General features: G+C 71.1%; 181 protein-coding genes, 1 tRNA gene and 2 pseudogenes (2 of these 184 cut by a window edge). 61 read left to right on the top strand and 123 right to left on the bottom strand.

Features of this window, described 5'->3' with window-relative positions; all coding sequences use genetic code 11:
• Positions 1-393, top strand: partial view of a DUF6493 family protein gene (locus ACH4DZ_RS20920; RefSeq protein WP_398288688.1) — the 3' portion only. 2,295 nt of this gene lie to the left of the window's left edge; the window shows 393 of its 2,688 coding nt (coding positions 2,296-2,688); its start codon lies off the left edge, out of view; it ends in the stop codon at positions 391-393.
• Between the two features lie 218 nt (positions 394-611).
• Here ACH4DZ_RS20920 and fusA read toward each other — a convergent pair whose 3' ends face one another.
• The 3 genes from fusA to ACH4DZ_RS20905 form a co-directional block, all read right to left on the bottom strand.
• On the bottom strand, positions 612-2,702 hold the full coding sequence (fusA, locus tag ACH4DZ_RS20915; RefSeq protein ID WP_398288764.1) for an elongation factor G: 2,091 nt from the start codon (positions 2,700-2,702) through the stop codon (positions 612-614).
• Between the two features lie 620 nt (positions 2,703-3,322).
• Positions 3,323-4,171, bottom strand: a complete 849-nt coding sequence (locus ACH4DZ_RS20910) for an N-formylglutamate amidohydrolase (RefSeq protein WP_398288687.1) — start codon at positions 4,169-4,171, stop codon at positions 3,323-3,325.
• Positions 4,172-6,238, bottom strand: a complete 2,067-nt coding sequence (locus ACH4DZ_RS20905) for a serine/threonine-protein kinase (RefSeq protein ID WP_398288685.1) — start codon at positions 6,236-6,238, stop codon at positions 4,172-4,174.
• Between the two features lie 148 nt (positions 6,239-6,386).
• Here ACH4DZ_RS20905 and ACH4DZ_RS20900 point away from each other — a divergent pair, with 148 nt between their 5' ends.
• A complete protein-coding gene (locus ACH4DZ_RS20900) occupies positions 6,387-7,016 on the top strand; it encodes an RNA polymerase sigma factor (RefSeq protein WP_398288684.1) in 630 nt (209 codons plus the stop codon).
• Positions 7,013-8,254 carry a CU044_5270 family protein gene (locus ACH4DZ_RS20895; RefSeq protein ID WP_398288683.1) on the top strand — a complete coding sequence of 414 codons (1,242 nt, stop codon included), beginning with the start codon at positions 7,013-7,015 and terminating at the stop codon, positions 8,252-8,254. The genes ACH4DZ_RS20900 and ACH4DZ_RS20895 overlap by 4 nt, the downstream gene beginning before the upstream one ends.
• Before the next feature lie 88 nt (positions 8,255-8,342).
• Here the strand turns inward: ACH4DZ_RS20895 and ACH4DZ_RS20890 are convergent.
• From ACH4DZ_RS20890 to sucC, 4 genes are all read right to left on the bottom strand, one after another.
• A tRNA-Leu gene (locus tag ACH4DZ_RS20890) sits at positions 8,343-8,430 on the bottom strand.
• Positions 8,431-8,606: 176 nt separating this feature from the next.
• Positions 8,607-10,166, bottom strand: a complete 1,560-nt coding sequence (locus ACH4DZ_RS20885) for an aldehyde dehydrogenase family protein (RefSeq protein ID WP_398288682.1) — start codon at positions 10,164-10,166, stop codon at positions 8,607-8,609.
• A 146-nt stretch (positions 10,167-10,312) separates the two neighbouring features.
• The gene (sucD, locus tag ACH4DZ_RS20880; protein ID WP_398288681.1) at positions 10,313-11,212 is read right to left on the bottom strand and encodes a succinate--CoA ligase subunit alpha; all 900 of its coding nucleotides are present in this window, start codon (positions 11,210-11,212) and stop codon (positions 10,313-10,315) included.
• A gap of 11 nt (positions 11,213-11,223) precedes the next feature.
• Positions 11,224-12,354, bottom strand: coding sequence for an ADP-forming succinate--CoA ligase subunit beta (sucC, locus tag ACH4DZ_RS20875; protein WP_398288680.1), 1,131 nt, complete (start codon positions 12,352-12,354; stop codon positions 11,224-11,226).
• 187 nt (positions 12,355-12,541) lie between these two features.
• On the opposite strand from sucC, the gene ACH4DZ_RS20870 reads away from it, so the two are divergent.
• From ACH4DZ_RS20870 to ACH4DZ_RS20855, 4 genes are all read left to right on the top strand, one after another.
• Entirely contained in the window at positions 12,542-14,227 is a 1,686-nt protein-coding gene (locus ACH4DZ_RS20870; protein ID WP_398288679.1) for a thiamine pyrophosphate-binding protein, read from the top strand.
• Between the two features lie 10 nt (positions 14,228-14,237).
• Positions 14,238-15,512: a formyl-CoA transferase gene (gene frc, locus ACH4DZ_RS20865; protein ID WP_398288678.1), complete on the top strand. Its 1,275-nt coding sequence runs from the start codon at positions 14,238-14,240 to the stop codon at positions 15,510-15,512.
• A gap of 3 nt (positions 15,513-15,515) precedes the next feature.
• Positions 15,516-17,648, top strand: coding sequence for an acetate--CoA ligase family protein (locus ACH4DZ_RS20860; RefSeq protein WP_398288677.1), 2,133 nt, complete (start codon positions 15,516-15,518; stop codon positions 17,646-17,648).
• A gap of 231 nt (positions 17,649-17,879) precedes the next feature.
• Positions 17,880-19,268, top strand: a complete 1,389-nt coding sequence (locus ACH4DZ_RS20855; RefSeq protein ID WP_398288676.1) for an OFA family MFS transporter — start codon at positions 17,880-17,882, stop codon at positions 19,266-19,268.
• Between the two features lie 199 nt (positions 19,269-19,467).
• Here ACH4DZ_RS20855 and ACH4DZ_RS20850 read toward each other — a convergent pair whose 3' ends face one another.
• The 16 genes from ACH4DZ_RS20850 to ACH4DZ_RS20775 all read right to left on the bottom strand — a co-directional run bounded on the left by ACH4DZ_RS20850 (position 19,468) and on the right by ACH4DZ_RS20775 (position 40,746).
• Positions 19,468-20,643 carry a sugar phosphate isomerase/epimerase family protein gene (locus tag ACH4DZ_RS20850; RefSeq protein ID WP_398288675.1) on the bottom strand — a complete coding sequence of 392 codons (1,176 nt, stop codon included), beginning with the start codon at positions 20,641-20,643 and terminating at the stop codon, positions 19,468-19,470.
• A gap of 178 nt (positions 20,644-20,821) precedes the next feature.
• The gene (locus tag ACH4DZ_RS20845; protein WP_398288763.1) at positions 20,822-22,228 is read right to left on the bottom strand and encodes a nucleotide pyrophosphatase/phosphodiesterase family protein; all 1,407 of its coding nucleotides are present in this window, start codon (positions 22,226-22,228) and stop codon (positions 20,822-20,824) included.
• A 164-nt stretch (positions 22,229-22,392) separates the two neighbouring features.
• The gene (gene eboE / locus ACH4DZ_RS20840; RefSeq protein WP_398288674.1) at positions 22,393-23,562 is read right to left on the bottom strand and encodes a metabolite traffic protein EboE; all 1,170 of its coding nucleotides are present in this window, start codon (positions 23,560-23,562) and stop codon (positions 22,393-22,395) included.
• 3 nt (positions 23,563-23,565) lie between these two features.
• Positions 23,566-24,483, bottom strand: a complete 918-nt coding sequence (locus tag ACH4DZ_RS20835; RefSeq protein ID WP_398288673.1) for a TatD family hydrolase — start codon at positions 24,481-24,483, stop codon at positions 23,566-23,568.
• A complete protein-coding gene (locus tag ACH4DZ_RS20830; protein ID WP_398288672.1) occupies positions 24,483-25,220 on the bottom strand; it encodes an EboA domain-containing protein in 738 nt (245 codons plus the stop codon). Before ACH4DZ_RS20830 ends, ACH4DZ_RS20835 begins: the two co-directional genes overlap by 1 nt.
• A complete protein-coding gene (locus ACH4DZ_RS20825) occupies positions 25,217-26,230 on the bottom strand; it encodes a sugar phosphate isomerase/epimerase family protein (RefSeq protein WP_398288671.1) in 1,014 nt (337 codons plus the stop codon). The genes ACH4DZ_RS20830 and ACH4DZ_RS20825 overlap by 4 nt, the downstream gene beginning before the upstream one ends.
• On the bottom strand, positions 26,227-27,342 hold the full coding sequence (locus ACH4DZ_RS20820) for an SCO3242 family prenyltransferase (protein ID WP_398288670.1): 1,116 nt from the start codon (positions 27,340-27,342) through the stop codon (positions 26,227-26,229). Before ACH4DZ_RS20820 ends, ACH4DZ_RS20825 begins: the two co-directional genes overlap by 4 nt.
• 407 nt (positions 27,343-27,749) lie before the next feature.
• On the bottom strand, positions 27,750-29,021 hold the full coding sequence (locus ACH4DZ_RS20815; RefSeq protein WP_398288669.1) for an inositol-3-phosphate synthase: 1,272 nt from the start codon (positions 29,019-29,021) through the stop codon (positions 27,750-27,752).
• Between the two features lie 123 nt (positions 29,022-29,144).
• Positions 29,145-30,557 carry a ThuA domain-containing protein gene (locus tag ACH4DZ_RS20810; RefSeq protein ID WP_398288667.1) on the bottom strand — a complete coding sequence of 471 codons (1,413 nt, stop codon included), beginning with the start codon at positions 30,555-30,557 and terminating at the stop codon, positions 29,145-29,147.
• A 36-nt stretch (positions 30,558-30,593) separates the two neighbouring features.
• Positions 30,594-33,047, bottom strand: coding sequence for a PQQ-dependent sugar dehydrogenase (locus ACH4DZ_RS20805; RefSeq protein WP_398288762.1), 2,454 nt, complete (start codon positions 33,045-33,047; stop codon positions 30,594-30,596).
• A gap of 225 nt (positions 33,048-33,272) precedes the next feature.
• Positions 33,273-34,277 (bottom strand): sugar phosphate isomerase/epimerase family protein, encoded by a 1,005-nt coding sequence (locus ACH4DZ_RS20800; RefSeq protein WP_398288666.1) that lies wholly within the window; start codon positions 34,275-34,277, stop codon positions 33,273-33,275.
• A gap of 14 nt (positions 34,278-34,291) precedes the next feature.
• On the bottom strand, positions 34,292-35,524 hold the full coding sequence (locus ACH4DZ_RS20795) for a Gfo/Idh/MocA family protein (RefSeq protein WP_398288665.1): 1,233 nt from the start codon (positions 35,522-35,524) through the stop codon (positions 34,292-34,294).
• Between the two features lie 156 nt (positions 35,525-35,680).
• Positions 35,681-36,718: a substrate-binding domain-containing protein gene (locus ACH4DZ_RS20790; protein WP_398288664.1), complete on the bottom strand. Its 1,038-nt coding sequence runs from the start codon at positions 36,716-36,718 to the stop codon at positions 35,681-35,683.
• Between the two features lie 148 nt (positions 36,719-36,866).
• Positions 36,867-37,886, bottom strand: coding sequence for an ABC transporter permease (locus ACH4DZ_RS20785; protein WP_398288663.1), 1,020 nt, complete (start codon positions 37,884-37,886; stop codon positions 36,867-36,869).
• A complete protein-coding gene (locus ACH4DZ_RS20780; RefSeq protein ID WP_398288662.1) occupies positions 37,883-39,400 on the bottom strand; it encodes a sugar ABC transporter ATP-binding protein in 1,518 nt (505 codons plus the stop codon). Before ACH4DZ_RS20780 ends, ACH4DZ_RS20785 begins: the two co-directional genes overlap by 4 nt.
• Before the next feature lie 164 nt (positions 39,401-39,564).
• Entirely contained in the window at positions 39,565-40,746 is a 1,182-nt protein-coding gene (locus ACH4DZ_RS20775; RefSeq protein WP_398288761.1) for an ROK family protein, read from the bottom strand.
• Positions 40,747-41,155: 409 nt separating this feature from the next.
• Here ACH4DZ_RS20775 and ACH4DZ_RS20770 point away from each other — a divergent pair, with 409 nt between their 5' ends.
• From ACH4DZ_RS20770 to ACH4DZ_RS20760, 3 genes are all read left to right on the top strand, one after another.
• Complete coding sequence (locus tag ACH4DZ_RS20770; protein ID WP_398288661.1) at positions 41,156-42,754, top strand: flavin-containing monooxygenase; 1,599 nt, start codon at positions 41,156-41,158, stop codon at positions 42,752-42,754.
• Positions 42,755-42,865: 111 nt separating this feature from the next.
• Entirely contained in the window at positions 42,866-43,834 is a 969-nt protein-coding gene (locus ACH4DZ_RS20765) for a diiron oxygenase (RefSeq protein ID WP_398288660.1), read from the top strand.
• A 49-nt stretch (positions 43,835-43,883) separates the two neighbouring features.
• On the top strand, positions 43,884-45,494 hold the full coding sequence (locus ACH4DZ_RS20760) for an FAD-dependent oxidoreductase (RefSeq protein WP_398288659.1): 1,611 nt from the start codon (positions 43,884-43,886) through the stop codon (positions 45,492-45,494).
• 52 nt (positions 45,495-45,546) lie between these two features.
• Here ACH4DZ_RS20760 and ACH4DZ_RS20755 read toward each other — a convergent pair whose 3' ends face one another.
• The 5 genes from ACH4DZ_RS20755 to ACH4DZ_RS20735 form a co-directional block, all read right to left on the bottom strand.
• Complete coding sequence (locus ACH4DZ_RS20755) at positions 45,547-46,227, bottom strand: TetR/AcrR family transcriptional regulator (RefSeq protein WP_398288658.1); 681 nt, start codon at positions 46,225-46,227, stop codon at positions 45,547-45,549.
• Between the two features lie 72 nt (positions 46,228-46,299).
• On the bottom strand, positions 46,300-46,980 hold the full coding sequence (locus tag ACH4DZ_RS20750; protein ID WP_398288657.1) for a GntR family transcriptional regulator: 681 nt from the start codon (positions 46,978-46,980) through the stop codon (positions 46,300-46,302).
• A 150-nt stretch (positions 46,981-47,130) separates the two neighbouring features.
• Positions 47,131-48,069: a beta-ketoacyl-ACP synthase III gene (locus ACH4DZ_RS20745; protein WP_398288656.1), complete on the bottom strand. Its 939-nt coding sequence runs from the start codon at positions 48,067-48,069 to the stop codon at positions 47,131-47,133.
• Between the two features lie 207 nt (positions 48,070-48,276).
• Positions 48,277-48,438: a hypothetical protein gene (locus ACH4DZ_RS20740; RefSeq protein WP_398288655.1), complete on the bottom strand. Its 162-nt coding sequence runs from the start codon at positions 48,436-48,438 to the stop codon at positions 48,277-48,279.
• Positions 48,425-49,741: an OFA family MFS transporter gene (locus ACH4DZ_RS20735; RefSeq protein WP_398288654.1), complete on the bottom strand. Its 1,317-nt coding sequence runs from the start codon at positions 49,739-49,741 to the stop codon at positions 48,425-48,427. Before ACH4DZ_RS20735 ends, ACH4DZ_RS20740 begins: the two co-directional genes overlap by 14 nt.
• 317 nt (positions 49,742-50,058) lie before the next feature.
• On the opposite strand from ACH4DZ_RS20735, the gene ACH4DZ_RS20730 reads away from it, so the two are divergent.
• The 5 genes from ACH4DZ_RS20730 to fdhD are packed head-to-tail and all read left to right on the top strand — an operon-like array spanning position 50,059 to position 56,590.
• Positions 50,059-51,030 (top strand): 2-dehydropantoate 2-reductase, encoded by a 972-nt coding sequence (locus ACH4DZ_RS20730; protein ID WP_398288653.1) that lies wholly within the window; start codon positions 50,059-50,061, stop codon positions 51,028-51,030.
• Between the two features lie 55 nt (positions 51,031-51,085).
• Positions 51,086-53,011 (top strand): molybdopterin oxidoreductase family protein, encoded by a 1,926-nt coding sequence (locus ACH4DZ_RS20725; protein ID WP_398288652.1) that lies wholly within the window; start codon positions 51,086-51,088, stop codon positions 53,009-53,011.
• A 21-nt stretch (positions 53,012-53,032) separates the two neighbouring features.
• The gene (locus ACH4DZ_RS20720; RefSeq protein ID WP_398288651.1) at positions 53,033-54,862 is read left to right on the top strand and encodes an NAD(P)H-dependent oxidoreductase subunit E; all 1,830 of its coding nucleotides are present in this window, start codon (positions 53,033-53,035) and stop codon (positions 54,860-54,862) included.
• Entirely contained in the window at positions 54,859-55,719 is an 861-nt protein-coding gene (locus tag ACH4DZ_RS20715; RefSeq protein WP_398288650.1) for a 2Fe-2S iron-sulfur cluster-binding protein, read from the top strand. The genes ACH4DZ_RS20720 and ACH4DZ_RS20715 overlap by 4 nt, the downstream gene beginning before the upstream one ends.
• A gap of 7 nt (positions 55,720-55,726) precedes the next feature.
• Entirely contained in the window at positions 55,727-56,590 is an 864-nt protein-coding gene (gene fdhD / locus ACH4DZ_RS20710) for a formate dehydrogenase accessory sulfurtransferase FdhD (RefSeq protein ID WP_384804789.1), read from the top strand.
• Between the two features lie 85 nt (positions 56,591-56,675).
• Here the strand turns inward: fdhD and ACH4DZ_RS20705 are convergent, their stop codons facing one another.
• On the bottom strand, positions 56,676-59,948 hold the full coding sequence (locus tag ACH4DZ_RS20705) for an NACHT and WD40 repeat domain-containing protein (protein WP_398288649.1): 3,273 nt from the start codon (positions 59,946-59,948) through the stop codon (positions 56,676-56,678).
• Positions 59,949-60,295: 347 nt separating this feature from the next.
• Between ACH4DZ_RS20705 and ACH4DZ_RS20700 the strand changes: the two genes are divergently transcribed.
• Positions 60,296-62,233 (top strand): exo-alpha-sialidase, encoded by a 1,938-nt coding sequence (locus ACH4DZ_RS20700; RefSeq protein WP_398288648.1) that lies wholly within the window; start codon positions 60,296-60,298, stop codon positions 62,231-62,233.
• 10 nt (positions 62,234-62,243) lie between these two features.
• On the top strand, positions 62,244-63,479 hold the full coding sequence (locus tag ACH4DZ_RS20695) for a DUF4185 domain-containing protein (RefSeq protein WP_398288647.1): 1,236 nt from the start codon (positions 62,244-62,246) through the stop codon (positions 63,477-63,479).
• Here the strand turns inward: ACH4DZ_RS20695 and ACH4DZ_RS20690 are convergent.
• Complete coding sequence (locus ACH4DZ_RS20690) at positions 63,418-64,473, bottom strand: bile acid:sodium symporter family protein (protein ID WP_398288646.1); 1,056 nt, start codon at positions 64,471-64,473, stop codon at positions 63,418-63,420. The genes ACH4DZ_RS20695 and ACH4DZ_RS20690 overlap by 62 nt on opposite strands.
• Positions 64,474-64,669: 196 nt before the next feature.
• On the opposite strand from ACH4DZ_RS20690, the gene ACH4DZ_RS20685 reads away from it, so the two are divergent.
• The 6 genes from ACH4DZ_RS20685 to ACH4DZ_RS20660 all read left to right on the top strand — a co-directional run bounded on the left by ACH4DZ_RS20685 (position 64,670) and on the right by ACH4DZ_RS20660 (position 74,548).
• Positions 64,670-65,536 (top strand): LysR substrate-binding domain-containing protein, encoded by an 867-nt coding sequence (locus ACH4DZ_RS20685; protein WP_398288645.1) that lies wholly within the window; start codon positions 64,670-64,672, stop codon positions 65,534-65,536.
• A gap of 446 nt (positions 65,537-65,982) precedes the next feature.
• Positions 65,983-67,809, top strand: a complete 1,827-nt coding sequence (locus ACH4DZ_RS20680) for an AMP-dependent synthetase/ligase (protein ID WP_398288643.1) — start codon at positions 65,983-65,985, stop codon at positions 67,807-67,809.
• Positions 67,810-68,001: 192 nt separating this feature from the next.
• A complete protein-coding gene (locus tag ACH4DZ_RS20675) occupies positions 68,002-69,258 on the top strand; it encodes an ABC transporter substrate-binding protein (protein WP_398288642.1) in 1,257 nt (418 codons plus the stop codon).
• A 35-nt stretch (positions 69,259-69,293) separates the two neighbouring features.
• Positions 69,294-72,737 (top strand): ATP-binding cassette domain-containing protein, encoded by a 3,444-nt coding sequence (locus tag ACH4DZ_RS20670; RefSeq protein ID WP_398288641.1) that lies wholly within the window; start codon positions 69,294-69,296, stop codon positions 72,735-72,737.
• The gene (locus ACH4DZ_RS20665; RefSeq protein WP_398288640.1) at positions 72,734-73,516 is read left to right on the top strand and encodes an ABC transporter ATP-binding protein; all 783 of its coding nucleotides are present in this window, start codon (positions 72,734-72,736) and stop codon (positions 73,514-73,516) included. Before ACH4DZ_RS20670 ends, ACH4DZ_RS20665 begins: the two co-directional genes overlap by 4 nt.
• Before the next feature lie 243 nt (positions 73,517-73,759).
• Positions 73,760-74,548, top strand: coding sequence for an aldo/keto reductase (locus ACH4DZ_RS20660; RefSeq protein WP_398288760.1), 789 nt, complete (start codon positions 73,760-73,762; stop codon positions 74,546-74,548).
• Positions 74,549-74,612: 64 nt separating this feature from the next.
• On the opposite strand, the gene ACH4DZ_RS20655 is transcribed toward ACH4DZ_RS20660, so the two are convergent.
• The 3 genes from ACH4DZ_RS20655 to ACH4DZ_RS20645 all read right to left on the bottom strand — a co-directional run bounded on the left by ACH4DZ_RS20655 (position 74,613) and on the right by ACH4DZ_RS20645 (position 78,229).
• Entirely contained in the window at positions 74,613-75,314 is a 702-nt protein-coding gene (locus ACH4DZ_RS20655) for an SDR family oxidoreductase (protein ID WP_398288639.1), read from the bottom strand.
• Positions 75,315-75,429: 115 nt separating this feature from the next.
• On the bottom strand, positions 75,430-76,353 hold the full coding sequence (locus tag ACH4DZ_RS20650; protein WP_398288637.1) for a class I SAM-dependent methyltransferase: 924 nt from the start codon (positions 76,351-76,353) through the stop codon (positions 75,430-75,432).
• A gap of 163 nt (positions 76,354-76,516) precedes the next feature.
• Positions 76,517-78,229 carry a glycoside hydrolase family 6 protein gene (locus ACH4DZ_RS20645; protein WP_398288636.1) on the bottom strand — a complete coding sequence of 571 codons (1,713 nt, stop codon included), beginning with the start codon at positions 78,227-78,229 and terminating at the stop codon, positions 76,517-76,519.
• Positions 78,230-78,738: 509 nt separating this feature from the next.
• Here ACH4DZ_RS20645 and ACH4DZ_RS20640 point away from each other — a divergent pair.
• The 3 genes from ACH4DZ_RS20640 to ACH4DZ_RS20630 all read left to right on the top strand — a co-directional run bounded on the left by ACH4DZ_RS20640 (position 78,739) and on the right by ACH4DZ_RS20630 (position 85,590).
• A complete protein-coding gene (locus ACH4DZ_RS20640) occupies positions 78,739-81,651 on the top strand; it encodes a glycoside hydrolase family 48 protein (protein ID WP_398288635.1) in 2,913 nt (970 codons plus the stop codon).
• Between the two features lie 182 nt (positions 81,652-81,833).
• Positions 81,834-84,494: a cellulose binding domain-containing protein gene (locus tag ACH4DZ_RS20635; RefSeq protein WP_398288634.1), complete on the top strand. Its 2,661-nt coding sequence runs from the start codon at positions 81,834-81,836 to the stop codon at positions 84,492-84,494.
• A 262-nt stretch (positions 84,495-84,756) separates the two neighbouring features.
• Positions 84,757-85,590, top strand: a complete 834-nt coding sequence (locus tag ACH4DZ_RS20630) for a PIG-L family deacetylase (RefSeq protein ID WP_398288633.1) — start codon at positions 84,757-84,759, stop codon at positions 85,588-85,590.
• A 75-nt stretch (positions 85,591-85,665) separates the two neighbouring features.
• On the opposite strand, the gene ACH4DZ_RS20625 is transcribed toward ACH4DZ_RS20630, so the two are convergent.
• Entirely contained in the window at positions 85,666-87,537 is a 1,872-nt protein-coding gene (locus tag ACH4DZ_RS20625) for a rhamnogalacturonan lyase (RefSeq protein ID WP_398288632.1), read from the bottom strand.
• Positions 87,538-87,629: 92 nt separating this feature from the next.
• Positions 87,630-88,592, bottom strand: a complete 963-nt coding sequence (locus tag ACH4DZ_RS20620) for a helix-turn-helix transcriptional regulator (RefSeq protein WP_398288631.1) — start codon at positions 88,590-88,592, stop codon at positions 87,630-87,632.
• 63 nt (positions 88,593-88,655) lie between these two features.
• Here ACH4DZ_RS20620 and ACH4DZ_RS20615 point away from each other — a divergent pair, with 63 nt between their 5' ends.
• Positions 88,656-89,135, top strand: a complete 480-nt coding sequence (locus ACH4DZ_RS20615; protein WP_398288630.1) for a hypothetical protein — start codon at positions 88,656-88,658, stop codon at positions 89,133-89,135.
• A gap of 506 nt (positions 89,136-89,641) precedes the next feature.
• Here ACH4DZ_RS20615 and ACH4DZ_RS20610 read toward each other — a convergent pair.
• The gene (locus ACH4DZ_RS20610; RefSeq protein WP_398288629.1) at positions 89,642-90,421 is read right to left on the bottom strand and encodes a class I SAM-dependent methyltransferase; all 780 of its coding nucleotides are present in this window, start codon (positions 90,419-90,421) and stop codon (positions 89,642-89,644) included.
• The gene (locus ACH4DZ_RS20605) at positions 90,418-90,723 is read right to left on the bottom strand and encodes a 4a-hydroxytetrahydrobiopterin dehydratase (protein WP_398288628.1); all 306 of its coding nucleotides are present in this window, start codon (positions 90,721-90,723) and stop codon (positions 90,418-90,420) included. The genes ACH4DZ_RS20610 and ACH4DZ_RS20605 overlap by 4 nt, the downstream gene beginning before the upstream one ends.
• 299 nt (positions 90,724-91,022) lie before the next feature.
• On the opposite strand from ACH4DZ_RS20605, the gene ACH4DZ_RS20600 reads away from it, so the two are divergent.
• Both ACH4DZ_RS20600 and ACH4DZ_RS20595 read left to right on the top strand, forming a co-directional pair.
• Positions 91,023-91,823 carry a helix-turn-helix domain-containing protein gene (locus ACH4DZ_RS20600; RefSeq protein ID WP_398288759.1) on the top strand — a complete coding sequence of 267 codons (801 nt, stop codon included), beginning with the start codon at positions 91,023-91,025 and terminating at the stop codon, positions 91,821-91,823.
• Positions 91,824-92,146: 323 nt separating this feature from the next.
• Positions 92,147-93,010 carry a helix-turn-helix domain-containing protein gene (locus ACH4DZ_RS20595; protein WP_398288627.1) on the top strand — a complete coding sequence of 288 codons (864 nt, stop codon included), beginning with the start codon at positions 92,147-92,149 and terminating at the stop codon, positions 93,008-93,010.
• A 136-nt stretch (positions 93,011-93,146) separates the two neighbouring features.
• Here the strand turns inward: ACH4DZ_RS20595 and dnaK are convergent, their stop codons facing one another.
• From dnaK to ACH4DZ_RS20565, 6 genes are all read right to left on the bottom strand, one after another.
• The gene (gene dnaK / locus ACH4DZ_RS20590) at positions 93,147-95,057 is read right to left on the bottom strand and encodes a molecular chaperone DnaK (protein ID WP_398288626.1); all 1,911 of its coding nucleotides are present in this window, start codon (positions 95,055-95,057) and stop codon (positions 93,147-93,149) included.
• Positions 95,058-95,272: 215 nt separating this feature from the next.
• Positions 95,273-95,698: an OsmC family peroxiredoxin gene (locus ACH4DZ_RS20585; protein WP_398288625.1), complete on the bottom strand. Its 426-nt coding sequence runs from the start codon at positions 95,696-95,698 to the stop codon at positions 95,273-95,275.
• Positions 95,699-95,772: 74 nt separating this feature from the next.
• Positions 95,773-97,515, bottom strand: a complete 1,743-nt coding sequence (locus ACH4DZ_RS20580) for a hypothetical protein (protein ID WP_398288758.1) — start codon at positions 97,513-97,515, stop codon at positions 95,773-95,775.
• Between the two features lie 68 nt (positions 97,516-97,583).
• The gene (locus ACH4DZ_RS20575) at positions 97,584-98,645 is read right to left on the bottom strand and encodes an ATP-binding protein (RefSeq protein WP_398288624.1); all 1,062 of its coding nucleotides are present in this window, start codon (positions 98,643-98,645) and stop codon (positions 97,584-97,586) included.
• A 250-nt stretch (positions 98,646-98,895) separates the two neighbouring features.
• Positions 98,896-100,986, bottom strand: coding sequence for an alkaline phosphatase family protein (locus ACH4DZ_RS20570; protein ID WP_398288623.1), 2,091 nt, complete (start codon positions 100,984-100,986; stop codon positions 98,896-98,898).
• A gap of 196 nt (positions 100,987-101,182) precedes the next feature.
• A complete protein-coding gene (locus ACH4DZ_RS20565; RefSeq protein WP_398288622.1) occupies positions 101,183-101,608 on the bottom strand; it encodes a hypothetical protein in 426 nt (141 codons plus the stop codon).
• Positions 101,609-101,692: 84 nt separating this feature from the next.
• Between ACH4DZ_RS20565 and ACH4DZ_RS20560 the strand changes: the two are divergent.
• Together ACH4DZ_RS20560 and ACH4DZ_RS20555 are read left to right on the top strand one after the other, a co-directional pair.
• A pseudogene (locus ACH4DZ_RS20560) lies at positions 101,693-102,457 on the top strand (MBL fold metallo-hydrolase); the annotation flags it as partial.
• A 71-nt stretch (positions 102,458-102,528) separates the two neighbouring features.
• Positions 102,529-103,158, top strand: a complete 630-nt coding sequence (locus ACH4DZ_RS20555) for a DedA family protein (RefSeq protein WP_398288621.1) — start codon at positions 102,529-102,531, stop codon at positions 103,156-103,158.
• A 348-nt stretch (positions 103,159-103,506) separates the two neighbouring features.
• On the opposite strand, the gene ACH4DZ_RS20550 is transcribed toward ACH4DZ_RS20555, so the two are convergent.
• The 4 genes from ACH4DZ_RS20550 to ACH4DZ_RS20535 form a co-directional block, all read right to left on the bottom strand.
• Positions 103,507-104,544 (bottom strand): MBL fold metallo-hydrolase, encoded by a 1,038-nt coding sequence (locus tag ACH4DZ_RS20550; protein WP_398288619.1) that lies wholly within the window; start codon positions 104,542-104,544, stop codon positions 103,507-103,509.
• The gene (locus ACH4DZ_RS20545; RefSeq protein WP_398288618.1) at positions 104,541-105,782 is read right to left on the bottom strand and encodes an aminotransferase class I/II-fold pyridoxal phosphate-dependent enzyme; all 1,242 of its coding nucleotides are present in this window, start codon (positions 105,780-105,782) and stop codon (positions 104,541-104,543) included. Before ACH4DZ_RS20545 ends, ACH4DZ_RS20550 begins: the two co-directional genes overlap by 4 nt.
• Before the next feature lie 159 nt (positions 105,783-105,941).
• The gene (locus tag ACH4DZ_RS20540) at positions 105,942-106,763 is read right to left on the bottom strand and encodes a hypothetical protein (RefSeq protein WP_398288617.1); all 822 of its coding nucleotides are present in this window, start codon (positions 106,761-106,763) and stop codon (positions 105,942-105,944) included.
• Positions 106,764-107,027: 264 nt separating this feature from the next.
• Complete coding sequence (locus ACH4DZ_RS20535; protein ID WP_398288615.1) at positions 107,028-107,822, bottom strand: RNA polymerase sigma factor SigF; 795 nt, start codon at positions 107,820-107,822, stop codon at positions 107,028-107,030.
• Between the two features lie 275 nt (positions 107,823-108,097).
• Here ACH4DZ_RS20535 and ACH4DZ_RS20530 point away from each other — a divergent pair, with 275 nt between their 5' ends.
• A complete protein-coding gene (locus tag ACH4DZ_RS20530; RefSeq protein WP_398288613.1) occupies positions 108,098-108,487 on the top strand; it encodes a DUF2795 domain-containing protein in 390 nt (129 codons plus the stop codon).
• A 157-nt stretch (positions 108,488-108,644) separates the two neighbouring features.
• On the opposite strand, the gene ACH4DZ_RS20525 is transcribed toward ACH4DZ_RS20530, so the two are convergent.
• Positions 108,645-110,264, bottom strand: a complete 1,620-nt coding sequence (locus tag ACH4DZ_RS20525) for an ABC-F family ATP-binding cassette domain-containing protein (RefSeq protein ID WP_398288612.1) — start codon at positions 110,262-110,264, stop codon at positions 108,645-108,647.
• A gap of 81 nt (positions 110,265-110,345) precedes the next feature.
• Here ACH4DZ_RS20525 and ACH4DZ_RS20520 point away from each other — a divergent pair, with 81 nt between their 5' ends.
• Together ACH4DZ_RS20520 and ACH4DZ_RS20515 are read left to right on the top strand one after the other, a co-directional pair.
• Positions 110,346-111,836, top strand: a complete 1,491-nt coding sequence (locus tag ACH4DZ_RS20520; protein WP_398288611.1) for a bifunctional phosphatase PAP2/diacylglycerol kinase family protein — start codon at positions 110,346-110,348, stop codon at positions 111,834-111,836.
• Between the two features lie 95 nt (positions 111,837-111,931).
• On the top strand, positions 111,932-112,765 hold the full coding sequence (locus ACH4DZ_RS20515) for a class I SAM-dependent methyltransferase (protein WP_398288610.1): 834 nt from the start codon (positions 111,932-111,934) through the stop codon (positions 112,763-112,765).
• 189 nt (positions 112,766-112,954) lie between these two features.
• On the opposite strand, the gene ACH4DZ_RS20510 is transcribed toward ACH4DZ_RS20515, so the two are convergent.
• The 13 genes from ACH4DZ_RS20510 to ACH4DZ_RS20450 form a co-directional block, all read right to left on the bottom strand.
• A complete protein-coding gene (locus ACH4DZ_RS20510) occupies positions 112,955-113,293 on the bottom strand; it encodes a gas vesicle protein K (RefSeq protein ID WP_398288757.1) in 339 nt (112 codons plus the stop codon).
• Positions 113,294-113,334: 41 nt separating this feature from the next.
• A complete protein-coding gene (locus ACH4DZ_RS20505) occupies positions 113,335-113,523 on the bottom strand; it encodes a gas vesicle protein (RefSeq protein WP_107016810.1) in 189 nt (62 codons plus the stop codon).
• Positions 113,520-114,311, bottom strand: a complete 792-nt coding sequence (locus ACH4DZ_RS20500) for a GvpL/GvpF family gas vesicle protein (protein ID WP_398288609.1) — start codon at positions 114,309-114,311, stop codon at positions 113,520-113,522. Before ACH4DZ_RS20500 ends, ACH4DZ_RS20505 begins: the two co-directional genes overlap by 4 nt.
• Entirely contained in the window at positions 114,308-114,685 is a 378-nt protein-coding gene (locus ACH4DZ_RS20495) for a gas vesicle protein (RefSeq protein WP_398288608.1), read from the bottom strand. The genes ACH4DZ_RS20500 and ACH4DZ_RS20495 overlap by 4 nt, the downstream gene beginning before the upstream one ends.
• Positions 114,682-115,851, bottom strand: coding sequence for an SRPBCC family protein (locus tag ACH4DZ_RS20490; RefSeq protein WP_398288607.1), 1,170 nt, complete (start codon positions 115,849-115,851; stop codon positions 114,682-114,684). Before ACH4DZ_RS20490 ends, ACH4DZ_RS20495 begins: the two co-directional genes overlap by 4 nt.
• Complete coding sequence (locus ACH4DZ_RS20485; RefSeq protein ID WP_398288606.1) at positions 115,844-116,575, bottom strand: DNA primase; 732 nt, start codon at positions 116,573-116,575, stop codon at positions 115,844-115,846. The genes ACH4DZ_RS20490 and ACH4DZ_RS20485 overlap by 8 nt, the downstream gene beginning before the upstream one ends.
• On the bottom strand, positions 116,572-116,838 hold the full coding sequence (locus ACH4DZ_RS20480) for a gas vesicle protein GvpG (RefSeq protein WP_398288605.1): 267 nt from the start codon (positions 116,836-116,838) through the stop codon (positions 116,572-116,574). The genes ACH4DZ_RS20485 and ACH4DZ_RS20480 overlap by 4 nt, the downstream gene beginning before the upstream one ends.
• 25 nt (positions 116,839-116,863) lie before the next feature.
• Positions 116,864-117,613, bottom strand: a complete 750-nt coding sequence (locus tag ACH4DZ_RS20475; RefSeq protein WP_398288604.1) for a GvpL/GvpF family gas vesicle protein — start codon at positions 117,611-117,613, stop codon at positions 116,864-116,866.
• Entirely contained in the window at positions 117,610-118,035 is a 426-nt protein-coding gene (locus tag ACH4DZ_RS20470; RefSeq protein ID WP_398288603.1) for a gas vesicle structural protein GvpA, read from the bottom strand. The genes ACH4DZ_RS20475 and ACH4DZ_RS20470 overlap by 4 nt, the downstream gene beginning before the upstream one ends.
• Positions 118,036-118,115: 80 nt before the next feature.
• Positions 118,116-118,481: a gas vesicle protein gene (locus ACH4DZ_RS20465; protein WP_398288602.1), complete on the bottom strand. Its 366-nt coding sequence runs from the start codon at positions 118,479-118,481 to the stop codon at positions 118,116-118,118.
• Positions 118,482-118,540: 59 nt separating this feature from the next.
• Positions 118,541-119,461, bottom strand: coding sequence for a non-homologous end-joining DNA ligase (ligD, locus tag ACH4DZ_RS20460; RefSeq protein WP_398288601.1), 921 nt, complete (start codon positions 119,459-119,461; stop codon positions 118,541-118,543).
• On the bottom strand, positions 119,458-121,305 hold the full coding sequence (locus ACH4DZ_RS20455; protein ID WP_398288600.1) for a transketolase: 1,848 nt from the start codon (positions 121,303-121,305) through the stop codon (positions 119,458-119,460). The genes ligD and ACH4DZ_RS20455 overlap by 4 nt, the downstream gene beginning before the upstream one ends.
• Positions 121,306-121,716: 411 nt before the next feature.
• Positions 121,717-122,136, bottom strand: a complete 420-nt coding sequence (locus tag ACH4DZ_RS20450; protein ID WP_398288599.1) for a phage holin family protein — start codon at positions 122,134-122,136, stop codon at positions 121,717-121,719.
• 121 nt (positions 122,137-122,257) lie between these two features.
• Here ACH4DZ_RS20450 and ACH4DZ_RS20445 point away from each other — a divergent pair, with 121 nt between their 5' ends.
• On the top strand, positions 122,258-122,611 hold the full coding sequence (locus tag ACH4DZ_RS20445; protein WP_398288598.1) for a VOC family protein: 354 nt from the start codon (positions 122,258-122,260) through the stop codon (positions 122,609-122,611).
• A 2-nt stretch (positions 122,612-122,613) separates the two neighbouring features.
• Here ACH4DZ_RS20445 and ACH4DZ_RS20440 read toward each other — a convergent pair whose 3' ends face one another.
• From ACH4DZ_RS20440 to ACH4DZ_RS20350, 19 genes are all read right to left on the bottom strand, one after another.
• A complete protein-coding gene (locus tag ACH4DZ_RS20440) occupies positions 122,614-124,626 on the bottom strand; it encodes a DUF5107 domain-containing protein (protein ID WP_398288597.1) in 2,013 nt (670 codons plus the stop codon).
• Positions 124,627-124,685: 59 nt separating this feature from the next.
• The gene (locus ACH4DZ_RS20435) at positions 124,686-125,585 is read right to left on the bottom strand and encodes an arginase family protein (protein WP_398288755.1); all 900 of its coding nucleotides are present in this window, start codon (positions 125,583-125,585) and stop codon (positions 124,686-124,688) included.
• A 5-nt stretch (positions 125,586-125,590) separates the two neighbouring features.
• Positions 125,591-126,136, bottom strand: a complete 546-nt coding sequence (locus ACH4DZ_RS20430; RefSeq protein ID WP_398288596.1) for a GNAT family N-acetyltransferase — start codon at positions 126,134-126,136, stop codon at positions 125,591-125,593.
• Between the two features lie 212 nt (positions 126,137-126,348).
• Positions 126,349-126,600, bottom strand: coding sequence for a DUF1049 domain-containing protein (locus ACH4DZ_RS20425; protein ID WP_398288595.1), 252 nt, complete (start codon positions 126,598-126,600; stop codon positions 126,349-126,351).
• 62 nt (positions 126,601-126,662) lie between these two features.
• The gene (locus ACH4DZ_RS20420; RefSeq protein WP_398288594.1) at positions 126,663-127,595 is read right to left on the bottom strand and encodes an LD-carboxypeptidase; all 933 of its coding nucleotides are present in this window, start codon (positions 127,593-127,595) and stop codon (positions 126,663-126,665) included.
• A gap of 19 nt (positions 127,596-127,614) precedes the next feature.
• Positions 127,615-129,633, bottom strand: coding sequence for a prolyl oligopeptidase family serine peptidase (locus tag ACH4DZ_RS20415; RefSeq protein ID WP_398288593.1), 2,019 nt, complete (start codon positions 129,631-129,633; stop codon positions 127,615-127,617).
• Between the two features lie 61 nt (positions 129,634-129,694).
• Positions 129,695-131,029: a M20/M25/M40 family metallo-hydrolase gene (locus tag ACH4DZ_RS20410; protein ID WP_398288754.1), complete on the bottom strand. Its 1,335-nt coding sequence runs from the start codon at positions 131,027-131,029 to the stop codon at positions 129,695-129,697.
• 1 nt (position 131,030) lies between these two features.
• Positions 131,031-131,867 (bottom strand): M55 family metallopeptidase, encoded by an 837-nt coding sequence (locus ACH4DZ_RS20405; RefSeq protein ID WP_398288592.1) that lies wholly within the window; start codon positions 131,865-131,867, stop codon positions 131,031-131,033.
• Between the two features lie 72 nt (positions 131,868-131,939).
• Positions 131,940-132,617 (bottom strand): GntR family transcriptional regulator, encoded by a 678-nt coding sequence (locus ACH4DZ_RS20400; protein ID WP_398288591.1) that lies wholly within the window; start codon positions 132,615-132,617, stop codon positions 131,940-131,942.
• Between the two features lie 129 nt (positions 132,618-132,746).
• Positions 132,747-133,748, bottom strand: a complete 1,002-nt coding sequence (locus ACH4DZ_RS20395) for a proline racemase family protein (protein WP_398288590.1) — start codon at positions 133,746-133,748, stop codon at positions 132,747-132,749.
• A gap of 110 nt (positions 133,749-133,858) precedes the next feature.
• Positions 133,859-134,776, bottom strand: a complete 918-nt coding sequence (locus tag ACH4DZ_RS20390) for a dihydrodipicolinate synthase family protein (protein ID WP_398288589.1) — start codon at positions 134,774-134,776, stop codon at positions 133,859-133,861.
• Positions 134,777-134,866: 90 nt separating this feature from the next.
• Entirely contained in the window at positions 134,867-136,261 is a 1,395-nt protein-coding gene (locus ACH4DZ_RS20385) for an FAD-dependent oxidoreductase (protein WP_398288588.1), read from the bottom strand.
• On the bottom strand, positions 136,254-136,562 hold the full coding sequence (locus ACH4DZ_RS20380; protein ID WP_398288587.1) for a (2Fe-2S)-binding protein: 309 nt from the start codon (positions 136,560-136,562) through the stop codon (positions 136,254-136,256). Before ACH4DZ_RS20380 ends, ACH4DZ_RS20385 begins: the two co-directional genes overlap by 8 nt.
• Positions 136,559-137,767, bottom strand: coding sequence for an NAD(P)/FAD-dependent oxidoreductase (locus ACH4DZ_RS20375; RefSeq protein WP_398288586.1), 1,209 nt, complete (start codon positions 137,765-137,767; stop codon positions 136,559-136,561). The genes ACH4DZ_RS20380 and ACH4DZ_RS20375 overlap by 4 nt, the downstream gene beginning before the upstream one ends.
• Before the next feature lie 67 nt (positions 137,768-137,834).
• On the bottom strand, positions 137,835-139,694 hold the full coding sequence (locus ACH4DZ_RS20370; protein ID WP_398288585.1) for a glycoside hydrolase family 76 protein: 1,860 nt from the start codon (positions 139,692-139,694) through the stop codon (positions 137,835-137,837).
• Positions 139,695-139,874: 180 nt separating this feature from the next.
• Positions 139,875-140,597: a class I SAM-dependent methyltransferase gene (locus ACH4DZ_RS20365; protein ID WP_398288583.1), complete on the bottom strand. Its 723-nt coding sequence runs from the start codon at positions 140,595-140,597 to the stop codon at positions 139,875-139,877.
• 190 nt (positions 140,598-140,787) lie between these two features.
• Positions 140,788-143,232, bottom strand: coding sequence for a SpoIIE family protein phosphatase (locus ACH4DZ_RS20360; RefSeq protein WP_398288582.1), 2,445 nt, complete (start codon positions 143,230-143,232; stop codon positions 140,788-140,790).
• A gap of 355 nt (positions 143,233-143,587) precedes the next feature.
• Entirely contained in the window at positions 143,588-145,990 is a 2,403-nt protein-coding gene (locus ACH4DZ_RS20355) for an MFS transporter (RefSeq protein WP_398288581.1), read from the bottom strand.
• Positions 145,991-146,223: 233 nt separating this feature from the next.
• Complete coding sequence (locus ACH4DZ_RS20350; protein WP_398288580.1) at positions 146,224-146,667, bottom strand: SRPBCC family protein; 444 nt, start codon at positions 146,665-146,667, stop codon at positions 146,224-146,226.
• Between the two features lie 150 nt (positions 146,668-146,817).
• Here ACH4DZ_RS20350 and ACH4DZ_RS20345 point away from each other — a divergent pair, with 150 nt between their 5' ends.
• From ACH4DZ_RS20345 to ACH4DZ_RS20330, 4 genes are all read left to right on the top strand, one after another.
• Entirely contained in the window at positions 146,818-147,858 is a 1,041-nt protein-coding gene (locus tag ACH4DZ_RS20345) for an Rv2578c family radical SAM protein (RefSeq protein ID WP_398288579.1), read from the top strand.
• 221 nt (positions 147,859-148,079) lie between these two features.
• Positions 148,080-149,684, top strand: a complete 1,605-nt coding sequence (locus ACH4DZ_RS20340) for an alpha/beta hydrolase (protein ID WP_398288578.1) — start codon at positions 148,080-148,082, stop codon at positions 149,682-149,684.
• 48 nt (positions 149,685-149,732) lie between these two features.
• Positions 149,733-150,131, top strand: a complete 399-nt coding sequence (locus ACH4DZ_RS20335) for a RidA family protein (RefSeq protein WP_398288577.1) — start codon at positions 149,733-149,735, stop codon at positions 150,129-150,131.
• A complete protein-coding gene (locus tag ACH4DZ_RS20330) occupies positions 150,128-150,748 on the top strand; it encodes a GNAT family N-acetyltransferase (protein WP_398288576.1) in 621 nt (206 codons plus the stop codon). The genes ACH4DZ_RS20335 and ACH4DZ_RS20330 overlap by 4 nt, the downstream gene beginning before the upstream one ends.
• Before the next feature lie 661 nt (positions 150,749-151,409).
• Here ACH4DZ_RS20330 and ACH4DZ_RS20325 read toward each other — a convergent pair.
• On the bottom strand, positions 151,410-152,009 hold the full coding sequence (locus ACH4DZ_RS20325) for an adenylosuccinate lyase (RefSeq protein ID WP_398288575.1): 600 nt from the start codon (positions 152,007-152,009) through the stop codon (positions 151,410-151,412).
• Between the two features lie 431 nt (positions 152,010-152,440).
• Between ACH4DZ_RS20325 and ACH4DZ_RS20320 the strand changes: the two genes are divergently transcribed.
• The 9 genes from ACH4DZ_RS20320 (at position 152,441) to pssA (ending at position 163,732) form a co-directional block, all read left to right on the top strand.
• Complete coding sequence (locus ACH4DZ_RS20320) at positions 152,441-154,255, top strand: 3-hydroxyacyl-CoA dehydrogenase family protein (RefSeq protein ID WP_398288574.1); 1,815 nt, start codon at positions 152,441-152,443, stop codon at positions 154,253-154,255.
• 487 nt (positions 154,256-154,742) lie between these two features.
• A complete protein-coding gene (locus ACH4DZ_RS20315) occupies positions 154,743-155,558 on the top strand; it encodes a TetR family transcriptional regulator (protein ID WP_398288573.1) in 816 nt (271 codons plus the stop codon).
• Between the two features lie 372 nt (positions 155,559-155,930).
• A complete protein-coding gene (gene ccrA / locus ACH4DZ_RS20310; RefSeq protein ID WP_398288572.1) occupies positions 155,931-157,268 on the top strand; it encodes a crotonyl-CoA carboxylase/reductase in 1,338 nt (445 codons plus the stop codon).
• A gap of 9 nt (positions 157,269-157,277) precedes the next feature.
• Complete coding sequence (locus tag ACH4DZ_RS20305; protein WP_398288571.1) at positions 157,278-159,326, top strand: protein meaA; 2,049 nt, start codon at positions 157,278-157,280, stop codon at positions 159,324-159,326.
• Positions 159,323-160,297 carry an HpcH/HpaI aldolase/citrate lyase family protein gene (locus ACH4DZ_RS20300; RefSeq protein WP_398288570.1) on the top strand — a complete coding sequence of 325 codons (975 nt, stop codon included), beginning with the start codon at positions 159,323-159,325 and terminating at the stop codon, positions 160,295-160,297. The genes ACH4DZ_RS20305 and ACH4DZ_RS20300 overlap by 4 nt, the downstream gene beginning before the upstream one ends.
• A 4-nt stretch (positions 160,298-160,301) precedes the next feature.
• On the top strand, positions 160,302-160,847 hold the full coding sequence (locus tag ACH4DZ_RS20295) for a MaoC family dehydratase (protein ID WP_398288569.1): 546 nt from the start codon (positions 160,302-160,304) through the stop codon (positions 160,845-160,847).
• A gap of 2 nt (positions 160,848-160,849) precedes the next feature.
• Positions 160,850-162,064 carry an acyl-CoA dehydrogenase family protein gene (locus tag ACH4DZ_RS20290; protein ID WP_398288568.1) on the top strand — a complete coding sequence of 405 codons (1,215 nt, stop codon included), beginning with the start codon at positions 160,850-160,852 and terminating at the stop codon, positions 162,062-162,064.
• Between the two features lie 170 nt (positions 162,065-162,234).
• A complete protein-coding gene (locus ACH4DZ_RS20285) occupies positions 162,235-162,891 on the top strand; it encodes a phosphatidylserine decarboxylase (RefSeq protein ID WP_107016765.1) in 657 nt (218 codons plus the stop codon).
• A gap of 22 nt (positions 162,892-162,913) precedes the next feature.
• Entirely contained in the window at positions 162,914-163,732 is an 819-nt protein-coding gene (gene pssA, locus ACH4DZ_RS20280; RefSeq protein WP_107016960.1) for a CDP-diacylglycerol--serine O-phosphatidyltransferase, read from the top strand.
• Positions 163,733-163,896: 164 nt separating this feature from the next.
• Here pssA and ACH4DZ_RS20275 read toward each other — a convergent pair whose 3' ends face one another.
• The 5 genes from ACH4DZ_RS20275 to ACH4DZ_RS20255 are packed head-to-tail and all read right to left on the bottom strand — an operon-like array spanning position 163,897 to position 168,882.
• The gene (locus ACH4DZ_RS20275) at positions 163,897-165,180 is read right to left on the bottom strand and encodes an ABC transporter substrate-binding protein (protein WP_398288567.1); all 1,284 of its coding nucleotides are present in this window, start codon (positions 165,178-165,180) and stop codon (positions 163,897-163,899) included.
• Positions 165,177-166,310 (bottom strand): branched-chain amino acid ABC transporter permease, encoded by a 1,134-nt coding sequence (locus tag ACH4DZ_RS20270; RefSeq protein ID WP_398288566.1) that lies wholly within the window; start codon positions 166,308-166,310, stop codon positions 165,177-165,179. The genes ACH4DZ_RS20275 and ACH4DZ_RS20270 overlap by 4 nt, the downstream gene beginning before the upstream one ends.
• A complete protein-coding gene (locus tag ACH4DZ_RS20265) occupies positions 166,303-167,193 on the bottom strand; it encodes a branched-chain amino acid ABC transporter permease (protein ID WP_189775248.1) in 891 nt (296 codons plus the stop codon). Before ACH4DZ_RS20265 ends, ACH4DZ_RS20270 begins: the two co-directional genes overlap by 8 nt.
• Positions 167,190-168,065: an ABC transporter ATP-binding protein gene (locus ACH4DZ_RS20260; RefSeq protein ID WP_398288565.1), complete on the bottom strand. Its 876-nt coding sequence runs from the start codon at positions 168,063-168,065 to the stop codon at positions 167,190-167,192. The genes ACH4DZ_RS20265 and ACH4DZ_RS20260 overlap by 4 nt, the downstream gene beginning before the upstream one ends.
• A gap of 10 nt (positions 168,066-168,075) precedes the next feature.
• Positions 168,076-168,882 carry an ABC transporter ATP-binding protein gene (locus tag ACH4DZ_RS20255; protein ID WP_398288564.1) on the bottom strand — a complete coding sequence of 269 codons (807 nt, stop codon included), beginning with the start codon at positions 168,880-168,882 and terminating at the stop codon, positions 168,076-168,078.
• Positions 168,883-169,097: 215 nt separating this feature from the next.
• Between ACH4DZ_RS20255 and ACH4DZ_RS20250 the strand changes: the two genes are divergently transcribed.
• Positions 169,098-170,300: a PucR family transcriptional regulator gene (locus ACH4DZ_RS20250; RefSeq protein WP_398288563.1), complete on the top strand. Its 1,203-nt coding sequence runs from the start codon at positions 169,098-169,100 to the stop codon at positions 170,298-170,300.
• A gap of 193 nt (positions 170,301-170,493) precedes the next feature.
• Here ACH4DZ_RS20250 and ACH4DZ_RS20245 read toward each other — a convergent pair whose 3' ends face one another.
• Both ACH4DZ_RS20245 and ACH4DZ_RS20240 read right to left on the bottom strand, forming a co-directional pair.
• On the bottom strand, positions 170,494-171,660 hold the full coding sequence (locus ACH4DZ_RS20245; RefSeq protein ID WP_398288562.1) for a glycerate kinase: 1,167 nt from the start codon (positions 171,658-171,660) through the stop codon (positions 170,494-170,496).
• Between the two features lie 152 nt (positions 171,661-171,812).
• Positions 171,813-172,064, bottom strand: coding sequence for a hypothetical protein (locus ACH4DZ_RS20240; RefSeq protein ID WP_398288561.1), 252 nt, complete (start codon positions 172,062-172,064; stop codon positions 171,813-171,815).
• Positions 172,065-172,233: 169 nt separating this feature from the next.
• Between ACH4DZ_RS20240 and ACH4DZ_RS20235 the strand changes: the two genes are divergently transcribed.
• Both ACH4DZ_RS20235 and ACH4DZ_RS20230 read left to right on the top strand, forming a co-directional pair.
• Complete coding sequence (locus ACH4DZ_RS20235) at positions 172,234-172,725, top strand: NUDIX domain-containing protein (protein WP_398288560.1); 492 nt, start codon at positions 172,234-172,236, stop codon at positions 172,723-172,725.
• Positions 172,726-172,800: 75 nt separating this feature from the next.
• Positions 172,801-173,526, top strand: coding sequence for an SIR2 family NAD-dependent protein deacylase (locus tag ACH4DZ_RS20230; RefSeq protein ID WP_398288559.1), 726 nt, complete (start codon positions 172,801-172,803; stop codon positions 173,524-173,526).
• A gap of 49 nt (positions 173,527-173,575) precedes the next feature.
• Here the strand turns inward: ACH4DZ_RS20230 and ACH4DZ_RS20225 are convergent, their stop codons facing one another.
• From ACH4DZ_RS20225 to ACH4DZ_RS20180, 10 genes are all read right to left on the bottom strand, one after another.
• Positions 173,576-174,076: a methylated-DNA--[protein]-cysteine S-methyltransferase gene (locus ACH4DZ_RS20225; protein ID WP_398288753.1), complete on the bottom strand. Its 501-nt coding sequence runs from the start codon at positions 174,074-174,076 to the stop codon at positions 173,576-173,578.
• 20 nt (positions 174,077-174,096) lie between these two features.
• Positions 174,097-175,611 (bottom strand): AlkA N-terminal domain-containing protein, encoded by a 1,515-nt coding sequence (locus ACH4DZ_RS20220; RefSeq protein ID WP_398288751.1) that lies wholly within the window; start codon positions 175,609-175,611, stop codon positions 174,097-174,099.
• Positions 175,612-175,710: 99 nt separating this feature from the next.
• Positions 175,711-179,670: a glycoside hydrolase family 2 TIM barrel-domain containing protein gene (locus ACH4DZ_RS20215; RefSeq protein ID WP_398288558.1), complete on the bottom strand. Its 3,960-nt coding sequence runs from the start codon at positions 179,668-179,670 to the stop codon at positions 175,711-175,713.
• A 240-nt stretch (positions 179,671-179,910) separates the two neighbouring features.
• The gene (locus ACH4DZ_RS20210; RefSeq protein ID WP_398288557.1) at positions 179,911-180,429 is read right to left on the bottom strand and encodes an O-acetyl-ADP-ribose deacetylase; all 519 of its coding nucleotides are present in this window, start codon (positions 180,427-180,429) and stop codon (positions 179,911-179,913) included.
• The gene (locus ACH4DZ_RS20205) at positions 180,426-181,835 is read right to left on the bottom strand and encodes a phytoene desaturase family protein (protein WP_398288750.1); all 1,410 of its coding nucleotides are present in this window, start codon (positions 181,833-181,835) and stop codon (positions 180,426-180,428) included. The genes ACH4DZ_RS20210 and ACH4DZ_RS20205 overlap by 4 nt, the downstream gene beginning before the upstream one ends.
• Before the next feature lie 131 nt (positions 181,836-181,966).
• Complete coding sequence (locus ACH4DZ_RS20200) at positions 181,967-182,812, bottom strand: inositol monophosphatase family protein (RefSeq protein ID WP_398288556.1); 846 nt, start codon at positions 182,810-182,812, stop codon at positions 181,967-181,969.
• A gap of 121 nt (positions 182,813-182,933) precedes the next feature.
• Entirely contained in the window at positions 182,934-184,916 is a 1,983-nt protein-coding gene (locus ACH4DZ_RS20195) for a gamma-glutamyltransferase family protein (protein ID WP_398288555.1), read from the bottom strand.
• A 61-nt stretch (positions 184,917-184,977) separates the two neighbouring features.
• The gene (locus ACH4DZ_RS20190) at positions 184,978-185,622 is read right to left on the bottom strand and encodes a DUF4232 domain-containing protein (RefSeq protein WP_398288554.1); all 645 of its coding nucleotides are present in this window, start codon (positions 185,620-185,622) and stop codon (positions 184,978-184,980) included.
• A 79-nt stretch (positions 185,623-185,701) separates the two neighbouring features.
• Positions 185,702-186,370, bottom strand: coding sequence for a response regulator (locus tag ACH4DZ_RS20185; RefSeq protein ID WP_398288553.1), 669 nt, complete (start codon positions 186,368-186,370; stop codon positions 185,702-185,704).
• Positions 186,367-187,467, bottom strand: coding sequence for a sensor histidine kinase (locus ACH4DZ_RS20180; RefSeq protein WP_398288552.1), 1,101 nt, complete (start codon positions 187,465-187,467; stop codon positions 186,367-186,369). The genes ACH4DZ_RS20185 and ACH4DZ_RS20180 overlap by 4 nt, the downstream gene beginning before the upstream one ends.
• 167 nt (positions 187,468-187,634) lie before the next feature.
• Here ACH4DZ_RS20180 and ACH4DZ_RS20175 point away from each other — a divergent pair, with 167 nt between their 5' ends.
• Positions 187,635-188,732, top strand: a complete 1,098-nt coding sequence (locus ACH4DZ_RS20175; protein ID WP_398288551.1) for a carboxymuconolactone decarboxylase family protein — start codon at positions 187,635-187,637, stop codon at positions 188,730-188,732.
• A 50-nt stretch (positions 188,733-188,782) separates the two neighbouring features.
• Positions 188,783-189,445, top strand: coding sequence for a hypothetical protein (locus tag ACH4DZ_RS20170; RefSeq protein WP_398288550.1), 663 nt, complete (start codon positions 188,783-188,785; stop codon positions 189,443-189,445).
• 29 nt (positions 189,446-189,474) lie between these two features.
• Here the strand turns inward: ACH4DZ_RS20170 and ACH4DZ_RS20165 are convergent, their stop codons facing one another.
• The 9 genes from ACH4DZ_RS20165 to ggt all read right to left on the bottom strand — a co-directional run bounded on the left by ACH4DZ_RS20165 (position 189,475) and on the right by ggt (position 202,373).
• Entirely contained in the window at positions 189,475-191,040 is a 1,566-nt protein-coding gene (locus ACH4DZ_RS20165) for an NCS1 family nucleobase:cation symporter-1 (RefSeq protein ID WP_398288549.1), read from the bottom strand.
• A 141-nt stretch (positions 191,041-191,181) separates the two neighbouring features.
• A complete protein-coding gene (locus ACH4DZ_RS20160; RefSeq protein WP_398288548.1) occupies positions 191,182-192,201 on the bottom strand; it encodes a TIGR03842 family LLM class F420-dependent oxidoreductase in 1,020 nt (339 codons plus the stop codon).
• A 29-nt stretch (positions 192,202-192,230) separates the two neighbouring features.
• Positions 192,231-193,634, bottom strand: coding sequence for a dihydropyrimidinase (hydA, locus tag ACH4DZ_RS20155; RefSeq protein ID WP_398288547.1), 1,404 nt, complete (start codon positions 193,632-193,634; stop codon positions 192,231-192,233).
• Positions 193,635-193,732: 98 nt separating this feature from the next.
• On the bottom strand, positions 193,733-194,575 hold the full coding sequence (locus tag ACH4DZ_RS20150; RefSeq protein ID WP_385835844.1) for a nitrilase-related carbon-nitrogen hydrolase: 843 nt from the start codon (positions 194,573-194,575) through the stop codon (positions 193,733-193,735).
• Positions 194,576-194,763: 188 nt separating this feature from the next.
• Complete coding sequence (locus ACH4DZ_RS20145) at positions 194,764-196,344, bottom strand: PucR family transcriptional regulator (RefSeq protein WP_398288546.1); 1,581 nt, start codon at positions 196,342-196,344, stop codon at positions 194,764-194,766.
• Positions 196,345-196,444: 100 nt separating this feature from the next.
• Positions 196,445-197,734, bottom strand: a complete 1,290-nt coding sequence (locus tag ACH4DZ_RS20140) for an aspartate aminotransferase family protein (RefSeq protein ID WP_398288545.1) — start codon at positions 197,732-197,734, stop codon at positions 196,445-196,447.
• Complete coding sequence (locus ACH4DZ_RS20135) at positions 197,731-198,573, bottom strand: nitrilase-related carbon-nitrogen hydrolase (protein ID WP_398288544.1); 843 nt, start codon at positions 198,571-198,573, stop codon at positions 197,731-197,733. The genes ACH4DZ_RS20140 and ACH4DZ_RS20135 overlap by 4 nt, the downstream gene beginning before the upstream one ends.
• A gap of 167 nt (positions 198,574-198,740) precedes the next feature.
• On the bottom strand, positions 198,741-200,381 hold the full coding sequence (locus tag ACH4DZ_RS20130; protein WP_398288543.1) for a hypothetical protein: 1,641 nt from the start codon (positions 200,379-200,381) through the stop codon (positions 198,741-198,743).
• Between the two features lie 180 nt (positions 200,382-200,561).
• Positions 200,562-202,373: a gamma-glutamyltransferase gene (gene ggt / locus ACH4DZ_RS20125; protein WP_398288542.1), complete on the bottom strand. Its 1,812-nt coding sequence runs from the start codon at positions 202,371-202,373 to the stop codon at positions 200,562-200,564.
• A gap of 104 nt (positions 202,374-202,477) precedes the next feature.
• Here ggt and ACH4DZ_RS20120 point away from each other — a divergent pair, with 104 nt between their 5' ends.
• Positions 202,478-203,236, top strand: a complete 759-nt coding sequence (locus ACH4DZ_RS20120; RefSeq protein ID WP_398288541.1) for a hypothetical protein — start codon at positions 202,478-202,480, stop codon at positions 203,234-203,236.
• A gap of 361 nt (positions 203,237-203,597) precedes the next feature.
• Here ACH4DZ_RS20120 and ACH4DZ_RS20115 read toward each other — a convergent pair whose 3' ends face one another.
• Both ACH4DZ_RS20115 and ACH4DZ_RS20110 read right to left on the bottom strand, forming a co-directional pair.
• Complete coding sequence (locus ACH4DZ_RS20115; protein ID WP_398288540.1) at positions 203,598-204,341, bottom strand: amino acid ABC transporter ATP-binding protein; 744 nt, start codon at positions 204,339-204,341, stop codon at positions 203,598-203,600.
• A gap of 127 nt (positions 204,342-204,468) precedes the next feature.
• Positions 204,469-204,909: a DUF6278 family protein gene (locus ACH4DZ_RS20110; RefSeq protein ID WP_398288539.1), complete on the bottom strand. Its 441-nt coding sequence runs from the start codon at positions 204,907-204,909 to the stop codon at positions 204,469-204,471.
• A gap of 152 nt (positions 204,910-205,061) precedes the next feature.
• Between ACH4DZ_RS20110 and ACH4DZ_RS20105 the strand changes: the two genes are divergently transcribed.
• Entirely contained in the window at positions 205,062-206,903 is a 1,842-nt protein-coding gene (locus ACH4DZ_RS20105; RefSeq protein WP_398288538.1) for an SGNH/GDSL hydrolase family protein, read from the top strand.
• A 148-nt stretch (positions 206,904-207,051) separates the two neighbouring features.
• On the opposite strand, the gene ACH4DZ_RS20100 is transcribed toward ACH4DZ_RS20105, so the two are convergent.
• The 3 genes from ACH4DZ_RS20100 to pcaC all read right to left on the bottom strand — a co-directional run bounded on the left by ACH4DZ_RS20100 (position 207,052) and on the right by pcaC (position 209,894).
• Positions 207,052-207,831, bottom strand: a complete 780-nt coding sequence (locus tag ACH4DZ_RS20100) for an exodeoxyribonuclease III (protein ID WP_398288537.1) — start codon at positions 207,829-207,831, stop codon at positions 207,052-207,054.
• Between the two features lie 60 nt (positions 207,832-207,891).
• The gene (locus ACH4DZ_RS20095; protein WP_398288749.1) at positions 207,892-208,527 is read right to left on the bottom strand and encodes an MBL fold metallo-hydrolase; all 636 of its coding nucleotides are present in this window, start codon (positions 208,525-208,527) and stop codon (positions 207,892-207,894) included.
• A gap of 80 nt (positions 208,528-208,607) precedes the next feature.
• Positions 208,608-209,894, bottom strand: coding sequence for a 4-carboxymuconolactone decarboxylase (gene pcaC / locus ACH4DZ_RS20090; protein WP_398288748.1), 1,287 nt, complete (start codon positions 209,892-209,894; stop codon positions 208,608-208,610).
• 601 nt (positions 209,895-210,495) lie between these two features.
• Here pcaC and ACH4DZ_RS20085 point away from each other — a divergent pair.
• Positions 210,496-213,126 carry an alpha-L-rhamnosidase C-terminal domain-containing protein gene (locus tag ACH4DZ_RS20085; protein ID WP_398288536.1) on the top strand — a complete coding sequence of 877 codons (2,631 nt, stop codon included), beginning with the start codon at positions 210,496-210,498 and terminating at the stop codon, positions 213,124-213,126.
• On the opposite strand, the gene ACH4DZ_RS20080 is transcribed toward ACH4DZ_RS20085, so the two are convergent.
• On the bottom strand, positions 213,123-213,257 hold the full coding sequence (locus ACH4DZ_RS20080) for a hypothetical protein (protein ID WP_398288535.1): 135 nt from the start codon (positions 213,255-213,257) through the stop codon (positions 213,123-213,125). The genes ACH4DZ_RS20085 and ACH4DZ_RS20080 overlap by 4 nt on opposite strands.
• 211 nt (positions 213,258-213,468) lie before the next feature.
• Between ACH4DZ_RS20080 and ACH4DZ_RS20075 the strand changes: the two genes are divergently transcribed.
• Both ACH4DZ_RS20075 and ACH4DZ_RS20070 read left to right on the top strand, forming a co-directional pair.
• Positions 213,469-214,320, top strand: coding sequence for an SDR family oxidoreductase (locus tag ACH4DZ_RS20075; RefSeq protein WP_398288534.1), 852 nt, complete (start codon positions 213,469-213,471; stop codon positions 214,318-214,320).
• A 279-nt stretch (positions 214,321-214,599) separates the two neighbouring features.
• Positions 214,600-214,995: a hypothetical protein gene (locus tag ACH4DZ_RS20070; protein ID WP_398288533.1), complete on the top strand. Its 396-nt coding sequence runs from the start codon at positions 214,600-214,602 to the stop codon at positions 214,993-214,995.
• Between the two features lie 518 nt (positions 214,996-215,513).
• Here ACH4DZ_RS20070 and ACH4DZ_RS20065 read toward each other — a convergent pair.
• Positions 215,514-215,903 (bottom strand): MerR family transcriptional regulator, encoded by a 390-nt coding sequence (locus tag ACH4DZ_RS20065; protein ID WP_398288532.1) that lies wholly within the window; start codon positions 215,901-215,903, stop codon positions 215,514-215,516.
• Positions 215,904-215,964: 61 nt separating this feature from the next.
• Here ACH4DZ_RS20065 and ACH4DZ_RS20060 point away from each other — a divergent pair, with 61 nt between their 5' ends.
• Positions 215,965-216,660 carry an SDR family oxidoreductase gene (locus ACH4DZ_RS20060; protein ID WP_398288531.1) on the top strand — a complete coding sequence of 232 codons (696 nt, stop codon included), beginning with the start codon at positions 215,965-215,967 and terminating at the stop codon, positions 216,658-216,660.
• A 171-nt stretch (positions 216,661-216,831) separates the two neighbouring features.
• On the opposite strand, the pseudogene ACH4DZ_RS20055 reads toward ACH4DZ_RS20060, so the two are convergent.
• A pseudogene (locus tag ACH4DZ_RS20055) lies at positions 216,832-217,054 on the bottom strand (Tn3 family transposase); the annotation flags it as partial.
• 219 nt (positions 217,055-217,273) lie between these two features.
• Between ACH4DZ_RS20055 and ACH4DZ_RS20050 the strand changes: the two are divergent.
• Together ACH4DZ_RS20050 and ACH4DZ_RS20045 are read left to right on the top strand one after the other, a co-directional pair.
• Positions 217,274-217,852: a TetR/AcrR family transcriptional regulator gene (locus tag ACH4DZ_RS20050; protein WP_398288530.1), complete on the top strand. Its 579-nt coding sequence runs from the start codon at positions 217,274-217,276 to the stop codon at positions 217,850-217,852.
• Positions 217,853-218,071: 219 nt separating this feature from the next.
• Entirely contained in the window at positions 218,072-218,953 is an 882-nt protein-coding gene (locus ACH4DZ_RS20045) for an alpha/beta fold hydrolase (RefSeq protein WP_398288747.1), read from the top strand.
• 353 nt (positions 218,954-219,306) lie between these two features.
• On the opposite strand, the gene ACH4DZ_RS20040 is transcribed toward ACH4DZ_RS20045, so the two are convergent.
• From ACH4DZ_RS20040 to ACH4DZ_RS20005, 8 genes are all read right to left on the bottom strand, one after another.
• Positions 219,307-219,948, bottom strand: a complete 642-nt coding sequence (locus tag ACH4DZ_RS20040) for a hypothetical protein (RefSeq protein ID WP_398288529.1) — start codon at positions 219,946-219,948, stop codon at positions 219,307-219,309.
• Between the two features lie 461 nt (positions 219,949-220,409).
• Positions 220,410-221,810: a sulfite oxidase gene (locus ACH4DZ_RS20035; protein ID WP_398288528.1), complete on the bottom strand. Its 1,401-nt coding sequence runs from the start codon at positions 221,808-221,810 to the stop codon at positions 220,410-220,412.
• 292 nt (positions 221,811-222,102) lie between these two features.
• Entirely contained in the window at positions 222,103-224,082 is a 1,980-nt protein-coding gene (locus tag ACH4DZ_RS20030; RefSeq protein WP_398288527.1) for an SWIM zinc finger family protein, read from the bottom strand.
• Between the two features lie 722 nt (positions 224,083-224,804).
• Positions 224,805-227,687, bottom strand: a complete 2,883-nt coding sequence (locus ACH4DZ_RS20025; protein WP_398288526.1) for a DEAD/DEAH box helicase — start codon at positions 227,685-227,687, stop codon at positions 224,805-224,807.
• Positions 227,688-227,816: 129 nt separating this feature from the next.
• Positions 227,817-228,398: a sugar kinase gene (locus ACH4DZ_RS20020; protein WP_398288525.1), complete on the bottom strand. Its 582-nt coding sequence runs from the start codon at positions 228,396-228,398 to the stop codon at positions 227,817-227,819.
• A complete protein-coding gene (locus tag ACH4DZ_RS20015; RefSeq protein ID WP_398288524.1) occupies positions 228,395-229,579 on the bottom strand; it encodes an ROK family glucokinase in 1,185 nt (394 codons plus the stop codon). Before ACH4DZ_RS20015 ends, ACH4DZ_RS20020 begins: the two co-directional genes overlap by 4 nt.
• Before the next feature lie 205 nt (positions 229,580-229,784).
• The gene (locus ACH4DZ_RS20010) at positions 229,785-230,615 is read right to left on the bottom strand and encodes an ATP-binding cassette domain-containing protein (RefSeq protein WP_398288523.1); all 831 of its coding nucleotides are present in this window, start codon (positions 230,613-230,615) and stop codon (positions 229,785-229,787) included.
• A protein-coding gene (locus tag ACH4DZ_RS20005; protein WP_398288522.1) for an ABC transporter permease crosses the window boundary here: on the bottom strand, positions 230,612-230,686 show its 3' portion. 963 nt of this gene lie beyond the right edge of the window; the window shows 75 of its 1,038 coding nt (coding positions 964-1,038); its start codon lies beyond the right edge, outside the window — the gene reads right to left on this strand; the stop codon is at positions 230,612-230,614. The genes ACH4DZ_RS20010 and ACH4DZ_RS20005 overlap by 4 nt, the downstream gene beginning before the upstream one ends.

Below are 230,686 nucleotides of genomic sequence, written 5' to 3'. Positions count from 1 at the left end.
GGGTTGATCTGGCGCATGGACACCGACGCGGTGGTGGACACCCTGCTGGTGCTGGCCGCACGGGGGCAGTTGGACGGCGGGCTGCTCGGACGGCAGCTGGAGGCGTTGCTGAACGACGAATGGCCCAGCCCGAGCCGGGCGGCCGAGTCGTTGCGGGCCGCCGCCGAGACGGGTGCGTACGCCACGGTGTGGACCGTCCTGGCAGCAGCCCTGCCCGGCCTGCTGCGCGGCACACCGGTCCGGGGCGTGGGTGAACTGCTGGCGCTCGCCGTGGAATGCGTGTCGCGCTGCGGGGCGAAGGGGGAGATCACCGAGGTCACGGCGACGGCCGACCGCAAGGGTTCGAGCCTGCTGATGAAGAACGCGCGACTACTGCGGGACGCACTCCGCTGAAGCCCGCCCGGTGAACGGCTGTCCCGCCCACGCATGGTCGGGACCGCCGTCGGGGCCGTCCGGGGCCCGTCGGCTGCCCCGCACCCGACGCCTGCTCCGGAGCGCGCGCGGCCCCCACTCCGGATCCCGTCCGGACCACCTGGGCGCGGGCGTCTCCCGCCCGGCCCCGGCGCCAGGGCGTATCCCATGGGACGCGCCCCCTCCGGAGCCCGTCCGGACTACCGGGGCGCGGGCGGCCCCTCGCCCGGCCCCGGCGCCGGGGCGTACCCCGTGGGACGGGTGGTGAAGACCCCCCGGCCCTGCGTGCGGCTTCGCAGCCGCGTCGCGTAGCCGAACAGTTCGGCCAGCGGCACGGTGGCGGTGACGACGGCCGCACCCGCCCGCGTGGTCGATCCGGTGACCCGGCCGCGCCGTGCCGCCAGGTCGCCGAGGACGCCGCCCACGGCCTCGTCGGGAGCGGTGACCGTGACCTCGACCACCGGTTCCAGCACCGCCAGCACGCTCGCCCGCAACGCCTCGCGGAGGGCGAGCCGTCCGGCCGTCCGGAACGCCATCTCCGAGGAGTCCTTCGAGTGGGTCGCCCCGTCCCGCAGGACGACCCGCAGCCCCGTCACGGGATGACCGCCGAGCGGACCTTCACTCAGCGCGTCCCGGCAGCCGGCCTCCACAGCCCGTACGAACTCCCGCGGCACCCGGCCGCCGACGACGGCCGACCGGAACTCGAACCCGGTCGCGCTGCCTCCGTCCTCACGACCGGCGTCCCCCTCCAACGGCTGCACGTCCAGCACGACATGGGCGAACTGACCTGCCCCGCCGTCCTGTTTGACATGCCGGTAGGCCAGCCCGGCCACTCCGCGTACGACCGTCTCCCGGTAGGCCACCCTCGGTCGGCCGACCCGGATGTCCAGCCCCTGGGCGCGGCGGATCTTCTCCACCGCCACCTCCAGATGCAGTTCGCCCATGCCGGACAGCACGGTCTGCCCGGTCTCGTCATCGGTCCGCACCACCAGCGACGGATCCTCCTCCACGAGCCGTGCCAGCGCCGCCGCCAGGCGATCCGTGTCCGTGCTCGTCCGTGCCTCGACCGCGACCGAGACGACGGGTTCGGCGGTGCCCGGCGGTTCGAGGACCAGCGGGGCGCCGGGTGCGCACAGGGTCGATCCCGCGCGGGCGGACTTCAGTCCGACCACGGCGACGATGTCCCCGGCCACGGCCCGGTCCAGCTGGGCGTGCCGGTCGGCCTGGACCCGCAGGATCCGGCCGATCCGTTCGGTGCGCGTCGCACCCGCGTCCCGCACGGCCACCACTTCTCCCTTCCGGATCGTCCCCGAGTACACCCGCAGACAGGTCAGCCGCCCGGTGGCGGTGGCGTTCACCTTGAACGCCAGGGCCGCGAACGGCGCGTCCGGATCGGCGGCCCGCACCTGCTCGGCCCCGTCCAGCGTGCCGCGTACGGCGGGCACGTCCGACGGTGAGGGCAGATACGCGACCACGGCGTCCAGCAGCGGCTCGATGCCCCGGTTGCGGTAGGCCGAGCCGCACAGCACGACCACACCGTCACCGGTACGGGTCAGGTCGCGCAGCGCGCCCGCGAGGGTCCGCGCGGAGAGACCCGCCGGCGTACAGAACTCCTCCAGGGCGCCCGGGTGAAGCTCCGCGACGGCCTCCTCCAGCAGTCGTCGCCGCCGACCCGCCTCCTCCGACAGGGCTGCGGGCACGGGCCCTTCTTCGACCCCGCCGATCCCTTCGGCGCCCGCGGCCCCCTCGGCCCAGACCAGCGCCCGCATACGCACCAGGTCGACGACTCCGCGGAACCCGTCCTCCGAGCCGATGGGCAACTGCACGACCAGCGGCGCCGGATGCAGCCGCTCCCGGATGGACGCGACCGCCGAGTCGAGGTCGGCCCCAGCCCGGTCCAGCTTGTTGACGAAGGCGATCCGCGGCACCCCGAACCGGTCGGCCTGCCGCCACACCGACTCGCTCTGCGGTTCCACCCCCGCGACGGCGTCGAACACCGCCACCGCCCCGTCCAGCACGCGCAGCGACCGTACGACCTCGTCGGAGAAGTCGACGTGCCCCGGAGTGTCGATCAGGTTGACGCGATGCCCGTCCCAGTCACAACTGACGGCGGCGGCGAAGATGGTGATGCCGCGGTCACGTTCCTGCGGGTCGAAGTCGGTGACGGTCGTCCCGTCATGCACCTCACCACGCTTGTGCGTGGTCCCGGTGACATACAGGATCCGCTCGGTGACGGTGGTCTTGCCCGCGTCGACGTGGGCGAGAATGCCGAGATTGCGGACGGCATCCAGCGGGGCGGCGGGATGCGCGGCGCGGTTGTCATGAAGCTGATCGAGGTGATGAAGATGGAGTTCGGTACGCACGGCCCAAGGCCTTCCAGGACTGACTGATCCGGATGGGGTCGGCGCGATTCCCGTACGACGCTCAGACAGGTCGGACGTGTCAGACGTGTCAGACGTGTCAGACGTTCGAAACGGGCATCCGGTGCGAGCCGCGCAGCCCGCACCGGTTCCACGGAGACACGAGGATCACCTCGTACCGCGACAGAGGAACGACGACAGCGGTGCGGTACCGCATGGCCGGGCTCCCCTCAATGGTCACGGGGCGCGTCGCGCTGGTGCGCGGCGCGCGTTGTGGGGCGAGTGTAGGGAACCGAACTGCCGTGGCGCACCGGGTTATTCGCGTCCGGGCTCCATGGTCGACGACCAGCGGCGCGTCGGCGAAGACCAGGGTCGATCCGTCGTCGGCCGCCCCGGCCGGCCGTTCCGTCGTATCGTCGAGGCCGCGGGTCCAGCCTCAGTCGATGACCGCGCCGGAACCGTCGACGGCGGCGACACCCGTCTCGTTGTGCCTGCGGGTTCCGCCGTGCGCCCAGGCCAGGTCGATGCCGATGAACCGCTCGATCGCCATCTCAGGCCTCAAGCTCTCCGGCCACCGTCTCGACCAGTTCCGCCAGCGCCGCCGCCACCTGGGCGAGGCCCGCCCCCGCCGGCCCGCCCGGCTCGGTCATGTAGACGTCCCGGCGGATCTCGATCATCAGGGCGCTGACCCGCCGGTCGGTGCCGTAGTACTTCAGCGGGACGTACGTTCCGGCGAAGGGGCTGTTGATGCCCGTGCCGCCGAAGCCGGTGAAGGTCTTCTCGGCGTGGGCGAGAAGGCCGGGCGGGGTGTGGAAGGCGTCGCTTCCGAGGCAGACGGGCGGGCGGGGGCCGTCGCCGTGGAGTTCGTACGGCAGCCGGTCCGTGGGATAGGAGTGCACGTCGATGACCACGGCTCGCCCGACTGCAGCCAGCCGCTGTGTCACGGCGTCGGTCATGGCGGCGGCGTAGGGGTGGAAGTAGCGGTCCAGGAGCTGTTGTTCGACCGCGGCGCCCGGAACGTCGTGCGGTCGGAGCGGCTCGCCGTGTGTGGTGCGGGTGTAGACCGCTCCCATGCCCGCCGCCCGCATCTCCTCCCGTTCGTCGGGGAAGCGTTCGGGGTCGACGACCAGGCGGGACAACTGGTTGACGAATCGCCAGGGTTCCGCGGCGGGCCGGGCCGCGCACCGGGCGGCGGCCTGCGCGGCGATCCGCGCGGTGTGCGAGTCGGTGATGTGGTCCAACTCCCCTTCCAGCGCGGCGTCGTCGAGCACGATGCCGGTCCGTACGTCCGCGGGGACCGTCCGTGCGGAGTGCGGTACGTGCAGGATCACCGGTGAGGCGGGGGCGCCGGGTACGAGACTGTACGGGACCGAGCTGTACGGGACCGAAGTGCCGTACATCTAGGCGCCCTTGGCGACAGTCACCGTCACCGAGAGGTCGCCCGAGTTGTCGGCGACGCAGCCGTCGTCGCCGTCGTTGATGCGCAGTTCGAGCGTGCCCCCGGCCGCCGCCTCGAAGGTCCACTGCTTGCCCACGATGTGACTCTCCTCGCCCTCCCCGGCCTCGGTGAAACGCCCGAGGAGCGCGCCGAAGGGAGCCGACTCGTTGACCTTGCAGTCCGCCGCGGCGAAGTCGAGCGACTTGTCGGTCTCGGCGTCGTAGCCGTCCGGTCCTGTCAGTGGCATCTCGGGATCGTCGACGGTCCACTGCCCCGAGGTGAAGCGGACGGTGACGGTGTCGCCGGACTGGATGGGCGTGTCGGTGACCCGCTGCCAGCCCTCGGCGCCATGGACCACCGACTCGTTGACGACGGGCGTCGCCGGCAGGGGCGTACCGGCAGGAAGGGGCGTACCGGCCGGCAGGGAGATACCGGCTTCGCTTCCCGGTTCCTTGCCGTCCGAGGCGTCGGCCTGGGCGGACCGTTCGAACGGCGGAACCCCCGCGAGGAAGAGGCCGAGAGCGGTCCCCGCGAAGACGAGGGCGACCGAGGAGACCACCAGCCCCAGGACCCTTCTGTCACGCCGGCTCTCGTCCCTGCGCATCAACGCGGAGGCGGTCGCGGCGTCGTACCGCGAAGTGGGTGGCGCGTGATCCGTCCACGGGACGTGCTGACGGGTCCTGGTCTCCGCGTCCGCGAGGGAGACTCCGGCCTGGATCGCTATCCGGACGGTGGCCGACGGCAGCGACCTCGGGTCGGCCGCGAGCCCCTCGGCGGCGTGCCGCAGAGCGGTCGTCGCGTCAGGGATGGAGGGCCGCTCCTCGGGCGCCTTGCGCAGCAGCGCCTCCACGGCCGGGAGCAGCGGACCCAACCGCGCCGGGAGATTGGGCTGTTCGTACGCGACGGCGTGCAGGGTGGCCGCGTGCCCGGGGCGCCGGAAGGGTGACGCCCCGGTGGCGGCGGTGACGAGTGTCGCGGCCAGCGCCCACAGGTCCGAAGCGGGGCCGACCACACCGCCGTTGACACGTTCGGGCGCCATGTACTCGACGGAGCCGGCGAATTCACCGGAGTTGGTGAGCGCCTCGCCGTCGTCGAGGACGGCGATGCCGAAGTCCGTCAGGACCGCGCTGCCGTCGCGGCGGAGCAGGACGTTGGCCGGCTTGACGTCCCGGTGCAGGGCTCCGGCGGCGTGCACGGCGTCGAGCGCGCCGAGCAGTTGCGCCCCCAGTGCGGCGACCCGCGTCGGTTCCAACGGGCCGTTCCGCGCGATGAGTTGGGCGAGGGAAGGACCGTCGATCAGCTCCATGACGATCCACAGCCGGTCCTCGTACTCGACGAGGTCGTGGACCCCGACCACATGCGGGTGCGGCACCCTGGCCACCACCCGCGCCTCCCGCACGGCACGGCGCAGCCATACGCGGTGGTCCTCGTCGCCCTGGGTGAAGACGTGCAGCTCCTTGGCCGCGACATCCCGCGCGAGCAGTTGGTCGTGGGCCCGCCAGACGGTGCCCATGCCGCCCCTGCCTAGCTGGTCGGTCAGCCGGTACCGACCCGCGATCAGACGCCCGGCACCCCGTGCCGCGTGCGCCGCACCCTGCTGATCATCACTGCCGGACAACACGCCCGCCTCACGCCCCTCCCGACGGCTTCCTCGCCACCGGCCCCATGTATCACTCGAACACCGGCGAGCATAGCGGTGGGAACTGACGTCGGAACGACAGCTCGGCGAAGAAGCCCGGGCCCGGCTGCGGGGGCCGCGACGGGCGTCTTTCGGCGCTCCTCGCACGAACTCGCGCGACGTCTCGCGGGCACCGTCGCGACCTGCGGTTTTCAGCCTGTACTGAAACGATTGCCCGTGCACCGCACCGCCCGTCAAGCTGTGGACACCGGCCCGGGGCTCGACCGGCTTCAGCAACTTCCCCCCGCCTCCGCCGGAACCGTTCAGCCCTGTCCGGGCAGCACTGGGGAGTGCCCGGGCAGGGCTGGGCTGGACTGCTCGGTGCGGACCGGACGGTGTTCGCCGCACCATGTCGCTGCGCGCGCGGGGCCCGGTACGCCGGGCCCCGCTTCCGCATGTGCCGCCCCGGGGCCGCAGCGCATGAATTTCTGATCCCCCTGTAAGAAGTGGGCCTCCGCGCGCATTGCTTGGTGAGAGAGCCGACAAGAGGGGACGGCGCGTGACCCATGCCCAACGCTTCCGGGACATCTATGAGGAGTGCTATCCACGCGTCCTCGCCTACACCACCAGCCTGGTGGGGCGGCAGGTAGGAGAGGACATCACCAGCGAGACGTTCACCGTGGCCTGGCGGCGGGTGCGGGACATACCGCAGCCCGCGCTGCCCTGGCTGCTGGGGGTCGCCCGCAACCTGGTGCGCGAGATGCGCCGCCGGGACAGCCACCAGTACATGCTCGCCGCCGAGGAGGCACGGCGCATCGGCAGCGGTGCCCAGGCCGAGGTCGGCGATGTCGCGGCGGACGTGACCGACCGGGCAGCCGCGTTGCAGGCCCTGGCGGGTCTGTCGGACGCCGACCGGGAACTGCTGACGCTCATCGCCTGGCACGGACTGAGCACCAAGCAGGCCGCGCGGGTGCTGGGCTGCACCACCGCGACGCTGACCGTCAGGCTGCACCGGGCCCGCCGCCGTCTGGAGAAGGCCCTGGAACCGGCGTACTCGGCAGGTGCTTATCCGGCACCCCGCACACAGGCTCCGCACCACCCGCATCACTCGCACCACCCGCACGACCCGCACCGCACTGATCGAAGCGATCGAACCGATCGCGCAGAACGCAGAGGAGCACTCACATGAAGAACACCCACGAACGGCCCCAGCGGCCCGACGTCATGAAGGTGCTCGCGGACGCCCGGCCCGACGAACTGGACCCGTCGCGGCTGGCGAACTCCCGTCGTCAGCGCGAGGACCTGGCCCGCATCCTGGCCCGAACGACGGACAGTCGCCCGGCACGCCCTGGAGCGCGGGGGCCGCTGTGGGGCGGGATCCGACCCCTCGGGGCCGTAGCCGCCCTCACCGCGGTCGCGGCGTCCGCGGTGGTGGTGACCACGCTCGACCGGGATTCTTCGGGCGTGCGCGCGGGCACGGCCCCGCAGTCCTCGTCCGCCGCCGCGGAGCCGGGCGCCGATGGTGACGTCCGCGTGGACGGCCGCCTCGAACTGCTCAGCGTGGCGAAGAAGGCGGAGACGCCGGCCGCCGAAGGAACGTACTGGCAGACCACCACGCGCTCGGAGGACGTGAACGTCGTCGCCGCGACGGGAGACAAGGAGCAGCTCCTCGCCGTGCGCACCACGTCGACCGACAAGTGGTCGGTGGGTGTGCGCCCGGGAACCCGGAGCCTGATGGTCTCCGGTCTGGACGGCGTGACCGAGCCCCGCACCAAGGCGGACGAGGCACGCTGGCGGGCCGCCGGCTCCCCCGAGACGCTGCAGGCCGAGGTCGCCGGCAACGAGGAAGGCGGCACGCTGGGTTACACGATGGGAACCCGGCGGCCGATGGTCATGCGCACGGACGCCGACGACAAGATCTACGCCCTCGGTCCGCAGAACATCACCTATCAGGACTTGCGTGAACTGCCTTCCGACAGTGGGGAGTTGCGTCGGGAGCTGGAGAGGCTGTACGCGCGGGACAGCGGCGCCGACACCAGTGACGGCCGCACGGCGTACGTACTGCGGCAGGCGGCCGACCTCATCACGATGCCCGTCGAGCCCGCCGTCCGGGCGGCCGCGTACCGGGTGATGGCGGAACTGCCCGGCGTCCGCGGACTGGGGCGCGTCACCGATCCGCTGGGGCGCGAGGGCGTCGGCTTCACCTTCCCCGGTACGCCGTCGACCCCGCTGGGGAGGGTGGCGCAGCGGCTGGTCGTGGACCCCTCCACCGGCGAGATGCTCGCTGAGCAGAGCGTGCTGGTCGAACCGTCCGCCAGGGCCGAGAAGGCCGGTCTTGACGCGGGCGCGACGGTGAACTATTCGGCGACGACCCGGATGAGCTGGGGCGAGCACCAGATCGCGGTGCCGAAGAACGCTCGGCGGTGACCGTGTGCGGCACGGCCGCGTGCGGGCTGCCGGCCCCACGCGGCATCCACTGACCGCTGTGGTTCTCTGTTACTGGTATTGGTTGTACTGGTGTCCGAGGGGGGACTTGAACCCCCACGCCCGATAAAGGGCACTAGCACCTCAAGCTAGCGCGTCTGCCATTCCGCCACCCGGACTAGGTGTCTGCCGCCTGGACGGGGGTGTTCCCCGCGGCGACATGGACAACAATACCAAGCTTTCGGAGTGGCTTTCACCTGCGTTTCCGCGCCCCGGCGGTACCCCGCCGGGGCGCGGACGACGCTCTACGACCTCACTCAGGGTGACCGAAAGACTACGGTCCGGGTGGGGCCGGTCACGGCATCAGGTGGTACTCCGGGAAGTTCCCCGGCAGCCGCTCCCCCGCCGGCCCGTGCGTGACCGCGCGCACCAGCAGTTCGCCGCCGACGAACGCGCCGCGCCAGGACGCGCCGAAACCGCCGAACAGCTCGTCGCGGTCGCCCCGGGAGCGGGGCTTCCCGTGGCCGACCTTGAAGGCGCGGATCTGCGGGGCCAGCCGCTTGTACGTGGCCTCGTCGTCGGTGGACAGGGTCGCGACCAGCGCGCCGTTCGACGCGTTCATCGCGGCCAGCAGCTCCGCCTCCGTGTCGACCAGGACGATGGTGTCGACCGGGCCGAAGGGTTCCGCGTGGTGGAGCGGGGAGGACGGAGGCGGGTTCAGGATCGTGACCGGCTGGACGTACGCCGAGGTGTCCTGGCCGGGCAGGAAGCGGGCGTCGCCGAGCTTGCCTCGGTGCAGTGGGACGGCGCCGCGGTCGATCGCCTCGGCGACCTGGTCGTGCAGTTCCTTCGCCTTGGCCGCGTTGATCACCGGCCCGAAGTCCAACTGCGGGTACGGGTCGTCGGGGTGCTCGACGGCCAGTGGGTGGCCGACGCGGAGGGTGTCGACGGCCGGGAGGTACGCCGCGAGGAACTCGTCGAACAGCTCACGCTGGACGACGAAGCGCGGGTAGGCCGTGCAGCGCTGCTTGCCGTAGTCGAAGAGCTTCGGGACGGCGGCCGTCAGCGCGTCCCAGTCGGTGTAATTCCAGATGCCCCAGGTGTTCAGTCCCTCCTGTTCGAGTACATGTCGCTTGCCGAGGTCGGCGACGGCCGTGGCCACCGCGGCGCCCGTGTCCCGGCCGCCGACGAAGGAGACGCAGCCGATCTCGGGCGCGCGCACGAGCGCCTGGGACAGTTCGCCTCCGCTGCCACTGACGAGGGTGACGGGTATTCCTTCGCGGGCGGCGAGCGCGCAGGCCAGGGTGAGGCATGCGACGCCGCCGTCGGTCGGGGTCTTGGCGATGACCGCGTTGCCTGCCAGTGCCTGTACCAGCATTGCGTGAACGAGCACGCTCATCGGGTAGTTCCAGCTCGCGATGTTGGACACGGGTCCGTCCAGCGGGGTCCGGTCCGCAAGCATGGGTTCGATTCCGTCGACGTACCAGCGCACGCCGTCGATGGCGCGGTCGACGTCGGCCTGCGCGAGCCGCCAGGGCTTGCCGATCTCCCAGACGAGGAGGAGGGCGAGCAGTTCCCGGTGTTCGGTGAGGGCGTCGAGGGTGGCCGCGACCCGGGCCCGGCGCTCTTCGAGGGGTACGTGGCGCCAGGCGCGGTGGTGGTCGAGGGCGGCGCGGACGGCTTGGTGGGCCGTGGCGCCGTCCAGTCGGGGCGGGCCGGCGATGGGGCTGCCGTCGACGGGGCTGGTGGCGGGCAGCGCCCGGCCGTCCGCCTGCCAGGCGGCGCCCCAGAGGTTGCGGACGCGGTCGTCCTGGAATGCCTCGGGCGCCACGGCGAGACAGCGCTGCCAGGCGTCGGTCCACGAGGTGTGGGCTTTGAGGGTGAGGGTGGGTGTGGGTGTCAGGATGGGTGCCATTCGGTTGCTCCGCTCTCGGTGCACAGTCGGGGGCGGTCGTTCATGGCTGGTCCCGCATACCGGAGCACTGACGGTGCGTACCCGGCACGGGGACGTCGTACCGGGGACGCTAGCGAGACAGCGCGGCGTCCGTAAGTAATGGCCTGTCAACTATGAGTGACATCACGTTCCGCTTCGAGGCGGGCCAGTACCAGCCGGGCCGTCTCGGTCGGGGTGCCGCCCACCTGTACGCCCGCCGCCTCCAGCGCTTCCTTCTTGGCCTGTGCCGTGCCGGAGGAGCCGGACACGATGGCGCCGGCGTGGCCCATCGTCTTGCCCTCGGGGGCGGTGAAGCCGGCGATGTAGCCGATGACGGGTTTGGTGACGTGGTCGCGGACGTACGCGGCCGCGCGTTCCTCGGCGTCGCCGCCGATCTCCCCGATGAGCACGATGAGTTCGGTGTCGGGGTCGTCCTGGAAGGCGGCGAGGCAGTCGATATGGGTGGTGCCGACGACGGGGTCACCGCCGATGCCTACGCAGGTCGAGAAACCGATGTCCCGCAGCTCGTACATGAGCTGGTAGGTGAGCGTGCCGGACTTGGAGACCAGGCCGATACGGCCGGGCTTGGTGATGTCGGCGGGGATGATGCCCGCGTTGGCCTGGCCCGGGGTGATCAGGCCGGGGCAGTTGGGGCCGACGATCCGGGTGCCCCTCGCCTTCGCGTAGGTCGTGAAGGCGACCGAGTCGTGGACCGGGATGCCCTCCGTGATGACGACGGCGAGACCGATCCCGGCGTCGGCGGCTTCGACGACTGCCGCTTTGGCGAAGGCCGGTGGGACGAACACGACGCTGACGTCGGCGCCGGTCGCCTCGATTCCTTCGCGTACGGAGCCGAAGACGGGGACGGCCCGGTCGTCGAAGTCGACGCTCCGGCCGGCCTTGCGCGGGTTGACGCCGCCGACGACGTCGGTGCCGGCGGCGAGCATGCGCCGGGTGTGCTTCATACCTTCGCCGCCGGTCATTCCCTGGACGAGGACCTTGCTCTCTTTGGTGAGGTAGATGGCCATGTCCCGCTCCTTCAGGCTGCGTCGGCGAGTTGGGCGGCGCGGCGCGCGGCGCCGTCCATGGTGGTGGCCTGCTGGACCAGGGGGTGCGCGCGGTCGTCGAGGATCGCGCGGCCTCGTACGGCGTTGTTTCCGTCGAGGCGGACGACGAGCGGCTTGGTCAACTGGACGGTGTCCAGGGCCTGCACGATGCCGTCGGCGACCGCGTCGCAGGCGGTGATACCGCCGAAGACGTTGACGAAGACCGACTTGACGGCGGTGTCGGAGAGGATGACGGAGAGGCCGTCGGCCATGATCTGGGCGGAAGCGCCGCCGCCGATGTCGAGGAAGTTGGCGGGACGCGCGCCGCAGCCGGCGACCACGTCGAGGGTCGACATGACGAGACCTGCGCCGTTGCCGATGACGCCTACCTCGCCGTCCAGTTTCACGTAGTTGAGGCCCTTGGCCGCGGCGGCCGCCTCCAGCGGGTCGTCGTGCGCCGTCTCCTGGCCGCCCCAACGTGCCTGCCGGAAGCGGGCGTTGTCGTCGAGGGTGATCTTGCCGTCGAGGGCGAGGATCTGCCCCTGTGCCGTACGGACGAGGGGGTTGACCTCGACGAGGACGGCGTCCTCACGGATGAGTACGTCCCAGAGCCTGACCAGGACGTCGACGGTCTGCGGGGGCAGGCCCGCGGCCTCGGCGATCTCTGCGGCCTTCGCCGAGGTGACGCCCTCGGCCGGGTCGATGTGGACGCGCGCCACCGCGTCGGGGCGGGTGGCGGCGACCTCCTCGATGTCCATGCCGCCCTCGGCGGAGGCGATCGCGAGGAACCGGCCGGCCGCGCGGTCGAGTACGTAACTGACGTAGAACTCGCTGTCGATGTCGACCGGCTGGGCCAGCATCACCTTGCCGACCGTGTGGCCCTTGATGTCCATACCGAGGATCTGGCGTGCGGTCAGTTCGGCGGCGGCCGGGTCCGCGGCAAGTTTCACGCCGCCCGCCTTGCCCCGTCCGCCGGTCTTCACCTGTGCCTTGACGACCACACGGCCGCCGAGCCTGCGGGCCATCTCACGTGCCTCCTTGGGCGAGTCGGTGACCTCGGCCCTCGGCACCAAGATGCCGTGTTCTTCGAAGAGTTCCCTTGCCTGGTGCTCGAACAGGTCCATCTCGGCTCCCTCTTAAAAGTGCCGCACGCCCCCTGGACACCACCCACCGGATGCGGGATAACAAGCTTCATACAGTATTCGTCGACTGTATGCAATGTACCGCGACGGCATCCACGAACGGTGCGCGCACCACGTATGAGCTGCGTTTCCGCACGCCCAATCCCCTACGAAGGGACAGGACTTCGCCATGCCCGACGACAACAGCCAGAACCTCATCTCCGGTGGGCACCTGGTCGCCAAGGCACTCAAAGCGGAGGGTGTGGAGGTCATCTACACGCTCTGCGGCGGCCACATCATCGACATCTACGACGGCTGCGTCGACGAGGGCATCGAGGTCGTCGACGTACGCCACGAGCAGGTCGCCGCCCACGCCGCCGACGGTTACGCACGCATCACCGGCAAGCCCGGCTGCGCCGTCGTCACCGCCGGCCCCGGCACGACCGACGCCGTGACGGGTGTCGCCAACGCCTTCCGCGCGGAGTCCCCCATGCTGCTGATCGGCGGCCAGGGGGCCCACTCCCAGCACAAGATGGGGTCCCTGCAGGACCTGCCGCACGTCGACATGATGACGCCGATCACCAAGTTCGCGGCGACCGTGCCGGACACCGCGCGGGCCGCCGACATGGTGTCCATGGCGTTCCGCGAGTGCTACCACGGGGCGCCAGGACCGTCGTTCCTGGAGATCCCGCGCGATGTCCTGGACGCCAAGGTGCCGGTGGAGAAGGCCCGGGTGCCCGCCGCCGGCCACTACCGGGCCTCGACCCGCTCGGCCGGTGACCCCGAGGCCATCGAGAAGCTCGCCGACCTCCTCGTGCACGCCGAGAAGCCGGCGATCCTGCTGGGCAGCCAGGTGTGGACGACCCGGGGCACCGCGTCCGCCATCGACCTCGTACGCACCCTCAACATCCCCGCCTACATGAACGGCGCCGGACGCGGCACGCTGCCGCCCGGGGACCCGCACCACTTCCAGCTCTCGCGCCGGTACGCCTTCACCAACGCCGACGTCATCGTCATCGTCGGCACGCCCTTCGACTTCCGCATGGGCTACGGCAAGCGGCTGTCGCCGGACGCGACCGTCGTGCAGATCGACCTCGACTACCGGACCGTCGGCAAGAACCGGGACATCGACCTCGGCATCGTCGGGGACCCGGGGCTGGTCCTGAAGTCGGTCGCGGAGGCCGCTTCCGGACGCCTCAACGGAGGCGCGTCGAAGCGCAAGGAGTGGCTCGACGAGCTGCGCGCCGCCGAGCAGACCGCCATCGAGAAGCGGCTGCCGAGCCTGAAGTCCGACGCCTCGCCGATCCACCCGTACCGGCTGGTCAGCGAGATCAACGACTTCCTGACCGAGGACTCCATCTACATCGGGGACGGCGGCGACATCGTCACCTTCTCCGGGCAGGTCGTGCAGCCCAAGTCACCCGGGCACTGGATGGACCCGGGCCCGCTCGGCACGCTCGGCGTCGGCATCCCGTTCGTGCTGGCCGCCAAGAAGGCGCGGCCCGACAAGGAGGTCGTCGCCCTCTTCGGGGACGGCGCCTTCTCCCTCACCGGCTGGGACTTCGAGACCCTCGTCCGCTACGACCTCCCCTTCGTCGGCATCGTCGGCAACAACTCCTCGATGAACCAGATCCGCTACGGCCAGGCCGCCAAGTACGGCCTGGAGCGCGAGCGCGTCGGCAACACCCTCGGCGACGTCCACTACGACAAGTTCGCGCAGATGCTGGGCGGTTACGGCGAGGAGGTCCGCGACCCCGCCGACATCGCCCCGGCCCTCCAGCGCGCCCGCGAGTCGGGCAAGCCGTCGCTCATCAACGTCTGGGTCGACCCGGACGCGTACGCCCCCGGAACCATGAACCAGACGATGTACAAGTGAGGTGGAACCGTTGACCACAACGACAGCGACGATACCCACGGCGACGTCGGCGCCCTCGGCCAAGGCCCTCGAAGGCGTCCGTGTCCTCGACATGACGCACGTCCAGTCCGGTCCCTCCGCCACCCAGCTGCTCGCCTGGCTCGGCGCGGACGTCGTCAAGGTGGAGGCGCCGACCGGGGACATCACGCGCAAGCAGTTGCGCGACCTCCCTGACGTCGACTCCCTCTACTTCACGATGCTCAACTGCAACAAGCGGAGCATCACCCTCAACACCAAGACCGAGCGCGGCAAGGAGATCCTCACCGAGCTGATCCGGCGCTCCGACGTCATGGTCGAGAACTTCGGACCGGGCGCGGTCGACCGCATGGGCTTCACCTGGGACCGCATCCAGGAGATCAATCCGCGGATCGTCTATGCCTCCATCAAGGGGTTCGGGGACGGCCCGTACACCAACTTCAAGGCGTACGAGGTCGTCGCTCAGGCCATGGGCGGGTCGATGTCGACCACCGGTTTCGAGGACGGGCCGCCGCTGGCGACGGGAGCCCAGATCGGTGACTCGGGCACGGGCATCCACGCGGTGGCCGCGATCCTCGCCGCCCTGTTCCAGCGGGAGAACACGGGGCGCGGGCAGCGGGTGAACGTGGCGATGCAGCACGCGGTACTGAATCTGTGCCGGGTGAAACTGCGGGACCAGCAGCGTCTCGGGCATGGGCCGCTGGCTGAATATCCCAACGACGACTTCGGCGACGAAGTTCCCAGGTCCGGGAACGCGTCCGGTGGAGGCCAGCCAGGCTGGGCCGTGAAGTGCGCGCCGGGCGGCCCCAACGACTATGTGTATGTGATCGTGCAGCCCGTCGGCTGGAAGCCGCTCTCCGAGCTGATCGGCCGGCCCGAGCTGGCGCAGGATCCCGAGTGGGCGACCCCGGAGGCCCGCCTGCCGCAGCTCACGAAGATGTTCCAGCTGATCGAGGAGTGGTCGTCCACGCTCCCCAAGTGGCAGGTGCTGGAGAAGCTCAACGCCCACAACATCCCGTGCGGCCCGATTCTCTCCACCAAGGAGATCATCGAGGACGAGTCGCTGGTCGCCAACGAGATGGTCGTGACGGTGCCGCACCCCGAGCGGGGCGACTTCGTGACCGTGGGCAGCCCGCTGAAGCTCTCCGACTCCCCCGTGGACGTGACCAGTTCGCCGCTGCTCGGTGAGCACAACGAAGAGGTGTACGTCGGCGAGCTCGGGCTCGGTGACGAGGAGCTGCGCCTGCTCAAGTCGAACGGAGTGATCTGATTGATGGCCGAAGACCGGGTGCTGAGGGTACGCAAGCTCCTCGACGCCGTGCGGGCTTCAGGACGGACGGCGCTGACCGCTCCCGAGGGCAAGGTGGTCGCCGACGCGTACGCGATCGCCGTTCCGGGTGAGGAGCTGGCGACCGACGTCGACGAGGCGGTCGCGTACGCGGCGCGCTTCGGCGGTCCCGTCGTGATGAAGATCGTCTCTCCCGACATCCTCCACAAGACGGACGCGGGCGGCGTGATCGTCGGCGTGGAGGGCGCGGCGGACGTACGTGCCGCCTTCCACAAGATCATCGAAAACGCCCGGGCGTACGACGCGAAGGCCCGTATCGAGGGCGTACAGGTGCAGGAACTGCTCCCCCAGGGGCAGGAGGTGATCGTCGGGGCGGTGACCGATCCGACGTTCGGGAAGGTCGTGGCGTTCGGACTCGGCGGTGTGCTGGTCGAGGTCCTGAAGGACGTCACGTTCCGGCTGGCGCCCGTCGATCCGGACGAGGCGCTGTCGATGCTGGACTCGATCCGGGCCGCGGAGATCCTGCGCGGGGTGCGGGGCGCCCCGGCGGTGGACCGGTGGGCCGTCGCCGAGCAGATCCGGCGGGTCTCCGAACTGGTCTCGGACTTCCCCGAGATCGCCGAGGTGGACCTGAACCCGGTGATCGCCACCCCGGAGGGCGCGATGGCCGCGGACATCCGGGTCATCCTCGCCGAGTCGGTGCCGAAGCCCCGCCGCAAGTACGGCCGCGACGAGATCCTCACCTCGATGCGCCGGTTGATGCAGCCGTCGTCGGTGGCCGTGATCGGTGCCTCCAACGAACAGGGCAAGATCGGCAATTCGGTCATGCGCAACCTCATCGACGGCGGTTTCTCCGGGGAGATCCATCCGGTGAACCCCAAGGCCGATGACATTCTCGGCCGCAAGGCGTACAAGAGTGTCACCGACGTTCCCGGTGAGGTGGATGTGGCGGTCTTCGCCATCCCGGCCAAGTTCGTGGCCTCGGCCCTGGAGGAGGTGGGACGCAAGGGGATCCCCAACGCCGTACTGATCCCTTCCGGGTTCGCGGAGACCGGTGAACAGGGACTCCAGGACGAACTCGTGGCCATCGGCGAGCGGTACGGCGTCCGGCTGCTCGGGCCGAACATCTACGGTTACTACTCGACGTGGCAGGACCTCTGCGCCACCTTCTGCACGCCGTACGACGTTAAGGGCGGCGTCGCGCTCACCTCGCAGTCCGGTGGCATAGGGATGGCCATCCTGGGCTTCGCGCGCACTACGAAGACGGGTGTTTCCGCGATCGTGGGGCTCGGCAACAAGTCGGACCTCGACGAGGACGACCTGCTGACCTGGTTCGGCGAGGACCCCAACACCAAGTGCATCGCGATGCACCTGGAGGACCTCAAGGACGGGCGGGCCTTCGTGGAGGCCGCGCGGGCGACCGTCCCCAAGAAGCCGGTGATCGTCCTGAAGGCGGGCCGTACGGCGGCGGGGGCCAAGGCGGCGGGTTCGCACACGGGTGCCCTCGCGGGCGACGACGCCGTGTACGAGGACATCCTGAAGCAGGCCGGTGTCATCAGGGCGCCCGGCCTGAACGAGATGCTGGAGTACGCGCGCGGGTTGCCGGTGCTGCCGGCCCCCCGGGGCGACAACATCGTGATCATCACGGGCGCCGGCGGCAGTGGCGTACTGCTGTCCGACGCGGTGACCGACAACGGCCTCTCCCTGATGGAGATCCCGCCGGACCTGGACGCGTCCTTCCGGAAGTTCATCCCGCCCTTCGGAGCCGCCGGCAACCCGGTGGACATCACGGGCGGCGAACCTCCGTCGACGTACGAGGCGACGATCAGGCTCGGTCTTGAGGACCCGCGGATCCACTCGCTGGTCCTCGGCTACTGGCACACCATCGTGACCCCTCCCATGGTCTTCGCCGAGCTCACCGCGCGCGTGGTGGCCGAATTCAGGGAGCGCGGGATCGAGAAGCCCGTCGTGGCGTCGCTCGCGGGCGACGTCGAGGTCGAGGAGGCCTGCCAGTACCTCTACGAGCACGGGGTCGTGGCCTACCCGTACACCACCGAGAAGCCGGTGGCGGTGCTCGGTGCGAAGTACCGCTGGGCGCGGGCGGCGGGGCTGCTGTGACGCGAAGGCGAGCGGCGAACCGGCCGGCCGGGGGTCCGGGGGTCGTCCCCCGGGCGTACCACAGCCCGCCGGGCGCGGGCGGCGGGGCTGTTGGGGGGCGGTCCATGACCTGACCCGGCGAAGGGGCGGGCCGACGGTGCGCGTCGGCCCGCCCCGGGACCCGTGCGCACACGAAAGGCATTGGACAGGGGGCGCTGGCCAGATCTTTCGACGCAAGGGGTGCTACGAGACATGACAACCACCGACTTCACGACACCCGTCCCCTACAGGGAGGTGACGGACCGCAACGGCCGCCTTTACCGGCTCGGCGAGACCGACCGGGACATCATGGGGCGACCACGCTGGACCATGGTGCTCTTCCCCTGGATAGGCATGATGGGCATCAGCTCCTCGGAGTACGCGTTCACCTCCGCCGAGGACACCCTGCACGACGCCCACCTCTGGGACAGTGGGCACATCTTCTGGCTGATGGGCGTCTGGGTGTTCTTCCAGGCGGCCGTGGCCTTCCCGGCCGGCCAGCTGCGCGAGAGCGGAAGACTGCCCGCGCGGTACGCCATGATGCTCGGCGCGTGCGGCACGCTCCTGGGCTATCTCTCACTGGCGTTCGCACCGCATGTGATCGTCGCCTACATAGGCTTCGGCATGTTCAGCGGCATCGGCGCCGGACTTGTCTACGCGACCTGCGTGAACATGGTCGGCAAGTGGTATCCGGAGCGCAAGGGCGGCAAGACCGGCATGGTCAACGGCGGTTTCGCCTATGGCTCCGTGCCCTTCGTGTTCCTGTTCACCTCGTACATGGACCTGTCCAACTACGAGGTCGTGCTGGTCTGCGTCGGCCTGATCTGCTGCACGGTCGTCGCCGTCGCAGGCTGGTTCTTCAAGGACCCGCCGAAGAACTGGTGGCCCGCGAACGTGGACCCGCTGAAGACCTCCACGGACCCCCGGGTCGTACGGGCGCTGGCGAAGAACCCGCCGGCGGTCAAGCAGTACACACCGCGCGAGGCGGCCAGGACGCCCGTGCTGTGGATGATGTGGTTCTGCCTGCTGTGCACGGCCGGCATCAACATCTTCGGTATCGCCATGCAGGTCCCCTTCGGAAAGGAGATGGGGTTCGCCGGCGGCATCGTGGCCACCGCCATGTCGCTCAAGGCCATCGTGAACGGCACCGGACGGGGTGTCATCGGCTGGATCTCGGACCGCTACGGCCGCCGGAACACCCTGGTCATCGTCTGTATCGTGCTCGGCTGCTCGCAGTTCGGCGTGTTCTTCTCCGGGAACCTGGGCTCGATGCCGTTCTTCCTGATCTGCTCGATGATCTCCGGCTTCGGCGGCGGCGCGATCTTCCCGCTGTTCGCGGCGATGACGGCGGACTACTTCGGTGAGAACAACAACGCCTCCAACTACGGCATGGTCTACAGCTCCAAGCTCATCTCGGGTCTCGTCGGCTCCGGTGTGGGAGCCGTCGTCGTGAGCACCTGGGGCTACGGAGGCGCCTTCGCACTGGCCGGCAGCATCGGCCTCGGATCCGCGGTCCTGGCGCTCTTCCTCCGGGCTCCCGGCCGGCCCAGCACCAAGCATGTCGTACCCAACCCGCACCCCATCGGTGAGGAAACAGCCTGACCGGTGCCCCCCACGCCGCATCCGTCCCCGACGTCCTGCAACCCCAAGATCCGCTCCAGTCCTTGAGAACGACGGCGGTCCTCCCCACGGCAGTGCGTGGGAAGGACCGCCTGTTCTGTTGTACATCCGGGGTGCTTCCGGGGTACGTCCGGGTGGGGTCCGGGATGGGCGAGGAGGGCCTGCGGGGTGCGTCCCCGGGTCAGCGCTTCTTGGCGCGCAGGGCCGCGAGGTTGTCGTAACTGATCTTGGCCTCGCGCAGCGACTGCGCGGGGTCGGTGGCACTGGGCGAATTGTCGTCCTCGACCATCGGGTTGTGGTAGTTCCGCTCGCCGACCCGCGAGAAGAACGTGGTGTAGTCGATGACGCCGGTTCCGAAGGGCACCATGTCGTAGCCCATGCCGTTGGTGGTGCTCACGACACCGTCCTTGGCGTGGAACAGCGGGTAGCGCTTGTTGTGACGGGAGACGAGCCCCGCCGGGTCGAAGACCTTCTCGCGGGTGGAGCCGTCGTGGGCGGTGTAGGTGTGGAACTTGTACTGGGCCACGTGCGCCCAGAAGATGTCCATCTCCAGCCAGACCAGCTTCGGGTCGGTGACCTTCAGGAAGTACTCCAGCTTGCGGATGCCGGAGCTGCGGGTGGGCCGGCCCTGTGCGTCCGGCGGGCCTCCGTCGAGGAGGAAGCCGTACGCCGCGTCGTGGTTGTGCGTGTACAGCTTGATGCCCTCGCGGCGGGCGATCTTGCCCAGCGCGTTCCACTTCTCGGCCGCCACGTCCCAGTCGGCGCGGTAGGAGCTGCCGGTGGGGTCGCCACCGGTGCCCATGTGGTCCATCCCGAGGATGTTGGCGATCTCCAGGTGCTTCTTGAAGGTGTCCAGGTCGGTGCTGGTCAGCGGCCAGGAGGGCGGTATGAAGCCGTGGTTGCCCTGGGCGCGCAGCCCGTACTCGTCGAGCCAGGAGCGCAGCAGCCTGGCTCCCGCGACGGACTCCAGGCCGGCACCGCCGGGCGCGTTGGCGTGCTGGTTGTATCCGGCGAACTCGACCTGGCGGTATCCGTGACGGGCCAGCTGCTTGAACACCTCACGGAAGCCGGAGGGCAGGTCCGAGGCGAGCGGGTCGCGGGCCGTGGCGTCGCGGACGGTGTAGAGGATGATGCCGCGCTTGCCCGGCGGGACGAGGACGTGACCGCGGCCGTGACCGTGGCCATGGCCGTGGCCTCTGTCCCGGTCCTGAGCCAGGGCGGGTGAGGCTCCCAGCACCGGGGCGGCGACCGCTCCGGCGGCGACGGCGGTGCAGGTGCTGAGGAAGCGGCGGCGGTTGACGCCGAGCGCGCGACGCAGGGCGTCGCCGGATCCGGATTCGTCGTTGAACGCGGTCACGGTGTCTCTCTCTCGGTTGGGTGTACAGCCGTGTGCGGGATCGGTGCCCGGCTGGGACGGTAGGCCTTTGACCTGGTAAGACGATGGGCGCACGGCGAGTTATCCACAGGCCGGGCACGGTGTCGGTGCTGTGTGTTTCACTTTTCGTGTTCGCCCGTCCGGTCGTTCCCGGGTGCTGTCACCCGAGGCCGGCCAGGCCGAGCAGCAGGGATTTCACATCGGTGGCCGCGACGCGGTCGCCGACAGCGCGGGGGGTGGAGCAGATGATGAGCGGACCTTCGTCGTCGCTCAGGGGGAGGCGGCCGTGGCTGCCTCGAATAGGTGAGGGATCGAGGGGCACGACCGCCATGCGGTAGCGCATGCCGAGCTTCTTGCGGGCCAGCGCGCCTGCCGCCTTGACCTTGACGTACGGATCGAGCGGATCCATGAAGAGCTCGACCGGGTCGTAGCCGGGTTTGCGATGGATCTCGACGAGCTGCGCGAAGTCGGGCGCGCGGGCGTCGTCGAGCCAGTAGTAGTACGTGAACCAGGCGTCCGGCTCCGCGACGGCGACCAGCTCGCCGGAGCGGGGATGGTCGAGGTGATGGGCCTTCTTGCCCTCGTCGTCGAGGAGTTGCTCGATGCCGGGCAGGTCGGCGAGCGCCGCCCTCGTGGCTTCCATGTCCTCGGGGCGGCGGACGTAGACATGGGCGATCTGGTGGTCGGCGACGGCGAAGGCCCGTGAGGTCATCGGGTCGAGGTACTCCATGCCGTCCTGTGTGTGCACCTCAAGGAGTCCGGCGCGGCGCAGTGCGCGGTTGATGTCGACGGGGCGGTCCGCGCGGGTGATGCCGTACTCGGACAGGGCGACGACGGTACGGCCTTCCGCGCGGGCGTCGTCGAGCAGCGGGGCCATGGCCGCGTCCAGGTCGGCGGCCGCTTTCAGGGAGCGCGGGTCGTCGGGGCCGAAGCGCTGCAGGTCGTAGTCGAGATGAGGGAGGTAGCAGAGGGTCAGATCCGGTCGGCGGGTGGCGATGACGTGACGGGTGGCGTCGATGATCCACTGGCTGGAGACGAGGTCGGCGCCGGGGCCCCAGAAGTGGAAGAGCGGGAACGTGCCGAATTTCTCGGTGAGTTCGTCGTGCAGGGCCGGGGGCCGGGTGTAGCAGTCGGGTTCCTTGCGGCCGTCGGCGTAGTAGACCGGACGGGGAGTGATGGTGATGTCGGTGTCGGCGCCCATGGCGTACCACCAGCAGATGTTGGCGACCGTGTAGCCGGGGTGGACGCGCCGGGCGGCGTCCCAGATCTTGTCCCCGGACACCAGTCCGTTGTGCTGGCGCCACAGGAGGACGTCACCGAGGTCGCGGAAGTACCAGCCGTTGCCCACGATGCCGTGCTCGGAGGGTTGGGCGCCGGTCAGGAACGTGGACTGGGCGGCGCAGGTGACGGCGGGCAGGACGGTCCCGAGGTGGGCCCGTGAGCCGGACTGGGCCAGGGACTTGAGGTGGGGCATGTGATCGAGAAGACGGGGGGTGAGGCCGACGACGTCCAGGACGAGGAGAGGAGTGGGGGAAGAAGGGCCGGCGGCGGGGGCCGGCTCGGCCAGGGACTCGGCTGCGTCCTCGACCGGCACTTCGGCCGGCGCTTCGACCGGCACTTCGGCTGGCTCTTCGGCTGACGTCGCGGTCGAGGTCCTGATCTCGGTCTTGGGCTCGGGCTCGGGCTCGGGCTCGGGCTCGGTCACGGGCTCGGCTGGGGTCTCGGGGATGCTCACGGCAGCTCCTTCAGGCCGAGGTCCGTCAACAGGTCGCGGGCGAGAGTGAGTTCGGCGGCGATGCCGTCGGCGAGCTGGGCTCGGCCGCGGGGGCGCAGTTCCGGCGGGAGTGCCTGCCAGGTGTAGGTCTCGACCTCAAGGTGGCGGGTGAGTGGCTGCGGGCCGCCCACCAACCGGGTCAGGGTCTCCTTCAGTACAGGCAGCGTGGAGGTGAGGGGTGCGGCAGGAGCCGCGTGCAACGGCACATGGAAGTGGGCGCGCCACGGGGAGGCGTCGGGCAGCGCGTCCTGGTTGATGGCCTCACCGAGGTCGTCGGTGCCGCGGAGCCCGGCGGCGGTGAGGGTGCGGGTCTGGTGCAGGAAGCGGGGTTCGTCGAAGGCGGCGAGTGCCTCGCGGACTTCGGGGAGGTGGGGGTGTTCGGCGTGCAGGGCGGCCGACAGCTGGGTCTTGACGACGGGGACGCCGGCGGCGGCCAGCCGGTCCAGGGCGGTGTGCGGATCTTCGAAGGCGGTGGCGAGGTGGCAGGTGTCGACGCAGATGCCGATGCGGTCGTGGCCGATGGCGGCGAGCGGGGCGATGGCGTCGGCCGTGGTCTCGACGGTGCAGCCGGGTTCCGGTTCCAGGCCGATGCGGATGGAGCGTCCGGTCAGCTCCTCCAGCGCGTCGAGGCGTTCGGCGAGTGTGCGCAGGGCCGTGTGGGCCAGGGCGGCGCGCTCGTCGTCGTACACGGTGCGCCAGGCGAGCGGCAGCGTGGAGATGGTGCCCTCGGTGACGTCGTCGGGGAGGAGTCCGGCGAGCAGGCGGGCGAGGGCCGTCGTGTGGTCGAGGCGTTCGGGGTCGGCCCAGTCCGGCTTGTAGACCCGGTACTTGACCTCCTCGGCCCCGAATCCCTCATAGGGGAAGCCGTTGAGGGTGACGACTTCGAGGCCTCGGCCGTCGAGTTCCGTGCGCAGGCCGCGCAGGGCGGACGGGTCGGTGACGAGGGCGCGGGCGGCGTCCTTGGCGAGCCACAGACCGATGCCGAGCCGGTCGCGGCCGAGCCGCTTGCGCACGGGTTCGCAGTGGTCGCGGAGCTGGGCGCGGACCCCGGCGAGGGTTTCGGCGGGATGGACGTTGGTGCAGTAGGCGAGGTGGACGGTGGAGCCGTCGGGATGGCGGAAGCGCATCGGTCACGCCTCCGTGGTCGGGGACGGGGCCAGGGACGGGGTCTCGGTCTCGGACGCGGTCTCCGGGGAGGTTTTCGGGACTCCTCGGAGGATGGAGTTGCCCTCGTGGGTGGCGTCCATCTCGGCGATGTCGAGGTCGAGGCGCCCGCTGAGTCCGTAGAAGGCGACGGGGTTGCGCCACAGCACCTGGTCGACGTCGTCCTCGGTGAACCCGGCCTTCAGCAGGGCGTCGGCGACCTTGCGGGTCTTCAGCGGATCGCTCTTGCCCCAGTCGGCGGCGGAGTTGACCAGCACCTTCTCCGGTCCGTACTCCTCCAGGACCGCGACCATCCGTTCCTCGTCCATCTTGGTGTCCGGATAGACGGAGAAGCCGAGCCAGCAGCCGCCGTCCTTGGCCTCCTTGACCGTCGCTTCGTTGAGGTGGTCGATCAGGACGTGGTCCGGGGGCAGTGCGGACTCCCGGACCACGTCGAGGGTGCGGCGCAGGCCCGCCAGCTTGTCGCGGTGGGGCGTGTGGACCAGCGCGGGCAGCGCGTACTCGGCGGCGAGCTGGAGCTGTGCGGCCAGCGCGGTGTCCTCGGCGGGAGTCATCGAGTCGTACCCGATCTCGCCGACGGCCACCACGTGGTCCTTGACGAGATACCGGGGCAGTTCGTCGAGGACGGGCACGCAGCGCGGGTCGTTCGCCTCCTTGGGGTTCAGGGCGATGGTGCAGTGGTGGGCGATGCCGTACTGGGCCGCCCGGAAGGGCTCCCAGCCGAGGAGTGCGTCGAAGTAGTCGAAGAAGGAGGCGGGTGAGGTGCGTGGCTGGCCCAGCCAGAAGGCGGGTTCGACGACGGCACGGACGCCGGCGGCGTGCATGGCCTCGTAGTCGTCGGTGGTCCGTGACGTCATGTGGATGTGGGGGTCGAAGATGCGCATCAGGACTCCTTGCCTTCGGTGCCGCGCACGCCGTCGGGGGTGGTCGGGTCCCCCGGCGCGTCGGTTCCGGTGGGGGTGGCCGGGTGCCCGGTGAGGGCCAGGACGCGGTGCAGGTCGTGGGGGACGGGGCGGTCGGCGGCGGTGCGCTCGGCGGCGTAGTCGCCGAGCATGCGGGCGAGTTCGGTGTCTCCGCCGGCCCGGCGGGGAAGGTCGGCCACGGCGTCCACGGGCACGCCGGTGAACAGGCACTTCAGGACGGCGTGCCGCCAGTTGTGGACGTCCAGGTGCCGGGCTGCGTACGGGCCGACGGCCGCGGCCACCAGCCGGGTGTCGTTGGTACGCAGGGCGTCCTCGACGACCGGCAGGGCCTCGGGTCCGGCCACGAGGTGGGGCAGGGCTTCCAGGACGGCGCGGCGTTCGTCGGCGGTGCCCTGGCGGTAGACGCGGGCGAGGGTCGGCGCGTCGGCCCGGGCCGCGTGGAGGAGGAGTACACGGGCCGCCTCCGCGTACTCGGGTCCGCACCGGCGGCCCGCCTCGGCGATCCGCAGCTCCCACACGGAGATGGGGCCGTGGGTGCCCAGGTGGGCGGCGGCCTCGTCGAGGGCCTGGTCGAGCCAGGCCCGGGCGGCGCCGCCGAGGAGGGAGTTCAGGCGGGCGTGCAGGGTGGTGAGGGCGGGCGGGGTCTCCACCGGCAGGGTGATGCGGGCGGCGCCCGGGACGTCGTGAAGGTCGTTCACGGGGTTCTCCCTTCAAAGGCACCTTCGAAGGCGGCCTCGGCTGCGCCTTCGAAGGCGGTGGGTCCCTCACCGGGGGCGGGGGCAATCGGCCGGGGGACGCCCCGGGAGACGGAGAAGGAGGCCGCATGCTGGAGGAATGGGAGGGATTGCTGGGCGAGTTGAGGGCCGGCGTGGGAGTGGCGGGGCAGTTCGACGGAGACCAGGCCCCGGTAGCCCACGGCGGCGAGGGCTTCGAGTACGGGCGGGAAGTCGATCTCGCCGTCGCCGAAAGGGAGGTGTTCGTGGACGCCGCGGCGCATGTCCTCGATCTGGACGTGCTTCAGCCAGGGTGCGGCGGCGCGTACGCAGTCGGCGGGTGACCGCGGTTCGAGGCACTGGCAGTGGCCGATGTCGAGGGTGAGTCCGAGGGCGTCCGGGCTGCCGAGTGTGGTGCGCAGACGGTGGAAGTCGTCGAGTGTGGCGAGGAGGTGACCGGGCTCGGGTTCGACGGCGAGGGGGATTCCGGCGGCCGTGGCGGCGTCGAGGACGGGGGTGAGTGCTTCGGCGAGACGCTTCCAGGCGGTGTCCCCGGCGACCGCGCCGGACTCCTCCTTCGGGGGGATGCCGCTGAAGCAGTGCACCGCGTGGGCGCCCAGGTCGCCCGCGATCCGCACCGCACGGATGAGGAGGTCGACACGCCGGGCTCGTTGGTCGGGGTCCGGGTCGAGGAGGGACGGCCCGTGCTTGCGTCTCGGGTCGAGTACGTAGCGGGCGCCGGTCTCCAGGGTGACGCCCAGGCCGAGTTCGTCCAGTCTGCGGGCGAGCCCTCGCGTGCGGGCGGCGAGGTCGGGAGCGAAGGGGTCGAGGTGCATGTGGTCGAGGGTCAGTCCCACGCCGTCGTAGCCGAGATCGGCGAGGAGGGAGAGGGCGTCGTCCAGGCGCAGGTCGGTCAGACCGTTGGTGCCGTAGGAGAAGCGGAGGGGGTGGGGGGCCTGCCGGGCGGCGGGGTGGGGGCTCGGCTGAGAGTTCATGTCACGCTCACCTTTCGGCTGAACCTGCGGGCGGCCGGGGCGAGGGCTGCCGTCAGCAGGGCCGTGACGGGGGCTCCGGAGCGGGCGGCGAGGGCCGCCTGGAGCGGGATCATGGCGCGGATTCCGCCGCCGACGGCTCTCTGCGTCAGTGGGGGTGACGGGTTGAGGGCGGCGTGGAGGAGGGGGCGGGCGGAGGTCAGCGCGTAGAGGGTGGTGAGTGCCCCGCTCAGGGACGCGATGTTCAGGGTGATTCCCCTGGGCCGGGGAGGGGAGTGACTGAAGTGGAGAGCGGTCGGCGCGTGTTCCGGTGGCCGAACGCTCGCACGGGTGGCGCTGGTCCGGTCGTCACGTATCTGGTCACCGCGTACCTGATCGCCGCCCGTCCGGTCACCGCGTACCTGGTTGCCGCTCGTCCGGTCACCGCGTACCTGGTTGCCGCTCGTTCGGTCACCGCGTGTCCGGTTGCCGCTCGTCCGGTCGTCGCGTGTCAGGGACCAGGTCAGGGCTGTGGTGGTGGCCAGGGCGGTCAGCGGGGCCCACGGGGAGCCGCCCCGGGTCTCGTGGCGGGAGACCGTGGTGACGGCCAGGGTGTGGGTGGCCAGGGTCAGGGCGGACGGCACCGCCTTGCGGGTGTCGCCGCCCGAGGCCACCCCGCCGAGGAGGAGGTCCAGGCCCCGGGCCGCGGCCATCGCCAAGGGACCGGCGGGGGTGCGTTTGAGGACCAGGTCGTACGACCAGACCGTGGCCGCCAGGGCGCCGGCGACCGCGAGGGGTCGGCGGCCCGCGCGGGACGCGAGGGCCAGACCCGCCAGGGTCAGGCCGCCGGCTGCCGCGAGGGCGGCGGCCGGCTTCACACGGCCGGAGGGCAGGGGGCGGTGCGGGCGGTCGACGGCGTCCTCGGCTCGGTCGGCCCAGTCGTTGAGGGCCATACCGGCCTCGTACAGGCAGAGGGAGGAACCGATGGCCAGCAGGGTTCGGGGGTTCGGGCGGACACCGGCCGCCGCGGCGCCCGCGAGCGCGTCGCCGGGGACCGTGAACAGGGCGGGCAGGCGCAGGAGTTCCACCCAGGCGCGCAGTCCCGCGCCCGCCGCGGGTGACCTCGGCCGCTGCACCGGTGCCGGTGGTTGCCCCGGTGCCGGTGGCTGCCCCGGATTCGGTGGCTGCCCCGACCTCGCATCCCGCCGATCCGGTTTCAACCCCGACTCCAACCCCGGCTGCGACTCCGGCTTCAACCCCGGCTTCAACCCCGGCTCAGCGATCGGAGTCGGCTCGGCGGCAGGCTGTCGTGGTGCCCCAGCGACGGGGGCGGGCTGCCGTGGCGTCCCGGTAGCGGAGCGGTTCGGTGTCCCCTGCCCGGCAGACCACCCGAGCCGCTCCCGCCACCCGGACACGCCACGGGTCCCGAACGCGCCACGGGTCCCGACAGCGCCACGTGTCCCCAACGCTCCTCGCGTCCCGGGCGCACCGCTCGCCCTGGGCGCCGCGCTCCTCCCGGGGCGTAGCAGCCCACGCAGGCCGCTCATCGACGCTCCCCTGCTGAGCTTTCCGGGCCCGTGCCTTCCGGAGCCGTGCCTTCCGGGGCCGTGCCTGCCGGACCTGTCCCCTCCGGGGCCGTGCCTTCCGGATTGCCGTGTGCCGGCCGGGGCCGTCCGGAGCCCGGCGGCTGCGTGGGTTCGCGCAGGCGTTCGGCGAACCCGATCAGGTGGGCGTACTGCTCGCCGAGGGAAGCAGGCCCGTCACCCACCGGGTCCTTGAAGTAGAAGCCGAGTTCGGCGACCGGGCCCGAGAGGCCGAGTTCGTGGGCGCGGGCGGTCAGGCGGGCCAGGTCCAGGATCAGCGGGGCGGCGAGGGCGGAGTCGCAGCCCTGCCAGGTCGTCTGGAGGACCATCCGGGTGCCGAGGAAGCCGTCGAAGGCGATGTGGTCCCAGGCGGTCTTCCAGTCGCCGAGTGACGGTACGTCGTCTATGTGGGTCTCGCCCTCGGGGACCGTGCCCAGGGTGTCGGCGAGAACGCGTTCCTTGCCCGCGTTCTTCGCTGCGGCGGCGGCCGGGTCGGCGAGGGCCGCGCCGTCACCGCCGCCCAGCAGGTTCGTACCGGACCAGGCGCGGACCGCCAGCGCGCGCTGCGCGAACATCGGGCCGAGGACCGACCGCAGCAGGGTCTGCCCCGTCTTGCCGTCCCGGCCGGCGTGGGGCAGCCCCGATGAGGCCGCCGCCGGGGCGAGACGCGGGTGGTGCAGGCCCGCGGACGGTGTGAAGTTGACGTACGGGCAGCCTGCCCGCAGGGCGGCGGCCGCGTACAGGGAGCTGGCGGGGAGGGCGTCGTCCTCGGGGACGGGTTCCGTGGAGGACACGTTCACCACGACGGTTCTGGCGAGGCCGCACCGGTGGGTGAAGTCGCGGATGTCCCGGGCGAGGGCCTCGATCAGTTCGTCCTCGGTCCGCGTGTCGCCGGGGAGCGGGCCGCCGATCCTGATCTCCCGGTCGGCGGCGGCCAGTTCGGCGGACACGGCCGAGGGGAGGTCGTGGGGCAGGACACCCCCTGCGGCGAGGGACTCGGCCCGTTTGGGGAGTGGGCAGTCGACGACGTCGTGGCCGCCGAAGACGAGCGAGGGCAAGGAGGGCAGGCCCGCCTGGTGGAAGGCGCCGGTCTCGGTCACCATGCCGGTCGGTGGATGGAGCCCGGCCGTGACGGCCGCGCAGCCCGCGACGGCGGTCGTGGCGACGGAGCCCCGCGCTCCGATCAGCCACACTCCTACCCGAGAAGGGGAAACAGACGGTTCGGCGGACATGGGCAGCCTCCCTCTCAAACGCGAACTCAGCGCGAACTCAACGCGGAAAAGCAGGTGCCGGAGGGTGGAGGTGGAGAGATCAAGACGGCGGGCGGGGGTCCGGCGTCCCCCGCCCGCCGCCGCTCAATCGCCCTGTACGGCGGTTCGCACCGGCCGCACCGGCAGTTGCTTGATCCGGATGTCGCGGAAGGACGCCCGGTCCTCGGCACCGTGATTCTGGATGCCGACATGACCGTCCCGCAGGCTCCGCGCCGGATCGGTGTTGGTGTAGTCGTTGATCTGCACGCCGTTGAGCCGGACGCGGAGTCGTTCGCCCTCCACGCGGATCTCGTACGTGTTCCACTCCCCCGGCGGGTTCAGCGCACGGTCGCGCTTCTCGATGTCGGCGGACTGGAAGCTGTACACGGCCCCGGTGGTGCGGTCGGGGGCGTCGGTCGCGTCGATCTGGACCTCGTACCCGTTGTCGACGGCCGACCACGGGTCGTCGGAGGCCGGGAAGCCCACGAACACACCGGAGTTGTCGTCACCGGAGGCGCTCGCCATCCGCCAGTCGAGTTTCAGCGAGTACGAGGTGAACTCCGAGGCGCCGTACCAGAGCATGCCCAGGCCGCCGGACGACGTGAGTGTCCCGTCGTCCGAGAGCGAGAACGAACCCGGTCCCGCCTGCTTCCAGTCCGCCAGTGACTGGGCACTCCCGTCGAAGAGCGGCGTGTAGCCCTTCTCCGGACGGCAGTCGGCCTGTGTGTCACCGACGGCCCAGCGGATGCCGCCCAGCAGATGTTGCCGGAAGGCGGGATCGGCGTACGACTCCTTGGTGTGGCCGCTGCCCGTGTAGAAGGAACGGCCGCCCCGGTACTCCTGGCACCAGGCGATCGGATGGTCGCCGCTCATCGTGCCGCCGGTGTACGACGACTCGTCGAGCGAGGCCAGCACATGGGCCCGGTCGCGCGGGTTGGAGCGGTAGTTGTACCACTCGTCCGTGCGGTTCCAGGACTCCCCGAGGTGCGAGGTGGCCGGGTGGGCCCGGTCCTCGACCTCGACGCGGGCGGGCTGGATCGCCGGGTGCGACTGGAAGTAGGCGCCGGCCAGGCCGCCGTAGAACTCCCAGTCGTACTCGGTGTCGGCGGCGGCGTGGATGCCCACGTAACCGCCGCCCCGCCCGATGTACCGCTCGAACGCCTTCTGCTGGCCGTTCGTGAGGACGTCCCCGGTCGTGGAGAGGAACACGACGGCGTCGTACCGGGCGAGGTTTCGCGCGGAGAAGGCGCGCGAGTCCTCGGTGGCGTCCACCGCGAAGCCGTGTTCGGCCCCGAGGGCCTTCACCGCGGCGATCCCCTCCGGGATGGAGTCGTGCCGGAACCCGGCGGTCTCGGAGAACACCAGGACGCGGTCGCCGGCCGAGTCCCCCTTCGCTCCGTCCGGGCCATTCGGGCCGTTCGGCTCGTTCGGCCCGTTCGACGCCGCCGGTCCCGACACACAGCCGATGAGCAGGGCGGCGCCGACAAAGGCGGTCACGGTACGGCCGGTTGCTCGCATGAAAGACCTCCCTCAGCAGATCAGCGGATCGGCGGGTCAGCGGGTGGTGAAGGTGAAGTCGTCCACGTCGTACAGGGCTCCGGTGCCGCGTCCCTTGGCGACGAGGTAGAGCGTGGTTGTGCCGCGCGGTGCCTTGGACAGGGAGGCGGTGACGTCCTGGAAGGTCTCCCAGCCGCCGGTCACCGGAACGGTCGCGCTGCCCAGGAGGCGTCCGGTGGGCGAGCCCGCGCGGACTTCGAGCTTGCCGCCCGCGCCGGCGGAGGAGACGCGTGCCGTGAGCTTCGTGGCGTTGCTCAGGACGTACGGCTCGAAGGAGATCCAGTCCTTGTTGTTGATGTCACCGACGGTCTTCGCGCCGTGCGCGCCGGCCCGCTCCGTGATGGTCACGCCCTCGGACTTGCCGAAGTGCTCGGCCTGGCGGTGCTTGGGCTGGACGACGGACTGGTCGTGCGTGGTGAGCGCCTGCTGGCCGCCGCCTCCGCCGTCGGTGTACTCCGCGTCGAAGACACCGAAGATGTTGGCGTCCTCGTCGTGGCCGCCGTCGGCGCTGGTCTGGATGGTGCCGGAGCAGCCGTTGGCCGAGGTCACCGGGTGGCCGTGGCTGTCGTGGCCGAGGACGAAGGTGACCTTCACCTTGGCGCAGTCGATGGTGCCGTCCTCCGGGTCGGTCACCCTCACCTTGAAGGGCACGGCCTCACCGAAGGCGAACAGCTGGCCGTCCTCGGGGAGTTGGAGGGTCACCTCGGGGGCGGTGTTGCCGACGACGATCTGCACGCTGGAGCTGCCGGTGCGGCCGTCGGGGTCCTTCGCCGTCAGGGTCGCGGTGTAGGTGCCGTTCGCCTTGTACTTGTGCGTCGGGTCGGCCGACGTCGACGAGCCGCCGTCACCGAAGTCCCAGCTGTACGTGAGGGTGTCGCCGTCGGCGTCAGTGGAGCCGGCCGAGGAGAACTTGACCTTCAGCGGCGCCTGTCCGGACTGCTTGTCGGCCGCGGCCTGGGCGACGGGCGAGTGGCCGTCGGTGGCGTTCTCGATGCGGTACAGGGCGGAGTTCTCGTCGCCGCCGAACCAGGAAACGCCGTAGTCGAGGACGTACAGTGCGCCGTCCGGGCCGAAGGCCATGTCCATGACCTGGGTACCGGTCCACGGCACGTCGTTGATGGACTGCACGGTGCCGTCGCCGTCGGACGAGATCCGCTTGATCCAGCGGCGGCCGAACTCACCGGCGAAGAAGTCCCCGTCGTACGCCTCGGGGAACTTGACCGGCGAGTCGAGGGAGGCGTCGAAGTGGTAGACCGGGCCGCCCATCGGGGACTCGGAGCCGGTGCCGAACTCGGGCACGGAGTCGCCGTCGTAGGGGATCCAGGCGGCCTGGGCCGGGGGCAGGTCGGTGAGGCCGGTGTTGTTCGGCGAGGTGTTCTTGGGTGCGGCGCAGTCGAAGGCGGCGCCCGAGGTCTTCGTGGCGAAGTCGTAGTCGACGTAGGCGTCGTTGTCGCCGGTGCAGTACGGCCAGCCGAAGTTGCCGGGCTCGGTCACACGGGCGAACTCGACCTGTCCGGCGGGGCCACGCGCGGGGTCGGCGGCACCGGCGTCCGGGCCGTAGTCACCGACGTAGAGGATGCCGGTCTTCTTGTCGACACTGAAGCGGAACGGATTGCGGAAGCCCATCGCGTAGATCTCGGGGCGCGTCTTGTCCGTGCCGGGCGCGAAGAGGTTGCCGTCGGGGATCCCGTACGAGCCGTCGGCGTTCACCTTGACGCGCAGGATCTTGCCGCGCAGGTCGTTGGTGTTGCCGGAGGTGCGCTGGGCGTCGAAGACGGGGTTGCGGCCGGCGCGCTCGTCGATGGGCGCGTAGCCGTCCGACTGGAACGGGTTGGAGTCGTCGCCGGTCGACAGGTACAGGTTGCCGTCCGCGTCGAAGTCGATGTCGCCGCCGACGTGGCAGCAGATGCCGCGCGTCGCGGGGACGTCGAGGACCTTCTTCTCGCTGGCGTTGTCGAGGGTGCCGTCCGCGTTCAGGACGAAGCGAGAGAGGCGGTTGACGCCGTCGAAGGGCGCGAAGTCGGCCGCGGTGCCCGTCTCGGGGGCGTCGCCCGCCGGGGTGTCGAGCGGCGGGGCGTAGTACAGGTAGATGAAGCGGTTGTCGGCGAAGCCGGGGTCGATGCCGACGCCCTGCAGGCCTTCCTCGTCGTGCGAGTAGACGTCGAGCTTGCCGGCCAGGCGGGTGTTGCCCGCGCTGTCGGTGATCCGCAGCTCGCCGTCGCGCGAGGTGTGCAGCACCGAGCGGTCCGGGAGGACGGCCAGCGACATGGGCTCGCCGGTCTCCGCTTCGCCCTTGGCGAGGGTGACCTGCTGGAAGTCCTCAGCGTCGGACACGGCCGGTGCGGCGCCCGGGTCCGCGGTGGCCGCGCCCGCCGGGGGCGCGGCGAGGGTGAGTGAGGCACCGGCGAGGAGTGCGCCGGTGAGCAGGGCCAGCGCCTTGCGGAACCGTATCTTCGGGCGACCTCTGCGGCTGCCGGAACTGTGACTGCCGGCTCCGTGGCTGTCGGTTCGGTGGCTGTCGGCTCTGTGGCTGTCGGCTCTGTGGCTGTCGCTTCTGTTGGTGCTGGTGGGGTCGTTCGCGTGCACGGGTGCCTCCAGAATGGGGCTGGTGGTACATGCGGGTGCGATACGCCGGGGTGCGCCGTCACCCCGGAGAGAACTCCTTGAGGGGGGTGGCTAGTCGTTGCCGCCGAAGGCCGCGTCGAAGGACGCGGTGGGCGGTTCGAAGTCGAAGGCCTTCAGACGGGTGAGTGCCTCGGGTGCGCCCTGGAGGCGGTCCATGCCCGCGTCCTCCCACTCGACCGAGATCGGTCCGGTGTAGTCGATGGAGCGCAGCATCCTGAAGACGTCCTCCCAGGGCACGTCGCCGTGGCCCGCGGACACGAAGTCCCAGCCGCGGCGGGGATCGCCCCACGGGAGGTGCGAGCCGAGGCGGCCGTTGCGGCCGTCGAGGCGCTTGCGCGCCTCCTTGCAGTCGACGTGGTAGATCCGGTCGCGGAAGTCGTAGAGGAAGCCGACCGGGTCGAGGTCCTGCCAGACGAAGTGCGACGGGTCGAAGTTCAGCCCGAAGGCCGGCCGGTGGTCGACCGCCTTGAGCGCCGCCTGGGTCGTCCAGTAGTCGTACGCGATCTCGCTGGGGTGGACCTCGTGGGCGAACCGCACGCCCTCGTTGTCGAAGACGTCGAGGATGGGGTTCCAGCGGTCGGCGAAGTCCTCGTAGCCGCGCTCGATCATCGACTCGGGGGCCGGCGGGAACATCGCGACCAGGTGCCAGATCGCGGAGCCGGTGAAACCGATGACGGTGTCGACGCCGAAGGCCGCCGCGGCCCGCGCGGTGTCGGCGATCTCGGCCGCCGCCCGCTGCCGTACGCCTTCCGCCTCGCCGTCGCCCCAGATGCGGCCGGGGAGGATCGCCTGGTGGCGTTCGTCGATGATGGCGTCACAGACGGCCTGGCCGACCAGGTGGTTGGAGATGGCCCAGCACTTGAGGCCGTACTTGTCGAGGAGTTCCCGCCGGGAGTCCAGGTAGCCGGGGTCCGCGAGGGCCTTGTCGACCTCGAAGTGGTCGCCCCAGCAGGCGAGTTCGAGTCCGTCGTAACCGAAGTCGCGGGCGAGGCGGCAGACCTCTTCGAGCGGCAGGTCGGCCCACTGGCCGGTGAAGAGCGTGAAGGTGCGCGGCATGGGACTGGCCCTCCTCAGCTGGCTATGGGGGTGAAGACGGAGTTCTTCTCGGCGCTCTCCTCGACCGCCGCGAGCACGCGCTGCACCTGCAGCCCCTCGGCGAAGGACGGCAGCGGCTGCCCGCCGTCCGCGATCGCGTGGACCAGGTCGCGGGCCTGGTGCACGAAGGTGTGCTCGTAGCCCAGGCCGTGGCCCGGCGGCCACCAGGCCTCCAGGTACGGGTGGTCGGGTTCGGTGACGAGGATGCGGCGGAAGCCCGCGTGCGTGGCCGGCTCCGTGGCGTCGTGGTAAGAGAGTTCGTTGAGGCGCTCCAGGTCGAAGGCCAACGAGCCGTTCTCGCCGTTGAGTTCGATGCGCAGGGAGTTCTTGCGGCCGGTCGCGAACCGGGTGGCCTCGAAGGACGCGAGGGCTCCGGAGGCGAACCGTCCGGTGAACAGGGCGGCGTCGTCGACGGTGACGGGTCCGAGTTCGCCGCCGCCGGCCGCCGAGAGCCCGCTGGACGCTCCGGAGAGCAGCGGCCGCTCCCGTACGAACGTCTCGGTGATCGCGGACACCCCGGTCACCGGTTCGCCCGCCAGGTACTGCGCGAGGTCGACGATGTGGGCGCCCAGGTCGCCGAGCGCGCCCGAGCCCGCCGACTCCCTGCGCAGCCGCCAGGTCAGTGGGAACTCCCGGTCCACCAGCCAGTCCTGCAGGTACGTCACCCGTACGTGCCGCAGTGCGCCGATGCGGCCCTCGGCGACCATCTTCCTGGCCAGGGCCGTGGCGGGCACCCGGCGGTAGTTGAAGCCGACCATCGCCACCTGGCCGCGTGCCGCGGCTGCCTCGGCCGCCGCGGTCATCGCCTCGGCCTCCTCGACCGTGTTGGCGAGGGGCTTCTCGCACAGCACGTGCTTGCCCGCGGCGAGCGCGGCGATGGCGATCTCGGCGTGGCTGTCGCCCGGGGTGCAGATGTCGACGAGGTCGACGTCGTCGCGGGCGATCAGGGCCCGCCAGTCGGTCTCGGCGGACGCCCAGCCCAGCCGGTCGGCCGCCGTTCGCACGGCTCCTGCGTCACGGCCGCAGACGGCTGCGAGGACGGGTCGGAGCGGGAGGTCGAAGACGCGTTCCGCGGTGCGCCAGCCCTGGGAATGAGCGGCGCCCATGAACGCGTATCCGACCATGCCGACGCCCAGCTGGGGTCTGCCGGCCTGTGCCCCGGCTTGCGCCCCGGCCTGTTCCTCGTCAGGCTGCTGCGGCTGTCCCATCGGGAGGTCCTCCTCTTCGTCATGGCGCGGTGGGGGTGTACGGAGCGCTCCGCGGGTTACGGCGGGTGGGGACCTGCGGGTTCGTCGTGGCTGGTCGCGCAGTTCCCCGCGCCCCTCAAGGGCGCCCCTGGCGGGCGCCCTCGACGAGGCCAGGCTCTACTTGAACCCCGTGGGCAGGTACGTCTTGACGTTCTCCTTGTCCACGACCGCCGAGTAGAGCGTCAGGGACGAGGGGATCTCGAACTCCGCGAGGCCGCCGACGCCCTTGCCCTGGCCGAGCGCGCGGGCGAGGTCGATCGCGGACGCGGCCATGGTGGGCGGGTACAGGACGGTGGCCTTGAGGACGCTGTTGTCCGACTCGATGGCCTGCATGGCGGACAGCGCGCCCGCTCCGCCGACCATCAGGAAGTCGTCCCGGCCGGCCTGCTCGATGGCGCGCAGGGCGCCGACGCCCTGGTCGTCGTCGTGGTTCCACAGCGCGTCGAACTTCGACTGCGCCTGCAGGAGTTGGGACATCTTGGCCTGTCCCGACTCGACGGTGAACTCGGCGGCCTGGCGGGCCACCTTCTTGATGTTCGGGTAGTTCTTGAGGGCCGCGTCGAAGCCGGCCGTGCGCTGCTTGGTGAGTTCCAGGTTGTCGAGTCCGGCCAGCTCGATGACCTTGGCGTTCTTCTTGTCCTTGAGCTTCTCGCCGATGTAATGACCGGCGTTGAGGCCCATGCCGAAGTTGTCGCCGCCGATGTAGCAGCGGTACGCCTGCGGGGAGTTGAAGATGCGGTCGAGGTTGACCACCGGGATACCGGCCCGCATTGCCTTGAGGCCGACCTGGGTGAGGGCCTTGCCGTCGGCGGGCAGGATCACCAGGACGTCGACCTTCTTGTTGATCAGCGTCTCTATCTGGCCGATCTGGGCCGCGGTGTCGTTGGAGCCCTCGGTGATCTCCAGCGTCACGTCCTCGTACTTCTTGGCGCGGCTCTTCGCGTTGTCGTTGATCGCGTTGAGCCAGCCGTGGTCGGCCTGCGGGCCGGCGAAGCCGATGGTGACCTGCTTGCCCTTCTTGTCGTCGGCGGCGGGCTGGTCGTTGGAGGCCGGCTCGTCGTCGGACTCGTTGCTGGTGCAACCGGCGAGGAGGACACCGGCCGAGACGGCGGCGGTGCCGAAGAGCAGTCCTCTGCGGCTCGTGGGCTCTGGCATGGCGGTGGTCCCTTTCCTCAAGGCGAGTCCCTCGGGTCGTGCAGGGCGATGCTGTGCGGGAGGCTGCACGTACTGCTCGTGTGCTGCTTCGTTGCTGTTTCGTGTACTGCGTCCGTGTGCTGCTTCGTGTACTGCTTCACGTGCGGCTCTACGTGGTGTTCGCGGTGCGGCGCTGGACGAGCACGGCGGCGACGATGATCGCGCCCTTGGCGATCTGCTGGACGTCGCTCTGCAGGTTGTTCAAGGCGAAGATGTTCGTGATCGTGGTGAAGATCAGCACCCCGAGCACCGAGCCGACGATGGTGCCACGTCCCCCCGTGAGCAGAGTGCCGCCGATGATCGCGGCCGCGATCGCGTCGAGCTCGTACAGGTTGCCGTTGGTGTTCTGGCCCGAGCCGGACAGGATGATCAGCATGAAGGCCGCGATGCCGCAGCACAGTCCGGAGAGCAGATAGAGGTAGAGGCGCTGGCGGCGTACGTCGATACCGGCGAGCCGGGTCGCCTCCGCGTTGCCGCCGACGGCCACCGTGCGCCGGCCGAAGGTGGTGCGGTTGAGCACGAGCCAGCCGATGATCGTCACGACCGCGAACATCAGGACCAGCGGCGGGACACCGAGGATGTAGGAGTCCCGCTCGCCGAGGTCGAGGATGCCGTCGATGGAGACGACCTGGGTGTTGCCGTCGGTGATCTGCAGGGCGAGGCCGCGGGCCGAGGCGAGCATGGCGAGGGTCGCGATGAACGGCACCATGGCGCCGTACGCGATCAGCACCCCGTTCACGAGGCCGCAGCCGACACCGACGAGCACCGCCGTGAAGAGGACACCGACGAAACCGAAGTCCTGGGTGGCGACGGTGGTCGCCCAGACCGAGGCGAGGGCCACGATCGCGCCGACGGACAGGTCGATGCCGCCGGAGATGATGACGAAGGTCATCCCGACGGTGACGACGCCGATCACCGAGGCCTGGGTCAGGACGAGTTGGAGGTTGCGGGTGTCCAGGAACTCGTCGGGCTTGGTGAGACCTCCGATGAGGATCAGGACGGCGAGCACACCGAGCAGTGACAGGGTGCGGACGTCGGCGCGGGCCACGACCGCCCGCCAGGGGCTGGGCTCCGCCTGCGGTGACAGCTTCGGGGTGTCGTCCCGGGGCGGGGACACGGGCTGCGTCATGACGCCGGGCTTCCTTCCATGACGAGGTCGAGTACGCGGTGTTCGTCGAGCTCCTGGGCGGGCGCCCGGTGGACGACCCGGCCCTCTCGGAGCACCAGGACGCGGTCGGCGAGGCCGAGGACCTCGGGTACTTCACTGGAGACCATGAGCACGGCCAGGCCTTCGTCGGCCAGGCGGCGGATGACGGCGTACAGCTCGGCGCGGGCGCCGACGTCGACGCCGCGGGTGGGTTCGTCGAGCAGCAGGACCCGGCAGCCGCGCAGCAGCCAGCGGGCGAGGACCGCCTTCTGCTGGTTGCCGCCGGACAGGGTGCGGATCAGGGCGGACGGGTTGTCGGGGCGCAGCGACAGTTCGCGGGTCGCCTTGCGCGCCGCGTCCCGTTCGGCGTTCCGGTCCAGCCAGCCTCCGTACGAGAAGCGGGACATGGAGGACACGGAGACGTTCCGGGTGACGGACTCCAGCATCAGCAGGGCCTGCGCCTTGCGTTCCTCGGGAGCGAGGCCGAGCCCGGCGGCGACGGCGGCCCGGACACTGCCGGGCTTCAACTGCCGTCCCTGCACCCGCACTTGTCCGGTACTGGGCTTGCGGGCGCCGTAGATCGTCTCCAGGATCTCGGAGCGGCCGGAGCCGACGAGTCCCGCGAGGCCGACGATCTCGCCGGGGCGCAGGGTGAGGTCGAGCGACTCGAACTCGCCGTGCCGCGACAGGCCCTGGACCTCAAGCACCGGCTCGGGCAGGTCCTGGTGCCCCGGTCGCGGCGGGAAGACGTACTCGACGTTCCGGCCGGTCATCAGCGCGACGACCTCACGGGTGGGCGTCGACTTCGCGGGCAGTCCGTTCGCCACCGCACGGCCGTCCTTGAGGACGGTGACCCGGTCGCCGATGCGGCGGATCTCCTCCAGCCGGTGCGAGATGTAGACGACGGCCACACCCTCGGCGGTGAGGTCCCCGACGATACGGAAGAGGTTGTCGACCTCGTCCGGGTCCAGGGCCGCGGACGGTTCGTCCATGACGATGAGGCGTACGTCGTGGGAGAGCGCCCGGGCCATGGAGACGATCTGCTGGTGGGCGGCGGACAACTCGCCGACGAGCCGCGCCGGATCGATCTCGGGGTGCCCAAGTCGCTTGAGCAGCGATGCCGTTGACGCGCGGGCGTCCTTGCCGCGTACGACGAATCCGGCGGAGGTGGGTTCATGGCCGAGGTAGACGTTCTCGGCCACCGACAGGCCTTCCACCAGGTCGAGTTCCTGGTAGATGGTGGCGATGCCGAGGCGCATGGCGGCGATCGGCGAGCGCAGGGTGACCTGCTCCCCGCGCCAGCCGATCGTGCCGTCGTCCGGCTGGTGGGCGCCGGCGAGGACCTTGATGAGCGTGGACTTCCCGGCGCCGTTCTGGCCCAGCAGGCAGTGCACTTCGCCCGTCAGGACGTCGAGGTCGACGCCGTCGAGGGCCCGGACACCGGGGAACGACTTGGTGATGCCGGACATCGTGAGAAGGGGTGGTTCTGGTGCCATGACGGTTCCCCTCGGCATGTGGGCCGGTTTCAGGGCAGGGCGGAGTGAGGCAGGGCGAAGCCGGGTGGGTGACGGTTCGGGAGGAGGACGGCTCGGTAAGAGGTGCTTACCGGTTACGGGGTCGGCTCAGGCAGAGGTGGCGTGTGTGCGGCTCTGGACGGGTGTCACGCGGGTGAGAACAGGTGGTCGCTGATGAGACGGGCCGCGCCGATGACTCCGGCGGTGGGGCCCAACTCCCCCAGGACGATGGGTAGGTTGCCGGTCGCGAGAGGCAGCGACTGGCGGTAGACCTGGGTGCGGATCGCGGCGAGCAGGGTGTGGCCGAGACCGGTCACTCCGCCGCCGATGACCACCAGGCCCGGGTTGAAGAAGCTGACGAGTCCGGCGATGACCTGGCCGGTGCGGGTACCGCCCTCGCGGATCAGATCGAGCGCGGTGGCGTCCCCCGCGGCAGCGGCGGCGGCGACGTCGACGGCGCTCAGGACGCCCGCCGCCTCCAGTCGTGCCGCGAGTTCCTGGGAGAGCCCCTGGTGGGCGGCGTCCGTGGCGTCGCGGGCCAGGGCCGCTCCGCTGAAGTGGGCCTCCAGGCAGCCCCGGTTGCCGCACGCGCACGGGCGGCCGTCCGGTACGGCCTGGATGTGGCCGATGTCGCCCGCGCTGCCCGTCGTACCGCGGTAGACCTCACCGCCGACGACGATCCCGCAGCCGATACCGGTACCGATCTTGACGCAGAGGAAGTCGCCCACGGAGCGGGCCACGCCCGCGTGCTGCTCCCCCATCGCCATCAGGTTCACGTCGTTGTCGACCATGACGGGGCAGCCGAGGTCCTGACTCAGCGCCTCCCGGACGGGGAATCCGTCCCAGCCCGGCATGATCGGCGGGGCGACCGGGACACCCTCGGGGAAGCGAACCGGCCCGGGTACCCCGATGCCGGCGCCGTCGAACCCCTCGGCGAGTCCCGATGCCTTCAACTTCGCGGCCATGGACAGGACCTGCTCGAAGACCGCGACCGGGCCCTCGCGTACGTCCATGGGCTGGTTGATGTGCCCCAGCACCTCCAGCTCCGCGTTGGTGACGGCGACGTCTATCGACGTGGCCCCGATGTCGACGCCCAGGAAGCGCAGCGCCGGAGCGAGCCGGATGTTGTGGGACCTGCGGCCGCCGCGGGAGGCGGCGAGTCCGTCGGCCACCACGAGGCCGGTCTCCAGGAGCCGTTCGACCTCCACGGCCAGCTTGGACCGGGAGAGATCGACCTGATCCCCCAGCTGCGCCCGTGAGTTGGGGCCGCCGTCACGCAGCAGTCTGAGCAGGCGCGCCTGGTGGGCGTTGCCGGGTCGCGCTGTCATACGTCTCACGAGCCCCTCCCCGCCTCATCGGCACCGCCGTCGTTGTCTTTCGAGGGGAACGTAGCAGTGGCTGCCGGGGGTGGGAAGAAGTTGCGCAGGAATTACCTACTACTTTTTCCACTGAGTGGACAAAGGAGGGTGCGCCGCTGTCGCGCGGAGCAGTTCGGGCTCCGCCCGGGGGTGGTTTTTCGGCTGCGAGTGCGTCGGGGCTGGTCGCGCAGTTCCCCGCGCCCCTGGCGGGGCGCAGATCGGCGCGAATCACCCACCCGTGCGGTCAAAACTGTGATCTACGACACGTTACCGGGGGTATCTGAAACACCATGTCGCAGGTAAGTTGCGGGGAGCGCGCTGAAATCGAGCCACTTTTCTGAGCAATCGTCAGTCGTCAGTCGTCAGTGAGGAACCTGCAATGGAGCAGCAGCACGTCGACGTCCTGGTCATCGGCGCCGGAATCTCCGGCGTCAGTGCCGCATGCCACGTACTGCGTGCCATTCCCGGCGCTTCGCTCGTCGTACTGGAACGCCGCGACCGCGTCGGTGGCACCTGGGACCTCTTCCGGTACCCCGGTGTCCGCTCCGACTCCGACATGCGCACCTTCGGATTCGGGTTCCGCCCCTGGCACGACGCACGCATCCTCGCCGACGGCGCGCAGATCCGGCGGTACGTCGAGGACACCGCGGCCGACGACGGCGTGCTGGAGCGCATCCGCTTCCGCCGCCGGGCGATCAGCGCCGACTTCTCCCAGGCAACCGGCCGGTGGACCGTCGAGGTGGAGGACGAGAGCACCGGCGAGCACGAGTCGTACAGCGCGGGCTACGTCATCGGATCGACCGGCTACTACGACTACGACACCCCCTATCGGCCGCGGTTCCCCGGCGAGGCGGACTTCCGGGGCACTTTGGTCCATCCACAGCAGTGGCCGGAGGGCCTGGACCACACCGGCAAGCACGTGGTCGTCATCGGTTCGGGGGCGACCGCCATCACCCTGCTGCCCGCGATGGCCGACGACGCGGCGCACGTCACCATGCTGCAGCGCTCACCCACGTACGTCCTCGGGCTGCCCGAGATCGACCCGTTCACCCGCGTCCTGCAGATACTGCGCGCCCCGGCCCGGCTGACGCACAACATCACCCGGGCCCGCAACATCGCCCTGCAGCGCGGGAGTTACGTCTTCTGCCGCAAGTACCCCCGCCTCGCCCGCAGGATCCTCCTCGGGCTGGTACGGGCCCGGGCCGGCAAGGACGTCGACATGCGTCACTTCAGCCCGCGCTACAAGCCCTGGGACCAGCGGCCGTGCATCGTCCCCGGCGGCGACCTGTTCAAGGTGCTCAAGAACAAGAAGGCGTCGATCGCCACCGGCCACATCGACACCTTCACCGCCGACGGCATCCGTCTGAAGTCCGGCGAGGAGCTGAAGGCCGACATCGTCGTCACCGCCACGGGGCTGAACGTCCGCCTCCTGGGCGGCATGGCACTCACCGTCGACGGCCGCCCGGTGGACGTCAGGAACCGCGTCCTCTACAAGGCGGTCCTGCTGGAGGGCGTCCCCAACATGTCCCTCGTCATCGGCTACACCAACGCCTCCTGGACCCTGAAGGCGGACCTGGCGGCCGACTACACCGCCCGGCTCATCGCGTACATGCGGCGCCACGGGCATGACGTCGCCACCCCGGTGGCCTCCGGCGACGACCGCTCGGCGGCCTCCGTCATGGGTGAGGCGCTGACCTCCGGCTACATCACCCGCGCCGACGAGGTCATGCCGCGCCAGGGCACCCGCGCCCCGTGGCGGCTGTGGAACAGCTACTACCGCGACCGCGCCATGCTCCAGGACGCCCCCATCGAGGACGGCCCGCTGCACTTCGCCAAGGCGGGGCCGCAGAACTCCGTACGCACGCCCGCCACGGACGCGTCCACCACGGGCATCGCGGACGCCACGGACGCCACGGACACCACGGACACCGTCGCCGACGCCGACGCCGACGCCCAGGAAGCCCCCCGCGTCGCCTGACCGTCCGGCCCGCACCCCCTCCCCAGCCCCAGCCCCGCACAACTGCAGAGCAACGCACCGGCCCGCGCACCCGCCCCCCCATGGCGGCCGAGCAGACAACCGAGGACGAAGATGACTGCGAACCTGACCAGGAAGCTCTACGACGAGCGCCTGCGGACCCTGTCCGAGGGCTCCGTGAACGTCAACTTCAACGCGTTCGTCGACATCAGGTGGGACGACCCCGACTTCGCCGTGGATCTCGACGACCCGCGCTGGGTGCTCACCAGCGCGGACGCCCTGGGCGCCCACCCCTGGTACCAGGAACAGTCCCTCGAAGCCCGGATCCGCATCGGGATCTGGCGCTGGGCGGTCATCGCGAAGGTCGGCATGCAGTTCGAGAACCTCCTCATGCGCGGAGCCCTCGACTACATCTACCAACTCGGCAACCAGAACCAGGAGTTCAGGTATCTCACCCATGAGATCACCGAAGAGACCCACCACACCCAGATGTTCCAGGAGCTGGTCAACCGCACCGGCGTGGACACCGCGGGCGGCAAACGCTGGTTCCGGCAGCTCAGCCGGATCCTGCCGCTGGCCGGTTCCCTCTACCCCGAGGCGTTCTTCACCGGCATCCTGGCCGGCGAGGAGCCCATCGACCACCTGCAGAAGGGCGCCCTGCGCAGCGGGGAGCCGGTGCATCCCCTCCCGCAGCGGATCATGCAGATCCACATCGCCGAGGAGGCCCGGCACATCTCCTTCGCCCACGAGTTCCTGCGCCTGCGCGTCCCGCGCTTCGGCAAGGTCCGCCGCGGCGCCCTGTCCGTCCTCTTCCCGCTGATCATGCGGACCCTGTGCGACGTCATCATGATCCCCGACCGGAAGTCCGCCGCGCAGGTCGGCATCCCGGCCTGGGTGATCAAGGACGTTTTCTGGAAGTCCGAGGCCGGGCAGCGGATGCTCCACGAGCTCTTCTCCGACGTGCGGATGCTCGCCCAGGACATCGGCCTGATGAACAAGGTGTCCCGGCCGCTGTGGAGGGCCCTGCGCATCGACGGCCGCCCGGCGCGCTTCCGCGGCGAGCCCGCCCTGCACACCGACTGAGCCGTCACCAGCTCCGCCTCGCCATTCCCCGAACGGAGACCAGCCCGCCGTGCCGTACGTCGTCACCCGATCCTGCTGCGCCGATGCCTCCTGCGTGCTGGCCTGTCCGGTCAACTGCATCCACCCCGCGCCGGGCGAACCCGGCTTCGCCACGGCCGAGATGCTGTACGTCGATCCGCTCACCTGCGTGGACTGCGGCGCCTGCACGACCGCCTGTCCGGTGGACGCGCTCAAGCCGCATACGGCCCTCGGCGACGCGGAGTTGCCGTTCCTGGAGCTGAACACCTCCTACTACAAGGAGAATCCGCACGCCGACCGCACACCCATGTACGTCGTGCCCAGGCAACGCGCCCTACCGGCGGGCGAGTTGTCCGTCGCCGTCGTCGGTGCCGGCCCCGCCGGTCTCTTCGCCGCCGACGAGCTGCTGCGCCACCCCGGTGTGCGCGTCACCGTCTACGACCGCCTCCCAACGCCGTACGGCCTCGCACGGGCCGGCGTGGCACCGGACCACCAGGACACCAAGCAGGTCACCCAGCTCTTCGGGACCATCGAATCCCAGCCCGGCTTCAGCTACCGCCTCGGCGTCGAGGTGGGCACCCACCTCACCCACGCCGACCTCCTGCGCGAGCACCACGCGGTGATCTACGCCGTCGGCGCCGCGACCGACAAACGCCTCGGCATCGAGGGCGAGGACCTGCGGGGGTGTGTCTCCGCGACGGACTTCGTCGCCTGGTACAACGGTCACCCCGACCGCGCGCACGACGAGCACGTCCTGGACACCGAGCGAGCTGTCGTCATCGGCAACGGCAACGTCGCCCTGGACGTCGCCCGCATCCTCACCGCCGACCCCGAGGCGCTGGCCCGTACCGACATCTCCGACCGCGCGCTCGCCGCGCTCCGCGGCAGCAGGATCCGTGAGGTCGTTCTGCTGGGCAGGCGCGGACCCGCCCAGGCGGCGTTCACCCTGCCCGAACTCCTCGCGCTCGCCGCCCTCAAGGACGTGGACGTCGTCGTCGAGGGGTGGCCCGAGGACCTGGACCCCTCCGCCACCGACAAGACCCGGCTCCTGTCGCGACTGGCCGCCCGGACGCCGGTCGAGGGCCGCCGCCGTATCGTGCTGCGCTTTCTGACCAGCCCGGTACGGCTCACCGGAGAGGGGTCCGTCCGGTCTCTGGAGATCACCGCGACCGCGCTGCACACGGACGAGGACGGCACCGTACGCGCCCTGCCCACCGCCGGCACACAGACCCTGGAGACCGGTCTCGTCCTGCGCTCGGTCGGCTACCGCGCCCGGCCCGTACCCGGCCTGCCCTTCGATAAGGACAGCGCGACCGTCCCCCACGAGGGCGGCAGGGTCGAGCCCGGCGTCTATGTCGCGGGCTGGATCAAGCGCGGGCCCACCGGCTTCATAGGGACGAACAAGACCTGCGCCCACGAGACGGTCGAGTCCCTCCTGGACGACTTCGCCGCCGGTCGCCTGACGGAGCCGGTACGCGGCGGCGTCCGCACGACGACGGACGCGCTGGGAGTCGACGCCTGGCGCGCGATAGACCGCGCGGAACGCGCGGCGGGCGAAGCCCAGGGCCGTCCCCGCGTCAAGTTCACGGACACCGAGTCGTTGCACCGGGCCGCGCGATCCGTCCCGGCGGCACGCGGCTGACACCCACGAGGCCCGGGAAGCAGGCTCACTCCGCGGATCCGGCCGACGACTCCTACAGATCCGCCACGCGCTGCTGCGGCGACAGCTCCACACCCAGGTTCCGCAGCGTCGCGTCCAGCACCGCCCAGACCGAACGGCACAGCATCGCGCGCAGTTCCTCCTCGGACAGCTCGCGCTGGTCGTCGCGTACCCACTGGTTGACGGAGGTGTCCACGAACCCCACGATGCCGATCGCCACCGAACGGATCGGCGCCTCGGGCACCCCGAGTGCCTTGAGTACGTCCCCGAACCGGTCGCTGAGCATCAGCGCGATGGCCGCCTTGGTGTCCGCGACCAACGACCCGTCGCCCATCGCGTGTTCCCCGACGCCCATGTAGGCGTACAGGCGCGGGTGTTGGGCCACCCAGTCCAGATGCGCGCCCACCACGCGCCGCACGGACTCCTCGATCGTCCCCTCGAAGGTGAGCGTGGGCTCGATCCCCCGCATGAACGACTCCACCACCCGTCGGCGGATCAACTCGTCCAGGGTGGCGCGGTCCTTGAAGTGCCGGTAGAGCACCGACCGCGGCAGACCCACGCGCTCCGCCAGCCGCTGCAGCTTGAAGCGCGTGCCCTCGTCCTCGATGAGGGCCACCGCCGCGTCCACCAGGTCGACCTGTCGCTGCGCCTTGTGGTCGTCCCAGCGGGTGGAGCGCCCGTCGGTCTGCGGCTCGCCGCCGGTTCTGTCAGCCATCTCGCCACACTATCGACGTCCCGACGGACACATGGACGCACAGTCGCACGGCCGCACGGACGCGACGCAGCGCTACTGGTCACGCGGCCGGGCGTGGTACGTCGTGCGGGTGTGTTCCGTGTGGGTGCGCATGACCTCGGTCGCGCGCTGTTCGTCGCGGTCCGCGATCGCGGCGATCAGGTCGCGGTGCTCGATCCAGGACTGCCGCCCGCGCTGGCGGGCGACCGGGGTGTAGTACCAGCGCACGCGCCGGTCGACCTGCGCGGCCAGTTCGGCGAGGACCGTGTTCCCGGCGAGGTCCATGACCTTGGCGTGGAAGCGGGCGTTCGTCGCGACCGCGGCGTCCACGTCGTCGGCGGCCACGGCCGCCTCGCCCTGGGCGCACAGCTCCTCCAGGTCGGCGATGCCGGAGGTGCCCGTGTTGGCCGCCGCGAGCCGGGCTGCCTCGGCCTCCAACAGGGTGCGCACGGTGAGGAGTTGGTCCGCCTCCGCCTCGGTCGGCTCGTGCACGAACGCGCCCTGGGCGGGCCGCAGATCGACCCACCCCTCGGTGTTCAGCCGCTGCAGCGCCTCGCGCACGGGCTGCCGGGAGACCCCGAGGTGCCCGGCCAGCTCGCTCTCGACCAGGTGCTGACCGGGCTGGAGGGCGCGTGTCGTGATCAGTTCGAGCAGGGCCTCGTAGACGCGGTCCCTGAGTGGCCCCGGCCGTTCGAGCTTCGGCACGGACCCCTGCGGCAGTCCGGTCGACAACATCGCGGTCCCCCTCCTGGGCAGTGGCGGCGTGTGCGCTGACAGCACGGCAGCCTGAAAGCCAGTATCAATTGTCTTTCGTCTACAGTCTACGGCGCACAATGGCCAGGCCGAGGGGGAGTTGGCCTCGTCACACTCCGCAGGACCCGCAGGTCACGGGCAGTGGATGACCTGACCGGCGTACGAGAGATTGCCGCCGAAACCGAAGAGGAGGACCCGGTCGCCGGTGGAGATCTCACCGCGTTCGACGAGCTTGGACAGGGCGATCGGGATGCTGGCGGCGGAGGTGTTGCCGGACTCGACGACATCGCGGGCGACGACGGCGTTCACGGCGCCGATCTTCACGGCGAGGGGCTCGATGATCCGCAGGTTCGCCTGGTGCAGCACGACCGCGGCGAGGTCCTCGGGGGTGAGCCCGGCGCGCTCGCAGGCCTTGCGCGCGATGGCCGGCAGTTTGGTGGTCGCCCACCGGTAGACGCTCTGGCCCTCCTGCGCGAACCGCGCGGGGGTGCCCTCGATGCGTACCGCGTGCCCCATCTCGGGCACCGAGCCCCAGAGCACGGGTCCGATGGCGCTCTCCTCGGCGGCCTCGACGACGGCGGCCCCCGCCCCGTCCCCGACGAGGACGCAGGTCGTGCGGTCCGTCCAGTCCGTGACCTCGGACATCTTGTCGGCGCCGATCACCAGGACCCGGGTCGCGCCCCCGGCCCGTACGGCGTGGTCGGCGGTGGCCAGCGCGTGGGTGAAGCCCGCGCAGACCACGTTGAGGTCCATGACGGCCGGTGACGGGATGCCGAGGCGGGCGGCGACCCGGGCGGCCATGTTCGGCGACCGGTCGACGGCGGTGGAGGTGGCCACCAGGACGAGGTCGATGTCCTCGGGGGTGAGGCCCGCCGCCGCCAGCGCCTTCGCGGCGGCGTGCGCGGCCAGCTCGTCGACCGGTTCGTCGGGTCCGGCGATGTGGCGCGTACGGATGCCCACCCGGCTCGTGATCCACTCGTCGTTGGTGTCGACCAGCTCCGCCAGGTCCTCGTTGGTGAGAACCCTGGCGGGCTGGTAATGGCCGACGGCGGTGATGCGTGAGCCGTTCATGGGCGGTCCCTTGCTTGCCGGGGTAACGGGACTCACCAGTCTGATCAGGTACCCACGGGTACGCGGGCACGTAAAGTCACAGGATTGCCGCGCCACCCTTGTCGGCTTCCGTCAGACCGTCGGACGCCCGAACACCCCTCCAGCGGACGTTCGGGTACCTATCCCATGATCACGCTCGACCGCCCGCCCATGATCGCGAGCAGGTGCCTATCCCGTGAACAACTGGGTCGCTTTCTGTACGAGCTCGTACAGACCATAGGCCAGTGGCGCTCCCACCCAGACCCAGGCGAGGACGATCAGCGGGCGGCGGTCGGGCACCGGGCCGTCCGCCGCGGCGCCGTCGGGCGGGCTGCTGTCACTCGTGGACATCTGCGGCCTCCTTCTGGGCGGGGACGTGGTGGCGGGCGTCGACGGGCCGGACGAGTTCGTTGGCGACGAACCCGACAGCGAGCAGCCCGATCATGATGACCAGTGACAGTCCGTAGAGGGACTCTCCGGATTTGCCGGCCTCCTCCTGCCGGTCCGCGATCCAGTTGACTATCAGCGGTCCGAGGACGCCGGCCGTGGACCAGGCGGTGAGCAGCCGCCCGTGGATGGCGCCGACCTGGTAGGTCCCGAAGAGGTCCTTCAGATAGGCGGGGACGGTCGCGAAGCCGCCTCCGTAGAAGGAGAGGATCACCAGCGCGGCGATGATGAACACGGGCTTCGAGGAGTCCCCGACCCAGGCGATGAGCGCGTACATCAGCGCGCCGACGCCCAGGTAGACGCGGTAGATGTTCTTGCGCCCGATCAGGTCGGACGTGGAGGACCAGCCGATGCGGCCCGCCATGTTCGCGGCCGAGAGCAGCGCGACGAATCCGGCCGCCGCCGACACCGAGACGGGGGTCGAGGTGTCCGCGAAGAAGTCGGTGATCATCGGCGCGGCCTTCTCCAGGATGCCGATGCCCGCGGTCACGTTCATGCAGAGCACGATCCACAGCAGCCAGAACTGCGGGGTGCGCACGGCGCTGTTCGCGGAGACCTGTACGCCCTCCAGCGGGGCCGGGGTGCCGTCGGCCGCGGTCTTCGCGGGACGCGGCACGCGCACCAGCAGCACACCGAGCGACATGAAGACGGCGTACGTCAGTCCGTGCACGAGGAAGGCCAGCGCGATGCCCGAGCTGTCGGAGCCGAAGGACTCCAGCATCTGGGCGGACCACGGCGAGGCTATGAGCGCGCCGCCGCCGAAGCCCATGATGGCTATGCCGGTGGCCATGCCCGGCCGGTCCGGGAACCACTTGATGAGCGTCGAGACGGGCGAGATGTAGCCGATGCCCAGGCCGATACCGCCGACGAAGCCGTAGCCGAACACGATCAGCCAGTACTGCTCGGTGGCGGCGCCGAGAGCGGCGAGCAGGAAGCCCGAGGAGAAGCAGATCAGGGCGACCGTCATCGCCCAGCGCGGCCCGTTGCGCTCCACGAGTGTGCCGCCGAACGCGGCGGACAGGCCGAGCATCACGATGCCGAGCTGGAAGGGCAGGGCGCTCTGGGTGCCGCTGAGGTCGAGCGCGGACTCCAGGGAGGGCTTGAACACGGACCAGGCGTAGGCCTGTCCGATGGAGAGGTGGACCGACAGGGCCGCGGGCGGGACCAGCCAGCGGCTCCAGCCCGGTGGGGCTACAGGGGGACTCATGATCCCGGACGATAGGAAGCGGTTGTTCGATTGGGAAGGCGCTCCACCCGAACTGGTCGACCGTATGCGGTGAACGGTATGCGAGCTGCGGTGAACGGTCGGTTTCGGCCGACGAACGGTATTTCCGGCCGAACTCCATGTCTCTACCAAGGGTGTTCGGGGCGCGACCCTCAGCGAACCCCGGAGTCGGTCGGGTGCTGCGCGAACCCTTGCTGCTCCAACTCCCATACTGTAGACAATATTCAGTCGACATGGTTCATCACGCTTCAACGCTGTACAGCGTCTCCTCGGTACCCTCGACCGAACGGAGCCCCCAAGTGAAAGTGGCAGTTCTCGGTGCCGGTGCTATCGGCGCCTACGTCGGAGCCGCGCTGCATCGCGCGGGTGCCGATGTGCACCTCATCGCCCGTGGACCGCATCTCGCGGCCATGAGGCAGCACGGAGTGCGAGTGCTCAGCCCGCGCGGCGACTTCACCGCCCGGGCCCACGCCACCGACGACCCGGCCGAGGTCGGCCCGGTCGACTTCGTCTTCCTGGGCCTGAAGGCCAACTCGTACGCGGCGTGCGGGCCGCTCATCGAGCCTCTTCTGCACGACACGACCGCGGTGATCGCCGCGCAGAACGGCATTCCCTGGTGGTACTTCCACCGGCACGGCGGGCCGCACGACGGCCACCGCATCGAGAGCGTGGACCCCGGCGGCGCGGTCGGTGCGGTGATCGCGCCGTCCCGGGCCATCGGCTGTGTCGTCTACGCGGCGACCGAGCTGGCGGGCCCCGGAGTGGTCCGCCATCTCGAAGGCACCCGGTTCTCCGTCGGCGAGCCGGACCGTACGGTCTCGGCGCGCTGTACGGAGTTCGGCGAGGCCATGGTGGCCGGCGGGCTCAAGTGCCCGGTCGAGCCGGACCTGCGCAACGACATCTGGCTCAAGCTGCTCGGCAACATCTCCTTCAACCCCATCAGTGCCCTGGCCCGGGCCACCATGCGGCAGATGTGCCTGCACGGCGGCACCCGCCGGGTCATCGAGATCATGATGACCGAGACGCTCGCGGTCGCCGAGGCACTGGGCTGCCGGGTGGGCGTCTCCATCGAGCGGCGCCTGGCCGGCGCGGAGCGGGTCGGTGACCACCGCACCTCGACGCTCCAGGACCTGGAGCGCGGCAAACCGCTCGAACTCGACGTGCTGCTCGCCGCCGTCGTCGAACTGGCGGAGATCACCGACGTCCCGGTGCCCACGCTCCGCACCGTCCACGCCATCTCGGACCTGCTCGCGCTGAGGACCGCCGCATGAGGAGCCCCACAAGGAAACGGGTGAGGAGCAGTATGAGGACTTCGAGGAACACGGTATGAAGAAGCGAGACCGAACTCCCAAGACGTACAACCGACTTCAGTACCCCATGGTCCGTGACTCCCGTGACGAGCCCTTCCGCAGGGCGAGTTGGGACGAGGCCCTGGACCGTGTCGCCCGGGGCCTGGGCGCGGCACGCGGCGCGTTCGGCCTGTTCTCCTGCGCCCGCGCGACCAACGAGATGAACTACGTGGCCCAGAAGTTCGCCCGCGTGGTCATGGGCACCAACAACGTCGACTCCTGCAACCGCACCTGCCACGCACCCAGCGTGGCAGGCCTGTCGGCGGCCTTCGGCTCGGGCGGCGGCACCTCCTCGTATGCCGAGGTCGAGCACACCGACCTGGTCGTGATGTGGGGCTCCAACGCCCGCTTCGCGCACCCGATCTTCTTCCAGCACGTCCTGAAGGGCATCAGGAACGGCGCCCGGATGTACGCGGTCGACCCGCGCCGCACCTCCACCGCCGAGTGGGCCGAGGGCTGGCTCGGGCTGAACGTGGGCACGGACATCCCGATGGCCCACGCGATCGGTCGCGAGATCATCCGGGCGGGACTCGCGAACGAGGCGTTCATCGAGCGGGCCACCACCGGCTTCGAGGAGTACAAGCAGCTCGTCGAACCGTGGACGCTGTCGCTCGCCGAGAAGGTGACGGGCGTACCGGCCGCCGCCATACGGGAGTTGGCGCACGCCTACGCCCGCGCCGAGCGCGCCCAGTTGTGCTGGACGCTCGGCATCACCGAGCACCACAACGGCACGGACAACGTCCGCGCGCTCATCAACCTGTCCCTCCTGACGGGCCATGTGGGCCGCTTCGGTTCCGGGTTGCAGCCCCTGCGCGGACAGAACAACGTGCAGGGCGGCGGTGACATGGGCGCCATCCCGAACCGGCTGCCCGGCTTCCAGGACATCCTCGACCCGGACACCCGGCTGAAGTTCGAGTCCGTGTGGGACACCGTCATCGAGCCGCACTACGGGCTGAACCTGACGGAGATGTTCGAGGCCATGGAGGAGGGCTCACTCAAGGCCGTCTACTGCATCGGGGAGAACCCGGCGCAGTCGGAGGCCGACAGCGAGCAGGCGATACGCCGTATGCGGGCACTCGACTTCCTCGTCGTCCAGGACATCTTCCTGACGAAGACGGCCGAACTTGCGGACGTGGTGCTCCCCGCGACGGCCGGCTGGGCCGAGACCGAGGGCACGACGACCAACAGCGAGCGGCGGGTTCAGCGGGTGCGCCGGGCGGTCACCCCGCCCGGCGAGGCCCGCGAGGACATCGACATCCTCTGCGACCTCGCCTCCCGCATGGGACACGAGTGGAAGTACGAGGACTCCGAGGCGGTGTGGGACGAGCTGCGGTCGGTGTCCCCGGACCACTACGGGATGACGTACGAGCGGCTGGCGGAGCATCAGGGCATCCAGTGGCCCTGCCCGCAGACGGACCGGATCGAACCGACCTATCTGCACGGCAGGTTGTGGGAGTCCGACCGGGCGGCGCGGGGCCGGCTCGCGCCCTTCGGGATCGTCCAGCACGATCCGCCCGTCGACCTGACGGACGAGCGGTTCCCGATCCGGCTGACCACCGGGCGGCGGCTCGACTCGTACAACACCGGTGTGCAGAGCGGTGGTTTCGCCTCGCCGATGCGGCGCGGCGAGTTCGTCGAGCTGTGCCCGGAGGACGCGGAGCGCTACGGCGTGGTGGTCGGCGAGCAGGTCCAGATCTCCTCGCGGCGCGGTTCGGTGGTGGCGCCGGTGTGGGTCGACACCGCGCTGCGGCCCGGCCTCGCGTTCATGACCATGCACTTTCCCGACGAGGTGGACACCAACCAGCTGACGATCGAGGCCAACTGCCCGATCGCGGGGACGGCGGAGTTCAAGGCGTCGGCGATCCGCATCGAAAAACTGCCGGTTGCGATTCAGGTCAAGTGAGAGTCAAGTGAGGTGATGTGAGTGGACCTGCACTTCGGAGACAGCAAACCGACGGACGAGGAACGGGCGGCGATCGACACGCTGCTCGGCCCTCCGGAGTCTTCGTGGGAGGGCGCCGACCGCAGCGACGCCGACCTCAGGTGGGCACGCGGCGGGCGAGAGGCCCGGGAACGTCGTGACCTGCTGTTGCCGGGGCTGCACGCCGTCCACGACCGGATCGGCTGGATCAGCGAGGGCGCCCTCGACTACCTGTGCCGGCGGCTCACCGTGCCGCCGGCGGACGCGTACGGGGTCGCCACCTTCTACGCGATGTTCTCGGTGAAGCCGCGCCCGGCGACGGTCCTGCACGTGTGCACGGACCTGGCGTGCGCGGCGGCCGGGGCCTCGGAGCTGTGCGCCGGGGTCGAGGCCCGCCTGGGCCTCGGCAGCGGCGTCAGCGTCGAGCGCAGCCCCTGCCTCGGCCTGTGCGAAAGGGCCCCGGCCGCGCTCGCCGTCAAGGCCGGGGACCCGGTGCGTACGGCCGTGTCGGCGCCGGCGACCGTCGAGCGGGCCGTCCTCGCGGCGCGCTCGCCCGACTCGGCGCCCGAGGAGCCGCCCGCCGCGCTGGCGGTCCCGCAGGCCGGGGATCCCGCCCTGATGCTGCTCGGCCGGGTCGGCGTGGTCGATCCGGCGTCGCTCGACGACTACCGGGCGCACGGCGGTTACACGGCCCTGCGGCAGGCCTTCGCGATCGGCCCCGCCGGGGTCATCCGCGAGGTCACCGACGCGGGCCTGGTCGGGCGCGGCGGCGCCGCCTTCCCCACCGGCCGCAAATGGCAGGCCACGGCGTCCCAGCCCGACCACCCGCACTACCTGGTGTGCAACGCGGACGAATCCGAGCCCGGCACCTTCAAGGACCGCGTGGTCATGGAGGGCGACCCGTACTCCCTCGTGGAGGCGATGACGATCGCGGCGTACGCGGTCGGGGCGCACAAGGGTTACCTCTACCTGCGCGGCGAGTACCCACGAGCCCTGCGCCGCATGGAGCACGCCATCGGGCAGGCACGCGCGCGCGGTCTGCTCGGGGACGATGTCCTCGGGCAGGGGTACGCCTTCGACATCGAGATCCGGCGCGGCGCGGGCGCGTACATCTGCGGTGAGGAGACCGCCCTCTTCAACTCCATCGAGGGGTACAGGGGCGAGCCGCGGTCGAAACCGCCCTTCCCCGTGGAGAAGGGCCTGTTCGGCAAGCCGACCGCCGAGAACAACGTCGAGACGCTGGTCAACGTCCTGCCGATCCTCACCGTCGGGGCCGCGGCGTACGCGGCGATCGGCACCGGTACTGGCGGGTCCACCGGACCGAAGCTGTTCTGCGTGTCCGGCAGCGTGGACCGGCCCGGTATCTACGAGCTGCCGTTCGGCGCCACGCTCGGCGAGCTGCTGGAGCTGGCGGGCGTACGCGAGAGGCTGCGCGCGGTCCTGCTCGGCGGCGCGGCCGGTGGCTTCGTACGGCCCGACGAGCTGGACATCCCGCTCACCTTCGAGGGCACGCGGGCGGCCGGCACGACACTCGGCTCGGGGGTCGTGCTCGCCTTCGACGACACCGTGCCGCTGCCGCGTCTGCTGCTGCGCATCGCCGAGTTCTTCCGGGACGAGTCGTGCGGGCAGTGCGTGCCGTGCCGGGTCGGGACCGTCCGCCAGGAGGAGGCCCTGCACCGCATCGTCGAGCGGACCGGCGCGGACGCGGCGGCCGACATCACGCTGCTGCGGGAGGTGGGCCGGGCCATGAAGGACGCCTCGATCTGCGGTCTGGGACAGACCGCCTGGAACGCCGTGGAATCCGCCATCGACCGCCTGGGGGCGTACGAATGACCTTGATACCGCTGGGGATCCCCCGCCGCCTGCTGGAGTTCACGATCGACGGCGATCCTGTGCGCACGCCGGAGGGCTCGACGATCCTCGACGCCTGCCGGTCGGCGGGCAAGGACGTCCCGACCCTGTGCGAGGGCGACACCCTCACCCCCAAGAACGCCTGCCGCGTGTGCGTCGTCGAGGTCGAGGGCGCGCGCACCCTCGTCCCGGCCTGTTCCCGCAAGGCGGAGGCGGGCATGGAGGTGCGCACGGACACCGAGCGCGCCAGACACAGCCGCAAGATCGTCCTTGAGCTGCTCGCGTCCTCCGTCGACCTGTCGACCACACCGGAGGTCGCCGGCTGGCTCAAGGAGTACGAGGCCGAGCCCGACCGGTTCGGCCCCGACGCGGCCCGCGTCGACGAACAGCCGAGGATCGACAACGACCTCTATGTGCGCGACTACGGCAAGTGCATCCTCTGCTACAAGTGCGTGGACGCCTGCGGGGACCAGTGGCAGAACACCTTCGCCATCTCGGTCGTCGGCCGCGGCTTCGACGCCCGGATCGCCGTCGAGCACGACGGCCCCCTCACGGAATCGGCCTGCGTGTACTGCGGCAACTGCATCGAGGTGTGCCCGACGGGTGCGCTTTCGTTCAAATCGGAGTTCGACATGCGTGCGGCGGGTACGTGGGACGAGTCGGCGCAGACCGGGACGACCACGGTGTGCGCCTACTGCGGAGTGGGCTGCAATCTCACCCTGCACGTACAGGACAATGAGATCGTCAAGGTCACCTCGCCGCACGACAACCCGGTGACCCACGGCAACCTCTGCATCAAGGGCCGCTTCGGCTACCAGCACGTACAGAACCGGGACTGATCAGGACATGGGACGAGTCACGGAACGACGCAAGGTGATCCGCATCCGCGACGGGGTGGTCTCCGCCCGTCCGGACACGCTCGTCGCCGAGGAACCACTGGAGATCCGGCTCAACGGAAAACCCCTCGCGATCACGATGCGCACCCCGGGCGACGACTTCGCGCTCGCGGCGGGCTTCCTGGTCAGCGAGGGGGTGCTGGGCGCGGCGGACGAACTGCAGAACATCGTCTACTGCGCCGGCGCCACCGTGGACGGCTCGAACACCTACAACATCGTCGACGTTCGGACGGCGCCCGGCGTCGTCATCCCCGACATCACGCTCGAACGCAACGTGTACACGACGTCGTCCTGCGGGCTGTGCGGCAAGGCCAGCCTGGACGCGGTCCGCACGACGGCCCGCTGGACGATCGACGACACGCACGGCGACACGACTCCCCCGGTACGGCTCGGGCCCGAACTGCTCGCGAGCCTCCCCGACCGGCTGCGCGCGGCGCAGCGCGTGTTCGACCGGACCGGGGGTCTGCACGCGGCGGCCCTGTTCACCGAGGACGGCGAACTGGTCGACATCCGGGAGGACGTGGGCCGGCACAACGCGGTCGACAAGCTGGTCGGCCGCGCCCTCCAGAACGGCTCGCTGCCGCTCTCCCGCACGGTCCTGCTGGTCTCGGGGCGCGCCTCCTTCGAGCTGGCCCAGAAGGCGGTGATGGCGGGCATCCCGGTGCTCGCCGCGGTCTCGGCACCGTCCTCGCTCGCGGTCGACCTGGCCGCCGAGTCGAACCTGACCCTCGTCGGTTTCCTGCGGGGCACCTCCATGAACGTGTACGCGGGCGAGCACCGCATCGCCCTGCAGGCCGCGGCCGCCCAGGGCTGACCGGTCTCCCCGCTGCACGGCGGCGGGGCCCCTACCCGGCGGGGAGCGCCCCCTGCGCCGGAGGGGCCCCGTCGTGTTGCCACCGTCAGTTCCAGCCCTGGTGTACGTTCCACCGTTTCACCATGCCGTCCGAGTGCAACGTGGTGAGAGTCCGGGAGCCGGGGCCGAAGGCGATGCGAATGACGCCTTCAGTCTTGAGGGAAGGGCTGTCCAGTCGTTCTCCGTTGTCCGCGTCCCACAGAAAGATCTCGCTTTCCGAGTAGGTCGCCAGCACATCGCCGCTGTCGCTGAAGGCAGCTGGATATCCAGTTCGGATGGTGCAGGTTTTCTTGCAGGAGGATGCGTTCCACACGCGGGTGCGTTCATTTGTATAATCGTAAGAGGCGACATTCTCGCCATGCCGCCCCAGTACGACATATTCGCTTTCCCCCTGCTTACCTGGAAGACGACGTGGCTTTTCCTGCTTCTCCAAGTCCCATAGTTCCGTGTACGATTTCCGCCCCTCGTTTTCGCTGAAACTCACTGCGAGGACCTTCGCCGTCGGATCAAACTCCAGGTCGGAAATCATTGAATCCGTCATAGATTTCTCGTAGGGGATCGTACGAATCGGGTCCCTCCGGCAGGTGCCCAGGTCCCATACGCGGATGGTTGCACCGCTCTTGGATTTGGATACGGCACCCACCGCCAACTTGCCGCCGTCCGGGCTGAGGGAAAAAGTCGCATCCTCAGGGGCATATTCAATGGTGCATCGTCGTTTGAATTTGTTGGCTGACTTGACGGACCAGGCCGCAGCAACCCCGTCTGCGGCAGCGACGACGGAACGGCCGTCCCTGCTTACGATCATTTCCCCAGCTGGGGAGGTTCCAATATCGGCGATGCGACGGCCGACCACCCTCCCTTTCCCGGGATCCAAGCTGAGCAGCCAGGTGCTGTCATACGCGGAGGAGTTGTCCTGATACACCAGGCTTCGCTGGTACACGAGCCATCGGCCATTTGAGCTGAGCGCCGCATCACTCGTACTGGTGTCTTCCATACCAATAACCAGAATCGTCGACCGTGAATCGTCATCCGGTAATGCGACAACCAGTGCTGTCGAGGCGACTGCCATCACTGTGGCCACAACACCGATCGTGCGGCGCCTGAAACGTGGCCGGTGGCCCTGCGGGAGCGGTTGATCGTTGAGCCGCTCCACCAGGCGGATGTGCCGGAACTGATACACGCCCCCTGACTGACGTAGCACTCCGCGGCGTCGGGCATCGGTGAGAAAGCCGATCAGCCGCCAGGGCAGGCGACCTCGTACGGCGAGCAGGAAGGCCGCCAGCCGGAACCTGGGCCAGGCCCGGGACAGGAGGAGAAGGACGGCGCAGGTGGTACCGGGGAGGATTCCGGCCGTCTCGATGATCAGGATTCGACGGAGGTCGAAGCGGAGCTCGTTCTTCTGCAATGCGGCGAAATCGGACGGCGAAGGCTCGCCGTGCCACCCCATGAGGGCCGTGGCGACCATGTCGCTCGCCACCAGCACGGGAATCAGGGCGGCACTCGCGATGAGCGCGGTCACCGTACCGGCGGCCAGTGCGCCAAGGAGTGACGAGTTCCGGTCGTGTCGGAGCATGTGTTCGGGCGTGGCTCGGGCCGCGCGCTCCGGCTGTGCGGTGAGCCAGTTGTGGACGGCGACCGCGAGACCGGCCACGACGGCCAGCGCGCACACCGTGCCCAGCAGTTCGACGTAGTCCACAGAGGCGTTGAACGACCAACTCAGTTCGCTGAGCGAAACGGACACAGCCTGCCCGAGCACGATGGGCGCGGCGGGGACGGCCACCACCGCGACACCGGTGGCCGCTCCTTCCCGCAGTCGGCGCAGGGACCCGCGGAGGGTGAACGACAGCTGACCGGGAGTCCTGCCGGGAGTCGCGTACCAGACGATCACGACCAGGACCGCCATCCCCGTGCCCGTCAGAGCGGAGACGGTGAAGGCCGACGAGAAGAGCACTTCGTTCTCATCAGAGGGCGTGTATCCGAAGCTCTCGTGCCAGAGCTTCAGGTTCGTCAGCCACACCGATACGACCACCATCAGTACCGTCCCCAGGGCGAGGCCCAGTGCCGGTGCCACCCATGGGGAAAGGAGCCGTTGGCTCAACTGCCACCAGGCGACGTCACGTTCGCGGTACCGGTGGAGGTACTGGGCAAGGTACGTCAGCCAGCGTTCGGCCTTGGCCGCCTCCCAGCGGGGCGGCTCCCCCGTCGGCCGACCGGACGGCAGCCGGTCCGGCGCGTAGGCGGCGTCGATGAGACGGTCCAGCAGGTAGTCCTCGATGGCGTGGCGGGAATCGAACCGGGAGGGGTCGAGCAGTTCGGCGGGGGCCCCTCCCAGACGCTGGTAGACCAGGCGCGCCTGGGAGACCATCAGCGGCGTGGACAGTGCGGCGCGGACCGGGGTGTCCGGCGGGGCGACGCGAAGGCGGTCGTACACCTGGGCCCAGCGCGTCTCGGGGTCCGGCCAGTCGACATCCTCCAGGTAGGCGATGGTGTCGGCCGCGGCGAGGGGGGCGACCTGAACCACCGGGGCCCTGCGCAGAGTGGGAGAGCCCGCCGCGATCACATCCGTGTATTCCACCGCCCGGCAGGTGACGACGATGGGCCGTTCGGCGCCGAGGGCGTAGTTCATGGCGCGGACCGCACCCCGCCGGGCGGACTCGGGGATCTCGTCGAGGCCGTCGACGATCGGCGTGAGGAGGCCGTGGTCGAGGACGGTCCGGGGGATCTCGGGGCGGCCCCGGTAGTAGGTGTCCGCCAGCGTTCGGACGATCCAGTCGTCCAGTGATTCACAGATCGGATCCCACGACGACGCCGACAGCAGTACCGGCACCGGTTCGCCCGCACTGCGACGGCCGAGAAGTCCGAGGGTGAGCAGGATCGCCAACACGGTCTTGCCCGCGCCGGGCTCGCCGATGGCGACCAGGCGTCCGTTGGGCAGCCGCCGGTAGCCGTCCGCGAGCTGGACGGTCATGCTGTCGAAGTCGCCGTCCAGGCGGCCGTCGAGACGGATGCGAACGCTGCGGTCCGCGGTCGACCGGACGGCGGGGTCGGCGGTCGTCCAGGTCAGTGGCAGGACACGCGGGTCACGAAGCCTGCGGGCTCTGGCCTCCTCCGCCCACTGCCCCTGTACCGCGTCCGCGAGGGCGTCGGCCTGAGCGCCGGGAGAGAGCGGCACTCTGCTGTCTCCGCGGAGGTAGTCGGCGACCGCCACGGCCAACGCCAGGATCGCGAGCAGGATGCCGATGACATCCTTCTTCTCGATGCCGTCCCGCATCAGCCAGAGCGGGATCACCACCAGGGCCAGACCGAGCCCGACCAGCACCGCGTTCCGTACGGTCCGGCGCCATCGACCCTGAGCGGAGGGAGACCAGAACATGCAGCTCAGCGTGGCGCGTCGGGACTGGTTCAGGACGGGGATCGGAGCGCAATCACCTGGACGGGTGACCTGGCGTCCTCGACGAGGACGAGGTCGTAGCCGAGGTCGCCCCTGACCCGAGCCGGTGCGGCGGGAAGTTCTCGCGCCACGGCCGTGCGCGCTTCTTGTGAGGTGCCTGGGAGCCCAGTACCGTCTGTGGCGCGCAGCCAGGACATGGGATGTCCGGTTGTCCGGACGCGTGAGACACCCGAGACGCCCGAGACGCATCAGACGCATGAAGGGCAGGTCGCACCATGCCGTCAAGTCTTCGCGCACGCCCCCGAACTCCCCGCACGGCCAGACCCTGGAGGACCGCTGTCACCGGCGCCCTGACGGCGGTCCTCACTCTCACCGCGCTGCTCGGGGTGCCGGGCACCGGACACGCCGGGACCGCGGCCGAACCCGGCGCGACCACCGGAGTCGCCGCGTTCGAGCAGCAGGTGCTTTTCAAGGCCTCCCAGGATCCCGGATACGCCTGCTTCCGGATCCCGGCCGTCGTGAGGACGACGAAGGGCACCCTGCTGGCGTTCGCAGAGGGCCGGGTGAACGACTGCAGCGACGCCGGTGACATAGACATCGTGCTCAAGCGCTCCACCGACGGCGGACGCACCTGGGGCCCGCTGCAGATCATCAACGAGGGCGCGGGCGACACGCACGGCAACCCCGCGCCGGTGGTGGACCGCGGAACCGGCCGGATCGTGCTGGCCGAGACGTACAACACGGGCCGTACGGACGGCGGCAACTGCGCCGTCCCGTGCGACCGCACCCCGCACATGCAGCACAGCGACGACGACGGGCGCACCTGGTCCGAGCCCCGCGACCTCAGCGACGAGATCCTGCCCGCGCACTGGAACTCCTGGTACGCGACCGGGCCGGTGCACGGCCTCCAGCTGACCCGTGGCAAGCACGTGGGCCGGCTCGTCCTCGCCGTCAACACCGAGACGTGGGACGGCAGCCACGTCACCGCGAACCACGCGGCGCTCGTCGTCAGCGACGACGGCGGCGACCACTGGCGGGTCGGGGCGACGGACTCCTGGCCGACAGCGCAGGACGGCACGTTCCGGCAGAAGCCCTCCGAGATGACCGTCACCGAGGGCGCCGACGGCACGGTCCTGGTCAGCGGGCGCGAGCAGGACGGCACCGATCCCGGCCACCGCACCCAGGCGTTCAGCGCCGACGGCGGCGACAGCTTCACCTCGCCCTTCAAGGCCCTGCCCGACCTCTACACACCGCAGGTCCAGGGCTCCACGCTGCGCATGGGCGACCGGATCCTGCTCGCCTGCCCCGCCGACCCGGACCGCCGCCGCACGATGATGATCCGCTCCTCCTACGACGGCGGACGCACCTGGGACGGCGTCGACCGCGGCACGGTCGTCACGACGGACTGGTCCGGCTACTCCGACCTGGTCGGCATCGGCGCCGACACGGCGGGCCTGCTGTACGAGGGCGGCGCCGTGGACGCGCGCGACGAGATCCGCTTCGCCCGGTTCACCGAGGACTGGCTGACCCCGCGCCGCGGCCCCGACCCGACCACCGCGGACCTCGCCCCGCGCGCACCCGGCGCGGCGGTCCTCGGCGGCGCGACGAGGACGGACGGCGTGTTCGGCGGGGCCCTCGCGTTCGACGGCGCCGACGACGCCGTACGCCTGCCCCACCGGGCCCGACTGCCCCTCGGGACGAAGGACTTCACGGCGTCACTGTGGTTCCGCTACACGGCCACCACGGGCGAGCAGCCGTTCCTGTGGATGGGCGGGGTCGGCTCCACCCAGCCGCAGGTGTGGCTGCGCGGCGAACCCGCGAACAACCGGGTCCAGGGGCTGATCACGACCCGGGACGGCGCGAGCGCCCCCCGCTCCGCGTCCGTGCGCACCACCGGCGCGTACGACGACGGGCAGTGGCACCATCTGGCGCTGCGCCGGGGCGGCGGACAGCTGACGCTGTTCATCGACGGGACCGTGGCCGGCACGGCGGCGGACGTGCCGGGATCGGTGAGCCGGAACTCGCCGTTCGGGGTGCACGTCGGCCAGAAGCTGGACAGCCGCGCCCACTTGACCGGCGCGATCGACGACGTCCGGGTCCACGACCGGGCGCTGAGCGACGGCGAACTGGCCGATGTGCGCGCCGGGGACACGACCGTGACCGGCGGAACCGTCCTGTGGCTGCCCATGGACCGGGTGAGCGCAGGCCACTAACGTCCCGGGCGTGCCCGACGACACACGAGCACGACAGCGCACGGGGACCGGGCTGGGTCTGCTCCTGGCCCTGGTCCTCGGCGCGGTGCTGCTCACGGCCGTCCCGGACGACGACGGCGGGGAGGCCGCCTGCAAGGCCCGTACGGTCGCCTCCTGGGCCGCGAACACCGGCGTCACGGACGAGTTCGCGCGGTACGGGGACGACGCCTCGCGGGCCGACGACTGGACCGGCGGCGACGGTACGCACTCGGTGCGGCTGCCGGACGGGCGGGTGCTCTGGCTGTTCTCGGACACCTACCTCGGCCAGGTGTACCGTCCGCCGAACCCGGCGGGCGAGTCCTACGCCTGGCGGGACACGACGGCACCGCTGGTGCGCAACTCCGCCGTGGTCATGAAGGACGGGCGTCTGCAACGCACCCTGCCCGCCCCGCTGTTCGCGGACCCGGCGCCCGGCCGGTGGCGCTGGCCGGTCGCGGCGCGTGTCGAACCCCGCTCCCCCGGCTCGGCCGAGCAGGTCGTACGGGTCGTGCTGTGGACCCGCACGACCGGCGCGTACCCGTGGATCTACGGGGTGCCCACCGCCACCGAGGTCGCCACGCTGTCGCTGCCCGGTCTGCGGCTCGAAGGGATCACCGAGGTCCTCGACCAGCGACAGGTCCGGGATCCCGCGCGGCGCGTGCTGTTCGGCACGACCGCGCTGACCCACGACGAGGACTGGACGTACGTGTTCGGCGGGGACGACGCGCGGGCCGCCGCCCGGCCCGCGTCGCACGCGTACGTCGCGCGCGTGCCCCGGGGGCGGCTCGCGGACCCGGACGCGTGGCAGTACTGGGACGGCGAGCGGTGGACCATCCCCTCCCGCATGAAGCCCGTACTGGGTGACGGCCGGGACGAGGGGGTGGGCAGCGCGTTCACGGTGGCCCGCGACGGGGGGACGTACGTCCTGTTCACGATGGCGGCGGGCGCCGAGGGGCTGACGACCGTCACCTCGTACTGGGCGTGCTCCCCCACCGGGCCCTGGCACGGCCCCGGCAAGGGCTTCAGCCCACCGCTGCCGGAGCGGGGGGCGGGCGTGGCGGCGTACAACCCGCAGGTCCATCCGGCGATCGGCCGGGGCGGGCTCATGCTGAGCTACGACGTCAACTGGCTGGACGCGACCGGCGGGGCGACGGCGCAGGCCAACCTCAGCCGGAACGTGTCCCTGTACCGACCGCGATTCGTGACGCTGCGGCTGGGCCCGGGGTGAGGCACGGCCGCGCCTGCGGCTCGGCCTGCGGGTCGCGGGAGCGGCGCTTGGCGATGACCGCGCACACCATGAGCTGCATCTGGTGGAAGAGCATCAGCGGCAGCACCGCCAGCGAGGCGTGGGCGCCGAACAGGACGCTCGCCATGGGCAGGCCGGACGCCAGGGACTTCTTCGAGCCGGCGAACTGGATGGCGACACGATCGTCCCGGTGGAACCCGAGGGCCTTGGCCCCGTACCAGGTCACCGTCAGCATCACCGCGAGCAGGACCACCTCGACGGCGAGCAGACCGCCCAGCCGCAGCGGGCTGACCTGGTGCCAGATGCCCTGCACCATGCCCTCGCTGAAGGCGGTGTAGACGACCAGCAGGATCGAGCCGCGGTCCACGTAGCCGAGGACCTTCCTGCGGCGTGCGACGAAGCCGCCGATCCAGCGGCGCAGCAGCTGTCCGGCGAGGAACGGCACGAGCAGCTGGAGCACGATCTTCAGGAGCGAGTCCGCGGAGAAGCCGCCTCCCGTGCTGCCGAGGAGCGCCGCGGCGAGCAGCGGGGTGAGCACGATGCCCACCAGGGAGGAGAAGGAGCCCGCGCAGATCGCGGCGGGCACGTTGCCGCGCGCCATGGAGGTGAAGGCGATGGACGACTGGACCGTCGAGGGCACGAGGGTCAGGAAGAGCAGTCCGGTGTAGAGGTTGTGGTCCAGGAGCACCGGTTCGAGGCCGCGGGCCGCCAGCCCGAGCAGCGGGAACAGCACGAACGTGCAGGCCAGCACCGTGAGGTGCAACCGCCAGTGCCGTACGCCGTCCATCGCCTCGCGGGTGGACAGACGCGCCCCGTAGAGGAAGAAGAGGAAGGCGATCGCCGCGGTGGAGGCGCCGTTGGCGACCTCGGCACCGGTGCCCCGGGCGGGCAGCAGGGCGGCGAGCCCCACCGTCCCGAGCAGCAGCAGGATGTACGGGTCTATCGGCAGCCAGGACGGCCACTTCAGGCGTTTCACGGTGCTCCGATGGTGCTGGGGGCTTTTGTCACTGGTGTCACTGGCTTCGCTGGTATCGCCGGTGCCACTGGTTCTTGTCGGTGGTTTCCGGACGGGGCGAGCCCTCTCCATCGTCCTCCTCCGACTCTTGATCGGGAATCCGGTACACCGCTCTGACTGTCATCACGAACCGCGATGAGGCGGTAGCCTCGGGCCCGTGTACGACCCCTCGCAACTGCGTACCTTCCTCGCCGTGGCCCAAACGCTGAGCTTCACGCAGGCGGCCCGGCGGCTCGGGCTGCGCCAGTCCACGGTCAGCCAGCATGTGCGCCGCCTGGAGAGCACCGCCGGGCGGCAGCTGTTCACCCGGGACACCCATTCCGTGGAGCTGACGGAGGACGGCGAGGCGATGCTCGGGTTCGCGCGCCGGATCCTGGAGGCGCACGAGCAGGCGGCGGCGTTCTTCGGCGGCACGCGGCTGCGCGGCCGGCTGCGGTTCGGCGCCTCGGAGGACTTCGTCCTGACCCGGCTGACCGAGATCCTGGAAGGGTTTCGCCACGACCACCCCGAGGTCGACCTGGAACTGACGGTGGAGCTCTCGGGCACCTTGCACGAGCAACTGGCCGACGGGCGGCTCGACCTGGTGCTGGCCAAGCGCCGCCCCGAGGACCCGCGCGGCGAGCTGGTCTGGCACGACCGCATGGTCTGGATCGGCGGGGAGCGGCTGCGGCTGGATCCCGACCGTCCGGTCCCGCTGATCGTGTACCCGCCGCCGGGCATCAGCCGGGCCCTGGCCCTGGAGGCCCTGGAAGGCCAGGGCCGGTCCTGGCGCATCGCGTGCACGAGCGGCAGCCTCAACGGCCTCATCGCGGCGGCCCGCGCCGGCCTCGGTGTGATGGCCCACACGCGGGGTCTGATCCCGCCGGGCCTGGTCCGCGTCCCGGACCGCGCGGGCCTCCCGGAACTGGGCGAGGTGGACTTCGTCCTGCTCCACGGCAGACGCCACACGGCGGCCCGCGGCGCGGCGGACGCCCTGGCAGCCTCAATCCTGACTTCCCCGGACCGCCTCCACCGAGCCCCGTAAGGGGCGCGGGGAACTGCGCGACAAGCCCCCACCGGCCCGCAGCTTCCCCAGGCCGCCGGCCGACCCCGTAAGGGGCGCGGGGAACTGCGCGACAAGCCCCCACCGGCCCGCGGCTTCCCCAGGCCGCCGGCCGACCCCGTAGGGGGCGCGGGGAACTGCGCGACAAGCCCCCACCGGCCCGCGGATGCGTCCGGACACCGGCGGCCCCCGCAAAGGCGCCGAGCGCGCCCGGAACCCGGTAAGCGCCCCGTACAGATTCCGTGGAGATTACGGAACCGAAACTTACGGAAGAGTAAGGATTCTGTCCCGGCCTCCCCCCTTGTGGCCGGATTTCAGGGGTTGACCAGTGCGTACGTCATCCCCGACCCCCCTCCGCCGCCCCTCCCGCCCCGGCGTCACGTGGGGTAGCTTTCACCGCGCTGCGGAGCACCTTCAAGGAGCGGGGATTGAGCGAGTTCACCAACCCTCCCCTGGCGTCGGCACCGCCGGTGGGCGGCCTGGCCGATGCCGTGTTCGAGTATGCCCAGGAGGACCCCCTCTACATCGCACTAGGCCGCAAGGACGAGCACGGCAGGTGGCGGGACGTGACGTCCGCCGAGTTCCGTGACGAGGTCCTCGCACTCGCGAAGGGCCTGCTGGCGCACGGCGTCCGCTTCGGAGACCGCGTCGCGATCATGTCCCGTACGCGCTACGAGTGGACCCTCTTCGACTACGCGCTGTGGTCGATCGGCGCGCAGGTCGTCCCGATCTACCCCACCTCGTCGGCCGAGCAGGTCTTCTGGATGCTGCACGACGCCCAGGTGTCGGCCGCCATGGTGGAGCACGAGGACCACGCGATGACCGTCGCCACGGTCATCGACCGGCTGCCGACGCTGCACAAGCTGTGGCAGCTCGACGCGGGCGCCGTGCAGGAGCTGTACGAGGCGGGCGGCCACATCGACGACGAGGTGGTCCACCGGCACCGCCGCGCGGTCACCCCGGAGTCGACGGCGACGATCATCTACACGTCCGGCACCACGGGCCGCCCCAAGGGCTGCGTCCTGTCGCACGCCAACTTCATGTTCGAGACGGACACGGCGATCGGACGCTGGGAGCCGCTCTTCCACTCCAAGCGCGGCGACGAGGCGGCCACCCTGCTGTTCCTGCCGCTCGCGCACGTCTTCGGGCGGATGGTGCAGGTCGCCGCGGTCCGGGGAAAGGTCAAGTTCGGCCATCAGCCACAGCTGAACGCGGCGGCCCTGCTGCCGGATCTGGCCGCGTTCCAGCCGACGTTCTTCCTGGCGGTGCCCTACATCTTCGAGAAGGTCTTCAACGCGGCCCGCCGCAAGGCCGAGAAGGAGGGCAAGGGCGGGCCGTTCGAGAAGGCCGTCGAGGTCGCGGTGCGCTACGCGGACGCGGTCGAGGCGAAGGCCTGGGACATCGGTCCCGGACCTTCCACCGCCCTGCGGATGCAGCACCAGCTCTTCGACAAACTCGTCTACTCCAAGATCCGCAGCGCGATGGGCGGACGCGTACGGCACGCTATGTCCGGCGGCTCCGCGATGGACCGCCGCCTCGGCCTGTTCTTCGCGGGCGCCGGCGTGCAGATCTACGAGGGGTACGGGCTCACCGAGTCCACGGCCGCCGCGACCGCCAACCCTCCCGAGCGCACCCGCTACGGGACGGTGGGCCAGCCCATCCCCGGCACGACCGTGCACATCGCGGACGACGGCGAGATCTGGCTGCACGGCGACAACGTCTTCCAGGGTTATCTCAACGACCCGAAGGCCACCGACGCGGCCCTGCACGACGGCTGGCTCGCCACCGGCGACATCGGCGCGCTCGACGAGGACGGCTACCTCACCATCACCGGGCGCAAGAAGGAGATCCTGGTGACCTCCGGTGGCAAGAGCGTCTCGCCGGGCGTCCTGGAGGAGCGGGTGCGCGACCATCCGCTGGTCGCGCAGTGCATCGTCGTCGGCAACGACCGGCCGTACATCGCGGCGCTGGTCACGCTCGACGGTGAGGCCGTCGACCACTGGCTGCAGATGCGGGGCAAGCCCCCGCTCACCCCGGCCCAGCTGGTGCGGGACCCCGACCTGGAGACCGAGGTACGGCGGGCCGTGGTCGCCGCGAACACCCTGGTCTCCCAGGCCGAGTCGATCCGCACGTTCCGGATACTGGCCCACCAGTTCACCGAGGAACACGGCCTGCTGACCCCGTCCCTGAAGCTGAAGCGCAAGGCGATCGAGAACGCGTACGCGACCGAGGTGGAGGCCTTGTACCGCGCGTAGCGGTTCTCGCGGCCGCATGGGCGCCCCCGAAGGGGCGCGGGGAACCGCGCGACAAGCCCCCACCGGCCCGCACCCCCGCACGACCTGACGCCTCGTCACATACCGCCGTCCCACATATTGACGGACCGTCAGATTCGCCGGATCATTTCGGGCACCCGAGTCACCGGAGCCACCCGACGGAGGGGGCCGACCGTGTCACGACCGACCCGCACATTCGCCGCAGCGGTGGCCGCAACCGCCCTGCTGCTGACCGCCGCCTGCAACTCGGCGTCCTCCGGGGGGACTTCGAAGGCCGGGGACTCCGTACGCGGTGTCACCGACACCCGCATCAAAGTCGGCGGCATCGTCTCGATGACGACCGCGAGCGGCTACTCGAAAAAGGACACCGACCTCGGCGCGAAGGCCCGTTTCGACCGCGCCAACGCCGAAGGCGGCCTGCACGGACGGAAGATCGACTACCTCGGCGCCGAGGACGACGGCCAGGACCCGTCCAGGAACCTCGCCGCGGCGCGCAAACTCGTGCAGCAGGACAAGGTGTTCGCGATCGCCCCGATGAGTTCGACGACCTTCTCCGGCGCGGACTTCCTGCAGAAGCAGCGGGTCCCCACCTTCGGCTGGGGCACGCTGCCGTCGTTCTGCGGACCGTCGTACATCTACGGTTTCGGCGGCTGCATGGTGCCGACACCCGGCGGCACCATCTCGCAGACCTGGCCCGAGGGCCTCGAACAGGTGATGGGCGGCGCCGAGGGCCGCAGCGTGGCGATCCTCGCCAATGACAGCGACGCCGGGAAGTTCGGCATCCGCACCTACCGGCAGAGCTTCGAATCGGCGGGATTCGAGGTGACCTTCGCCAAGCCGTCCGTGCCGGCCGCCGCCGTCCCGAGCGACTGGTCGGCGTACACGAAGGAGATCCTGCGCAGCGACGGCGGCAAGGCGCCGGACGCGATCGTCTCCGTGATGCAGACCCCGTACAACATCGGACTGTTCACGGCGGTCAAGCGGACGGGGTACCGCGGTGTGCTCACCGATCCGACCGACTACGACCCGGGGCTGCTGGCCAAGAGCGCGACGCGCAAGGCGCTCGACGGGGTGCATGTCCTGACGTCGTTCCAGCCGTTCGAGCAGCGGAGTGCGGCGATGACGCGGTTCGGGGAGGACATCAGGAAGGCCGCGGGCAAGGATGTGCCGCTCAACATGCACATGATGACCGGCTACATGTCGGCCGATCTCTTCCTCGCCATCGCCGAGAAGGCCGGCGAGGACCTGACCGTGTCGTCCTTCCAGAAGGCGGCGGACGGGTTCGCGGACACCGGCACGCTGGTCGGCGACCGGGCCGAACGGAAGGGCCAGAAGGAGTCGTTCGGGTGCGGGGCGCTCGTCCAGCTGAAGGGCGGCGAGTACGTGGTGTCGGCGCCCTTCGAGTGCTATCCGCCGATCCCCTTCACGTAGGGGATCCCCTTCGAGCAGGGGCGGGGTGACGGGGCATGGCCGACCTTCTCGGATTCGTACTGAGCGGACTGGTGTCGGGCGCGCTGTACGCGCTGCTCGCGACCGGTCTCGTGCTCTCCTACTCGGCGTCGGGCCTGTTCAACTTCGCGCACGGCGCGACCGCCTACCTCTGCGCCCTCGCCTTCTACGAACTGCACTCGGGTCTCGGCCTCCCGGCCGTCCCGACGGCGGTGCTGCTGGTGTGCGTACTGGCGCCCGCGCTGGGCTGGGGCCTGGACCGGCTGATGTTCCGCAAGCTGGCGCGGGTCGGTGAGACGGCACAGATCGTCGCCACCATCGGCCTGTTGGTGGCGCTGCCCGCGCTGGGGCTGTGGGTCGTCGAGCTGCTGGCGGACGCGGGCACGTCCGTGAAACCCGCCGAGAACCAGTTCGGGCTGCCGGGGGTCGGGCCCAGCCCCGCGAGGTCCTGGCAGCCGGTCGACGGCGTCGGCGTCGACTCCGACCAGCTGATCATCTGGGCCACGACGGCCCTGGTCGCCCTCGGCCTGTGGGTCCTGATGCGGCACACCCCGCTGGGGCTGCAGCTCAGGGCGGCCGTCGACAACCGTTCGCTGGTGGAGCTGCGGGGCCTGAGCGCGGACCGGCTGTCGTCGATCGCGTGGATGCTGTCGTCGGGGCTCGCGGGCCTGGCAGGCGTGCTGGCCACACCGCTCCTCGGTCTTTCCTCGCACGACTTCACACTCTTCCTCTTCGTCTCGGCGACGGCGGCGGTGCTCGGCCGGTTCGTCTCGGTACCGCTGGCGTTCGTGGGCGGGCTCGGGCTCGGGGTGCTGCAGAACCTCGTCGCCGGGTACGCGGACTTCGCCGAGCGGATCACCGGGTTCCGTACCGCCGTGCCCTTCCTGATCCTCTTCGCCGGGCTGCTGCTGTTGACGCGGCGCGGGCGCACGGCGGGGACCGCGGCGGTGGACCCGCCGCCGGTCGACTATCTGACGGGGCGGTCCAGGCTGCGGCGGTGGGGTCCGTGGACGCTGGCCGCCGTCCTCCTCGCGACCTCCTTCTACACGGTCACGACCCCCTTCTGGAGCGGCCTCCTCACCCAAGGGCTGGCCCTTTCCCTGGTGTTCGTGTCCTTCACGGTGGTGACGGGGCTCGGCGCGATGGTGTCGCTGGCACAGGCCACCTTCGTGACGGGGGCGGCGCTGGTGGCGGGGCTGCTGCTGAGCCATGGCTGGCCGTTCGTGGCGGCGGCGGCCGTCGGAACGTGCGCGGCGGCGGCGCTCGGCGCGCTGGTCGCCCTGCCGGCGCTTCGGCTCGGGGGCCGCTCGCTCGCCCTCGCGACCCTCGCGCTGGCCTTCCTCGCCGATCAGGTCCTGTTCCAGCTCGGCTGGCTGCGCAACGGCGACACGGGGTGGGCGGTTCCCCGGCCGGTCCTCGGTCCGGTGGACCTGGGCGACGACCGGGCACTCGGGGTGGCGCTGACCGTGCTGGTCGCCACGGCCGTCGCCGCGCTGGGCGCGCTGCGGAACTCGCCGTCCGGCCGGGCGATGCTCGCGGTGCGCTCGGCGCCCGCGGCGGCGATGGCGTCCGGGGTGTCGGTCGTCCGCACCAAGCTGGTGCTGTTCACGCTGTCCGCCGGGCTCGCGGGCTTCGGCGGCGTCATGTACGCCTCCTACAACACCCGTGTCAACGCTACCGACTTCACCGCCATGACGGGACTGATCTGGCTCGCGGTGGTCGTGGCGGCGGGCCTGCGGCGCCCCCAGTTCGCGGTGGTCGCCGGCCTGGTCTACGCCGTCGTACCGCATCTCGTCTCGGAACACGTCACCGAGTCGGTCCACCTCCCGGTGATCCTCTTCGGCCTGGCAGGCCTGGCCCTGGCGAACGACCCGGACGGCTACTGCGCGGCGGTGCCGTCACGTCTGCACCGACGCCGCCTGACGCGACCGGAGACGGACACCCCGGACCCAGGTCCGGCACCCGAACCGACCGGCACGCTACCGGCCGACACGGCACCGGGCGACAGGGCGGCGGCCGACACGGTGGCGGCCGGCACGACGAGGGCTGGCACGGCGGCGACCACCGCGGGCTCGACCGGCAGGGTGGCGACCACCGTGGTCCCGGGCGGTACGGTCCCAGCGCACGCGGGCTCGACCACCGTGGGCTACACCGGCACGGACGCGACCGCCGTGGAGCCGACGAGCGCGGTCCCGACCCCTGCGGCCCCGGGCGACACGGCTCCAGCCCGCCCGGTCCCGGCTGACGCGGGCTCGACCGGCCTGGTGCCGGGCAGCGCGGTCCCGGGCAGCACAGTCCCGGCTGACGCGGGCTCGACCGGCGCGGCCCCGGGCACCGCGGTCCCAAGCGGCACGGACTCGACCACTGCGGACTCGATCAGCACAGTCCCGACCCGTGCGGTCCCGACCCGTGCGGTCCCGACCCATGCGGCCCCGAGTGACGCGGCTCCGGCCCGCGTGGTCCCGGGCGGTACGGTCCCAGCGCACGCGGGCTCGACCAGCACGGCCTCGGCCAACTCGATGCCGACCTCTGCGGTCCCGAGCGGTTCGGTCCCAGCTGACGCGGGCTCGACCGGCACGGTCCCGGCCGACTCGGTGCCGACCCCGGCGGTCCCGGCCGGCGCGGCCCCGGCCGGCGTGATGCCCGCCAGAGTCCCGACCGGCGCGGCCGTCGCCGGGCAGGCGGGTGGGTCGGCTGGTTTTGGCGGTGACGCGTTCGTGGCCGCCCTGTGCCTGCGTGGCATCCGTGCCGGTTACGACGGCGCGCCCGTGCTGCACGGGGTGGATCTCGCCGTGCGGCCCGGCGAGATCCTCGCGTTGCTCGGCCCGAACGGGGCCGGGAAATCGACGACGTGCCGCGTAGCCGCGGGCCTCGTGAACCCGCTCGCCGGCCAGGTGTACGTGGCAGGACGTGACGCCACGCGGGACGGTGCCGTACGCCGGTCGCGGGCCGGAGTCGTCCTGGCGCCGGAGGGACGGGGCATCTTCCCGGCCCTCACCATCGAGGAGAACCTCGCCCTGTATCTGCGCGGCCGGGACGGACAAGGCGGCCGGGACGGACGGGACGCACGCGAAGCCGTGTACGAGCGCTTCCCCGGTCTCGCCGGGCGGCGCGGCGTCCCCGCCGGCGCCCTCTCCGGAGGGGAACAGCAGATGCTCGCCCTCGCCCCACTCCTCCAGCGCCCCCCGAAGGTCCTGATCGCCGACGAGCCCTCCCTCGGCCTCGCACCCCGTGTCGTCGAGGAGGTCTTCCGCCTCCTCACCGAACTCCGCGACCACGGAACGGCCCTGCTCCTCGTGGAGGAGAAGGCCACCGAGGTGCTGAAGGTCGCGGACACGGTCGCGTACCTGGCGCAGGGGCGCGTGTCATGGTGCGGCCCGCGCGCGGCCGTGGAGGCGGACCGGCTGACGGAGGCGTATCTGGGACTGGCGGCCACGCGCGTCGGGGCGGCCCGCCCATGACGAACACGAGCCCCATTCTGCGCGCCGACCGCGTCGGCGTCCGCTTCGGCGGCGTACGAGCACTCGACGACGTGAGCCTGTCCCTGCGCCCCGGCGAGATCTGCGGACTCATCGGCCCCAACGGCGCCGGAAAGACCACCCTCTTCGACGTGCTGTCCGGCATCCGCCGCCCCGACGCGGGGCGTGTCCACCTCGACGGGGCGGACGTCACCCGCCGCTCCCCCGTCTGGCGCGCCCGTCACGGAATGCGCCGCACGTTCCAGCGCCAGCAACTGTTCGGGCAGCTCACGGTGACCGACAACCTCGTGGTGGCCCAGGAGTGGCGCGGCGGCGGGGGCGGACTCACGGCCGACCTGCTGGGGGCGCCCACCCGGCGTACGTACGAGAGGGAACGCCGGGCCCGGGCCGCCGAGGTCCTGCGTGCCTGCGGACTCGACGGCCTCGGCGACACCTTCGCCGCCGCCCTCCCCGTGGGCCGCGCCCGCATGGTCGAACTGGCCCGCGCCGCCGCGGACCCGCCCCGGGTACTGCTCCTCGACGAACCCGCCGCCGGGACGACGACCGAGGAGAGCCGCCAACTGGCCGCCGCCGTAAGCCGGTTGTCCGAACAGGAGGGCTGCGCGGTTCTCCTCGTCGAGCACGACGTCGCCTTCGTCATGGAAGTGTCCACCCGGATCGTCGTACTCGACCTGGGCCGGATCCTCGCCGAGGGCACCCCCGCCGAGGTCCATGCCGACCGACGGGTGCGTGAGGCGTACCTGGGCACGGCGGCATCGTGACGAGTGCCGTACGAGCCGGCGCCCCCACGGCACGGCGGGGCTGAACGCGATCAATGGTTCGGACCTGGCGGAGCGGGTACTTTCCGGCCAATCTCCCTCACGGTCTCCCTTTCGACCGGCGAACGCGCGGGACAGGAATGCATGACAGCCCGTGATCGTTCACGATGGAGTACCACCCGACGACGTAAGGATCGAAAGCTCGTGAGCAAGGTCCCCCCGATCACCCTGAACAACGGCGTCGAGATGCCCCAGCTGGGCTTCGGTGTCTGGCAGGTGCCGGACGACGAGGCTGAGCGAGCCGTCTCCACCGCGCTGGAGGCCGGGTACCGCAGCATCGACACCGCCGCGATCTACGGCAACGAAGTGGGCACCGGCAAGGGCCTCGCCTCCTCCGGCATCGCCCGCGAGGACCTCTTCGTCACCACCAAGCTCTGGAACGCCGAACAGGGCTACGACTCCACGCTGCGTGCCTTCGACGAGTCCCTGGAGAAGCTCGGCCTCGACTACGTCGACCTTTACCTCATCCACTGGCCGATGCCGGACCGGGGCAGGTACATCGACACGTACAAGGCCTTCGAGAAGCTGCAGGCGGACGGCCGCGCCAAGTCCATCGGTGTCTCCAACTTCCACCCGGAGTACCTGGAGAAGCTGCTCGACGCGACGTCCGTCGTCCCGGTCGTCAACCAGATCGAGCTGCACCCGCACCTTCAGCAGTCCGCGGCCCGTGAGTTCCACGCGGAGCACGGCATCGCCACCGAGGCCTGGTCCCCGCTCGGCCAGGGCAAGGGCCTCCTGGAGGTCCCCGCCATCGTGGCCATCGCCCGCAAGCACGACCGTACGCCCGCCCAGGTCGTCCTGCGCTGGCACCTCCAGCTGGGCAACGTGGTCATCCCCAAGTCCGTGACCCCGTCCCGGATCAAGGAGAACATCGACGTCTTCGGCTTCACCCTCGACGCCGAGGACATCGCCGCGATCACCGCCCTCGACGAGGGCCGCCGCCTGGGTTCCGACCCCGCGACGGTCAACGACTGAGCGAGCAGGCGCACGAGGAAGCCGCCGCCCGGCCGGGCGGCGGCTTCCTCGGTCTCCGCCCGGCTCAGACAGGCTGCCCGATCGGCCGTACGACCACGGTGTTGACGTCGACCCCGGCCGGCTGCCGGATCGCCCAGACGACCGACTCCGCGAGCTGGTCCGAGGTGAGCAGATGGCCGGGCGGCAGGCTGCCGTAGCTGTCCCAGAAGGGGGTCTCCACCCGCCCCGGGGAGATCAGCGTCACCCCCACGCCGTACTCGGTGACCTGCCGGCGGGTGTTCTCGGCGAGGCCGGTCACGGCCCACTTCGTCGCCCCGTAGATGTTGCCGGGGGTGTGGATGTGCCCCGCCACACTGCCGATGAGCACGATCCGGCCGCGGGTCTCCTTCAGCTGGTCGATCGAGGCCCTGATGAGCAGCGCGGGTCCGAGCACATTGGTCAGCACCATGTCCCGCCAGCCGGCCGGATCGCCCTCCGCGACGGTGTCGTGCGTGGCGTATCCGGCGTTGGCGACGACGGTGTCGAGGCGCCCGAACCTCTGCACCGTCGCCTCGACCGCGGCCCGCACGTGGTCGTAGTCGGCCGCGTCCCCCCGGATCGTCAGCAGCCCCTCGGGTCTGCCGAGTTGCTCCGCGAACCCGCGCAGCCGTTCCTCCCCGCGCCCCGTCACGGTCACCCGGTGTCCGGCGTCGAGCAGTTGCCGGGCCACCGCCGCCCCGATACCGCTGCCGCCGCCCGTGATGAGCGCAACCGATGAGTCGGTCATGTGATCCCCCAGAACGTGTCCGACCACGCCGTGTCCGACGAAGTGCCGGGAGTCCATCACTTGGAGCACACTCGATGTCAACACGGTCCACAGGAAGCCCGGTTGGGGGACGGGGTTACGGCTTCACCCCGACGTACACCGTCAGTGCCGTGAGTACGAAGACGTCCGGGCGGTGGTACACGCTCGCCTTGTCCTGCGGGTCGAGGAGCCGGTCGAGGGTGGCGCGGTCGTCTGCGTCGAGGCCTTCGGCGAGGCCGTCGCGGCGGTGGCCGAGGGAGGTGGCGACGAACGCGCGCGCCTCGTCGGAGACGGGGGCCGGGATGTCGAGCAGGAAGGTGCGGGTTCCGGTGTGGCGCAGGCCCACCGCGGAGAGCAGGGCCGGCCAGTCCTCGACGTCCTCGACGACGGCACCGGGCAGCTCCGCCCGCATCCGGGCGAACCACTCCTGCTCGACCGCGTCCGTCCGGGCCTGCAGTCCGGGACGGCCGATGCCGAAGTCGCGCGGGAGGTAGCGCGGGGCCAGACCGCCCTCCAGCAGCGCGAGGGTTCCGCCCGGCGCGAGCCGGTCGACGAAGCCGGCGAGGGCGCCGCGCTGGTCGCCGACGTGGTGCAGGGAGCGGCTGGCCCAGAGGAGGTCGGCCGGGTACTCCAGGTCACCGAGCCCGTCGCCGAGTTCGGCCTGGAGGGTGCCGAAGCGGTCGGCGATCCCCCGCTGGGCGGCGCGTTCGCGGGCGCGTTCCAGGAGGGGTTCCGCGCCGTCCACGGCGATGACCCGGGCTGCGGGGAACGTGTCGGCGAGCAGACAGGAGATGACACCGGGACCGCTGCCCGCGTCCACGATCAGCTCGGGATCCGGCCGCATCTCCCGCAACCAGCTCGCCGCCTGTGTGTACAGCGGACTGAACAGCTCGGCCTCCTGCTCCAGCATCGGAAGCATCTCGGCGAAGTCGATGTGGGTGTGGGTGTGGGAGTGGGAATGGCTGTGATGGTGACCGTGACTGTGATCGTTGCCGTCTTGCTGTTCGTGACCGTGCGCCATGGCTGCGAGCCTTTCGTTCGGGTACCCCCAGCGTGCTCCACCCCTCCCGAAAACAGCCACTCGCCTTGCCGAAACAGCAACAGTCCCCCGCACCCCCTTCCTCAGGGGCGCGGGGAACGGCGCAATCTTTTGATCTTCAGGTGACCACGCTATGAAGCGCAGGTCACAGGGCGGGATACGCGTTCTTCATGAGCTCCTGGAACTGCGCCGAGAACCAGTGCCCCGACAGCGGCGCGTTCGGCAGCGCCCCCGACATGTTGTTGTTGTTCCGCGGATTGCCGGTGTACGTCGGGTCGCACATGCGGTCGAAGCCCTTGCCCTCGTCGTTCGGGATGGCGGTGCTGGACCCGTCCGACTCACCCGGCGGCTTCATCCACACGTACGCGTCGATCCCGGCCGCCGGCGCCGCCTGCGGCCGCTCACCGAGGCCCGCGCCCGACTGGTTGCACCAGTTGCCGAGGTGGATGCGCCGGTCGTAGCGGCCACCGTCGACGTACGTGTCCACGGTGGTCGTCGGCCCGGCGGCGGTGGGCCGTGCCGTGCCGCCCCAGCCGTTGCGGGAGGTGTCGATCAGCATGCCGAGCCCGGAGGGGAAGCCGATCGAGACCAGCTGGGTGCGCATGGCCTGCGCGTACGACTGCTCGTCGACGTACCGGTTCCAGTCGATCCACTTCGACGTACGAACCGATGCCCCGTTCACCGAGTCGTTGATCGTGAAGAAGGCCTCCTTCGTGGCGCTGTAGTTGGCCGTGTTCACGATGAAGCCGTGCACGTCGGCGACGGTCGCGCCCTCGGCGGAGGCGGCCTCCTTGAAGAGCGCGGCGGAGGGCGCGAAGTTGTCGTCCCAGCCGAGCCAGCCATGGTGTCCGGCGTCCACGTAGTTGTAGACGTTGGGCACGTCACCGAGCTTGTTCAGCGCGTAGCCGACGCCCTTGACGTAGTTGCCGTTCGCCTTCATCGTGTCGCAGTTGGCCGTGGCGGTGGCCCGCGGCGAGACGTTGGTGACGAGGTTCGGCAGCGAGTCGATCTCGACGGTGGTGACGATGCGCAGACCCGCGTACTTCGTGTCGGCGAGGATCGCCGCGATGGGGTCGATGTACTGGGTCTTGTACTTGTCGATCTCCGTCGGTCCCAGCTCGCCGTTGGACGCCAGGGCGGCGCAGTCACGGCCGGGCAGGTTGTAGACGACCAGCTGGACGACCAGTTCGTCCGAGCCCTTCTGTGCCAGCGCCGCGTCCAGGTGGGCGCGCAGGCCCATGCCGCCGTTCACGCCGTTGATCGCGGCGATCCGGTCGAGCCACACACCGGTCGGCTGGTTGGCGATACGGCTGCCACCGGTCTCGGCGGCGGCCTTCGCCTTCCACTCCGGGTTCACGTACACCTTGGCACCCGCGTACGGGTTGTCCACCCTGGCGCTTGTTCCCGGATCGGTCGGGTCGGTGGGGTCCGTGCCGCCGTCGTCGACGTTGCAGGCCACACCGTCGAGGGTGAAGGAGGTGGGCAGCGCGTTGGTGCCGCTGTAGGTGCCGTTGAAGCCGAAGCTGACCGAACTCCCGGTACTCATGGTGCCGTTGTAGCTCTCGTTGGCGGCCGTGACCGCGGTGCCGCTCTGACTGAGCTTGGCGTTCCAGCCGCTGGTGACCTTCTGGTTGCCGGCGTACGACCACTTCACGGCCCAACTGGACTTGGCCGTGCTGTTGTTGGTGACCGTCACCGCCGTGGTGAAGCCGGTGTCCCACTGGTTCTGCACCTTGTACTCCACGGTGCAGGGGACGGCGGCCGCGCCGACGTCCGGGGGTATCGCCGCGACAGCGGCGCCCGCGGTCCCGGCGACCAGCGCCAGCGCCGCGAGAAGTGCAGTTCTGGTACGGCTCATGTGCGGGGTGTCCTATTCGTCGAGGGCGCGCACAAGCTCACGCGACCCGATGCCGAACGACGTGGAAGTGCCGTCGTGAGGGGAGAGCAGGCCCGCCCGAGGACGCGGTCCCGGGTGTGCCGGGTCCGGACCGGGCCGGAAAGTGCTCACGTCGAAGCACGTCGAAGCACGTCACGACGCGGCCGATGAAGGAGTGCGTTGGCGCCGACCACCGAAAGCCGACCACTGAGAAGAGTGAACGCGGGGGTGTCGCATGAGCGACTCCTTGCAGTTCGGTCGCGCCGTCATCGACGCGTCGACTGATGGAACCGCTCCCACTGGTGCGGACGAAGGTAGCGCCAAGTGTTGGTAAACGACAGAGGAGTTGCACTCTTGATCTATCGAATCATTTCGACTCTTCAAGCACCTTGACCCCCTGCACCCCTCTCCGCAATATGGGAGCGCTCCCACTGGTTCAAGGCTTGTTGCTCCTCCCCCCGTCTCCGAGCCGCAAGGAGAGGAACCAGAACATGGCACCCAGACGCAGACGCCGTGCGCGGCGGATGTGGACAGCCGTGGTGGCGGCCCTCGCCCTCCCGCTGACCATGCTCACCACCGGTACAACTCCTGCACAGGCGGCGGCTGTTCAGTGCAGCGTCGACTACAGGACCAACGACTGGGGCTCCGGCTTCACCGCCGAGCTCACCCTCACCAACCGCGGCACGGAGGCGATCAGCGGCTGGACCCTGACGTACGGCCACACGGGCAACCAGCAGCTCAGCAGCGGCTGGAGCGGCACCTGGTCGCAGTCCGGGAAGACGGTCACCGCGACGAACGCGTCCTGGAACGGGACCATCGCGGCCGGGGCGGCCGTCACGACCGGCGCCCAGTTCACGTACAGCGGCACCAACGCCGCGCCCACCTCCTTCGCCATCAACGGCACGACCTGCGCCGGCGCCCATCAGCCGCCGATCACCGTGCTGACCAGCCCCGCGGCGGGTGCCGTGTACTCCCAGGGGACGGCGGTCCCGCTCGCCGCGACCGCCGCGGCGGCGGACGGTGCGACGATCAGCAAGGTCGAGTTCTACGACGACACGACCCTGCTGGGCACCGACACCAGCTCGCCGTACTCGCTCTCGGCCACCGGCTTGACCGCGGGCAGTCATTCGTTGCTGGCGAAGGCGTACGACAGCCTGGGCGCTTCGGCGGAGTCCACTCCGGTCGGCATCACGGTCGCCTCGGGCCCCGCGGTGGTGGTCTCGCCGACCCAACTCGGCGTCCAGCAGGGCAAGACGGGCACGTACGACGTGAAGCTCTCGACCCAGCCGTCGGCGAACGTGACCGTGGCGACCGCTCGCGCGAGCGGCAACACGGGGCTGTCCGTCACCGGCGGGGCGTCGCTGACCTTCACTCCGTCGAACTGGGCCACCGCGCAGAAGGTGACTCTCACGGCCAACGCCACGGGCACCGGTTCGGCCGTCTTCGACTCGACGGCCACCGGGCACGCGAAGTCCTCGGTGACCGTGACCCAGCTCGCCGCGTCGAAGGAGTACGACGCCCGCTTCCTGGATCTCTACGGGAAGATCACCAACCCGGCGAACGGCTACTTCTCGCCGGAGGGCATCCCGTACCACTCGGTGGAGACACTGATCGTCGAGGCGCCCGACCACGGGCATGAGACGACCTCCGAGGCGTACAGCTATCTGCTGTGGCTGCAGGCCATGTACGGCAAGGTCACGGGCGACTGGACGAAGTTCAACGGTGCCTGGGACATCATGGAGAAGTTCATGATCCCCACGCACGCCGACCAGCCGACCAACTCGTTCTACAACGCCTCGAAGCCGGCGACGTACGCGCCCGAGCTGGACACGCCGAACGAGTATCCGGCGCAGCTCGACTCGGGTGTCTCCGTGGGCCCGGACCCGATCGCCGCCGAGCTGAAGAGCGCGTACGGCACGGACGACGTGTACGGCATGCACTGGCTGCAGGACGTGGACAACGTCTACGGGTACGGCAACTCGCCGGGCAAGTGCGAGGCGGGCCCGACCGACACCGGCCCCTCCTATATCAACACCTTCCAGCGCGGTGCGCAGGAGTCGGTGTGGGAGACGGTGCCGCAGCCGACCTGTGACGCCTTCAAGTACGGCGGCACGAACGGGTACCTGGACCTGTTCACGAAGGACGCCTCGTACGCGAAGCAGTGGAAGTTCACCAACGCCCCCGACGCCGACGCGCGTGCCGTGCAGGCCGCGTACTGGGCGGACATCTGGGCCGAGGCGCAGGGCAAGGGCGCGGACGTGTCGACGACCGTCGGCAAGGCGGCGAAGATGGGTGACTATCTCCGCTACTCGATGTACGACAAGTACTTCAAGAAGATCGGCAACTGCGTGGGCCCGTCGACCTGCCCGGCGGGCACCGGCAAGGACTCCTCGCACTACCTGCTCAACTGGTACTACGCGTGGGGCGGCGCGGCCGACACCTCGGCCGGCTGGGCCTGGCGCATCGGCTCCAGTCACACCCACGGCGGCTACCAGAACCCGCTGGCCGCGTACGCGCTCAGCAGTTACGCCGACCTGAAGCCCAAGTCGGCCACGGGTCAGGCGGACTGGGCCAAGTCCCTGGGCCGGCAGCTGGAGTTCTACCGGTGGCTGCAGTCCAGTGAGGGAGCCATCGCGGGCGGTGCCACCAACAGCTGGCAGGGCCGCTACGCGACACCGCCCTCCGGGACACCGACCTTCTACGGCATGTTCTACGACGAGAAGCCCGTCTACCACGACCCGCCGTCCAACCAGTGGTTCGGCTTCCAGGCGTGGTCGATGGAGCGGGTCGCCGAGTACTACCAGCAGACGGGGAACGCGGACGCCAAACTCGTCCTCGACAAGTGGGTCGACTGGGCGCTGGCCAACACCACGGTCAACCCGGACGGCTCCTTCCGGATCCCGAACACGCTCCAGTGGTCGGGCAAGCCCGACACCTGGAACGCGTCGAGTCCCGGTGCCAACACGGGACTTCATGTCACCGTCGCCGACTACACGAACGACGTCGGAGTGGCGGCCGCGTACGCCAAGACCCTGACGTACTACGCCGACCGGTCCGGTGACACCGAGGCGAGGACCACGGCGAAGGCGCTGCTCGACGGCATGTGGGCGAACAACCAGGACGCGCTGGGTGTCGCGGTCCCGGAGACCCGCTCCGACTACAACCGCTTCGACGACCCGGTGTACGTGCCGAGCGGGTGGAGCGGCACGATGCCGAACGGTGACGCCGTCAACTCGTCGTCGACGTTCGACTCGATCCGGTCGTTCTACGAGGACGATCCCGCCTGGTCGAAGATCGAGGCGTATCTGGCCGGCGGGGCCGCGCCTTCCTTCACGTACCACCGGTTCTGGGCCCAGGCGGACATCGCCCTCGCCATGGGCTCGTACGCGGAGCTTCTCGAATAGCGGGGCGCTCCGCGGGTCGGGCGGTACGTCGGCTGCGGGCCGGATGTGGCTGGTCGCGCAGTTCCCCGCGCCCCTAGAGGGCGCGGGGCGCCCAGAACGTCGTGTGCATCTGGCCGGACGGCTTTCACCCCACGGGGCCGTCCGGTCGTCACGCCTTTCACCTCACGAAAGGGACCCTCACCGTGCGAAGAACAGCCGTTCTGACCGCTGTGCTCGGGCTCGCTGCCGGACTGCTTGCCGGTACGCCTCCCGCGCTGGCCGCGCAGCCCGTCGAGAAGGCGGCGCCGGCGGTGTCCATCGCCGCCGACACGTACACCTGGAAGAACGCGCGCATCGACGGGGGCGGCTTCGTCCCCGGCATCGTGTTCAACCGGTCCGAGAAGAACCTCGCGTACGCCAGGACCGACATCGGCGGCGCCTACCGCTGGCAGGAGTCGTCGAAGAGCTGGACCCCGCTGCTCGACTCGGTCGGCTGGGACCGCTGGGGGCACACCGGTGTCGTGAGCCTCGCCTCCGACCCGGTGGCACCGAGCAAGGTGTACGCCGCCGTCGGCACGTACACGAACAGCTGGGACCCCGGGAACGGGGCCGTGCTGAGGTCCTCCGACCGGGGCGCGACCTGGCTGAAGGCCGATCTGCCGTTCAAGCTGGGCGGGAACATGCCCGGACGCGGTATGGGTGAGCGGCTCGCTGTCGACCCCCACAGGAACAGCGTGCTGTATCTGGGCGCGCCGAGCGGCAAGGGGCTGTGGCGGTCCACCGACTCCGGGGCCTCCTGGTCGCAGGTGACGAACTTCCCGAACGTCGGCAACTACGTGCAGGACGCGACCGACACGAGTGGGTACGCCTCCGACAACCAGGGCATCGCCTGGGTCACCTTCGACGAGTCGAGCAGTACGGGCACCGATGCCACGAAGACCCTCTACGTCGGGGTCGCCGACAAGGACAACGCCGTCTACCGCTCGACCGACGCGGGCGCGACCTGGTCACGGATCGCGGGGCAGCCGACCGGGTACCTGGCCCACAAGGGCGTACTGGACGCGACGAACGGCTACCTCTACCTGGCGTACAGCGACAAGGGCGGCCCGTACGACGGCGGCAAGGGCCGGCTCTGGCGGTACACGACGGCGACCGGCGTCTGGACGGACATCAGCCCGGTCGCGGAGGCCGACACGTACTACGGCTTCAGCGGGCTGACCGTCGACCGGCAGAAACCGGGCACGGTGATGGCGACGGCCTACAGTTCCTGGTGGCCGGACACGCAGATCTTCCGTTCCACGGACAGCGGCGGCACCTGGACGAAGGCGTGGGACTACACGTCGTACCCCAACCGCTCGAACCGCTACACGATGGACGTCTCGTCGTCGCCGTGGCTGACCTGGGGGGCCAATCCGTCGCCGCCCGAGCAGACGCCCAAACTCGGCTGGATGACCGAGGCGTTGGAGATCGATCCGTTCAACTCGGCCCGGATGATGTACGGGACGGGGGCGACGGTCTACGGCACGGAGAACCTGGGCCAGTGGGACAGCGGCGGCCAGTTCACCATCAAGCCGATGGTGCAGGGACTGGAGGAGACCGCCGTCAACGACCTGGCCGCTCCCCCGTCCGGCGGCGCCCAACTCCTCAGCGCACTCGGTGACATCGGTGGTTTCCGGCACACGGACCTCACCAAGGTCCCGTCGATGATGTTCACCTCGCCGAACTTCACCAGCACGACGAGCCTCGACTTCGCGGAGTCCGACCCGGGCATCGTGGTGCGCGCGGGCAACCTCGACTCGGGTCCGCACGTGGCGTTCTCGACGGACAACGGCGCCAACTGGTTCGCGGGCACCGACCCTTCGGGGGTGAGCGGCGGCGGCACGGTCGCGGCGGCCTCCGACGGCAGCCGGTTCGTGTGGAGTCCGGCGGGCGCGGGCGTGCACTACGCGACCGGGTTCGGTACGTCGTGGTCGGCGTCGAGCGGCATCCCGGCCGGCGCGGTCGTGGAGTCGGACCGCTCCGACCCGAAGACGTTCTACGGCTTCAAGTCCGGCAAGTTCTACGTCAGTTCGGACGGTGGCGCGACCTTCACGGCGTCCTCGGCGACCGGACTGCCGAGCGGCGACAGCGTACGGTTCAAGGCGCTGCCCGGCACGAAGGGCGACGTCTGGCTGGCGGGCGGGGCGAGCGACGGCGCGTACGGGCTGTGGCACTCCACGGACTACGGCGCGACCTTCACCAAGCTGTCGGGCGTCGAGCAGGCGGACACGATCGGCTTCGGCAAGGCGGCGACCGGCGCCTCGTACCAGACGCTCTACACGAGCGCGAAGATCGGCGGCGTGCGGGGCGTCTTCCGCTCCACGGACAAGGGTGCCACCTGGACCCGTATCAACGACGACGCCCATCAGTGGGGCTGGACGGGCGCGGCCATCACGGGCGACCCGCGCGTCTACGGGCGCGTGTACGTGTCGACGAACGGGCGCGGTGTCATCTACGGCGACTCGTCCGACACGGGCGGCGGCGGTACGGATCCGACGCCGACCGGCGCCTGCACGGTCACGTACAAGATCACCAACCAGTGGTCGGGCGGCTTCCAGGCGGACGTCCAGCTCGCCAACACCGGCACGACCGCCTGGACCGGGTGGGCACTGGGGTGGTCCTTCACCGACGGCCAGACCGTCGCCCAGGCATGGAACGCGGAACCCACCCAATCCGGAACGGCGGTCACAACGAAGAACGTGAGCTGGAACGCGAACGTGGCGGCCGGTTCGTCCGTGGGGTTCGGCTTCACGGGCAGCTGGTCGGGATCGAACACCAAGCCGACGGCGTTCAAGCTCGGTGACCAGTCCTGCTCGGTGACCTGACACCCGGGCCGGACGAACGGGAGGGCGCGGACCCGATGGGCTCCGCGCCCTCCTTGTGCGGCCACACCTCGAAGGCCGGGCCGCCGTGCCGGGAACAGGCGGTGTGGTCGACGCTGTTGCACCGACCGAGGCACCGGCGCCGCGCGGCCAGGGCACACGGAGACCACCAGGTCGTCCGCCCCCGCCGGGATCCGGGGCCCCGGGCTCGTGGCACACCCGCCGCGCACCCGGACCATGGTGTATTTCGCAGGAGGACTTTTTCATGACTGACCGGCCCTTGACGCTGATGGCAGTGCACGCCCACCCCGACGACGAGGCGACCACCACCGGAGGAGTCCTCGCGCGGTACGCGGCGGAAGGCATCCGCACGGTGCTCGTGACCTGTACCGACGGCGGTTGCGGTGACGGGCCGGGGGGTGTCAAGCCGGGCGATCCCGGACATGATCCGGCGGCCGTCGTCCTGATGCGCCGGCAGGAACTCCAGGAGAGCTGTGACGTCCTGAAGATCAGCGATCTGGAGACACTGGACTACGCCGACTCCGGGATGATGGGCTGGGCGAGCAACGACGCCCCCGGATCCTTCTGGCAGACACCTGTACAGGAAGGAGCGGCCCGGCTCGCGGAACTGATGCGGCAGTATCAGCCCGACGTGGTCGTCACCTACGACGAGAACGGCTTCTACGGCCACCCCGACCACATCCAGGCCCACCGCATCACGATGGCGGCGCTGGAGATGACCACGCTGACGCCCAAGGTGTACTGGACCACGGTGCCCCGCTCGGTCATGCAGCGGTTCGGTGCGGTCATGCGCGAGTTCAATGAGGACATGCCCGAGCCGGATCCCGCCGAGGTCGCCGCGATGGCCGAGATCGGCCTGCCCGACGACGAGATCAGCACCTGGGTGGACACCACCGCGTTCAGCGGTCAGAAGTACGACTCGCTGGCCGCGCACGCCAGTCAGGGCGAGAACATCTTCTTCCTCAAGATGGGCGTGGAGAGGTTCGGCGAGCTGATGGGCATGGAGACCTTCTCGCGCGTCCGGGACACCACCGGCGCGGCCCTGCCGGAGAACGACCTCTTCGCCGGACTGCGCTGATCACCGGGAGAGAGGCGGCCGTCCCACGAGCTGGGACGGCCGCCTCTCTCCCGCCTCCGGCCTCGTTTCAGCAGGTCACGGCGTGTATACCGTCGGTCGTGGTGCCGTCGGCATGCCGTTGCCGATGAAGAAGCTGGGGTGCGGCGGCTGGTTGTAGGCGGTGTTCTGCCAGGCGATGCCCGTGCGGTACATCGTGTCGTGGAGCAGGGTCGTGATCTTCGTGGTGGTCTCCGTCGGGGTCGAGTAGATCCGCAGGGCCGTGTTGTCGCTCGTGGCCCACACGACCTCCTCGCGCCAGTCCCCGAAGAGGTCGCCCGAGAGGGCCGGCGTCGCCTTGGTTCCGTTGTTGGAGTGGACGGAGGCGCCGGTCAGCAGGCGGGTGTCGGCGGACGTGCCGTACTTGTCGATGTGGGTGCCGTCGAGGAGTTCGCGCGTGGTGTCGCCGTCCCACCAGGACAGGAAGTTGACGGAGGACGGCTCGCGGCCCTTGGTGGCGCCGGCCTCGTCACGGATGTTCGTGTCGGAGGCCGACCACACCTCCGCGCCGTCGTTGCCCGCGTAGATGTCCCCGGCCACCCCCCTGCCGTTGTCGCAGCAGGCGGCGAGCTGCCAGCGGATCGCGCCGCTCGCCGGGTTGATGTACAACTGGGCGGGCTGGGACGTGGATTCGGAGACCTTGAAGTATTCGAGGCCCGAGGTTCCCGGGTCGAGGTCGCCCAGGTGCTGGGCGTCACCGTGTCCGGTCTTCGTGGTCCACAGGCCGTTGCCGTTGTCGTCGACGGCCATCGCCCCGTAGACGATCTCGTCCTTGCCGTCGTTGTCGACGTCCCCCACGGACAGGCTGTGCGAGCCCTGGCCGTCGAAGCCCTTGCCGGTGTTGGTCGACGAGCTGGAGTCGAACGTCCAGCGGCGGGTGAACGCGCCGCCCCGCCAATCCCAGGCCGCGATCACCGAGCGCGTGTAGTAGCCGCGCGCCATGATGAGCGAGGGCCTGGCGCCGTCGAGGTAGGCGGTGCCCGCGAGGAACCGGTCCACGCGGTTGCCGTACGAGTCACCCCACGACGAGACCGTGCCGCGCGCCGGGACGTAGTCCACCGTCCCCATCGCCTTGCCGGTCTGGCCGTTGAACATGGTCAGGTACTCGGGCCCCGAGAGCACGTATCCGCTGGAGTTGCGGTAGTCGGCGGAGGAGCTGCCGATGACCGCGCCCGTGCCGTCGACCGTGGCGTCGGCGGTCTTCGCGGCCACCTCGGCCTTGCCGTCGCCGTCGTAGTCGTACACCTGGAACTGCGTGTAGTGGGCGCCCGAGCGGATGTTGCGGCCCAGGTCGATACGCCACAGCCGGGTGCCGTCGAGCTTGACTCCGTCGATGATCGTGTTGCCGGTGTAGCCGGACTGGGAGTTGTCCTTGGCGTTGGTGGGCTGCCACTTCAGGACGAAGTCGAGCGCGCCGTCGCCGTCGAGGTCGCCGACCGAGGCGTCGTTGGCCTCGTAGGTGTACGCGACACCGTCGGGGGTCGTGCCGCCGGCGGGCGGACTGATCGGCACGTCCTTGTATCCGGTGCGGAACTGGATCGCGTGCACGGAGTCGCTCTGCTCGACGCCTCCCACGACCGCGCGGACGGTGTAGTCGGCCTGGGCGGGCCCGGCGGAGTGGAAGTAGTTCGTGGAGCCGGTGACCGGGGTCGAGTTGACCTTCGTACCCGCCCGGTAGACGTTGAACGACACGTCGTTCGGGTCGGTGCCGAGCCAGCGCCAGCTGACCAGGTTGCCCGCGTCGGTGTGGACGCTGACGACACCCCGGTCGAGCTTCTCGACCTGGCGGGCGGTCGCCGCCTGGGCGGGCGTGGCGGTGAGCGTGGTGAGTCCGGCGGCGGCGAGGGCGCCGGCGAGCACGGTGGAGAGGAGGAGACGGGTCCTGCTGCGTCTGCGATGCGGGTGCTGCACGGTGGGGTACCTCCCTGGGAGGGGGCAGACGGGTTCTGCTCCCTCAGTTGCCGCTGGGGGCAGGGGGGTTGCCGTGATGCGGTAAGCGCTCTCTATGATCCGCCGCACGCATAGGTGCGGGCGAGTGCGGCGACCGTCGCCGCGATGCGTTCCCGCAGTTCGGCCGGTTCCAGCACCTCCACCCCCGTGCCCAGCCGCAGGAACTCCGCGTGGGCGTGCTCGACGGACTCGATCGGTACGGTGGCCCGGGTCCAACCCTCCCCGTCCGGCACGCCGTTGGCCCGCACGGCGTCACCCGCCGGGCCGGTGAGGCGCGTGCCGGGGGCGAGCCGGACCACCGCCTCCGCCCGGTGCAGACGGTCGTGGAAGTCCCGCTGGTACCCGGTCCAGTACGCGTCGAGGTCGAACCCGTCCGGACGATCGAACTCCTCGCCGGACGCCGCCAGTTCGAGGATCTGGTCGACCCGGAACGTACGCGGTCCCGGGCCCGCGACGACGTACCAGCGGCCCGCCTTGAGGACCAGGCCGTACGGTTCCAGGCGGCGCCGCACGTCGGTCGGCTCGCGCCAGCGGCGGTACAGGACGTGCAGGACCCTGCTGTTCCAGACGGCGTCGGCGACGGCCGGCAGGTACGGGGCGGCGCCGTTGCCGGCGTCCGCGTACCAGCCCGGCGCGTCCAGGTGGAAGCGGCCGCTGACGCGGTCGGCGTGCTCGCGCAGCTCTCGCGGCAGGGCGGCACGTACCTTGAGCTGGGCGGCGGCCAGCAGCGGGCCGAGTCCCAGCTCGGCGGCCGGGCCCGGCACACCCGCTAGGAACAGGGCCTCGGCCTCGCCCGCGGTGAGACCCGTCAGGCGGGTGCGGTAGCCGTCGAGAAGCCGGTAGCCGCCCGCGTGACCCGCGTCGCCGTACAGCGGGACACCGGCCTCGCTCAGTGCTTCGACGTCCCGGTAGACCGTGCGCACGGAGACCTCCAGCTCCTCGGCGAGGGCGGCGGCGGTCATCCGGCCCCTGGTCTGGAGCAGCAGGAGGATCGAGACGAGACGGGCCGACTTCATCGCCCCAGAATGCCAGGCTTCACTGACAGGAGATGTCAGTGGAGCGGACCTAGCGTCCCCTCCATGACCTTCGAGGAGAAACTGCTGACCGTGCCGCCGCCCATCGAGGTGGCGGGCCGGCGGATCAAGCGCTACCACGTCACCGCCGATCCGGCGGGCATCGCGCCCGACGTCGAGGAGGCGGCGTACGCGATGCTGCCGAAGCTGCTCCCGGAGGCGGACGGCACACCGCCCGCCACGTTCGTCGTGCTGCACCGGGGCGGCGACGACGGCGCCTACCTCAACGCGTACAGCTGGGTGTGGGACAACGTCCTGCACTTCGGGGCCGCCACGGCCGGCCAGCCCGTGCTGGGCTGCCCGGATCGCGTGCCCACGCATTTCATCGTCCTGGACCGGCCGTGGATCGGCTGCGTCTGGGAGTTGCCGCCGATCCTGCACGAGCGTGACGCGTGGGTACGGCACATGCTCGCGCCCGGCGCGGCCGATCTCGACGCCTATCTGGCCGACTGCCTGCCCGGGGGCACGACGGGGGGTCGCTCATGAGCGCCTGGGCCTCGGCGGCGGCTGGGAGGAGTTCACCGCCACCAGCCGGTGCTGGGGCCTGTACGTGACCCCGGGGCTCCGCCCCCGCCCCCCGCAGCCGCGTTTCGGCTGCGGGTGGGTGGGGGTTGCCCGCGCAGTTCCCCGCGCCCCTGGGGGGTGGGGGCCGGACTCGATGTCGGCTGCGGGCCGTCGGGGCCGAGGGACGCGAGGAACTGCGCGGCTAACCCCCACCGCCCCGCACCCGAAATCCGGTCCGGGCCCCACCCCCCCCAGGGGCGCGAGGAACTGCGCGAACAACCCCCAACAACCCGCACCCGACACCCGGCCCGGACCCCCACCCCCCAAGGGGCGCGAGGAACTGCGCGAACAACCCCCAACAACCCGCACCCGACACCCGGTCCGAGCCCCCCTCCCCCCCCAGGGGTGCGAGGAACTGCGTGGGGCTTCGGTCTGTTGGGGGCGGGGGGTCTTGGTGGGCGGTGAGGCGGCGTGGTTGGCCGAGCGGGTCATGGTGTTCGACCGTCGGCCGGGGTCCGGCTCTGTGGTGGACCCTGTTTCTGGAACGCCCGGAGTTTGAACACCGGTTCCGGGCGCGGGACATGCTGGTCCGGGAGCTGTTCCAGCCGGGACGCCAGCCGCTCGGTGAGCGGTTCGCCGGGCGGCAGCAGTGTGTACCAGCCGCGACGCACGTCGGCCGCGGCCCGGAGCGGGGTCCGGCCCTGACCGCGGCCGCGGAAGTACGCCCGTCCCGCCGGGAGCAGTGCGTGCCCGTCGGCGTACGAGGCCACGAGGCCGGAGCGGTCCCGGGCGGCGCGGCGGGGACGCGGTGCCATCACGGCGTCGATGTCGCTGCCCACGTCGTGCGAGGCCGCCTTGTCGACGGTCGTCACGAGGACGCCGCCGGGACGCAGCACCCGGACCGCCTCGGCCACGACCCGCTCCGCGTCGTCCAGGAGGTGCAGCAGCCAGATCACCGAGACGGCGTCGAACGAGCCGTCTGGAAAGGGGAGTTGACGGGCGTCGGCGAGTACGACACGGCCCGGCACTCGCCCGGCGGCCCTGCTCAGCATGCCGTACGCGGCGTCGGCGCCCGTGACGTCGAGACCGGCCGCCAGGAGCCGGCGGGTCACGGTACCGGTGCCGCAGGCGACATCCAGGAGGGTCCCGGCGCCGTCGGGGAGCAGCCCCAGTACGGCGTCGGCGGCTGCCGCGGCGCGGGGTTCGCCACCTCGCAGCGCGTCGTACCGCTCGGCCTCCTCGTCGTAGTCGAAGACCAGTGTGCTCACCGCGCGCCGTGCCCGGCGCTCAGCTCCTCGACCCGGCCGGCCAGCTCGAAGTCCTTCTCGGTGACGGCGCCGCCCACGCTGTGCGTGTGCACGGTGAGGGAGACGGTGTCGTAGCCGAGTGCGAGGTCCGAGTGGTGGTCCAGTTCCTCCTGCACCTGGGCGATGTGCACGACCAGGGCGGCCGCGGCGAAGTGCGAGCCCAGCCGGTAGGAGCGGGAGATCCTGTCTCCGTCCAGGGACCAGCCGGGCAGTTCCGCGAGCCGGTCCTCGACCTCCTTCTGCGACAACGGTTCGAGGGGCATGATCGCGCTCCTTCCATGGCGTCCGGATCTCCTCAGCCTGCCACAGTCCCGCTCCCCCGGCCCTGGTCAGGCGGGTCCCGGGAGGGCACGGAGGTCGGCATTCGGCCTCTTGGCCGCGCATCGACCCGTGCGGGCGCATCGACTACGGTCGGGGCATGACCAGCGCCGCGTCCGCCTCCAGGTCCGGGTCCGGGTCCGCCTCCGGGTCCGTCAGCGTGTCCGCCGGTGCGCGGGGCGGTGTCTCCGCCGCCGACCAGGGAGTCGGTCCGCTGCTGCGCGGCTGGCGGGAGCAGCGCCGGATGAGTCAGCTGGAGCTGGCGCTGCGGGCGGGGTCGTCGGCGCGGCACATCAGCTTCGTCGAGACGGGCCGCTCCCGGCCGAGCGAGGAGATGGTGCTGCGGCTCGCCGAGCACCTGGACGTACCGGTGCGGGGCCGCAACTCCCTTCTGCTGGCGGCCGGTTACGCGCCCCACTACCCGGAGACCCCGCTGGACGATCCGGCGCTCGACGCGCTGCGGGAAGGGGTGGAGCGGCTGATCCGGGGCTACGAGCCCTATCCGGCACTGGTCGTGGACGCCACGTACAACGTGGTCGCCGCCAACCGGGGCATCCGGATGCTGCTGGGCGGCGTCCCCGGGCACCTGCTCGAACCTCCGCTGAACGCGATGCGCCTGACGCTGCACCCCGAGGGCCTGGCACCCAGGATCCGCAATCTGCGCGAGTGGCGCGGCCATCTGCTGGCCCAGATGGAACGGGACATCGCCCTGCGCCGCTCACAGCCGCTGCGCGCGCTGTACGAGGAGGTGGCCGCCTATCCGGCGCCGCCGCCCGCCGCCTCCTCCGCCTCCGCGGAGCCGGGTCCGCCGGCAGCGAGTTCGTCGACAGCCGACTCCGTGGCGCTCGGCGAGGAGCCCGCCGAACCGGTCCCCTACTTCGCGCTGCCGATGCGGATCGAGCACGAGGGGCGGGTGCTGTCCTTCGTCTCGTCCATCTCCACGTTCAACACGCCGATGGACGTGACGGTCGCCGAGCTGGCCATCGAGACGCTGCTTCCGGCCGACCCGGCGACGATGAAGTACCTGCGGTCGCTGGTGTCCTGACGCCCCCTCAGCCCGACGGGCCGTCAGTCCCGACGTCGGGTCGTCTGCGGGCCGGTGGGGGCTTGTCGCGCAGTTCCCCGCGCCCCCAAAAGCGGGGCTGCGTTCCTGCTTCTCGCCCTTTAGGGGCGCCGGGAACTGCGCGGCCGGGTCCCACCGGCCCGCACCCGCCGCGCTTCTCCGGACCGTCGCGGTCGGTTCCGGTCGGCGGGACCCGGTTCCCGGGACGTAATGCCGACACACCGGACCGGGTGAGGGGATTCGGTGAGGCTTTCGCGGCAACGTGGCACACTTCTCGCCATGTTCGGGGCTCGGGGAGGCGTGGCGTGAGTGAGAGGCGGCCTGCGCCGACCGTGGGACAGGTGGTGCTCGGCAGACGGCTCCAGGAACTGCGCGAGGCGTCCGGCCTGAAGCGGGACGAGGCGGCGCGGATCCTGCGGGTGGCGCCCGCGACCGTCCGGCGGATGGAGATGGCCGAGGTCGCGCTGAAGATCCCGTACGTCCAGGTGCTCCTGTCGACGTACGGGGTGGGCGAGGAGGAGACGGCGGCCTTCGTGCGGCTGGTCGAGGAGGCGAACGAGCCCGGCTGGTGGCAGCGCTTCCACGACGTCCTGCCGGACTGGTTCAGCCTGTACGTGAGCCTGGAGGGCGCCGCCTCGATCATCCGGTCGTACGAGCCGCATTTCGTGCCGGGGCTGCTGCAGACCGAGGACTACGCCCGTGCCGTCCTGGAGGCGGGCACGGTCGGGCAGACGGGGACCGAGGAGATCGAACGCCATGTGTCCCTGCGGATGGCGCGGCAGAAGCTGCTCACGGGGGAACGGCCGCCCCATCTTTGGGTGATCATGGAGGAAACGGTCCTGCAGCGGCCGGTCAGTATCCGCTCCCAGGTGATGGCGGACCAGCTGGACCATCTCCTCGCGGTCGCCGAGAACGACCACATCACGCTGCAGATCGCCGAGTTCTCGGCCGGTCCGCATCCGGGGACGTACGCGCCGTTCGTACTGTTCCGGTTCGCGGAGCCGGAGCTGCCGGACATGGTCTACACGGAGTATCTGACCGGGGCGCTGTACCTGGACTCCCGCAAGGAGGTGGCCGCGCATCTGGAAGTGCTGGACCACATGGCGACGGGGGCGGCTTCCGCCCAGCGGACCAGGGAGATGATTCTGGCGCGCCGGGCGGATTTCTGACAGGGCTCCGCCCAGGGGGCTTGGAGCTTGTTCGTCGGCTGACGGTCGTCCTGGGCTGAGCGCGCAGTTCCCCGCGCCCCTGGGTAGTGGGGGTGAGCGTCGGCGCCCACGGACCTGGGTGGGTGGGCCTTGGTTCTCAGGCCGAGGTGTCCTTCGCGCCGGTGTCTTCGGGGGCGCCGGGTTCGGGGGTGGGGTCCTCGTCCACTATCTCCGCGTCCACCACGCTCTCCTCGTCCGCCGGTCCGGGCTGTTCGGTGCCGGGCTGGTCCTGCGGGGGTGACTGCTGGGCCTGGGCGTACATGGCCTGGCCCATCTTCTGGCTGACGGTGGCGAGTTTCTCGGCGCCGGTGCGCAGGGTGTTCGTGTCGGTGCCGTCCCGGTCGTTCAGGAGCGTCTGCAGCTCGGCGATCGCGGTCTCGACCTCCGCCTTGATGTCGGCCGGGATCCGCTCCTCGTTGTCGCGGATGAACTTCTCTGTCTGGTAGACGAGTTGCTCGGCCTGGTTGCGGGTCTCGGCGGCCTCGCGGCGCTTGCGGTCCTCGTCGGCGTACTGCTCGGCCTCGCGCATCATGCGGTCGATGTCGTCCTTGGCGAGCGCGGAGCCGCCAGTGACGGTCATCTTCTGCTCGCGGCCGGTGGCGAGGTCCTTCGCCGAGACGTGCATGATCCCGTTGGCGTCGATGTCGAAGGCGACCTCGATCTGCGGCAGCCCGCGCGGCGAGGGCGGCAGCCCGGTGAGGTCGAAGACGCCCAGTTTCTTGTTGTAGGCGGCGATGTCGCGTTCGCCCTGGAAGACCTGGATGCCGACGGACGGCTGGTTGTCCGTGGCGGTGGTGAAGATCTCCGAACGCCGGGTGGGAATGGTCGTGTTGCGTTCGATGAGCTTGGTCATGATGCCGCCCTTGGTCTCGATGCCCAGGGACAGCGGGGTGACGTCGAGGAGCAGGACGTCCTTCACGTCGCCGCGGATGACACCCGCCTGGAGCGCCGCGCCGAGTGCCACGACCTCGTCCGGGTTGACGCCCTTGTGCGGGTCCTTGCCGGTGAGTTCCTTGACCACCTCGGTCACCGCGGGCATCCGGGTGGAGCCGCCGACGAGGATGACGTGGTCGACCGCCGAGAGTTTCACCCCGGCGTCCTTGACCGCCTGGTGGAAGGGGGCCTTGCAGCGTTCGAGCAGGTCGGCGGTCAGCTCCTGGAACTGGGCGCGCGTCAGCTTCTCGTCCAGGTGCAGCGGGCCGTCGCCGGTCGCGGTGATGTAGGGCAGGTTGATGGTCGTCTCGGTGGACGAGGACAGCTCGATCTTGGCCTTCTCCGCGCCCTCCCGCAGCCGCTGGAGCGCCATCTTGTCCTGGGCGAGGTCGATGCCGTACTGACCCTTGAAGCGTTTGACGAGGTGCTCGACGACCCGCTGGTCCCAGTCGTCGCCGCCCAGTTGGGTGTCACCGTTGGTGGCCTTGACCTCGATGACACCGTCGCCGATCTCAAGCAGGGAGACGTCGAACGTGCCGCCGCCCAGGTCGAAGACGAGGACGGTCTGCTCCTCACCGCGGTCGAGTCCGTACGCGAGGGCCGCGGCCGTCGGTTCGTTGATGATCCGCAGGACGCTCAGGCCCGCGATCTCACCGGCCTCCTTGGTGGCCTGGCGCTGGGTGTCGTCGAAGTAGGCGGGCACCGTGATCACGGCTTCCGTGACGTCCTCACCGAGATACGCCTCTGCGTCCCGCTTCAGTTTCTGCAGCACGCGCGCGGAGAGTTCCTGCGCGCGGTAGCGGGTGCCGTCGATCGTGCCGCCGTCACTGCCGGGGAAGCGCCAAGTCGGCTCTCCCATATGGCGTTTGACGGAGCGCGCGGTGCGCTCGATGTTCGTCACGGCCTGCCGTTTGGCGACCTCTCCGACCAGCACCTCCCCGTTCTTGGCGAAGGCCACCACCGAGGGGGTCGTGCGCGCGCCCTCGGCGTTGGCCACGACCGTGGGCTCACCCCCTTCCAGTACGGCGACCACCGAGTTCGTGGTTCCGAGGTCGATCCCGACCGCACGTGCCATGTCCGTCCCCTTCCGCCCAGGTCTTGCCGCGTTCCCTCACCACGGTCCGTCACCGCGCACCCTCGCCACGGTCCATCACCGCGTTCCATCAGAAAACTTGAGTGCGATGCTGTCAATGGGGCAAGTACCCCGGACCTGCCCGGACATGACGATGCCGCGCCCTCTTCCGGGGGCGCGGCATTGCCTCAAGGGCGGTGTGCCGGAACGACGGCGCGTCAGGCGAGCTTCGCCGTCAGCGTGATCGTCGTGCCCGTCAGCGCCTGGCTGACCGGGCAGTTCTTCTTGGCGTCCTCGGCGGCGGCGGTGAACGCGGCGTCGTCGAGGCCCGGCACGGTGCCCTCCACCGTGAGGTGGATGCCCGTGATGCCCTCACCCGGCTGGAACGTGACGTCCGCGGAGGTGGTGAGCTTGGTGGACGGGGTGCCGGCGCCGGCGAGGCCGTGCGAGAGCGCCATGGAGAAGCAGCTGGAGTGGGCGGCTGCGATCAGCTCCTCCGGGCTGGTCTTGCCGTTCGCCTGCTCGGAGCGCGACGGCCACGACACCGGCTGCTCGCCGATGCCGGAGGAGTCGAAGGTGACGACGCCGTTGCCCTGAAGCAGGTTGCCTTCCCAGACGGTGTGTGCGGAGCGCGTTGTTGCCACGATGATTCCCTTTCGACGAGGTCCCGGTTCCGGGTCCGTGGCCCCATCCGATCACACTCGGGTCACCGTCGGGCTCAGCGCACGCGAAAGACCGGCCCCCGCGCGGTGAACGGCAGGGACGCGCCCTGCGGAATCAGGTAGGCGTGCTCGCGGCGGACCCGCAGCACATCGCACCAGCCGTCCGTGATGATCAGGACCGGGGCGCCCGGCGGGAAGTCCTTCGCCCGGTGCAGGACGTCGACGCCGGGCTGCAGGACCGTGCCGCCCCGGCCGTGGACGCGTACCCGGCCCGCGATCTCCGTGATCGGGACGAAGCCCGCGTCGTGCGGTGCCGCGTCGCAGAAGACGACCCGCGCCGCCGGTACGTCCCTGGCCTCGGCGTACGAGGCGATCGCGCCCAGCGCCTTGCCGAGCAGGGTGCGGTCCATGGAGCCGGAGGTGTCGAGGACCACGCCGAACGTGCAGCGGGCGATCTCCTCGGGCGGGAAGTACCGTCCGGCGCGCGGGATGTCGGGAGTGGCCGCCTGGCGACGGGACGGGCGGGCGTAGGAGCGCAGCGGCTCGGGGCGCGGGACGAACTCGTCGAACCAGCGCGCCAGTTGCGCGTCCCACGGCAGTGGCGGATGGCTGAGCGCGCGGATGTCCTCGACGAGTCCGCCGGGCAGGTACCCGCGCTCCTGCCGCTGGTGCAGATCGAGACCGTGGGCGAGGCCGCGGCGGTAGAACTCGTCGAGGTCGACGTAGTCACGGGGCGAGCCGAGGGGGCCGCCGAGGATGTCGCCCACACCTTTGCCGCGCAGGGTGGCGAGGCGTCGGTGGCGGCGCAGGTCGGTGGCGAGCCGGTCGTAGACCTCCTCGGCGGACAGGTCCCTCAACTCCTGGTCGTACAGCAGCCCTTCGGGCATCAGGCCGACCTGCATCTCGACGAGCCAGGAGTTGATGACGTAGTCGCAGGCGACGTTGAAGAGGTACGGGTCGCGGACGCCGCAGCGGTCGCCGTGGCGCAGCGCGGCGTGCAGCATCTCGTGGGCGAGGACGAACCGCCACTCCTCGTCGTCGAACTGCCGCAGCGGGTTGATGTAGATCTCGGCGGCCTCCGGGTCGACCGCGGCGACGGAGATGCCGTGCGCGTGGGCGAGTTCGGCGTCCGCGACGATCGTGATGCCGGCCGCGATACCGCCGAGCAGGGGGTACGAGGACACGAACCAGCTCAGTGCCCGCTCCCACGGCCGGCGCGGGGTGATGCCGCCGCGCATCGAGTCGCGCCGGCCGCCCGCCATGTCCATCGCGGCGGACACCGTGCGGGTCAGCGCGTGGGCGAAGGCGAGCTGCCAGTCCGGCGCGGAGCCTCCCCGCCAGGTGTCCCACGGCACCAGCAGCTGGTCCGGCTCGCCACCCGCCGTACCGCAGCGCTCGTACAGCGCGGGGATGCCGGCGCCGTCGCGGCGCCAGCGTGCGGCGAGCTGCTCCTCGTCCCCGTCGGGGTACGACATCGGCAGGTCCGCGGGGGTCAGGCCGATGGGGAAGCCGAGCAGGAAGCGGTTGACGACGACGCAGCGGGCGGCGAGGTCGAAGCGGTCGGGCTGCTCCCGCACGGTCTTGTGCGCCGGGACGTGCCCGAAGCCGAGGTGGAGGGCGGCGTGGGCGACCGCCCAGGCCCATTCGGCGGGCTGGGCCCGGCGCTTGGGATGGACGTGCAGCACACCGTCGGAGTCGACGCGGACGAGCCCGTCGCGGGGCGACTCCTCACAGTCCTCCTTGCGGCAGACGCTGAAGCCGATGGCTGCGAGGGCGCGGTTGCTCCGCACGAGCCGCATCCCCTCGGCGAACGCCTCGGCGGCCGGATCCTTCTTGGGCTGCTGCTGCGCCTGCCTGCCCGTACGGGTCACCGGCGGGCCTCCACCAGCCGGGGCATGTCGCGGGCCGCCTCCACCAGGAACCAGGCGGGCAGCACGGGGTTGCCGTCCTCGTCCGAGGCGATGACGCTCTGCGCGACCTCCACCGAGATCTCGGCGAGCTGCACGAGCAGCGACTTGGCGCGGTACGCGGTCTGCCGGCCGTTCGCCGAGGCGTGCTCCTTGCTGGTGGGCAGCTCCTTGACGAGGCGGCCCCGGAAGGACTCGGCGAGGTAGTACAGCAGGTCGCGGTCCTCGACGCGGTTCGGCCAGCGGGCCTCGCCCTTGAGGATCGCCTCGATGCCGAACCGGCTGCGGACGATCTTCACATAGCCGCAGAAGGCGACCGCGTGCGTGGGCGTCAGCGTGCCGTGCGCGATGACCCTGAGCGTCGGTTCGTCGAGCGTCGGGCCGAAGGAGCGCAGGGCGTCGGAGAGCATGTGCCAGGAGCGGGGCGTGGAGAACGGCTCCTCGGTCTTCGGCGGCTTGGACCACAGGTGGTCGGGGCGGTCGGTGAGGTGGTCGAGCACCCACGGGTGGATGTCGTTGGTCGCCGCCCACACCAGCCAGTCCTTCGCCGAGACCTCCAGATGTACGTGCGTGAGGCGGTTGACCAGCGCGGACGCGATGGGGCGGGCGAGCGCGTTGTCCGTCGAGCGGTTGCCCGCGCCGATCACGATCGAGCCCGCCGGCAGCTCGTAGTTGCCGATGCGGCGGTCGAGGATCAGCGAGTAGAAGGCCTTCTGGACGTCCGGGGTCGCCGCGTTCAGCTCGTCCAGGAAGAGGCAGTACGGCTCGTCGCGGGCGATCGCCTCCGGCGGGCAGAAGACCGAGCGGCCGTCCCTGATCTGCGGTACGCCGATCAGGTCCTCCGGTGCCAGCTGCGTACCCAGCAGGCTCACGCACTCCAGGCCGAGCGACTCGGCGAACTCCCTGACCAGGGAGGACTTTCCGATGCCCGGGGCGCCCCAGAGGAACACGGGTCGCACGGTCGCGAGACCGAGCAGTAGTTCCGGTACACGGGCGGGAGTGACGGTGACGGCTGCCTGCACGCAGGGGCTCCTGGGGGCTGGGGGGGGTGGGTCGCGCCCAGTGTGCGCGGACCCGGGCCGCCCCCGCAGCCCATTTTCCGCCGCGGCCGGTTGTCTGTCTGCGGGCGCATCGTGGCCGGCCGCGCAGTTCCCCGCGCCCCTGGAAAGACGGGGCTGCGCCCCAGTCTTTCCCCCAAGGGCCCCCGGGCCCCGCAAGGGGCGCGGGGAACTGCGCGAGCGACCCCCACCGGCCGGCAGCCGAGGCGGGCGGTTACGCCGGGCGTCGGTCGTCGAGTGCGGCGCCGTCGCCGACCGGCACCTGCGGACCGTCGTCCTCCCGCAGCCACCGGCGCAGTACCCGGTGCACCTGCTCGGCGCCGACCAGCTCCTCCCCCGCCCCCACCGGCGGCGAGAGCGTGAGCGGCGACATCAGGAAGGGCCGCCCCTGCGCCCCGCCCAGCCCCCCGTGCGACCCGATCTGCTCCTCGAACGCGAGGACCTCGCCGTCCTCGGGGTCGTACCAGGAGTTCACCATAATGTCCGCGACGTGCGGGAACGAGTGCGTGCGGCGTACCGCGTCGGCGGCGCCCGGCCCGAAGTCCGCGAGCGGGCCCGGGTCGTCGTCCAGCTCGTCCAGCGGGATCTCCGCGCCGTGCGCGCCGAGCACGAGCCCGCCGTGCTCCTCACTGCGCACGAGCACGAACCCGACCCCGGGATGGTTCGCGAGCGTGGTCAGCAGAGCGGGATGCCGCGCGTCGATCTCCTCGCGGCTCATCCGGTGCGGCACGTCCGGGAAGGACACCAGGCCCAGGTTCCCGGAGGCCAGCACGATGGGCTCCGACGGGGGCCGGGCCGGCAGGAACTGCTCGCCGCCCTCCTCCACGGGCCTGCGCAGCGCGGCCCGCACCGCCGCCCTGGCCTCGGCACCGCTGTGCGTACGCCGGACCTTGCGCGGCACGGGCAGCCCGCAGCCCGCCCGGACCAGTTCGCCGAGCCCGAGGCCGTAACGGGCGTGGAAGGTCTCCCCCGGGCTCTGGCCGTGGTCGGAGAGCAGGACCACGCGGTACGCGCGCGGCGCGTGCTCGGCGACCTGCTCGATCAGGGCCAGCGAGCGGTCCAGGCGCTGCAGGACCTTCTCCGCGTCCCGGCTGCGCGGCCCGGAGTGGTGCGCGACCTCGTCGTACGCGACCAGGTCCGCGTAGACCGAGGCGCGTCCGGCGAACATGTCCCCGATCACCGCCGCGACGACGACGTCCCTCTCGATGACGGTCGCGAAGGCCCGGATGAACGGGTAGAGCCCGCCGCGGCCGACGCGGGGCCGCTGCTTCCGCAGCCGGGCCCGGGTGGACTCACCGATCTCGCGGCCGACGTCGGCGACGAAGGACAGCGCGGTACGGACCGCGTTGGCGGGGTCGGAGAAGTACGCGAAGTAGCCCGCCCGCGAGCGGTTCTCCCTGCCTCGCCTGGCGGCCACGGAGAGCACCAGGGCCAGTTGCTCGGCGCCCCCGCTGAAGAGGTTGCCGCGGCTCGCGCCGTCCACGGTGAGCAGGCCGCCGTCGCCGGTGCGCTCTATGGCCCGGCGCTGCAGTTCCGCGGCGCTGGTGGGCCGGTTGCAGACCACGATCTCCCGGGTGTCCTTCTCGTACCAGCGGAAGGCGGGGACGTCGTGGTTGGAGCCGTGCAGGATGCCGAGCTGGCTGGCGCCGGTCTGGCTGGACCAGTCGGTGCGCCACGGTGCGAGCCGGTGGGTGGTGCGGGCTCCCGGGCCCTCGCCCAGCCAGGCGGCCACGGTGGGCATGAGACCGCGTCCGATCGCGTCCACCAGCACGTCGTGGCCGACTCCGTCGAGCTGGAGGAAGACCGTGCCGGGAGCCGACAGGGCGCCGGGCGGCGGCGCCTGTCTGCGGCGGCGGTCGGACAGCCGGTACAGCCTGCGCCGGTACGCGTCGTCGTCCCGCACGGCCAGCGCGCCACCGGTGGCCGAGGCGACCGCGGACATCACCGCGGCGACCACCACGGCGGTCTCCGGGGCGGCCTCGCTCTGCCCCGAGGGGTCCAGGCGCAGGGCCAGGATCAGGAGCGAGCCGTTCAGGAAGAAGACGAGTACGCCGAGGACGAGGGCGGGGACGAGGAGCAGGGCCCGCACGAGGAGGGGCCACACGACGGAGGAGAGCACACCGAAGGCTCCGGCGCCCAGTGCGGCGGTGACGGCGATGCTGGTGGCGCTGTCACCGTCGGTCGACTGGAGCCTGAAGTCCGGCAGGATCCCGGCGAGCACGAGCATGGTGAGTGTGGAGACCGCCCACACCGCGACACTCCGCCAGACCGCGCTGCCGACCCTCCGCCATCGTTCTTTCCCCACGTCACGCCCGCCTCACATCCGCGCCCGCCCCCTTTGCCGACAGACTCGGGCCCACCTTGCCACACCTGTCGGCGGGCCCCTTCGGCGTCGCCCGGGGGCGCGGGGAACTGCGCGACAAGCCCCCACCGGACCGGCACCCACCCACGAACGGCAGGCCCCCCGCGCCCACCGCGGGTCCGGCCATCACGCGGAGCGCTCAGCGGCCGTCGTACCCGGCCGTCGGCATGGACAGCCGACGATGCACCCGCGCCTTCATCTGCGCGTCGTAGGCGGGCTCCGCGTGCCCGACCGTCTCGACGCGCACGCCACGCCTCGCGCACTCGGCGGTGAACGCGTCGACGGAGGCGAGCGCCCGCTCCAGAACGCGGCGGCTGGGCGCGACGAACAGGTCCACGAGGCCGGCCTCGGCGTCCTCCCAGAGCGCGCAGTGGTCGGGGCGCAGCCCCCGCAGGAGCAGCTCCCTCGTGACCACGTAGCCGCGCTCGGCCGCCCAGTGCGCGCACATGGCGTGCTGGCTGCGCGAGTCCACCAGGAAGGGGTCCGCGTCCAGCTCCTCCAACGGCGTCAGGCTGGCGATCGTCGTCACGCGAAGCATGCCGGAGGTACGGCGTGTGTCTCCCATGGTGTCCCCCTCACCTCCGGGTTTCGTCGCCGACCCTACTCCTGCCCGTACGCTCGGGGGGAGTCGCGCGAAGGAGGCAAAGGAGTGCCGGTGGAGATCACTTGGTGGGGTCACGCCACCTGCACGGTCGAGGACTCGGGAGTGCGCGTGCTCACGGACCCGCTCTTCGCACGCCGGCTCGCGCATCTGCGCAGGCGCCGGGGCGCGCCCCCGTCGGCCGTGGCGGGGGTGGCCGATGTGACGCTCGTCTCGCATCTGCACGCCGACCATCTGCACATCCCGTCGCTGTCCCGGCTCGCCCCGGGCACCCGGTTGCTGGTGCCGCGCGGTGCCCGGCGGGCGGTCCCAGGACTGCGCAGGCTCGACGGACTGGAGCTCACCGAAGTGGCGCCGGGCGACCGGGTCCGGATCGGTGACCTGGTCGTACGGGTCGTCTCCGCTCGGCACGACGGGCGGCGGCTGCCGGTCGGGCCGCATCGCGCGCCCGCCCTCGGCTATGTGATCGAGGGTGAGTCCCGGACATACTTCGCCGGGGACACCGGGCTGTTCGAGTCGATGGCCGAGGAGGTCGGACCGGTCGACGTGGCGCTGCTGCCGGTCGGCGGCTGGGGGCCGCACCTGGGCGAGGGGCACCTGGACGCGGGCCGGGCGGCCGACGCGCTGGCCCTGCTGCGCCCCGGCAGCGCGGTGCCGGTGCACTACGGCACGTTCTGGCCCATCGGGATGGATTCCGTGCGCCCCCATGAATTCCACGCACCGGGCGCCGAGTTCGTGCGCCTGGCCGCCGAGCGCGCGCCCGGCGTGACCGTGCACCAGCTCGACCAGGGCGAAAGTGTGCGACCCGGGATCGTTGGGTACCGGTCCTTCCCTGGGGACGCACCGGCTGGTCGGGGCGACGACGAGCGGGAGGGCGGGACCCGGTGAGACCTGTGCTCGCCGTCGCGGTCACGACCGTGCCGACTGTGGCCACTCAGCAGGCGCTCGGTTATCCGTCGCTGTTTTTGCTGGTGCTGATCGGCGCGCTGGTACCGGTCATTCCCACGGGTGCGCTGGTGAGTTCGGCGGCCGTGGTGGCCGTCCACCAGGCGGCGCCCTTCTCGATGCTGATGGTCTTCGTGGTGTCGGCGCTGGCCGCGTTCCTCGGGGACATGGCGCTGTACTGGCTCGGGCGACGCGGCATGAAGTCGAAGAACGGCTCACGCTGGCTCGCGGCGATCCGCGACCGCGCGCCCGAGGACCGGCTCGCCCAGGCGCAGGGGAAGCTCGCCGACCACGGGGTCGCGGTGCTGGTGCTGTCCCGGCTGGTCCCCGCGGGGCGCATCCCGGTGATGCTCGCCTGTCTGATGGCGAAGTGGCCGATGCGCCGGTTCGCCCACGGCAACGCGCCGGCCTGCCTCGCGTGGGCCGCGACGTACCAGCTCATCGGGGTGCTGGGCGGTTCCCTGTTCAAGGAACCGTGGGAGGGCGTGCTCGCGGCGGTCCTCCTGACCGTGCTCCTCAGCCTGGCCCCGACGCTGTGGCGCCGCGTCCGCAGCGCGGCCGCCCGCTAGGGCGCCCCGCCAGGGGCGCGGGGAACGGCGCGACCAGCCCCCACCGGCCCGCAGCGCACAAACCACCCTGCACAGGACCGTCCTGAACCTGCGGGTCCGTCGTGGCCGGCCGCGCAGTTCCCCGCGCCCCTGACAGGGCCCGGCTGGACGGTCACGGCAGGCGCGTGTGGCCCCCGCCGACAGGGGCCGCGCGCCCTTCAAGGGCGCGGAGAACTGCGCGGCCCGCCCCCACCGGCCCGCAGCGCGCCGACAGCAGCAAGCCACCCTGCGACGCCGTCATGCAGCCGCGGGCACGTCGTGGCTGGCCGCGCAGTTCCCCGCGCCCCTTGCGGGGCCCCGAAGGGACGGTCACGGCAGGATTCGGGAGGCGCCCACCGGGAGGTCCCACAGGTTGTCCCGGGGCAGGCCCGCCCCCTCCCAGGCCGTACGGACGCGCGTGAGCGGTTCCATCACGGGCTCGGCCGACAGGACGAAGGTGGCCCAGTGCATGGGAGCCATCCGACGGGCACCGAGGTCCTGAGCCGCCCGTACCGCGTCCTCCGGATCGCAGTGCACATCGCTCAGCCACCACCGCGGGTCGTACGCGCCGATCGGCAGCAGCGCCAGATCGATGCCGGGATAGCGCGCGCCGATCCGGGCGAACCAGTGCCCGTACCCCGTGTCCCCCGCGAAGTACACCCGTCTGCCGTCGGACGCGGTCAGCACCCAACCGCCCCACAACGTGCGGCACGTGTCGTGGAGGCCGCGCTTGGACCAGTGGTGGGCCGGCACGAAGTCCAGGCGGACACCGCGGAGTTCGGCCGCCTCCCACCAGTCCAGCTCGGTCACCCGCGTGAAGCGGCGGCGCCGGAACCACCGGCCGAGGCCCGCCGGGACGAACACCGGTGTGTCACGCGGAAGCCGGCGCAGGGTCGGCGCGTCCAGATGGTCGTAGTGGTTGTGGGAGATGACGACCGCGTCGATACGCGGCAGCGCGCTCCAGGGCACCCCGACCGGGGTGATCCGGGCGGGCGTTCCGAGGATCCTGCGGGACCAGACCGGGTCGGTGAGCACCGTGAGGCCACCGATCCGGACCACCCAACTGGCGTGCCCCGCCCAGGAGACGGCGACCGTGTCGGAGTCGACCCGCGGCAACGGGCCCGGCTCGTAAGGAAGTCGGGGAATGTCGGTGAGCCCTTCGGGACCCGGTCGCAGCGCCCCCTCGCGGGCGAACCGCGCGAAGCCGCTGAGGCCGGGCAGCGGTGCGGTGAGCCGCCCGGCGAAGGAGCGGGGCCAGACCCGCCGTTCACCGAGCGGCCTCGGCTCGGCGAGCGGCCCTCCGGCATCAGGTGGGGCGGAGGTCGTGGTCGTCGTGGTGGTCGTGGCCGACTCGGGCTGCTGCGTCATCGAGGGGACTCCCGTCGCCGAGCGTCATCGTCGTCGCGGAGATCGTCGAAGGTCGATCCCAGCAGACTCAACTTGCTTCTCACATGGGGCAGTTCCAGGGGTTCCGGTGACAGAAGAGACGCCATGCGCTCGTCGTCGGTTGTGCCGAGGAACGGTCCGGTGCACAGCCGTACGCGCAGGGCGCCGAGGTCGTCCCCGAAGCGGTGTCCGCCGGGCGTCGGCATGCCCAGGCGGACGCTGAGGAAGTCCTCCAGTTCCTGCGCGTCACCGACCCCGAGCGCGCCGAGCGCGGACCGCAGCGGACCGAGGTCGGCGTACAGGTGGCGCCCCGCCCGAGGGGGCCGGACGAGGGCACCCGCCGCGGTGAGCGCCCGGTGCGCGGCGGCGGCCACGCGCGCGTGCAGCGTTACGGACGCGGCGAGGCGGTGCGTGATCTCGTCGGGTTCGCCGAGCGCGTACGCGGCGGCCGAGGCGACCGGCGCGGCGATCCGGGCGTCGAGGGCGGTGAGGACGTCGAGGACGCGGTCGCGCAGCAGCGTGCCGGTGTCGTTGCCGGGGAAGCGGGCGATCGCGGCGGGCCAGCCGGCCGGGAGGAACGGGCCGCAGAGGTCGGTCAGGACCGTGACCCGGTCCGGCAGCATCTCGGCGGGGCCGATCAGCACGGTGTCCTGCGGCTCGTGCAGCGTGTCGCGCCAGGTCTCGTCGCTGACCACGTGCAGACCCTCGCCCGCGGCGGCCTCGACGGTCTCGTGGACCAGCTCGGGCGGCGCGACGGTCGCGGCGGGATCGTCGGCCACGGACAGGACGAGCAGCCGCGGATCGCCGCCCTCGGCACGCACCCGGCGCACGGTCTCCAGGAGGGCGTACGGGTCCGGGACGCCGCCGCACTCGGCGGGCGTGCCCACCGGGAAGACGGACGCGCCCAGCAGACGGGCCTGCGGCGTCCACCAGGCCGCGCAGGGGCGCGGCACCAGCACGTCACCGCCGAGTGCCGCGGTCAGCGCGAGGAGCAGGGCGGGGGCGCCGGGCGCCGCGACGGTCCGGTCGCGGTCGGCGGGCAGTCCGCGCCGGGTCCAGTAGCCGCGGGCCGCGTCCAGGAGGGCGGCGCTCCCGCCGGTCGGTTCGGTGTGCGTGCCGTTCGCCGCGGCGACGAGTCCGGGTGGTGGCGGCAGGCCGTGGCCCGGGAGGGGTGGGCCGTAACGGACAGGTCCGTGCCCTTCCGGCTCGGTCCGCCGCATCTGTGTACCTCCGCGCAGTGCTCCCTGGACCCGCCGGTCCGGATTCCCACGGTGCCGTCGTGCTCCTGGGGCCCGTCGAGGTCTGTGCTTCGGCGGGGTCCGTGCTTCGGCGGGGTCCGTGCTTCTGGGCTCCCCGTACCCGGTGATCCGCTTCGCAACTCAGCCGTTCGGCGACGACTCCCGGTGGCGCAGTTTGTGGACGGCGGCGCCGAGCGCGCCCGCGATGAGGACACCGCCGGACACGAGGGCGGCCGGGGAATCGTTGAAGGTGCCGCCCTCTCCCGCGTGCACGCCGTGCGGGACCCGCGTGCCGTGCGAGCTGTCGTGGGACGCGCCGAGGGACACCGTGAAGGGCGCGCTCCACTCCTTGCCCCGGCCGCCGGGCGCCGCGGGGCAGACGCCCTCGGCCCGCCACTCGGAGGTCCTGCCGTTGCCGCCCGGGCCGCCGCCCGCCTCGAAGTCCGCGGCCGGCGCGATACGGGCGGTGCCGCTGTAGGTGAGGCCGCCCCGCGCCTCCTCCTTGCCCGCGGGGTCGTCCCGGCCTCCCGGCTCGCCGGCGCCCGCGGGCTCCTCGGGGACGGCCGGCGGGCCCACGTCGTCCGGGCCCACCGGGTCCTCGTCACCCATGCCGGCCGGATCCTCGACGCCCGCCGGGTCGTCCATCCCGGTGAGGTCGTCCATGCCGTCGGGGTCGTCCGTTCCGGCGGGGTCGTCCTTGCGTCCGGAGTGTCCGGAGTGCCCGGTCCTGTGCAGTTGCACGGTGTCGTGCTCGAAGGCCTCGGAGGTGGCGTCGACGGTCCCGGGCGGGTGTCCGCCCACCGCTTCGCAGGTGACGGAGACGGTGACGCTGCCGCCGGGGGCCACCGTGCGCGGGCTGACCTCGGCCCCCGGGTTCGCGGACGCGGCCGTCGCGGCGGTGCCGAGTACGAGGGTGGTGAAGGCGGTGGCGGACAGTGCGCGAGCGGTACGGCTCAGCGGCATGGGGCTCGGTCTCCTTCGGCCGTCGGCTGGGGACCCCCACGCCCGGGTACGGCGGCGGAGGCGGGGCACGACCGGCATGCCCCGCAGCCCATCAGAGCCCGGCCCCGCCCGGGGCGCGCGCGGCCGGACACCATTCGTGCCACGCGGACGCCCGAGCGGGTGAAACGGCACGTACCTGTGCCGAAGGCGTCGGAAGAGCGCCTAAGACGTCAGACGTCCTGGCGCACGAGATGCCACACACCTGTCAGAGATGCCACACGACGGTCACGCGACGTCCTGCATGACCTGGTCCCGCAGCCGGTCGCAGCAGCGGCTGATCAGCCGGGAGACATGCATCTGGGAGATGCCGAGCTGTTCGGCGATACGGCTCTGGGTCATGTCGCTGAAGAAGCGCATGTAGAGGATGGCCCGTTCGCGTTCGGACAGGGCCTCCAAACGCGGCTTGACCGACTCGCGGTCGATCACTATGTCGAGGGCCGGGTCGGCGGAGCCGAGCGCATCGCTCAGGGAGTAGCCGTCCTCGCTGCCCGGCAGTTCGGCGTCCAGCGAGAGGGCCGTGAAGCTCTCCAGCGCCTCCAGACCGGTGCGTACGTCGTCCTCGCTCATCTGCGCGTGCTCGGCGATCTCCTCGACCGTGGGCTGCCGGCCGGAGATGGTCTGGGACAGCTCCTGACGCGCGAAGCGGACGCGGTTACGCAGGTCCTGGACCCGGCGCGGCACATGCAGGGTCCACATGTGATCACGGAAGTGACGCTTGATCTCACCGGTGACGGTCGGCACGGCGTAGCTCTCGAAGGCGTTGCCGCGCTCGGGGTCGTACCGGTCGACGGCCTTGACCAGACCGAGCGCCGCGACCTGCCGCAGGTCCTCGAAGTTCTCACCGCGGCTGCGGAACCGGCCGGCCAGCCGCTCCGCCATGGGCAGCCAGGCTTCGATGATCCGGTCGCGGAGGGTGTCGCGCAGATGGCCCGGAGGCAGCGAGGCGAGTGTGCGGAAGTCCTCCGCGGTGTCGGGGGCGTCGTCGTGCGGATGGTGCCTGGCGCTCGCGTGAGTTCGCATGATGACTGCAACTCCCTTGAGGGGTGCTCTGATCGGGCGGGCAACCGTGGGAGCGCACCCTGAGCCGGACGGGCACACCCGTGGGCGGGGAACACACCACTCTCACGGACGTGCCTCCTGTCCGAAGCACTGGGTGTTCGCCTGCCCCGGGTTCCACGGGGCAAACACGCGGGTGCCGGGACCGGTCGGGCCGGGTCGCACCATGACCCGAAGACCTCGTGTCGATGTTCGGGGCTCGGGTACGCGAGGGTCACCCCGAACATCTGGAGGGACACATGGAGCGAGGCAGCAACCGCCTCAGCGCCCACCGGGACGAGGAGATGAAGCACGAACTGCAGGGCCTGCTGAGGTCGGGCCATCCGACCCGGGCGGAGGAGTGGCACGACCCGGAACCGGTCGCCGACGACGATCCGCCGGTTGCCGGCGGCCCGGTACGGCCGGGCGCGGGCAGCACGACCGTGGCGGCCGTGCGCCTCGAACTGGCGCGGAGTCTGGGCCGTACGTCGTTCCCCGCGGGGCCGCGGGAGCTGATCGGTGTCCTGCGCGACCAGTACGCGCCGGACACGCTGGTCGAGCCGCTGGAACGGCTGCCGGAGGACGCGCGTTACGCCAACGCCCAGGAACTGGCCGAGGCCCTCGTGCGTTCCGCCACGCCGGAGACCTGACCGCCAGAGATGCGCCGTTCCCCGCGCCCCTGTCCAGGGGCGCGGGGAACGGCGCATCTTTAGGGGCGCGGGGAACTGCGCGACAAGCCCCCACCGCCCCGCACCCGCAACACAACCGGTCGACCCCGCCCCATCCAGCGAAGCGCAAGCGCAAGCGCTAGCGCGAACGCTCGACCCGGCGTTCGTCCCACACCGGCTCCGCCGTCTCCCGCACCCGCCCGTCGCTCCCGAACACCAGATACCGGTCGAACTCGCGGGCGAACCACCGGTCGTGGGTGACGGCCAGCACCGTGCCCTGATACGCCTCAAGCCCTTCCTGAAGGGCCTCCGCCGACTCCAGGTCGAGGTTGTCCGTCGGCTCGTCGAGGAGCAGGGCCGTGGACCCCTCCAGTTCGAGCAGGAGGATCTGGAAGCGGGCCTGCTGGCCACCGGACAGCCGGTCGAACCGCTGCTCCGCCTGGGCCGTCAGCTCGTACCGCCGCAGCCGGGACATCGCCGCGCCCCTGTCCTGGGAGTGCTCGCTCCACAGGATGTCGAGCAGCGCGCGTCCCTGCAGCTCGGGATGCGCGTGGGTCTGGGCGAAGTGACCGGCCACGACCCGCGCGCCGAGCTTCCACTCCCCCGTGTGCGCCACGTCGCCGCCCGCCAGCAGCCGCAGGAAGTGCGACTTGCCCGAGCCGTTCGAGCCGAGGACGGCGACCCGTTCGCCGTAGAAGACCTCCAGGTCGAAGGGTTTCATCAGCCCGGTCAGTTCGAGCCCCTTGCAGGTCACGGCCCGTATGCCGGTGCGTCCGCCGTGCAGGCGCATCGTGATGTCCTGCTCGCGCGGCGGCTCCGGCGGCGGCCCGGCCTCCTCGAACTTGCGCAGTCTGGTCTGCGCGGCCTGGTAGCGCGAGGCCAGCTCATGGCTGATCGAGGCGGCCTGGCGCAGGTTCAGTACGAGCTTCTTCAGCTGGGCGTGCTTCTCGTCCCAGCGCCGCCGCAGCTCCTCGAAGCGCGCGAAGCGCTCACGGCGGGCCTCGTGGTACGTGGCGAAGCCGCCGCCGTGCACCCAGGCGTCGGCGCCGGCCGGTCCCGGCTCCACGCTGACGATCTTCTGGGCGGAACGGGCGAGCAGTTCCCGGTCGTGGGAGACGAACAGGACCGTCTTACGGGTCTCCCGCAGCTTCTCCTCCAGCCAGCGCTTGCCGGGGACGTCGAGGTAGTTGTCCGGCTCGTCGAGGAGCAGCACCTCGTCGGAGCCGCGCAGCAGCGCCTCAAGGACGAGCCGCTTCTGCTCACCGCCCGACAGGGTCCGTACCTCGCGGAACTGCGCCTTGTCGTACGGGACGCCGAGCGCGGCCGTGGTGCAGATGTCCCAGAGCGTCTCGGCCTCGTACCCCTGGACCTCGGCCCAGTCGGAGAGCGCCTGCGCGTACTGGAGCTGGGCGGCCTCGTCGTCGACCGTCATGATGCCGTGCTCGGCGCGGTCCACGGCCTGGGCGGCCTCGCGGATCCTGGGCTGGGCCACCGACACGAGCAGGTCGCGCACGGTCGTCTCGTCCCGTACGGATCCCACGAACTGGCGCATCACCCCGAGTCCGCCGCTCACCGTGACCGTGCCGCCGTGCGGTTTCAGCTCGCCCGAGATCAGCCGCAGCAGTGTCGTTTTTCCGGCGCCGTTGGGTCCCACGAGCGCCACCACGGCCCCTTCGCCCACCCGGAAGGAGACGTCGCCGAGCAGCGCCCTCCCGTCGGGGAGGTAGTACTCCAGGTGCGCGGCTTCGAGATGTCCCATGGTCGCGCATTGTCCGGGGCGGACGGGCGCCGGGGCAAACCGATATGCGCGCCGGCGGCCCGGTGGGGTAGACGATGGAGCATGACCGCAGAAGTAGACCTCACCGCCACCAGGGCCGGCCATGCCCTGCTGAACCGGCTGATGGCCCTTGACCACCGCCTGTTCGAGGCGGTCGCGACCCGCCACTGGCCGGGCGCCGACCCGCTACTGCCGAAGCTGAGCCGCAGCGCGAACCACGGGGTGCTGTGGTTCGGCGCGGCTGCGGCCCTCGCGGCGACCCGCTCGCCACGGGCGCGCCGTGCGGCCGTGCGCGGGATCGCCTCGCTGGCCCTGGCCTCGGCCACGATCAACACGGTGGGCAAGCGCTCGGTGCGCCGCCCGCGCCCACGGCTCGACGCCGTGCCGGTGATGCGGCAGCTGAAGCGGCAGCCGATCACCACGTCCTTCCCCTCGGGGCACTCGGCGTCGGCGGCGGCCTTCGCGACGGGCGTCGCCCTGGAGTCCCGGACGCTCGGCGCGGTGGTGGCCCCGGTGGCCGCCGCGGTGGCCCTGTCCCGTATCTACACGGGTGCGCACTTCCCGAGCGACGTGCTCGCCGGGGCGGCGTTCGGCGCGGGTGCCGCCTTCGCCGTACGGGGCCTCGTGCCGACGCGTGACCAGTTGCCGCCCCCGGGGCGGCCACGCGCCGACGTGCCCGCGCTGCGGGACGGGGAGGGTCTGGTGCTCGTGGTCAACACCTCCGCGGGCACCGCGGACCGGATGCGCGCCATCGGGGACGCCCTGCCGCTCGCCGAGGTCGTGGAGTGCGCACCGGAGTATTTGCGGGCCGAGTTGGAGAAGGCCGCGGCCCGCGCCGAGGTGCTGGGGGTCTGCGGCGGCGACGGCTCGATCAACGCGGCCGCCACGGTCGCCCTGCGCCACGGCCTGCCGCTCGCCGTGCTGCCGGGCGGCACGCTCAACCACTTCTCGAAGGACCTGGGCGTGGAGGACGTACGCGGCCTGAGCCGCGCCCTGACGGAGGGCGACGCCGTACGGGTGGACGTCGGCCGGTACTCCGCCGGTGACCAGGAGGGCTACTTCCTCAACAACTGCAGCCTGGGCGTCTATCCGGAGCTGGTGCGCGAGCGGGACCACTGGTCGAAGCGGATCGGCGGCTGGCCGGCCGGGGTGGTGGCGACTTTGCGGGTCGTGCGCGCAGGCCGGCACCCGTTGCGGGCCGAGTTCGACGGCAGGGAGCGGCCGTTGTGGCTACTGTTCGCCGGGAACGGCACCTACCACCGGATGGGGCCGATCCCGGCCCGGCGTTACGACCTCGCGGACGGTCTCCTCGATGTGCGGGTCGTGCACGGCGGCCGTTTTCCGGCCGTACGCCTGCTGGCCGCGGCCGTGGCCGGACCGCTGACCCGGTCCCCCGTGCACGCGGCCCTTCGCGTCGGCGGCCTCCGTGTGCAGGGTGTCGAATCGGGCACGCTGCTGGCCTTCGACGGCGAAGTCAGGCCGGTGGAAGGCGATGTGACGATCCAGAAGCTCCCGGAGGCACTGACGGTCTACCGCCCGAGCGGCCTGCGCTGACCAGCCGTCAGTCCGTATCGCAAGACGCGTATCTCATACTTCGACATGGCGGCGTAGCGTGAAGGCACTCCCGTACCGAGTGAACGGATGCCGCCATGTCGAAGGTGCCGAAAGAGACCGCCGTGTACACGCACGGCCACCACGAGTCCGTGCTGCGCTCGCACACCTGGCGCACGGCCGCCAACTCGGCGGCCTACCTCCTCGGCTCGCTCAAGCCCCATATGCGGATCCTGGACATCGGCTGCGGGCCCGGCACCATCACCGCGGACCTGGCAGGGCTGGTCCCGGACGGCCAGGTCACCGGCGTCGACCACGCGCCGGGCATCCTGGACCAGGCGCGCGCCACGGCGGCCGAACGGGGCCTGCGGAACGTCGACTTCGCCGTCGCGGACGTGCACGCGCTGGAGTATCCGGACGACAGCTTCTGCGTCGTCCACGCCCACCAGGTGCTGCAGCACGTGGGTGATCCCGTGCAGGCGCTGCGGGAGATGTACCGGGTCACGAAGCCGGGCGGTCTCGTCGCCGTCCGGGACTCGGACTACGCGGCGATGACCTGGTATCCGCGGTCCCCCGGCCTGGACGACTGGCTCGACCTGTACCAGCGGGTGGCGCGCGCGAACGGGGGTGAGCCGGATGCCGGGCGGCGCCTGAAGTCGTGGGCGCTGGCGGCCGGCTTCCGCGCCGATGACCTCACCGCCTCGGCCGGTACCTGGTGCTACTCGACGGCGGAGGAGCGGGCCTGGTGGAGCGGGCTGTGGGCGGACCGTACGGTGGCGTCCGCGTACGCGGCGCTCGCCGTGGAGGGGGGTCACGCCGAGGTGGGCCGGTTGCAGGGGATTGCCTCCGCATGGCGGGCGTGGGGGTTGGAGGAGGACGGCTGGTTCGCGGTCCTCCACGGCGAACTCCTGTGCCGCAAGCCGGCGGCTTGATGCCTTGAGTTTCACCTGCGGGCCGGTGGGGGCTGGCCGCGCAGTTCCCCGCGCCCCTTAAGGGCGAAAAGCCGGGGCGCAGCCCCGCTTTTCAGGGGCGCGGGGAACTGCGCGAGCAACCCCCACCGGCCCGCAGAATCAGGGGCGCGGGGAACCGCGCGAGCAACCCCCGCCGGGGCGCGGCCGGGGCTACTCCCTGGGGAGCAGGGGGCCCAGGGGGCCGAGGTCGAGGTTCAGGTCCTCGGGGCGGAGGCCGTAGCGGTCACGCAGTTCCGCCATCCGGTCGTCCAGGAGCATCAGCGTCAACCCGATCCGCTCCTCCTGGTCCTCCGACAGATCCCCCGTGTCGAACCGCCGGACGGCCTGCCGTTCCATCAGCTGCCGCAGCAACTCGACCACGGTCAGCACAAGCTTGATCAGGTCCCGCTCCACCGTGTCCGGTTCGAGGTCGAGACGGCTCCGCCCGGCCTTCTTCCCGGTCCCGGCACCGGCCCCGACCCCGGCCCCGGTAGGGGCGCCCGTTCCCAGGACCGCGTCGTCGACGACCCTCTGGAGTGCCTCTCCGCCGCTCACAGCATCTCCTCCCAAGGCGCGGGAACGTTCTCGTTCACCGAGCTGATGAGCGCGTTCAGATCGATCCGTACGAGATCGACGTCCGCGATCCGCAGGGTGAGGTCGCCGGTGATGACGACCCCGCCCGCGAGCAGCCGGTCGAGAAGGTCGACCAGGGCGACCTCCCGGCGTTCCACGACGGTCACGCGTCCTCCCCGCTGAACGAGTAGGCCGCCCACGGACCGGTCAGTTCGACACGCAGTCCCGGCGCGTCGTCCTTCGTGCGGTCCACCAGTTCCACGAACGCCTCGGATTCCGTCCGCGGCACCAGATAGGCGGCGTTCAGGATGTTCCGGCCGGGCGCACGGGAGAGCGCCGAGTTCTGCGGGGCGTGGATCCGGGTGTCCTCCGCGTACCCGGAAAGGGACTCGTGGAGCCGGCGCGAGAACTCCTCGGCCCGCTCCCACTTCTCCTCGCTCTCCTTGCGCTGGTTGCGCCGCTGCCGCAGATAGTCGCGCCCCGACCCGGCCCGGCCGGGAGAGGAGGCCGGCCGGGCACCCGTACCGCCGGAGAGGTCGGGCTCCTCGGACGCCTCCGTGGGCTCCGAGTACACCTTCACCCCCCACTCGACCCGCCCGTCGAGCCGGTCGAGGGTCCGCAGGAAGGTCTCCTCCCGCTCCTCCATCATCGACCGGACGCCGCTGTCGTCCCGGAACACCGTGGCGAGCCGGAGCGGCAGCGGCGAGGTGACGACGGTGAGCGCGTCGATCACGTTCTGGTGGGCCCGCGCGGTCGCGCCGAGCCAGTCCAGGTCCTCCAGATGGGCCCGCAGCGGCCTCTCCGCGAAGTCCTCCTCGGGCACCTGGCCGACGACGGCGACCAGGTCGCCGTGGACCAGCTGCTTGGGCGGCACGCCGGCCACCCCTGTCAGCTGCGCCGGCAGGGGCGTACCGAAGGGGCGGCAGACGGCGTACACATAACGCAGACCACTCATCCTTGTGCTTCCTTCTCCGACTTCTGTGACTTCTGGGAGGGTTCACGCGCGCCTGCGGTCACTTCGCCGCGCGCGCCCTCCAGTTCGGCCACATGTGCGCGCAACTCCGCGTTCTCCCGGGCGAGTTCGTCGCGCCCGGCACGGGAGGACAGTTGCGGATCGGTCTCCCACCAGTCGATGCCCATCTCCTTCGCCTTGTCGACGGAGGCGACGATGAGCCGCAGCTTGATGGTGAGGAGTTCGATGTCGAGCAGGTTGATACGGATGTCACCCGCGATCACGATGCCCTTGTCCAGGACCCGTTCGAGGATGTCCGCGAGGTTGGCGCCACCGCCGCTCCCGTAGGGGTCGGGCAGGCGCTGAGCCGTGGTCATCGACGGCTCCGGCCACCGGCGGGCTCACGCTCGCGCTCGTCCGCCTCCTCTTCCTCCGGGACTTCCTCGTCCTCGTACTCGGCCTCGGGCGCGTCCTCCTCGTAGGCCTCCTCGCCCTCCGGGGCCTCCTCGTCCTCATACTCGGCCTCGGGGGCGTCCTCGTCCTCGTACGCCTCCTCGTCCTCGGGCAGCTCGTCCTCGGCGGACTCCTCGTTCTCCGGAGCCTCCTCCTCGGCCGAGCCTTCCGCGTCCTCGGAGCCGTCCTCGGTGCCGTCCTCGGAGGTCTGCTCGGCTTCCTCCTCCTCCGCGACCGCGTCCTCGTGGCTCGTGACGACCTCGCCGTCGCGGATCTCACCGCGCCAGCCGTCGTCCGCCTCGCCCTTGATGGTGATGAAGCGGGCGAAGTTCTTCAGGTCGAGACGTGCCCTGCGACCCTGGGCGCGCCAGATGTTGCCGGTCTTCTCGAACAGCCCCTTGGGGTAGTACTCGATGACCAGCAGCACCCGGGTGAGGTTCTCGGCGAGCGAGTGGAAGGTGACGACACCCTTCGTGGTGCCCTTGGCACCCTCGGACGTCCAGCTGATCCGCTGATCCGCCACCTGCTCGGTGGTGTGGGCCTTCCAGCTGCGGTTGGACCAGAAGATCTTCATCTGCCAGTCGGACGTCGTGTCGTCGGCGCGGTTCGCGCTCTTGACGCCCTTGGCGAAGGTGCTGAAGTCCTGGTACTGGGTCCACTGGTCGTAGGCCGTGCGCAGCTCCACGCCGACGTCGATGAACTCGATGATGACGGTCGGCTTCTTGCCGGCGCCGCCCTTGCGCCTGCCCTTGCCGCCGGTCAGGTTCTTGAAGGCGCCGACGACGCTGTCCTTGGCCTTGCCCGCGCCCAGCTCCAGCGCGGTACGCATCGGTCCCTTGCCGTCGGCCAGCTTGCGGCCGCCGTCGAGGGCGAGCTTGGCGAAGCCGGGGCTGTCGCCGGAGGCGATGTCGTTGAGCTTGCCCGTCGTCTGGCCGAGCTTGGTCCCGACCCCGACCAGCGCCCGCTGGACCTGGGCGGCCAGGTACGCCTGGGCTTCTTCCTTGAGCCGGTCGACCGCCTCACTCTGGGCGACCGAGGTCAACGGGTTGCTCTTGGCCTGCTTGGTCGCGGACCCGAGGGTGTCAGTCATCGTCGCCGCCTCCCCTCGTCGTACGGGCCCGGGTGGTGCGGCGCGTGGCGGTCTTCGCCGCGGCCGTCTTCCTGCCCGGGGCCTTCTTCGCGGCCTTGGCCGCCGTCTTCTTCGCCGGAGCCTCGTTGCCGGGGCTGCGCTTCTCGGCGGCCTTCTTCGCGGGCGCCTTCGCGGTCTTCTTCGCGGGAGCCCGCTTGCGCGCCCGCGGCTTCTCGTCGTCCTCGTCCTCGGCCGCCTCGTCGTCGTCCGCGTCACGGGTGCCGCGGGCGGAGTCGTCCGAGTCGTCGTCCTGCTCGTACTCGTCGTCGTCGTACTCGACGCCGTCGTACTCGTCGTCCGGTTCCTCGTCCCGCTTGCGGCGCTTCTTGCCGCCGACCCCGGGCACGTCCGGGACCGCGTCCGGGACGACGCCCGCGAGCTGGTCCTGCACCTGGCTGGTCCGGCCGTGCAGCCGGTCGGCGAGGCCGGTGATCTGGCGCTCGACGAGTGCTCCGGTGGCGGCCTTGCCCACGCCGCGCAGGTCCCCGCGCAGCTGGTCGCCGATCTCCTTGAACTGCGGGTTGTTCTGCAGCTGTGTGGAGACCAGGTCCGCGAGCGCCCGCGGGCTGAGGTGCATCCGCTTGCCGGCCACCATGGTGCCCACGGCGAAGGCCAGCTTCATCTTCTTCGTACGTCCGAGGACGTATCCGGCCCCTACGGCGAGGCCAAGCCCTAGTCGGTTCATCGTGTAGTCCCGTTGTCGCCTGTTCCGGTGCTCCTGGTCATGGCTATCTCCAGCCTGTCGAGGAGCTCGTCCTCCATGCGGTCGAACTCCGCTTCGTCGATCTCGCCGGCCTCAAGGCGCTCCTCAAGATTGCCGAGCTCGGCGCGGACCGCCGCCGGGTCGTAGTACTGACGCTCGGCCTCGTTCACCACCTGCTTCATGGCCCAGAGGCTGCCGCGCACGGGGGCGAACGGCAGCATCAGGACCTCTCCGATCAGCCCCATGTCATCAACTCCTGGGTTCAGACGCTCAGTTGGTCGCCTGAGCGGGCTCGGAAGGGCCCGGCTCGACGAAGCTGTAGGGGGGCAGCGGCCCGTGGACCCGCAGATCGAGGTGCGGGTGCGCCTTGCGGACCTCTTCGACGGCGGCGATGAACGTCTCGGCCGCGTCGCGGTCCACGAGGAACGAGAGGTTGGCCAGCCAGCCGGTGGACTCGGGGCCCACACTGACGGAGGCGGCGGCCGGCTCCAGCGCCTGCTGGATCTCGGCGGCGTCCTCGACCTCGCGGTTCTTCACCGCGGCGACCACCATCTCGCCGAGCCGCAGCTTGTCGTCGTAATTGCCGCCGCCCGCGCCGCGGTTGGCCTCGGTGAGTGCCCTGACCTCAGGGTTCTCGGACATCACGCGGTGCAGTACGGCCTCTTCGTCGTGCGTGGCCTTGACGTTGTACTCGACCTTGCCCGCGAGCACGTCGAGGCGCTCCTTGAAGTGGTCGGCGCGCTCGGCCAGGACACTGGCCACGGCCGCGTCGTCCGTCGAGACACTGCCGAACCGCATGGGCAGCACAGGACCGCCCGCGCCCGCCTCGGCGAGCACGTTCTGGTGGGCGAGCAGGTCCCTGCGCTTGGGCCGCAGCCCTTCGGGCGCGTCACTGACGAGCGCGGCGAGGTCACCTTCCTTGATGACGCGCACCGGCAGCGCCGGCTCGCCGACACCCTCCGTACCGTCCGGCAGCGAAGGCAGCGAACTGGACGTGATGCCGTAGACGTACGTGCTCACTCCTGCTCCTCCTTGCGGCGCGCGGCGGCGGTCTTACGGGGCCGCGGCCTCGACTCGGACTGGCTCTCCTCGCGGGACTGCTTGAACGCGTCGGAGATGGTCTCGGCGGCGCCGGACAGGGCTCCCTTGGACTTGCCCTTCGCACCGGACTCGGTGATCGAGCCGACCAGGTCGGGAAGTCCGGGGCTGCGCTTGGGTCCGGCTTCGAGGTCGAGGCGGTTGCACGCCTCGGCGAAGCGCAGATAGGTGTCGACGCTCGCTATGACGACACGGATGTCGATCTTGAGGATCTCGATGCCGACGAGGGAGACCCGGATGAAGGCATCGATGACGAGCCCCCGGTCGAGAACGAGTTCAAGGACGTCGTAGAGGCCGCTGGAGCCGCCTCCACCACCGGATTGCTGTGCCGGGACAACGGTCATTCCGACCGGCCCTCCTTGTCTGTTGGGGTGTGTGCTCTGTTGGGTGTGTGCTCTGTTGGGTGCGCGGGCAGATGGGCCGCCTATCGGCCGCCGGGCTTCCGGGTGTCGGCCCTGCCGCGTTCGTAACGGCGGACGCGCCGGTAGCCGGTGAGTTCGCCGCGCGGGTCGAGGGTCACCTCGTAGCTCGCGAGCAGACTCATCGTGTCGGGGACCCGGACGAGTTCCAGGACCTCGATCTCCAACGACCAGCCGTCGTCGGTGCGTTCGAACGACGAGACCGACTCGGCTTCCATGCCGGTCAGTTCGGCGAGCTGGCCGCGCGCCTGGCGCAGCACGTCCATGGGACCCAGCTCGTCGTCGTCCGTCTCGCTCTTCCGCCTGCCCTTGGACGAGTTCGATGAACTCTGTGAACTCTGTGAATCTGATGTGTTGGATGTGTTCGACATGGCCACCTCGAACACCGAGTGACCGGCCGATCGTTGACCAAACCTGCGAGTGTCGGCGCTCAGCCGCGCAGGGCGTTCAGGCGGCGCCTGGCGGGCCCGAGCGCGCGCCCGCTGCGCAGCAGCCCTGACCAGGGATTTGTGCGGGCCTGGTCGACCGCGTCGGCGATCGTCCAGCGGCGCGGGCCGAGTTCCGCGTCTTCGAGCTGGTCCCAGGAGACGGGCACGGCGACCGGGGCGCCCGGCCTGGCGCGGACGGTGAAGGGGGCGACGGTGGTCTGGGCGTAGGCGTTGCGCTGGATGTCCAGATAGAGCCGGTCGCCGCGGTCCTTCTTGCGGGCCTCGGTGGTGAGCCGGTCGGGATGCGCCTCGGTGAGCGTGTCGGCGACGTCCTTGGCGAAGGTGTGCACCTCGTCGAAGTCGTGCCGCCCGTTGAGGGGGACGACGACGTGCAGTCCGCGTGAGCCGGTGGTCATCAGGGCCGACGGCAGTCGCAGTTCGTCGAGGAGTTCCCCGAGGAGCCGGGCGGTGTCGCGTACCGGCTCGAAGTCGTCGGTGGCGGGGTCCAGGTCGAAGACCAGCCGGTCCGGCCGGTCGACCGGGCCGCCGGGCGAGACCCGGGCGAGCCACCGGTGCAGGGTCAGGGCGGCCTGGTCGGCGAGGTAGACGAGGGTCGCGGTGTCCTCGCACACGGGGTGCAGGACCGTGCCGCCCTCCTTGGGCACCTCGACACGGCTGATCCAGTCCGGATAGTGGTCCTGGACGTTCTTCTGCATGAACTTCGGCCCGTCGAGCCCGTCCGGGTACCGCTCCAGCATCAGCGGCCGTCCCCGCAGGTGCGGCAGCATGAACGGGGCGATCTCCCGGTAGTACGCAACGATGTCGGCCTTCGTGTACTCCTTCACGCCTCCCGCGCCGGGGAACATCACCTTGTCCGGCCGGTGCACCTCGACGGTCCGCCGGCCCGCGCGTACGGCGGTCATCGCACCACCGCGTTCTCGACCAGCAGTTTCACCGCGGCGACGATGGACTCGGCGTCGATGCCCGCCGCGCGGAGCTGCTCGGCGGGGGTGGCCGAACCGGGCATGTCGCGGACGGCGAGGCGGACCAGGCGCGGGGTGGGGCGGCCGTCGAGGAAGGCGTCGAGGACCGCGTCCCCGATACCGCCCTCCTGGTGGTGGTCCTCGACGGTGAGCAGGCAGCCGGTCTGCTCGGCGGCCTCGCGCAGGGTCTCGCGGTCGACGGGCTTGACGGAGTACAGGTCGACGACCCGTACGGCGATGCCGTCGGCGGCGAGCGCGTCCGCGGCCTTCAGTGCCTCGTGCACGGTCACGCCGGCGCCGACGACGGTCAGCCGGTCGTCCGTGGAGCGCCTGAGCACCTTGCTGCCGCCGACCGGGAACTCCTCGCCGGGGCCGTACAGGACGGGCATGGCACCGCGTGAGGTCCGCAGATAGCGGATGCCGTCGAGGCCCGCCATGGTGGCGACGAGTGCGGCCGTCTGGGGGGCGTCGCACGGGTAGAGCACGGTCGAGCCGTGCACCGCCCGGAACATGGCCAGGTCCTCGACGCCCATCTGCGAGGGCCCGTCCTCGCCGATCGCGACGCCCGCGTGCGAGCCGACGAGGTTGATGCCCACACCGCTGACCGCCGCCATCCGGACGAAGTCGTGGGCGCGGGTGAGGAACGCGGCGAAGCTGGAGGCGAACGGCACCCAGCCGCGGGTGGCGAGCCCGACGGCCGCCCCGACGAGCTGCTGTTCGGCGATGTAGCACTCGAAGAACCGCTCGGGGTGTTCCTTGGCGAAGAACTCGGCGCGGGTGGAGTCGCTCACCTCGCCGTCGAGGGCGACGACGTCCGCGCGGGAGGAGCCGAGCGCGGCGAGCGCCTGGCCGTAGGCGTCCCGGGTGGCGACCTCGTCCCCCGTCTCCCAGCGCGGCAGGTCCAGGTGACCGGCCCGTACCGCGTGCAGCATCCGGGCGGCTTGCGGCGGCTGGACCTCGACGCGCAGGTCCCGTACCCCGCCCAGCTCCTCGATCGCCTCGTCGGCGTCGGGCAGCGGCTTGCCGTGCAGACCCTCGCGGTCCTGCACGGACTCGACACCCTTGCCCTTGAGGGTGCGGGCCAGGATCACGGTCGGCTGTCCCGCCGTGGACACGGCCTCGCCGTACGCCCGCTCGATGTCCTCCACGTCATGGCCGTCGACCTCGACGGTGTGCCAGCCGAAGGCCCGGAAGCGGCGGGCGTACGCGCCGAGGTCGTGGCCGTGCCGGGTGGGACCGCGCTGGCCGAGCCGGTTGACGTCCACGATCGCGGTGAGGTTGTCGAGCTCCTCGTACGCCGCGTGCTCGGCGGCCTCCCAGACGGAGCCCTCGGCCAGCTCGCTGTCGCCGCACAGCACCCACACGCGGTAGCCCACCCGGTCGAGCCGCTTGCCCGACAGGGCGATGCCCACGCCGACGGGCAGGCCCTGGCCCAGCGATCCGGTGGCGGTCTCCACCCACGGGAGCCGACGCGGTGTCGGATGCCCTTCGAGGCGGCTGTCCAGGGTGCGGAAGGTCAGCAGTTCGCTGTCGTCGATGGCCCCGGCGGCCTTGTACGCGGCGTACAGCAGCGGCGAGGCGTGCCCCTTGGAGAGTACGAACCGGTCGTTGCCCGGATGGGAGGGCCGCTCGAAGTCGTAGCGCAGCTGCCGGGCGAGCAGGACCGCCATCAGGTCGGCGGCGGACATCGAGGAGGTGGGGTGCCCGGAGCCCGCCGCGGCGGCGGCGCGCACGCTGTCGACGCGCAGCTGCTGCCCGAGTTCGATGAGTTCGGGGGTGTTCATGGTGTTCCTTCCACAGGAGGTTTACTCAGGGGGACCGGGCCGGACGCGGTTGCCCGGCATCGCGGCCCGGCGAAACCCGCTCCGACGCTCACGACTCGGGGTCGGCTCATCGGTCCGCTCATGGGTCGCCTCCGGCGGAATCACTCGAACGGGGCTTTCCGCGTCCCCCCGGCCGGGATGCCCAAACGTCGGGCACCCGGGGTTCCGGCCGCCGTGAAGGACGAGCGCGGCTCCTTCGACTTCTACCGACTTCTACCGACTTCTATCGCAGGAAAGCTGCCGCCGCAGCTCCAGAAGTGGACTCCGTGACACGCCGGGGTGGGTACGCGGGCACGACGGACGCGGACAGCGAAGACCGGGGCCACGCCGTTGTGGCCCCGGTCGGTACGGGGGTCCGGGCCGCGCCGCGGCTCACCGGGTCCGGGTGTCCGGCACGGCGTTGCTGGGAGCGACCGGCGGCATCGGGGGCACGGCGGGGGCACCGGCGACGGCGCCTTCGCCGGGCACCTCAGCGGTGCCACGGGGCGTGGGCCGGGACGCCGACGGCCGCGCCGCGTTCCGCAGCACGTACGCCAGCGCGCCGAGCACGGCGGCGGTGATCAGCGCGGCGGCCCAGTCGGGCAGACCGATCGCGAGGGCGAGACCGACCGCGAGCGCGAGGGCCGCGCCCGCGTACAGGGCCACGGCACCGGACGCGGCGTACATCGCGGCCGTCCGGCGCTGCTTGCGGGTCTGTTCCCGCAGCTCCTCGCGTATGGCGTCGCGGGCCACCTGCGCCAACTCGTCGGCCAGGTGCTTGTCCAGATGTTCCATGTGATCGATGCGGTCCATGCGCTCCGGGTACCCGTCGCTCCCGGCGCATAACGCCCGCCCGGCCGGACCGGACGCGCCCCGGCACGGGATCCGTACGAAACGATCTCCTTCCCGGCCGACCGCAACTAGGCTCGTCCGTATGGACATTCTGGGAGCCACGCTGCGCATCTGCGTCGACGACCTGGAGGCTGCGGTCCCCTTCTACGAAAGACTGGCGGGCGGGCCGGCGCAACGCTTCGAGCGCGGCGGGGTCTCCGTCGCCGCCGTCGGCTGCTTCCTGTTGATGAGCGGCCCCGAGACGGAACTCGAAGTGCTCCGCAAGGTCTCGGCGACCATCGCGGTCAAGGACGTCGACGAGGCCCACCGGGTGCTCACCGAGTCGGGCGCGCACGTCGTCGCGGGCCCGGTGGCGACCCCCGCGGGCCGCAACCTGATCGCGATGCACCCGGACGGCTATGTGTACGAGTACGCGGACCGCCGCACGGCACAGTAGCTTCAGCCGACGCCGTCGGTGTCATGGACGTCGTCGGTGCCGTCGGTGTCGTCGGCGCCGGGCGGGCGCATCCGGAAGTCGTAGCGCTCCGGCAGGGGTTCGTCCGAGATCCGGGACCACAGTTCCCCGATCGCCTCGGCCCCCTCGCGCAGGTCCGCCACCTCGAAACCGGCGTCGAAGACGGCACGCGCCGCGCCCCTGTCGCCCTCGGCGAGCAGCAACCGCGCCTCGATCAGCCGGAACCGGCCGCGTTCGCGGATCGCCGGGAGCAGCCGTTCCCACACGGACCGCGCGTCCGCGGTACGCCCTGCCGCGAGCAGCGCGCCGATCGCCTCGCGCCCCAGCGCGGCGGTCGCCGCCGTCCAGGTCTCGCCGTCGTCGCGTCGCTCCTGGCACAGGTCGTCGAAGGCGTCCGCGTACCGGTCGGCGGCCCGTTCCCGGTTGCCCGCCTCCTGGTCGGCGACGGCGAGGCAGCGTAGCAACGGCCATATCGAGGGGGCGAGTTCGAGGCCCCTCTCCCAGCTGCGCACGGCCTGGGCCCGGTCGTCGGCGTGCCACTGGGCGATCCCCAGGTGGTACTCGGCGAGCGGTTCCGCGGGGGCCGTCTCCAGCATGTCCCGCCAGTGCCGGGCGACCAGCGTCTCGCCGGGCGGCCCGACCCGGCGGGGCTCGGGGAAGGAACCGGAGCCGAGCAGCTCCACCCACGGCCGCTGCGCGTCCCCGAGCGTGGACTCGTCGAAGGGCGTACCGGGCAGCTTGTGGCCGGCGCGCAGGACTTCGAGCGCGCCCCAGCCGGAGCCGACAGCCAGCACCTCGGCGGGTTCGGTGTCGGCGGACGCCAGCCAGTGTTCGTACGCCGTCCCGAACTCCCCTCGCGGCAGGGCCCGTTCGAGCCCGGACTCGACCTCGGAGCGGGCGGCGGCCCAGTCGCCGCCGTGCACGAGTCGCGCGTCGGCGTCGACCGGCCCGTACGCCTCCAGCCAGCTCACCTCGCTCTCCGCGTCGAGGCGTACGTGCTCCAGCTGGGTGCGGGCGAGCCCCGCCTGGATCTCGCAGTAGCCCTCGGTGCCGGGTTCGGTGAGCCATTCCTGCCAGCGGCGCCCGCCGGCGCCGGTGCCCCACACGAAGAGTTTGCGTCCGCGCAGCACGTCGGTGGACGTCTGCAGCAGCCCCTGCCCGGCCTCGTCCACGGCGGCGATCCAGCGCCGCTGCCCGTCGGGCACCTCGTAGAAGTAGTCGGCCGGATACGCGCCGCGCCGCGGGTACGTCCGGTCGGCACCCTCGTACAGCGGGACGGGCACCCGGCGCAGCCGCCGCTCGTAGCCGAAGTGCCAGGCCTCCTCCGCCGGTGCGAGCACCCTTCGCGCCTCCGGGACCGCGGTGTTGGACCACCAGTACAGCGGCGCGGCCTTCTCGTGCGGATTGCGCACGCGAACGCCGACGTACAGGAAGTCGGAGCCCTCCGGCAGCCACAGGTCCACCTGGAAGGGCAGGTCGCGCAGCCGCTCCCACTCCCACAGGCGCAGCATCCGGGTGCCGTCGGGCGCGGGGACACGGGCCGCGTGCAGGGGTGCGCAGGCGAGGGTCGAGTGGCCGGTGGCGCCGATGTTCCACTCGATGCCGCCGGAGAACCAGGCGCCGTTGAGTGCGAAGTCGGCGGGCTGCAACACCGGGTTGCGGTAGAGGAGTTCGCGGTCGGACGGCTTGTGGAAGAGGGAGACGACCCGGCCGCCGAAGCCGGGCAGCACGGTCGCGCGGAGCCGGTCGTTCTCCAGGACGATCGTCTCCACCTCGCGGGGCGTACGGCTTCTCCCGTACCCGTCCTTCACGCGCTCGGGCAGGAGGCTGCGCAGCGGCTCGTACGCGATCTGCCGGGCCATGTCGCGGGGCAGGCCCGCGCGTTCCCGCTCGTCCACATGGTGCGTCCGGCCGGGCGGGCGCAGTGGGGGCAGGGGGTTGGCGGGGCCGGGTTCGGCGACCGGAAGCGTCAGTACGTCACGTCGGATGGTCGTCACGTGACCATGGAACAGGCTGGACGGCGTACCGGCCAGAGGCCCTCCCGGTCAGGATCCGGTCAGGATTGCGCAAAGGCCGCGACGACGATGTCGGCCAGGAGGGCGCCGGCGGTTCCGTCGGGGTCCAGGTCGGGGTCGTAGATGGTGACGTTGAAGCCGGCGCAGTGCGGGGAGGTGACCAACGGCCGCAGCAGCGCGGTCAGTTCGTCGGGCAGCAGTCCGCCGGGGTCGGGGCTGTCGACGGCGGGCATCACGGACGGGTCGAGCACGTCGGCGTCGAGGTGCACCCAGAAGCCGTCCAGGTCCGGTACGCCGAAGGCCTCGGCGGTGGCGCGCGCGACGGCGTCGGCGCCCCACTCGCGGATGTCGCCGACGGTCACGGTGGGGATCTTCAGCGCGGCCAGCTCGGCCCGGTCGTCCTCGAACTCGTCCCGGATCCCGAAGAACCGTACGTCCTCGTCCCGCAGATAGGGCTTCAGCCCCTCCAGATCGGTGAGGTCGTCCTGCCCGCGCCCGGTGGCCAGGGCCACCTCCTCACCGCCGGCCGCGCCGATCCGGTCGGAGTTGCCCGGGTGGCGGAAGTCGTGCGAGGCGTCCACCGCCGCGAGGCCGTACCGGCCGATGCGGCGCAGCGCGAGGGAGGCGCCGAGCTGGATGGAGCAGTCGCCGCCGAGGACGACGGGCAGTTCCCCGGCCCGTACGTGCCGCTCGATACGGTCGGCGAGCGTACGGGTGTATCCGGCGAGCGCGGCGGCGTTGAAGACACCGTCGCCCTCCTGCCAGTCGCCCCGGTCATAGCGCGGCGGTACGACCACACCGCCCTCCAGCGCGTTCAGCCGTTGCACGATCCGCTGCTCGCGCAGGGCGCCGGCGAGCTTGTAGCAACCGGGCACCGTGCCGGGGGCGGGCGGGCGGAGCCCGAGGTTCGAAGGCGCGTCCAGGACGACGAGATTCCTCAGGGCACTCATGTTCGAATCATATCGGCGGTGACGGCCCACCGCTCATGGTCACGCCAGGCTCCGTCGATGAACAGGAAGTCCGGCGAGAAGCCCTCCAGGCGGAACCCGCAGCGGCGGGCCAGCGCGATCGAGGCGGCGTTGTCCGGCTGGACGTTGATCTCCAGCCGGTGCAGCCCGAGCGTGTCGAACGCGTGCCGCACGACCAGGTCGAGCCCCTCACTCATCAGCCCGCGTCCGGCCGCGTGCGCGAAGGCCCCGTAACCGAGCGCCCCGCACAGAAAGGCACCCTCGACGATGTTGTTGATATTGATGAACCCGGCGATCTCCCCGCCGTCCTTCTCACAGACGAAGAACCCGGCCCTGGTCGGATCATCGATGAGCCGCCCCGCGTACGAGGTGTACGCGGCGGCGGTACCGGGCGGGAAGAGCCACGGCTGATGCAGAGCCTTGCTCTCCCGCACGCGGGCGGTGAACTCGGGCCCGTCCTCGTGGGTGAAGGGACGTATGCCCACGTGGGGGCCTTCGGCGAGATACGCGGTGCTGCCGACCATCACGCCACGGTACGCCTGCGCTGTGCTTGGGCGTGAACGGGATCCGCGGGCCGGTGGGGATCTGCGGGCGCGTTGTGGCCGGCCGCGCAGTTCCCCGCGCCCCTGAAGGCAGGGGCGCAGCCTTTAAGGGGCGCGGGGAACTGCGCGGCCCGCCCCCACCGACCCGCAGCCAACGAACCAGCCAGCCAGCCAGCCAGCCAGCCAGCGGCACGCTACCCGCGGCGCCGCACGAAGAACGCCCCGCACAGCGCCCCGATCACCGCCGTGGCGAGCAACGCCATCCACAAGGGCATGGTCACCTCGGGAATCAGCAGCCGAATCTTCGTCGCCCGGGTGTTCTCGAAGATGAAGACCAGCCCGAGAACAGCCAGCGCGAGAACCGCCACCCGCCCGGGCGTCAGCAGACTCCCCCCACCGGCCCCCGTGCCACCGCCACCACCGCTCCGCGCACTCTTCCGGCTCATGGAACCAGGATGGGCGCGGAAGCGGCGGCCACGCACGGTGAGCGGTCCCTCCGGGTGAGACGTCAGGCCAGCGCCGGCACGTCCAGCGTCAGAACCCCCGCCCCCGCGTCGAGCTCCGCCCGCACCCCGAACGGAACCGTCAGCGCCCCCTCCCCGTGCCCGAAGCCGAACTCCTCGGCGATCGGCACCCCGAGCCCGCCGAGCCGGTCGAGAACCAGCTCCCGCACCCGCTCGTACGGGCCGCACCGCTCCCAGGACCCGAGCAGGATCCCCGCGACACCGTCGAACCAACCGGCGCGCAGGAGCTGCGTGAGGTACCGGTCCAGGCGGTACACCTCCTCGCCCACGTCCTCCAGACACAGCAGCCCGCCGCCCGCGGAGGGCCGGGCGTGCGGTGTCCCCAGTTCGGAGGCGAGCAGGCTCAGACAGCCACCGAGCAGGACGCCGGCAGCCCGTCCCGGGACCAGGGCCTGCCCGGCCGCCGCCGACCTGATCGTCCGCACGGACTCCGGCGCGAAGAGGGTCGCCCGGAGGTGATCCTGGGCGCGGGCGTTCTTGAGGAAGTCGATGCCGGCGGCCATCGGGCCGTGCAGCGTCACGAGTCCCAGCCGCGCCGCGAACGCCTCGTGGAGAGCCGTGATGTCACTGAAGCCGATCAGCACCTTGGGCCCCGCGGCCCGCAGGGCGTCCCAGTCGAGCAGGTCGGTCATGCGCTGCACGCCGTAACCACCGCGCGCGCAGAACACCGCGTCCACCGACGGGTCGCACCAGGCGGCCTGGAAGTCGGCCGCACGGTCGGCGTCCGTGCCCGCCAGGTAGTCGAACGTCCCGTCTCGGTCCAGGACATGGGGTGCCACGACCGGGTCGAGGTCCCAGCCGCGCAGGATGTCGAGCCCCGCCTGCAGTCGTTCCTCCGGCACGGGCCCGCTCGGCGCGACGACGGCGACCCGGGCCCCGACGACCAGCCGCGGAGGCCTGACGAGGTCCTGCGTCACGAGATCCTTCAACGGTCGGTCACTTGCTGAGCTCCAGTGCGGGAACGCCGGGCGGATTGAGGCCGAACACCTGGGCGTACAGGGAGAGTTCGGCCTCCAGGGCGCGCACCATGGTGTCGGTGCGGCGGAAGCCGTGGCCCTCGCCCTCGAAGGTGATGTAGGCATGCGGCACGGACCGCGCCCGCTCCGCGAGCCGGGCCAGGAACCGCTCGCACTGGGCCGGCGGGCAGATGACGTCGTCGAGGCCCTGGAGGAGCAGGAAGGGCGCGGTGACCTTGTCGGCGTGCTCGGTGGGCGACCGCTCGGCGTACCGCGCGGGCACCTCGGCGCGCGGGCCGATCAGGGTCTCCAGGTACTGGGACTCGAAGTCGTGGGTCTCGCCCACGCCCCAGCCCACGAGGTCGAGGACGGGGTAGAGGATCGTCCCGCACGCGTAGACGTCGGTGCCGACCAGCGAGGCGGCGGCGGTCCAGCCACCCGCGCTGCCGCCCCGGACGGCCAGCCGGTCGCGGTCGGCGGTGCCCTCCTCGGCGAGGGCGAGGGCGACGGCCGCGCAGTCCTCGACGTCCACCACACCCCACTGCTCGCGCAGCCGGTTGCGGTACTCGCGCCCGTACCCGGTGGAGCCGCCGTAGTTGACCTCGGCGACCCCGATGCCGCGCGAGGTGAAGTAGGCGATCTGCAGGTCGAGGACGAGCGGGGCACGGCCGGTGGGCCCGCCGTGCGCCCAGACGACATAGGGCGGGAGGACGTCGCCGGGGGCCACATGGCCGGGGTGGTGGGGCGGATAGATGTGCGCGTGGATCTCCCGCCCGGCGGGCCCGGAGAACGTACGTATCTGCGGTTCCGGGTAGTAGGAGGGGTCCACCGGGTCGTCGTGCCGGGCTCCCACGACACGGGCCCGGCCGGTGCGCGCGTCCAGTTCCACGACCTCGTACGCGCTGCGCGGGCTGGCGGCGACGGTGACGACGCGGCTGCCGTCGACGGCGAGGGTCGGCTCGTACTCGCTCCAGGGTCCGGCCGCGTCGACGACCTCGCCGCTCTCCGGGTCCAGGATGCCGAGCGCGGTGGCGCCCCGGCCGTGCACGACGGCGATCAGGCCGCTGTCCAGCGGCACGAACCAGCGGCGGCCGACCGTCCACAGCGGGCCGCCGAACTCCTGCTCGCGGGTACACAGAAGAAAGGGCGGCTCACCGTCACCGTCGGCGTCATCGGCGTCGACGTGGACCCGGTAGAGGTTCCACCAGCCGGTGCGGTCGCTGGAGTACAGGAGGGAGCCGTCACGGCCCCAGTCGGCCTGGGCGATCGCCTCCTCGGGCCCGCCCGCGACCGCCCGGGGCTCCCCCAGGGACCCGTCCGAGCCGACCTCGGCCACCAGCAGCTCGGTCCCGTCCCACGGCATCCGCGGGTGGTCCCAGGCCAGCCAGGCCGCGCGCCGCCCGTCGGGCGAGATCCGCGGCCCGGTGACGAACCGGTGCCGGTCGTCGGTGAGTTCGCGCACCGCGGCCCGGTCCTCGGCGGCCGAGCCGTCCAGCGGCACGGCGGCGACGAGCCGGCGCACATCGCTGGGCCCGTCGCCGGTGAACTCCTCCAGTACGCACCAGACCTCGCCGTGCTCCAGGCGCATCTGCGGGTCCACCCACCGCAGTCCGCCGCCGACGGGGGACACGGGGGTGAGGGGGCGTGGGCCGCTTCCGGGGTCGGCGGGCTCGTACACGTACAGCCGCTGGTCGGCGAAGTCGACGAACACGACCACTGGCCCGTCCTCGCGGACCGCGCCGGTCCAGGGCTGTCCGCCGTACTCCATGACGCGGCTGCGGACGTTCCACGGGGCGGGCAGCACCGACTCCTCCCTGCCGTCGGCGAGGCGGCGCACCAGGGTGCGGCGCCCGCCCTCGGCGGGCCGGGGCTCGGTCCACCACGCCTCGTCGCCGACGAAGCCGACGTAGTCGGGGTGCCCGTCGTGCGCGGCGGCGAGCGCCGCGTCGATGGGCGAGGGCCAGGAACCGTAGGCCAGCTTCTGCACTGTGTCCCCCATTTTCTTTCCCTTTTTCCCTTTTTCCTGGGCCGTTTCTTCCTAGGCCGTGCGCAGGTTCTTCCTAGGCCGTGCGCAGGAAGCGGTCGAGTACCCGGACTCCGAAATGCAGTGCCTCGACGGGCACCCGTTCGTCGACCCCGTGGAAGAGGGCCTGGTAGTCGAAGCCCGGCGGGAGCTTCAGCGGTGCGAAACCGTAGCCGGTGATGCCCAGGCGGGAGAACTGCTTGGCGTCCGTGCCGCCCGACATGCAGTACGGGACGACGTTCCCCTCGGGCGCGAACTCCTCCACGGCGGCCCGCATCCGGGCGTACGTGGTCGAGTCCAGCGGCGCCTGCAGGGCGACCTCGCGGTGGACGAACTCCCACTCCACGTCCGGCCCGGTGAGCTGGTCGAGGGTGGCCCGGAACTCGTCCTCGGTACCGGCGAGGAAGCGTCCGTCGACGTGTGCGACGGCCTCCCCGGGGATCACGTTGACCTTGTAACCGGCGTCCAGCATGGTCGGGTTGGCGCTGTTGCGGACCGTCGCCTCGACGAGGGAGGCGGCGGAACCGAGCTTCTCCATCAGCGCGTCGACACCGCCGGGGTCGTCGAGGTCGGGCTCGACGCCGTACAGCGCGGCGAGTTCGGTGAGTGCCGCGCGGACCGTCGGGGTGAGCCGTACGGGCCACCGGTGGTCGCCGATCCGCGCGATGGCGGCGGCGAGCCGGGTCACCGCGTTGGACCGGTTCACCTTGGAACCGTGGCCCGCCCGGCCGCGGGCGGTGAGCTTCAGCCAGCCGGTACCGCGCTCCCCCGCCGCGAGGGGGTACAGCTGTCGGCCGCCTCCGTCGTGGAAGGTGAACGCCCCCGACTCGCTGATGCCCTCGGTGCACCCCGCGAAGAGCCCGGCGTGCCGGTCGGCGAGGAAGCCCGAGCCGTCCTCGGCGCTCGCCTCCTCGTCCGCGGTGAACGCGATGACCAGGTCGCGGCGGGGGCGTACGCCTGCGCGCGCCCACTGCCGGACGACCGCGAGAATCATCGCGTCCATGTTCTTCATGTCGACGGCGCCGCGTCCCCAGACGACCCCGTCGCGGACCTCGCCGGAGAACGGATGGACGCTCCAGTCCTCCGCCTGCGCGGGTACGACGTCCAGGTGACCGTGGACGAGGAGCGCGTCGGCGGACGGGTCGGTGCCCTCCAGGCGCGCGACGACGTTCGTACGCCCCTTGGTGCGCTCCAGGAGGGTCGGTTCCAGCCCCGCCTCGGCGAGCAGGGCGGCGGCGTACTCGGCGGCCGGCCGCTCCTGGCAGTCTCCGCCGCCCCGGTTGGTGGTGTCGATACGGATCAGGTCGGAGGTGAACCGGACGACCTCGTCCAGGGCCTGCCCGTCGACGGCCGCCTGCTCCATCACGCTCATGTCAGCCATAGTTCTCCTCCACGGCGGCGGCGACGATCGTGGTGACCGCCTTGAAGGTCCGGATGCCCTCGTACATCGTGGCGCTGGTGTACGCCACCTTGCGTTCCCCGGTCCGTTCGACACCCGGCACGACGGTGGCCGACAGGGCCAGGTGCTCGGCGTCGAACTCCAGGGCCACGGTGAAGGGGCCCGCCCGGTGGGGCTCGTGCCGCACCGCGAGCCGCGCCGCCTCCTTGGCCGCCGAGCGGATGTCCGCCGCCGTACGGGCCGGGGTGCGGCACACGGCCGCGTACCGCGAGACATGGTCCTTGACGGCGACCTTCAGGGCCTCGGGGGCGTAGCCGAGCGCGTCCTCGCAGGCCACGTCGTCGCCGGTGACCAGCACGACGGGGACTCCGTACTCGGCGACGACACGCGCGTTGAGCAGGCCCTCGCTGGCGCGCTCGCCGTCGACCCACACGCCGGTGATCGAGTTGGCGAGGTAGGTGTGGGCGAGGACGCCCTCCATGCCCGCTCCCGCGTGGTAGCCGACGAAGGCGATGCCGTCGACGTCGCCGTGCTGCACGCCCTCGACCATGGAGAGCGACTTGTGCCGCCCGGTGATCATCTCGGCCCGTTCGTCCAGCCGCTCCAGGAGCAGGTTGCGCATGGTCGAGTGGGCCTCGTTGATGAGGACCTCGTCGGCGCCGCCGTCGAAGAAGCCGAGGACCGCGGCGTTCACGTCCGAGGTGAACATCGAACGGCACCGCTCCCACTCCGGTGCGCCCGGCTGCACGTCGGCCGGCCAGGTCACCCCGGTGGCGCCCTCCATGTCGGCACTGATGAGGATCTTTACCATGCTCCAGTTGTATCGCAGTCGCGATGCGCTCCACAGGCCCGGGCGGTCAGCCGGTCGAAGCGACCGAAACCTTCACTCGGCCGCCCACAACCCCCGTACATGCCCGAGATGCCGCGTCATGACGGCGCGTACCGCCTCCTCGTCGCGGGCGACCAGCGCGTCGAGGATCTCCAGGTGCTCCTCGGCGGAGGCCTCCAGACGGCCCGCCTCGACGAGGGCGTGCAGTCCGTACAGCCGGGAGCGCTTGCGGAGGTCGCCGACGACCGCGACGAGGTGCTCGTTGCCGGCGAGGGCGAGCAGGCCGAGATGAAAGCGGACGTCGGCCTCGACGTACGCGATGAGGTCACCGGCCGCCGCGGCCGTGACGATCTCCTGCGCGACGGGCCGCAGCGCCGCCAGGTCGGCGGGGACCGCGGAGGTGGCGAGGCCCACCGTGGTGGGGATCTCGATCAGCGAGCGGATGTGCGTGTACTCGTCCAGCTGCTTGTCGGACACGGCGGTGACCCGGAACCCCTTGTTGGGCACGGTGTCGACCAGACCCTCCTTGGCGAGATCGAGCAGGGCCTCACGTACAGGGGTGGCGGAAACCCCGAACCGAGCGGCGAGGGCGGGCGCGGAGTGCACCTCCCCGGGCCGCAGCTCCCCCGCGACAAGAGCGGCCCGCAAGGCATCCGCGACCCGTTCCCGATAACTGGGCTTCTTACCCCCCAACAGGGGAAGGACAGGCACGTCGACGCGCTGGACAACCATGGAACGATCTCCTAGGACCTCTATCAGGGGCACCGGGAACGGCGCAGTCTTTCGCCTTCAAGGGGCGCGGGGAACGGCGCAATCCTTGAGCCGCACCCCACAACGAGCCGCACCCCACAACCCACCGCGCTACAACACGAACCCCGCCGGAAACGGATCACTCGGATCAAGAAGATACTGAGCGGTCCCGGTAACCCACGCCCGCCCAGTGAAACTGGGCAACACAGCCGGCACCCCACCCACCTCCGTGACCCCGTGCAACCGCCCGGCGAACCGCGTCCCGATGAACGACTCGTTCAAGAACTCGGTCTCCAGCCCCAGTTCCCCCCGCGCGTACAACTGCGCCATCCGCGCACTGGTCCCCGTCCCGCACGGCGACCGGTCGAACCACCCCGGATGGATCGCCATCGCATGCCGGGAGTGCCGGGCCGTCGACCCGGGCGCGACCAGGTGCACATGATGGCAGCCACTGATACTGGGGTCCTCGGGATGAACCGGCTCCCCTTCGGCATTGATCGCGTCCATCAGCGAAAGCCCCGCAGCAAGGATGTCGTCCTTGCGAGCCCGGTCAAAAGGCAGCCCGAACTGATCGAGCGGCAGGATCGCGTAGAAGTTCCCGCCGTACGCGAGGTCGTACGTCACCGTCCGCCCGTCGGCGAGCTCGATCCTGCGGTCGAGGGCGACGGAGAAGGACGGCACGTTCCAGAGCGTGACCGACCGCGCAGCCCCGTCCCGCACCGCGACCTCGGCGACGACGAGCCCGGCCGGCGTGTCGAGCCGGATGGTCGTCACCGGTTCGACGACCTCGACCATGCCGGTCTCCACGAGGACGGTCGCGACCCCGATCGTCCCGTGCCCGCACATCGGGAGGTAGCCCGACACCTCGATGTAGATGACGCCGAAGTCGCAGTCGGGCCGGGTGGACGGCTGCAGGATCGCGCCGCTCATCGCCGAGTGACCGCGCGGCTCGTTCATCAGCAACTGCTTGATGTCGTCGCGGTGTTCACGGAAGTACAGCCGTCGCTCGTTCATCGTCGCGCCGGGAACCGTGCCGATACCACCGGTGATCACCCGGGTCGGCATGCCCTCGGTGTGCGAATCGACGGCATGCAGGACGAGTTTGCTACGCATGAACTGTCTCCCTCTCTCCCCGGACGAGCCGGGCCCGTTCCCGGCCTCTGCCCGGCGCCCGCTCCCGGCCTCTGCCCGGCCTCTGCCCGGCCTCTCCCCCCGCCCGTTCCTCAGACGAGCCCGGCCGCCACGGCCTTCCCCGTCACGGCCCGGACGGCGGCCTCCTGGTCGGCCCGCAACGGCACGCGCGGCGGACGCACCGGCCCGCCGTACCGGCCGACGATGTCCATCGACAGCTTGATCGCCTGGACGAACTCCACCTGGGAGTCCCAGCGCAGCAGCGGGTGCAGTTGACGGTAGAGGGGCAGCGCGGTGTCGAGGTCGCCCCTGACGGCGGCGCGGTACAGCTCGACGGACGCGGCGGGCAGCGCGTTCGGGTAACCGGCGACCCAGCCCTTGGCACCGGCCACCGCCAGCTCAAGCAGGACATCGTCGGCGCCGATCAACAGGTCGAGATCCGGGGCGAGTTCGGCGATGCGATAGGCGCGCCGCACATCGCCGGAGAACTCCTTGACCCCGTGGATGTACCCCTCGCCGTGCAGTTCGGCGAGCAGTTCGGGCACCAGGTCGACCTTGGTGTCGATGGGGTTGTTGTACGCCACGATCGGCAGGCCCGCCTTCGCGACCTCCGCGTAGTGGGCGAGGACCGAGCGCTCGTCGGCCCGGTACGCGTTCGGGGGCAGCAGCATCACGGAGGCGCAGCCCGCGTCGCGCGCCTGCTCGGCCCAGCGGCGGGCCTCGGCGGAGCCGTACGCGGCGACGCCGGGCATGACGCGCGAGCCGCCGATCGCCGCCACGGCCGTCTCCACGACCCTGGCACGCTCCTCGGGGGTCAGCACCTGGTACTCACCGAGCGAGCCGTTCGGTACGACACCGTCGCAGCCGTTCGCGACGAGCCACGCGCAGTGGTCGGCGTACGCGTCGTGGTCGACGGAGAGGTCGTCCCTGAGCGGAAGGGCGGTGGCGACGAGGACGCCACGCCAGGGGCGGTGGGAGGTGCGGTCGCTCTGGTCGGTCCTGTCGGTCATGAGGGTTCCCGTCCGATCCTTGGAGCCATGGGGGCGTGCTTGTCAGAGGGTTCGCGTGCCGGTGCGCACGTCAGGAGGAGTCGGAGAGGTTCACGAGGCTTCGCCCGGGTCGCGCGCCAGCACACCGAGAGGCACCGGCCGCGCGAACGGCCGCCGTGACGGTGTCGGCGGACACCCCGCGAGCCCCGCCACCGCGGGACCGCACATCCGGCCCTGGCACCAGCCCATCCCGGCCCGGGTCAGCAGTTTCACGGTACGTACGTCCCCGGCGCCGAGTTCGTCGACGGCCTCCCGGATCGCGGCGGCGGGCACCTCCTCGCACCGGCAGACGAGGGTGTCGTCGCCGACCCGCTCCGCCCAACGGTCCGGCGGCGTACAGACGTTGTCGACTGCGGCGAAGAACTTCCGGTGCCCGGCGCGCGCCTTGGCGGCCCGCGCGTAGGAACTCGGCACGGGCGCCCGGGAGTCGAGCCGGGCCGCGATCGAGAGCCCCGCGATCCGGCCCTCGGCCAGCGAGAGCGCGGCACCGCCGATCCCGGTGCTCTCACCGGCGGCCCAGACGCCAGGTACGTCGGTGCGCTGTTCGTCGTCCACGGCGATGTTCACCCCGTCGAGGCGGCAGCCGAGCGTCTCGGCGAGGTCGGTGTGCGGAAGCATGCCGTGCCCGACGGCGAGGCTGTCGCAGGGCACGCGCCACCCACTGCCCTCCCTGACCCGTCCGTCGGTGTCGAGCGCGGCCACGGTGACGGCTTCGAGGCGGTCGGTCCCGTGCGCCGCGACGACGGTGTGGCGGACGTGGACCCCGACGCGGTACCGCGCCAACTCGGCTGCGTACAGCGCCCCTTCGGCGAGCTTGTCCGGATGGGCGGCGAGAACCCGCGCATGCCGTAGGAACCCCCGGGGGTCGGCGGATTCCACGAGGGCGGCCACCCTGGCCCCGGCCGCGGCCAGTCCGACGGCCACGGGCATCAGCAGCGGCCCGGTCCCTGCGACCACGGCGGTACGGCCCGGCAGCACGAGTCCGCTCTTCAGCATGGCCTGCGCCCCGCCGGCGGTGACGACTCCGGGGAGGGTCCAGCCGGGGAACGGCAGCACCTTCTCGTACCCGCCGGTGGCGAGGAGCACGGCATCCGCCCGGACCACGACGGACTCCTCCTGCTCGGGCCCGAGGAGAGCGTGCACGGCGAAGGAGGCGGTTTCCCGCTCCACACACCACACATGACGTTCCGTCAGGTGAGTGATCCGCCCTGTCCCGACGTGCGCCGCCAGTCCGTCGCGGAGTCGTTCCCAGGTACGCCACCGGTGGTGCAGGGCCTGGGGCCGCCGGGCACCGAGCCCCGGGGCGGGCTGCCGGTAGAACTGTCCGCCGGCCTCCGGAGCCGCGTCCACGAGGGTCACCGATACACCGCGTGCCGCAGCGGCGAGGGCGGCGGCGAGCCCGGCGGGTCCGGCGCCGATCACCGCGAGGCGGGGTCGTTCACTCATGCCGTCCGGTACCTTCCTGGGTTCGGATCACGTCACCCGGCTCCGCCCGTACCAGGCAAGCCCGTTGGTTGGGCCGCCCGTTGACGGTCAGCAGACAGTCGAAACACACCCCGATCCCGCAGAAGACGCCGCGCGGCTCGCCGCTCCCCCGGGTCGTGCGCCAGGACATGACACCCGCGGACCACAGGACGGCCGCGATCGTCTGACCGGGAAGAACGGTCAGCTCCCGCTCGTCGAACGTGACCGTGAACGGCGGTTCGGGCCGGGCCCGGACCAGCCTCAGGGGAGTACGCGGCGTCACGAGCGGAACTCCTCGGGTACGGGATCGGGGAATCGGTCGGGAAATCGGTCGGGGCGGAACGGCGCGAGATCCAGGTCGGACGTCCGGCCCGCCAGCACCTGAGCGATCAGGTGGCCGGTGCCGGTGGCGAGTCCGATCCCCGCGCCCTCGTGCCCGCACGCGTGGAAGAGACCGGGCACCCGCGCGTCGGGTCCGACGGCGGGCAGGTGGTCCGGCATGTACGGACGGAAGCCGAGGTAGGCGCGCATGGCCCGCACCTGTGCCAGGAAGGGGAACAACCGGGTCGCACCGGCCGCCAGCTCCCGGGTGACGGGCAGCGAGAAGGAGCGGTCGAAGCCGACCCGCTCCCGGCTGGCACCGATCAGTACGGGGCCCGCCGCCGTTCCCTCGACCACCGGGGAGGTCTGCAGCGCCGCCGAGTCACTGGCCACGTCGGCCACGTAGTCCGCCGCGTACACCTTGTGGCGCACCCTGCGCGGCAGGGGTTCGGTGACGAGGACGAAGCCGCGCCGGGGCAGCACGGGCAGGGACACCCCGGCCAGCGCCGCCAGTTCCCCGCCCCAGGTGCCGGCCGCGTTGACGACCGCGGGCGCGTGGATGTCTCCGTGCGAGGTACGGACCCCGCGTACGGCCCCCGACGCCGTGCGCAGCACGTCCGTGACCGTCCGGCCGGTGCGCAGCGAGGCACCCGCCGTGCGGGCCAGCCGGACGAGACGGGCGGCCGCGAGCGTCGGCATCACCTGGGCGTCCTGCGGGTAGAGCACGCCACCCGCGAGGCCGTGCGCCAAGTACGGTTCGAGGTCGTGCAGTTGGTCCGGGCCGACGGACTCGGTCCGGACCCCGGCCGGGCGCTGTGCGGCGGCCAGCTCCTCCAGCGCGGCCAGCCCCTCGGACGCGGAGGCGACGACGAGGCCGCCCTTGGTCTCGTACTCGAAGGACTCGCCCACGCCGGACTCGCCCATGCCGGGCTCGGCGGCGAGGTCGGCCCACAACCGTGCGGAGAGCAGGGCGAGTTCGAGTTCGGGGCCGGGTTCCTTGTCGGAGACGAGCAGGTTGCCCTCGCCGGCGCCGGTGGTGCCGCCCGCGACGGGACCTCGGTCCACCAGGACGGCACTCAGCCCCGCCCGAGCCGCGTACAGGGCGGTCGCCGCCCCTACCATTCCGGCCCCGACGACCACGACATCGCAGGTCAGCGAGTTGCTCACGTCAGTAATATGTCACATACCTCTTTGGATTCACACCCCCCATCGCGGCGCTCCACAGCCCGCGCGCTCAGCCCGACAGCCGTCCGGCGGCGGTCAGCGCCTCCAGCGCGCTCGCCTGGGTGCGCCAGTCCGACACGTTGGGCGCGGCGCCGGACCAGCGCTGACCGAGGCGGTTGAGCGCGTCCCGGTCGGTCGTCCAGAGGGAGTCGGCCTGCTTGGTGACGTACGCCTTGTACGCGGTCGAGTCCGTGGCGTCCGCGAGGTCGGCGAGGTGCCGTACGAAGATGCCCTTGAACTGCTTCTGGTTGTCGTCGCAGGAGGCCGTGCCGAGGTCGCAGGACTCGGTCAGTACGCCGCCGCGGGTCAGCGCCGGTGAGGAGATCGCGGTGTCGGCCAGCCGCTCGGCCGTGTCCAGGTACCGGGCGCTCCCCGTCGACCGCCACAGCTGGGTGAAGGCGCCGATGGCGAGCCCCTGGTTGTAACTCCACACGGTCTGGCCGTTGTTGGCGCAGCCGGAGGTGATCCCGTCGTTGACGAGACCCGAGGAGTTGATCATCCCGCTGGCGAGGTACCAGTCCGCGGCCGTGGTCGCGCGGGCTCCCCACACGGTGTCGCCGCTGATCCGCTGGTGCAACGAGGTGGTGAGCCACAGATAGAGCCCGTTGGTCACGGCGTTCTTGTAGGTGCGCTCCCGGTCCCACCACACACCGCCGCCACAGGTACCCGTGTCCCAGTACTTGTGGACGTAGTCGGTGATGGTGACCGCCTCCGCCAGATAACGCCGGTCGCCTGTGTGGTCGTACGCCGTCAGCCAGGCCACCGCCCACCAGCCCGCGTCGTCGATGGCCCGGCTGATGAAGTGCCCCTCGATCGGGTCCGAGCTGCGCCCGCCGGCCGGGAAGACACCCCGGTTCTGTTCGTAGGTGCGGGCGATCACCCAGTCGTAGTCGTGCCGTCCGCTCTGCTCGGCGAAGTCGACGACCGAGGTGAGCGCGACGGCGGAGTTCCACCAACTGCTGCGCCACCAGCCCTCGTCGGTCCGGTACGAGGCAAGCAGCGCGTCCGCCGCCCCGCGCGCCCGGGTCGGTGCGGGCCTGGCCCAGGCCGTGCAGGCGCCCTCCTGGTGGGCGGCCTCGCGACCGCAGGCGCGGACCGCCCCGCCGTACAGCAGGCCGCGCGGGTCCCGGGTGGCGTACAGGGCGGTCCGGGCGGAGGCGGCCCCGGAGGACACGCTCGTACGGCCGAGCGAGGAGCCCTCGGGATGGCTCGCGCCGCCGTCCCAGGAGCGGTCCAGCCATATCTCGTCGCCCGCGCCGCCTCCTGCGATGACGCCCCAGGCCATACCGCCGCGCTGGTCGACGTGCAGGCTGATGGTGCGTCCGAAGAGCGTGGTGGCGGGGACCGGGGTGTCGTCACTCGCCGCCGTGGCGGGGTCGGCGCCGTCGCAGGACGCGCCGTCGCACACCTTCGGGTACACCCAGTCGGTACAGGTCACCCCGGCGGCGTCGCCGCAGGCGCGGAGCCAGCCGCGCCGGTGCCCGACAGGGTCGGTGACGTTGTACATGAGGGTGCGGGTCCCGGTCCATGAGCCGGGGACGCTCGCCTTGCCGAGCAGGCCCTCCCAGGTGGCGCCCCGGTCCCAGGAGCGGTCCAGCCAGACGGAGTCGCCGGCCGTGCCGTTGTCGATGCTCGCCCAGGCCGTGTTGTCGGGGTCGGAGACGTGCAGCCGCAGGGTTCTGCCGTTGATGGTCCTGTTCGGCACGGGGAAGGTGTCCTGCTGCGCCTTCGAGGGGTCGTGCGTGTCGCACACCAGGGCGCAGACCGGTGTCGCGGCGTGAGAGGGGGTGGGGGGAAGGGCGATCAGACCGGTCAGTGCCAGGAACAGGGCCAGGAGTGCGCCGAGGAGGGGGTGGTGGCGTGCCGCCATGACGTATCGCCTCTCTGGGGAAGCCGTGCACGGAAGGGCAGCGGCGGCCGGCCGGGAAGGGCAGCCGCCGGTTAGATCGTGCCCATGTCAAACGCCGGCTACGACCGGACCTCCCCGGGACTTCGGGCGACGGCAGATCCCTCCTCGGCCGTCAGGCGCCCGGACCCTCGGACCCCGGCCTCATATCCGCTCCACCACCAGCCACAGGGAGGGCAGCTCGATCGGCGAGCCGTCGGCCCGGCACTCCGTGGTGGCGAGCGGCAGCTCCCCGCTCGCCACCACCACGAGACCGGCCGCCCGCAGGTACTCCGGCACGGCGGCGTCGGCCACCTCTCCGGGCGCGATGCCGTGGCGGAGGACGGGCGCGAGTTTCGCGGGCGGCCCCCCGGGGCTCCGGGCGAGATCGCGCAGCATGGCGCCGGCCGCCTCGGCGAGTTCGACGAGGAAGGCGCGGCCCCGGTCACCGACGAGCGTGGCCAGACCGTCGACGAGCGACTGCCGGTCGGCGGGCTCGCACTGGTGCAGGACGCCCCGCATATAGACGTTGGCGTCGCCGATCTCGGCGTGCAGTGTCTCGGCCTCGGTCCTCTCCGCCGCGTCGACCATCCGGTAGCGGGCCTGGCCCGCCGGGTCCGCGAGCCGGGCGTGGTCGAGGGCCGCGGCCGACAGATCGGCGCCGATGACCCGCGGATAGCGGTCGGCGAGGAACCGGGTCTGGGTGCCGTTGCCGCAGCCGAGGTCCACGAGGGGCAGCCCGGGGGCGGTCAGGTGCGGCTCGAAGAGGCGGAGATGGACGCCTGCGGTGAGCGCGGGCTCGGCGTCCCAGAAGACGGCTCCCCGCTCGGTGGGGGCCTCCCGCCAGAAGCCCTCCCAGGCCTCCCTGTACCTAGTGGTCACGCTCATGCCGGCTCCCCAGGATGCGACCGCCTGCCACCGGAAAGTGACGGGCAGTCCGGTTTACCGCGCCCGGGGCACAGCGACAAGGACACGGCGCACACCTTCGCGCCCCCGAAGGGGCGCGGGGAAACTGCGCGCTCGGCCCCCACCGGCCCGCGGAGTCACCCATACTCCGGCGAAGCGCGGCGCTTCGCGCTCAGCGCCGCGGCAGGGTCAGCTCGAACCACACCGTCTTGCCGGAACTGGTCCGACTGGTCCCCCACTCACGCGCCAGCGTGCTCACGACACGCATACCTCGCCCGAACTCGTCGAGCCGCCCCGCGCTGAGCAACGTGGGCAGGGTGTGGTCGTCGTCGTCCACCTCGCACAGCAGGGTGTCGCCCCGGACCAGTCTGAGGTCGATGGGCCGGCTGTGGGAGTGCCGTACGGCGTTGGTGACCAGCTCGCTCACCAGCAGCTCGGCGGTGTCGGCGACGGAGCCGAGGCCCCACACATGGAGCTGTTCACGGACCACCGCGCGCGCCCTGCCGGCCTCCCGGGGGTCGTGCCCGATCCGCCACTCGGCGACGTCCTCGGGTTCGATGCCGTTGAGCCGGGCCATCAGGAGCGCCACGTCGTCCTTGCGTCCGCCGCAGGTGTTGAGGGCGCGGATGATGGTGTCGCAGGCGTCGTCCATGGAGGCGGCCGGGTGGGCCGCGGACTCGCAGAGCGTGGCGAGGCCGACACCGATGTCCTCGCCGCGTACCTCGACCAGGCCGTCGGTGCACATCACGAGCCGGTCGCCGGGTGCCACCCGCACGCGTACGGACTCGAAGGGCACTCCGCCGACTCCGATGGGTGCGCCGGTCGGCAGGTCGAGCAGATCGCTGTGGCCGTTCTCGGCGCGGACCAGCACGGGCGGGATGTGGCCCGCGTTGGCGATCTCCAGCTCGCTCGCGATGGGGTCGTAGATCGCGTACAGACAGGTCGCGAGGTAGTGCTCGCCGAGTCGCTGGGCCAGGTCGTCGAGATTGCGCAGGAGTTGGGACGGTGGCAGGTCCAGGGCCGCCATGGTCTGGACGGCGGTCCTCAACTGACCCATCATCGCCGCCGAGTTGAGCCCGTGGCCCATGACGTCACCGACGACGAGGGCGGTGCGCGAGCCGGGCAGTTTCACGGAGTCGAACCAGTCGCCGCCGACCCGCCCGAGCAGTGTGCCCGGCAGATAGCGGGTCGCGATGTCACAGCCGGACATCCGCGGGGCGATGTGCGGCAGCATGCTGTCCTGGAGGGTCTCGGCGACACTCTCCTGGTACGTGTACATGCGGGCGTTGTCGAGCACGAGCCCGGCGCGCGCGGCGAGTTCGGCGCCGGTGACACGGTCCATGTCGTTGAACTCGACGCGCTCCGGGTGCCGCAGCAGGATCATGAAGCCGAGGACGACGTTGCGGGCCTTGAGGGGCACGACCAGCATGGAGCGGCCGGTGATGAGGGGCCGGATGTCGCGCTTCTCGAACTGCGCGGCGATCATGTGGCCCATCCGCTCGCTGATGCGGGGCACGAGGACGGGTTCGCCGGTGGTCATGCACTGGAAGAACGGGGTGTCCGCCGGGAACGGCATGGCCTCGCCGACCGGCACGACGTCGTCCCAGCGGCCCGGTTCGTCCGTGTGCTCCAGCGCGACCCGGTGCCACATGGTGGTCGTGTCGGGCACGCCGTCGGAGAAGCCCTCACCCGCGACGACCTGTTCGCGCAGATAGGTCCCGGCGACGTCGGTGAAGCGCGGGACGACGGCCCGGCTGACCTCGACGATGGTGCGGGACAGGTCGAGCGAGGTGCCGATGCGTCCGCTGACCTCGTTCAGGAACTCCAACCGCTCGCGTACGGCGACGTGTTCGAGGTCCTCGATCTCGTCCTCGGCGTCCTGCGGCAGGGGTTCGCCCGACAGGGCCGCGGCAGCCGCCCGCTGCCGGCGCGCCTTGCGCTCCGCGCGCCGCGGGACACCCCAGTCGGGGGTGACGGGGACCCGGTCGTTCTGGCTGAACTCCAGTACGGGATAGCCAAGTTCGAGGACCTGGGCGACGATGCGGGCGCTTTCGCCCACGCTCATGCTCGGCAGGATCTCGGGCAGCCTGCGTGCCAGGTCCTCGGCGCCGGGGAAGTCGGTGTGCAGCGCGAACCCGGGTGCGATGCGCTCCACGGCGGCGCCCGCGCCGGACGCGTCGGTGTCCTCGTGACGCAGCGCGTCCGCGTCGGCGGCGAGGACCAGCAGGCGCTCCGCCCCCGGCCCCACCAGTGGGTACGCCCACCACAGGACGTCGATCCGGTCGCTGTCCGCCGCCGTCAGCCGCGCGCGGCCCGCCGCCGGGTAGAACAGCCGCCCGTCCAGGGAGGATTCGAGGTCGGGACCGAGTCCGTCGTACGCGGCGTACGCCCCGTAGGGCGCGGCCTCGTCGTCCTCGGGCAGCGCGCCGGAGACCGGCAGCAGGTCGACGACCGGACGGCCGACGGCTTCTTCCCTCGCCGTACCGAAGAGGCGCCGGGCGCCCCGGCTCCAGTGCGAGACGAGTCCCTCGCGGTCCACGACCACCACGGCCAGCGGGATCCGCCCCGCCGCGGCGACCCCGTGCGGAGGGTCGTCCCTCTCGGTGCCACGGTCCATGGCTCAGGCCCTCTCTCCCACGGTCCGCAAGATCTGCGCCACCAGACCAACCACGGTACGTCCGCGCCCGACAGCGATGTGTGCCATTCCCCGAATTGCCACCGGCGCACCCCGGCCCCCGCCAGGGGGCGCGGGAAACGACGCGCTCAGCCCCCACCGTCCCGCACCCGACGAACTCCCCTAGCCCCTCACCCACCCAGGGGCGCGGGGAACTGCGCGCTCGACCCCCACCGGCCTCCAGCCGACGAACCACCCCCAGCCCCCTCCAGGGGCGCGGGGAACGGCGCAGTCTTTTACCTGCGGGCCGGTGGGGGCTGATCGCGCAGTTCCCCGCGCCCCTAACGGCAGGGCGCCCTCAGCCGTCCTCGTGGCCCAGTTGGAGGTCCCGCTCGGTCCGTCCACCGCCCGCCACCTGCAGAACCGTGGCCACCGGCGGATACCCGGCCGCGATCACCGTGTACTCCCCCGACGAGAGGTCGATGAACCGAAACGCCCCGTCACCCCCCGTGGTCAACGTGTCCACCACATTCCCCGCCGCGTCGAGCAACGTCACCCGCGCGTCCTCGACCGGCCGCCCCCCACTGGCCCGTACGGTCCCCCGCAGCACCGCCCCGCCCGCCAGCTCGACGTCCTGCCGGGTCTCGCGCGCGGCCTGCACGCTCACCGGCAGCGCGGCGGGCCGAAAGGCCGGAGCGCTCCCGGCCAGCGTGTACTCCCCCGCCACCAGCTCCGTGATGACATAGCCGCCCTCCCGCCCGCTGCGCGTCGCGGCGACCACCTCCCCGTGCACATTGGTGAGCGTGACGGTCGCGTCCCGCACGGGGGTCCCGTCCGCCGTGACAACGGTCCCGGCCAGCCGCCCCGCACCGCCGAGGACCACGTCCAGCTCCACGGGCCGTTCCCCGACGGTGACGCTGACCGCCTGCGGCTGATGCCCGCCGGCCGCGGCGATCAGGACGTACGCCCCCGCGCCGGGCGTCGACAGCGCGTACCGTCCGTCCTCGCCGCTCGCGCCCCGCCCGATCTGCTGCCCCGCGACATCGATGAGGGTGAGCGCCGCGCGCGGCACGACGGTGCCGTCGGGATGCTGCACGGTGCCGCAGACGGGAATCCCGGCGGCGTACGACGAACGGGCCGCGGGCAGCGGGGCGTTGGGAGGCGCGGCGGTCTCGGGGGCGGCGGTGGGGGTGTGGTGGGACACCAGCGGTTTCTCCTTGAGGAAGAAGGCGACGAGCAGGCCCAGGACGAGCACCGGCACGAGGTAGAGGAAGATCCGCGGCATGGCGTCGGTGTACGCCGCGATGTAGCCGTCCCGCAGTCCGGCGGGCAGCGCGTGGACGAGCTGCGGGGTGATGGACTCGGGGTCGGGCACACCGGCCCCGGCGGGCAGCCGGTCGGCGAGGGAGTCGGCGAGCCGGTCGGCGAAGAGCGTGCCGAAGACCGCCGCGCCGACGCTGCCGCCGATCTGCCGGAAGTAGTTGTTGGCACTGGTCGCGGTGCCGAGGTCGTGCGGGCGCACGGAGTTCTGCACGGCGAGGATCAGCACCGGCATGACCAGGCCGATCCCGGCGCCGAGCAGGGCCATCCACACGCTGTAGTGCAGCCGGGGCGTATCGGCCGCGAGCCGCGAGAGCAGCCACATGCCGAGGACGGACAGGGCGCCGCCCAGGATCGGGTAGACCTTGTAGCGGCCGCTGCGGCTGATGAGGTGGCCCGAGACGATCGAGGCGCCGACGATGCCGCCCGTCATGGGGAGCATGAGCAGGCCGGACTCGGTGGCGCTGGCGCCGTCGACCATCTGCAGGTACGTGGGCAGATAGCTGGCCGCGCCGAAGAGGGCGACGCCGACGACGACACCCACGACAGCTGTGACGTTGAAGACGCCGTCGCGGAACAGCCGTAGCGGGATGAGGGGTTCGGCCGCGCGGTGCTCGGCGACGAGGAAGAGCACGGTGGAGGCGGCGGCTCCCGCGGCGAGTCCGAGGACGACACGCGAGTCCCACGCGTACTCCGTGCCGCCCCAACTGGTCAGCAGCACGAGGCAGGTCGAGGCGGCGGCGAGCAGCAGGGCGCCCAGGACGTCCAGGCGCGGCTTGGCGGTGGGCTTCGGCAGTTCGAGGACGACGGCGACGACGACCAGTGTGATCAGGCCGAAGGGCACGTTGACGTAGAAGCACCAGCGCCAGGAGAGATGGTCGGTGAAGTAGCCGCCGAGCAGCGGGCCCGCGACCGAGGCGAGTCCGAACGCGGCGCCGATCATCCCCATGAAGCGGGCCCGCTCCCGGGCCGGCACGACGTCCGCGATGATGGCCTGTACGCCGATCATGAGGCCACCGGCGCCGACCCCCTGAAGGGCGCGGAAGGCGATCAACTGGTCCATGGTGCGCGACCGTCCGGCCAGCGCGGAGCCGATCACGAAGACGACGATCGCGAACTGGAAGACGCCCTTGCGGCCGTACAGATCCCCGAACTTGCCGTAGACGGGCAGTCCCACGGTCGAGGTGAGCAGATACGCGGTGATCGCCCAGGACATCCTGTCCAGGCCGTGCAACTCTCCGACGATCTTCGGGAGCGCGGTGGCGACGATCATCTGCTCCAGGGCCGCGAGCAGCAGCGCGAGCATGAGCGCGAAGAAGACCAGGCGCACGCGGCGCGGGCTCAGTGTCTCCAACTGGGGGTGATCGGGCGGCGCTTGGGGTGTGCCGGGGGCCGGAGAGGAAACGTCTCGTCCGCTCTCCACCAGAGCCGTTCCGCCCACGTGCTGCTCCCCTCGTCGCGCCTGCGGGGCCCATTTCTCGCATTACGCGACATCTGGGAGCAAGCGCGACGAGTCACCCCGAGGTGGGCCTCGGTGGACGTATCCGCCGGTGGGAGCCCTACGGCGGACAACTGACGCTCCACCGAGAACCACTCGAAACGGTGAGCGCGGGAATCACGCCGAGCCCGTGGAGCCACGACAGATCCCGAGGCGGATTCCAGGCGGGCAGTGAGCTACTTCTCCACCTCGGTGGCGAGCTTCGCCAGCACCTCGTCGTAGATGCGGCCGAGACCCTTGGGGGCGAAGGCCCTCTCGAAGAACCCGCCGATGCCGCCGGCGCCGTCCCAGACGGTGGTGACGACGACGCGCGACTTGCCCTCGCCGGCCGGAGTGACCCGCCAGATGGTGACCATCGAGGAGTTGCGGTCCTTCTCGACGAGCTCGCCGTCGGTGGGCTCGCTCACGTCGAGCAGGCAGTCGCGGATCCGCTTGCTGGTGGCCTGGAGCTTCCAGTGGACGAGGGTTCCCTCTCCGTCGCCGCCCTCGCGGACCTCGTACTCGCTGAAGTGCTCGCTCAGGAGCTTCGAACGCGTGCCGTTGTAGTCGGCCAGCGCGTCGAACACGTCGTCCGGCTGACCCGTCACGACTCGCTCGGTGGTGGCCTCGACCTGCGCCATTGCGTTCCTCCAGCACTCGGGATCTCGGGCGTCAGCGCTCAGCCAACCATCACGCGGCCGAGCCGCCCAAATCGGGGTCCGCATCCATGGGGTCGCACGATCAAGGGAACATGTGTTCTATTCTGTGGTCAGTGCTATCGAGGAGGCGTCATGCGGTGGGAGAACCTCGCAGTGGAGTCCGACGGGAATCCGTCGGCCGGCCCCACAAACCCCGCTCTGTTCGGCGCGGAGACGGTGACGACCCGGACGTTCGACACGCCCGAGTTCCGCGGGATCACCTTCCACGAGATCCGGGCCAGGTCGATCGTCAACCGCGTACCGGGGGCCTCGCGGATGCCCTTCGAGTGGACGGTCAACCCCTATCGGGGGTGCACGCACGCGTGTGTCTACTGTTTCGCCCGCAAGACCCACAGCTATCTGGACCTCGACACCGGCCTCGGCTTCGACAGCCAGATCGTCGTGAAGGTGAACGCCCCGGAGCTGCTGCGGCGCCAGCTCGGCTCACGGCGCTGGCTCGGTGACCACATCGCGATGGGCACCAACGTGGACTGCTACCAGCGCGCCGAGGGCCGCTACCGGCTGATGCCCGGCATCATCGCGGCCCTGCGCGACCACGCGAACCCCTTCTCCATCCTCACGAAGGGCACGCTGATCCTGCGCGACCTGGACCTCCTGAAGCAGGCGGCGGCCGTCACCGAGGTCGGGATCTCCGTCTCCGTGGGCTTCACCGACCTCGACCTGTGGCGGACCGTGGAGCCGGGCACACCCGCCCCGGAGCGCCGCCTCGACGTCGTACGCACCCTGAGCGCGCACGGCATCGACTGCGGGGTCCTGATGGCCCCCGTGATCCCCTTCCTCGGCGACGACCCGTCCCAACTGCGGGCGACGGTACGGGCGATCGCCGCGTCCGGCGCGACCTCGGTGACCCCGCTCGTGCTGCATCTGCGGCCCGGGGCCCGCGAGTGGTTCATGAGCTGGCTGGGACACCATCACCCGCATCTGGTGCGCCGGTACGAGCGGCTGTACGCGGAAGGCGCGTACGCCCCGAAGTGGTACCAGCGCCGGATCACCCGGCAGGTGCACGAGCTGGCCGAGGAGTACGGGATAGGCCCCACGCGCGCGGGGATGCCCCGCAGGATTCCGGTGCCCGAACCGGTCGCGCCGGTGCCCACCCAGCTCACCCTTCTGTGACCGGCGCCTCCGCACCCACCGGCACCGGCTCTCCCTCACACACCGGCCGGCCCTCTCCGCCCTGCCTTGACCTGCCTGCCCGGCATCCGGCCGTAAACCGCGGCCCGATGGGGTCAACTCTCGGCGGAGGCGGTCTTCCTGGGTGCCGCCCCGGAACGATACGGCCGAGGCCGTGAGGTGAACGGCCCCCTGTCCGGTACATCGATGTGAGGCGATTCATTGTGAACCGACGCGCAGCCGCTCTGTGCGGTGCCGCCGCCGTGGTTGCCGGAATGATCACCGCGGTCCCGGCCGACGCGAGCCCGGCCTCCGCGACCGCCCGGCGCACCGCCCCGTCCACCCACGCGGCGAAGCCCGCCTGGAAGAAGTGCGGCACCAAGAAGTACCCGACGCTCCAGTGCGCGTCCCTGAAGGTGCCCCTCGACCACGCGAACCCGCACGGCCGGAAGATCACGCTCGCGCTGTCCCGGGTCCCGCACACCTCCGGGAAGGCCTACCAGGGGCCCCTGCTGGTGAACCCGGGCGGTCCCGGCGGCAGCGGTCTGACCCTCGCCGGATTCGTCGCGGCCTCGCTGCCGAAGAAGGTGGCCGCTCAGTACGACGTCATCGGCTTCGACCCGCGCGGGGTGGGCGCGAGCAGACCCGCCCTGAACTGCCGGCCGGGGCACTTCAAGCCGGTGCGCCCCGACTCGCTGCCGACGACCCCCGCTCTCGAAGAGGCGAACCTCGACCGCGTCCAGGCCTTGGCGAAAGCCTGCGCGACCAAGTACGGGGACCTGCTGCCGTACATCGACACGGTGAGCGCGGTCCACGACATGGACGCGATCCGGAGCGCCCTCGGCGCCAGGCGGATCAACTACTTCGGGTACTCGTACGGCACCTACCTGGGCGCCGTCTACGCGAAGCTCCACCCCGAGCGGGTACGGCGCATGGTGCTGGACTCCGTCGTCGATCCCACCGGTGTCTGGTACGACGCCAACATCGCGCAGGACCACGCGTTCAACTCCCGCCACCGGGCCTTCATGGCCTGGGTCGCCAAGAACGACGCGACGTACGGGCTCGGCACCGATCCGGAGAGGATCGAGGCGGCCTGGTACGCGATGCGGGCGGCGCTCGCGAAGAAGCCGGCGGACAAGAGGGTCGGCGCCTCGGAGCTGGAGGACACCTTCTCCCCCGGCGCCTACTTCAACGGCTACTGGCCCTCTCTCGCCACCGCGTTCGCGGCCCATGTGAAGACCAGGAACGACGATCCGCTGGTCGAGGCGTACGAGAACTTCGGCACCGTCGACACCGCGGGCGACAACGGCTACAGCGTCTACACCTCGGTGCAGTGCCGTGACGCGAGCTGGCCGCGCGACTGGGACGAGTGGCGCGACGACAACTGGGCGGCGTACGAGAAGGCGCCCTTCATGACCTGGAGCAACGCCTGGTACAACGCCCCGTGCGCGTTCTGGCCCACGGACCCGGCCGAGCCCGTGGACGTCTCGAACGACTCGGTGCCGCCGGTGCTGCTGTTCCAGGCGACGGACGACGCGGCCACCCCGTACGAGGGCGGTGTCATGGTCCATCACCTGTTGAGCGGGTCCAGCCTGGTGGTCGAGCAGGGCGGCGGCAACCACGGCGTCACGCTGAGCGGGAACACCTGCCTGGACAAGCACCTGGCCGCCTATCTGACCGACGGCCGGGTGCCGCGCGGGCACGGCGAGGCCGACGCGGTGTGCGCGAAGCTGCCCGACCCCAAGCCGCCGACCGCGAAGGCGGGTGCTGGCACGGGCGCGGCGTCGCGCGGCGCGACCCTGCACGGCCTGCTCGGATTCCGGGGCTAGGCGAGGCTGCCCGGGGGCGTTGTCAGTGCCGTGGTGCAGGATTGATCCATGACCGGACCGATCCGCATCACCGCCCCCGACGGGGTCGCTCCCGCCGCCGCGTACGCGCACGTCGTCGTGGGCACGGGCCGCTTCGTGGCGGTCTCGGGCCAGCTGGCGCTCGACGAGGACGGGAAGCCGGTCGGCGAGGGCGACCCGGCGGCGCAGGCCCGTCAGATCTTCGAGAACCTGCGGCGCTGCCTCGCGGCGGCCGGCGCCGGCTTCGACGACGTGGTCAAACTGACCTACTTCGTCACGGACATGGCCCACATGCCGGCCATCCGCGCGGCCCGGGCCGCACACATCCCACCGGACCGCCTGCCGGCCGCCTCCGCCGTACAGGTCGCCGCCCTCGTCCGCCCGGAGTTCCTGATGGAGATCGAGGCGTTCGCGATACTGCCCGAATGAGCCGCTCCGGTGTCCCGCCGCGCATCCGGGAGATGACCCTGTCCGACTGTCCCCGCGTGGCGGAGATCCGTGTACGCGGCTGGCAGAGCGCGTACAAGGGGCTGATGCCCCAGTCGTACCTCGACGACCTCGACGTGTCGGCCGAACTCCCGCGCCGACGGGCCCACTTCGAGCGGGCGGCGGGCACGGACGTGGTGAACCTCGTCGCGGAGTCGGCCGGCGTGGTCGTCGGCTGGGCCTGCCACGGGCCCTACCGCGACGAAGAACCGCGGGCCCAGGACACCAGGGGTGCCGGGGATGCAGGGGACGCCGAGCTGTACGCGATCTACGTCGACCCCGACCGGATCGGGCGCGGTGTGGGTCGTGCCCTGTTGCGGGCGTCGGTCGAGCGGTGCGCCGCCGCGGGGCACGACAGGATGCTGCTCTGGGTCCTCCAGGAGAACGCGGACGCGCGCCGCTTCTACGAGCGGGCCGGTTTCACCGCGGACGGCACCGAGGAGCCCTACGAGGTCGAGGGCGTCCTCGTGCCGGAGGTGCGGTACGCCCGTCGCGGCCTCTCCACGGCGTCGACGCCCCTGTCCGCCAACGGTCGGACAGACGGTACGCACAGCGCATAGGCGCGCGTCGGCCGATGCGGCGGGGATCGCCCCGTAGACACGGACAGGTGCGGTACGCGGAACGTACGGGTCTCCTGCCGGCGCCCCCTGCCACCTGCCGCTGACCGGCCAGTGACCGGCCGCCCCCTGCGCTCCCCTTCAACTCTGTTCCGTGCACAGGGTGTTGGGCCGGACACGGGAGGCATATTCCCTGGTACGGCCGGGACCCGCCGGGGGCCTTCAGCACTACGCTCGAAGACGCTTCGCCACCACCGGCCCGTGCTCGTGGCCGAGGATCAGCGCGCGCCGGCCGACGCCCTGGCCATCGCCATCGGAGCACAGCCGGACCTGGACCGCGGCGAAGCGGTGGGTACGGTCGACGAGGCGTTGCGGGAGGCGACCCGTCGACCCCCCTCCGTGGCACTACTGGACATCCACCCCCCGGACGCGGGGGACGTTCAGGGGCGCGAGGAACTGCGCACCCAGCCCCCACAAACCCGCACCCACAAACCGACGCCCCACCCCACCCCCTCAGGGGCGCGGGGAACTGCGCACCCAGCCCCCACGAACCCGCACCCACAAACCGACGCCCCACCCCACCCCCTCAGGGGCGCGGGGAACTGCGCGACCAGCCCCCACGAACCCGCACCCACAAGCCGGCACACCCCCGCACCACAAAGCGCTAACTCCGCCCCCGCGGAACCCGCTGAGCCGGCAGCCGCCGCAACGCATCGGCCGCCGCCCCCGCCAACTCCGGACGGACAAGCGCCTCGTTCAGCACGGGCCGGGCCCGCTCGTCGCCCAGCACACCCAGCCCCTCCACACAGGCAAGGGCGACCCGCCGATACGGATCGTGCGGCCGGAACCGCCGCGCCAGGGTGGTGATCAGGGCGGGCACGGACTCGGGTGCACGGAGTTCGACCAGGAGCCGCACCGGATGAAGGGCATAGGCGACGCGCAGCTCATTGGTGGCGAGGGCCGCCGCCGCCCTGGCGGTACGCGGGTCCCCGAGCCGGGCCATGGCGTACGCGGCGGAGGCGCACCGCTGCGGATCCCGGTGGTTGAGCAGCAGGACGAGTGCCTCGAAGGCCCGCCGGTCCCCGGCGACACCGAGCCGGAACGCGGCCAGTTCCCGCGCCCAGAGCGGCTGTTCGGGAGCGACGAGTACGCCGGCCAGCTCGTCGAGATCACCGGTCGCGGCCAGTCGTTCGTACGAGAAGGACGCCATCGTGCCCGCCTCCTGCCGTAAGCGCTGGGTGAGCGATCGCAACTCTTCGTCCATGATGCAGAGACTATCGGCGACATAGGTCACATGGACCGGCCAGGAAAGCGGGCTGGCGCGCTCGTTACTCACCGGTTAAGCTCAATCGAGCGAGTTACCCACTCGTGGATCCGCCCGTGGTGGCCTGGTGACGCAGCCGCCGCGGGAACACCCTCACACCCCCGTGGTCGTGAGGGAGCTGGTCGGTTCGGTACTTCAGGTACCTCAGTTCGACATCACGGCACGGCTCCGGGACAGGGCCGGCCGGTTCTCCTCACCGTTCCGCGGGTTCGTGCACCAGACCCGCGACCGGCACCGGGCGTGTGCGCTTCGCAGCCCGGCACCACCCGCAGGCATCACGCGCACGCATCACGCGCTCCCTCCGCACTCCGTGCGCCCGTCGGCGTATCCGCGTGCGTCCCTCAGTCGTCACTCATTCCTGGAGTCCTTCGATGGCCACTCCCCTGTCCGACCCCTCGTTGTCCTCCGTGTCCCTCCTCAGGACCGTCGCCGTCGTCGGCCTCGGCACGATGGGCACCGGTATCGCCGAGATCCTCGCCCGGGCCGGCCGCGAGGTCGTCGGCATCGACATCAGCGAGGCCGCCGCGGCGCAGGCCGTCAGCGCGCTGGAGTCCTCGACCGCCCGTGCCGTGCGGCGTGGGCGCATCACCGAGCAGGAACGCGACGACACCCTCGCCCGCTTCCGCACCTTCACCGATCTGCGGGCCGCGGCCGACGCCGACCTGGTGATCGAGGTGGCCCCGGAGTCGTACGAGGTCAAGCACCAGATCTTCCGGGAGCTGGACGGTGTCGTGCGCCCGGGGACGATCCTGGCGACCGGCACGAACGCCCTGTCGGTCACCCGGCTGGCCGCCGACTCGGCCCATCCCGAACGGGTCCTGGGCCTGCACTTCTTCAACCCCGCGCCCGCGATGAAGCTCGTCGAGGTCGTCTCGTCCGTGCTGACCGCGCCGGGCGCCGTCGCCGCCGTCACCGACCTCGCCCTCGAACTCGGCAAGGAGCCCGTCGCGGTCGGCGACCGCCCCGGCTTCGTCGCCGACGGCCTGCTCTTCGGCTACCTCAACCAGGCCGCCGCGATGTACGAGGCCAAGTACGCCAGCCGCGAGGACATCGACGCCGCGATGCGGCTGGGCTGCGGCCTGCCGATGGGCCCGCTCGCCCTGCTCGACCTGATCGGCGTGGACACCGCGCGTACGGTCCTGGAGGCCATGTACGCGGAGTCGCACGACCGGCTGCACGCGCCGGCGCCGATCCTGAAGCAACTCAGCCAGGCGGGCCTGACCGGCCGCAAGACGGGCCGCGGCTTCTACACGTACGACGCCCCGGGCAGCGCGACCGTCGTCCAGGACGCGCTGACACCGCCCGAAGGGGGACCCGGAACGGCCGGCCGGACCGTCCGCTCGGTCGGCGTCGCGGGATCCGGAACGATGGCGTCCGGCATCGCCGAGGTCTTCGCGAAGGCCGGGTACGACGTCGTCCTCGCCGCCCGCTCCGAGGAGAAGGCCGAGACCGCGAAGGCCCGTGTCGGCAAGTCGCTCTCACGCTCCGTCGACAAGGGCCGCCTGACACCCGAGGCAGCCGCCGCCACCCTGGAACGCATCACCCCGGCGGGTTCGTACGAGGCCTTCGCCGAGGTCGACCTGGCGCTGGAGGCCGTCGCCGAGGACCTGGAGATCAAGCAGCAGCTCTTCGCGGTGTTCGACAAGGTCTGCAAGCCGGGCGCGATCCTGGCCACGACGACGTCCTCGCTGCCGGTCGTCGCGTGTGCCCGGGCCACCTCGCGGCCGCAGGACGTGATCGGCATGCACTTCTTCAACCCGGCGCCCGCGATGAAGCTCGTCGAGGTCGTGCGCACGGTCCTGACGGCGGACGACGTGCACGCCACGGTCCGTGAGCTGTGCGCGAAGGTCCGCAAGCACCCGGTGGACTGCGGTGACCGGGCGGGTTTCATCGTCAACGCGCTTCTTTTCCCCTACCTGAACAACGCGATCAAGATGGTCGAGGAGCACTACGCGACGCTCGACGACATCGACGCCGCGATGAAGCTCGGCGGGGGCTACCCGATGGGGCCGTTCGAACTGCTCGACGTGGTCGGTCTGGATGTCTCGCTGGCCATCGAGAAGGTGCTGCACCGCGAGTTCCGCGACCCGGGGCTGGCCCCGGCGCCTCTCCTGGAGCACCTGGTGGCCGCGGGCTGCCTCGGCCGCAAGACGGGCCGCGGCTTCCGCGAATATGCGCGGCGCTGAGCCGCCGCGCGACGACGGGCCCGGGGACCGGCCCGGCATGGGTGCCTCCGGGTCCGGGGACCGGCCCGGAGGCACGCATGCACCCGGCCCCGCCGCTGCCCCCGATCGGGGCGCCGGCCCCGGCCCGACAGAAGGGCCGGGGGCCGGCCGCGCCCCGGGGGTCCGGAACGCCCCGGACACCCGGCTGGACCGGCCCGGCAGCCACGAACCGGATGCCAGGAGCAGTCAGAACGGCCGCCCCGGCCCGGCCGGCCGGCGCACACCGAAACCGACCGACCCCCACGACCCGGGCACCGGGCCCGACCCGGACCGCAGGTCCCTGCCGGGCCGCTCGGGCGGGTGGGGGGTCGGCGGGGCCCCGGCCCGGGGCGGCGGTGCGTCCGTCACGCGGGCCGACTGGGGCGGGCTGCTCGACCCGGCCGGGGCCCCTGAGCGGGAAAGACCCGGTCGGGAGCGCTCCGGCGCGTCCATGCAGTACGTTCGGGGCATGTCCCAGCCCGCCAAGTCCTCCCGTACACCAGCCACGTCCGACGCGCCGGAGAGCGCCGCGGGCGGTCGCGCCGCGGCCCAGCGGCTCAAGATGCGCCGGGAGCTGGCGGCCGCCGCGATGGAGCTCTTCGCGACGAAGGGGTACGAGGCGACGACGGTCGACGAGATCGCGGCCGCGGCCGGGGTGGCCCGGCGCACCTTCTTCCGGCACTTCCGTTCCAAGGAAGAGGCGATCTTCCCGGACCACGACGACACCCTGATCCGGGCCGAGGCGGTGCTCAACGCCGCGCCGGCGCACGAGCATCCGCTGGACACGGTGTGCCGCGGGATCAAGGAAGTCATGCAGATGTACGCGGCCCGCCCGGAGATCTCGGTCTCGCGCTACAAGCTCACGCGCGAGGTGCCGACCCTGCGGGAGGCGGAGATCGCGTCCGTGGCCCGGTACGAGCGGCTGTTCACCCGCTATCTGCTGGGGCACTTCGACGAGCACGCCCACGACGACGACGCCAACGACGACCCGCTGCTCGCTGAGGTCGCCGCGTCGGCCGTGGTCACCGCGCACAACCACGTGCTGCGCAGGTGGCTGCGGGCGGGCGCCCAGGGCGACGTCGAGGCGCAGTTGGATCACGCCTTCTCGATCGTCAGGAAGACCTTCGGCACGGGGATAGGCGCCGGCCGGGACACCACCTCGCATCAGGCGGCGCTCTCCACCGCGTCGGTGGAGGGCGAGGTCCTGGTGACCGTCGCCCGCGTCGACGCTCCGCTGCACCAGGTGATGCGGACCATCGAGCAGGCTCTCAAAGAACGGTCGTAGACACCCCGGGCTGGAAAGAAGGGCGCTCCCTCCTGGAGGGGGCGCCCTTTTCTGATCGATCATCGCTCATCTGTGACCGGAAGATGACAACTGAGAGAAATTGTTGGCACTCGGTGCCTTGCTAGATGACACGCAGTGTCATACGTTGAAGATGTCCGGGCGGCCGGCGTGCAGAGATCCTTCGTACGTCGGCTGTCCCCGCAAGCCAAGGCCTGCGAGCCCGGACGCCTGCGTCACAGGCAACCTTCCGCGCCACAAAGCGCTGCCGAGCACCACCCTCTGCCGAACCGACGGCACGTCCCACCCAGCAGCTGTCCACCCCGACGTAACCCTCAGCGTTCTCCTCGGACGCTCATCGCCGGAGGCATCACCGTGAAGGAAATCCTGGACGCGATCCAGTCGCGGACGGCCACGTCCGCCGACTTCGCCGCTCTACCGCTCCCCGAGTCCTACCGCGCGATCACCGTGCACAAGGACGAGACCGAGATGTTCGACGGGCTCGCCACCCGCGACAAGGACCCCCGCAAGTCGATCCACCTGGACGACGTGCCGGTGCCGGAGCTCGGCCCCGGCGAGGCCCTGGTGGCCGTGATGGCCTCCTCGGTCAACTACAACTCCGTGTGGACCTCGATCTTCGAGCCCATGTCGACCTTCGGGTTCCTGGAGCGCTACGGCAGGCTCAGCGAGCTGACCAGGCGCCACGACCTGCCGTACCACATCATCGGTTCGGACCTCGCGGGCGTCGTGCTGCGTACCGGGCCGGGTGTGAACGCCTGGCACCCCGGTGACGAGGTCGTCGCGCACTGCCTGTCCGTCGAGCTGGAGTCCAGCGACGGGCACAACGACACCATGCTCGACCCCGAGCAGCGCATCTGGGGCTTCGAGACCAACTTCGGCGGCCTGGCAGAGCTCGCACTTGTCAAGTCCAACCAGCTGATGCCCAAGCCCGACCACCTCAGCTGGGAGGAGGCCGCGGCCCCGGGTCTGGTCAACTCCACCGCGTACCGGCAGCTGGTCTCCCGCAACGGCGCCGGGATGAAGCAGGGCGACAACGTCCTCATCTGGGGCGCGAGCGGCGGCCTCGGCTCGTACGCCACCCAGTTCGCGCTCGCCGGCGGCGCCAACCCCATCTGCGTGGTGAGCAGCCCGCAGAAGGCGGACATCTGCCGGGCGATGGGCGCCGAGGCGATCATCGACCGCAACGCCGAGGACTACAGGTTCTGGAAGGACGAGCACCACCAGGACCCGAAGGAGTGGAAGCGCTTCGGCAAGCGCATCCGTGAACTCACCGGCGGCGAGGACGTCGACATCGTCTTCGAGCATCCGGGCCGCGAGACCTTCGGTGCCTCCGTGTACGTCACCCGCAAGGGCGGCACGATCGTCACCTGCGCCTCCACCTCGGGCTACAACCACGAGTACGACAACCGCTACCTGTGGATGTCCCTGAAGCGGATCATCGGCTCGCACTTCGCCAACTACCGGGAGGCCTGGGAGGCCAACCGGCTCATCGCGAAGGGCAAGATCCACCCGACGCTGTCCAAGGTGTACTCGCTGGAGGAGACCGGGCAGGCCGCGTACGACGTGCACCGCAATCTCCACCAGGGCAAGGTCGGGGTCCTGGCGCTGGCGCCCACCGAGGGTCTCGGTGTGCGTGACGAGGAGAAGCGCGCCCGGCACGTCGACGCCATCAACCGCTTCCGGAACATCTGAGGTCCGAAGATGACAGAGCGCCAGACGCCGCGGGAGCGCAACGAGAAGGACCGGCCGTGGCTCATGCGGACCTACGCCGGTCACTCCACCGCGGAGGCGTCCAACGAGCTGTACCGGCGCAACCTCGCCAAGGGGCAGACGGGTCTGTCGGTCGCGTTCGACCTGCCGACCCAGACCGGGTACGACCCCGACCACATCCTCGCCCGCGGCGAGGTCGGCCGGGTCGGCGTGCCCGTCTCGCACCTCGGTGACATGCGCCGGCTGTTCCAGGACATCCCCCTGGACCAGATGAACACCTCGATGACCATCAACGCCACCGCCATGTGGCTGCTGGCGCTCTACCAGGTCGTCGCCGAGGAGCAGGGCGTCGACATCACCCAGCTCCAGGGGACGACCCAGAACGACATCGTGAAGGAGTACCTGTCGCGGGGCACGCATGTGTTCCCGCCGGTGCCCTCCCTCCGTCTGACGACGGACATGATCTGTTACACGGTCAACAACATCCCCAAGTGGAACCCGATCAACATCTGCAGCTACCACCTCCAGGAGGCGGGAGCCACCCCGGTCCAGGAGATCGCGTACGCGATGTCCACCGCGATCGCCGTGCTCGACGCGGTGTTCGCGTCCGGCCAGATCGCCGAGGAGCAGAAGGGCGACGTGGTCGCGCGCATCTCCTTCTTCGTGAACGCGGGCGTCCGCTTCGTCGAGGAGATGTGCAAGATGCGGGCGTTCGGCCGCATCTGGGACCGCATCACCCGCGAGCGGTACGGCATCGAGAACCCCAAGCACCGCCGCTTCCGGTACGGGGTCCAGGTCAACTCCCTCGGGCTGACCGAGGCCCAGCCGGAGAACAACATCCAGCGGATCGTCCTGGAGATGCTGGCCGTGACCCTCTCGAAGGACGCACGCGCGCGTGCCGTGCAATTGCCGGCCTGGAACGAGGCGCTGGGGCTCCCCCGCCCCTGGGACCAGCAGTGGTCGCTGCGCATGCAGCAGGTGCTCGCCTACGAGAGCGACCTGCTGGAGTACGCGGACATCTTCGACGGCTCGCACGTCGTGGAGGCGAAGGTCGCCCAGCTGGTCGAGGACTCCTTCGCCGAGATCGAGCGGATCGAGGAGATGGGCGGCGCGATGGCGGCCGTCGAGTCGGGCTATCTGAAGTCGCAGCTCGTGTCGTCGCACGCGCAGCGCCGGGCCCGTATCGAGTCCGGTGACGAGAAGATCGTCGGCGTCAACATCTTCGAGTCGACCGAGCCCAACCCCCTCACGGCCGATCTGGACGCCGCGATCCAGACGGTCGACCCCGCCGTCGAGGCCCGGGTGACCGCGGCCCTCCAGGAGTGGCGCGACACCCGCTACCAGCCGCCGTTCAACCACCCGCGCCCCTGCAAGGCGCTGGAGGGGCTGAAGGAGGCCGCGAAGGGCACCGGCAACCTCATGGCGGCCACCCTGGAGTGCGCCCGTGCCGGGGTCACGACCGGCGAGTGGGCCGGTGCCCTGCGTGAGGTGTTCGGCGAGTTCCGCGCGCCCACCGGGGTGTCGTCCGCGCCCGTCGCGGTGACCGCCGAGGAGGGCACCGCGATGGCGGCGGTCCGCCGCAAGGTGGAACTGACCGCGCGGGACATGGGCGTCGGCAAGCTCCGCTTCCTGGTGGGCAAGCCGGGCCTGGACGGGCACTCGAACGGCGCCGAGCAGATCGCCGTACGGGCCCGTGACGCCGGCTTCGAGGTGGTCTACCAGGGCATCCGGCTGACGCCCGAGGAGATCGTGGCCGCGGCCGTCGCCGAGGACGTCCACGGCGTGGGCCTGTCCATCCTGTCGGGCTCGCACGCCCAGCTGGTGCCCGACGTACTGGAGCGGCTGCGCGAGGCGGGCGCCGCCGACATCCCGGTGATCGCCGGCGGGATCATCCCGAACGCCGACGCCGAGCTGCTCAGGGCCGCCGGAGTGGCCGCCGTCTTCACCCCGAAGGACTTCGACATCACGGGAATCATCGGCCGTATCGTCGACGAGATCCGGAAAGCGAACAAGCTCGACCCTCTGGAGGTCCCCGCATGACCAGCCCTGTTCCCCAGGTCAACCGTTTGCGCCCGCGGCGCTCCTGCCTGGCCGTGCCCGGCTCGAACCCCCGCTTCCTGGAGAAGGCCCAGGGCCTGCCCGCCGACCAGGTCTTCCTCGACCTGGAGGACGCGTGCGCCCCGCTGGCCAAGCCGGAGGCGCGGCACACCATCGTCAAGTTCCTCAACGAGGGCGACTGGACGGGCAAGACGCGGGTCGTGCGCGTGAACGACTGGACCACCGAGTGGACGTACCGCGATGTCGTGACGGTCGTCGAGGGCGCGGGGCAGAACCTCGACTGCGTCATGCTGCCGAAGGTCCAGGACGCCCAGCAGGTGGTGGCGCTCGACCTGCTCCTGACGCAGATCGAGAAGACGATGGGCTTCGAGGTCGGCAGGATCGGCATCGAGGCGCAGATCGAGAACGCGCAGGGGCTGAACAACGTCAACGAGATCGCGACGGCCTCCCAGCGCGTCGAGACGATCATCTTCGGACCGGCCGACTTCATGGCGTCGATCAACATGAAGTCGCTGGTCGTGGGCGAGCAGCCGCCCGGCTACCCGGCGGACGCGTACCACTACATCCTGATGAAGATCCTGATGGCCGCCCGCGCCAACAACCTCCAGGCGATCGACGGCCCCTACCTGCAGATCCGCAACGTCGACGGCTACCGCGAGGTCGCCCGGCGCGCCGCGGCCCTCGGTTTCGACGGCAAGTGGGTGCTGCACCCCGGCCAGGTCGAGGCGTCGAACGAGATCTTCTCGCCGTCCCAGGAGGACTTCGACCACGCGGAGCTGATCCTGGACGCGTACGACTACTACACGTCCGAGGCGGGCGGCAAGAAGGGCTCCGCGATGATCGGCGACGAGATGATCGACGAGGCGAGCCGCAAGATGGCCCTGGTCATCTCCGGCAAGGGCCGGGCCGCGGGGATGCAGCGCACGTCCAAGTTCGAGACGCCGGAGGCCTGAGCACATGCAGTTCGGCCGCACCTACGAAGAGTTCACCGTCGGCGACGTCTACAAGCACTGGCCCGGGAAGACCGTCACCGAGTACGACGACCACCTCTTCTGTCTGCTCACGATGAACCATCACCCGCTCCACATGGACGCCAACTACGCGGAGAACACCACCGACTTCAAGAAGAACGTGGTGGTCGGGAACTACATCTACTCCCTGCTGCTGGGCATGTCCGTCCCCGACGTGTCGGGCAAGGCGATCGCGAACCTGGAGGTCGAGTCGCTCAAGCACGTCGCGCCGACCTTCCACGGCGACACGCTCTACGGCGAGACCACGGTCCTCGACAAGACGCCCTCCCGGTCCAGGAACGACCGCGGGATCGTGTACGTCGAGACGAAGGGCTACAAGCAGGACGGCACGCTGGTCTGCGTGTTCCGCCGCAAGGTGATGGTCCCCACCGAGACGTACATCAAGGAGCGCGGCGGCGAACAGCCCGGCCGCCCGGAGCTGAGGGCTCCCGCGGAGAAGAAGGCTCCCGCCGACCAGAAGACGGAGAAGTAGCCATGGCGCGACTCGCCCAGACCGCCGGCCTGACCGACATCCAGCGGGAGATCCTGTCGACCGTACGGGACTTCGTCGACAAGGAGATCCTCCCGGTCGCGACGGAGCTGGAGCACCGCGACGAGTACCCGCAGCAGATCGTCGACGGACTCAAGGAGTTGGGCCTCTTCGGCCTGATGATCCCCGAGGAGTACGGGGGCCTGGGTGAGTCGCTCCTCACCTATGCGCTGTGCGTGGAGGAGATCGCGCGCGGCTGGATGTCGGTGTCCGGCATCATCAACACCCACTTCATCGTGGCCTACATGCTCAAGCAGCACGGCACCCAGGAGCAGCGGGAGTACTTCCTGCCGCGCATGGCGGCGGGCGAGGTGCGCGGCGCGTTCTCCATGTCCGAGCCGGCGCTCGGCTCCGACGTGTCGGCCATCACGTCGAAGGCCGTGAAGGACGGCGACGACTATGTCCTGAACGGGCAGAAGATGTGGCTCACGAACGGCGGTACGTCGACTCTCGTGGCCGTTCTCGTGAAGAGTGATGAAGGCCATAGCCCTTCCGAGGTGGCCGCCGCGCCCCACAGGTCGATGACGACCTTCCTCGTCGAGAAGGAGCCCGGTTTCGGTGAGGTCCGCCCCGGCCTGACCATCCCCGGGAAGATCGACAAGATGGGCTACAAGGGGGTCGACACCACCGAGCTGATCATGGATGGCCTGCGCATTCCGGCCGATCGTGTGCTCGGCGGCACCACCGGCCGAGGTTTTTATCAGATGATGGACGGCGTCGAAGTGGGCCGTGTCAACGTGGCCGCGCGTGGCTGCGGTGTCGCTCAGCGTGCATTTGAGCTGGGCGTTTCCTACGCCCAGCAGCGTCACACGTTCGGCAAGCAGATCGCTCAGCACCAGGCGATCCAGTTCAAACTGGCCGAGATGGCTACCAAGGTCGAGGCCGCCCATGCGATGATGGTCAATGCGGCGCGCAAAAAGGACTCCGGGGAGCGAAACGACCTCGAAGCAGGGATGGCGAAGTACCTCGCCTCCGAGTACTGCAAAGAGGTCGTGGAAGACGCCTTCCGGATCCACGGCGGCTACGGCTTCTCAAAGGAGTACGAGATCGAGCGCCTCTACCGCGAGGCCCCGATGCTGCTCATCGGTGAAGGTACCGCCGAGATCCAGAAAATGATCATCGGACGCAGGCTGCTCGAAGAGTATCGGCTGCAGGGCTAGATATACCGATTCGGGGTGTTTTCATCGAGAAGAAGATCACACCCCGTCAGCACTCTTCGGACACCGACTCGGCTTCCTGGCTTACCCAGTTGTGGCCCGCGACCGGTACGATCCCGGGAAAGCCGCCGTCCCCAGTCACAGCGCGGCATCATCCGCTACGAAGGTCATCCATGCCCCACAGCCAAACCTCTGCACCACGCGACAGCCTGGCCGGCGTACGTCTTGCGCGCGGAGCATCGCCGTGGCTCCTCCCGACCGTCGCCACCGCAGCCCTCAGCCTGGTACGCGCGCGCAAGTCCGGCGCCGCCAAGGCCGTGGCCGTACCCGCCACCGCTCTCGCGGCGGGCATGCTGTGGTTCTTCCGCGACCCCGAGCGCGAGATCACCCAGGGCCGGGTCATCTCGCCCGCCGACGGTGTGGTGCAGAGCATCATGCCGTGGAAGGACGGGCGCACCCGCGTCGCGATCTTCATGAGCCCGCTGAACGTCCACGTCAACCGCGCGCCCCTCTCCGGCACGGTCACGTCGGTCGAGCACATCCCCGGCGGGTTCGTTCCGGCGTTCAACAAGGAGAGCGAGAACAACGAGCGCGTTGTCTGGCACTTCGACACCGAGCTCGGCGACATCGAGATGATCCAGATCGCCGGTGCGGTCGCGCGGCGCATCGTGCCGTACATCCCGCAGGGCACGAAGGTCGAGCAGGGCGAGCGGATCGGACTGATCCGCTTCGGGTCGCGCGTCGACATCTACCTCCCCGAGGGCGTGGAGGTCGACGTGGAGGTCGGTCAGAAGACCGTGGCGGGGGTGACTCGCATTGACCGTGATTGATCCCGAGACGCAGACCGGCTGGGTGCCGGAGGCCGACGAGCTGGACGACGAGGAGGAGATGCCCCTCTCTCTCCGTCTCTCGATAGCGGACACGCTCACGCTCGGTAACGCCACATGTGGCTTCATGGCGGTGTACTTCACCACTACGGGCATCCTGATCCCGCACCTCACGGGCAGCCAGGAGACCGGCATGGCGCGGCACAGCGCCGCCACGGCCGTGATCCTGATGCTGTGCGCGGCGGTCTTCGACCTGTTCGACGGCCTGGTGGCCCGCAAGCTGCGCTCGTCCCCGATGGGCGCGGAGCTGGACAACCTCTCGGACCTGATCAGCTTCGGTCTGGCGCCGGCGTACTTCGTGCTGGTCTACGGCATGGTCGCCGACGACGCGCACCAGCGGGTGGCGGCGGTGGGCGGGATCGTGGTCCTGCTGGCCGTGGTGCTGCGGCTGGCGAGATTCTCGTGCGTCACCGTCAAGGACGGCACGTTCCAGGGCATGCCGTCGCCGTTCGGCGCTCTGACGGTCGTCTCGATCGTGCTGCTTGAGCTGCCGTTCGTCGCCACGCTCATGGCGATCATCGGTACGGCGTGGCTCATGGTGAGCCGGGTCGAGTACCCGAAGCCGCGGGGGCGGCTCGCTGTGGCGATGCTTTCCTGGATCGTGCTCAGCATGGCGCTGCTGGCCGCCTGGGCGTTCGACGCGCCGGGTGGGCAGCTGCTGCTGCAGACGGGGTGTGCGCTGCAGCTCGTCATGGGGGCCGTCATTCCCCTCTTCGCCACGGCTCGGAGGGTCAATAATTTCCGGGGTAACCGGCGGGAGGCTCGGGCGGCGCAGTTGCCCTAGCGGGCGGTGCGGTTGCCCTGGCGGGTGCGTGATGTGACGTGGAAGGGCCCCGAACCTTTTTGGTTCGGGGCCCTTCTCGTGTGCGTCACAGTGCGGGTGCGTGGGGGCTGGTCGCGCAGTTCCCCGCGCCCCTGACGGGGCCCCTCACGGGGCCCCACAGGGTCTTAGGCGCTCGGGGTGTACGCCTCCGCCACCGTGGAGGCCGTGGGCTCCTGGACCACCCTCATGCCGCCCGTCACCGACTTGTCGGGCTGGAGGATGACGCTCTCCTTGGAGGAGGACGCCTTGGGGTCGGTGAAGTTCTGAGGGGTGCCGAATCCCGTGTCCAGGGCGTCGATGGTGAGCAGGGCCTTGTCCACGCCCTCACGGGTCAGGTCCTTGGACGCGCAGGCCTTCTTCAGTGCCTCGCCGAACGCGGAGGCGGCCGTCCAGCCGGCCACCACACCGTTGTCCAGGGAGTCCTTCGGGTACGCCTTCTTGTAGTCGGCGACCAGCTTCTTGGCGCCCGAGGTGTCCGCGCCGATGGGGAGCGAGGGCGAGGCCACCCAGTAGTTCTTCATCAGGGCCGGTCCCGCCTGGGTGGCCAGCAACTGCGGGGCGAAGGCCGAGTTGTTGCCGATGATCGGGACGTTGAAGCCGCCCGCCGCCGCGACGCCGACCAGGGAGGCCGCCTGGCGGGGACCCGCGCTGAGCACGACCGCCTTGACGCCGGCCTTCTTCAAGGCGGCGACCTGCGCGGTCATGTCGTTGTCGGTGGGTTTGATCTTCTGCTCGACGACGGTCAGCCCGGCCTCCTTCGCGATGTGCTTGGAGCCGGTCAGCGCGCTCTCGCCGTAGTCGCCCTCGAAGTAGACGTGCCCGAGCTTGTCGCCCTTCTTGAGGCCCTTCTCCTTCATCAGGAAGTCGACGGCGTTGATCGTCTCGATGTCGTACGTGGACCCGATGACCCGGATGTAGGGGCTGCCGAGCAGGGCGGACGACCAGGCCTGCGGCAGGACCAGGCCCTTGTCCTGTCCGTCGATGCGCTGCTCCACAGCGGCGACGAACGGAGAGCCGATGAACTGGGCGAACCCGAGCACCTTCGGCGCCAGCTCCGTGTAGGCGGAGACGGCCTTCTGCGGGTCGTAGCCGTGGTCGCGGACGGTCAGCTCGACCTTGTAGCCGCACACGCCCCCGTCGGCGTTCAGCTGCTTCACATAGAGCTGCTGCGCCTGGGTGACGCTCTTGCCGAGAGTCGCGTAGACCCCCGTCATGTCGGTGAGGGCGCCCAGTGAGATGGTCTTGCCCGAGATGCCCTCGCCGGTCTTCACCTCTCCCGCGGCCGAGTCGCCCTTCTTGCCGCCTTCGTCATCGTCCTTGGCCTTGGAGCTGCAGCCGGACAGCAGCAGCAGCGCCGCGATCGCCCCGGCGGCCACCCTGGTCGTACGGGTCGTGTTCATCGTGCTCATCGTTCCTCCCCTGGATCGGTCCTGAAGCGTCGTCCGGCGGCCACCCTGACCAGGCCGCCGGGAAGGAAGAGCACCACCACGACAATGGCGGCGCCGTAGAGGTACCGGGATGCCTCCCCCGGTGCGATCCCGCCCGTACCGGGGGCGGAGACCAGGGGCAGCGCATCGCTGTAGCGGGTCAGCAGCTGCGGCAGCACGGAGACAAACACCGCGCCGATCACCGCCCCCGACACCGAGCCGAGCCCGCCGATGACGATCATGGCGAGGTATTCGAGCGACAGCGTGATGCCGAAGTAGTCCGGCACCGTCCGCTGGAAGACCAGGGCGAGCAGTACGCCCGCGAGGCCCGCGTACATCGAGGACAGGACGAAGACGGCGGCCCGGTAGCGGGCCACGGGGACGCCCATGACGCCGGCCGCGATGCGGTGGTCGCGGATCGCGTTCATGGCGCGTCCGGGCCGCCCGCGCAGCACCCCGCGGGCGAAGAGCGCGCCGCCGAGGAGCATCACGAGTGCCGCGTACCAGAGCTTCTCCGCGGAGCCGAACGGGACATTGGCGACCAGCAGCTCGCTGTCGTCGAAGGTCAGCCCGAACAGGCTCAGGGGCGGTACGTCACGGCCGTTGAAGCCGCCGGTGAGGTCCTTGGCGTTGAACAGCACGTGCTGGCCGATGAAGATCAGCGCGAGCGTGGCGATGCCCAGGTAGGCGCCGCGCAGGCGTCCCGCGATGGGGCTGAAGAGGCCGCCGGCCAGGCCCGCGACCAGGACGGCGAGGACGGCCGCGAGCCAGGTCGGCAGGCCGAGGCCGGTGAGCCCGTCACCGCCGTCCGCGGCGAACACGCAGTAGCCGTACGCGCCGACCGCGAGGAAGAAGGCGTGCCCCATGGAGAGCTGGCCGGTGGAGCCGGTGAGCAGGTTGAGCCCGATCGCGCCGATCGCCGCGGCCATCGCGAACAGGCCCGCCTGGAGCCAGAACCGGTCCAGGTAGAAGGGCAGGACGAGCAGCAGGAGGGCGCCGGCGGCCCACACGTACGTGCGCTTGCGGGTGGGCAACCGCCGGGGGCGGCGGGCGGCGGTCTCGGATGCGGGTGCTTCGGAAACCGGTACTTCGGAGACGGGCGTCTCAGACACGGGCCAGCTCCTTCGTGCCGAACAGCCCGGCGGGCCGGATGAGCAGGATCACGGTCATCACGAGGTAGGGGGCGACATCGCCCAGTCCCCGGCCCAGGAACGACAGTTCGCTCTGGTAGCCGGTCGCGAGGGATTCCGTGACGCCGACGATCAGACCGCCGACGAGTGCTCCGGTGGTGGAGTCGAGGCCGCCCAGGATCGCGGCGGGGAAGGCCTTGAGGGCGGCGAGCGAGGTGGCCCGCTCCAGGCCCGGGGTGGGAAAGACGGTCAGGAACAGGGCGGCCACGGCGGCGAGTCCGCCCGCCACGGCCCAGGCGCCGAGCGACACCCGCCCGAGCCGTACGCCCATCAGCGCGGCCGTCTCCGTGCTCTCGGCGGCGGCTCGCATCGCCACTCCCCAGGAGGTGTACCGGAAGGTGAGCAGGAAGGCCGTGATGAGCAGGCCCGCGGTGACGAAGGCGGCGATGCGCGTGTGCGCCAGCGAGATGGAGCCGATGGTGAGCACGTCGTCGCCCCACGGGTCGCCGAGCGGCAGCACGTCGGTGCCGATCCGGCGGGTCAGCTCGGTGGTGAGCAGGATGTCCACACCGATGGTGACGATCGCGAGAACGCTGTGGTCGGAGCCCCGGTAGCGGCGCATCACGAGGAACTCGACGGCCGCCCCGACCAGCGCTGCCCCGGCGATCCCCGCCAGCAGGGCGGGCCAGAAGCCGATGTCGTCGTGGAGGACCGCGGTGATGTACCCGCCGGCCAGCAGCAGGGACGCGTGGGCGAAGTTGACGACCTCGGTGGCACGGAAGATGACCACGAAGCCGAGGGCGATGAGGGCGTAGACCGACCCCATCGAGAGCCCGTTGAGGAGGAGTTCGGCGAAGGTGCTCACGACGTGGTCTCCTCTTTCCCGGAGCGCCCGGCCTCTTCGGGTTCCTCGGAGCGCTCCCCCAGATAGGCGCGTACGACCGCCGGATCGTTCTGTACGTCCGCGGGGGCGCCGTCCGCGATGCGGCGCCCGAAGTCGAGTACGGTCACCGCGTCGGCGAGCCGCATCACCACCCCCATGTCGTGTTCCACCAAGACGATCGAGATGCCGAGGCTGTCGCGGACCCCCGCGATCACGGCGGAGGTGCGGATCCGCTCGTCGGCGGTCATGCCCGCGACCGGCTCGTCCAGGAGCAGCAGCCGGGGCTCCATGCACAGGGCGCGGGCGAGTTCGGCGAGCTTCTGCTGGCCGTACGGCAGCGAGCCCGCCGGACGGCCGAGACAGGACGAGATGCCGACGAACTCGGCGATCTCACGGACGCGTTCACGGTGACGGCGCTCCTCACGGGCCGCTGCGGGCAGCTTCAGTCCCGCGGAGAGGAAGCCGGTGCGGGTCAGCCGGTGGCGGCCCAGCAGGAGGCTGTCCTCGACCGTGGCGAGCGGTGGCAGGGCGAGGTTCTGGAAGATGCGGGCGACGCCCAGATCGGCGATGCGGTGCGGAGGCATGCCGGTCAGTTCGTGCTCGCCGAAGCGGACGCTGCCGGCGGTGGCTCTGTAGACGCCGGACAGCACGTTGAAGCAGGTGGACTTGCCGGCTCCGTTGGGGCCGATGAGGGCGTGGACGGTGCCGGGGCGCACGGTGAAGTTCACGGCGTCCAGTGCGGTCAGACCGGCGAAGCGCACGGTCAGGTCCTGCACCCGCAGCGGTGGTACGTCCGTGTCGGCCTTGGGGCCTGGGCCGGGGGAAGTGGGCTGTGGCGGCGCGGCGTTCGTCATGGTGATGTGCTCACCCCTTCCATCGGGTCAGCGCCGGGTGCGAGGCGCGGGCCTGCTCGGCGTCGGCTGCCGCGTCCTCGTCGACCACGCCCAGGTAGCGGCGGCGCACCTCGTCGGAGGCGGCCAGTTCGTCGGCGGGCCCCGACAGGGTGACCTCGCCGACCTCCAGGACGTACGCGCGGGTGGCCAGACGCAGGGCCAGGGCGGCGTTCTGCTCCACGAGCAGGATCGAGGTGCCCTGGGTGTTGATCTCCCGCACCGTCTCGGCGATCCGTGCCGCCATCAACGGGGCGAGTCCCAGGGACGGTTCGTCCAGGAGCAGCATCCTCGGGGCGGCCATCAGGGCGCGGCCGACCGCGAGCATCTGCTGTTCTCCGCCGGACAGCAGACCGGCGTGCTGCTGGGCGCGGTCGGCGAGGACGGGGAACAGCTCGTGGACGCGGCGCAGCGCGGCGGCCCGCTCCGCGCGGCCTCCGCTGGCACCGAGTGCCCCGGCGCGCAGGTTGTCGGCGACGGTCATCCGGGCGAACACCCGGCGCCCTTCCGGGATCTGGGAGATCCCGGCGGCCACCACCCGGTCCGGCGGAAGGCCGCCGAGAGGGCGTCCGTCGAACTCGACCGTGCCTCCGGTCACCGCGCCGCCGTGGAAGGACAGGGTCCGGCAGATGGCCCGCAGGAGGGTCGTCTTGCCCGCGCCGTTGCCGCCGAGGACCGTGACCACGGCTCCCTCCGGCACCTCCAGGGACACCTGGCGCAGTGCTCGTACCGGACCGTATCCGACCGACAGGTCCCGTACGGCCAGCCCCGGACCACCCATGGCATTCCCCCTGTCATCGCGCTCTCGCTCGTCTCGCACCCCGGCGTGTTCACGTCCGGTGTGGCGCTCACCACAGCACCGGCGGAGGCGTCCGTCCACCGGGCGCGGGCGAATCGCTGCGGGTGACCAGCGGGTACGGGCAGGCGTTGTGCGCGCGCACAACACCGCGTGTCAGGGGCCTGTGCGGGGCGGCACACAGGTGGCATCCTCCGGCCATGGGAGCCCGCAGAAGGCGTACCGGTCATGACTGGAAGCTGCTCGCCGAATCCTGCACGGCGCTGTTGGAGCGGCTGCCGGAGCTGGTCGACGAGCACATGCGGCAACTGGCCGAACACTCCCCCGTCTACGGGGAGTTCCTGCCGTACGACCAGCAGTGGCGGGAGGCCCAGGACGCGATGCGGATCGGGATCGAGACGATCTCCGCGCCCCGGGACTCGCCCCGCCGCGACCTGGAGTACGCGGAGGACGCGGGCCGGCGCCGGGCCCAGCAGGGCCTGCCGCTGGAGTTGCTGGTGCACGCGTACCGCTCCGCGGGCTATCTGGTGTGGGACGCGCTGCTGGAGGCGGCGACCGGCAGGGAGCCGGAGCGTCTCGGTGTGCTGATGCGGTCGGCGACCATGGTGTGGTCCGCCGTGGACGCGCAGGCCGCGGCGGCGACCGAGGCGTACCGGGCGACCGAGATGGAGCTTCGGCGCCGTACCGACGAACGGCTCCAGGCGCTGCTGGACGCGCTGCTTGAGGGCCAGGAGGCGCCCGGCCTCGCGGCGCGCGCCGCCGCGGGCCTCGACCTTCCCGAGCGGGGTCCGTACGCCGTGGTCGTGCTGCGCTCGGAGCGGCGGGAGCCGTTGCGGCGGCCCGTGGAGGGGGCGGGGCTGCGGTTCGTCTGGCGTATGCGGGCCGACTGCGAGGTGGGGGTGGTGGCCCTCGGGCCCGGGCAGGGCCTCGACGGGGTCGCCCGGGCGCTCGACGGGCGCTGTTCCGGTCCCGGCGGGATCAGTCCCGTCGTCGCCGGGCTCGCCGAGCTGGGGCGGGCGCGGCGGCTCGCCGAACTGGCCCTGCGTACGTGTCCGCCGGACGCGAGTGCCGTCGTGCGGCTCGATCAGCGGATGCCTACGGCGCTCGTCGTCAGCCAGCCGGAGCTGGCGTCGCGGCTGGTGGCGGACGTCTTCGGTTCTCTGCTGGAGCTCGAACCGCCTGATCGGGCCGTGCTGTTGGAGACGCTTGACGCGTGGCTGAGTTGTGAGGGGTCCGCCGGGCGGGCGGCGGGGCGGCTGTACTGCCACCGGAACACTGTGTTCAACCGTCTGCGGCGGTTGGAGCAGCTGACTTCGCGGTCGTTGGCGCGACCGCGGGATCTGATCGAGATGACGTTGGCGTTGGACGCGTATCGGTTGGCGGGGCCCACGGGGGTGGGGTAGGGCGTTTCCTCGCCCCCGCCGCCCCTCCCCTTCCCGTCACTGCATGAGGGCTGCGCCCCCTCGCCCCCGTTGTCCTCAAACGCCGGACGGGCTGGTAGTTAGCCCCTCCGGCGTTTGAGGAGCGGGGGTTCGGGGGCAGCGCCCCCGAGTAAGTGACGGGAAGGGTAGGGGCGGCGGGGGCGAAGGAGGGCTGTCAGGTCAGGAAGTCGTGGGCTATGCGTTCCGCGAGTTCCTCCAGGATGGGGCCCGCTTCCGCGATGCACCGGCCCACGTCGGGCTCGACATCCGTCAGCGGATACACCCGCCGGATCCCGGCCCGCCCCAACGCCTCGGGCGCGAGAGCCAGCCGCCCGCACACGGCGATGACCTCCTTGCCGGCAGCCCGCGCCGCCGCCGCGACCCCGGCGGGAGCCTTCCCGTGGAGGGTCTGCTCGTCCAGCGACCCCTCCCCCGTGATGACGAGCGTCGCCCGTTCCAGCGCGGGGCCGAACCCCAGCACGTCGAGCATGACGTCGATGCCGGGACGGAAACTCGCGCCGAGACCCACCAGGGCCCCGTACCCGATGCCGCCCGCGGCCCCCGCACCGGGCGCGACGGCATACTCCGCGGCCTTGCTCCCGATCGACTTCTCCAGGATCGCGGCGAAGTGGGAGAGCCCCGCGTCGAGCACCGCCACATCGTCCGGGGAGGCGCCCTTCTGGGGCCCGTACACCGCCGCCGCGCCCTTCGGCCCGGTCAGCGGATTGTCCACGTCGCTCGCGAGGACCACGTCGACCGTGGCGAGCCGGGGGTCGAGAGCGGTCAGGTCCGCCGTGGCGAGTTCCCCGAGGGAACCGCCCCCGGGCGGCACGGGCCCACCGGCCTCGTCTACGAACCGGGCCCCGAGCGCGGCCAGCATCCCGGCCCCGCCGTCGGTGGTCGCGCTGCCGCCGACGCCGAAGACGATCGTCCGTGCCCCGGCGTCGAGCGCCGCCCTCAGCAGTTCCCCGGACCCGTACGTGGAGGCCGTGAGCGGCGCGAAGGTCCCGGCGGGCAGCCGCTGCAGCCCACTGGCCTCGGCCATCTCCACGACCGCTGTCCCGTCCCGCAGGGCGAACGCGGCGGTGACCTCGTCACCGAGCGGCCCGGCGACCCGGACCTCGTGCCGCTCGAACCCCGCGGCGACCGCCGCGGCGACGGTGCCGTCGCCGCCGTCGGCCACCGGGAGCGACTCGACCTCGACCTGGGGCGCGATCCGGTGCAGCCCCGCGGTGACCCGCTCGGCCACCTGCACGGCCGTGAGCGAGCCCTTGAACTTGTCCGCGGCGATGAGTACACGCTGGATCTGGCTACCGGTCCGGTTCACTGCGGCGTCCGCCACCTTGGTTCCCCTTGCTCCTCGGGCCTTGCACATGTCAAGGCAGTCGCGCCGCTGTGACCCTAACCGCAGGAGGGGGCCGCTGCCCAGGGCGGTTCTCAGGACCCGGACAGCGGTCGGACAGGCTCGGACGGGCTTCGCGGAACGGCGGCGGGTCAGCCGGCGTCGGTTCCGCGCGAGTCGTAGAGCTGGTGCGTCAGGGTTCCCTTGTGCCCGAACGGGATGCTGATGTGCTCCAGCACATCCTCCAGCAGATCGAGGTCCCCGGTCCGCACACCGACGTCCCCGGTGGTGACCAGAGGCTCGGCGGGAGCGGCCTGGGCGACGGCGGCACCGGTGCCGGACAGGACGGCGGCGACCGCGACGGCACCGGCCGCGAGGACCGTCGTACGACTCAACGAATTCATGGGACTCCAGACGCGCAATACGAATAAAACCTGACGACCTTCTCATGTGGTGCGGTGCCGTACGTATGCAGAACGGGTGAGACCGAGCGGAATTCGACAGACCGGGTGTAAGCCCCTTGCGGGTTGACGATCTTGCGGGGTCCGCGGCCGATCTCGCTACGCTGGCCCGATGACCACCCCTGACTACGCCACGTACATCGCGGGCCTGCCCCGCGTGCTCGTCGGCGCCGCCGCTCTCTTCCGTGATGCCGAGGGCCGTGTGCTGCTCGTCGAGCCCAACTACCGCGAGGGCTGGGCGTTGCCGGGCGGGACGGTCGAGTCGGATGCCGGGGAGACCCCGAGGCAGGGGGCCCACCGGGAGACCCTGGAGGAGATCGGCCTGGACCTGGAGATCGGCAGGCTGCTCGCGGTGGACTGGGTGCCCGGTACGGAGCGGCCCCCGATCGTGGCGTACCTGTACGACGGTGGAGTCCTGACGGAGGAGCAGTTCAAGTCGATCCGCCTCCAGGAGTCGGAGCTGCTGTCCTGGCGGCTGGTCCCGCGCGAGGAGCTCACCGAGCACATGTCGGGCTCCCTGGGCCGCCGTGTGATCGCCGCACTCGACGTACTCACGGAGGGAGCGGGAACGGCGGAGCTGGAGAACGGCGACCGGGTCGGCTGACGCGCCCCGGCCTCCGCACACCCGGTATCCGTATATCCGGTCGCCCCGTACGGTCGGCCGCCCTACGCTCGCCCCATGAGCAAGCCTCTTGTCGCCGTCCTCACCGGTGCGGGCGTGTCCACCGATTCCGGAATCCCCGACTACCGCGGTCCGAACGGCCTCTGGCACAAGGATCCCGAGGCCGAGAAGCTCGTGACGTACGAGTACTACATGGGCGACCCGGAGATCCGTCGGCGGTCGTGGCGGATGCGGCGGGAAAGCGGCGCGCTGGGGGCGGAGCCGAACGCCGCGCACCGGGCGGTGGCCGAGCTGGAGCGGGCCGGGGTGCCGGTCCGGGTGATCACGCAGAACGTCGACGGACTGCACCAGCTCGCCGGGATGCCCGCACGCAAGGTCCTCGAACTGCACGGCAGCGCACACGCGGTCGCCTGTACGAAGTGTCACGCGCGCGGGCCGATGGAGGACGCCCTCGCCCGGGTCGAGGCCGGGGAGGCGGATCCGCCGTGCCTGGAGTGCGGCGGAATACTCAAGTCGGCGACCGTCATGTTCGGCGAGCGGCTCGACCCCGTGGTGCTCGGTGAAGCGGTCGCGATCACCAAGGCGTGCCAGGTGTTCGTCGCCGCCGGCAGCAGTCTGCAGGTCCAGCCGGCGGCGGGGCTCGCCGGAGTCGCCGCCGACCACGGGGCCCGCCTCGTCATCGTCAACGCCGAGCCGACCCCGTACGACGACCGGGCCGACGAGGTGATCCGCGAGCCGATCGGCACGAGCCTGCCCGCGCTGCTGCGGACTCTGGGCGGCTGAGCGGCTGAGCGGCTGAGCGGCTGAGCGGCGCGGGATCCGCCGTAGCGGCTCAGAAGAGTGCCGCGGCCCGCTCTCGTCGTTCACCCCGCTCGAAGTCCAGCAGTCGCCGCTTGCGTTCCAGGCCGCCGCCGTAGCCCGTGAGGCTGCCGTCCGCGCCCACCACGCGATGGCAGGGCACGATGATCCCCAGCGGATTCCTGCCGTTGGCGAGGCCCACCGACCGCGACGCGTTCGGGTTGCCGAGGGCGTCCGCAAGTTGACCGTACGTACGGGTCTCGCCGTACGGGATCCTGCGGAGCTCGGACCAGACGGAACGCTGGAACGGGGTTCCGTGGAGGTGCAGTGGGACGGAGAAGTCCTTCAACTCGCCCGCGAAATAGGCCCGTAGCTCCTCGGCCGCCTCGGCGAAGGGTGTGTCGTCCGGGTCGCCGAAGCTCTCCTCGGGCGGGCGGTGGCGCTGGTCGGTCATGTAGAGCCCGCAGAGGACGCCGTCGGTGGCGACCAGCGTCAGCGGGCCGTAAGGGCTGTCGATGACGGTGTGCTGCTTCATGTCCTGCTCCACCTGTTGCTTCACTGCGCGTCCTTTTGTGTGTGAACTGCCTGTTCAGGGAGGAAGTTGATCGGGTGCGTGCCCGTCGCCCACAGGTACTGGACGGCGTACGCGCGCCAGGGCCGCCAGTCCGCGGCCCGTGCCGTCAGAGCGGCGGGGGTGGACGGCAGGCCCAAGTCCCGTGCGGCGTAACGGATTCCGAGGTCGGTCACCGGGAAGGCGTCGGGGTCGCCGAGGGCGCGCATGGCGATGACCTCCACGGTCCAGGGCCCGAACCCGGGCAGGGCGAGCAGACGGGCCCTGGTCTCCGTCCAGTCGCCCTCGACGCCCAGGTTGAGGGTGCCGTCGGCGAGTTGGCCGACGAGCGTGGTGAGGGTCGTCCGGCGGGTGGCCGGCATGGCGAGGGCCTCGGGGTCGAGTGCCGCCAGGGCCTCGACGGACGGGAAGAGGTGAGTGAGGCCGCCCTCGGGATCGTCGACCGTTTCACCGTGGGCCACGACCAGGCGTCCCGCGTGCGTGCGGGCGGCGGCCGTGGACACCTGCTGCCCCAGCACGGCCCGTACGGCGAACTCGGCCTCGTCGACCGTACGGGGCACACGGCGGCCCGGCGCCTTGTCGACGAGCGGCGCCAGCACCGGATCCGTACGCAACTGGTCGTCGACCGCGACCGGGTCGGCGTCCAGGTCGAGCATGCGGCGGCAGCGGCTGATGGCGACGGTCAGGTCGCGCAGGTCGCTGAGGGTGAGCCGGCAGCCGATGTGGTCGGGCTTCGGAGTGAGCGCGACGACACCGCGGCCGTACGGCAGACGCAGGGTGCGCCGGTACGCGCCGTCGCGCCACTCCTCCACGCCGGGTACGGCGGTGGCGGCGAGGTGGCCGAAGAGGTTGTCGGGGTTGAGCGGGGCCCGGAAGGGGAGCCGGAGCGCCAACACCCCTGGTGTACCGGTCGAGTTGGCGCGGTCGGTGCGGTTCTTGGGCGCCCTGGTGCGCAGCTCGCTCGGGGCGAGGGCGAAGACCTCACGGACCGTGTCGTTGAAGGTGCGGACGGAGGAGAAGCCCGCCGCGAAGGCGATCTCGGCCATCGGGAGCGGTGTCGTCTCGATGAGCAGGCGGGCGGTCTGGGCACGCTGGGCGCGGGCCAGGGCGAGCGGGCCCGCGCCCAGTTCGGCGAGGAGCTGGCGTTCGATCTGCCGGGTGCTGTATCCGAGGCGGGTGGCGAGCCCCGGCACGCCCTCGCGGTCCACGATCCCGTCGCCGATCAGCCGCATCGCTCGGGCCACGAGGTCCGCGCGCTCGTTCCACTCGGGCGAGCCGGGGCTCGTGTCGGGGCGGCAGCGCTTGCATGCCCGGAATCCGGCCTGCTGGCAGGCTGCGGCGCTCGGGTAGAACGTCATGTTCTCCGCCTTCGGAGGCACGACGGGGCAGCTGGGTCGGCAGTAGATCCGCGTGGTCAGGACGGCGGTGAAGAACCAGCCGTCGAAGCGGGCGTCCTTCGACTGGACGGCGCGCACACAGCGCTCGGTCTCGGCGTGCATCCCGTTCTGCATGCCCCCAGCATCGCCCTCGGTCAGGGCGATGGCTGGCGGGAATGCGACATCTGCCTCAGCCCGGCCCCCTCCCCCGGGACCCCGGGCTCACTCGTGCGCCGTGGGCCGCCGGGAGGCCTCCGTCGCCCTGTCGACGTCGGTCAGCGGGCGCAGCCGGTAGGTGTAGGAGTAGTCCCGGTCGGCGAACAGCTTGTACTCGTCGTGGGTGTGCGCGCCCCAGCTGTTGTCGCCGCCCACACCCATCTGCCGGTGGTTGACACGCAGGACGACCTCGTCCCGAGGGGTCAGCTGGTAGTCGTGGCGCGTGCCCACCGACAGGTCCTCGGGGGTGAGGTGCGAGGCGTTGACCTCGATGAGCGGTTCCCCCGAGACGAGCAGCCCGGTGCCGTCGCGGCCGGTGAGGGCCGCCCAGCGGACGTCGGTCCTGTTCCCGTTCTCCTGCGGGCGGATGTAGGGCGTCCACTGCCCGGAGACGGTCCCGGAGTACAGCCCCACGTCGGTGCCGTCGTTGCGGTCCCAGTGGTTCTCCTCGGGGCCGCGGCCGTAGTAATGCAGGTGCTCCAGGCGGCCCGGGAGGAACAGCAGGGTGCCGACCTCCGGGATGTAGGGCAGGCCGGCCGCGCCCGGGTGGAGGGTGTTGTCGACCTTGATCTCACCGTTGCCGAAGACCGTGTAGGTGGCGGTGTACGTCGACACGGTGGTGGTGGGCAGGGTCCCGCTGACCTTGATCCGGACGGCCCGGTCGCGCAGGGAGTCCACGCTCACGTCCGTCACCTTCCGCAGGGTCCCGGCGTCGCGCCAGGTCTGGTTGCGGACGTGCTGGCCGTTGCCCCGGTCGTTGTCGGTCGGTGCCCGCCAGAAGTTCGGCACGGGCCCGGAGGTGAGGAGCCGGGCGCCACGGGCCTCGTACGAGGTGATGACTCCGGTCCTCTTGTCGACGGTCACGGAGAAGCCGTCGCCCCGGACCGTGACGGACCGCGGACCGTCCTGGTGGCGCAGCGCGGGCACCCGGGTCAGTGGCACGGGCCGCACGGCGGGGCTGTCGGCGTCGATCGGCAGTTGCTGCGCGGCCACCTCGAAGCCGGCCCCGGCCCACTTGGTGCGCTCCTTGGTGGTGAAGGACAGCCGCAGGAAGTACTCCGTGCCGGGCGCCGGGTCCGCCGGCAGCCTGACGGGCACCGTGACGTCCTTGCTGCTGAGCGGGGGCACGTCCAGCTGGGCACGGCTCAGCTTGCCGCGCCGCACGGTCCGGCCGTCGGCGACGAGCACCCAACTGCCGTCCAGGTCACGGAGGTTGGTGAACAGGTACTCGTTGGTGAGAGTGACGGCGACCCCGGCTCCGGCGGCTCCCGGGATGAGGGCCTTCCCGGCCGACGCCGGTGCGGCGTCGATCGCCTGGTAGATCCGCTTGACCTCCGCGGCCTTGCCGGTGTGTCCGCGGTCGGCGGTGACGATGCCGTCCGCGACGAAGGCCCCGTCGTTCGGGTGGTCGTCCCAGTCGCCGCCGTACGCGAAGAAGCTGCGGTGCTCAGGGCGGCTCCCGGGTCGTTTCTCCGTCACCTTCACGGTGGCCGCGTCGAACCAGAACCGCACTCCTTCGTCGCCGGGGCCGCGTCCGTCCGAGGCGAGTTCGGCCGCGGACAGCGCGCGGGCGTAGACGCGCGCCCGCCGGATCGTGCCGCTGAACTCGCGGGTGGGGTTGTCGACGTCCGTGGCGAGCGAGAGCGGCGCGGTGTTGACGGCGGGTCGCCGGGTGGTGGTCCGGGTGGCCCTGACCGCGCCGTCGACGTGCAGGGTCAGGGTGCCCGCCGCCGCGTCGAAGACGCCCGCAATGTGGTGTTCCCTGCCGGTCCAGTCGTCCGGGAGGGCCCAGGTGGCGGCGATCCACTGGCCGTCGCCGAAGAGGAAGAACTCCAGGTTCTCGCTCGTCTGCTTGAGGGCGTACTGGGTGTCGCCCTTGGCGATGAGCGGCTGGTGGTAGCCGGTCACGTGCGGGGTGACCCATGCCTCCAGCGTCAGGGAGCCGGTGATGTCGAGTCCGGGGTCGCGGGCGAAGACGGTGCTGCCGGACAGGCCCCTGGTCCGGTCGAAGGCCGCGCCGGCGGCCTGGATCTCGCCGCGCACCGCGCCCGGCCCGGTTTCCGTCAGGAGTGTGCGCGTGGGGACCGGCGTGGTCAGGGACTGGTCGACGAAGTCCCAGATCCAGCCGCCCTGCAGCACGTCGTGGCGGCGGACGATGTCCCAGTACTTCTTGAGGTTGCCGGTCGAGTTCCCCATCGAGTGCGCGTACTCGATCATGACGTACGGGCGGGTGTCGGAGGTGTCCTTCGCCCGGGCCTCGACGCGCGCGGGGCTGTCGTACATCTCCGAGCGGATGTCACTGATCGCGGGCCGGTCGTCGCCCTCGTACTGGATGACGCGGGTCGGGTCGTACGAGCGGATCCAGTCGTGCATGGCGACGAAGGTGCTGCCGCCGCCGGCCTCGTTGCCGAGCGACCAGATGACGACGGAGGCGTGGTTCTTGTCGCGGTGGACCATGTTCCGCGCGCGGGCCACACACGCCCTGCTCCAGTCGGGGTGGTCGCCCGGGTACTCGTCGCGGATGCCGTGGGTCTCCAGGTTGGTCTCGTCCACCAGGTACAGGCCGTACTCGTCGGCCAGCTCGTACCAGTGCGTGTTGTTGGGGTAGTGCGAGGTGCGGACGGTGTTGATGTTGGTCCGCTTGATGATCTCGATGTCCCGGACCATGTCCGCGCGGGTCAGCGCGGTGCCGCGGTCGGGGTGCATCTCGTGCCGGTTGGTGCCCCGCAGGGAGACGGGCCGGCCGTTGACGCGCATCAGCCCGTCCTTCAGCGCGAACTCGCGCAGACCGACCCGGTGCGAGAGCGTCTCGACGACCTTGCCCGCCGGATCGCGCAGCCGCAGCACGGCCGTGTAGAGGTACGGGTCCTCGGCCGACCACAGCTTCGGCGCGGGCACGGCTCTGGCGGCCTGTACGGTCACGTCCTCGCCGGCCGGGGCGGAGCCGAGGTCCACCGCCTGCTGCAGCGGGCGCTGCCAGACGGCGTGGCCGCGCGCGTCGTGAAGCTGGGTCTCGACGGAGTACGAGCCCGCGCCGGCCTCGCTTCCCGCACGGTCTCCGTAGTCGCGCACGCTCGCGGTCACCGACAGCTCGGCGGCCCGGTGGCCGTCGCTCAGCGGGGTGTCCAGCTTGAAGTCGCGCAGGTGCACGGCCGGGGTGGAGTAGAGGTGGACCGAGCGGAAGATGCCGCTCAGCCGGATCATGTCCTGGTCCTCCAGCCAGTCGCCGTCGGAGTAGCGGTACACCTCCACCGCGATCTGGTTGGTGCCGGGCTTCAGGTGCGGGGTGATGTCGTACTCGGCGGGGGTGTAGGAGTCCTCGTGGTAGCCGACCAGTTCTCCGTTGATCCACACGTAGTGGGCGGACTTGACGCCTTCGAAGTGCAGGAACGTCCGCCGCCCCGACCATCCCCCGGGGACGGTGAAGGTACGTCTGTACTGGCCCACGGGGTTGTAGCGGGTGGGGGCGGCCGGCGGCTGCGGCTCCTCGCCCAGACCGTTGGGTCCCCAGTAGGGATACGTGATGTTGATGTAGATCGGGAAGTCGTAGCCGTGCACCTGCCAGACGGAGGGGACGGGGATCGTGTCCCAGGAACCGTCGTCGACGTCGGTGCGGTGGAAGTCGGGGTCCCGGTCGTCGGGACGGTCGGCGTAGGCGAACTTCCATTTCCCGTCGAGGCTCATCCGGTACGGCGAGCGGGTGCGGTCGCCGTCCAGCGCCTGTGCCACGTCCGCGTACGGGGTGAGGGTGGTGTGCGGCGGCTCGGTCCCGACCTGGAAGACGTCGATGGCGCCGTTCCACTCCGGGGTACCGTCCGCCGCCGCGGCGGGCAGGCCGGCCGCGTGGACCGTGGAGACGGACGAGGGCAGGGCGAGCGCGCCGAGGACGACGGCCCCTCCCTCAAGAAGTCGACGGCGGCTGACGGGAGTCGTGTGCGGAGGCAGGTGCGGGCGCGGGTGCGGCATGGCTGGGCCTTCCTCGGTACGACAGTGGGGTGCGCGAACTGAGGGGCGTGATGCGACCACCGGGCACAAAGGCACTGGGTGAGCCACAGAAACCCTAGAACCCGAACACAACACCGGCAATGACCCTGTCGAACTCTGTGTGTTCCTGAGGACTGTGCCGCAGGGCGCCCGGGACGAGGAGTGGCCGCCCTCGGTGGGTGGCCGCCTTGAGAGGTGCCCGGCGGGGCTCCCGCGGCCCGGTCAGCCGACCCGCGCCGCGAACGCCTCGTACGCAGGCTCGTCGAAGAGGACGAATCTGACCTCGGTCACCGACGTCTCCGTGTCCCGCACGGTCCCGACGGCGAGGCGGGCGGCGTCCGCCATCGGCCAGCCGTAGATGCCCGCGGAGATGGCTGGGAACGCGACGGTCCGCGCGCCCAGCTCGTCGGCGACCCGCAGGGATTCCCGGTAGCAGGAGACCAGCAGCTCGGACCGGTCCTCGCTGCGGCTGAAGACCGGCCCGACGGTGTGGATCACCCACCGCGCGTCCAGCCGGCCGGCGGTGGTGGCGACGGCCTGCCCCGTGCGCAGACCCTTGCCGTAGTGCGAGGCGCGCAGCTTGCGGCACTCGGCGAGGATCTCGGGGCCACCGCGCCGGTGGATGGCGCCGTCCACGCCTCCGCCGCCCAGCAGGGAGGAGTTCGCCGCGTTCACGATGGCGTCCACGCTCTGCCGGGTGATGTCGCCCCGGACGAGTTCGATGGTGGTCCTGGTGGTCATGTCCGGCGCAGCCTCTTCCATACGGCCTTCGCCGCGTTGTGCCCCGACATGCCGTGCACGCCGGGACCCGGCGGGGTCGCCGAGGAGCAGATGAACACCGCCGGGTGCGGGGTGCTGTACGGGTACGCCGACAGCCTGGGGCGGAGCAGCAGCTGCAGGCCGGATGCCGCGCCGCAGCCGATGTCGCCGCCCACGTAGTTGGCGTTGCGGGCGGCGAGTTCGGGCGGTCCCGCCGTCGCACGGGCGAGGACCCGGTCGCGGAAACCGGGCGCGAACCGCTCCAGCTGGCGCTCGATCGTATCGGTGAGGTCTCCGGTCCAGCCGCTCGGAACATGCGCGTAGGCCCAGAACACGTGCTTGCCGGCCGGTGCCCGGGACGGATCGACGACACTCGGCTGCACGGTGATCAGGAACGGCGCGTCGGGGGCGCGCCCCTCCCGGGAGGCCGCGCGCAGGGCGGTCCCGATCTCCTTGCGGTCCGCGCCGACCTGCACCGTGCCGGCCGTGCGGGCCTCCTTCGCCGTCCACGGCACCGGTCCGTCGAGCGCGTAGTCGACCTTGAAGACGCCCGCCCCGTACCGGTACCGCTCGTAGTAGCGCCCGAAGCCCGCGATCCGGCTCAGCGCGGTGGGCGAGGTGTCGAAGACGTACGCGCGCGCCGGCGGCAGGTCGTCGAGGCGCTTCACCTCGTAGTCGGTGTGGACGGCGCCGCCCAGGTCCTTGAGATACGCCGTGAGCGCGTCGGAGATCGACTGGGAGCCGCCACGGGCGACGGGCCAGCCCCTGGCGTGCGCGGCCAGTGCGAAGACGAGGCCGACGGCGCCGGTGGCGGGACCGCCCAGCGGTGACATGACATGGGCGACGAGCCCCGCGAACAGCGCCTTGGCCCGCTCGTCGCGGAACCTGCGCATCAGCCAGGTCGAGGGCGGCAGTCCGACCAGGCCGAAGCGGGCGAGGGTGACCGGGTCCCGGGGCAGCGCGCTGAGCGGCAGGGACATGAAGTCCTGTACGAGCGTGTCCCATCGGTGGGTGAAGGGCTCCACGAGCCTGCGGTACGTGCCCGCGTCCCGCGGTCCGAACGAGGCGGCCGTCTCGGCCACCGACCGCGACAGCACGGCCGCCGTGCCGTCCAGGAAGGGGTGCGCCATGGGCAGTCCGGGCTGCAGCCACTCCAGCCCGTACCGCCCGAGGGGCATCGCGCGGAAAGCGGGTGAGTTGACACCGAGGGGGTGCGCGGCCGAGCACGGGTCGTGCCGGAATCCGGGCAGGGTCAGCTCCTCGGTGCGGGCGCCTCCCCCGACGGTGTCGCGCGCCTCGAAGACGGCCACGGAGAAGCCGCGGCGGGCCAGCTCCACGGCAGCCGTCAGTCCGTTCGGCCCCGCACCCACCACGACGGCATCGAGCATCGACGGCACCTTCGGACTCCTTTGTCAGCCGATGGCCACTGACGGTCAGGATATGCCGGGCCTCCGACAGCACCCGTCCCAGCCCCTCGCCGGCTCCTCACCCGGCCCTGACAGGCCCCGTCCGGCCCTGCTCAGGCACCGCCCGACAGCAGGTCAAGCACCCGGTGGGCCGTGGCCGCGTCCCGCGCCGCGGTGAACGGAAGCGTGTTGCCGCCGGTGATGCGGAACGGCTCCCCCGCGAGGGTCAGATGCGCGCCGCCCGCCTCCTCGACGAGCAGTAGGCCCGCCGCGTGGTCCCAGGCGGCCTCCCAGCTGAACGCGACGGCGTCCAACTCGCCGCGGGCGACGGCCAGGTACTCCAGGCCGGCGGAGCCGCAGGGGCGCGGGCTCACCCCCTGCGTGCGCAGGCCGAGCAGCGCCCGCTTCTGGTCGTCCGTCGTGTAGTCCGGGTGGGACGTGGCGACTTCGAGCTCACGGCCGGGGTCCGGCGCGCCCGCCAGGAGGCGTTCGCCGTCGAGCAGGGCGCCCCGGCCCCGTACGGCCACGGCGAGTTGGTCGCGGACCGGGGCGTACGTCCAGGACGCCAGCACGACGCCGCGCCGGGCGAGCGCGACCAGCGTGCAGAAGCCGGGGTCGCCGTGGACGAACTGGCGGGTGCCGTCGACCGGGTCGACGATCCAGACGGGCGCCTCGCCCTGCAGCGCCTCGTACGTCGCCGGATTGGCGTGGACCGCTTCCTCACCGACCACGACCGAGCCGGGCAGCAGCTTGCCGAGCACCCCGGTGAGGTACTCCTCGGCCTTGCGGTCGGCGTCCGTGACCAGGTCGTGCGGGCCGCTCTTCTCGTCTATCTCGTGTGCCGCGAGCTGCCGGAAGCGCGGCATGATCTCGGTGGCGGCCGCCTCGCGGACGGCCCGTTCGACGTCGGCGGTGCGGTGTGCGAGAAACTCGTCGATGGTTTCCATGTGTTCGATCATGCCTCCATGAGAGCACGCGCCACTGACAATCCCCACCCGGTGGGTGTATCACGGGTGGAATCGGCATGAACAACGAGGGCTCCGAGGTCAGCACGGGCCTCATCCGAGGTCAGCACGGGCCTCAGCGGCCGACCGCGTATCCCTGCATCCCTCGCGGGTTCGCCGCGGCCGACAGGATCCCGGTCCGCGGATCCCTGGCGACCGCGCACAGCCGCCCCTCGGACCAGGCGTCGCCGACCTGGACGTCGTGGCCCCGGCGGCGCAGGCCGGCGACGACCTCGGGGTCCGTGCGGGACTCGACCGTCACGCTGCCCGGCCGCATGCCGCGCGGGTAAAAGGAGCCGGGGAAGCTGTCGTTGTGCCAGTTGGGGGCGTCGATCGCGCCCTGGAGGTCCGGGCCGCCGCGTACCTCCGCCCGCAGGGCGACGGCCAGGAAGAAGTGCAGTTGCCACTGGTCCTGCTGGTCGCCGCCGGGTGTACCGAAGGCCAGGACGGGGATCCCGTCCCGCAGCGCGAGCGACGGGGTGAGTGTCGTGCGCGGGCGGCGGCCCGGGGTCAGGGAGTTGGGCAGCCCCTCGTCCAGCCAGGCCATCTGGAGCCGGGTGCCGAGCGGGAAGCCCAGCTCCGGCACGACCGGGTTGGACTGCAGCCAGCCGCCGCTGGGTGTGGCCGCGACCATGTTGCCCCAGCGGTCGACGATGTCGAGGTGGCAGGTGTCGCCCCGGGTGCCACCGTCCGCCGAGACGTCCGGCTCGCCGGGCACGGGAGACGTCGGCGGCTTGGCCACGGTCGGCTCGCCCGCCCCTTCAGCCTCTCGCGCCACGGTCGGCTCGCCCGCACCCGGAGCAGCGAGCGCGTCGAAGCCGTCCTCTCCCGAGGCTCCCGAGGCTCCCGAGGCCACCGCGCGCGCGTGCCCGCTGAGCAGCGGAGCCCGGCCGCCGGGGCTCCCCGGCCGCAGCTCGTACGAGGCCTTCTCCCCGACCAGCGCCCGCCGCCCGGCGTTGTACCGGGGCGACAACAGCTCCGACAGCAGCTCCGCCGCGGGCACCTCGCCCGCGTCTCCGTACCAGGCCTCCCGGTCGGCCATCGCGAGCTTGCAGCCCTCGATCAGCAGGTGCGTGTACTCGGCGGAGCCGTACCGGGGCAGCTCGGGCGGCAGCAGGGCCAGCTGCTGGAGGAGTACCGGGCCCTGGCTCCAGGGCCCCGCCTTGCACAGGGTCCAGCCCCGCCAGTCGTAGGTGGCCGGAGCTTCGTAGGACGCGGACCAGGAGGCCAGGTCGGCCGCGGTGAGCGTGCCGGAGTGACGCTCGCCGCTGGTGTCCCGCGTGGGCCGGCCGGCCTGTCGTACGAGCGCCTCGGCGATGAAGCCCTCGCGCCAGATCCGCCGCGCGGCCTCGATCTGCGCGACCCGGCGGTCGCCCTCCCCGGCCCCCTTGTTCCGGGCCTCGCCCGCTGCGGCGGACTCCGTGACGAGCCGTGTCCAGGTCGCGGCCAGCGCGGGGTTGCGGAACAACTCGCCGGGACGCGGGGGTTCGCCGCCCGGCAGGTACACCTCGGCGGACGACGTCCACTCGGTCTCGAAGAGCTCCCGTACGGTCTCCACGGTCTGGCCGACGCGCTCCACGGGCGCGTGCCCGTCCCGCGCGTACCCGATGGCGTACTTCAGGACGTCCGCCAGGGACTTCGTGCCGTGGTCGCGCAGCAGCAGCATCCACGCGTCGAAGGCGCCGGGCACGGCGGCCGCGAGGGGTCCGGTGCCGGGGACGAGATCCAGACCGAGTCCCCGGTAGTGGGCGATGGTGGCCCCGGCCGGTGCCACGCCCTGGCCGCACAGGACCCGTACCTCGCCGCCCGCCGGGGCGAGGATGATCGGCACCTCACCGGCGGGCCCGTTGAGATGCGGCTCCACGACGTGCAGCATGAAACCCGCGGCGACGGCGGCGTCGTACGCGTTGCCGCCGTCCTCCAGCACGGCCATCGCCGACTGCGAGGCGAGCCAGTGCGTGGAGGACACCATTCCGAAGGTGCCCTGGAGCGTGGGCCGGGTCGTGAACACGGGGAACTCCTCACTGCGGGACGGACGTGCGGACTGCGGGACGGACATGCACTGCAGGACAGGTTCCGGACTGCGGGCCGGGCGTCCGGCGATGGTACGCAGGGTGCCGCTAGCGGCGTTCCGAGGGCTGCCAGGCCGTCGTCCCGAGGACGTTCTCCGGACCGATGTCGAGCGGGTACGGCGGCCGTACGGTCACGGTGTCGTCGCCCTCCTTCGGGGCGACGCGCAGGTACACGCCGCTCGTGTTGTTCATCCGCCAGTACAGGGCCGCGTGTGCGGACTCGCCGGGGGCGAGCGTCAGCGGCCGGGGGCCGGGGTCCTCCGGAGCCATGGACACCTGGTCCGTGCCCTCGACGGTCCGCACGCCCGGGAACGGTTCACCTGATCCGTCCAGGACGGTGACGGCCGGATAGCCGTTCAACTTGCGTGGGCTGTCACCGCAGTTGGTGACGTCGAGGCCCATCGCGCGCAGCCCCATCGCCGCGTCGCCCTGATCGGCCGCGAAGCGCAGGCCGGACGTGGGGCAGCCCTCCGCCTGCTGACCGGGGACGGCCGGGGAGGGCTCGGGGGCCACGGGCGTGGGCGTGGGCGGCACCACCGCCAGGGACGGCGACGGCGTGGGTGTGCGTTCGGGGTTTTTCTCCCGGTCCAGTTCGGCGGAGAGCCCGCACCCGCTCGCCCCGAGCACCGGCGTCAGTACCAACAGACAGACGAGGGCGGCTCTGCGGAACGGCCTCGGACGTATCGCGATCACCCGCCGATCATCACACGAGCCCCCGACGGAAGCCCTCACTCCGCCCGTCCACGCGCCCTCCCGTGCCCTCCTCGTGTCGTCACTCCGCCCGTCCGCGTGCCGTGACCAGCCCCGACTCGTACGCGAACACCACCAGTTGGGCGCGGTCCCGGGCGCCGAGCTTGGTCATCGCGCGGCTGATGTGGGTCTTGGCGGTGAAGGGGCTGATGACCATGTGGGCGGCGATCTCCTCGTTGGTGAGGCCGCGGGCGGCGAGCCCGGTGACCTCGCGCTCCCGGCGGGTCAGGCACTCCAGACCGGGTGCCTTCGCCCGGTCCGGCGGCCGGGACACGAACTCCCCGATCAGCGTGCGGGTGACGGACGGCGACAGCAGCGCCTCGCCGCGCGTGACGACCTCGATGGCCTGGAGCAAGTCCGCGGGCTCGGTGTCCTTGAGCAGGAATCCGCTGGCCCCGGCCCGCAGAGCCTCGAAGACGTACTCGTCGAGGCCGTAGTTGGTCAGCATCACCACGCGGACGCCGGACAGCATCGGGTCGGCGGCGATGCGGCGGGTCGCCTCGATGCCCGTCATCACCGGCATCTGCACGTCGACGAGGGCGATGTCCGGCACCTGCGCACGCACCAGCGCCACACCCTGCTCGCCGTCGGGGGCCTCGCCGACCACCTCGATGCCCTCCTCGGCGTCCAGGAGGGCCCGGAACCCGGCCCGCATCAGGGCCTGGTCGTCGATGAGCGCGACCCGGATCACGCGTGCTCCAGAGGCAGACCGGCCCGTACCGAGAAGCCGCCTTCTTCGCGCGGGGCGGCGCGCAGGGTGCCGCCGAGCGCCGTGACCCGTTCGCGCATACCGGTGAGCCCGATGCCCTCGGCGGGCGGGCAGGACTGTTTGGCGGTTCCGTCGTCCTCGACGCGTATCGTCAACTCCCCTTCTCCGTAGTCGAGTCGGACGGCGACCCTGGCCTGGCCTGCGTGTCGGGCGGCGTTGGTGAGGGCTTCCTGGACGATGCGGTACGCGGCACGGTCCACGGTCGCCGCCAGCGGGCGCTCGCGGCCCGTCACGGTCAGGTCGACGGCGAGGCCCGCCGCGCGAGCCCGCTCCACGAGCAGCGCCGGCGTGCCGGTCGGCTCATCGGTGCGCAGGACGTCCAGCGTGGCGCGCAGTTCGCGCATGGCCTCCCCGCCGGCCTCCTGGATGGCGAGCAGGGCCGGGGGTATCTCCTCGCCACGCTTGCGTGCGAGATGGACGGCGACACCCGCCTGGAGCTTGACGATGGAGATGCTGTGGGTCAGGGAGTCGTGCAACTCCCTCGCTATCCGCAGGCGTTCCTCCCCGGCGCGGCGCAGGGCCGCCTCCTCGCGGGTGCGCTCGGCCTCCAGTGCGCGCTGTTCGGTCTGGCGCAGATACGCCTGCCAGTTGCGGCCCGCGAGGCCGCTGACCACGGCGCAGAGGAACCAGCCCGCGAGGAGGGCGGTTCGTTCGACGGTGCTCTGCGACACCGGACCCGCCGCGAGATACGCGCCGAGGAACACAGCGCCCGCGACCGCGCCCACGGCCCGGTGTCCCGCCTGCGCCGCGGTGTGCACGGCGGCCACCACGGGCAGGGCGGCGACCGGCCCCGGCTGGGCGTGCAGCGCGTGGGCGCTCAGGGCGGCCGTGGTGACGCCGAGCACCACCTGGGGTGCCTTCCGGTACGCGACCAGCGCGAGCGAGCCGGCCACGATCAGCGCGTGGTCGAGCACGGTGGTGTCCTGGTCGAGGGCCGCCGCGAACATGGTGATCGCGCCGATCACGACGGCGAGTGCCACGTCGGCGAGCCGCTTGAGGATGACCTGGTCCGCGCTCATGTCCGTACCGTAGACCGCCGGACGGACAGTGGCGTCAGCCCTGTGGACAACTCCCGCGCTACTCCCCGCGCAGTAGTGGGAGGTGCCGGGCGGTCGGGTCGGCGCACCGCCAACTGCCTCCGGCCGTACGACGCGTGGGGGCATCCCGGCGAGCCAGGGTTCTCCCCATGACCACAGCCTTCCTGACCGCGCCGTTCACGACCGCGCCCTTCCGCCACACCGAGCCCCTGCCGCCCAGGTCCGCCACCGGCCGCACCGCGCAGGTGTACCGGCAGCTCGCGGAGGACTTCGGCATCGAGAACGCCTCCACCTTCGTCGTCCTGTCCTCCTCGCCCGAACTGATGGCCGCCGCCTGGGCGCTGATGCGGGAGTCGCTGCTCGCGGGCGAGGGCAGCCGCACCGGCAAGGAACTGGCCGCCTTCGGGGTGTCCCGGGCCAACAAGTGCCCGTTCTGCGTGGACGCGCACACCCTCCTGCTGCACGCCACCGGTGACCACGCCCTGGCGGAGCGCCTGGCCCGCGGCAGGGCCCCGGAGAAGGAGGTCCAGGCCCGTATGGTCGCCTGGGGCGAGGCGACCCGCGTCCCGGGCAGCCCGGAACTCACCCCGCTGCCCTTCTTCGTCCGGCACACCGCCGCGTACGTGGGAACCGCCCTGTCCTTCCACTTCGTCAACCGGATCGTCTCGGCCCTGCTGACCGAGAACCTGCTGCCGGGCAACGTGCAGCGGTTCAGGGCGGTCCGCAGCCTCGTCGGCCGTTCCGTGGCGAAGACCGTGCGCCGGCGCCTCGTACCGGGCACGAGCCTCGCCCTCCTCGACGGCGACGCGGGCCCCGGCCCGGCCTGGGCGGCCGGAACGACGGTCGGCCCGGCGTACGCGGCACTGCGGGTCGCGGCCATGGCGGGCTCCGCGCTGCTGACCGAGGCCGACCAGAACCTCGTACGGGACACGGTCGCGCTCTGGGACGGCACGCATCAGCCGGTGGTCTGGGACGCTCTGCCCGGCCGCGCGGACCGGCCCGGGGCGCGGCTGGCGCTGCTGGCCGCACTCGCTCCGTACCGGATCACCGACGAGGACGTGGCCGCCTGGAAGAAGCCGCCGTACACGGACCACTGCCTGGTCGAGCTGATCGCGTACGGGGCGTTCACCGCCGTGGACCGTATCGAGCGCGCGCTGCCCCTCGACGCCACGGTAAGTACTGTCACCGCGCGGGCACGGTCGGGCACGGAGCGAGTTCGCACTTCCGCCCCACAGCCCCGCGTGTGAGACTGGCGTCCCGTCCGCCGTGCGGACCCCTCCGCACCGTCCCCCACGAAATGTGCGCCGTGCGATCTCTTCCTCTCGCTCTCACCGCGCGTCTGGCGCCGGTCGTCGTGCTCGCCACGGCGGGCTGGGCACTGTCGTCCGGGCCACTCGCCGCGACTCCGGCGACGGAGAAGAAGGCTGCCCCCGACGGCGAGAGATCTCCGTCGGCGCCCGCGACCGCCGCGGCCACCCGCACCTACCGCGACTCTCCCGCGCCCTGCGAGGGCGTCACGAAGAAGACGGTGACCGCGCTGGTGCCCGGCGCCAAGACGGCCGGCAAGGAGATCCCCTCGACCGACGAGTCGCTGCGCCGCACCTGTTCCTGGAACGCGCTCAAGTCGTTCGACTACCGCTGGCTGGACATCTCGTACGAGATCAAGAAATCGGACGAGACCGCCCTCGCCGCGTACAAGCAGCGCACCACGGAGAAGAGCGGCGGCGGTGAGGTCCCCGGGGTCGGCGACGAGGCCTACTCGGTGGTGAACCTCACCACCGACAAGAAGCAGCAGACCCGTGAGGGCATGGTGATCGTCCGCGCGTCCAACGCCCTGGTGGTCGTCACGTACAACGGCAGTGACTTCGAGACCAAGAAGGCACCCGGTACGGACGAGATCAACAAGGGCGCCATCAAGGCCGCCAAGGAGGGGATGGCCGCGCTGGAGGCCGCACAGTAGCGGCGGCTCCCGGCGCGGCCAGCCCGCCGTCAGGCGACTTCGCGTGCGGACTCCCGTTCGGCCCGTGCCACGGGTGCCATCAGGATCACGTACAGGATGAGCGACGAGGCGACGCCGACCGCCCATCCGTAGTCCGCGAGCGGCTTGAGGAGCGGGATGAGTCCGTCGACGGGGAACGGGCCGAGCTTCGCGCCCTCGGCGTCGACGTTAGAGTACGAACCGCCGACGGCCAGGACTCCCCCGACCACGAAGGCCAGCACCGCCCGCCAGTTCCAGCCGTTCGTGTACCAGTAGCGTCCGCCGGGCGTGTAGAGGTCCGCGAGGTGCAGGACCGTACGGCGGACGATCCAGTAGTCGGCGATCAGGATGCCGGCGACCGTGCCGAGCAGCCCGCCGACCACACCGAGCCAGGTGAAGATGTAGAACTCCGGGGTGGAGATCAGTTTCCAGGGGAAGATCAGGATGCCGACGACACCCGTGATCAGCGCTCCCGTACGGAAGTTGATGAACTTGGGCGCCAGGTTGGACAGGTCGTACGCCGGTGAGACCACGTTCGCCGCGATGTTCACGGAGATCGTCGCGATCAGCACGATGAAGAGCGCGAAGAGCAGACCGAAGGCGCTGTCCGTCTTGGCAGCCAGGGCCACCGGGTCCCAGATGGCCTCTCCGTAGACGGCCTCCGAGCCGGAGGTGACCAGCACGGCGAGGATCGCGAAGAGTGTCATCGTCGTCGGCAGCCCCAGACTCTGCCCCCAGGTCTGCGCCTTCTGGCTGGCGCCGAAACGGGTGAAGTCGGGGATGTTGAGGGACAGCGTCGCCCAGAACCCGATCATGCCCATGAGGGCCGGGAAGAAGACCGTCCAGAAGTCGGGGCCCCAGCCGAGCTTCGAGGGCTGGTCGAGCAGCGCGCCGAAGCCGTCGGCCTTGACGGCGATCCAGATCAACAGCACGAACGCGCCGACGATCACGACGGGCGCGGCCCAGTTCTCGAAGCGCCGCAGGAAGTCCATACCGCGGTAGATGATCGCGATCTGCACGGCCCAGAAGAGCAGGAAGCACAGCCACAGCGGCCAGGGGTTGCCCGCGATCTGCCCCGCCTTCTCCCACTCGCCGCCGGTCAGCTTGGAGCCGAGGGCGAAGATGCCGCTGCCGCCGATCCAGGTCTGGATGCCGAACCAGCCGCAGGCCACGGCCGCCCGGATCAGCGCCGGGATGTTGGCCCCGCGCAGCCCGAAGGAGGCCCGGGCCAGCACGGGGAAGGGGATGCCGTACTTGGGTCCGGCGTGCCCGGTGGCCAGCATCGGCAGCAGCACGATGACGTTGGCCAGCGCGATCGTGAGGACGGCCTGCTTCCAGTCCATCCCGAGGGCGACCAGACCGGAGGCCAGGGTCCAACTGGGAATGCAGTGCGCCATGGAGATCCACAGCGCCGCGAAGTTGTACGTCGTCCACTTGCGCTCGGCGACCGGGACGGGACGCAGGTCCTCGTTGGCGAAGGGGCTGTCGGCGGGAAAGGCCCCGGGGCTGAGTTCGATCCGCCCCTCGGTGTCGGCGGACTGGGATATCGGTGGCCCCGTGGGGACGGTTTCGGTCATGAGCAGGCCAATCAATGAGGTGGGACGGGAAAGGCCGTGCGGGGGGAAAGTGGTGGGGCACCCGTCAACCGTTGACGGCGGGAGAGTCGTCGACCGTCGACGGCGGGAGGGGGATCAATCGTTGACGGTGGGGGTTGACCGTCAACGGTTGACCGCGGGGATGACCGTCGATCCGTACGCTTCGATGACCTCCTCCTGCGCGTCGTGCATGTCGTACAGGGCGAACTGGTCGACGCCCAGCTCCCGCAGGGCGTTCAGCTTCTCGATGTGCTGTCCGGCCGTACCGATCAGACAGAACCGGTCGACGATCTCGTCCGGCACGAACCGGGTGTCGGGGTTTCCGCTGCGCCCGTGGTGGGAGTAGTCGTAGCCCTCGCGGGACTTGATGTAGTCGGTGAGTTCGTCGGGCACGGCGCCGGAGTGCTCGCCGTACTTGGAGACGAGGTCGGCGACATGGTTGCCGACCATGCCGCCGAACCAGCGGCACTGCTCCCGCGCGTGGGCGAGCGCCTCGGGCGAGTCGTCCTCGGTGACATAGGCGGGGGCCGCCACACAGATCTTGACGTCGGCCGGGTCACGTCCGGCCTCGGCCGCCGCGGTCTTCACCGCCTTGATCATGTACTCGGCGAGATACAGGTCGGCGAGCTGGAGGATGAAACCGTCCGCCTCCTCGCCGGTCATCTTCAGGGCCTTGGGCCCGTACGCGGCCATCCAGACCGGGAGTTCGGCGCCCGGTTCGACCCACGGGAACTTGATCACCGTGCCGCCGAGATCGGCCTCGTCGCCGCGGCCCAGCGCCCGGATGACCTTCATGGCCTCGCTGATCCGCGCGAGGGTGTTGGGTTTGCGGCCGGCCACCCGCATCGCCGAGTCACCGCGGCCGATGCCGCAGACCGTGCGGTTGCCGAACATGTCGTTGAGCGTGGCGAAGGTCGAGGCGGTGACCTCCCAGGTGCGGGTGCCCGGGTTCGTCACCATCGGGCCGACCTTGAGCTTCGTGGTGTGGGACAGGATCTGGCTGTAGATCACGAACGGCTCCTGCCAGAGCACGGCGGAGTCGAAGGTCCAGCCGTACGTGAAGCCGTTGCGCTCGGCCCGCTTCATCAGGCTGATGACGCGGGAGGCAGGTGGGTCGGTCTGCAGGACGAGTCCGAAGTCCATGGCGCCACTCCTGGTCGCTCGGAGAAGGATCAGAGAAGGTACTGACAGGTGGAGCGGGGGGTGTACATGCCGTGCCCGGCGCGGCCGGTGAACTCCCGCTCGGTGATGACCGTTTCGCCGCGCGACAGGACCGTCTCGACCCGGCCGGTGGTGCGCCTGCCCTCGTACGCCGAGTAGTCGACGTTCATGTGGTGGGTCTCGGCGGACATGATCTGCTCGGCGTGCGGGTCGTAGACGACGACGTCCGCGTCGGCGCCCGGCGCGATCGTCCCCTTCTTCGGGTACAGGCCGAACATCCGGGCCGGGGTCGCGCAGGCGATCTCGATCCAGCGACGCCGGGAGATGTGTCCGTCGACCACGGCCTGGTGCAGCAGGTCCATCCGGTTCTCGACGCCCGGCAGACCGTTGGGGATCTTCGAGAAGTCGCCCCGGCCCAGCTCCTTCTGGCCCACGAAGCAGAAGGGGCAGTGGTCGGTGGAGACGACCTGGAGATCATTGGTGCGCAGGCCACGCCACAGGGCGGCCTGGTGCTCCCTGGGCCGCAGCGGGGTCGAGCAGACGTACTTCGCGCCCTCGAAGTCGGGCTCCGCGAGGTTGTCGGTCGACAGGAACAGGTACTGCGGGCAGGTCTCGCCGAAGACGTTCAGGCCCTCGTCGCGGGCCCGGGCCAGTTCGGCGACCGCCTCCGTCGCCGAGACGTGCACGACGTACAGCGGTGCCCCCGCCACCTGGGCGAGCTTGATGGCGCGGTGGGTGGCCTCGGCCTCCAGGAGGGCCTTGCGGACCTCACCGTGATAGCGGGGGTCGGTCTCGCCCCGGGCGAGCGCCTGCTCCACCAGCACGTCGATCGCGATGCCGTTCTCGGCGTGCATCATGATGAGGCCGCCGTTCTCGGCGGAGCGCTGCATGGCGCGCAGGATCTGGCCGTCGTCGCTGTAGAAGACGCCGGGGTAGGCCATGAACTGCTTGAAGGAGGTGACGCCCTCCTCGACCAGCAGGTCCATCTCCTTGAGGGTGTCCTGGTTGACGTCGGAGACGATCATGTGGAAGCCGTAGTCGATGGCGCACCTGCCGTCGGCCTTGGCGTTCCAGGCGTCCAGGCCCTCGCGCAGGGAGCGGCCGACGCTCTGGACCGCGAAGTCGATGATCGTGGTCGTGCCGCCCCAGGCGGCGGCACGGGTGCCGGTCTCGAAGGTGTCGGAGGCGAAGGTGCCGCCGAAGGGCAGCTCCATGTGGGTGTGGGCGTCGACTCCGCCCGGGATCACGTACTTGCCGGTGGCGTCGATGGTCCGCTCGGCGGTCCATGCCTCGGCGGCGGGGGTGCCGGTCGCTGCGATCGCGGCGATCCGGGTGTCCTCGATGAGGACGTCCGCGTGCAGTTCGTCCGATGCGGTGATCACCAGACCACCGCGGATGACGGTACGCGTGCTCATGTGTTCCTCTCCTGTCATAGACACCCCGGACGAGGGCAGTGGTCACGTGCGGGTGCGTCGTGGCTGGTCGCGCAGTTCCCCGCGCCCCTTCGGGCCCGTCAGGGAGCCGTCAGCGGGCCGTACGCGTCCGGGCGGCGGTCCCGGTAGAACTGCCAGCGGTCCCGGACCGTGCGGAGTTTTTCCATGTCGAGGTCGCGGACGACGAGTTCGGGCTCCTTGTCGCTCGCCACCTCGCCGACGAACTGGGCTTCCGGGTCGACGAAGTACGAGGTGCCGTAGAAGTCGTTGGAGCCGAGTTCCTCCACGCCCACGCGGTTGATGGCGCCCACGAAGTACTCGTTGGCGACGGCCGCGGCCGGCTGCTCCAACTGCCAGAGGTAGGCGGAAAGGCCGCGTGAGGTGGCCGACGGGTTGAAGACGATCTCGGCCCCGGCCAGTCCGAGGGCACGCCAGCCCTCCGGGAAGTGCCGGTCGTAGCAGATGTAGACGCCGACCTTGCCGACGGCGGTGTCGAAGACCGGCCAACCGCTGTTGCCGGGACGGAAGTAGAACTTCTCCCAGAAACCCTCCACCTGCGGGATGTGGTGCTTGCGGTACTTGCCGAGATACGAGCCGTCGGCGTCGATCACGGCCGAGGTGTTGTAGAGGACGCCGGGCTGCTCCTCCTCGTACATCGGCAGGACGAGGACGATGCCCGACTCCGCGGCCAGGGACTGGAATCGGCGGACGATGGGGCCTTCGGGGATCTGCTCGGCGTACTCGTAGAACGCCTTGTCCTGGACCTGGCAGAAGTACGGCCCGTAGAACAGCTCCTGGAAGCACAGGACTTGGGCGCCCTGCGCGGCGGCGTCGCGGACCGCCTGCTCGTGGACCTGGATCATCGATTCCTTGTCGCCCGTCCATGCGGTCTGGAAGACGGCGGCGCGGATCACTCTGCTCATCGGGACCTCCGGTCGCTGGGTGTGCTGGGGCGGGCGTCGGAAGTGCCGCCGTCCGCCCCAGGAGCCTAGGAAGCCGTGGGGATGACGTTGAGGTGCAGCGTGTCACGTCTGCGGGCGTGTGGCGTTCCACGGTGTCACCCTTGCCAAGGCCCATGTTTCACCACCGTTTTCCCAGGTCGTTCCATGTTTCAGCGTTGTTGCGCGTCGTGCGCGAGGAGGGCGATGTGGATGGAGGCGGCTTGTTCGAAGTCGTCGAGGTCGACCCCCAGCCGCGCCTCTATGGACTCCAGCCGGCGGTACAGCGCGGGCCGCGAGACATGGTGGAGCTGTGCGGTACGCGACTTGTTGCGGCCGGTGGCCAGGTACGTCCGCAGCACCGGCAGCAGCTCCGCCTCCGTGTCGGCGCCGCACAGCAGCCCGTCCAACTCCCGTTCCGCGAAGGACTGGACGTGCGGGTCGTCACGCAGCAGCCGGACCAGTCCGCGCAGGTGTACGTCCCTCAGCCGCACCACGAGCGGCAGGTCCAGGTCGGCCGGGCTCTCGGCCACCGAGTCGGCCACGTGCCGGGCCTCGCGCAGCCCCGCGGGCACATCGTCCCAGCCGGTCCGCGCGTCCGCGGCGGCGACGACGGCCGCGGACTCCTGTTCCCGCGGAAGGTCACCACCCGGTTCCGTACGCAGCCGGGCGGCGAAGTGTGCGGCGAGGGCTTCGGCGTCCTGGTCCCTGGCGAGGCTCAGCAGGACGGCGGTGACCCCGTCCGCCAGCTCGGCGACGAGTCCGGGAAGTCCCAACAGCCGCAGTACGCGCGTCAGTTGTGCGGCACCCACGCCTCGTACGGCCAGGGGTACGAACGTCCGGCGGTTGACCGGCAGGCCGGCCGCGCGGGCCCGGGGCAGCAGTTGCCGGGCCGGTACCGCTCCGGAGACGAGGTCGGTGAGCAGGCTCTGCGCGGACTGCTCCTCCCAGGAGTGCGCGGCGCCGCCGAGCATGCGGTGCAGGACGAGCGCCTCGGCGGCGCGGTCGGCGAGGAGCCGGCCGGTGGCGGTGTCGCCGCGGTAGCCGCAGAGCACGATGCGTCCCCAGCGCTCGCCGCGTCCGCCCAGTTCGGCGCGGACCCAGCCGTCGCCCTCGCTGCCGCCCGCCTGTCGCGCAATGCGCTCCCAGTCGCGCAGCACGTCGTCGACCGCGGACCGCTCCCCCGCCGTGGCGAGGACCCGGTGGGCGAGGTTGGTGACGACCACCGGGCAGGCGCTGTGGCCCGCGATCTCGTCGAGCATCCGTTGCAGCGGGGCGCCCGTCGTGATGAGTCCGGTCAGCGCGGTGCGTACGGCCTCCGAGAGGCTGACGGCCGCGAACTTCCGCCGTACGAGCCTGGACTGAACCTCTTCGGTGAGTTCGGCGAAGGGGAACGGGCGGTGCAGGACCACCATCGGCAGCCCGCACCGCTCGGCGGCCCTGCGCATCACCTCGGGCGGCGCGGGAAAGGCCCGGCCGAGTCCGAGGACGACGGCCGAGGCCTCCGCGCGGTGCAGGGAGCGGATGTACTCGGCCTGCGCCTCCCGGTCGCCCGCGAGCAGCACGCCGGTGGTGAGGATCATCTCGCCGCCGCTGAGCATGACACCGACGTCGGCGGCCTCGGCGACATGCACCCAGCGCACGGGCCGGTCCAGCTGGCCCGCGCCCGCCACCACCTCGGGCTCCCCGGCGAGCACCCGCTCCAGGGCGAGGATCTGCCGGACCGACAGGGCGGGTTCCGAGGCGGTCGTCATCAGGGCGAACCTTCAATCTCGCGGTGCCGAACACTCCTCGGAGCGGACGCCGACCTAGGCCGGCCGACGCTGGTCTGGGCCGGTCGCGGCTGACAGCGGCTCAGAGCCGGCCGGCCCGCAGGGCGCGCTCCAGCATCGCGGCGCCCTCCTCGGCCTCCGCGACGGTGAGGGACAGGGGCGGGGCGATCCGCAGGACGCTGGTGCTGTGACCACCGCCCTTGCCGATCAGCAGGCCTTCCTCACGGGCCGCTTCGAGCACGGCGGCGGCCGCGTCCGGATCGGCCTCGTCGGTGCCGGGCTTCACCAGCTCGACGCCGATCATGAGCCCGCGGCCCCGGACCTCCCGTACGCCCGGGAGCTGCTCGGCGACGGCCCGCAGCCGCTCGATGAGCAGTCCGCCGACCCGGCGGGCGTTGCCCTGGAGGTCGTGCTCCAGGAGGTAGGTGAGGTTGGCGAGGCCCGCGGCCATGGTGACCTGGGTGCCGCCGAAGGTCGAGATGGAGTTGGAGTCGAGGCAGTTCATGATCTCGGCGCGGGCGACGACTCCGCCGATGGACATGCCGTTGCCGATGCCCTTGGCGAAGGTGAGGATGTCGGGCGGGCCGTGCTGCCCGTGGGCCTGCCAGCCCCAGAAGTTGTCGCCGGTCCGGCCCCAGCCGGTCTGCACCTCGTCGGCGATCCAAAGGATGCCGCGTTCGGCGAGGATCTCGCGGAACGCGGCATACAGGCCGTCCGGCGGTGAGGTGAAGCCGCCGACGCCCTGGACGGGTTCGGCGATGAGGGCCGCGGGGGCGCGTACGTGGCCGAGCAGGTCCTCCAGGTCGGCGACGCAGGCCGCGATGAAGGCCGCGTCGTCGAGATCGGCGTACGGGCCGCGGGTGCGGACGCCGCCGTGCACGTACAGCGTCTGGAGGGGTGACAGGCTGGTCGGTGACCAGCCCTTGTTGCCGGTGATGCCGACCGCGCTGAACGAACGTCCGTGGTAGCTGTTGCGCATCGCCAGGATCTGGTTGCTGCGGCGGTAGGCGGTGGCCAGGAGCAGCGCGGTGTCGTTGGCCTCGGTGCCCGAGGTCGTGAAGAAGACGCGCGCGTCCGGGATGCCGGACAGGTCGGCGATCCGCTCGGCCAGGTCGACCATCGGCCGGTTGAGGTAGAGCGTGGAGGAGTGGTTGATCCGCCCGGCCTGCTCACTGACGGCCTTCGTGACCTCGGGCAGGGCGTGCGCGGTCATCGTGGTGAGGATGCCGCCGAAGAAGTCGAGGTACTTGGTGCCCTCGGCGTCCCAGACGTGGCGGCCCTCGCCGTGGGTGAGCTCCAGCGGGTTCTGGTAGTAGAGGGCGAGCCAGTCCGGCGACACGGCCCGGTGACGGCCCAGCAGGTCCTCGGTCACGGCTGCACCAGTCCTTCGTACGCGTCGGGGCGGCGGTCCCGGTAGAACGCCCACTGCTGCCGGACCTCCTCGATCAGGTCGAGGTCGAGGTCGCGGACGACGAGTTCCTCGCTCTTGTCGCTCGCGGGCTCGCCGACGAACTGCCCGCGCGGGTCGACGAAGTACGAGGTCCCGTAGAAGTCGTTGTCCCCGTACTCCTCCTCGCCGACCCGGTTGATCGCGGCGATGAAGTACTCGTTGGCGACGGCGGCGGCCGGCTGCTCCAGCTGCCACAGGTGGGCGGACAGGCCCCGGGAGGTCGCCGACGGGTTGTAGACGAGCTGGGCGCCGTTCAGGCCTAGCTGACGCCAGCCCTCCGGGAAGTGGCGGTCGTAGCAGATGTAGACGCCGACCTTGCCGACCGCGGTGTCGAAGACGGGCCAGCCGAGGTTGCCCGGTTTGAAGTAGTACTTCTCCCAGAAGCCCTTGACCTGGGGAATGTGGTGCTTGCGGTACTTGCCGAGGTACGTGCCGTCGGCGTCGACGACCGCGGCGGTGTTGAAGTAGAAGCCGGACTGTTCGACCTCGAAGACCGGCACCACGACGACCATGCCGGTCTCGCGGGCGAGTTCCCGCATCCGGGTGACGGTCGGGCCGTCCGGTACGGGCTCCGCCCAGCGGTAGTGCTCGGGCTCCTGCACCTGGCAGAAGTAGGGGGCGTTGAAGACTTCCTGGAATCCGATGATCTTCGCACCCTGACGGGCCGCCTCACGGGCGTGCTCCTCGTGCTTGGCGACCATGGATGCGGTGTCGCCGGTCCAGGTGGCCTGGACCAGAGCGGCGCGTACGACGTTGGCCATGAGCTGCTCCTTCGACGTGACGTCAGAGAGCCTCTACGCCCGTAGACACCGGGCGTAGAGCCCTGAAAGTAAGCCTCGGCGCTGCCCTGGGCAAGACCATCGTCGTTAACCGGCGGAGTCGATCATGTTTCACACCCCTGTGGGTGAGCGGGACGGGGTCTCGCGCCTCAGGCCGTGTAGCCGGCCACGCGCAGGGCGTGGATCAGATCCCAGTAGCGCTGTTCCGAGACGTCGCGGGCCGCCTCCAGGAGAAGCGGGGCGAGGAACTGCGGGTCGGCGTCGATGCTGCGGGCGGCCTCCTCCGGGGTGCGGACGCGGACGTACGCGTCCAGCAGGGCGCGGACCTCGCGGTGCCGCCCCTCCCCGACGAGACCCAGGACCGCCTCGCCCACCTCCGGGGCGGGCCGCGCGACACCCTGCCGCAGCATCTGCCGGCCGTCCGCGGTGCGTCCGGCCGCCACCAGCGCGTCGGCCGCGGCGACCAGCCGGTCGGCGGGCAGCGAGACCGCCTCCCAGAGGAGGGAGGCCCAGTCGGCGTCGAGTCCGGCACGGTGCAGTTCGGCGGCGAGGAGCGGGAAACGGGCCGCGGGCCAGTGCGCGGCCTCGACCAGTACGGCGTGCGCCTCGCCGGTACGGCCTTCGCCCCGCAACCGGACGAGCGTCGCGACCGTCTCGACGGTGGTCCGCCGCGCCTCGTCGTCCAGGGGCTCGCGCCGCGGCGCCCCGTGCCCACCGCCCTCCTCCGTGCCTCCCGCGAACCGGGCACCCCGGGGGGCCTGGTCCGCGGGCTGCGGCACCGGGGTTACGGGGCTGCTCGCGCCGCGTTCCCGGCCCGTGCCTGAACCCGTACCCGTACCTGTACCAGCGCCTGTGCCTGTGTCCGCGTCCGTGTTCGCGTCGGTCACGCCGGCGAAGCGGGCGCCGCCCCGGGCGCCTCCTCTGATGCGCCGCTTGGAACGTTGCTTGGGCGCGGGGGATTCGGGAGAGACGGGGTGCTCGGCGGCTCCGACCATTTCTCCGGCTTCACGCGCTTCATGCGCTTCATGTGCTGCATACGCTTCGGTGGCTTCGGTGGCTTCGGGATGTGCCGCCCGGGCTCCCGGGGCGGAACCGGTGTGGGAGTCCTGGGCCGCCGCGTCCTGCCGTGCGGCCCGGTCCGCGGAGGCGTCGCGCCAGAGGTCGGGCCAGTCGTCCTCGTCCGGCGCCGAACGCTGCACGCCCAAGCGCGGGGCAGCTGTCTGGTCGGCCGTTCGGACGGGGGCGCGGCCGTCGTTCCCGCTCCGGGCGTGTCCGTCCGCCGTCCGCCGGTCCAGGTCGTCGACGCGGGCGCGGATCTCGGCGCAACGGGCGGTCGCGCGGTCGTGGTCGTCGCGGGCCCAGGCGAGATCGAGGCGCAGGGAGTCGCTCTCCTCCTGGGTGGTGGCCGCGGGCAGCGACCGCCCCAGCTCCGAGAGCCGTTCGGCGGCGTAACGCTGTTCGCGCAGCATCACGTCGAGCCGGTCGCCGAGAGCGTCACGACCGCCGGGCCGCGCGTCGTACGCGGCGAGGGAGGCGGCGTGCAGGGCTTTGGCCCGCCCGGTCTCCTGAGCCGCGACCCGGTCGCCGTACTCGGCGCCCAGATCCTGGAGGACGGCCTCCACGACGTCCCAGGGCGGCACTTCCCACCCGTCCAGGCAGGCCCGCATCCCTTCGGGGTCGCGCTGCCAGAACACACCGCACCAGCCGCCGCCCTGATCGAGCCGGGACAGCAGGCCGTTGAGGTACTGCGCGAACTCCCGTACTTGGTCCGGGAGTTGTTCCACTGTCATTGCGTTCACCCCACGCCGGACCGGAGTACTCCAATATGGCAGAAAACACCATTCGTGTTACGCAATCACTACGACGAGTTTTCGGCCTGGACGCAGAGTGCGGTCACCACCCCGGAACGTGAGGGGAGAACGCGGCGCGTCTCGGTCGCAGGTCCCTCATCGACGCGCCGCTCCATGCCCCTACCGCGCCGGCCGCACCACCATCGCCGAGCCGCCGCCCCTGCGTACGGTCTCCGCGGCTGCCAGCCACTTGCCGTTCGGGAGGCGTTGGACGCCCGTCGCCGCGCCGATCTCCGGGTTCTGCCGGAAGCCGTGGCCGATGCCCTCCAGCTGAGTCCTCAACGGGCTGTTCCACAGGCCCGGTTCGAGCTCGGTGGTCGTCTGGTTGCGCTGGCTGGCACGCGGGGCGGCGATCGCGTCGACGAGCGGCAGGCCCCGGTCGAGGAAGCCCGTCAGCGTCTGCAGCACGGTCGTGACGATGGTCGCGCCCCCGGGTGAGCCCAGCGCCACCACCGGCTCGCCGTGGCGGTCGAGCACGATCGTCGGCGAGATCGACGAGCGCGGACGCTTGCCGGGCCCGGGCAGGTTCGGGTCGTGCACGGCCGGGCTCGCCGGGGCGAAGGAGAAGTCGGTCAGCTCGTTGTTGAGGATGAACCCACGGTCCGGGACGGTGATCCCGCTGCCGCCGGTCTGCTCGATGGTGAGCGTGTAGGCGACGACGTTGCCCCACTTGTCGGCGGCCGTCAGATGGGTCGTGTTCTCACCCTCGTACGTCGTGGGCGCGGCCGTGCCCCCGGCCGCGCACGCCGCCGGGTCACGCGGGTCGCCCGGTGCCAGCGGACTGGTGAGCACCGCGTCGTCCTTGATCAGGCACTCGCGCGAGTCGGCGAACCTCTGCGACAGCAGCTCCTTCGTCGGTACGTCCTCGAAGGCCGGGTCGCCCACCCAGCGGCCCCGGTCCGCGAAGGCGATCCGGCTCGCCTCGATGTACCGGTGCAGGTACTGGATGTCGGAGGCCTTCGAAAGGTCGGTGTTCTCCAGGATGTTGAGGGCCTCGCCGACCGTGGTGCCACCGGAGGAGGAGGGCGCGATGGAGTAGACGCCCAGACCGCGGTACGAGGTCTTCGTGGGCGCCTGCCGCTTCGCCCGGTACTTGGCCAGGTCCCGCAACGACAGGTCTCCCGGGCGGGCGTTGTACCCCGAAGCCGGGTCCACCGGCGGCTCGTTGACCGTGTCGACGATGTCCTCGGCGAGCCTGCCGCGGTACAGGGCGCTGACGCCCTTGCGGCCCAACTCCTCGTACGTACGGGCCAGATCGGGGTTCTTGAACGTCGAGCCGACCACCGGCAGCGAGCCGTTCGGCAGGAACAGGTCGGCCGTGTCGGGGAAGTTCCTGAACCGCGCCTCGTTGGACTCGGTCTGCGAGCGGAACGTGGCGTCGACGGTGAACCCGTCCCGCGCCAGGCGCTCCGCGGGCTTCAGCAGCGGCCCGAGCCGCTTGCTGCCCCAACTGTCCAGCGCCGTCTGCCAGGTGGCCGGCGTACCGGGCGTGCCCACACCCAGGCCGCTGGTCACCGCGTCGGCGAACGGGATCGGCCGGCCGTCCTCCAGGAAGAGCCCCGAGTCGGCCGTCAGGGGTGCCGTCTCCCGCCCGTCGATCGTGTGCACCGTACGGGACCTGGCGTCGTAGTAGACGAAGTAGCCGCCTCCGCCGATGCCCGACGAGTACGGCTCCGTGACGCCGAGGGCCGCCGCCGTGGCGACGGCCGCGTCCACCGCGTTGCCGCCCTTGCGGAGGATCTCGACACCCGCGGCCGAGGCGTCCGCGTCGACGCTCGCGACGGCTCCGCCGTAGCCGACGGCGACCGGCACCTTCCCGGCCGGGCCGGAACCGTTCCCGGCCTTTCCCGAGGAGGGCGGCGCCGCCCCCACCGACACCACAGCGGCCGACACCGCCAGCACAGCAAGTCTCCGCGCGACCGAGCGCCCCATCCGTACCTCCAGTCAGCGATTCCCTGCGCAGCGTAACTTCCCCGGCACGGCCGCGTCAGGCGCCTCTCGAACACGGATGCGCTCGCCCGCTAACATGCGCGCCCATGAATGACGACGTGCGCAACATCGTCCTCGGCGTGATCGCGGCGGGCCTCAGCGCCTCGCTGGGCTGGCTCGCCCGGACCTACCTGTGGAAGCGCAGGCTCCGCCGCAAGCAGGCCTTCTTCGGGCTGCCCGACCACTCCGAGTCGCTGCTCGTGGTCAACCGCGACGCCGGCAGCCCCGATCTGGCCGTACACCGCTACGACGTGTTCGCGCTCCTGGAGCTGTCCGCGCTGATCAAGGACTGCAACGCGCACGCCGACGTGATCACCCAGGACGCGGCCCGGCAGGGCTTCGGCGAGCGCACGGAGTTCTGTGTCGGCGGTCCGGGGTCCAACCGCCGCATGGCCGCCCATATGCAGGCCATGCTGCCGGGTGTGCGCGTGAACGTGGATCCGGAACCGGGTCCGGACCGCCTGGCGTTCCAGATAGGCACCGATCGCCACCGTATGCAGCCCGGGGTGGCCGAGTACGTCCTGCTCGCGCGGCTCACCGCGGGGCAGCCGGGCCCCAGCAGGCCCGTGTTCCTCTTCTGCGGGCAGCGCGCGATCACCAACCAGGCGGCGACCCGCTATCTGGCCCGCAACCACGAGCGGCTGTACCGCAAGCACGGCGACAGTTCCTTCGCCCTCCTCCTGAAGGTCGTGAACTCCCAGGCGTACGGGCCGGATGTCGTCGAGCTGGTCGCCGACGTCACCCGCGCCGCGCAGACCCCCCTGCCCGAGGGGGCCACCCGGACCACCCATCGTGCCGGGCAGTAGGGCGGTGCCGAGGGGAGCACAACCCGACCGGCGCAGCTGACCTTCTTCTCACCAGCGGCCGACCCGCGTACGTGTCGGTCCCGCTGCGTGAGCAGTGATCCCCGGCTGCGGCCGGACGGGCCATTGCCCCTCGCTACCGCGTGCCCGGCAGCAGCGTCCCTGGGTCGGCCGAGGCGCCTTCGACAGCCTCTGTCACCGCGGGGATGAACGACAAAGCGTAGTCGAGACCGGGCGCGGCCCGTCCCCCGGCATGGCGGAAGCCCTCACCGGCACCGGCATCGGCACCGGGGCGCGGAAGCGACGCCGGTTCAGGACGTGCACGTGCCGCACGTGCCGTACGGGTCATGATCACGTCCCCCGCTCAGTGTGTGAGGATCTTGGAGAGAAAATCCTTGGCGCGATCGCTGCGTGGGTCGGTGAAGAACTCCTCGGGGGTGCGGTCCTCGACGATGCGGCCGTCGGCCATGAAGACGACCCGGTCGGCCGCCGAACGCGCGAAGCCCATCTCGTGGGTGACGACGACCATCGTCATACCGTCGCGCGCGAGCTGCTGCATGACCTCCAGAACCTCGTTGATCATCTCCGGGTCGAGCGCCGAGGTCGGCTCGTCGAACAGGAGCGCCTTGGGATCCATCGCGAGGGCGCGGGCGATGGCCACGCGTTGCTGCTGGCCGCCGGAGAGCTGCGCCGGGTACTTCGGCGCCTGCGAGGCGAGTCCCACCCGGTCGAGGAGCTCCAGCGAGCGCCGGTCGGCCTCGGCCTTCTTGCGGCCACGCACCTTCAGCTGCCCCAGGGAGACGTTCTGCAGGACCGTCTTGTGCGCGAAGAGGTTGAAGGACTGGAAAACCATCCCGATCTCGGCGCGGAGTCTCGCGAGTTCCCTGCCCTCCTCGGCCAGCGGCTGTCCGTCCAGCCTGATCTCACCCGACCCGATGGGCTCCAGCCGGTTGATCGCCCTGCAGAGGGTCGACTTGCCCGACCCCGACGGGCCGATGACCACGACCACCTCCCCCTTGCCGACGGTGAGATCGATGTCCTGCAGGACATGCAGCTCCCCGAAGTACTTGTTGACGTGTCGCAGCTCGATCAACGGATCGACGGCCATGCTCAGCCCTACCCACTCTCAGCAGTGTCGCGATTGCGGCAAACTATCCAGACAAGACTGGAGTTAATACACGACACGCACTTTTCGGGCATTAGCCGTATTTACGTCGCCGGTGCGGGCCAGGGCTTCACGCCTCCGCGACCTCGGCGTACAGCTGCGAGAGTTCGGGGACTCCACTGGACGCCCATTCATGACCTGATACGACCACGTCGATCTCCCGGCCCGACATCAGCCGCACCACCGGCTGACCGTTGGGCCACACCTCCCAGAGCGCGCCGGGCACCGTACGGACGATGACCGTGCCGAGGTAGAGGCCGGCGTCGTTGCCGAGCCAGGGCAGGCTCTCCTCGTCGTCGCGCCAGCGTGGCAGCAGCTGGTCGAGTGCCTCCAACGAGGCGACGGTGTCGTCCAGTTCGATCCCCGCCTGATGGGCCTGGGAGCGAAGCAGTTCACATTCGGAGAGTAGTTCGGCCACCCCCTCGTGGTCGCTCTCGCTGTCCGAGAAGACCGCTACCCCATGGGCGGGGCCCCGCTTCTTGCGCCAGTTGCCCAGGAAAGGGATGTTCATACACCCAGCCTTTCATCCGTATCGCCACCTGACCACAGGGCGCGCGGAACGCCTGTTCCCAGGGAGTTCGCACGCAGTTCGCCCCTGCCTCATTGACGGGACCCTGCCGTCTCCTTAGCTTCACGGGGCACCCCCGAACGGGAGGAGTCGGTGTGCGCCGACGAGTGTGGAGTACCGCCGTCGCTCTGACTCTGCTGTCAGCGCTCACGGCCACGGTTCCGGCGACGGCCGCGGTCCCTCCGGCGGACGCGGTTGCCGCGACGGCCGCGCCCCCGGCCGGGGAACGGCCGCTGTCCCTGGAGCGGCTCTTCGACAACACGGCCGTGAGCGACGACGCGCGCCCCGCCGGGGCGGACTTCGACGGCTCGGGCCGTTCCCTGTCGGCGCAGGACCTGACCGCCGCCGGCTGGACACCGGGACGCGCACCGACGGTCCAGGGCGCCCGGCTGACCTGGCCACGCCGGACACCGGGCGGGCCCGACAACGTACGCGCCGACGGCCAGTCCGTACGGGTACGCGGCCACGGTGACGCTCTCGCCTTCCTGGCGGCGGGCACGGGCGGCGGCGAGGAGAGCGGCACGGGCGTGGTGCGGTACCTCGACGGGTCCAGCTCCTCGTACCGGCTGAGCGCGCCGGACTGGCGCGGCGGCCCGCTCGCCACCAAGGCCGTGGCCCTCCCCCACATCAACACCCCCGGCGGACAACTCGCCGAGAAGGCACGGCTGTACGTGGTGACCGTGCCGCTCGCCCGAGGACGCGCGGTGGACTCCGTGGAACTGCCGGACAACGACGACCTGCATGTGTTCGCCCTGTCGGTACGCTCCGACAGCCCTGGCTGGACGGGCAGTTGGGCCGCGTCGACCTCCGGCCACCCGGCCGTCGGGCCGTGGACGGACCGGACACTGCGTCTGGTGGTGCACACCTCGGTGGGCGGGCCACGGGTACGGATCCGGCTCGACAACACGTTCGCGGGGGCGCCCGTACGGGTCGGGAGCGCGACGGTCGCGGTGCAGGCGTCCGGGGCGAGCCCGCGCGGCGCTCCCGTGCCGCTGTCCTTCGGGGGTTCCGGGGGCACCGGGATCCCCGCGGGGGCACAGGCGTTCAGCGATCCGCTGGGCTTCGACGTGCCCGCGGACAGCAATCTCCTGGTGAGCTTCCACCTGCCGGGAACGGTGGCGGCGGCGCCCGTGCACAGCCTGGCCGTCCAGCAGTCGTACGTCAGCGAGCCCGGCGACCACGCCGGCGACACCGCCCCGGACGCGTACACCTCGACGATCCTCAACTGGCCGCTGCTGACCGGTGTCGACGTGGGTGACGGGCCGGGCGGCGGGAAGAGCGGTGCGTCAGGCGGTGGGCCGGGTTCCGTCGTGGTGCTCGGGGACTCGATCACCGACGGCGAGAAGTCGACGCGGGACGCGAACCGGCGCTGGCCCGATCTGCTGGCCGACCGGCTCCGGGAACAGGGTGTGGTACCGCACTACGGGGTGCTCAACCAGGGGATCTCGGCGAATCGTGTGGTCACGGACCGGTATGCCGGTGACGGGGTCTCCACCGACACGGGTGGGGTGAGCGCGCTGCACCGTCTCGACCGGGATGTTCTCGCGCAGACGTCGGCGCGTACGGTCGTCGTCTTCCAGGGCATCAACGACGTCCGCTGGGGGGCGAGCGCCGAGCAGGTCGTGGACGGGCTGCGGGAGATCGCCGAGCGGGCGCACGGGCGGGGGCTGCGGGTGCTGGCCGCGACGATCGTGCCCTGCGCGGGGGAGGCGCGGTGCACCGCCGCTGTCGACGCCCAGCGGAGCGCGGTGAACCGGTGGATCCGGTCCGGCTCGTCCGACTCCGGGTTCGACGGTGTGCTCGACTTCGATGCGGTGTTGCGGGATCCGGGGGATCCCACGCGGATGTTGTCCGTCTACGACAGTGGGGATCATCTGCATCCTGGGGATGCGGGGCTTGCCGCGCTGGCCGAGTCCGTGGATCTGGGGTTGTTGTAGGCGGGGGTCCTTTGGGCCGGGGAGGTTGGGGGGCGCGGAGGTTGTGGGTCGGGTGCGGGCCGGACGTGGTTGGCCGCGCAGTTCCCCGCGCCCCTGAAGGGTGGGGGTGACCGGGGCGTTCCGTGCGGGTGGGTTGAGGCTGGACGGGCTATACGTCCAGGTCCACTACCACCGGGGCGTGGTCCGAGGCGCCCTTGCCCTTGCGTTCCTCTCGGTCCACGTACGAGTCGGTCACCGCCTTCGCGAAGGGGGCGTTGCCGTAGACCAGGTCGATGCGCATGCCCCGGTTCTTGGGGAAGCCGAGCTGGCGGTAGTCCCAGTACGTGAACGGGTGGTCGTACTTGAGGGGGCGCGGAACCACGTCGGAGAGCCCGGTCTCGCGCAGGGCGGTGAGCGCGGCGCGCTCGGGCTCCGTGACGTGGGTGGAGCCCTCGAAGACGGCCCGGTCGAAGACGTCGTCGTCCGTCGGAGCCACGTTGTAGTCGCCCATCACCGCGAACGGGCGGCTGCCGGCCGCGTCGCCCGCGACGGCCGCCTTCAGGGCCTCGAACCACTGCAGCTTGTACGCGTAGTGCGGGTGGTCCACCTCGCGGCCGTTCGGCACGTACACCGACCAGACGCGGACCGGGCCGCAGGTCGCGGAGACCGCGCGGGGCTCCTCGACACCCTCGTACCCGGGGTCGCCCGGCAGGCCCCGCACGACGTCCTCAAGGCCCACCCGGGACACCACCGCCACGCCGTTCCACCGTCCGGTCGCGTTCACCGCCGACTCGTAGCCCAGCTCGCGGAGCTCCTCGGTGGGGAACTGCTCGGCGGTGGTCTTCGTCTCCTGGACGCACAGCACGTCCGTGCCGCTGCTCTCCAGCCAGGCCAGCAGCCTGGGGAGACGGGCGGTGATCGAGTTCACGTTCCAGGTGGCGATACGCATGCCTCACAACCTACCGGGCGCCTCTGACAGTCGGAGGTCGGGCAGTCAGGGACCGGGCACTCAGAGGTCGGCGGTCTCGCCCGGGGCCAGCCGCAGGTGCTCGGAGCCGCCCAGGCTGCCGATCTGGCGGTCGTAGGCGGGGCGCGCGAGGTCCGTGAGCAGGGCGTCGTGGATGTCGTACGCGCGCTGCGGCTTGACCTCGCGGACGTAGTCGATGACCTCGGAGATCTTGCTCCAGGGTGCCTGGACGGGGAGCAGCAGCGTCTCGACCGGGTGGTCGGGGAGCGTGAGCGCGTCGCCCGGGTGGAAGATGCGCCCGCCGTCGACGAGGTAGCCGACGTTCGTGATGCGCGGGATGTCCGGGTGGATCACGGCGTGCAGCTCGCCGTGGACCTGTACGTCGAAGCCCGCGGCGGTGAACGTGTCGCCGTGGCCGACGGTGTGCACCCGGCCCGGGAACGCGGCCGAGAGCTGGTCGGCGACCGACTTCAGGGTCCAGATCTCCGCCTGGGGGTTGGCCTCAAGACCGGCCCGCAGGTGCCCTTCGCTGAAGTGGTCGGGGTGCTCGTGCGTGACGAGGATGGCGTCCGCGCCGACCGCGGCGTCCTCCTCGCTGAAGACACCGGGATCGATGACGAGCGCGCGGCCGTCCTTCTCCAGGCGGACGCAGGCGTGCGACTTCTTTGTGAACTTCATGCTCGTGGTGAACGTCATGCTTTCCATCCTGCCTCCGCCCGTCGGCACGGGCTCACCCGAGGGTGCCTCTTCCCCACTGCTCACTCCTGCGGTGTGGTCTCCTCGCGGATGACCTGCTGGGCCACCTTGAAGGCGCTGTTCGCGGCCGGTACGCCGCAGTAGACGGCCGCCTGGAGGAGTACTTCCTTGATCTCGACGGGGGTGAGCCCGTTGCGGAGGGCGGCCCGGGTGTGGAAGGCCAGCTCTTCGAGGTGGCCGCCGGCGACCAGGGCGGTGAGTGTGACACAGCTGCGCGAGCGCCGGTCGAGGCCCGGCCGGTCCCAGATCTCGCCCCACGCGTAGCGGGTGACGAACTCCTGGAAGTCCCCGGAGAACTCGTCGGCCTGGGCCAGCGCCCGGTCCACATGGGCGTCCCCGAGCACCTCACGGCGGACCTTGATGCCCGCGTCGTACGGATCGGACCTGCCCATCAGCGCCTCGGGCTGGGGGGCCGGGGCGATCTCGGCGACGGGTGACGCCTGCTGCGGCACGGAGAGGACGGGGCTCGCCTGCGGGACCACGACCGACATCTGCCCGGTGGACGAGTCGTAGGCGGGCTGCTGCCAGGCCGTGGAGAAGTGCCGCACGAGGAGGTCCGTGACCGCGGCGGGCTGCTCGACGGGGACCAGGTGGGAGGCGCCGGGCACGACCGCGAGGCGGGCGTCCGGTATTCCGGCGACCAGGGTGCGGGCCTCGGCGGGGCCGGTCACCTGGTCGTCCGAACCGACCAGGACGAGAGTGGGCACGCCGATGCGGCCGAGGTCCGCGCGGATGTCGAACGCGGCGAGCGCCTCGCAGGCGGCGATGTAGCAGCCCGGGTCGGTGGTACGCACCATCTGTACGGCCCACTCGGTGATCGCGGGCTGTGCCGCCGCGAACCCGGTCGTGAACCAGCGCTCGGGGGACGACCGCGCGATGGGGTCCAGGCCGTTCGACCGGACGATCACACCGCGCTGCCGGAACTCGTCGGCCGTGCCGAAGCGCGGGGAGGCCGCGATCAGCGTGAGCGAGGCGACGCGCTCCGGGCGGCGCAGGGCCAGCTCGGCCCCCACGGCTCCGCCGAGCGCGCAGCCCGCGTAGCCGAACCGCTGGACGCCGAGCCCGTCGAGGGTGGCGAGCAGCCGTTCGGCGAGCTCGGTGACCGAACCGGTCGGGTGCGCGGGCGCGCCGCCATGGCCGGGCAGGTCGAAGCGGAAGACCCGCCACTGCTTGGCCAGCTCCGGGACCTGCCGGTCCCACATGTGCCAGGTGGTACCGAGGGATGGTCCCAGGATCAGGACTGGGGCGTCCTCTGGCCCGTCAAAGCGGTATTGCAGCGTATTGATCATGGCTTCGGTCACGGGTTCACACCTTCATCTGTCACGATCTGTCACACACCCCCCGCGAGACCTCCCCATGCCTCCGCTGCTGGAAGCAGGTCCGCCACGTCTGGCTTCACGTACCACTTCTTGGTCGTCTTCACATTGGTGCGCCCGGCCCACAGCGCGCGTAGGTGATCCGGCACCCCCGTTGTTCGCCAAGTAGGTCAAGCACGACGCCCGAGCATCGTACAGACGAACCCTGCGAAGGCCGTTTTCGTCCATAATCCTGTAGACCCGCACCCGCCTTCACACCGCGTACACGCCCTTACTTGAGCGCCCCCATGGGCTGGTCCTTGGTGGTGAACGTGTGGCAGTCCCCTCGGCGGTCTGAGACGACGTTCACCCGCCCGACGGGGTGCCACCCGACCGGATGGTGTGCGGTGCACACATGCCCCGCTCGCACGACACCTGGCCACCTCTTCGGTATGACGGGGGTGACCGGGCTCCCGGCGGGGGCGGAACACATCACAACGGTCCACGGTATGTACGCGGAAAACACGCCTGAGATACCTTCTCTCCGCACGCCCTGTTTGAATCGTTTCAGTTCGATCTAGAGGGACAAGGTGTCATGTCGCCGAGCCGTAACATCCCCCAGCCGCAGAACGATCCCACCCGCAGAACCGTCGTCGCGGCGGGAGCCGGCCTGGCGGCACTGACCGCCGCGGGACTCCCCCTGGCCGCGTCGTCCCCGGCCGCGGCCGCCCCCGCCGCACAGGCGCCGGGCAAGGTGCCCCATGACGCGAAGTCCTGGCACCGCTACGTTCAGGGCCCGTCCGGCCGCACGGTCCGCCCGGTCCGCGTCATCGCGTCCACCGGAGACGTACGCTGCCCGGAGGCCCTGCTCAAGCGCGGCGGAACCGTCACCGTCCTGGACCGTCCCGAGCCCGTCGCGCCGCCGCGCTGGCCCGAGGGCACCACCGCAACCGCCTCCTCCTCTCACGCGGGCAACGAGGGCAACGACGGCAAGCCGCGCACCTACGACGCGGGCAACGCCATCGACGGCAGCCTCGACACCTTCTGGAACGACGACTCCCTGGGTGTCTTCCCCGACACGCTCACCATCACGGTCCCTTCCGCCCAGCAGTTGTCGGGCATCACCGTGATATCCAACAGCGACGGTGTCCCCACGGAGTTCACCGTGGAGACCTCGCAGGGCGACACCTGGCAGACCGTCGCCACGGTGTCCGGCAACACCGCCGTCCAGCGGGCCGTCACCTTCTCCCAGCCCGTCTCCACGACCCGGGTCCGCATCACGGTCACCGGTGTGCAGGACACCCCGCGCGGAGCCTTCACCCGGATCAACGAGGTGTGGCCCGCCGCCGTGGAGACGGCCGCCGTGCCCAGCGTCACGGTCGACTTCGGCAAAGTCGTCGTGGGCTACCCCCGCATCCGTTTCGCCTCCGCGTCGGCCAACTCCCCCGGCGTGCGCCTCGCGTTCTCCGAGACCAAGGAGTTCCTGACCGACCGTTCCGACTTCACCCGCTCCGACCAGGCCGGCGGCACCGGTCAGGGCACCGACCAGTTCGCCGTTCCCGCGGGCGGCACCACCTGGACGGACCACAAGGGCTTCCTACGGGACGGCAAGGTCTACGCCGACGGACTGCACGGATTCCGCTACCTCAAGATCACCCTCGACGCCCTGGCGGTTGACGCCCCCGTCGCCCAACCCTGGGGCACCGTCCGGATCGACTCCGTCGACCTGGACTTCACCGGCTACGTCGGGACACCCAGCACCTACCGCGGCTGGTTCCTGTGCTCCGACGACGACCTCAACCGGTACTGGTACGGCGCCTCCTACACCAACGAACTCGTCACCGACACCTTCCGCCAGGACGACGTCGACCCCCGCAACGCGTGGACGTCCTCCCTGGAAGGCAAGCTGGTCCTGCACGACGGCGCCAAACGCGACCGCGACCCCTATGTCGGCGACTTGGCCGTCTCCGCCCGCACGCTCTACCTCACCCACGACGACACCGCCGCAGCCGCACGCAACGTCCTGGCCGACCTGGCCGACCACCAGCGCGCCGACGGCTGGATCCCCCCGGCCTCGATCTCCGCATACGACCTGCCCCTGTTCGACTACCCCCTGTGGTGGGTGACGTGCAGCTGGGACTACGTCCTCTACACCGGAGACCGCTCCTACGCGACCCGCTACTACCCACACCTGGCGAAGGTGCTGGACACCTGGTACCCGAGCGTCACCGACGACGCGGGACTGCTGAGCAAGGGCCTCAACGACACCGGCCGCTACGGCGACTACGCCTTCCTCGACCGCACCGGCCGTATCACCTACTACAACGTGCTGTACGTGCAGGCCCTCAACGACAGCGCCGCACTCGCCCGTTGGCTCGGCCACACCGCGGACGCCGCACGGTGGACCGACCGCGCCAAGACGGTCGCCGCCGCCGTCAACGCCCACCTGTGGGACGACTCCGCCGGCGCCTACCTCGACTCCTCCACCGGAGCCGTACGGCACGCCCAGGACGGCAACTCGCTGGCCATCACCGCCGGTGTCGCCGGGACCCAGCGGGCGGCCTCGGCGCTCGCCCACCTCGACGCCACCACACACCTGCCGTACGGCAACGCCTTCATGGACAACGACACCCTCTTCGACGGCGCCTCCCAGCGCGTGTACGCCTTCACCTCCTACCCCGAGATCGTGGCGCGCTTCGAGAGCGGACGGGAGTCCTCGGCGCTTGACCAGATCCGGCGCACCTACGGCTGGATGGACAGCCACGACCCCGGCATCACCAACTGGGAGGGCATCGGCCCCGACGGGTCCCTGTACGAAGGGGCTTACACGAGCATGGCGCACGGCTGGTCGACGGGCGTCCTGCCGGCCCTGACCCACCAACTCCTGGGCGCCCGCCCGACGTCACCCGGATACAAGGGCTGGGAGGTGAAACCCCACCCCGGCGACGTGGCCTGGGCACAGGGCGAACTCCCCACGCCCACGGGCTCGTTGGCGGTCGACTGGAGCAACACGGCGAAGTCGTTCACTCTCACGTTGCGGGTCCCCCACGGCACCCGCGGCGCGGTCTCCCTGCCGGTCAGCGACGCGCGCGCGGTGGTACGCCAGGAAGGGCGCGTCGTCTGGGACGGCCGCCGTGCACGGACCTCTCAGGTGACGAAGGACGGTGACCGGGTCACCGTCTCCGGCCTGGGAGCGGGTCGCCACCGCTTCACCGTCACCCGCTAGAGGGCGTCCGCGGATATCGCGAGCAGGTGGCGCTTGATGCCGTTGACCTGCTTGTCCCTGCCGATGCCTCTCCGCACCTTCGGCGTGGGTGGGCGGACCACGGTCGACGCCCCGGCGTGCGAAGGACCCATATATCAACCTTGTTGAGGCTTGCGGGAACGGTGGCCGCATGCAACGACTTGGGGCCGCGCATATCAACTTGGTTGATTTATGGGTCCGGTGCTGACACACTCCGAACAGTGGCGCAGCCCTTCTCGCGGGGTCCTGATCACACGTCGGTGCACGAGCCGGCAGCCCACTCCTACGCCCTGCATGTCAGCGCAATTCACCCTGGAGGAAGCCATGACTGTCGCGGTAACCGGTGCCGGCGGACAGTTGGGGGGCCTCGTCGTCGAGGCGCTTCTGCGCAAGAAGACGCCGGTAGTAGCCATCGTTCGCAACCGCGCCAGTGCCGCCGGGCCGGCGGAACAGGGCGCGGACCTCCGGCAAGCGACGTACGACGACCCAGGACTGCTCGATGAGGCGCTCGCGGGCGTCCGAAGGCTCCTGCTCATCTCGGGCGGCGAGTTGAGGGTCCGGGTTGATCAGCACGTCAATGTGATTCGCGCCGCCGAGCGCGCGGGTGTGGAGCTTCTCGCCTACACCAGCATCCCGAACGCGCATCGCAACCCGATGATCATGGCGCAGGATCACAAGGCGACCGAGGCGGCACTCCTCGAAGCCGACGTGCCGCACACCTTCCTGCGCAACGGCTGGTACTGGGAGAACTACGTACCCGGCCTGGCGCGTGCCGTGGAGACCGGTGTCATGTACGGCGCCGCCCGCGACGGTCGAGTCTCCGGCGCCGCCCGCGCCGACCTCGCGGAGGCGGCTGCCACCGTGCTCACGTCAGAGGGTCACGCCGGACGTGTCTACGAGCTCGGAGGCGATGCCGTCACGTATGCGGACTTGGCGGCAGCCATGTCGGAGGCAGCCGGCAAGCCGGTGCGCTACCAGGATCTCCCACCGGAGGACTTCACCGCCGGCCTGGTGCGGGCCGGCGTGCCGACCGGATTCGCGCGGGTGCTGACCGACGCCGAACTGCGCATCGCCGAGGACGCCCTGTTCACCGACAGTGGCGACCTGGCCGAGCTCACAGGCCACCCGGCGACTTCCCCAGTCGAGGTTTTCCGCGCGGCTCTCGATCGAGAGTGACTCGGTGTCGGACCGTAACGCCCGATTGTTCGAGCCGACCAGGGGCCTCTGCCGCGATCCGCCCGGTGACCGGCCGCCAAGGACCGGCCCTCAGGCCGGACACGTCGGTCAGGTGACCACAGCAGGAGGCATCACTTTCCATCCACGCACATGGGTGGGACCACCTGCGGCTCACTTCCATTGAGCAGGCGTACAGAACGCCTCGCCCACCAAGACCTGGCCGAAGCCACCGCACATGTACGGAAACTCGACAGCGAACTCAGGATATGGAGGCACCACGTGAAGAAGAATCGCTTCATCGCCATGATCATGACCGCGGGAATCCTCACCGGAACGGCTGCCCTCACGCAGCCGGCCGCTGCGTCGACGGCGGACTGCTCGGGGTATGAGTACGTCCAGACCCGCCCAGTGGCCGCCGGAGAGACGTCGCTGCCCTGGCAGTACGTCATATCTCTGCAGCCCGGCACCATCGATGTCTGCCTCGACGGCCCAGACGGTACCGACTACGGTCTGAAGCTGGTACGCCTCGTGCCCAGCGGTCAGGAAACCGTCGCCACCGCGCCGACTGGCAGCGCCGACAAGACGCTCTCCTACGTGGGACCGGTCAGCGGCTGGCAGATACAGGTCTCTGCCGACAGGGCCGGTTCGTACACCGTGGGCGTCAACCTCCCCTAGAAGCCCTCCGGAAGGCCGTCCGGCCATGTACCGATCGTCGCCGGACAGTGCGCCGGGGCTCGTCGTCGTGATCACGGCGTCGAGCCCCGCTTTCATGTGGTCGCCCTGCTCACACGAGCGGCGCCACCACCTGTCACGGTCTTGCAAGACCCGGCTTACACAACAGGTCAGCGAGCAGGTGTGAGCCCTGTCGGTCGTCGGCGAGACGCTGGTCGAACGGGAGCCCCAGTTGCGCGTCCAGTGCGACTCGATGCGTTTCCCTGCTGATCCTGGACCACTCAAGAGCTTCTTCAACCGGGCCCGTGAGGGTGACGGCGTCGCTCAGGCCGACCCGGGGTCCCGGCGGCCGAGGACCGCTGGGTCGGGTCGCGGTACCCGAGCTGAAGAGGTAATTGCACGGCCCACGGGATGGTGATCGCGCAGACGCCCAGCGACAACGAGGCTCAGGCGAAGGCGAAGGCCCGTGTCGCGGGGCCATCCCTTTCAGGGCGATCCGGTAGCTGTGTAGGCGGCCCCGATCAGGTGGGAGTGTGCACGTGCGGTGAACACTGTGCCGGCGATGATTCCGTGTACCGGGCGGCAAGGCCGATCAGCTCATCGAGGCGGTCGCGTGCCCGGGTCAGATCGTGCAGTCGGACCTGGATGCGGTCCCGTTCCCCCGTGAGCCGCTGCGTCATCTCCGGTGTCGCTACGAGCGTGTCCAGGAACGGCAGGATGTGCAGGATCGCCTTGCTGGGCAGCCCGGCCGCGTAGAGGAGCTGGATGAACTTCACTCGCTCGACGTCCGAATCGGAGTAGTCCCGCTGGTCCCCGGCGCCGCGGGCGGCGACGACGAGTCCCTGCTCCTCGTAGTAGCGCAGCGCGCGGACGCTGACCCCTGCCCGTTCGGCGACCTTTCCGATACGCATCGTCCCTCCTGGCTGTTTCCGACTTGCACCTCACGTCGACGTGAGGTTCTAGCGTACGGGCATGAACATCAACGGAGCGACCGCGCTCGTCACCGGAGCCAACCGCGGCATCGGCCGCCACCTCGCAGCCCAGCTCGCCGAGCGGGGAGCGAAGGTCTACGCGACTGCCCGCCGGCCCGAGTCCGGCGTGGAGGTCCTCGCCCTCGACATCACCGATCCCGATTCCGTCGCAGCCGTCGCCCACGAGGCTCGTGACGTTGACCTGCTGGTCAACAATGCCGGCATCGGGGGTGGAACCCTGCTCGGCGATCTCGACAGCGTCCGCGCCACGATGGACGTGAACTTCTGGGGCACCTTGTCCATGATCCGGTCCTTCGCGCCGGTCCTGGCTGACAACGGTGGAGGCGCGATCCTCAACATCGCCTCGTCCGCGTCGTGGTTCGTCTTTCCCGGGGCCAGCGCGTACGCAGTCTCCAAGGCCGCCGTGTGGAGCATGGGCAACGCGCTGCGCCAGGAACTGGCCGGACAGGGAACCCGTCTCACCTCGGTGCACCTCGGGGCTGCCGACACCGACCTGACCAAGGGCCTCGACGTACCGAAGATGAGCGCGGCGGACGTCGCGCGAGCCGCTCTCGACGGGGTCGAGGCCGAGGTGTTCGAGGTCGTTGTCGATGAGTTCACCGAAATGGTCAAGGCTTCACTGAGCAAGGACCCGCGGGAGTTCGCCGGCCAGTTCCAGCAGTTCCTCACCTCCTGACCTTGTGATTTGTCCGGTGCGACGTGGTTCGGTGCCGGGTTCGACAAGGTGATCGAAGGGAGTGGCATCGCTCCGCACTCCCCGGCAGCGGTGCGCGACGGCCGCTGAGCGGCTGACCGAAGCCAGGGCCCGCAAGCTCGTCCCCGCCCCGGTCGGCCACGACTGATCCGGCTCGCCCCCGTCGTCGTCCTCGTCCAGCTCCGGCGCCGGGGTCGCGCAGTGGGCGCACGGCGCCGGCGGCCGGGGGCGAGGCGGTGAAGCAGTAGCGGCCGAGCAGGTTCAGGTTGCGGTGCTTGAGCGGGGAGAGCCTGGCGATGCCCTCCTCACGGATCTCGCGGCCCTCGCCCTTCTGCTGGGCAACGGCGTCGTCGACGTACTTCGTTGTCCAGAGCAGGAATGTCCGAGGGCCTCCTGGTTCGTGAGCAAGTCCAGCCCGTTTACGTAGAGTTGAGACGCGCAGAATGCCGCAGGACGTGCGGTGCCAACCTGTCCGTCCAGTCGGCAGATGAGCCGGGACCGCGTTGTCGAGCCCGTTGCGCAGAGCGTCGCCGTCACGCCCCGAGTTCGCATCGCATTCTTGATCGACCGATCCAGATAGGTTACGGTGGACAACATGGCAAGGACGCGGGAGTTCGACATCGAAGCGGCGACCAGCCGCGCGATGGAGCTGTTTTGGACGCGCGGATATGAGGCAACCTCAGTACGCGACTTGACCCAGCACCTCGGAATCGGGCAGGGATCCCTGTACGCCGCGTTCGGCGACAAGGACGGCCTCTATCGAGCCGCACTGGAGCACTACCGCGTCACCTTCGCCGCGGCAGCCCTGCGCAGCCTCGAAGAGGGGACGGACGCCCGATCGGCAATCCGTGCGCTATTGGTCGAGCGGATCCGGATCGCAGTCAAACACGGCGGCCGGGGGTGCCTGGTGGTCAATGCCGCCACCGAGCGTCTACCGGAAGACCAGCCGACCCGGCGCACCGTGCGGGACGTGCTGAGCGCCAACCAGGACGCGCTCACCGACCTGCTGCGCGCGGCGGCGGAGCGCGACGAGATCTCGGCGCGGCACGACCCGCACACCCTCGCCGCCTTCCTCGCCACCTTCCTCAACGGCCTCCTCGTGTCCTCCAAGATCACGCCGGACCCCTCCGCCCTCGAACCCCTGGTGGAGGTCGCACTGACCGCACTCGACTGACTTCTCGCGCGCTTGGAAGCTGAAGCGCTTACGCATGCCCAATATCTGTATCGCTCGATCCAGATAAGGCATGGAAGACACACCTGAGGCGGGCGTCATGACCGCCCGTGAACTCTCAACCGGCGCCGACCCGCCGGCATGAGATCACCCCCTCGCCACCGGCACGCGCTGCAACCCCGGCCGGGCGAGTCCAGACACCACAGAAAGTCGATGTACGAGATGATCTTCGACCACCACGGCACACCTGCTCGCACAGGCCGTGCCACCGTCAACGGAACGAGTCTGCACTACCGGACAAGCGGGTCCGGCCCGGCGGTGGTACTCCTGCACGGCGTGCCGAAGACCAGCTACCACTGGCGGCACCTCCTCCCGAAGCTGACGCCCCACCACACCGTGGTCGCGCCCGACCTCCGTGGCCTCGGCGACTCCGCGCGCCCTGCGGGCGGCTACGACTCCGCGACGATGAGCGACGACATCGCCGCACTGATGGGCCACCTCGGGCACAGCACCTACACCGTGATCGGCGAGGACTGGGGTGCCGTGATCGGCTACCAGCTCGCGGCAAGGCACCGCGATCACGTCAACGCCCTGGTCTTCGCCGAGGCGCTGTTCCCCGGGTTCGGCTTCGAGGACCACAACGCGCTCACGCCCGAAATGATCTCAAGCGGCATGCACATGTGGCACTTGGGCTTCTACTTCCAGCCGGACGTGCCCGAGATGCTGATCACCGGCCACGAACGCGAGCTGATCACCTACATGATCAAATCCGAGCGCAGCAACCCGGACACCGCCACCCCTGACGCGATCGAGGAGTACGTACGCTGCTACTCCATGCCCGGCGCCATACGCGCGATGCTCTCGATCTACCGGGCGATACACATCGACGGCGAGCAGAACCGGCAAGCAGCACAGAAGAAGTTGGACATCCCGGTACTGGCCCTCGGCGGCTCGGCGTTCATCGGCGACCGCAACGAGTCCCAGATGCGGCTGTTCGCCCACGACGTCACCGGTCACGTCTTCGATGCCGGGCACGACCTCGCCGAGGAAGTACCCGGCGAGATGGCCGAAGTCGTGCTGCCCTTCCTGGCCAAGCAGATGTAACCGCAAGGCAATGGCGCGACCCGACACTCAAGCGTCGAACCTGCACACCGCAGCCAGCACAGAATGCGGGAGCCCGGGCCCACGCGCGGGCCCGGGCGATCAGCACAGGGCCAGAGGGATCGACCGAGACCACCAGCACGCTCATCAAGTGCGTTGGCAGACAAGCTAATTCAACAAGGCACAGCCAGATCCCGCCCGGTACGCGGACCGGCCGACCCTCGCCCCTAGATGATCTGCAGCTACGAAAACCTTGCCAGAGCCACATTCACGTGTACACCGACACGGATCCTGGCGTGGGATCGATTGACGGGCTGGTGTCCTGCCGTTCTACCGGCCGAGGGCGCGCGTGGAGCTCATCCGACGCGGCCCTCGTCGAAATTCTCGACCGGTTCTCCGCCGGGCGGCTCCTGCGGGAATTCCTTTCGCGGAACGATGTATCCGTTTTCCGCGCCGCCCTGTACCGTCACGCCCCAGGCGGTTTTCGTTTCGCTGATCTCGGCCATCTGGTAGCCGTATTGCCCATAGAGGGAAACCTTCGATCCTTCGTTCAGCGTGACAGGCCGGTTCACGTCCCTGGCCGTGTAGGTGACGTAGAACGTGACCTGAGGCATGTCCTTGGAGATCTGCCTGATAACCGATCGGCAGGAGTGGCACGGCCCTTGCGAACATCCGAGGTAGACATCGCCCGTAAAACCGTTGGCGATGTTCTTCCAGGCGGCCATGTCCTGTGTGTTCGCGGCCGGCCACGCCTTCACGATCTCGTTCGCGAGCGCGTTCACCGCCTTGAGTTCGGCGTCGTGGTCGTGCAGCCGCTCACCGTCGCGTGGGCTGTTCTTGGGTTCCGGCTTCCCCTCGTACCACCGGGAGGGGCGTACCTGGGGCTTCTCGCTGGTGTACCACGCCTGCGGCTGCGAGATCGAGCGGTTCGCCGCGTCCCGGATCTTGTACGAAAGCCAACACTGCGACCTGGGGTAGGGATTCGTCGATGTGGACATCATCGCATTCCGATCGTCTCGCTCATGGCTCGATAATTGCGCCGGACCATAGATCCGATCGCACTGATCAGACTTCGCGTGAGCGGCGGGGCGGTGGAATCAGGAAATCCGCACCCCGGCATCCGCAACTCGGCCCGTGACAGCGGTCGAGAGAATGACGAAACGGAGGACGGGCCGCTATGTACGGCCGCCTTCGACTTCTCCCGACACGCTCGTGCTGCCACGTCCAACACTTTTCAGCCCAATAGTCGTCGCGCCGGACAGCACTGTCAACGGCTCTGCGGCGCCGGAAAGCAGACCGTCTGCGTCCGCTTTACCGAACGGCATTTAATGGCACCGAACACCGATCCGATATGTAGACGCGAGGTGAAAACTGTCACGGTCGGAGTGTGCCGGCACACCTGTACATGTAGAGCCCCCTTTTCACTCCGCGTTGCAAACGCGCTCGGGCGGGGCGTGGGTCACACGGCCTGGACCGGGTGACGGACGACCGCGTCGAAGAGATAGCCCTGAGTGTTGTGGACGGTGGTCTCCGGCTGGGTGCGGCCCGTCGTGTCGGTCGCACGGGCCAGGAGCGTGTACGTCCCCGGGGCCGTCGGACGCCAGTCGGCCGACCAGCGGACCCAGTCGGCGCGGCGCGGGGCGTCGTACAGGCGGGCACGCCGCCAGCTCGCCCCGCCGTCGGTGCTCACGTCGACGCGCGCCACCCCGCCCGCGCCCGACCACGAGCGGCCGGTGAGACGGTGCTCGGCGGCGGCCTCCAGGCTTGCGTTCCAGGGGAGTTCGAAGGCGGACTTGAGTGTCTGCCGGCTGAGCGGGGCGCTGCCTCCCGCCGGGTACGCGTCGCCGAACAGCCGGTAGAAGTCGGTGTTCCACGGGGAGTACAGCGGCTGCGCGGAGACCTCGATGTCACCGACCCACTTGATCGACGCGATCCCGATCCAGGACGGCACGAGGACCCGTACGGGACCGCCGTGGTCCGGCGGCAGCGGCTCGCCGTTCATCTCGTACGCGAGCAGCACGTCGTCCAGGGCCTTCGACAGGGGTAGCGGACGGCGGACCCGGCCCAGGTTCGTGCCGTCCGCCGTGACGTAGTCGGCGTCCAGGCCGCGGGGCAGGACGTCCACGGCTCCGCGGCTCAGCCCGGCCCGGCGCAGCACCTCGCCGAGCCGTACACCGCGCCAGCGGGCCACGCCGATCGCGCCCAGCGTCCACGCCGTGCCGGACACGGTCTGGCTTTGCTGTGTCGTGAAGAAGCTGCGGCCGTTGCCCGCGCACTCCACGAACGCGCTGCGGGTGGTGGCGGGCAGTCGCTTCAGGTCGTCGAGCGTGAACTCCGCGGCCCCGCCGCCCGCGAGGCCGTCTCCCCAGACGGTGACACTCCAGGCGTTCGCGTCCAGGACGGGGGTGGCGGTGTGGTTGCGGACGAAGAAACGGTCCGTGGGGGTGTGGTGGCCGGTGCCCGCCAGTGCCTCGAACCTGGTCTCGGCGTTCGTACCGCGCGAGGTGAACCAGGCGTCGGGAAGGGGCTTGACTATCCCGGGGACCGCGGCGACCGACGCGCTGCCGGTGGTTCCGGCGACGGCTCCGGTGGCGACTCCGGTGGCGGCTCCGGAAGCGGCCAGGGCCGGTGCGGCGAAACCGGTGGTGGCCGCGGTGGCCGCGGTGGCCGCGGTGGCCAGTCCGGCGGCGGCCAGCAGACGAAGCATGTCGCGCCGCTCGATGCCGTCGGCCCGGGCTTCACCCGCGAGCCATTGACGGAGTCTGCGACGGTCGTAGACGGACTCTTCATCGCGCGTGCCGGTACGGGTTTCAGTACCGGAGTCGGTACGGGAGTCGGTACGGGAGTCGGTACGGGACATGGGTGGGCTCCTGCCTGTCGGAGGTGCACGGGCACGGGTGGGGAGGCGGTGGGGTGGCCGCGGGTCCGCGGGTACGGCAGAGCTCGCCGGGCCTTCGGGCCTGGGAGTGGGGGTGGGCCGCGGGAAGAGGAGTGCGGCCGGGAGCGCGGTTACGGGCTCGGTGAAAATCAACAACAGCCGTGCGGCGTACGCACGATGAACCGCGGGGCAGGGCGGCAACGGCTGAGGATCATGGACACCATGGTACGAGGCCGCGCGCCGGCTCGCCGGTGAATCGCGGGAGTTGGGCCCCTCAGACGTCGGTCGGCGAGCCGAGGCCGGTGAGGGCGCCGACCGGATCCAGGTCGGGGGTGCCGCGGGGCCACCAGTCGTCATGGCCCGGTTCCGACTCGTACGCGTACCAGAGGCCGTCGTGGCCCAGGCGGAGCTGTATGTGGCCGTGGGGGTGGGTGAGGTGGTTGTGCCAGGGCCGGAAGGCGGGGAAGTCGGCCGCGAGGAGGAGTGGGCGGGCCCGGTCGAAACGGCCCGCCGGAGGGTCCCAGGCCTCTTCGAGGACGGCGAGCCCTTCGAGACCGCCCTGACGCCACGCGGCGACCGCGCGGGCCAGGTCACCCGGGGTGCGACGCGCGGCGGTGGCCAGGTCCGCGTAGAGGGCGCGGGTGGTGGCGGTGAGGCCGGAACCCGGGCGGGTGGCGGCGAGCCGGACGGCGTCCTGCCAGAGGGTCAGCTCGGCGAGGGGGTCGCGGCCGGTGGTGAGCAGGGCGTGCGCGCGGGCGGCCGCGTCGGTGGCCAACTGGTCCAGTGCGAACGGGTCGGGGCCGCCGGGCGAGGCCGGGTAGGCCGGGGGCTGTTGCGGATGCGCGGGCGGCGGGAGCGGGGCCGGCAGGGGCGCCCGTACGCGGCGCTCGACCGCCTCGCTGGCCGGGACTCCGGGCAGCGCCGGTTCCTCGGCGGCGCGGGCCGAACGGGCGGCCAGGGTGGCGTTGCGCCGGGACAGTTCGTCCAGCAGTTCGCGCTCGCCCCGGCCGCGCAGCAGGAGGAGGACGAACGGGTCTTCGTCCAGCAGCCGCGCGGTCTGATAGCAGAGGGCGGCCGCGTGCTTGCAGGGGTGACCGGAGTCGGGGCAACTGCAGCGCGGGACGAGGTCGCCGGGGCCGGGGAGCAGTTCGACACCGCTGTCGGCGAGTGCCTGGGGCAGCTCCTTGTCGAGCAACGCGGCGATGTGGGCCGGGCGTTCGGCGGCGGCGTCGAGGAAGCGTTCCCAGTCGTCGTCCGAGAGCGTACGCATCCGGATCTGTACGCGGTACGGCCGCGGGCGGCTCCCGTGCACATAGGCGAGCACGAGCCCCGGTGTGACCGTGACGGCGTCGACGTGCCCCTCCCCCGCGTACGCCTTCCCGCGTCCGAGCCGTGCCGCGTCGAGCGCCATCTCCTCCAGCGCGACGACCCACGCGTTGCCCCACCACGTCTCGGCGAACCCGGCGCCCTCGGGCCGCGCCCGCGCCGGTGGCGGCGGGAACGTACGCCGCAACTCGCCGTCCCGGGCGGGGGCGGCCATGGAGCGACCGACCGCCGGGGCACTGCGCTGTGCGGCGTGGCCGCCGGCGACGGGCTCGGCAGGGGGATGGGCATGGAGACGGGGATGGGGATGAGGATGGGGATGGGGATCAGCCTGGGCATGGGCGGTTTCGAGCCCGACGGGTTCGGCGTCGGCACCGGCACCCGCACCCGCACCCGCACCATCGACGCCGGCTTCCGCATCTGTGTCGGCGCTCGTGCCCGTGCTCGTGCTCGTGCTCGTGACCGGAGTCGTGCTCGTGAGCGGAGTCGTCGCCGGACGCGTGGTGTCCGGCCCGGTGACGGACTCGTCCGCCCGCTCTTCCCTCTCCAGCCGGGACGACAGGTCGAGACTGTTGCCCAGCATCTCGGCCAGTTCCCTGACCTGGGCCGCCGCCTCGTGGCTCGGCCTGGTGGGACGGATGGGGCGAGAGCCGGGTGAGGTGACCGCGGCACCGCCGCGCCGCTTCCGGGACGCCCCGACTCCCTTGTCCTGCGCGGCGGTTCGCTCCCGCTCCGCCTGGATGCGCGCGGCACGCAGCGCCTCCCGGGCCACGTCGCCGGGGCGCGAGGTTTCGGAGGAAGCGTCGGGTCGGTCGGCCGCGGGCGGCCCGGAGTCCTCGTCGGGTCGACCGATCACCGAGGGCCCGGAGACCGCACCGGGCCGGGCCGACACTCTCGTGTCGGTGCCCCTCTCGGGCGGCGCACCCGTCACCGTCGAGTCGGAGCTCCTTCCGGGTTCCGCCGTCACTGTTGCAGCGGCGCCCCCGTTGGGCGGTTCCGTCGCCGACGCGTCCGGGACTCCGGCGGGTGGCCCCGACACCGTCGCGCCGGAGACCCCATCGGGTAGCCCTGTCGCCGTCACGTCAGAGCCCGTACCGGGTGCCCCCGTCAGCGTCTCGCCGGAGCTACTCCCAGGAGCCCTCGTCACCGCCGTATCGGCGGCGGCCGGTCGTGCGCCCCGCCCATCCGGCCGCTCGGCGCCTACGGAGCCCGGGGCCCCTTCCGCGCCCTCGGTCCCCGCGGCAGTGTCACCGCCGGTACGGCCCACCGCTCGCCGAAGTGCCTCGCGCGCGGCATCTCCCGGGCGGGGCCCTGATGCCGCGGCCCCCTCGACGGCTCGGCGTCTCGGATCCGCAGCCGCTGGGTGCGCCTTCGACCCCGGAGTCGTACCCGGGGCCTGGGCGGCCGAGAAGGACTCGCCCGGGTTCGCTTCGGCTCGGCGGGCTTCCCGCAGGGCTCGTCGGGCCGCGTCGGCAGGTCGCGTCCCACCGGCCGCCGCGGGAGAGTTGTGCACCGAGGCCACCGCGTCGGCGTCGGCGTGGGCGTCGGCTTGAGGGGTCCCGTCGTCCGCGGCCCGGGCTTCCCCAGTGGACGCGCCCGGCGGGCGCTCGTCCGTGCCGTCGCCGCCCGTACCCGGCTGATCCGTCGGCGACATCACGTGGACCTCCGGAGCGACACCAGGTCGGACAGGTCGCGGTCGGTCAGTTCCGTCAGGGACGCCTCGCCGGAGCCGAGGATCGCGTCCGCCAGGGCCCGCTTGGAGGCGAGCATGTCGGCGATGCGGTCCTCGACGGTGCCCTCGGTGATGAGGCGGTGCACCTGGACGGGCTGGGTCTGGCCGATGCGGTAGGCGCGGTCGGTGGCCTGTTCCTCGACGGCCGGGTTCCACCAGCGGTCGAAGTGGATGACGTGGCCCGCGCGCGTGAGGTTGAGGCCGGTGCCGGCCGCCTTCAGCGACAGGATCAGGATCGGCGTCGCCCCGCTCTGGAACCGGTCCACCATGTTCTCGCGCTCCGGCACCGGCGTGCCCCCGTGGAGCAGTTCGACGGGGACCGCGCGCGCCGTGAGGTGGTTGGTGATCAGCCGGGCCATCCCCACGTACTGGGTGAAGACGAGGGCCGAGCCGTCCTCGGCGAGCAGCGTGTCCAGCAGCTCGTCGAGCAGGGCCAGCTTGCCGGAACGGGCGGCCTGGCGAGCCGTTCCCGAGCCGCTGGGGAGTCCGTCCGGCTCCTCCTTCAGGTAGAGCGCCGGGTGGTCGCAGATCTGTTTGAGCGCGGTGAGGAGCTTGAGGACGAGGCCCCGCCTGGCGATGCCCTGCGTGGTCTCGATGGCGAGCATCGACTCGCGGACCACGGCCTCGTACAGGGAGGCCTGTTCGCGGCTGAGGGGGACGGGGTGGTCCGTCTCCGTCTTGGGAGGGAGTTCGGGGACGATGCCCGGGTCGGACTTCTTGCGCCGGAGGAGGAAGGGCCGGATCAGCCGGGCGAGGCGGGCCACGGCCTCCTCGTCCTCGCCGTTCTCCACGGCGCGCGCGTGCCGGGCGCGGAAGGACTTCAGCGGGCCGAGGAGCCCCGGGGTCGTCCAGTCGAGCAGGGCCCACAGCTCGGAGAGGTTGTTCTCCACCGGTGTACCGCTCAGGGCGACCCTGGCCGGTGCGGAGATGGTCCGCAGGGCCTTGGCCGTCGCCGAGTACGGGTTCTTGACGTGCTGGGCCTCGTCCGCGACGACCATGCCCCAGGTCTGCTCGGCGAGCCGCGGTGCCGTCGAGCGCATCGTCCCGTAGGTGGTCAGGACGAAGCCTCCGGCCATGTCCGCCAGAGAGCGGTCCGGTCCGTGGAAGCGGCGCACGGGCACGCCGGGGGCGAACCTCTCGATCTCGCGCTGCCAGTTGCCGAGCAGCGAGGCGGGGCAGATCACGAGGGTCGGCTCGGTGCGCGCCCGCTTCAGATGGAGGGCGATGACGGTGATGGTCTTGCCGAGTCCCATGTCGTCGGCGAGGCAGCCGCCCAGGCCGAGCGAGGTCATGAGGTCGAGCCAGGCCAGCCCGCGCAGCTGGTAGTCGCGGAGGGTCGCCTTCAGACCGGGCGGCGGGTCGGCGGGCCGCAGTCCGGCCGTCAGGCGGTCGCGCAGCGCGGCGAGCGCTCCGACGGGCACCGCCTCGACGCTCTCCCCGTCGACCTCCACACTGCCGCTCAGCGCCGCGGAGAGGGCGTCCACCGGGTCGAGCAGGCCCAGTTCGCGCTTGCGGGCCTTGCGGACCAGGGCCGGGTCGACGAGCACCCACTGGTCCCGCAGCCGGACGACCGGGCGGTGCGCCTCGGCGAGGGCATCCATCTCGGCCTCGCTGAGCGGGTCGCCGCCCAGGGCCAGCTGCCAGCGGAACTGGAGCAGTTCCTCGCTCTCGAAGAAACCCGTCCCGTCCGTGGCCGAGCCCGGCGCGGGGCGGACGACCGCGGCCGCGCTCAGATCCTGGGCGAGGTCGCGCGGCCAGTGCACGGCGACCCCGGCCGCGCCGAGTCGGGTCGCCGCCACACCGAGCAGGTCCGTCAGCTCGTCCTCGGACAGGGCAAGTACGTCCGGCACGTCCTGCGCGGACAGCCGGTCCAGGGGCGGCCAGACGCGGGCCGCGCGGCGCACGGCCAGGGCCGCGTCGACGCGGGCGCGCGGGCCGAACGTGGCGTCCGCGGTGCCCGCCCACAGGGCCGCCGCGTCGACGACGAGGGTGGGGTCGGCGAGGCTGTGCACCTGGACGACGGCCGCGCCCGCCCGCCGCGCGCCCTCGCTGTCGTCGAAGAGCTCGTACGCGGACAGGTCGAGACGCAGTGAGATCCGGACCCCGGCATCCATGCCGGCGGCGACCTCCGCCGCCCAGTCCTGGGCGCCCGGCAGCCGCTGGGCCCCGCTCGCCGCGAAGGGCCTCCCCGCTGCGTAAGGGGCGGCCGGGGTGCGGGGCAGGGCGTCGGTGACCGCGTCCAGGAAGGCTCGTGTCAGCGCTTCCGGCTCGGGCAGCCGGAGCGCGCCACCGCCGGGCAGGGGGACGGCGTGTCCCTCGTACGGGAGGGCCGCGGCGATCGCCCTGAGGTGGGCGATGTCCTCCGGGTCCAGGGGGCCCGCACGCCACGCGTCGAACCCGTCGGGTGTCAGACCGGGCAGCAGCCGGCCGCGCGCGACGAGCCGCAGCGCGTGCAGGGCGGCGGCTCCCCAGCAGGCCGTGGCGGGATGGGCGGCGGGGTCACGCCTGGCCCGTACCAGCAGCGGCAGGGCCTCCGTGACGGGCATGGTCAGCGCGGGCACCGACACCCGCCGTGCACCCGTCCCGTGCCGCCGTACGACCGTGAGCTCGGTGTCCGGCACGGGGACCGGGATCTCGCCGTCGGGGTCCCAGAAGGCCATCCGTCCGCCGCGGGGCAGCGGGGCGGGAAGGAAGACGGCGGCCAGCCGGACGGACACCTCGGCCGGGGGCCCGGCGCCGGGCTCGGCACGCGTCTGCCCCGTGCTCGTCCCCTCACCCGTACCCGTACGCGTCCCCGCACTCATGCTCCCGGCCACCTCCCTCGCCTGCTCCCGCCCCGGTCGGATCGATCGTCTTCGACTCTACGGGCCGGGTCTGACAACGCGGTGCGTCGGCCGGAGGGGGCGGGTGGCCAGGACGTGGTCGGCGCGTGGTCAGGGCGTCGTTCTGGAGACCACGTAGACCATGGGATGGCCGGGCTTCGCCCAGTCCACGACGATGTGGTGCGTGGGCGTGGGGTTCTTCCGCTCGTGGTTCAGGCCCGACCAGGGGCCGGGGCCGGTGAACTCCCAGCCGACGACCCGCCGGTCGCGGGCGCTGATGACGATGTCGTCCTTCTCCAGGGCGTCGAGGCTGGTGCCGATGGTCTTGAGGAACTTCTCCAGTCCCTCGTCGCTGGTGAGGAACTGGACGTAGAGGCGGCTGGTCTTCCAGTTGTTCGTCTCGTAGTACGCGACCTCGGCCGAGTAGCCCGGAATGGGCACCTGGTACAGGCGGCGCTGGACCCGGGAGGGCCAGCCGGGGGTGAGCCCGGTCGCCGAGTACTTCGCCTCCTTGTCCTTGCCGCTGTCACGGCTCTGGTTGGCGGAGATCACCAGATAGCCGGCCGGGACACCGATGAGCAGCACGATGATCAGCAGGGTCAGCGCCCGGCGGCGGATGCGGTGGCCCCGGTCCTCGGGCGGGCGGGGCGGCTCGTCCGGGGGTGAGGCCTGGCGCGGCAGGGAGGCCGTCACAGCGTCTCCTGTGCCTCGCGGCGCGACTCGGCGTACCGCTCGTAGCGCTCGTACCGCTCGACGCGGCGCCGGTTGGCGCGCCGGAAGCGGCGGGCCACCAGCCGGGCCAGGTCCGCGGCGCCGACCATGCCGGCCTCCGGGCCGAGCTGGGCGCGGGCGATCCGGGCCTCGGGGCGGTAGCCGCGGCCGGTCAGGTGGCGTCGGAAGGCGTCGCGCGCGGGGCCGATCAGGAGGTCGTCGGCCGCGCTGACACCGCCGCCGATGACGAAGCAGGAGGGGTCGAGGGCGGCCGCGAGGTTCGCGATGCCGACGCCCAGCCACTGGCCGATGTCCTGGAGCAGCTCGATGCACATCGCGTCGCCCTCACGGGCCAGCTCGGTGATCATCGGGCCGGTGATCTCGGCGATGTTGCCCTTGACGTGCTCGATGATGCCGTAGGCCACCGGAGAGTCGGCGGCGGCGAGTTCGCGGGCCTCGCGGACCAGGGCGTTGCCGGAGCTGTACTGCTCCCAGCAGCCGCGGTTGCCGCACGGGCAGCGGTGGCCGCCGGGCACGACCTGCATATGGCCGAACTCGCCCGCCACACCGAACTTGCCGCGCTTGACCTGCCCGTCCTCCAGGATGGCGCCGCCGATGCCGGTACCGAGGGTGATCATGACGAGGTGGTCCTCGCCGCGGCCCGCGCCGAAGCGCCACTCCGCCCAGGCGGCGGCGTTCGCGTCGTTGTCCACCAGGACGGGGACGGCGAGGCGGCCCGCGAGACGGTCCCGCAGGGGTTCGTTGCGCCACGAGAGGTGGGGGGCGAACAGGACCCGGTTGCGCTCCGCGTCGACCCAGCCGGCCGCGCCGATGCCGACCGCGTGCACGTCGTGGCGGTCGGAGAGGTCCAGGACCAGTTCGAGGATGGTGTCCTCGACGACCCTGGGGCTCTTGGACTTGTCGGGGGTCTCGGTGCGGACCTTCTCCAGGATGTTGCCGTCCGCGTCGACGACGCCCGCCATCACCTTCGTACCGCCGATGTCGATGCCGACGGTGGGGACGCGCGGCGCCGTCAGGTGGGAACGGCGCTCGCGCGTGCCCACGGTGCGCAGGGCGGTGGCACGGCGGGAGCCGATGGGGGCGCCCGCGGCTCTGGCGGAGCCGAGCGCCCTGGGCAGGGCGAGGTCGCGGTAGGTGCTCATCGCGCCGATTCTGCCGCACGTGGTGGTTTGGCCGCACGGCGGCGTCCCCCGCTGTGCTGGGGGCGCCCCGGGCAGCCGTCGTCCGTCCGTCGGCCGCAGGCGCGTCGTGGCTGGTCGCGCCCACGCGGCGGAGCCGCAGACCAACACAGCCCCGCGCCCCTGAAAGACGTCGTGGCCGGCCACGCCCACACGGCGGAGCCGTAGATCAACGCAGCCCGTTGCCCTGGAGCGCCGGGCTCTCCAGTTCGTGGCGGAGGTCGTCCAGTTCGTTGCCGCCCGCCATTTGGCGGGTCAGTTCGTCCAGGGTGATCTCTTCTCGGGTGTGGTTGCCGACCATGGTGCCGCGCTTGAGGAGGACGAAGCGGTTGCCTACGAGGTACGCGTGGTGGGGGTTGTGGGTGATCAGAACAACACCCAGGCCCGCGTCACGTGCGGCGGCCACATACTTGAGGACCACTCCGGACTGTTTGACGCCCAGCGCCGCGGTGGGCTCGTCGAGGACGAGGACCTTGGCGCCGAAGTGGACGGCACGGGCGATCGCCACGCACTGGCGCTCACCGCCCGAGAGGGTGCCGATGGGCTGGTCGACGTCCCGCAGGTCGATGCCCATGCGCAGGAGTTCCGCGTGGGTCGTGCGGCGCATGAGGTCGACGTCCAGGCGCTTGAAGGGTCCGTATCCCTTGCGGGGTTCGGACCCGAGGAAGAAGTTCCGCCAGACCGGCATCAGGGGGACCACGGCGAGGTCCTGGTAGACCGTGGCGATACCCCGGTCCAGCGCCTCCCGCGGGGACGCCGGGCGGGCGTCCTCACCCTCGATGCGGAAGGTGCCCGCGTCGTGCTGGTGGAGCCCCGCGATGATCTTGATCAGGGTCGACTTGCCGGCGCCGTTGTCACCCAGGACGCAGGTGATCTCCCCCGCGTGGACCGACAGCGAGACGCCCTCCAGGGCGCGGATGTTGCCGTAGTACTTACTGACGTCGTCGAGCTCCACCAGGGGCGTGCGCCCGGCGGACGTCGTCGTGGCGGGCTGCGTCATGCCGTGGCCTCCGCGCGCTTGCGGACCCAGGCGTTCAGCAGGGTCGCGAGGAGCAGCATCGCTCCCAGGAA

The organism is Streptomyces sp. NPDC017991 (genome assembly GCF_044328075.1).
Classification (GTDB): Bacteria; Actinomycetota; Actinomycetes; order Streptomycetales; family Streptomycetaceae; genus Streptomyces.
This window is presented reverse-complemented; position numbering and strand designations above follow the sequence as displayed.

Excerpts from the sequence above, each read along its gene's own strand:
- ACH4DZ_RS20910 (WP_398288687.1), bottom strand. The coding sequence starts at position 4,171 with ATGTACGGCACTTCGGTCCCGTACAGCTCGGTCCCGTACAGTCTCGTA.
- ACH4DZ_RS20905 (WP_398288685.1), bottom strand. The coding sequence starts at position 6,238 with ATGGTGCGGCGAACACCGTCCGGTCCGCACCGAGCAGTCCAGCCCAGC.
- ACH4DZ_RS20895 (WP_398288683.1), top strand. The coding sequence starts at position 7,013 with ATGAAGAACACCCACGAACGGCCCCAGCGGCCCGACGTCATGAAGGTG.
- ACH4DZ_RS20885 (WP_398288682.1), bottom strand. The coding sequence starts at position 10,166 with ATGGCACCCATCCTGACACCCACACCCACCCTCACCCTCAAAGCCCAC.
- sucD (WP_398288681.1), bottom strand. The coding sequence starts at position 11,212 with ATGGCCATCTACCTCACCAAAGAGAGCAAGGTCCTCGTCCAGGGAATG.
- sucC (WP_398288680.1), bottom strand. The coding sequence starts at position 12,354 with ATGGACCTGTTCGAGCACCAGGCAAGGGAACTCTTCGAAGAACACGGC.
- ACH4DZ_RS20870 (WP_398288679.1), top strand. The coding sequence starts at position 12,542 with ATGCCCGACGACAACAGCCAGAACCTCATCTCCGGTGGGCACCTGGTC.
- ACH4DZ_RS20860 (WP_398288677.1), top strand. The coding sequence starts at position 15,516 with ATGGCCGAAGACCGGGTGCTGAGGGTACGCAAGCTCCTCGACGCCGTG.
- ACH4DZ_RS20855 (WP_398288676.1), top strand. The coding sequence starts at position 17,880 with ATGACAACCACCGACTTCACGACACCCGTCCCCTACAGGGAGGTGACG.
- eboE (WP_398288674.1), bottom strand. The coding sequence starts at position 23,562 with ATGCGCTTCCGCCATCCCGACGGCTCCACCGTCCACCTCGCCTACTGC.
- ACH4DZ_RS20835 (WP_398288673.1), bottom strand. The coding sequence starts at position 24,483 with ATGCGCATCTTCGACCCCCACATCCACATGACGTCACGGACCACCGAC.
- ACH4DZ_RS20825 (WP_398288671.1), bottom strand. The coding sequence starts at position 26,230 with ATGAACTCTCAGCCGAGCCCCCACCCCGCCGCCCGGCAGGCCCCCCAC.
- ACH4DZ_RS20815 (WP_398288669.1), bottom strand. The coding sequence starts at position 29,021 with ATGTCCGCCGAACCGTCTGTTTCCCCTTCTCGGGTAGGAGTGTGGCTG.
- ACH4DZ_RS20810 (WP_398288667.1), bottom strand. The coding sequence starts at position 30,557 with ATGCGAGCAACCGGCCGTACCGTGACCGCCTTTGTCGGCGCCGCCCTG.
- ACH4DZ_RS20800 (WP_398288666.1), bottom strand. The coding sequence starts at position 34,277 with ATGCCGCGCACCTTCACGCTCTTCACCGGCCAGTGGGCCGACCTGCCG.
- ACH4DZ_RS20795 (WP_398288665.1), bottom strand. The coding sequence starts at position 35,524 with ATGGGACAGCCGCAGCAGCCTGACGAGGAACAGGCCGGGGCGCAAGCC.
- ACH4DZ_RS20790 (WP_398288664.1), bottom strand. The coding sequence starts at position 36,718 with ATGCCAGAGCCCACGAGCCGCAGAGGACTGCTCTTCGGCACCGCCGCC.
- ACH4DZ_RS20785 (WP_398288663.1), bottom strand. The coding sequence starts at position 37,886 with ATGACGCAGCCCGTGTCCCCGCCCCGGGACGACACCCCGAAGCTGTCA.
- ACH4DZ_RS20780 (WP_398288662.1), bottom strand. The coding sequence starts at position 39,400 with ATGGCACCAGAACCACCCCTTCTCACGATGTCCGGCATCACCAAGTCG.
- ACH4DZ_RS20775 (WP_398288761.1), bottom strand. The coding sequence starts at position 40,746 with ATGACAGCGCGACCCGGCAACGCCCACCAGGCGCGCCTGCTCAGACTG.
- ACH4DZ_RS20770 (WP_398288661.1), top strand. The coding sequence starts at position 41,156 with ATGGAGCAGCAGCACGTCGACGTCCTGGTCATCGGCGCCGGAATCTCC.
- ACH4DZ_RS20765 (WP_398288660.1), top strand. The coding sequence starts at position 42,866 with ATGACTGCGAACCTGACCAGGAAGCTCTACGACGAGCGCCTGCGGACC.
- ACH4DZ_RS20755 (WP_398288658.1), bottom strand. The coding sequence starts at position 46,227 with ATGGCTGACAGAACCGGCGGCGAGCCGCAGACCGACGGGCGCTCCACC.
- ACH4DZ_RS20750 (WP_398288657.1), bottom strand. The coding sequence starts at position 46,980 with ATGTTGTCGACCGGACTGCCGCAGGGGTCCGTGCCGAAGCTCGAACGG.
- ACH4DZ_RS20745 (WP_398288656.1), bottom strand. The coding sequence starts at position 48,069 with ATGAACGGCTCACGCATCACCGCCGTCGGCCATTACCAGCCCGCCAGG.
- ACH4DZ_RS20740 (WP_398288655.1), bottom strand. The coding sequence starts at position 48,438 with ATGTCCACGAGTGACAGCAGCCCGCCCGACGGCGCCGCGGCGGACGGC.
- ACH4DZ_RS20735 (WP_398288654.1), bottom strand. The coding sequence starts at position 49,741 with ATGAGTCCCCCTGTAGCCCCACCGGGCTGGAGCCGCTGGCTGGTCCCG.
- ACH4DZ_RS20725 (WP_398288652.1), top strand. The coding sequence starts at position 51,086 with ATGAAGAAGCGAGACCGAACTCCCAAGACGTACAACCGACTTCAGTAC.
- ACH4DZ_RS20715 (WP_398288650.1), top strand. The coding sequence starts at position 54,859 with ATGACCTTGATACCGCTGGGGATCCCCCGCCGCCTGCTGGAGTTCACG.
- fdhD (WP_384804789.1), top strand. The coding sequence starts at position 55,727 with ATGGGACGAGTCACGGAACGACGCAAGGTGATCCGCATCCGCGACGGG.
- ACH4DZ_RS20700 (WP_398288648.1), top strand. The coding sequence starts at position 60,296 with ATGCCGTCAAGTCTTCGCGCACGCCCCCGAACTCCCCGCACGGCCAGA.
- ACH4DZ_RS20670 (WP_398288641.1), top strand. The coding sequence starts at position 69,294 with ATGGCCGACCTTCTCGGATTCGTACTGAGCGGACTGGTGTCGGGCGCG.
- ACH4DZ_RS20665 (WP_398288640.1), top strand. The coding sequence starts at position 72,734 with ATGACGAACACGAGCCCCATTCTGCGCGCCGACCGCGTCGGCGTCCGC.
- ACH4DZ_RS20660 (WP_398288760.1), top strand. The coding sequence starts at position 73,760 with ATGCCCCAGCTGGGCTTCGGTGTCTGGCAGGTGCCGGACGACGAGGCT.
- ACH4DZ_RS20655 (WP_398288639.1), bottom strand. The coding sequence starts at position 75,314 with ATGACCGACTCATCGGTTGCGCTCATCACGGGCGGCGGCAGCGGTATC.
- ACH4DZ_RS20650 (WP_398288637.1), bottom strand. The coding sequence starts at position 76,353 with ATGGCGCACGGTCACGAACAGCAAGACGGCAACGATCACAGTCACGGT.
- ACH4DZ_RS20645 (WP_398288636.1), bottom strand. The coding sequence starts at position 78,229 with ATGAGCCGTACCAGAACTGCACTTCTCGCGGCGCTGGCGCTGGTCGCC.
- ACH4DZ_RS20640 (WP_398288635.1), top strand. The coding sequence starts at position 78,739 with ATGGCACCCAGACGCAGACGCCGTGCGCGGCGGATGTGGACAGCCGTG.
- ACH4DZ_RS20630 (WP_398288633.1), top strand. The coding sequence starts at position 84,757 with ATGACTGACCGGCCCTTGACGCTGATGGCAGTGCACGCCCACCCCGAC.
- ACH4DZ_RS20620 (WP_398288631.1), bottom strand. The coding sequence starts at position 88,592 with ATGAAGTCGGCCCGTCTCGTCTCGATCCTCCTGCTGCTCCAGACCAGG.
- ACH4DZ_RS20615 (WP_398288630.1), top strand. The coding sequence starts at position 88,656 with ATGACCTTCGAGGAGAAACTGCTGACCGTGCCGCCGCCCATCGAGGTG.
- ACH4DZ_RS20605 (WP_398288628.1), bottom strand. The coding sequence starts at position 90,723 with ATGCCCCTCGAACCGTTGTCGCAGAAGGAGGTCGAGGACCGGCTCGCG.
- ACH4DZ_RS20600 (WP_398288759.1), top strand. The coding sequence starts at position 91,023 with ATGAGTCAGCTGGAGCTGGCGCTGCGGGCGGGGTCGTCGGCGCGGCAC.
- dnaK (WP_398288626.1), bottom strand. The coding sequence starts at position 95,057 with ATGGCACGTGCGGTCGGGATCGACCTCGGAACCACGAACTCGGTGGTC.
- ACH4DZ_RS20580 (WP_398288758.1), bottom strand. The coding sequence starts at position 97,515 with ATGCGGCTCGTGCGGAGCAACCGCGCCCTCGCAGCCATCGGCTTCAGC.
- ACH4DZ_RS20565 (WP_398288622.1), bottom strand. The coding sequence starts at position 101,608 with ATGGGAGACACACGCCGTACCTCCGGCATGCTTCGCGTGACGACGATC.
- ACH4DZ_RS20550 (WP_398288619.1), bottom strand. The coding sequence starts at position 104,544 with ATGACGCAGCAGCCCGAGTCGGCCACGACCACCACGACGACCACGACC.
- ACH4DZ_RS20545 (WP_398288618.1), bottom strand. The coding sequence starts at position 105,782 with ATGCGGCGGACCGAGCCGGAAGGGCACGGACCTGTCCGTTACGGCCCA.
- ACH4DZ_RS20540 (WP_398288617.1), bottom strand. The coding sequence starts at position 106,763 with ATGCCGCTGAGCCGTACCGCTCGCGCACTGTCCGCCACCGCCTTCACC.
- ACH4DZ_RS20535 (WP_398288615.1), bottom strand. The coding sequence starts at position 107,822 with ATGCGAACTCACGCGAGCGCCAGGCACCATCCGCACGACGACGCCCCC.
- ACH4DZ_RS20530 (WP_398288613.1), top strand. The coding sequence starts at position 108,098 with ATGGAGCGAGGCAGCAACCGCCTCAGCGCCCACCGGGACGAGGAGATG.
- ACH4DZ_RS20525 (WP_398288612.1), bottom strand. The coding sequence starts at position 110,264 with ATGGGACATCTCGAAGCCGCGCACCTGGAGTACTACCTCCCCGACGGG.
- ACH4DZ_RS20520 (WP_398288611.1), top strand. The coding sequence starts at position 110,346 with ATGACCGCAGAAGTAGACCTCACCGCCACCAGGGCCGGCCATGCCCTG.
- ACH4DZ_RS20515 (WP_398288610.1), top strand. The coding sequence starts at position 111,932 with ATGTCGAAGGTGCCGAAAGAGACCGCCGTGTACACGCACGGCCACCAC.
- ACH4DZ_RS20500 (WP_398288609.1), bottom strand. The coding sequence starts at position 114,311 with ATGAGTGGTCTGCGTTATGTGTACGCCGTCTGCCGCCCCTTCGGTACG.
- ACH4DZ_RS20495 (WP_398288608.1), bottom strand. The coding sequence starts at position 114,685 with ATGACCACGGCTCAGCGCCTGCCCGACCCCTACGGGAGCGGCGGTGGC.
- ACH4DZ_RS20490 (WP_398288607.1), bottom strand. The coding sequence starts at position 115,851 with ATGACTGACACCCTCGGGTCCGCGACCAAGCAGGCCAAGAGCAACCCG.
- ACH4DZ_RS20485 (WP_398288606.1), bottom strand. The coding sequence starts at position 116,575 with ATGAACCGACTAGGGCTTGGCCTCGCCGTAGGGGCCGGATACGTCCTC.
- ACH4DZ_RS20480 (WP_398288605.1), bottom strand. The coding sequence starts at position 116,838 with ATGGGGCTGATCGGAGAGGTCCTGATGCTGCCGTTCGCCCCCGTGCGC.
- ACH4DZ_RS20470 (WP_398288603.1), bottom strand. The coding sequence starts at position 118,035 with ATGACCGTTGTCCCGGCACAGCAATCCGGTGGTGGAGGCGGCTCCAGC.
- ACH4DZ_RS20465 (WP_398288602.1), bottom strand. The coding sequence starts at position 118,481 with ATGTCGAACACATCCAACACATCAGATTCACAGAGTTCACAGAGTTCA.
- ligD (WP_398288601.1), bottom strand. The coding sequence starts at position 119,461 with ATGACCGCCGTACGCGCGGGCCGGCGGACCGTCGAGGTGCACCGGCCG.
- ACH4DZ_RS20455 (WP_398288600.1), bottom strand. The coding sequence starts at position 121,305 with ATGAACACCCCCGAACTCATCGAACTCGGGCAGCAGCTGCGCGTCGAC.
- ACH4DZ_RS20450 (WP_398288599.1), bottom strand. The coding sequence starts at position 122,136 with ATGGACCGCATCGATCACATGGAACATCTGGACAAGCACCTGGCCGAC.
- ACH4DZ_RS20445 (WP_398288598.1), top strand. The coding sequence starts at position 122,258 with ATGGACATTCTGGGAGCCACGCTGCGCATCTGCGTCGACGACCTGGAG.
- ACH4DZ_RS20430 (WP_398288596.1), bottom strand. The coding sequence starts at position 126,136 with ATGGTCGGCAGCACCGCGTATCTCGCCGAAGGCCCCCACGTGGGCATA.
- ACH4DZ_RS20425 (WP_398288595.1), bottom strand. The coding sequence starts at position 126,600 with ATGAGCCGGAAGAGTGCGCGGAGCGGTGGTGGCGGTGGCACGGGGGCC.
- ACH4DZ_RS20415 (WP_398288593.1), bottom strand. The coding sequence starts at position 129,633 with ATGGGGGACACAGTGCAGAAGCTGGCCTACGGTTCCTGGCCCTCGCCC.
- ACH4DZ_RS20410 (WP_398288754.1), bottom strand. The coding sequence starts at position 131,029 with ATGAGCGTGATGGAGCAGGCGGCCGTCGACGGGCAGGCCCTGGACGAG.
- ACH4DZ_RS20405 (WP_398288592.1), bottom strand. The coding sequence starts at position 131,867 with ATGGTAAAGATCCTCATCAGTGCCGACATGGAGGGCGCCACCGGGGTG.
- ACH4DZ_RS20400 (WP_398288591.1), bottom strand. The coding sequence starts at position 132,617 with ATGGTTGTCCAGCGCGTCGACGTGCCTGTCCTTCCCCTGTTGGGGGGT.
- ACH4DZ_RS20395 (WP_398288590.1), bottom strand. The coding sequence starts at position 133,748 with ATGCGTAGCAAACTCGTCCTGCATGCCGTCGATTCGCACACCGAGGGC.
- ACH4DZ_RS20390 (WP_398288589.1), bottom strand. The coding sequence starts at position 134,776 with ATGACCGACAGGACCGACCAGAGCGACCGCACCTCCCACCGCCCCTGG.
- ACH4DZ_RS20385 (WP_398288588.1), bottom strand. The coding sequence starts at position 136,261 with ATGAGTGAACGACCCCGCCTCGCGGTGATCGGCGCCGGACCCGCCGGG.
- ACH4DZ_RS20370 (WP_398288585.1), bottom strand. The coding sequence starts at position 139,694 with ATGGCGGCACGCCACCACCCCCTCCTCGGCGCACTCCTGGCCCTGTTC.
- ACH4DZ_RS20365 (WP_398288583.1), bottom strand. The coding sequence starts at position 140,597 with ATGAGCGTGACCACTAGGTACAGGGAGGCCTGGGAGGGCTTCTGGCGG.
- ACH4DZ_RS20360 (WP_398288582.1), bottom strand. The coding sequence starts at position 143,232 with ATGGACCGTGGCACCGAGAGGGACGACCCTCCGCACGGGGTCGCCGCG.
- ACH4DZ_RS20350 (WP_398288580.1), bottom strand. The coding sequence starts at position 146,667 with ATGGCGCAGGTCGAGGCCACCACCGAGCGAGTCGTGACGGGTCAGCCG.
- ACH4DZ_RS20345 (WP_398288579.1), top strand. The coding sequence starts at position 146,818 with ATGCGGTGGGAGAACCTCGCAGTGGAGTCCGACGGGAATCCGTCGGCC.
- ACH4DZ_RS20335 (WP_398288577.1), top strand. The coding sequence starts at position 149,733 with ATGACCGGACCGATCCGCATCACCGCCCCCGACGGGGTCGCTCCCGCC.
- ACH4DZ_RS20330 (WP_398288576.1), top strand. The coding sequence starts at position 150,128 with ATGAGCCGCTCCGGTGTCCCGCCGCGCATCCGGGAGATGACCCTGTCC.
- ACH4DZ_RS20325 (WP_398288575.1), bottom strand. The coding sequence starts at position 152,009 with ATGGACGAAGAGTTGCGATCGCTCACCCAGCGCTTACGGCAGGAGGCG.
- ACH4DZ_RS20320 (WP_398288574.1), top strand. The coding sequence starts at position 152,441 with ATGGCCACTCCCCTGTCCGACCCCTCGTTGTCCTCCGTGTCCCTCCTC.
- ACH4DZ_RS20315 (WP_398288573.1), top strand. The coding sequence starts at position 154,743 with ATGTCCCAGCCCGCCAAGTCCTCCCGTACACCAGCCACGTCCGACGCG.
- ACH4DZ_RS20305 (WP_398288571.1), top strand. The coding sequence starts at position 157,278 with ATGACAGAGCGCCAGACGCCGCGGGAGCGCAACGAGAAGGACCGGCCG.
- ACH4DZ_RS20300 (WP_398288570.1), top strand. The coding sequence starts at position 159,323 with ATGACCAGCCCTGTTCCCCAGGTCAACCGTTTGCGCCCGCGGCGCTCC.
- ACH4DZ_RS20295 (WP_398288569.1), top strand. The coding sequence starts at position 160,302 with ATGCAGTTCGGCCGCACCTACGAAGAGTTCACCGTCGGCGACGTCTAC.
- ACH4DZ_RS20290 (WP_398288568.1), top strand. The coding sequence starts at position 160,850 with ATGGCGCGACTCGCCCAGACCGCCGGCCTGACCGACATCCAGCGGGAG.
- ACH4DZ_RS20285 (WP_107016765.1), top strand. The coding sequence starts at position 162,235 with ATGCCCCACAGCCAAACCTCTGCACCACGCGACAGCCTGGCCGGCGTA.
- ACH4DZ_RS20275 (WP_398288567.1), bottom strand. The coding sequence starts at position 165,180 with ATGAGCACGATGAACACGACCCGTACGACCAGGGTGGCCGCCGGGGCG.
- ACH4DZ_RS20260 (WP_398288565.1), bottom strand. The coding sequence starts at position 168,065 with ATGACGAACGCCGCGCCGCCACAGCCCACTTCCCCCGGCCCAGGCCCC.
- ACH4DZ_RS20255 (WP_398288564.1), bottom strand. The coding sequence starts at position 168,882 with ATGGGTGGTCCGGGGCTGGCCGTACGGGACCTGTCGGTCGGATACGGT.
- ACH4DZ_RS20250 (WP_398288563.1), top strand. The coding sequence starts at position 169,098 with ATGGGAGCCCGCAGAAGGCGTACCGGTCATGACTGGAAGCTGCTCGCC.
- ACH4DZ_RS20240 (WP_398288561.1), bottom strand. The coding sequence starts at position 172,064 with ATGAATTCGTTGAGTCGTACGACGGTCCTCGCGGCCGGTGCCGTCGCG.
- ACH4DZ_RS20235 (WP_398288560.1), top strand. The coding sequence starts at position 172,234 with ATGACCACCCCTGACTACGCCACGTACATCGCGGGCCTGCCCCGCGTG.
- ACH4DZ_RS20230 (WP_398288559.1), top strand. The coding sequence starts at position 172,801 with ATGAGCAAGCCTCTTGTCGCCGTCCTCACCGGTGCGGGCGTGTCCACC.
- ACH4DZ_RS20225 (WP_398288753.1), bottom strand. The coding sequence starts at position 174,076 with ATGAAGCAGCACACCGTCATCGACAGCCCTTACGGCCCGCTGACGCTG.
- ACH4DZ_RS20220 (WP_398288751.1), bottom strand. The coding sequence starts at position 175,611 with ATGCACGCCGAGACCGAGCGCTGTGTGCGCGCCGTCCAGTCGAAGGAC.
- ACH4DZ_RS20215 (WP_398288558.1), bottom strand. The coding sequence starts at position 179,670 with ATGCCGCACCCGCGCCCGCACCTGCCTCCGCACACGACTCCCGTCAGC.
- ACH4DZ_RS20210 (WP_398288557.1), bottom strand. The coding sequence starts at position 180,429 with ATGACCACCAGGACCACCATCGAACTCGTCCGGGGCGACATCACCCGG.
- ACH4DZ_RS20205 (WP_398288750.1), bottom strand. The coding sequence starts at position 181,835 with ATGCTCGATGCCGTCGTGGTGGGTGCGGGGCCGAACGGACTGACGGCT.
- ACH4DZ_RS20200 (WP_398288556.1), bottom strand. The coding sequence starts at position 182,812 with ATGATCGAACACATGGAAACCATCGACGAGTTTCTCGCACACCGCACC.
- ACH4DZ_RS20195 (WP_398288555.1), bottom strand. The coding sequence starts at position 184,916 with ATGTCCGTCCCGCAGTCCGCACGTCCGTCCCGCAGTGAGGAGTTCCCC.
- ACH4DZ_RS20180 (WP_398288552.1), bottom strand. The coding sequence starts at position 187,467 with ATGAGCGCGGACCAGGTCATCCTCAAGCGGCTCGCCGACGTGGCACTC.
- ACH4DZ_RS20175 (WP_398288551.1), top strand. The coding sequence starts at position 187,635 with ATGACCACAGCCTTCCTGACCGCGCCGTTCACGACCGCGCCCTTCCGC.
- ACH4DZ_RS20170 (WP_398288550.1), top strand. The coding sequence starts at position 188,783 with ATGTGCGCCGTGCGATCTCTTCCTCTCGCTCTCACCGCGCGTCTGGCG.
- ACH4DZ_RS20165 (WP_398288549.1), bottom strand. The coding sequence starts at position 191,040 with ATGACCGAAACCGTCCCCACGGGGCCACCGATATCCCAGTCCGCCGAC.
- ACH4DZ_RS20160 (WP_398288548.1), bottom strand. The coding sequence starts at position 192,201 with ATGGACTTCGGACTCGTCCTGCAGACCGACCCACCTGCCTCCCGCGTC.
- hydA (WP_398288547.1), bottom strand. The coding sequence starts at position 193,634 with ATGAGCACGCGTACCGTCATCCGCGGTGGTCTGGTGATCACCGCATCG.
- ACH4DZ_RS20150 (WP_385835844.1), bottom strand. The coding sequence starts at position 194,575 with ATGAGCAGAGTGATCCGCGCCGCCGTCTTCCAGACCGCATGGACGGGC.
- ACH4DZ_RS20145 (WP_398288546.1), bottom strand. The coding sequence starts at position 196,344 with ATGACGACCGCCTCGGAACCCGCCCTGTCGGTCCGGCAGATCCTCGCC.
- ACH4DZ_RS20135 (WP_398288544.1), bottom strand. The coding sequence starts at position 198,573 with ATGGCCAACGTCGTACGCGCCGCTCTGGTCCAGGCCACCTGGACCGGC.
- ACH4DZ_RS20130 (WP_398288543.1), bottom strand. The coding sequence starts at position 200,381 with ATGACAGTGGAACAACTCCCGGACCAAGTACGGGAGTTCGCGCAGTAC.
- ggt (WP_398288542.1), bottom strand. The coding sequence starts at position 202,373 with ATGGGGCGCTCGGTCGCGCGGAGACTTGCTGTGCTGGCGGTGTCGGCC.
- ACH4DZ_RS20120 (WP_398288541.1), top strand. The coding sequence starts at position 202,478 with ATGAATGACGACGTGCGCAACATCGTCCTCGGCGTGATCGCGGCGGGC.
- ACH4DZ_RS20115 (WP_398288540.1), bottom strand. The coding sequence starts at position 204,341 with ATGGCCGTCGATCCGTTGATCGAGCTGCGACACGTCAACAAGTACTTC.
- ACH4DZ_RS20110 (WP_398288539.1), bottom strand. The coding sequence starts at position 204,909 with ATGAACATCCCTTTCCTGGGCAACTGGCGCAAGAAGCGGGGCCCCGCC.
- ACH4DZ_RS20100 (WP_398288537.1), bottom strand. The coding sequence starts at position 207,831 with ATGCGTATCGCCACCTGGAACGTGAACTCGATCACCGCCCGTCTCCCC.
- ACH4DZ_RS20095 (WP_398288749.1), bottom strand. The coding sequence starts at position 208,527 with ATGAAGTTCACAAAGAAGTCGCACGCCTGCGTCCGCCTGGAGAAGGAC.
- pcaC (WP_398288748.1), bottom strand. The coding sequence starts at position 209,894 with ATGATCAATACGCTGCAATACCGCTTTGACGGGCCAGAGGACGCCCCA.
- ACH4DZ_RS20085 (WP_398288536.1), top strand. The coding sequence starts at position 210,496 with ATGTCGCCGAGCCGTAACATCCCCCAGCCGCAGAACGATCCCACCCGC.
- ACH4DZ_RS20080 (WP_398288535.1), bottom strand. The coding sequence starts at position 213,257 with ATGGGTCCTTCGCACGCCGGGGCGTCGACCGTGGTCCGCCCACCCACG.
- ACH4DZ_RS20075 (WP_398288534.1), top strand. The coding sequence starts at position 213,469 with ATGACTGTCGCGGTAACCGGTGCCGGCGGACAGTTGGGGGGCCTCGTC.
- ACH4DZ_RS20065 (WP_398288532.1), bottom strand. The coding sequence starts at position 215,903 with ATGCGTATCGGAAAGGTCGCCGAACGGGCAGGGGTCAGCGTCCGCGCG.
- ACH4DZ_RS20060 (WP_398288531.1), top strand. The coding sequence starts at position 215,965 with ATGAACATCAACGGAGCGACCGCGCTCGTCACCGGAGCCAACCGCGGC.
- ACH4DZ_RS20050 (WP_398288530.1), top strand. The coding sequence starts at position 217,274 with ATGGCAAGGACGCGGGAGTTCGACATCGAAGCGGCGACCAGCCGCGCG.
- ACH4DZ_RS20045 (WP_398288747.1), top strand. The coding sequence starts at position 218,072 with ATGATCTTCGACCACCACGGCACACCTGCTCGCACAGGCCGTGCCACC.
- ACH4DZ_RS20040 (WP_398288529.1), bottom strand. The coding sequence starts at position 219,948 with ATGTCCACATCGACGAATCCCTACCCCAGGTCGCAGTGTTGGCTTTCG.
- ACH4DZ_RS20035 (WP_398288528.1), bottom strand. The coding sequence starts at position 221,810 with ATGTCCCGTACCGACTCCCGTACCGACTCCCGTACCGACTCCGGTACT.
- ACH4DZ_RS20025 (WP_398288526.1), bottom strand. The coding sequence starts at position 227,687 with ATGAGTGCGGGGACGCGTACGGGTACGGGTGAGGGGACGAGCACGGGG.
- ACH4DZ_RS20015 (WP_398288524.1), bottom strand. The coding sequence starts at position 229,579 with ATGAGCACCTACCGCGACCTCGCCCTGCCCAGGGCGCTCGGCTCCGCC.
- ACH4DZ_RS20010 (WP_398288523.1), bottom strand. The coding sequence starts at position 230,615 with ATGACGCAGCCCGCCACGACGACGTCCGCCGGGCGCACGCCCCTGGTG.